The 230686-nt window shown below is 71.4% G+C and carries 200 protein-coding genes, 2 tRNA genes and 2 pseudogenes (1 of these 204 cut by a window edge); 127 read left to right on the forward strand and 77 right to left on the reverse strand.

Annotated features, from left to right (window positions below):
* Positions 1 to 91 precede the first annotated feature (91 nt).
* From IT780_RS06390 to IT780_RS06400, 3 genes are read right to left on the reverse strand one after another with little or no spacing between them, the layout of a single operon-like run.
* Complete coding sequence (locus IT780_RS06390) at positions 92 to 1240, reverse strand: Mrp/NBP35 family ATP-binding protein (protein ID WP_199510453.1); 1149 nt, start codon at positions 1238 to 1240, stop codon at positions 92 to 94.
* A 21-nt stretch (positions 1241 to 1261) separates the two neighbouring features.
* Positions 1262 to 1795 carry a DUF1003 domain-containing protein gene (locus IT780_RS06395; protein WP_199510454.1) on the reverse strand — a complete coding sequence of 178 codons (534 nt, stop codon included), beginning with the start codon at positions 1793 to 1795 and terminating at the stop codon, positions 1262 to 1264.
* A complete protein-coding gene (locus IT780_RS06400) occupies positions 1792 to 3087 on the reverse strand; it encodes a magnesium transporter MgtE N-terminal domain-containing protein (RefSeq protein WP_199510455.1) in 1296 nt (431 codons plus the stop codon). The genes IT780_RS06395 and IT780_RS06400 overlap by 4 nt, the downstream gene beginning before the upstream one ends.
* A gap of 41 nt (positions 3088 to 3128) precedes the next feature.
* Between IT780_RS06400 and IT780_RS06405 the strand changes: the two genes are divergently transcribed.
* On the forward strand, positions 3129 to 4007 hold the full coding sequence (locus IT780_RS06405; protein WP_199510456.1) for a PhzF family phenazine biosynthesis protein: 879 nt from the start codon (positions 3129 to 3131) through the stop codon (positions 4005 to 4007).
* Positions 4008 to 4048: 41 nt separating this feature from the next.
* Here the strand turns inward: IT780_RS06405 and IT780_RS06410 are convergent, their stop codons facing one another.
* Together IT780_RS06410 and IT780_RS06415 are read right to left on the reverse strand one after the other, a co-directional pair.
* A complete protein-coding gene (locus tag IT780_RS06410) occupies positions 4049 to 4549 on the reverse strand; it encodes a hypothetical protein (protein ID WP_199510457.1) in 501 nt (166 codons plus the stop codon).
* Positions 4550 to 4580: 31 nt separating this feature from the next.
* Entirely contained in the window at positions 4581 to 5279 is a 699-nt protein-coding gene (locus IT780_RS06415; protein ID WP_199510458.1) for an HAD family hydrolase, read from the reverse strand.
* Positions 5280 to 5406: 127 nt separating this feature from the next.
* Here IT780_RS06415 and IT780_RS06420 point away from each other — a divergent pair, with 127 nt between their 5' ends.
* Positions 5407 to 6354, forward strand: a complete 948-nt coding sequence (locus tag IT780_RS06420; RefSeq protein ID WP_199510459.1) for a DMT family transporter — start codon at positions 5407 to 5409, stop codon at positions 6352 to 6354.
* Between the two features lie 128 nt (positions 6355 to 6482).
* A complete protein-coding gene (locus tag IT780_RS06425) occupies positions 6483 to 7118 on the forward strand; it encodes a hypothetical protein (protein ID WP_199510460.1) in 636 nt (211 codons plus the stop codon).
* An 84-nt stretch (positions 7119 to 7202) separates the two neighbouring features.
* Here the strand turns inward: IT780_RS06425 and IT780_RS06430 are convergent, their stop codons facing one another.
* The gene (locus IT780_RS06430) at positions 7203 to 7724 is read right to left on the reverse strand and encodes a DUF4190 domain-containing protein (RefSeq protein ID WP_199510461.1); all 522 of its coding nucleotides are present in this window, start codon (positions 7722 to 7724) and stop codon (positions 7203 to 7205) included.
* 386 nt (positions 7725 to 8110) lie between these two features.
* Here IT780_RS06430 and IT780_RS06435 point away from each other — a divergent pair, with 386 nt between their 5' ends.
* Positions 8111 to 9031: an SDR family NAD(P)-dependent oxidoreductase gene (locus IT780_RS06435; protein ID WP_199510462.1), complete on the forward strand. Its 921-nt coding sequence runs from the start codon at positions 8111 to 8113 to the stop codon at positions 9029 to 9031.
* A gap of 191 nt (positions 9032 to 9222) precedes the next feature.
* Here IT780_RS06435 and IT780_RS42575 read toward each other — a convergent pair whose 3' ends face one another.
* The 4 genes from IT780_RS42575 to trxA form a co-directional block, all read right to left on the reverse strand.
* Entirely contained in the window at positions 9223 to 9726 is a 504-nt protein-coding gene (locus IT780_RS42575) for a DUF4190 domain-containing protein (protein WP_199510463.1), read from the reverse strand.
* A 510-nt stretch (positions 9727 to 10236) separates the two neighbouring features.
* On the reverse strand, positions 10237 to 10644 hold the full coding sequence (locus tag IT780_RS06445) for a CoA-binding protein (protein ID WP_199510464.1): 408 nt from the start codon (positions 10642 to 10644) through the stop codon (positions 10237 to 10239).
* A gap of 77 nt (positions 10645 to 10721) precedes the next feature.
* The gene (locus IT780_RS06450) at positions 10722 to 12761 is read right to left on the reverse strand and encodes an intein-containing Rv2578c family radical SAM protein (protein WP_307831068.1); all 2040 of its coding nucleotides are present in this window, start codon (positions 12759 to 12761) and stop codon (positions 10722 to 10724) included.
* Positions 12762 to 12811: 50 nt separating this feature from the next.
* Positions 12812 to 13174, reverse strand: coding sequence for a thioredoxin (gene trxA / locus IT780_RS06455; protein WP_199510466.1), 363 nt, complete (start codon positions 13172 to 13174; stop codon positions 12812 to 12814).
* 650 nt (positions 13175 to 13824) lie between these two features.
* Between trxA and IT780_RS06460 the strand changes: the two genes are divergently transcribed.
* From IT780_RS06460 to IT780_RS06490, 7 genes are all read left to right on the forward strand, one after another.
* Positions 13825 to 14472: a TrmH family RNA methyltransferase gene (locus IT780_RS06460; RefSeq protein WP_199510467.1), complete on the forward strand. Its 648-nt coding sequence runs from the start codon at positions 13825 to 13827 to the stop codon at positions 14470 to 14472.
* A gap of 95 nt (positions 14473 to 14567) precedes the next feature.
* Positions 14568 to 15242 carry a DUF6758 family protein gene (locus tag IT780_RS06465; RefSeq protein ID WP_307831069.1) on the forward strand — a complete coding sequence of 225 codons (675 nt, stop codon included), beginning with the start codon at positions 14568 to 14570 and terminating at the stop codon, positions 15240 to 15242.
* Positions 15243 to 15370: 128 nt separating this feature from the next.
* Positions 15371 to 15529, forward strand: a complete 159-nt coding sequence (locus tag IT780_RS06470) for a hypothetical protein (protein WP_199510469.1) — start codon at positions 15371 to 15373, stop codon at positions 15527 to 15529.
* 9 nt (positions 15530 to 15538) lie between these two features.
* Positions 15539 to 16417 carry a PH domain-containing protein gene (locus IT780_RS06475; protein ID WP_199510470.1) on the forward strand — a complete coding sequence of 293 codons (879 nt, stop codon included), beginning with the start codon at positions 15539 to 15541 and terminating at the stop codon, positions 16415 to 16417.
* Positions 16418 to 16460: 43 nt separating this feature from the next.
* Entirely contained in the window at positions 16461 to 17312 is an 852-nt protein-coding gene (locus tag IT780_RS06480; protein ID WP_199510471.1) for a PHP domain-containing protein, read from the forward strand.
* A 52-nt stretch (positions 17313 to 17364) separates the two neighbouring features.
* Positions 17365 to 17979, forward strand: a complete 615-nt coding sequence (locus tag IT780_RS06485) for a MarC family protein (protein WP_199510472.1) — start codon at positions 17365 to 17367, stop codon at positions 17977 to 17979.
* Between the two features lie 104 nt (positions 17980 to 18083).
* A complete protein-coding gene (locus tag IT780_RS06490) occupies positions 18084 to 18899 on the forward strand; it encodes a RecB family exonuclease (protein ID WP_199510803.1) in 816 nt (271 codons plus the stop codon).
* Positions 18900 to 18920: 21 nt separating this feature from the next.
* Here the strand turns inward: IT780_RS06490 and IT780_RS06495 are convergent, their stop codons facing one another.
* Together IT780_RS06495 and IT780_RS06500 are read right to left on the reverse strand one after the other, a co-directional pair.
* On the reverse strand, positions 18921 to 19781 hold the full coding sequence (locus tag IT780_RS06495; RefSeq protein WP_199510473.1) for an oxygenase MpaB family protein: 861 nt from the start codon (positions 19779 to 19781) through the stop codon (positions 18921 to 18923).
* A 49-nt stretch (positions 19782 to 19830) separates the two neighbouring features.
* Entirely contained in the window at positions 19831 to 20265 is a 435-nt protein-coding gene (locus tag IT780_RS06500) for a Fur family transcriptional regulator (RefSeq protein WP_199510474.1), read from the reverse strand.
* Positions 20266 to 20473: 208 nt separating this feature from the next.
* Here IT780_RS06500 and IT780_RS06505 point away from each other — a divergent pair, with 208 nt between their 5' ends.
* Complete coding sequence (locus IT780_RS06505; protein ID WP_307831070.1) at positions 20474 to 20959, forward strand: DUF2231 domain-containing protein; 486 nt, start codon at positions 20474 to 20476, stop codon at positions 20957 to 20959.
* A 173-nt stretch (positions 20960 to 21132) separates the two neighbouring features.
* On the opposite strand, the gene IT780_RS06510 is transcribed toward IT780_RS06505, so the two are convergent.
* Positions 21133 to 21465, reverse strand: a complete 333-nt coding sequence (locus tag IT780_RS06510) for a translation initiation factor 2 (RefSeq protein WP_199510475.1) — start codon at positions 21463 to 21465, stop codon at positions 21133 to 21135.
* A gap of 56 nt (positions 21466 to 21521) precedes the next feature.
* Here IT780_RS06510 and IT780_RS06515 point away from each other — a divergent pair, with 56 nt between their 5' ends.
* Positions 21522 to 21707 carry a hypothetical protein gene (locus IT780_RS06515; protein ID WP_199510476.1) on the forward strand — a complete coding sequence of 62 codons (186 nt, stop codon included), beginning with the start codon at positions 21522 to 21524 and terminating at the stop codon, positions 21705 to 21707.
* A gap of 182 nt (positions 21708 to 21889) precedes the next feature.
* Here the strand turns inward: IT780_RS06515 and IT780_RS41640 are convergent, their stop codons facing one another.
* The 3 genes from IT780_RS41640 to IT780_RS06530 all read right to left on the reverse strand — a co-directional run bounded on the left by IT780_RS41640 (position 21890) and on the right by IT780_RS06530 (position 24055).
* Positions 21890 to 22138 (reverse strand): hypothetical protein, encoded by a 249-nt coding sequence (locus IT780_RS41640; protein ID WP_233412270.1) that lies wholly within the window; start codon positions 22136 to 22138, stop codon positions 21890 to 21892.
* Between the two features lie 872 nt (positions 22139 to 23010).
* Positions 23011 to 23358, reverse strand: coding sequence for an FmdB family zinc ribbon protein (locus IT780_RS06525; protein ID WP_199510478.1), 348 nt, complete (start codon positions 23356 to 23358; stop codon positions 23011 to 23013).
* Positions 23359 to 23428: 70 nt separating this feature from the next.
* The gene (locus IT780_RS06530) at positions 23429 to 24055 is read right to left on the reverse strand and encodes a 5-formyltetrahydrofolate cyclo-ligase (protein ID WP_199510479.1); all 627 of its coding nucleotides are present in this window, start codon (positions 24053 to 24055) and stop codon (positions 23429 to 23431) included.
* Positions 24056 to 24137: 82 nt separating this feature from the next.
* On the opposite strand from IT780_RS06530, the gene IT780_RS06535 reads away from it, so the two are divergent.
* From IT780_RS06535 to IT780_RS06560, 6 genes are all read left to right on the forward strand, one after another.
* Positions 24138 to 26735: a diguanylate cyclase gene (locus tag IT780_RS06535; protein WP_372443617.1), complete on the forward strand. Its 2598-nt coding sequence runs from the start codon at positions 24138 to 24140 to the stop codon at positions 26733 to 26735.
* A 48-nt stretch (positions 26736 to 26783) separates the two neighbouring features.
* Positions 26784 to 27710, forward strand: a complete 927-nt coding sequence (locus tag IT780_RS06540; RefSeq protein WP_199510480.1) for a UTP--glucose-1-phosphate uridylyltransferase — start codon at positions 26784 to 26786, stop codon at positions 27708 to 27710.
* Positions 27707 to 29017: a molybdopterin molybdotransferase MoeA gene (locus tag IT780_RS06545; protein WP_199510481.1), complete on the forward strand. Its 1311-nt coding sequence runs from the start codon at positions 27707 to 27709 to the stop codon at positions 29015 to 29017. Before IT780_RS06540 ends, IT780_RS06545 begins: the two co-directional genes overlap by 4 nt.
* Positions 29014 to 29658 carry a GNAT family N-acetyltransferase gene (locus IT780_RS06550; RefSeq protein WP_233412271.1) on the forward strand — a complete coding sequence of 215 codons (645 nt, stop codon included), beginning with the start codon at positions 29014 to 29016 and terminating at the stop codon, positions 29656 to 29658. The genes IT780_RS06545 and IT780_RS06550 overlap by 4 nt, the downstream gene beginning before the upstream one ends.
* Before the next feature lie 359 nt (positions 29659 to 30017).
* Positions 30018 to 30851, forward strand: a complete 834-nt coding sequence (gene sepX / locus IT780_RS06555; RefSeq protein ID WP_199510483.1) for a divisome protein SepX/GlpR — start codon at positions 30018 to 30020, stop codon at positions 30849 to 30851.
* Between the two features lie 82 nt (positions 30852 to 30933).
* A tRNA-Ala gene (locus IT780_RS06560) sits at positions 30934 to 31007 on the forward strand.
* A gap of 65 nt (positions 31008 to 31072) precedes the next feature.
* Here the strand turns inward: IT780_RS06560 and IT780_RS06565 are convergent.
* Positions 31073 to 31462 (reverse strand): response regulator transcription factor, encoded by a 390-nt coding sequence (locus tag IT780_RS06565; protein ID WP_199510484.1) that lies wholly within the window; start codon positions 31460 to 31462, stop codon positions 31073 to 31075.
* Between the two features lie 342 nt (positions 31463 to 31804).
* Between IT780_RS06565 and IT780_RS06570 the strand changes: the two genes are divergently transcribed.
* The 4 genes from IT780_RS06570 (at position 31805) to IT780_RS06585 (ending at position 34978) form a co-directional block, all read left to right on the forward strand.
* Complete coding sequence (locus tag IT780_RS06570; RefSeq protein WP_199510485.1) at positions 31805 to 32194, forward strand: VOC family protein; 390 nt, start codon at positions 31805 to 31807, stop codon at positions 32192 to 32194.
* Between the two features lie 122 nt (positions 32195 to 32316).
* Positions 32317 to 33078, forward strand: a complete 762-nt coding sequence (locus IT780_RS06575; protein WP_199510486.1) for a phosphodiesterase — start codon at positions 32317 to 32319, stop codon at positions 33076 to 33078.
* Positions 33079 to 33225: 147 nt separating this feature from the next.
* A complete protein-coding gene (locus IT780_RS06580; protein ID WP_199510487.1) occupies positions 33226 to 33591 on the forward strand; it encodes a VOC family protein in 366 nt (121 codons plus the stop codon).
* Between the two features lie 157 nt (positions 33592 to 33748).
* Positions 33749 to 34978: a GAF domain-containing sensor histidine kinase gene (locus IT780_RS06585; RefSeq protein ID WP_199510488.1), complete on the forward strand. Its 1230-nt coding sequence runs from the start codon at positions 33749 to 33751 to the stop codon at positions 34976 to 34978.
* On the opposite strand, the gene IT780_RS06590 is transcribed toward IT780_RS06585, so the two are convergent.
* The 3 genes from IT780_RS06590 to metG all read right to left on the reverse strand — a co-directional run bounded on the left by IT780_RS06590 (position 34922) and on the right by metG (position 40980).
* The gene (locus tag IT780_RS06590) at positions 34922 to 37525 is read right to left on the reverse strand and encodes a bifunctional polysaccharide deacetylase/glycosyltransferase family 2 protein (RefSeq protein WP_307831071.1); all 2604 of its coding nucleotides are present in this window, start codon (positions 37523 to 37525) and stop codon (positions 34922 to 34924) included. The genes IT780_RS06585 and IT780_RS06590 overlap by 57 nt on opposite strands.
* The gene (locus IT780_RS06595; protein WP_199510489.1) at positions 37522 to 38406 is read right to left on the reverse strand and encodes a hypothetical protein; all 885 of its coding nucleotides are present in this window, start codon (positions 38404 to 38406) and stop codon (positions 37522 to 37524) included. Before IT780_RS06595 ends, IT780_RS06590 begins: the two co-directional genes overlap by 4 nt.
* A 789-nt stretch (positions 38407 to 39195) precedes the next feature.
* Positions 39196 to 40980, reverse strand: a complete 1785-nt coding sequence (metG, locus tag IT780_RS06600; protein WP_199510490.1) for a methionine--tRNA ligase — start codon at positions 40978 to 40980, stop codon at positions 39196 to 39198.
* A 120-nt stretch (positions 40981 to 41100) separates the two neighbouring features.
* Between metG and IT780_RS06605 the strand changes: the two genes are divergently transcribed.
* The gene (locus IT780_RS06605) at positions 41101 to 42699 is read left to right on the forward strand and encodes a hypothetical protein (protein WP_199510491.1); all 1599 of its coding nucleotides are present in this window, start codon (positions 41101 to 41103) and stop codon (positions 42697 to 42699) included.
* Here IT780_RS06605 and rsmI read toward each other — a convergent pair.
* Positions 42693 to 43544, reverse strand: a complete 852-nt coding sequence (rsmI, locus tag IT780_RS06610; protein ID WP_199510492.1) for a 16S rRNA (cytidine(1402)-2'-O)-methyltransferase — start codon at positions 43542 to 43544, stop codon at positions 42693 to 42695. The genes IT780_RS06605 and rsmI overlap by 7 nt on opposite strands.
* Positions 43545 to 43621: 77 nt before the next feature.
* Between rsmI and IT780_RS06615 the strand changes: the two genes are divergently transcribed.
* Complete coding sequence (locus tag IT780_RS06615; RefSeq protein ID WP_199510493.1) at positions 43622 to 45211, forward strand: dolichyl-phosphate-mannose--protein mannosyltransferase; 1590 nt, start codon at positions 43622 to 43624, stop codon at positions 45209 to 45211.
* A 1-nt stretch (position 45212) separates the two neighbouring features.
* Here the strand turns inward: IT780_RS06615 and IT780_RS06620 are convergent, their stop codons facing one another.
* The gene (locus tag IT780_RS06620; protein WP_199510494.1) at positions 45213 to 46241 is read right to left on the reverse strand and encodes a hypothetical protein; all 1029 of its coding nucleotides are present in this window, start codon (positions 46239 to 46241) and stop codon (positions 45213 to 45215) included.
* 79 nt (positions 46242 to 46320) lie between these two features.
* Here IT780_RS06620 and IT780_RS06625 point away from each other — a divergent pair, with 79 nt between their 5' ends.
* Entirely contained in the window at positions 46321 to 47202 is an 882-nt protein-coding gene (locus tag IT780_RS06625) for a TatD family hydrolase (protein ID WP_199510495.1), read from the forward strand.
* Positions 47203 to 47206: 4 nt separating this feature from the next.
* Here the strand turns inward: IT780_RS06625 and IT780_RS06630 are convergent, their stop codons facing one another.
* Positions 47207 to 47629: a hypothetical protein gene (locus IT780_RS06630; protein ID WP_199510496.1), complete on the reverse strand. Its 423-nt coding sequence runs from the start codon at positions 47627 to 47629 to the stop codon at positions 47207 to 47209.
* Between the two features lie 286 nt (positions 47630 to 47915).
* Here IT780_RS06630 and rsmA point away from each other — a divergent pair, with 286 nt between their 5' ends.
* The 5 genes from rsmA (at position 47916) to IT780_RS06655 (ending at position 52756) form a co-directional block, all read left to right on the forward strand.
* Positions 47916 to 48815, forward strand: coding sequence for a 16S rRNA (adenine(1518)-N(6)/adenine(1519)-N(6))-dimethyltransferase RsmA (gene rsmA / locus IT780_RS06635; RefSeq protein WP_199510497.1), 900 nt, complete (start codon positions 47916 to 47918; stop codon positions 48813 to 48815).
* 76 nt (positions 48816 to 48891) lie between these two features.
* Positions 48892 to 49839, forward strand: coding sequence for a 4-(cytidine 5'-diphospho)-2-C-methyl-D-erythritol kinase (locus IT780_RS06640; RefSeq protein WP_199510498.1), 948 nt, complete (start codon positions 48892 to 48894; stop codon positions 49837 to 49839).
* A 157-nt stretch (positions 49840 to 49996) separates the two neighbouring features.
* On the forward strand, positions 49997 to 51796 hold the full coding sequence (locus tag IT780_RS06645) for an ABC-F family ATP-binding cassette domain-containing protein (protein WP_199510499.1): 1800 nt from the start codon (positions 49997 to 49999) through the stop codon (positions 51794 to 51796).
* Between the two features lie 79 nt (positions 51797 to 51875).
* Positions 51876 to 52337, forward strand: a complete 462-nt coding sequence (locus IT780_RS06650) for a DUF4383 domain-containing protein (protein WP_199510500.1) — start codon at positions 51876 to 51878, stop codon at positions 52335 to 52337.
* On the forward strand, positions 52337 to 52756 hold the full coding sequence (locus IT780_RS06655; protein WP_199510501.1) for a DUF4383 domain-containing protein: 420 nt from the start codon (positions 52337 to 52339) through the stop codon (positions 52754 to 52756). The genes IT780_RS06650 and IT780_RS06655 overlap by 1 nt, the downstream gene beginning before the upstream one ends.
* 7 nt (positions 52757 to 52763) lie before the next feature.
* On the opposite strand, the gene IT780_RS06660 is transcribed toward IT780_RS06655, so the two are convergent.
* Positions 52764 to 53366, reverse strand: a complete 603-nt coding sequence (locus tag IT780_RS06660) for a TetR/AcrR family transcriptional regulator (RefSeq protein ID WP_199510805.1) — start codon at positions 53364 to 53366, stop codon at positions 52764 to 52766.
* Positions 53367 to 53792: 426 nt separating this feature from the next.
* On the opposite strand from IT780_RS06660, the gene IT780_RS06665 reads away from it, so the two are divergent.
* From IT780_RS06665 to IT780_RS06785, 25 genes are all read left to right on the forward strand, one after another.
* On the forward strand, positions 53793 to 60923 hold the full coding sequence (locus IT780_RS06665; protein WP_199510502.1) for a type I polyketide synthase: 7131 nt from the start codon (positions 53793 to 53795) through the stop codon (positions 60921 to 60923).
* A gap of 5 nt (positions 60924 to 60928) precedes the next feature.
* Positions 60929 to 65542, forward strand: coding sequence for a type I polyketide synthase (locus IT780_RS42580; protein WP_199510503.1), 4614 nt, complete (start codon positions 60929 to 60931; stop codon positions 65540 to 65542).
* Between the two features lie 11 nt (positions 65543 to 65553).
* Entirely contained in the window at positions 65554 to 65853 is a 300-nt protein-coding gene (locus IT780_RS06675; protein WP_199510504.1) for an acyl carrier protein, read from the forward strand.
* On the forward strand, positions 65850 to 66620 hold the full coding sequence (locus IT780_RS06680; RefSeq protein ID WP_199510505.1) for an alpha/beta fold hydrolase: 771 nt from the start codon (positions 65850 to 65852) through the stop codon (positions 66618 to 66620). The genes IT780_RS06675 and IT780_RS06680 overlap by 4 nt, the downstream gene beginning before the upstream one ends.
* 8 nt (positions 66621 to 66628) lie before the next feature.
* Positions 66629 to 67570: a sulfotransferase family protein gene (locus tag IT780_RS06685; protein ID WP_199510506.1), complete on the forward strand. Its 942-nt coding sequence runs from the start codon at positions 66629 to 66631 to the stop codon at positions 67568 to 67570.
* Positions 67567 to 69180, forward strand: coding sequence for a hypothetical protein (locus IT780_RS06690; protein WP_233412272.1), 1614 nt, complete (start codon positions 67567 to 67569; stop codon positions 69178 to 69180). The genes IT780_RS06685 and IT780_RS06690 overlap by 4 nt, the downstream gene beginning before the upstream one ends.
* Before the next feature lie 150 nt (positions 69181 to 69330).
* Positions 69331 to 71019 (forward strand): hypothetical protein, encoded by a 1689-nt coding sequence (locus IT780_RS06695; RefSeq protein ID WP_307831072.1) that lies wholly within the window; start codon positions 69331 to 69333, stop codon positions 71017 to 71019.
* A gap of 98 nt (positions 71020 to 71117) precedes the next feature.
* Positions 71118 to 72044 carry a CE1 family esterase gene (locus IT780_RS06700; protein ID WP_199510508.1) on the forward strand — a complete coding sequence of 309 codons (927 nt, stop codon included), beginning with the start codon at positions 71118 to 71120 and terminating at the stop codon, positions 72042 to 72044.
* 33 nt (positions 72045 to 72077) lie between these two features.
* On the forward strand, positions 72078 to 72953 hold the full coding sequence (locus IT780_RS06705; protein ID WP_199510509.1) for a helix-turn-helix domain-containing protein: 876 nt from the start codon (positions 72078 to 72080) through the stop codon (positions 72951 to 72953).
* Between the two features lie 39 nt (positions 72954 to 72992).
* Positions 72993 to 73063 (forward strand) — tRNA-Gln (locus IT780_RS06710).
* Between the two features lie 67 nt (positions 73064 to 73130).
* On the forward strand, positions 73131 to 74597 hold the full coding sequence (gene glmU, locus IT780_RS06715; RefSeq protein WP_199510510.1) for a bifunctional UDP-N-acetylglucosamine diphosphorylase/glucosamine-1-phosphate N-acetyltransferase GlmU: 1467 nt from the start codon (positions 73131 to 73133) through the stop codon (positions 74595 to 74597).
* 209 nt (positions 74598 to 74806) lie between these two features.
* Positions 74807 to 75787, forward strand: a complete 981-nt coding sequence (locus IT780_RS06720) for a ribose-phosphate diphosphokinase (protein WP_199510511.1) — start codon at positions 74807 to 74809, stop codon at positions 75785 to 75787.
* Positions 75788 to 76606: 819 nt separating this feature from the next.
* Positions 76607 to 77242: a 50S ribosomal protein L25/general stress protein Ctc gene (locus tag IT780_RS06725; protein ID WP_199510512.1), complete on the forward strand. Its 636-nt coding sequence runs from the start codon at positions 76607 to 76609 to the stop codon at positions 77240 to 77242.
* A 76-nt stretch (positions 77243 to 77318) separates the two neighbouring features.
* Entirely contained in the window at positions 77319 to 77906 is a 588-nt protein-coding gene (gene pth / locus IT780_RS06730) for an aminoacyl-tRNA hydrolase (protein WP_199510513.1), read from the forward strand.
* Positions 77907 to 78819: 913 nt separating this feature from the next.
* The gene (locus tag IT780_RS06735) at positions 78820 to 80313 is read left to right on the forward strand and encodes a sugar transferase (RefSeq protein ID WP_372443633.1); all 1494 of its coding nucleotides are present in this window, start codon (positions 78820 to 78822) and stop codon (positions 80311 to 80313) included.
* 15 nt (positions 80314 to 80328) lie between these two features.
* The gene (locus tag IT780_RS06740; protein ID WP_199510515.1) at positions 80329 to 81219 is read left to right on the forward strand and encodes a 3'(2'),5'-bisphosphate nucleotidase CysQ; all 891 of its coding nucleotides are present in this window, start codon (positions 80329 to 80331) and stop codon (positions 81217 to 81219) included.
* 71 nt (positions 81220 to 81290) lie between these two features.
* A complete protein-coding gene (gene cysD, locus IT780_RS06745; RefSeq protein ID WP_199510516.1) occupies positions 81291 to 82202 on the forward strand; it encodes a sulfate adenylyltransferase subunit CysD in 912 nt (303 codons plus the stop codon).
* Positions 82202 to 83500: a sulfate adenylyltransferase subunit CysN gene (gene cysN / locus IT780_RS06750; RefSeq protein ID WP_199510517.1), complete on the forward strand. Its 1299-nt coding sequence runs from the start codon at positions 82202 to 82204 to the stop codon at positions 83498 to 83500. The genes cysD and cysN overlap by 1 nt, the downstream gene beginning before the upstream one ends.
* 482 nt (positions 83501 to 83982) lie before the next feature.
* Positions 83983 to 85020: a LacI family DNA-binding transcriptional regulator gene (locus IT780_RS06755; protein ID WP_199510518.1), complete on the forward strand. Its 1038-nt coding sequence runs from the start codon at positions 83983 to 83985 to the stop codon at positions 85018 to 85020.
* A 185-nt stretch (positions 85021 to 85205) separates the two neighbouring features.
* Complete coding sequence (arfA, locus tag IT780_RS06760; RefSeq protein WP_199510519.1) at positions 85206 to 86717, forward strand: arabinosylfuranosidase ArfA; 1512 nt, start codon at positions 85206 to 85208, stop codon at positions 86715 to 86717.
* Complete coding sequence (locus IT780_RS06765; RefSeq protein WP_199510520.1) at positions 86714 to 88045, forward strand: ABC transporter substrate-binding protein; 1332 nt, start codon at positions 86714 to 86716, stop codon at positions 88043 to 88045. The genes arfA and IT780_RS06765 overlap by 4 nt, the downstream gene beginning before the upstream one ends.
* 6 nt (positions 88046 to 88051) lie before the next feature.
* Positions 88052 to 88990, forward strand: coding sequence for a carbohydrate ABC transporter permease (locus IT780_RS06770; RefSeq protein ID WP_199510521.1), 939 nt, complete (start codon positions 88052 to 88054; stop codon positions 88988 to 88990).
* Between the two features lie 4 nt (positions 88991 to 88994).
* A complete protein-coding gene (locus IT780_RS06775; protein ID WP_199510522.1) occupies positions 88995 to 89822 on the forward strand; it encodes a carbohydrate ABC transporter permease in 828 nt (275 codons plus the stop codon).
* Between the two features lie 3 nt (positions 89823 to 89825).
* On the forward strand, positions 89826 to 91517 hold the full coding sequence (locus IT780_RS06780; RefSeq protein WP_199510523.1) for a glycoside hydrolase family 43 protein: 1692 nt from the start codon (positions 89826 to 89828) through the stop codon (positions 91515 to 91517).
* Positions 91511 to 92512 (forward strand): glycoside hydrolase family 43 protein, encoded by a 1002-nt coding sequence (locus tag IT780_RS06785; protein ID WP_199510524.1) that lies wholly within the window; start codon positions 91511 to 91513, stop codon positions 92510 to 92512. Before IT780_RS06780 ends, IT780_RS06785 begins: the two co-directional genes overlap by 7 nt.
* Here the strand turns inward: IT780_RS06785 and IT780_RS06790 are convergent.
* Genes IT780_RS06790 through galE form a run of 3 tightly spaced genes read right to left on the reverse strand, consistent with a single transcriptional unit; the run spans position 92509 to position 94878 of the window.
* On the reverse strand, positions 92509 to 92706 hold the full coding sequence (locus IT780_RS06790) for a hypothetical protein (protein ID WP_199510525.1): 198 nt from the start codon (positions 92704 to 92706) through the stop codon (positions 92509 to 92511). The two genes, IT780_RS06785 and IT780_RS06790, sit on opposite strands and share 4 nt — an antisense overlap.
* A gap of 41 nt (positions 92707 to 92747) precedes the next feature.
* Positions 92748 to 93890, reverse strand: coding sequence for a galactokinase (gene galK / locus IT780_RS06795; protein ID WP_199510526.1), 1143 nt, complete (start codon positions 93888 to 93890; stop codon positions 92748 to 92750).
* Between the two features lie 13 nt (positions 93891 to 93903).
* Positions 93904 to 94878 carry a UDP-glucose 4-epimerase GalE gene (galE, locus tag IT780_RS06800; RefSeq protein WP_199510527.1) on the reverse strand — a complete coding sequence of 325 codons (975 nt, stop codon included), beginning with the start codon at positions 94876 to 94878 and terminating at the stop codon, positions 93904 to 93906.
* A gap of 134 nt (positions 94879 to 95012) precedes the next feature.
* Between galE and trpS the strand changes: the two genes are divergently transcribed.
* Genes trpS through IT780_RS06820 form a run of 4 tightly spaced genes read left to right on the forward strand, consistent with a single transcriptional unit; the run spans position 95013 to position 97961 of the window.
* Positions 95013 to 96038 carry a tryptophan--tRNA ligase gene (gene trpS / locus IT780_RS06805; protein ID WP_199510528.1) on the forward strand — a complete coding sequence of 342 codons (1026 nt, stop codon included), beginning with the start codon at positions 95013 to 95015 and terminating at the stop codon, positions 96036 to 96038.
* A gap of 5 nt (positions 96039 to 96043) precedes the next feature.
* A complete protein-coding gene (locus IT780_RS06810; protein WP_307831073.1) occupies positions 96044 to 96592 on the forward strand; it encodes a 2'-5' RNA ligase family protein in 549 nt (182 codons plus the stop codon).
* 36 nt (positions 96593 to 96628) lie between these two features.
* A complete protein-coding gene (locus IT780_RS06815; RefSeq protein ID WP_199510529.1) occupies positions 96629 to 97549 on the forward strand; it encodes a YihY/virulence factor BrkB family protein in 921 nt (306 codons plus the stop codon).
* A gap of 7 nt (positions 97550 to 97556) precedes the next feature.
* Positions 97557 to 97961 carry a hypothetical protein gene (locus IT780_RS06820; protein ID WP_199510530.1) on the forward strand — a complete coding sequence of 135 codons (405 nt, stop codon included), beginning with the start codon at positions 97557 to 97559 and terminating at the stop codon, positions 97959 to 97961.
* On the opposite strand, the gene IT780_RS06825 is transcribed toward IT780_RS06820, so the two are convergent.
* Positions 97950 to 98537, reverse strand: coding sequence for a TetR/AcrR family transcriptional regulator (locus IT780_RS06825; RefSeq protein ID WP_199510531.1), 588 nt, complete (start codon positions 98535 to 98537; stop codon positions 97950 to 97952). The genes IT780_RS06820 and IT780_RS06825 overlap by 12 nt on opposite strands.
* Before the next feature lie 98 nt (positions 98538 to 98635).
* Between IT780_RS06825 and IT780_RS06830 the strand changes: the two genes are divergently transcribed.
* The 9 genes from IT780_RS06830 to IT780_RS06870 all read left to right on the forward strand — a co-directional run bounded on the left by IT780_RS06830 (position 98636) and on the right by IT780_RS06870 (position 108528).
* On the forward strand, positions 98636 to 99628 hold the full coding sequence (locus IT780_RS06830; RefSeq protein WP_199510532.1) for a hypothetical protein: 993 nt from the start codon (positions 98636 to 98638) through the stop codon (positions 99626 to 99628).
* Between the two features lie 22 nt (positions 99629 to 99650).
* Positions 99651 to 99932, forward strand: a complete 282-nt coding sequence (locus IT780_RS06835; protein WP_199510533.1) for an SCO4848 family membrane protein — start codon at positions 99651 to 99653, stop codon at positions 99930 to 99932.
* Between the two features lie 193 nt (positions 99933 to 100125).
* Complete coding sequence (locus tag IT780_RS06840; RefSeq protein WP_199510534.1) at positions 100126 to 101226, forward strand: BMP family lipoprotein; 1101 nt, start codon at positions 100126 to 100128, stop codon at positions 101224 to 101226.
* A gap of 49 nt (positions 101227 to 101275) precedes the next feature.
* Complete coding sequence (locus tag IT780_RS06845) at positions 101276 to 103189, forward strand: ABC transporter ATP-binding protein (RefSeq protein WP_307831074.1); 1914 nt, start codon at positions 101276 to 101278, stop codon at positions 103187 to 103189.
* Positions 103186 to 104523, forward strand: coding sequence for an ABC transporter permease (locus tag IT780_RS06850; RefSeq protein WP_372443621.1), 1338 nt, complete (start codon positions 103186 to 103188; stop codon positions 104521 to 104523). Before IT780_RS06845 ends, IT780_RS06850 begins: the two co-directional genes overlap by 4 nt.
* A 5-nt stretch (positions 104524 to 104528) precedes the next feature.
* On the forward strand, positions 104529 to 105794 hold the full coding sequence (locus IT780_RS06855) for an ABC transporter permease (RefSeq protein ID WP_199510535.1): 1266 nt from the start codon (positions 104529 to 104531) through the stop codon (positions 105792 to 105794).
* A 17-nt stretch (positions 105795 to 105811) separates the two neighbouring features.
* Positions 105812 to 106528, forward strand: a complete 717-nt coding sequence (locus IT780_RS06860) for a cytidine deaminase (RefSeq protein WP_199510536.1) — start codon at positions 105812 to 105814, stop codon at positions 106526 to 106528.
* Positions 106525 to 107844, forward strand: coding sequence for a thymidine phosphorylase (locus IT780_RS06865; protein ID WP_233412275.1), 1320 nt, complete (start codon positions 106525 to 106527; stop codon positions 107842 to 107844). Before IT780_RS06860 ends, IT780_RS06865 begins: the two co-directional genes overlap by 4 nt.
* A 6-nt stretch (positions 107845 to 107850) precedes the next feature.
* A complete protein-coding gene (locus tag IT780_RS06870) occupies positions 107851 to 108528 on the forward strand; it encodes a DUF4272 domain-containing protein (protein WP_199510537.1) in 678 nt (225 codons plus the stop codon).
* Here the strand turns inward: IT780_RS06870 and IT780_RS06875 are convergent.
* The gene (locus IT780_RS06875) at positions 108525 to 109328 is read right to left on the reverse strand and encodes a putative RNA methyltransferase (RefSeq protein WP_199510538.1); all 804 of its coding nucleotides are present in this window, start codon (positions 109326 to 109328) and stop codon (positions 108525 to 108527) included. The genes IT780_RS06870 and IT780_RS06875 overlap by 4 nt on opposite strands.
* A gap of 26 nt (positions 109329 to 109354) precedes the next feature.
* Here IT780_RS06875 and IT780_RS06880 point away from each other — a divergent pair, with 26 nt between their 5' ends.
* From IT780_RS06880 to IT780_RS06905, 6 genes are all read left to right on the forward strand, one after another.
* On the forward strand, positions 109355 to 110422 hold the full coding sequence (locus IT780_RS06880) for an adenosine deaminase (protein ID WP_199510539.1): 1068 nt from the start codon (positions 109355 to 109357) through the stop codon (positions 110420 to 110422).
* A gap of 445 nt (positions 110423 to 110867) precedes the next feature.
* Complete coding sequence (locus IT780_RS06885) at positions 110868 to 114539, forward strand: sensor histidine kinase (RefSeq protein ID WP_199510540.1); 3672 nt, start codon at positions 110868 to 110870, stop codon at positions 114537 to 114539.
* The gene (locus tag IT780_RS06890; protein WP_014447580.1) at positions 114536 to 114940 is read left to right on the forward strand and encodes a roadblock/LC7 domain-containing protein; all 405 of its coding nucleotides are present in this window, start codon (positions 114536 to 114538) and stop codon (positions 114938 to 114940) included. Before IT780_RS06885 ends, IT780_RS06890 begins: the two co-directional genes overlap by 4 nt.
* Before the next feature lie 92 nt (positions 114941 to 115032).
* Complete coding sequence (locus IT780_RS06895) at positions 115033 to 115407, forward strand: DUF742 domain-containing protein (RefSeq protein WP_199510810.1); 375 nt, start codon at positions 115033 to 115035, stop codon at positions 115405 to 115407.
* Between the two features lies 1 nt (position 115408).
* A complete protein-coding gene (locus tag IT780_RS06900) occupies positions 115409 to 115996 on the forward strand; it encodes a GTP-binding protein (RefSeq protein ID WP_041832917.1) in 588 nt (195 codons plus the stop codon).
* 372 nt (positions 115997 to 116368) lie between these two features.
* The gene (locus IT780_RS06905) at positions 116369 to 117310 is read left to right on the forward strand and encodes a cellulose binding domain-containing protein (RefSeq protein ID WP_199510541.1); all 942 of its coding nucleotides are present in this window, start codon (positions 116369 to 116371) and stop codon (positions 117308 to 117310) included.
* A gap of 727 nt (positions 117311 to 118037) precedes the next feature.
* Here IT780_RS06905 and IT780_RS06910 read toward each other — a convergent pair.
* The 5 genes from IT780_RS06910 to deoC all read right to left on the reverse strand — a co-directional run bounded on the left by IT780_RS06910 (position 118038) and on the right by deoC (position 124770).
* A complete protein-coding gene (locus tag IT780_RS06910; RefSeq protein ID WP_199510542.1) occupies positions 118038 to 120359 on the reverse strand; it encodes a serine/threonine-protein kinase in 2322 nt (773 codons plus the stop codon).
* 76 nt (positions 120360 to 120435) lie between these two features.
* Positions 120436 to 121344, reverse strand: coding sequence for a SatS C-terminal domain-containing protein (locus tag IT780_RS06915; protein WP_199510543.1), 909 nt, complete (start codon positions 121342 to 121344; stop codon positions 120436 to 120438).
* A gap of 96 nt (positions 121345 to 121440) precedes the next feature.
* A complete protein-coding gene (locus IT780_RS06920; RefSeq protein WP_199510811.1) occupies positions 121441 to 122310 on the reverse strand; it encodes an aldehyde dehydrogenase family protein in 870 nt (289 codons plus the stop codon).
* Between the two features lie 76 nt (positions 122311 to 122386).
* On the reverse strand, positions 122387 to 123814 hold the full coding sequence (locus IT780_RS06925) for an aldehyde dehydrogenase family protein (protein ID WP_199510544.1): 1428 nt from the start codon (positions 123812 to 123814) through the stop codon (positions 122387 to 122389).
* A gap of 5 nt (positions 123815 to 123819) precedes the next feature.
* Positions 123820 to 124770, reverse strand: a complete 951-nt coding sequence (gene deoC, locus IT780_RS06930) for a deoxyribose-phosphate aldolase (protein WP_199510545.1) — start codon at positions 124768 to 124770, stop codon at positions 123820 to 123822.
* 62 nt (positions 124771 to 124832) lie between these two features.
* Here deoC and upp point away from each other — a divergent pair, with 62 nt between their 5' ends.
* A complete protein-coding gene (upp, locus tag IT780_RS06935) occupies positions 124833 to 125465 on the forward strand; it encodes a uracil phosphoribosyltransferase (protein WP_199510546.1) in 633 nt (210 codons plus the stop codon).
* On the opposite strand, the gene IT780_RS06940 is transcribed toward upp, so the two are convergent.
* The gene (locus IT780_RS06940; RefSeq protein ID WP_307831075.1) at positions 125462 to 125944 is read right to left on the reverse strand and encodes an NUDIX hydrolase; all 483 of its coding nucleotides are present in this window, start codon (positions 125942 to 125944) and stop codon (positions 125462 to 125464) included. The two genes, upp and IT780_RS06940, sit on opposite strands and share 4 nt — an antisense overlap.
* Before the next feature lie 71 nt (positions 125945 to 126015).
* Between IT780_RS06940 and IT780_RS06945 the strand changes: the two genes are divergently transcribed.
* Genes IT780_RS06945 through IT780_RS06955 form a run of 3 tightly spaced genes read left to right on the forward strand, consistent with a single transcriptional unit; the run spans position 126016 to position 131155 of the window.
* Entirely contained in the window at positions 126016 to 129492 is a 3477-nt protein-coding gene (locus IT780_RS06945) for a bifunctional glycosyltransferase/CDP-glycerol:glycerophosphate glycerophosphotransferase (RefSeq protein ID WP_199510548.1), read from the forward strand.
* Positions 129493 to 129527: 35 nt separating this feature from the next.
* Positions 129528 to 130415 (forward strand): GT-D fold domain-containing glycosyltransferase, encoded by an 888-nt coding sequence (locus IT780_RS06950; protein ID WP_199510549.1) that lies wholly within the window; start codon positions 129528 to 129530, stop codon positions 130413 to 130415.
* Between the two features lie 59 nt (positions 130416 to 130474).
* The gene (locus tag IT780_RS06955; protein ID WP_199510550.1) at positions 130475 to 131155 is read left to right on the forward strand and encodes a GOLPH3/VPS74 family protein; all 681 of its coding nucleotides are present in this window, start codon (positions 130475 to 130477) and stop codon (positions 131153 to 131155) included.
* Between the two features lie 6 nt (positions 131156 to 131161).
* Here the strand turns inward: IT780_RS06955 and IT780_RS06960 are convergent, their stop codons facing one another.
* Together IT780_RS06960 and IT780_RS06965 are read right to left on the reverse strand one after the other, a co-directional pair.
* Positions 131162 to 132805, reverse strand: a complete 1644-nt coding sequence (locus tag IT780_RS06960) for a phospho-sugar mutase (RefSeq protein WP_199510551.1) — start codon at positions 132803 to 132805, stop codon at positions 131162 to 131164.
* Positions 132806 to 132828: 23 nt separating this feature from the next.
* Entirely contained in the window at positions 132829 to 134748 is a 1920-nt protein-coding gene (locus IT780_RS06965; protein ID WP_199510552.1) for a serine/threonine-protein kinase, read from the reverse strand.
* 208 nt (positions 134749 to 134956) lie between these two features.
* Between IT780_RS06965 and IT780_RS06970 the strand changes: the two genes are divergently transcribed.
* Positions 134957 to 136528, forward strand: coding sequence for an acyl-CoA mutase large subunit family protein (locus IT780_RS06970; RefSeq protein WP_199510553.1), 1572 nt, complete (start codon positions 134957 to 134959; stop codon positions 136526 to 136528).
* Positions 136529 to 136747: 219 nt separating this feature from the next.
* The gene (locus tag IT780_RS06975; protein ID WP_199510554.1) at positions 136748 to 138007 is read left to right on the forward strand and encodes an amidohydrolase; all 1260 of its coding nucleotides are present in this window, start codon (positions 136748 to 136750) and stop codon (positions 138005 to 138007) included.
* Here the strand turns inward: IT780_RS06975 and IT780_RS06980 are convergent.
* On the reverse strand, positions 138004 to 138939 hold the full coding sequence (locus IT780_RS06980; protein ID WP_199510555.1) for a ketopantoate reductase family protein: 936 nt from the start codon (positions 138937 to 138939) through the stop codon (positions 138004 to 138006). The two genes, IT780_RS06975 and IT780_RS06980, sit on opposite strands and share 4 nt — an antisense overlap.
* An 84-nt stretch (positions 138940 to 139023) precedes the next feature.
* On the opposite strand from IT780_RS06980, the gene IT780_RS06985 reads away from it, so the two are divergent.
* Positions 139024 to 139602, forward strand: coding sequence for a TetR/AcrR family transcriptional regulator (locus tag IT780_RS06985; RefSeq protein WP_199510556.1), 579 nt, complete (start codon positions 139024 to 139026; stop codon positions 139600 to 139602).
* A gap of 11 nt (positions 139603 to 139613) precedes the next feature.
* On the opposite strand, the gene IT780_RS06990 is transcribed toward IT780_RS06985, so the two are convergent.
* On the reverse strand, positions 139614 to 140528 hold the full coding sequence (locus IT780_RS06990; RefSeq protein WP_199510557.1) for a DUF4349 domain-containing protein: 915 nt from the start codon (positions 140526 to 140528) through the stop codon (positions 139614 to 139616).
* Between the two features lie 108 nt (positions 140529 to 140636).
* Between IT780_RS06990 and IT780_RS06995 the strand changes: the two genes are divergently transcribed.
* From IT780_RS06995 to IT780_RS07010, 4 genes are read left to right on the forward strand one after another with little or no spacing between them, the layout of a single operon-like run.
* On the forward strand, positions 140637 to 141269 hold the full coding sequence (locus IT780_RS06995) for an MBL fold metallo-hydrolase (RefSeq protein ID WP_199510558.1): 633 nt from the start codon (positions 140637 to 140639) through the stop codon (positions 141267 to 141269).
* Between the two features lies 1 nt (position 141270).
* Positions 141271 to 142182: a hypothetical protein gene (locus IT780_RS07000; RefSeq protein ID WP_199510559.1), complete on the forward strand. Its 912-nt coding sequence runs from the start codon at positions 141271 to 141273 to the stop codon at positions 142180 to 142182.
* Positions 142183 to 142225: 43 nt separating this feature from the next.
* On the forward strand, positions 142226 to 142963 hold the full coding sequence (locus tag IT780_RS07005; RefSeq protein ID WP_199510560.1) for an SCO6745 family protein: 738 nt from the start codon (positions 142226 to 142228) through the stop codon (positions 142961 to 142963).
* Positions 142964 to 142977: 14 nt separating this feature from the next.
* Positions 142978 to 143931, forward strand: a complete 954-nt coding sequence (locus IT780_RS07010; RefSeq protein ID WP_199510561.1) for a GNAT family N-acetyltransferase — start codon at positions 142978 to 142980, stop codon at positions 143929 to 143931.
* Here the strand turns inward: IT780_RS07010 and IT780_RS07015 are convergent.
* Positions 143928 to 144389: a gamma-glutamylcyclotransferase gene (locus tag IT780_RS07015; protein WP_199510562.1), complete on the reverse strand. Its 462-nt coding sequence runs from the start codon at positions 144387 to 144389 to the stop codon at positions 143928 to 143930. The genes IT780_RS07010 and IT780_RS07015 overlap by 4 nt on opposite strands.
* 107 nt (positions 144390 to 144496) lie before the next feature.
* On the opposite strand from IT780_RS07015, the gene IT780_RS07020 reads away from it, so the two are divergent.
* A complete protein-coding gene (locus IT780_RS07020) occupies positions 144497 to 145897 on the forward strand; it encodes an NAD(P)H-quinone dehydrogenase (RefSeq protein WP_199510563.1) in 1401 nt (466 codons plus the stop codon).
* 19 nt (positions 145898 to 145916) lie between these two features.
* Here IT780_RS07020 and IT780_RS07025 read toward each other — a convergent pair whose 3' ends face one another.
* On the reverse strand, positions 145917 to 146669 hold the full coding sequence (locus tag IT780_RS07025; protein ID WP_199510564.1) for a DedA family protein: 753 nt from the start codon (positions 146667 to 146669) through the stop codon (positions 145917 to 145919).
* Positions 146670 to 147210: 541 nt separating this feature from the next.
* On the opposite strand from IT780_RS07025, the gene IT780_RS07030 reads away from it, so the two are divergent.
* Positions 147211 to 147591, forward strand: coding sequence for a hypothetical protein (locus tag IT780_RS07030; RefSeq protein WP_199510565.1), 381 nt, complete (start codon positions 147211 to 147213; stop codon positions 147589 to 147591).
* A 215-nt stretch (positions 147592 to 147806) separates the two neighbouring features.
* Here IT780_RS07030 and IT780_RS07035 read toward each other — a convergent pair whose 3' ends face one another.
* Positions 147807 to 149567, reverse strand: coding sequence for an acetyl/propionyl/methylcrotonyl-CoA carboxylase subunit alpha (locus IT780_RS07035; protein ID WP_199510566.1), 1761 nt, complete (start codon positions 149565 to 149567; stop codon positions 147807 to 147809).
* Positions 149568 to 149633: 66 nt separating this feature from the next.
* On the opposite strand from IT780_RS07035, the gene IT780_RS07040 reads away from it, so the two are divergent.
* The 3 genes from IT780_RS07040 (at position 149634) to IT780_RS07050 (ending at position 152048) form a co-directional block, all read left to right on the forward strand.
* The gene (locus tag IT780_RS07040) at positions 149634 to 150191 is read left to right on the forward strand and encodes a PadR family transcriptional regulator (RefSeq protein ID WP_233412277.1); all 558 of its coding nucleotides are present in this window, start codon (positions 149634 to 149636) and stop codon (positions 150189 to 150191) included.
* A 147-nt stretch (positions 150192 to 150338) separates the two neighbouring features.
* Entirely contained in the window at positions 150339 to 151289 is a 951-nt protein-coding gene (locus IT780_RS07045; protein WP_199510567.1) for an ATP-binding cassette domain-containing protein, read from the forward strand.
* A gap of 3 nt (positions 151290 to 151292) precedes the next feature.
* Positions 151293 to 152048, forward strand: coding sequence for an ABC transporter permease (locus IT780_RS07050; protein ID WP_199510568.1), 756 nt, complete (start codon positions 151293 to 151295; stop codon positions 152046 to 152048).
* A gap of 250 nt (positions 152049 to 152298) precedes the next feature.
* On the opposite strand, the gene IT780_RS07055 is transcribed toward IT780_RS07050, so the two are convergent.
* The 5 genes from IT780_RS07055 to IT780_RS07075 form a co-directional block, all read right to left on the reverse strand.
* Positions 152299 to 152919 (reverse strand): Maf family protein, encoded by a 621-nt coding sequence (locus IT780_RS07055; RefSeq protein ID WP_199510569.1) that lies wholly within the window; start codon positions 152917 to 152919, stop codon positions 152299 to 152301.
* Positions 152920 to 152962: 43 nt separating this feature from the next.
* Positions 152963 to 154087 (reverse strand): type VII secretion-associated serine protease mycosin, encoded by a 1125-nt coding sequence (mycP, locus tag IT780_RS07060; RefSeq protein WP_199510570.1) that lies wholly within the window; start codon positions 154085 to 154087, stop codon positions 152963 to 152965.
* On the reverse strand, positions 154084 to 155505 hold the full coding sequence (locus IT780_RS07065) for a hypothetical protein (protein WP_199510571.1): 1422 nt from the start codon (positions 155503 to 155505) through the stop codon (positions 154084 to 154086). The genes mycP and IT780_RS07065 overlap by 4 nt, the downstream gene beginning before the upstream one ends.
* Entirely contained in the window at positions 155505 to 155912 is a 408-nt protein-coding gene (locus IT780_RS07070) for a hypothetical protein (RefSeq protein ID WP_199510572.1), read from the reverse strand. The genes IT780_RS07065 and IT780_RS07070 overlap by 1 nt, the downstream gene beginning before the upstream one ends.
* Before the next feature lie 121 nt (positions 155913 to 156033).
* Positions 156034 to 156231 carry an acyl-CoA carboxylase subunit epsilon gene (locus IT780_RS07075; protein WP_199510573.1) on the reverse strand — a complete coding sequence of 66 codons (198 nt, stop codon included), beginning with the start codon at positions 156229 to 156231 and terminating at the stop codon, positions 156034 to 156036.
* Positions 156232 to 156333: 102 nt separating this feature from the next.
* On the opposite strand from IT780_RS07075, the gene IT780_RS43625 reads away from it, so the two are divergent.
* From IT780_RS43625 to IT780_RS07095, 4 genes are all read left to right on the forward strand, one after another.
* Positions 156334 to 160137 carry a serine/threonine-protein kinase gene (locus IT780_RS43625; protein WP_233412278.1) on the forward strand — a complete coding sequence of 1268 codons (3804 nt, stop codon included), beginning with the start codon at positions 156334 to 156336 and terminating at the stop codon, positions 160135 to 160137.
* 62 nt (positions 160138 to 160199) lie between these two features.
* Positions 160200 to 160412 (forward strand): hypothetical protein, encoded by a 213-nt coding sequence (locus IT780_RS07085; RefSeq protein WP_199510574.1) that lies wholly within the window; start codon positions 160200 to 160202, stop codon positions 160410 to 160412.
* 296 nt (positions 160413 to 160708) lie between these two features.
* The gene (locus IT780_RS07090; protein WP_199510575.1) at positions 160709 to 161452 is read left to right on the forward strand and encodes a M50 family metallopeptidase; all 744 of its coding nucleotides are present in this window, start codon (positions 160709 to 160711) and stop codon (positions 161450 to 161452) included.
* 65 nt (positions 161453 to 161517) lie between these two features.
* The gene (locus tag IT780_RS07095; RefSeq protein WP_199510576.1) at positions 161518 to 162174 is read left to right on the forward strand and encodes a M50 family metallopeptidase; all 657 of its coding nucleotides are present in this window, start codon (positions 161518 to 161520) and stop codon (positions 162172 to 162174) included.
* A 107-nt stretch (positions 162175 to 162281) separates the two neighbouring features.
* Here IT780_RS07095 and IT780_RS07100 read toward each other — a convergent pair whose 3' ends face one another.
* A complete protein-coding gene (locus tag IT780_RS07100) occupies positions 162282 to 164006 on the reverse strand; it encodes an acyl-CoA carboxylase subunit beta (protein WP_233412279.1) in 1725 nt (574 codons plus the stop codon).
* A 1297-nt stretch (positions 164007 to 165303) separates the two neighbouring features.
* On the opposite strand from IT780_RS07100, the gene IT780_RS07105 reads away from it, so the two are divergent.
* The 3 genes from IT780_RS07105 to IT780_RS07115 all read left to right on the forward strand — a co-directional run bounded on the left by IT780_RS07105 (position 165304) and on the right by IT780_RS07115 (position 168487).
* Entirely contained in the window at positions 165304 to 166935 is a 1632-nt protein-coding gene (locus IT780_RS07105) for a hypothetical protein (protein WP_199510578.1), read from the forward strand.
* A gap of 69 nt (positions 166936 to 167004) precedes the next feature.
* Positions 167005 to 167874 (forward strand): biotin--[acetyl-CoA-carboxylase] ligase, encoded by an 870-nt coding sequence (locus IT780_RS07110; RefSeq protein WP_199510579.1) that lies wholly within the window; start codon positions 167005 to 167007, stop codon positions 167872 to 167874.
* Between the two features lie 4 nt (positions 167875 to 167878).
* Complete coding sequence (locus IT780_RS07115; protein ID WP_199510580.1) at positions 167879 to 168487, forward strand: PH domain-containing protein; 609 nt, start codon at positions 167879 to 167881, stop codon at positions 168485 to 168487.
* On the opposite strand, the gene IT780_RS07120 is transcribed toward IT780_RS07115, so the two are convergent.
* The 3 genes from IT780_RS07120 to IT780_RS07130 all read right to left on the reverse strand — a co-directional run bounded on the left by IT780_RS07120 (position 168414) and on the right by IT780_RS07130 (position 170423).
* Positions 168414 to 168977 carry a GtrA family protein gene (locus IT780_RS07120; RefSeq protein ID WP_199510581.1) on the reverse strand — a complete coding sequence of 188 codons (564 nt, stop codon included), beginning with the start codon at positions 168975 to 168977 and terminating at the stop codon, positions 168414 to 168416. The genes IT780_RS07115 and IT780_RS07120 overlap by 74 nt on opposite strands.
* Positions 168978 to 169039: 62 nt before the next feature.
* The gene (locus IT780_RS07125; protein ID WP_199510582.1) at positions 169040 to 169633 is read right to left on the reverse strand and encodes a GtrA family protein; all 594 of its coding nucleotides are present in this window, start codon (positions 169631 to 169633) and stop codon (positions 169040 to 169042) included.
* 25 nt (positions 169634 to 169658) lie between these two features.
* A complete protein-coding gene (locus IT780_RS07130) occupies positions 169659 to 170423 on the reverse strand; it encodes a sigma-70 family RNA polymerase sigma factor (protein WP_199510583.1) in 765 nt (254 codons plus the stop codon).
* A 296-nt stretch (positions 170424 to 170719) separates the two neighbouring features.
* Between IT780_RS07130 and IT780_RS07135 the strand changes: the two genes are divergently transcribed.
* From IT780_RS07135 to IT780_RS07150, 4 genes are read left to right on the forward strand one after another with little or no spacing between them, the layout of a single operon-like run.
* On the forward strand, positions 170720 to 172525 hold the full coding sequence (locus IT780_RS07135) for a phosphoenolpyruvate carboxykinase (GTP) (RefSeq protein ID WP_199510584.1): 1806 nt from the start codon (positions 170720 to 170722) through the stop codon (positions 172523 to 172525).
* A 55-nt stretch (positions 172526 to 172580) separates the two neighbouring features.
* The gene (locus tag IT780_RS07140; RefSeq protein ID WP_307831076.1) at positions 172581 to 173438 is read left to right on the forward strand and encodes a hypothetical protein; all 858 of its coding nucleotides are present in this window, start codon (positions 172581 to 172583) and stop codon (positions 173436 to 173438) included.
* The gene (locus IT780_RS07145; RefSeq protein ID WP_199510585.1) at positions 173435 to 174553 is read left to right on the forward strand and encodes an NAD(P)/FAD-dependent oxidoreductase; all 1119 of its coding nucleotides are present in this window, start codon (positions 173435 to 173437) and stop codon (positions 174551 to 174553) included. Before IT780_RS07140 ends, IT780_RS07145 begins: the two co-directional genes overlap by 4 nt.
* Positions 174554 to 174584: 31 nt before the next feature.
* On the forward strand, positions 174585 to 175355 hold the full coding sequence (locus tag IT780_RS07150; protein ID WP_199510586.1) for an isoprenyl transferase: 771 nt from the start codon (positions 174585 to 174587) through the stop codon (positions 175353 to 175355).
* A gap of 31 nt (positions 175356 to 175386) precedes the next feature.
* Here IT780_RS07150 and IT780_RS41660 read toward each other — a convergent pair.
* Positions 175387 to 176157, reverse strand: a pseudogene (locus tag IT780_RS41660) (EamA family transporter); the annotation flags it as partial.
* Between the two features lie 68 nt (positions 176158 to 176225).
* Between IT780_RS41660 and IT780_RS07160 the strand changes: the two are divergent.
* Complete coding sequence (locus IT780_RS07160) at positions 176226 to 177125, forward strand: LysR family transcriptional regulator (RefSeq protein WP_199510587.1); 900 nt, start codon at positions 176226 to 176228, stop codon at positions 177123 to 177125.
* Here the strand turns inward: IT780_RS07160 and otsB are convergent.
* Entirely contained in the window at positions 177069 to 177851 is a 783-nt protein-coding gene (otsB, locus tag IT780_RS07165; protein WP_233412280.1) for a trehalose-phosphatase, read from the reverse strand. The two genes, IT780_RS07160 and otsB, sit on opposite strands and share 57 nt — an antisense overlap.
* Positions 177852 to 178170: 319 nt before the next feature.
* Here otsB and phoH2 point away from each other — a divergent pair, with 319 nt between their 5' ends.
* The 4 genes from phoH2 (at position 178171) to IT780_RS07185 (ending at position 182278) form a co-directional block, all read left to right on the forward strand.
* The gene (gene phoH2, locus IT780_RS07170; RefSeq protein WP_199510589.1) at positions 178171 to 179586 is read left to right on the forward strand and encodes an RNA 5'-3' helicase PhoH2; all 1416 of its coding nucleotides are present in this window, start codon (positions 178171 to 178173) and stop codon (positions 179584 to 179586) included.
* Positions 179587 to 179969: 383 nt separating this feature from the next.
* Entirely contained in the window at positions 179970 to 180689 is a 720-nt protein-coding gene (locus tag IT780_RS07175; RefSeq protein WP_199510590.1) for an aggregation-promoting factor C-terminal-like domain-containing protein, read from the forward strand.
* Positions 180690 to 180769: 80 nt separating this feature from the next.
* A complete protein-coding gene (locus IT780_RS07180; RefSeq protein ID WP_199510591.1) occupies positions 180770 to 181555 on the forward strand; it encodes a S1 family peptidase in 786 nt (261 codons plus the stop codon).
* Between the two features lie 60 nt (positions 181556 to 181615).
* Positions 181616 to 182278, forward strand: coding sequence for a rhomboid family intramembrane serine protease (locus IT780_RS07185; protein ID WP_199510592.1), 663 nt, complete (start codon positions 181616 to 181618; stop codon positions 182276 to 182278).
* 13 nt (positions 182279 to 182291) lie between these two features.
* Here IT780_RS07185 and IT780_RS07190 read toward each other — a convergent pair whose 3' ends face one another.
* The 3 genes from IT780_RS07190 to glpX are packed head-to-tail and all read right to left on the reverse strand — an operon-like array spanning position 182292 to position 184743.
* Positions 182292 to 182732, reverse strand: a complete 441-nt coding sequence (locus tag IT780_RS07190; protein ID WP_199510593.1) for a hypothetical protein — start codon at positions 182730 to 182732, stop codon at positions 182292 to 182294.
* Between the two features lie 8 nt (positions 182733 to 182740).
* Positions 182741 to 183709 carry a DMT family transporter gene (locus tag IT780_RS07195; protein WP_199510594.1) on the reverse strand — a complete coding sequence of 323 codons (969 nt, stop codon included), beginning with the start codon at positions 183707 to 183709 and terminating at the stop codon, positions 182741 to 182743.
* Positions 183706 to 184743 (reverse strand): class II fructose-bisphosphatase, encoded by a 1038-nt coding sequence (gene glpX, locus IT780_RS07200; protein ID WP_199510595.1) that lies wholly within the window; start codon positions 184741 to 184743, stop codon positions 183706 to 183708. Before glpX ends, IT780_RS07195 begins: the two co-directional genes overlap by 4 nt.
* 99 nt (positions 184744 to 184842) lie before the next feature.
* On the opposite strand from glpX, the gene IT780_RS07205 reads away from it, so the two are divergent.
* On the forward strand, positions 184843 to 185385 hold the full coding sequence (locus IT780_RS07205) for a DUF4245 domain-containing protein (RefSeq protein ID WP_307831077.1): 543 nt from the start codon (positions 184843 to 184845) through the stop codon (positions 185383 to 185385).
* A gap of 3 nt (positions 185386 to 185388) precedes the next feature.
* On the opposite strand, the gene IT780_RS07210 is transcribed toward IT780_RS07205, so the two are convergent.
* Genes IT780_RS07210 through IT780_RS07220 form a run of 3 tightly spaced genes read right to left on the reverse strand, consistent with a single transcriptional unit; the run spans position 185389 to position 187201 of the window.
* A complete protein-coding gene (locus tag IT780_RS07210) occupies positions 185389 to 185592 on the reverse strand; it encodes an exodeoxyribonuclease VII small subunit (protein WP_199510597.1) in 204 nt (67 codons plus the stop codon).
* A complete protein-coding gene (xseA, locus tag IT780_RS07215) occupies positions 185589 to 186812 on the reverse strand; it encodes an exodeoxyribonuclease VII large subunit (protein WP_199510598.1) in 1224 nt (407 codons plus the stop codon). The genes IT780_RS07210 and xseA overlap by 4 nt, the downstream gene beginning before the upstream one ends.
* 5 nt (positions 186813 to 186817) lie before the next feature.
* Entirely contained in the window at positions 186818 to 187201 is a 384-nt protein-coding gene (locus IT780_RS07220; protein ID WP_199510599.1) for a hypothetical protein, read from the reverse strand.
* Here IT780_RS07220 and IT780_RS07225 point away from each other — a divergent pair.
* A complete protein-coding gene (locus IT780_RS07225) occupies positions 187167 to 188273 on the forward strand; it encodes a 4-hydroxy-3-methylbut-2-enyl diphosphate reductase (RefSeq protein ID WP_372443625.1) in 1107 nt (368 codons plus the stop codon). The genes IT780_RS07220 and IT780_RS07225 overlap by 35 nt on opposite strands.
* Before the next feature lie 23 nt (positions 188274 to 188296).
* On the opposite strand, the gene IT780_RS07230 is transcribed toward IT780_RS07225, so the two are convergent.
* A complete protein-coding gene (locus tag IT780_RS07230) occupies positions 188297 to 189085 on the reverse strand; it encodes a hypothetical protein (RefSeq protein WP_199510601.1) in 789 nt (262 codons plus the stop codon).
* Positions 189086 to 189138: 53 nt separating this feature from the next.
* On the opposite strand from IT780_RS07230, the gene IT780_RS07235 reads away from it, so the two are divergent.
* Positions 189139 to 190299 carry a DNA recombination protein RmuC gene (locus tag IT780_RS07235; protein WP_199510602.1) on the forward strand — a complete coding sequence of 387 codons (1161 nt, stop codon included), beginning with the start codon at positions 189139 to 189141 and terminating at the stop codon, positions 190297 to 190299.
* On the opposite strand, the gene IT780_RS07240 is transcribed toward IT780_RS07235, so the two are convergent.
* From IT780_RS07240 to valS, 3 genes are read right to left on the reverse strand one after another with little or no spacing between them, the layout of a single operon-like run.
* Complete coding sequence (locus IT780_RS07240; protein WP_199510603.1) at positions 190296 to 190835, reverse strand: hypothetical protein; 540 nt, start codon at positions 190833 to 190835, stop codon at positions 190296 to 190298. The genes IT780_RS07235 and IT780_RS07240 overlap by 4 nt on opposite strands.
* 57 nt (positions 190836 to 190892) lie before the next feature.
* Positions 190893 to 191822 carry a quinone oxidoreductase family protein gene (locus IT780_RS07245; RefSeq protein WP_199510604.1) on the reverse strand — a complete coding sequence of 310 codons (930 nt, stop codon included), beginning with the start codon at positions 191820 to 191822 and terminating at the stop codon, positions 190893 to 190895.
* A 1-nt stretch (position 191823) separates the two neighbouring features.
* The gene (gene valS, locus IT780_RS07250; protein WP_199510605.1) at positions 191824 to 194355 is read right to left on the reverse strand and encodes a valine--tRNA ligase; all 2532 of its coding nucleotides are present in this window, start codon (positions 194353 to 194355) and stop codon (positions 191824 to 191826) included.
* Positions 194356 to 194592: 237 nt separating this feature from the next.
* Between valS and IT780_RS43005 the strand changes: the two genes are divergently transcribed.
* The 6 genes from IT780_RS43005 to IT780_RS07280 all read left to right on the forward strand — a co-directional run bounded on the left by IT780_RS43005 (position 194593) and on the right by IT780_RS07280 (position 207320).
* A complete protein-coding gene (locus IT780_RS43005; protein WP_199510606.1) occupies positions 194593 to 198243 on the forward strand; it encodes a LamG domain-containing protein in 3651 nt (1216 codons plus the stop codon).
* 59 nt (positions 198244 to 198302) lie between these two features.
* Complete coding sequence (locus tag IT780_RS43010; protein WP_199510607.1) at positions 198303 to 205079, forward strand: RHS repeat-associated core domain-containing protein; 6777 nt, start codon at positions 198303 to 198305, stop codon at positions 205077 to 205079.
* 12 nt (positions 205080 to 205091) lie between these two features.
* On the forward strand, positions 205092 to 205397 hold the full coding sequence (locus IT780_RS07265) for a MafI2 family immunity protein (RefSeq protein ID WP_307831078.1): 306 nt from the start codon (positions 205092 to 205094) through the stop codon (positions 205395 to 205397).
* 77 nt (positions 205398 to 205474) lie between these two features.
* Positions 205475 to 205993: a hypothetical protein gene (locus IT780_RS07270; protein WP_199510608.1), complete on the forward strand. Its 519-nt coding sequence runs from the start codon at positions 205475 to 205477 to the stop codon at positions 205991 to 205993.
* A gap of 94 nt (positions 205994 to 206087) precedes the next feature.
* Entirely contained in the window at positions 206088 to 206564 is a 477-nt protein-coding gene (locus IT780_RS07275; protein WP_199510609.1) for a hypothetical protein, read from the forward strand.
* Between the two features lie 9 nt (positions 206565 to 206573).
* Entirely contained in the window at positions 206574 to 207320 is a 747-nt protein-coding gene (locus IT780_RS07280; RefSeq protein ID WP_199510610.1) for a maleylpyruvate isomerase family mycothiol-dependent enzyme, read from the forward strand.
* Here IT780_RS07280 and IT780_RS07285 read toward each other — a convergent pair.
* The 3 genes from IT780_RS07285 to IT780_RS07295 form a co-directional block, all read right to left on the reverse strand.
* Positions 207317 to 207820, reverse strand: coding sequence for a methylated-DNA--[protein]-cysteine S-methyltransferase (locus IT780_RS07285; RefSeq protein ID WP_199510611.1), 504 nt, complete (start codon positions 207818 to 207820; stop codon positions 207317 to 207319). The two genes, IT780_RS07280 and IT780_RS07285, sit on opposite strands and share 4 nt — an antisense overlap.
* Complete coding sequence (locus IT780_RS07290) at positions 207817 to 209232, reverse strand: DNA-3-methyladenine glycosylase 2 family protein (protein ID WP_199510612.1); 1416 nt, start codon at positions 209230 to 209232, stop codon at positions 207817 to 207819. Before IT780_RS07290 ends, IT780_RS07285 begins: the two co-directional genes overlap by 4 nt.
* 317 nt (positions 209233 to 209549) lie before the next feature.
* Entirely contained in the window at positions 209550 to 209711 is a 162-nt protein-coding gene (locus IT780_RS07295) for a hypothetical protein (protein ID WP_199510613.1), read from the reverse strand.
* Between the two features lie 524 nt (positions 209712 to 210235).
* On the opposite strand from IT780_RS07295, the gene IT780_RS07300 reads away from it, so the two are divergent.
* The gene (locus IT780_RS07300) at positions 210236 to 211306 is read left to right on the forward strand and encodes a helix-turn-helix domain-containing protein (RefSeq protein WP_199510614.1); all 1071 of its coding nucleotides are present in this window, start codon (positions 210236 to 210238) and stop codon (positions 211304 to 211306) included.
* A 236-nt stretch (positions 211307 to 211542) separates the two neighbouring features.
* On the opposite strand, the pseudogene IT780_RS43410 reads toward IT780_RS07300, so the two are convergent.
* Positions 211543 to 211902: pseudogene (locus IT780_RS43410) on the reverse strand (GNAT family N-acetyltransferase); the annotation flags it as partial.
* A gap of 492 nt (positions 211903 to 212394) precedes the next feature.
* On the opposite strand from IT780_RS43410, the gene IT780_RS07310 reads away from it, so the two are divergent.
* The 4 genes from IT780_RS07310 to IT780_RS07325 all read left to right on the forward strand — a co-directional run bounded on the left by IT780_RS07310 (position 212395) and on the right by IT780_RS07325 (position 215653).
* The gene (locus IT780_RS07310; protein ID WP_233412282.1) at positions 212395 to 213564 is read left to right on the forward strand and encodes a hypothetical protein; all 1170 of its coding nucleotides are present in this window, start codon (positions 212395 to 212397) and stop codon (positions 213562 to 213564) included.
* A gap of 11 nt (positions 213565 to 213575) precedes the next feature.
* The gene (ychF, locus tag IT780_RS07315) at positions 213576 to 214661 is read left to right on the forward strand and encodes a redox-regulated ATPase YchF (RefSeq protein ID WP_199510616.1); all 1086 of its coding nucleotides are present in this window, start codon (positions 213576 to 213578) and stop codon (positions 214659 to 214661) included.
* A 147-nt stretch (positions 214662 to 214808) separates the two neighbouring features.
* Positions 214809 to 215327 carry a hypothetical protein gene (locus IT780_RS07320; RefSeq protein ID WP_199510617.1) on the forward strand — a complete coding sequence of 173 codons (519 nt, stop codon included), beginning with the start codon at positions 214809 to 214811 and terminating at the stop codon, positions 215325 to 215327.
* A gap of 29 nt (positions 215328 to 215356) precedes the next feature.
* The gene (locus IT780_RS07325; protein WP_199510618.1) at positions 215357 to 215653 is read left to right on the forward strand and encodes a DUF1905 domain-containing protein; all 297 of its coding nucleotides are present in this window, start codon (positions 215357 to 215359) and stop codon (positions 215651 to 215653) included.
* Here IT780_RS07325 and IT780_RS07330 read toward each other — a convergent pair.
* A complete protein-coding gene (locus IT780_RS07330; RefSeq protein WP_199510619.1) occupies positions 215648 to 217003 on the reverse strand; it encodes an MFS transporter in 1356 nt (451 codons plus the stop codon). The two genes, IT780_RS07325 and IT780_RS07330, sit on opposite strands and share 6 nt — an antisense overlap.
* A gap of 152 nt (positions 217004 to 217155) precedes the next feature.
* Between IT780_RS07330 and IT780_RS41675 the strand changes: the two genes are divergently transcribed.
* Positions 217156 to 217854, forward strand: coding sequence for a DUF6082 family protein (locus IT780_RS41675; RefSeq protein ID WP_233412283.1), 699 nt, complete (start codon positions 217156 to 217158; stop codon positions 217852 to 217854).
* On the opposite strand, the gene IT780_RS07340 is transcribed toward IT780_RS41675, so the two are convergent.
* The 6 genes from IT780_RS07340 to IT780_RS07365 all read right to left on the reverse strand — a co-directional run bounded on the left by IT780_RS07340 (position 217820) and on the right by IT780_RS07365 (position 222267).
* Positions 217820 to 218044 carry a DUF397 domain-containing protein gene (locus IT780_RS07340; protein ID WP_307831079.1) on the reverse strand — a complete coding sequence of 75 codons (225 nt, stop codon included), beginning with the start codon at positions 218042 to 218044 and terminating at the stop codon, positions 217820 to 217822. The two genes, IT780_RS41675 and IT780_RS07340, sit on opposite strands and share 35 nt — an antisense overlap.
* 94 nt (positions 218045 to 218138) lie before the next feature.
* A complete protein-coding gene (locus tag IT780_RS07345; protein ID WP_199510620.1) occupies positions 218139 to 220223 on the reverse strand; it encodes a hypothetical protein in 2085 nt (694 codons plus the stop codon).
* 47 nt (positions 220224 to 220270) lie between these two features.
* Positions 220271 to 220855, reverse strand: coding sequence for a phosphoesterase PA-phosphatase (locus IT780_RS07350; protein ID WP_199510621.1), 585 nt, complete (start codon positions 220853 to 220855; stop codon positions 220271 to 220273).
* Between the two features lie 20 nt (positions 220856 to 220875).
* Positions 220876 to 221370, reverse strand: coding sequence for an SRPBCC family protein (locus tag IT780_RS07355; RefSeq protein ID WP_199510622.1), 495 nt, complete (start codon positions 221368 to 221370; stop codon positions 220876 to 220878).
* Entirely contained in the window at positions 221354 to 221707 is a 354-nt protein-coding gene (locus IT780_RS07360; RefSeq protein ID WP_199510623.1) for an ArsR/SmtB family transcription factor, read from the reverse strand. The genes IT780_RS07355 and IT780_RS07360 overlap by 17 nt, the downstream gene beginning before the upstream one ends.
* 68 nt (positions 221708 to 221775) lie before the next feature.
* Positions 221776 to 222267, reverse strand: coding sequence for a MarR family winged helix-turn-helix transcriptional regulator (locus IT780_RS07365; protein WP_199510624.1), 492 nt, complete (start codon positions 222265 to 222267; stop codon positions 221776 to 221778).
* 90 nt (positions 222268 to 222357) lie between these two features.
* On the opposite strand from IT780_RS07365, the gene IT780_RS07370 reads away from it, so the two are divergent.
* Entirely contained in the window at positions 222358 to 222927 is a 570-nt protein-coding gene (locus IT780_RS07370; protein ID WP_199510625.1) for an NADPH-dependent FMN reductase, read from the forward strand.
* 59 nt (positions 222928 to 222986) lie between these two features.
* On the opposite strand, the gene IT780_RS07375 is transcribed toward IT780_RS07370, so the two are convergent.
* Complete coding sequence (locus tag IT780_RS07375; RefSeq protein WP_233412284.1) at positions 222987 to 223448, reverse strand: lamin tail domain-containing protein; 462 nt, start codon at positions 223446 to 223448, stop codon at positions 222987 to 222989.
* 263 nt (positions 223449 to 223711) lie between these two features.
* Here IT780_RS07375 and IT780_RS07380 point away from each other — a divergent pair, with 263 nt between their 5' ends.
* The 4 genes from IT780_RS07380 to IT780_RS07395 are packed head-to-tail and all read left to right on the forward strand — an operon-like array spanning position 223712 to position 226869.
* The gene (locus tag IT780_RS07380; RefSeq protein WP_233412285.1) at positions 223712 to 224506 is read left to right on the forward strand and encodes a G5 domain-containing protein; all 795 of its coding nucleotides are present in this window, start codon (positions 223712 to 223714) and stop codon (positions 224504 to 224506) included.
* A 43-nt stretch (positions 224507 to 224549) separates the two neighbouring features.
* Entirely contained in the window at positions 224550 to 225296 is a 747-nt protein-coding gene (locus IT780_RS07385) for a class I SAM-dependent methyltransferase (RefSeq protein WP_199510628.1), read from the forward strand.
* Positions 225293 to 226135 (forward strand): nucleotidyltransferase domain-containing protein, encoded by an 843-nt coding sequence (locus tag IT780_RS07390; RefSeq protein WP_199510629.1) that lies wholly within the window; start codon positions 225293 to 225295, stop codon positions 226133 to 226135. The genes IT780_RS07385 and IT780_RS07390 overlap by 4 nt, the downstream gene beginning before the upstream one ends.
* Positions 226132 to 226869 carry a Type 1 glutamine amidotransferase-like domain-containing protein gene (locus tag IT780_RS07395; protein ID WP_199510630.1) on the forward strand — a complete coding sequence of 246 codons (738 nt, stop codon included), beginning with the start codon at positions 226132 to 226134 and terminating at the stop codon, positions 226867 to 226869. The genes IT780_RS07390 and IT780_RS07395 overlap by 4 nt, the downstream gene beginning before the upstream one ends.
* On the opposite strand, the gene IT780_RS07400 is transcribed toward IT780_RS07395, so the two are convergent.
* Together IT780_RS07400 and IT780_RS07405 are read right to left on the reverse strand one after the other, a co-directional pair.
* The gene (locus IT780_RS07400; protein ID WP_199510631.1) at positions 226866 to 228569 is read right to left on the reverse strand and encodes a ThuA domain-containing protein; all 1704 of its coding nucleotides are present in this window, start codon (positions 228567 to 228569) and stop codon (positions 226866 to 226868) included. The genes IT780_RS07395 and IT780_RS07400 overlap by 4 nt on opposite strands.
* Positions 228566 to 230686, reverse strand: partial view of a PQQ-dependent sugar dehydrogenase gene (locus IT780_RS07405; RefSeq protein ID WP_199510632.1) — the 3' portion only. Its footprint extends 702 nt past the window's final position; 2121 of the gene's 2823 nt are visible here — the last part of the coding sequence; its start codon lies beyond the right edge, outside the window — the gene reads right to left on this strand; the stop codon is at positions 228566 to 228568. The genes IT780_RS07400 and IT780_RS07405 overlap by 4 nt, the downstream gene beginning before the upstream one ends.

Raw genomic sequence — 230686 nt, forward strand, 5'->3', positions numbered from 1 at the left:
ACGGCTTCGGGGGCGGGGATCGCCTCACGCAGGGATCAAGCCTGACCGCCCGGAGTGAGGCGATCCCCGCCCAAAACGCCCCCAGCGCAACTCAACGCCGAGCGTTGACCATCAAACCCAGAGGCTTGCCGACGAGCGACTCGCGACGGACGGCGAGGCGGTCGGCGACGGCGGAGAGAGCTGCCGCGGCCGGGGCGGAGGGGTCGGCCAGGACGATCGGGGTGCCCGCGTCGCCGGCTTCGCGTACGCGGGTGTCGAGGGGGATCTGGCCCAGGAGCGGAACCGAGGCACCCACCGTCTTGGTCAGGGAGTCAGCGACGGTCTGGCCGCCGCCGGCGCCGAAGACCTCCATGCGGGTGCCGTCCGGAAGCTCGAGCCAGGACATGTTCTCGACGACGCCGATGAGACGCTGGTGGGTCTGCATGGCGATCGCGCCGGCCCGCTCGGCCACCTCGGCGGCCGCGGCCTGCGGGGTGGTGACGACCAGGATCTCGGCGTTCGGCAGGAGCTGGGCCAGGGAGATCGCCACGTCGCCGGTGCCCGGGGGCAGGTCGAGAAGCAGCACGTCGAGGTCGCCCCAGAAGACGTCGGCGAGGAACTGCTGCAGCGCGCGGTGCAGCATGGGGCCACGCCAGACGACGGCCGCGTTGCCCGCGGTGAACATGCCGATCGAGATGACCTTCACGCCGTGCGACTGCGGCGGCATGATCATGTCTTCGACGCGGGTGGGCCGGCCGTCGACGCCGAGCATGCGGGGCACCGAGTGGCCGTAGATGTCCGCGTCGATCACGCCGACCGACAGGCCGCGCTGGGCGAGGGCTGCGGCCAGGTTCACCGTGACGCTGGACTTGCCGACGCCGCCCTTGCCGCTGGCCACCGCGTACACCCGGGTCTTGGAGCCGGGCTGCGCGAACGGGATGACCGGCTCGGCGCTCTGGCTGCCGCCGCGCAGCGTGGCCTGCAGGGCCTTGCGCTGCTCCTCGGTCATCACGCCGAAGTCGATGTCCACCGTGTCGATGCCGGGGATCTTCGTCACCGCGGCGGTGATGTCGGTGGTCAGCTTGTCCCGCAGCGGACAGCCGGCGACCGTCAGGAGCAGCTCGACGGTGATCTTGCTGCCGGCGACGGTGAAACCCTTGACCATGCCGAGCTCGGTGATCGGCCGGCGGATCTCGGGGTCGTCGACCGTGGCGAGGGCCGCCTGGACGGCTTCCTCGATGGCGGGGGCGGGTGCTGACATGTCGACAAGCTTACGTCTGTGTCAGGAGTGCTCTTCTTCCCACTCCTTGCGTTCCCGCTTCTGCCGCCGGTGTGCCGCCTCGTCCAGTTCGTCGGCCAGCCGGCTCAGCTCCGAGCGCAGGAAGTCGCGCGTCGCCACCTCGCCGAGAGCGATGCGCAGCGAGGCGATCTCGCGGGCCAGATACTCCGTGTCCGCCTTCTGCATGGCGGCCCGCCGGCGGTCCTCCTCCATGGCGAGGCGGTCGCGGTCGGTCTGCCGGTTCTGCGCGAGCAGGATCAGCGGAGCGGCGTACGAGGCCTGCAGAGACAGGATCAACGTCAGGAACGTGAACGTGTACGGGTCGAAGCGCAGGTCGGCGGGGGCCAGGGTGTTCCACGCGAACCACGCCGTGATGACCACGGTCATGTAGACGATGAACTTCGCCGTACCCATGTAGCGGGCGATGTTCTCCGACCACTGGCCGAACGCCTCGGGGTCGAAGCGGGGCAGCCGGACCCGGCCGGGCTCGACGGGCTGGTCGAGCCGCTCGACCCGCTTGCTGCGCAGGTCCGTCATCGCTCGACCCCGGGCAGGAGGCCGGCGGGCTCGACGTCCTGGACGTCGCGGTCACGCCAGTCGCGGGGCAGCGCGTGGTCCAGGACGTCGTCGACGGTGACCGCCCCGACCAGCCGGAACGAGTTGTCCACCACCGGCATCGCCACCATGTCGTACGTCGCCATCCGCCGGGTGATCTCTGTGAGGTTCGTCTCGGGCTGCAGCGGGTGGATGTCGGTCTCGATGAGCCCGCCCAGGATCGACGAGGGCGGCTCGCGCAGGAGCCGCTGGAAGTGCACCATGCCGAGGTACTTGCCGCTGGGCGTCGCGGACGGCGCCCGGGCCACGAACACCTGCGCGGCGACGACCGGGGAGAGCTCGGGCTCGCGGATGCGGGCCAGGGCCTCGGCGACCGTGGCGTCGGGGGTCAGGATCACCGGCTCTGAGGTCATCACCGACCCGGCCGTTCCGGGCGTGTAGTCCATCAGCTGCCGGACCGGGGCGGCCTCCTCGGGTTCCATCAGGTCGAGCAGGATCGTCTGCTCCGCCTTGGGCAGCTCGGCGAGGAGGTCGGCGGCGTCGTCCGGGTCCATCCGCTCGAGCACGTCCGCGGCCCGTTCCCGGTCCAGCCGGACGAGGATCTCCACCTGGTCGTGCTCGGGCAGCTCCTCCAGCACGTCGGCGAGCGTACGGTCGCTCAGCGCCGCCGCCACCTCGTTGCGGCGCGCGTCCGACAGGTCCTGCAGGGCGTTCGCCATGTCGGCGGGCCGCATCTGCTCCAGCAGCGCCACCAGGTTGGCGCTGCCCTGGGTGTCGGTGGGCCCGACCAGCCCGCTGACCCGGTCGTACTCGACCTGGTACGTGTGCCCGCGCCGGGTGAGGCGGCCGGTGTGCTCGCGGACGGCGACCCTGGTGATCAGCCACTCGTTGTTCCGGTTGAGGTCCATGCCGAGGTCGACGACCGTGCCGGCCTGCCCGGGCCCGCTGCGGTCCTCGGGCTCGATGGTGACCCGGCGGTCGAGCAGGTCCTCCAGCACGAGCAGCTCGTTGGGACGCTTCTCGAACCGGCGCAGGTTCAGCGTGCCGGTGCTGAGCACGACCGCTTCGGCGTCCATCGAGGTGACCCGCCCGATCGGCAGGAAGATGCGCCGCCGCAGCGCCATCTCGGCCACCAGCCCGACGACCTGCGGCGGCCGGTTGGTCGTCCGCAGCCGCACGACGGCGTCACGCACCCGCCCCACCCGGTCGCCGTTGGGGTCGAACACCGGCAGAGCGGCGAGCCGCGCCAGATAAACCCTCGTCCCCATGGTCACGGCACCAGCCTAGGGCCTGCGCCCTGGGTTAGCGTCGGCTCATGTCTACCGTGGCGTACGAGATCGTGGACGTGTTCACCGACCGGCCGTTCGCCGGCAACCCGCTCGCGGTGATCTTCGGTGCCGAAGCCCTCGCGGGGGACCAGATGCAGGTGCTGGCCCGCGAGTTCAACCTCTCGGAGACGGTGTTCGTGCTGCCGCCGACCGACATCGAGGCCACCTACCGGGCGAGGATTTTCACCCCGGAGACGGAGCTGCCGTTCGCCGGTCACCCGAGCGTCGGCGCGGCGGTGACGTCGGTACGCCGGGGACTGGCGGCGTACGGCCGGCTCGTGCAGGAGTGCGGGGCGGGGCTGCTGCCCGTCGAGGTCACGGACGCGGGGTCGGCGACGCTGACCGGCGGTACGCCCACGCTCGGTGCCCCGCTGGAGCCGGCGGCCCTGCTGGAGCTGACCGGCCTCGCGGCGGACGACTACGCGGGCGGGCCGGCCACCCCGTCGACGGCCGGGTGCGGCTTGGAGTTCGCCTATCTGCCGGTGCAGCGGCGCGCCCTGGACCGCGCGTGGGCGGACGCGGCACGGGCGGCGAAGGTGGGCGTTTCCCAGATCAGCGTGTTCGCCTGGGACGCCGACACGCGTACGGCCTGGGCGCGCGTCTTCTGCCCGGGTGTCGCGGTGCCCGAGGACCCGGCCACCGGGTCGGCGGCGCTGGGGCTGGGCGTGTGGCTGGTGGCGAACGGGTGGCTGCCCGGCGACGAGACCTCGGCGTACACGGTGCACCAGGGGCTGGAGATGCACCGGCCGTCGCTGCTCGAGTGCACGGTGACCGCGTCGGGCGGTGCGGCCACGTCGGCGACCGTGTCCGGCCACGTGGTCCCGGTGGCGAGGGGCGAGATCGCCGTGCCGCCCTTCGTGGGATGACCAAGGCCTGTCCTGCCGATCATGACGGCCTGCAGCAGGCCTTAGCCGCGCTTCTTGCGTACGCGATGAAGGCGGAACGGACGACGGACCGGAACCCTCGCCGGGGTCTCCCGTGGCGCGGCCGCGCCGGAGCCCTGAGGCAGGTCCGGTGCGGCGACCGGCGCTGATCCGCCCGGGGTGAGGCGGACGACTGCGCAGCCGGTCTCCGCCCACCGCGCGACGACCTCCTCGGTGGTGCCGGCGGCGTTCAGGCGCTTGCCGGCCAGCTGGGGTGCGATCTCCGCCCAGGCCTCGCTGCCCGGGGTGAGCCGCTCCACCTGCGCGTCGGCGATCACGATGAGCCCGCCGGTGTCCCCGCGGAGCCGCACCTGCGCGGAGTGCGCCTCGGCCAGCCCGGGCGCCGCCTGTTCGCCGGGGCCGCTCACCACGACGAGCGAACCGTCGAGCGGCATCACCCACAGCCCGCGCGCGGGACCGCCGTCGACGCTGATCCACGCGATGGCGGCCTTCTTGATGGCCTCGGCCACGAGCTCCGTCGTCACCGGCCCATCCTGTCAGCCGGCCGGTGCCCGCTCAATTCAACGCCGGTACGCGGTCCAGCAGGTCGACGACCGCGGACAGGGACGGCACGCTCAGCCCGGCGAAGTCGTCGTCGCGGTTGAAGACGAGGTGGTCGGCGAGGTCGGGGGCGGCGAGCCGGACCGGCGTCATGCCCACCGCGGCCGCGCCGGTGAGCTCGCGGCTGCCGCCGTCGCCCACGTACAGGCAGTCCTCGGGAGCGACCCGCAGCCGCCAGCACGCCTCCAGGTAGATCAGCGGGTCCGGCTTGCACCGGCCCACCTCCACCGAGAACACGGTGACGTCGAGCAGCGGCGCGATCGGCATGCTCGGCAGGAAGGCCGGCAGCTCATGGGTGCAGTCGCTGATCAGCGCCGTCCGCAGACCCCGGCTCTTGACGGCGGTGAGAACGCTCTCCGCGTCCGCACGCAGCTCGGTGTCGGCGCGCAGCGCATCGACCCGGGCGGGTACGGCGGCCCGCAGTTGCGCAGGTCGCGGGCTGCCTCCGGCCTGCTCGGTGACCCACCGTAGGGTGGCCTCCGCGGAGCCGAACTGGCCCCGGGCCCGGACCTGGAAGGTGCGGTCCAGCACGCTCAGCACGGCATCCGGGTCACACCCCAGGGCCCGAGCGATCTCGGCGTGCTGCGGCCCGCGCTTGACGGACCGGGTGAGCGTGCCGAAGAAGTCGAACAGCACCGCTTGGTACGCGGGCATCTAGAAATCACTCTCCAGGGGAATTGACCGATGAGTTCCGGCGGTGAGCGTAACGACAGCATCACTTTCCGCTCAAACGTGGTCGACAAACTGTGACGTGCCGATCTGCGGAAAGCGACGCCGAGGGATGAATACGCGCTCAACACCCGCATTGCTCACCATCGCGGCGCTGACCGTGGCGGTCCTCGCGGTGTCCTCGTCGGCCCCGCTCATCGCCTTCGCGGCCGCTCCGGCCCTGGCCATCGCGTTCTGGCGGAACAGCCTGGCCTTCGCTGCGCTCACCCCGATCAGCGCCGGGCCGCGCCGCGCCGAGGTCCGTACGCTGCTCAGCGCCGACGGCATGTACTGCGTCCTCGCGGGCCTGGCGCTGGCCCTGCACTTCTCCACCTGGATGCCCAGCGTCCAGCTCGGCTCGGTGGCGACCGCCACGGCCCTCGTCGCGACCCAGCCGGTGTGGCAGGGCCTGATCGCCGTCGCCGTGGGCGGCCGCAGCGCAGCCCCGTCCCGCACCGCCTGGATCGGCATCGTGCTGGCGGTCGCGGGCGTCGCCTGGGCCACGGGCGTGGACATCGGGGTGTCGGCCCAGGCCGTCCTCGCCGACGTGCTCGCCCTCATCGGCGCGATGGCCGCGGCCGTCTACACCGCGTTCGGGGAACGGGCCCGCCGGCGGCTCAGCACGACGACGTACACCTGGAGCTGCTACGGGACCTGCGCGGCGGTGCTGCTGGTGGTGTGTCTGATCGGCGGCGTGCGCCTCACCGGCTACGACGGCCGTACCTGGGCGGCGATCCTGGCTCTCGTGGTGGGGGCCCAGTTGCTCGGTCACTCGATGTTCAACTACGCGCTGCACCACGTGTCGGCCACGACGGTCAGCGTGCTGATCCTCCTGGAGGTGCCGGGGGCGGCGCTGCTGGCCTGGGCATGGCTGGGGCAGGTGCCGCGCGCCGAGGCTCTGCCAGGGCTGGCTGTGCTGGTGGTGGGGGTCGCGGTGGTGATCCTGGGCGGCGCCCGTCGGCGTAATGGCCGGGCGGCGACGGCGTCGTTGGCCGAGGCTGCCGATCCGGAGCGGGCCTGACTTCCGGCTTCCGCTTCCCGCCTTCCAGCTTTACTGCAGGCCTCGCGGCGCGTAGGGCGTCGCGGGGTGGACGAACCTCGTTGAACCCTGGCGAACTGCCGCCCCGCGCGGTAGAGAGGGGGGATGCGATGCACCGCTGTCCATGTCTGGTCGGAGGGCTGCTGCTCGGGGCGGTGCTCATGACCGCGGCCTGTGAGCCCCCGGAGCCGCCCCAGCCTGGCATCATCGGCGGCTGGACCACGGCGGGCTGCGAGTTCACGCGTACGCCCGAGACCGTGACCGTGGGCGGCCACACGATGCCGGTGACGCCGGCCGCCCTGACGGCTGCCATGAACCGCATCGACGCGGGCGGGCGCACGGACCACGCCGTCAGCTACGCGGGCCTCGAGGTCGACCAGGAGCGGGTACGCGCCATCGTGTACCGCGTACCGTCCGCCGCGTTCGACGACTTCATCCGCCAGACGGCCGAGGACACGTGCATCTTCGTTCGCGATGCGCCGTACAGCCTGCGGGACCTCGCCGCGTGGCATGACCGCGTCCGCACCGACCTCGACGCCTGGCGCGCCCGAGGCATCCGCATCTCCACGATCGCGGCCCGGCACGACGGCGCGGGAGTGGAGATCGGCACCCAGGACGTGTCCCGCGCCCGCCACGAGCTGCCCCGCCACTACGGCCGCCGGGCTCCGCTGATCTTCGTCGAGGAGGGGCCGGTGACCCCGCTGACCAGCCCCGGCTTCCCGGCCGCCCCGCAGCAGGGCGGCTGAACGGCCGCCTTCCCGGCTTGATTTCACGGCCCACTTCCCGGTGGCCCGCCTTCCCGGCCGCTCCGGCTGCTCGGACCGATCCGGTCAGAACGTGTTGGTCGAATTGTCCGAGACGATGGCGATCACCAGCACCACCCCGAGGATCAGCGCGACCCCCGTCACGATCCAGCCGATGATGATGCCGGCCAGCGCCATCCCGGCCCCGTTCGCCCCCGACCGCCGGATCCGCCGGCGCGCGACGTGCCCGAAGATCGCCCCGAGCACCCCGAGCAGGCCGCCGATACCCCAGCCGCACAAACCCGCGATCGAGGCGCAGGAGACGACCAGCGAGGCGATCGCGAGCCCTTCGGTGGGGCGCGGTCCCGCCTGATATCCGTACGGACTGCCGGCGTACCCGTAGTCGTACGGCTGCTGCGGCGCGGCGTACGGGACCGGCGGCGGAGCGTACGGAGCAGGAGCCGGAGCGGGCGCCTGAGCCGCGTAAGGGTCGTGAGCCGGCGGATAGGAAGGGTGCGGCTGCAGATCAGGCGGCTGGTACGGCTGCACGGGCGGGTCCGGCGGCGGCGGGTAGGTGCCGTCCGGCCCGGACGTCGGTGGGTAGGTCACGTGATGCCTCCGTCCAGCCCGCGCGTCGCCACCCGAGGCATCCGGCCGTCGCGTCGCCACCCGGGCGCGGTCCCGCCGTCGGCCCCGCGATCCGGGGCCGTTCCGCCTCGCGTCGCCACCCGGGGAACTCGGTTCCCGGGTCGCCATCCGAGAATAGAAGCCCGTGTCATCAGGCTCGTCAGCCGACCCTCAGCCTCACCGCGACCGGTGGCGTCCGACCACGTGGTGGCTCACCGCGACCGGCCGCGGTCCACGCTCAGCGGCGTCCCGGCGCCGGTAGCGCTTCGTGGCCGGGGGCTCGCTGCGCGGATTCGCCGACGTTTCCGGGGTACGCCACGGGCGGGGTGATGTTTGCCCCGGTGCGCGGGAGCGGGCAGGATCGCCGCATGGTCTTCGACGCCCGTTCCGCGAGTGGCAGCCGGTCGAGGCGGGACGCGACGCGTCCCGCGGCCGGGCGCCGGCCCCGGTCCGCCACCTCCGCCGCCGACTCCGAGCCGGCCGCGTCGTCGTTCGAGGACCCCGGCACGGAAGCGGAGGAGGCCCCCGTGACGCTGCGCCTGGATGGCAAGGTCGCCCTGGTGACGGGCGCGGGCAGCCCGGACGGCATCGGGTACGCGACGGCGCGCCGCCTGCGTGACCTCGGCGCCCGGGTGGCGATCGTGTCCACCACCCGTCGCATCCACGAACGGGCGACGGAGCTGGGCGTGACCGGTTTCGTCGCGGACCTCACCGACGAGGCGGAGGTCGGCGCCCTCGCGGACGCCATCGCCGACCAGCTCGGCGACGTCGAGGTCCTGGTCAACAACGCGGGCCTGGCGAGCCGCACCAGCCCGGAGGTCCTCCGCCCGGTCGCCCAGCTGACGTACGACGAATGGCGCGCGGAGATCGACCGCAACCTGAGCACCGCGTTCCTGTGCAGCCGAGCGTTCGTGGGCGGCATGTCGGAACAGGGCTGGGGCCGCATCGTCAACCTCGCCGCGACCGCCGGCCCGATCAACGCCCTCCCGACCGAAGCGGCGTACGCGGCCGCGAAGGCGGGCGTGGTCGGCCTGACCCGCGCGCTGGCCATGGAGCTCGTGGCGGACGGCATCAACGTCAACTGCGTGGCACCGGGCACCATCTACACGGCGGCGTCCACGGTCACGGAGATCAAGCAGGGCCTCGGCACGCCGATCGGCCGCCCCGGCACCCCCGACGAGGTGGCGGCGGCGATCGCGTTCCTGTGCTCGCCGGCGGCCTCGTACATCACGGGCCAGATGCTGGTGGTGGACGGCGGCAACAGCGTCCGCGAGGCCGAATTCCGCTGATCCCGGCCCCGCCGGGATCAGGCTCAGCACCCCCCATCGGCGGCGCAGGGCGAAGCACCGCCCGTCCGGGCCGCGGGGTCGACACCGTAGCTCCGTCCGCGGCGCGGGACCCGAGCGCTTCACCACCATGCGCCGGCTTCGGGCGGGTCGGGTGAGGCCCGGCGCACCGTGGTCCGCCGGGCGTTCCCGCGTCAGTACGTCGACGTGCTGCTCGACCCGATCGCGAAGATCACGACCACGATGTAGAACGCGCAGATCAGCAGGTACACGCTGGTGATGATGTAGCTGAGCCAGAGCCCCGCCGTCGCCAGCCCTTCACCGGACTCACCGGTGCTGCGGATCTGCTTCTTCGCCACGTGCCCCATCACGATGCCGGCGGGCGCGAACACGAAGGCGAACACCAGGCTGAGGATCGCCATGGTGTTGGTCGGCGCGGGCATCTGCGCGTAGGGCTGCGCGTACGGCTGACCGTAGCCGGGCTGCCCGTACTGCTGCTGTCCGTACGGCTGCCCGCTCGACGGAGCACCGTACGGCGACTGCTGCCCGTACGGCTGCCCGCTCGACGGCGCGCCGCTGGCCGGGCTCGCGTACGGGTCCTGCGAGTACGGCGAGTTGGGGTCGTAGGACGGCTGCTGCCCGTAGGGCTGCTGGGGCTGATATGGGTCCGGCGTGCCACCGGGCGGCGGGTAAGTCATTCAAGGTCCTCCTAGTTCACCCGGCACCGTACTAGCCGGAGCGACGATCGGGGCACCCGCGCCTGCGTGTCTGACCCCTTCCGTCCCACGTCACGCCTCGATCCGCCCAAGGAACCACCCATGACGCCGACCCAGCGAGCCGCGTCATGACGATGCATCGAACTGCGGCACGCCGGATGCGACCCACGTGCCGGCAACCCGACCGCCGCGTGCGCCACCGTCGCCAGCATCCGGCCGCCCACCGCCACCAGCGACGCCGCCCGGCCGGGGCCGGCACAGCTGGCAACCCGCATCAAGCGCCCGCCGCAAGCGCCGCCGCAAGCCCTGCCCCCCGGGGCGCGTCGCAAGCCCCACCCCGGGGCGCGTCGCAAGCCCCACCCCGGGGCGCGTCGCAAGCCCCGCCCCGGGGCGCGACGCAAGCCCTGCCCGGGGAACCACCGCAAAGCCCTGCCCTGGGGCCCGCTCCAACCCCCGCCCGGCGGACCGCCGCAAGCCCCGCGCGGGAACCGGTCAGGTCAGCTTTGTGAGGTTGCCGACGGCTCGCTCCACAGCCAGGCAGCGGTCCTCGACGTAGTCCATGCCCGCCTCGGTCGCGATGCGGCGCGCTTCCGTCGAGACGATGCCGGTCTGCAGCCAGACTGCCGGCGCGTTGATGGCCGCGGCCTGGCGCACGATCTCCACGGCGTCGGCGGCGGGCCGGAAGATGTCGACGAGGTCGACCGGCTCGGGCAGGTCGGCCAGCGTGGGTACCGTCTTCACCCCGAACACCTCGTCCACGAACGGGTTGACCGGGATGATCTTCCAGCCGTGCCGGAGCATCTGCAGCGGTACGGAGTGCGCCGGCTTGAAGGGATCACGAGAAGCGCCGACGACGGCGATGACGTTCGCTTCGGCCAGGATCTGCTGAGCACTCCTCATCCCCCGACTCTAGTCACGGCTGGTCGCCCCTCACCGGAAACGACGTTGAAGCAGCGCAGCAGGGGACCGCCGCGCCGTCACAGCAGCGTCAACTGCTGGGAGACCGGCTCGTCGACGGTCTGGGCCGCGGGCACGCTCCGAGCCTCATCCGGCCGGGCCCGATGCAGCCCGTGCCGCCTCGCCGCCAGCCGCACCCGTGCAGTGATCTCGTTCTGGAAAGACTGCGGCAGGTAGGAACCGCCGCGGTACAGCTCCCGATACCGAGGCGCGAGCGCCGGGTGTTCGCGCGTCAGCCAGGCCGCGTACCACTCGCGCGCGCCGGGCCGCAGATGCAGCGCCAGGGGCGTCACACTCGTCGCGCCGGATGCGGCGATCGCGGCGACCGTCTCGTCGATGGACTCGTCCGTGTCGGTCAGGCCCGGCAGGATCGGGGCCATCAGCACGCTGACCGCGAACCCCGCGTCGGTCAGCCGGCGTACGGCGTCCAGCCGGCGGCGCGGGCTCGGCGTCCCCGGCTCGACCGCGCGCCACGTGTTCTCGTCGACGAAGCCCACCGACACCGACAGACCGACCCGGGTGACGGAGGCCGCCTGTTCGAGCAGCTTCAGGTCGCGCAGGATCAACGTGCCCTTGGTCAGGATGGAGAACGGGTTGGCGAAGTCGCGCAGCGCCGCCAGGATCCGGGGCATCAGCCGGTAGCGACCCTCGGCCCGCTGGTAGACGTCCACGTTGGTGCCCATGGCGATGTGGTCGCCGGTCCACCGGGGCGCGGCCAGCTCCCGCCGGACCAGCTCGCCGGCGTTGACCTTGACGACCACCTTGGAGTCGAAGTCGTGGCCGGCGTCCAGGTCGAGGTACGTGTGCGTATTGCGGGCGAAGCAGTTGTGGCTGACCACCCCGTCGGCGATGAAGTCCCCGGTGCCGGTGGTGATGTCGTACAGCGGGAGGGTGAGGCCCAGGTCCTCGATGTCCGCGACGGTGAGCTGGGCGTCGCTGCGCACCCCGATGCCGGCGGCGTCGAGTGGCGCCTCGCTGACGCCGGTCAGGTGCCGGAACCGCAACGCCGCCCACAGGTCGCGGGTGATCTCGACCGAGTGCGACCCGCCGAGCTGGGTGTGCGGTGGCCGGCGGCTGGGCAGGCCGAGGTGCGTCAGCGCCTCCGTCACCCGGTCCAGGAAGCCACGGTCGCGGCTGGCGAAGACGACAGCCAGGCGGTCCGCCGACCCGATCGATCCGTACGCTCCCGCGAGGAAGCCCCGATACCAGCCGCCGGTCGGCATCTCGGGCCAGCGCAGCGCCTGGTCCATGGGCACGTCCTCGAGGTACGCGTCCGCGCGGATCCACGCGTCGCCCTCACGCGGGCCGGACGACGGGGCGGCGCCGGAGTCGCCACGGACCAGCCCGCAGATGTAGCCCGTCTGGTAGTCCGGCGACTCCTTGGGCGGGTCGGCGAAGTGCCCGACGCCGGACATCCGGTCGCCGACGGCAAGGGCGGGCAGGTGCGGCTCGGCGGGGCTGACGTGCCGCCAGCCGCGGTCGGTGAGAAACCGGTGGTCCCCGCTCGCCACGAGCCGGGTGCCGTCCGCCAACGTCACGCGATATGCCCGCTTCGATGTGGACCAGTGGTCGAGCACGGTCGTCGTCACGTACCGCCGATGGGTGCCGGCCCCCATCGTGCCGAGCACCGCGTCACCCACCTTGAGCTGCGACAGCGGCCGCGTCGAGCCGTTGGCCAGCAGGATCGGGGTGTCGCCGCTGAGGCAGTAGGAGCAGGCATGCGAACAGCCTCGGTAAGGATTGATGGTCCACTCGAACGGCACGCGGGAGGCCCCGGGCACCCGGTTGATGATCGACTTGGCCTGGATCTCGTAGAACGTCATGCCCGCGAAGCCGGGGGTGTCGAACGTGCGGACGGTCGCTCCGGGCACCGCCAGCGGCAGGGGTGAGGCCGCTGGCGGTGCGTCCAGGAGCGAGTCGTCGTCGACCGGCGTCGACAGGTGAGACCATCGCATGGCGAAGATTCGAACACATGTACGACGACCCTGTCCACTCGAACCCTCGAACGGGCGGGTCGGGCCGGCGAGTCGCCTCAAAGCCTCCGAAAAGGGTCCCGGCATGCAGAAGCGCCGCGGACCGGAGGGTCCGCGGCGCCGTGCCGAGCTGGTGGTCAGTGGTTGTGCGCGGCGAGCTGCTTGCGCACGTCGTCCATGTCGAGCTTCTCGACCTGGTCGATCAGGGACTCGAGCGCCGACTCGGGGAGGGCGCCCGGCTGCGAGAAGACGATGACGCCGTCCCGCACTGCCATGATCGTCGGGATGGAGCGGATGTCGAACTTCGCGGCGAGCTCCTGCTGAGCCTCGGTGTCGACCTTGCCGAAGGTGATCTCCGGGTGCTTCTCCGACGACCGCTCGTACGTCGGGGCGAAGCGCACGCACGGGCCGCACCAGCTGGCCCAGAAGTCGACCAGCACGATGCCGTCCTTGCCGGTCACCTCATCGAAATTCTCTGTGGTCAGCGCAACGGTCGCCATGATCTCTCCGTCCACGGGATTGGGGCTACGTGGCTTTCAACCGATCCTGCACCTCGTCAATTCCCTGCCCATCGCCGGTGACACGTGGGCTGCGGCACGATTCGCGATCCAGCCGGACGCGTCGAGGCAACTCATCGTAACTGACTGTATGGAGAGCGCTCTCACTTGTTACGAGAAGATCTGCGTCCCTTTTGCACCGTCTCGGCCTGGCTCGTGGCACCTGACGCGCCGCGATAGCGACAAGGTCGCCGATAACAAAAACTGGTAACAAAGTTAAATGTGAGCTGTGTCACTTTTGGATTTCCTGTACATGGATACGCAGGGTGAGGCAGACTCTTCCCCAACAGAGCGTGGGCGGCGGGTGCCGGGGAGGGCCCCGCCGCTCATTGCGTCTCCTCCCCGGAGTGCTCCGAGACCGTGAATCCGCCGGTCGGAGCGGGATTCCCGAGCCGGCGTCGTGGCGCCTGGCGACCGTCTCGGGCCGGGAGGGGACCGCGGGACCGACTTCCTGCCGGCCGGGACGCCCGCCCCTCCAGCAGCAACGCCTTCAGCGACGTGCTATCAGCGACCGGCCCAGCCCCGCCACGCCGGAATCACCGCACCCGGCCCGCCGGGCCCCACCGACCGCCATCCGGATAGCGTGCTGCGCCATGGTGGCCGATGAGGTTGCGGCTGACAGTGAGCCGCTGGTGGAAGTGGGCGTCGGCCCGTGGGAAGGCCCTTGGCCGGACGACGACCGCTACGACCCCGAACTCCTGGAGCAAGGCGATCGCCGCAATGTCGTCGACCGTTACCGGTACTGGCGGCGTGAGGCCGTAGTCGCCGACCTGGACCGGCGGCGGCATCCGTTCCATGTCGCCATCGAGAACTGGCAGCACGACTTCAACATCGGAACCGTCGTCCGCAACGCCAATGCGTTCCTCGCCGCCGAGGTGCACATCGTCGGGCTGCGGCGCTGGAACCGTCGCGGCGCCATGGTCACCGACCGGTACCAGCATGTGCGGCACCATCCGAGCGTCGAGGCGTTCGCTACGTGGGCCGCGGAGTCCGGGCTGCCGGTCGTCGGGATCGACAATCTGCCCGGGTCGCGGCCGATGGAGAGCGTCACGCTGCCGCGTGAGTGCGTTCTGATCTTCGGCCAGGAGGGGCCCGGGCTGTCCGATGCGGCGCGCGCCGCGTGCAGCGAGCTCTTCTCCATTGCCCAGTACGGGTCCACGCGCTCGATCAATGCGGGCGTGGCGAGCGGCATCGCGATGCATTCCTGGGTACGCGCCCACGCCGGCCCGCCTCCGGGCTGACGAGGGGCTCCGGTGCAGCGTGGCGGCCGTTCTCCATCCGTTCGGGTTCCGCCGATCCGCTTGACGGGGGCCTCCGGGGCAAGCACCTTAAGGGGGTGGGTGTCACCGTAAGCTGCCCCCGTTGTGCTGGTCAGGTCCGTCCTCCGGACCTGATGCACAGCGCTTGGCGTTGCAACGACTGTGGTGACGTCCATCCGTTCCACGTCGCCCAGCACATCGGTCCGGAGATCCTCGACAGCGTGCTGCGCCAGGCGGCCCCGGGCCCCGAGCGCATGCCCCTGTGGTGTCCGTGGCCGCTGCCGCCGGGGTGGATGGTCACCGGCGTCGGCTGGGCGGGTGACGACCGTTCCGGCGTACGCGCGACCGCCCTGTCCTGCACCGGGCCTGACCCGCTAGGTGGGGGTCCCGCGGATCTGGTGCTGATCGCGGAGCAGCCGGGCGTCGGACTCGGCACGCGCTTCGCGGGCATCCCCGGCATCGACCCCGGCTACCTGATCGCCGAGGCGCTCGGCGACGGCGGTGGCCGGCGTGGACCGCACGCGAAGATCAAGGCCGGGGGGCATCCGACTCCACTGTGGTGCGTCAAGTCCCCGGAAGACCGAAGCGCCTATGTGAGTGAAGCCCGAGGAATGTGGCTCTATGCGGTAGCGTGGCCGGCAAGCGCGGGTTACTTCCTGGCCGAGCATGTCGTGCTGCACGACCTGACCGACGGGGTGCCGCCCGAGCTCGTGTACGGAGCGCCGTCGCCGTACCTGCACGGCCGGGTCTGATCAAGGCCCGGTGACCTGCGGGGACGGTTTGGGCTTTCCGAGCACAATGTTCACAGAGCGCAGTCTTACTGATACCGTGAGTGTTGCTGCGGCGTCGACCGTACCCGCAACGGAGGAGCAGGCCCGCCATGATCAAGAAGGTTCTCACCTGGCTTGGCATCGCATTCTTGATCTTCTTCATTGCGTTCAACCCGAACTCGGCCGCGGCGGTCTTCGAGTCGCTCGGGGACACCATCGGCGACATCGCCCGTGGTTTCGGAACCTTCTTCACCCAACTCGTCGCTTAACATCGGCGCATGGGTCCTGGTGAGCCGCGGCAACCTGATGAGGAGGGTGCGCGTCGCCCTCAGGACGACGACGACACCTTCGGCTACAACGATCCGGCGTTCCGGGCCGCGAACGGCCCCGAGTACGCCCGCGGAACGGCCTCTGCGGACGGTCCTGAGTATTCGTCCGGACCCGCGTATGCGACGAGCGCCGGCTACGCCGACGACTACGAGACGCGCGAGCAGGAGCGCTACCGCGACCCCGGTGAGTACGACCCCCCGGTCTTCACCGAGGAGGAGCTCCAGGGGCTGGGCGGCGACGGCGGGGGTGTCCCGGGTGGACCGCGCCGCGTCCTGCCGCTCGAGGACGAGCCGACCACACTGGTCTCCCGCTACCTCTTCCCGACCGAGCGTTACCGCGGCGAGTGGAAGCGGCACTGGATCCACCTGTCCACGCCCCTGCTCGTCGGTGTCGGCGCGACCTTGCTGCTGGGGTACCTCGCCGGCTTCCTGACCCGGCAGGACATCGACGGCCTGGTCACCGCGGCCGTCCTGATCTGGCTCGGCGTGATGGGCTGGGTCGGGTGGAAGGTCGCGGACTGGTATTTCGACCGCTTCATCCTGACCAACAAGCGGGTCATGGTCGTCAACGGCATCATCACCCGCAAGGTCGCCATGATGCCGCTGCTGCGGGTCACCGACATGAAGTACGAGCAGTCCGCGCTCGGCCGCATGCTGAGCTACGGCACGTTCGTCCTCGAGTCGGCCGGCCAGGACCAGGCGCTGCGTGAGGTCAAGCACCTGCCCAACCCCAACGAGCTGTACCTGCGCGTCGTCGAGGAGATGTACGAGCCGCAGGCCGTCGAGGCACGTCTGGGCAAGGACGGTGACGCGGGCGACGACGCCTGACGTCATCAACGGAATTCGTGCGCGTACCCGGTAGCGTCTCCGAGTGACCAGAATCGACCTGCACTGCCACTCGACCGCCAGTGACGGCACGCTGACCCCGGCGGAGCTGGTCCGGGCGGGAGCCGCCGCGGGTCTCGACGTCATGGCCATCACGGACCACGACACCACGGGCGGGTGGGCCGCCGCCGCGGCCGCGCGACCGGAGGGGCTGACTCTGGTGCGCGGCGCCGAGCTGTCCTGCCGCTGGTACGGGGTGGAGCCGGCGATCCCGCTGCACCTGCTGGCGTACCTGTTCGACCCGGAGGAGCCGCAGCTCGCGGCCGACCTGGCGCGCCTGCGCGCCGACCGGGAGCAGCGCGCCGAGAAGATCGTCGAGCTGCTCCGCGCAGACGGTGTCGACATCAGCTGGCCCGAGGTCAGCGGCTATGCGGCCGGCGGGTCGGTGGGGCGCCCGCACATCGCGCAGGCCCTGATCCGGGCCGGTCTCGTGCGGACGACCAGCGAGGCGTTCGCCTCCCGATGGCTGGGCGCGCGGTACTTCGTACCCAAAGCGGATCTTGATGTCTTCGAGGCCGTGCGGGCGGTGCGAGCTGCGGGCGGGGTGGCGGTGTTCGCCCATCCGAACGCGACCGTCCGCGGCCGGATCGTGCCCGACAAGCTCATCGTGGAGCTCGCCGCGGCGGGCCTTTTCGGACTCGAGGCCGACCACGAGGACCACTCTCCCGAGCAGCGGGCCCATGTCCGGTCGCTCGCCGAGGACCTCGGGCTGGTCGTCACCGGATCGTCGGATTTTCACGGTACGCACAAGACGGTCAGGCTGGGCGCCTTCACGACCGACCCCGCCGCGTACCGGAAAATCGTGACCGCCGCCACCGGAGTTCCCGTCCTGGGGTGACGGTCCTCGCAGTTCAGAGCGGGTGACCGGGCGCTGCGCCTACGTTGTCGGGGTGAATCTGAAGTTGTTCGGCGAGGTCTTCGTGACCCTCCTGGTGATCGTCGACCCGCCGGGCATGGTGCCCGTCTTTCTCGCGCTGACCGGCACCCTGCCGGCGAAGCAGCGCCACCGCGCGGGCACGCAGGCGGTGCTGCTCGCGCTCGGCGTCATCGTCGTGTTCGCGGTGGCGGGCCAGACCCTGCTCGACTATCTGCACGTCCAGCTGCCCGCGCTGCAGGGCGCGGGTGGTCTGCTGCTCATCCTCGTCGCGTTGCAGCTGCTCACGGGCAAGACCGACGAGCCGTCCGAGCAGGGCGGCACGAGCAACGTGGCGCTGGTCCCGATCGGCACGCCGCTGCTCGCCGGGCCCGGCGCGATCGTGGCGACGATGCTGTTCGTCCAGCGGGCGGACGGCGCGGTCGACTACACCGTGATCGGGCTCGCGATCCTCGGCGTCATGCTGACGGTGTGGGTGGTGCTGCGGTTCTCCGGCGGCATCGTCAAACTGCTGCGACCCGGCGGCATCGAAGTCCTCACCCGGATCGCGGGTCTCCTGCTCGCGGCCATCGCGGTCCAGCTCATCGCGGACGCGGTCGGCGCTTTCGTGAAGCTGTACGCGGCCGCCTGACCGGGTCGCGGGGAGTTTCTGTCGGAGGGGCCTGGCAGGATTGTCCCGTGCGCAGGACACCGCCGCGATCGGCCGCCGTACCCGAGCAGTTGGGGTTCGCCGGCATGCCCGAGCGCCTCTTCGTCTGCACCCCCAGCAAGCTGGGCACATACGTGGACTGCCCCCGCCGCTACCGATATACGTACGTGGACCGGCCCAGCCCGCCCAAGGGGCCGCCCTGGGCGCACAACTCGCTCGGCGCGAGCGTCCACACCGCCCTCAAGAACTGGTACGCGCTGCCGGCCGCCCGCCGCAGCGCCGCCTCGCTGCCCACGCTGCTCAAGGCCACGTGGGTGCGCGAGGGCTACCGGGACGTCGAGCAGGAGCGGATCACGTACCGCAAGGCGCTGGAATGGCTCGACACGTATGTCGCCGGGCTCGACCCGGAGGAGGAGCCGCTGGGTGTGGAGCGTGTGGTCGCGACGAAGACCGGAGTGCTCGCGTTCAACGGCCGCGCCGACCGCATCGACGCCCGCGACGGCGAAGCGGTGATCGTGGACTACAAGACCGGCCGCTCCGGCCTCGACGCGGACGATGCCCGCGGATCCCAGGCCCTGGCCCTTTACGCGTACGCGGCCCAGCGCGTGTTCCGCCGCCCGTGCCGCCGGGTCGAGCTGCACCACCTGCCCACCGGCACCGTGGCGGCCCACGAGCACACGGAGGAGTCCCTGGCCCGTCAGGTCGCGCGCGCGGAGGACACGGCGCGGGACATCATGGCGGCGGAGAAGGCGGTGGCTGCGGGGGCTGATCCGGACGCGGAGTTCCCCGCCAACCCCGGATTGCTGTGCGGCTGGTGCGACTTCCGGCGCGTGTGCCCGGCGGCCGCGGACGCGCAGCCCAAGGAGCCGTGGACCTCCGTCGAGCACCTCGAACGGGCTTGACGCCCGCTCACCACCCAGCCGTCAGGCCAGGCCGGCTCGGTGCAGGGCTTCGCGGCGCATCGGGGCTGACCGGTACCGCTCCGGTGCGGCGGCGAGGGCGGCCTTCATGAGCAGGCGCATGCCGCGTACGGAAAGATCCGCCGAGACGTCGGTCGTCGGCCAGCCGAGCCCGCCGTACATCTTCCGGGCCCAGGGTGGCAGCAGGGCGACGGCCGTCCCGGCGACCCCGAAGTAGGCCCACCGGGTCGGGCCGAGCGTCAGGCCGAGGCGCAGCGGCACGCTGCCCCACGACTGCGGCACCGGCGGCACCGTGAGGAACAGGGCGGTCTCTGCGCCGTCGCGGGTCATCCTCAGCTGCGGCCGCATGCGCTCGTAGTAGTCCGCCACCTCGGCGGCCGTCGCGGGAACCGTGGCGGGATCAAGCCCCATCAGCTCGGCCGCCCGCACCTGCTCGGTGTAGTACCGGTCCACCTCGTCATCGGTGAGCGCCAGGCCGGCCCGGCGTGCCGTGGTGAGGAACGACTCCACCTCGGCGACGTGCACCCACCGCAGCAGCTCGGGCTCGTCGATGCGGAAGCTGTCGCCCGTACGCGGATCGGTCGCGGTCATCCGGGCGTGCAGCCGCCGGATCCGGCTCGCGGCCCGCTCGACCTCGGCGGTGCTGCCGTAGATGACAGTGCCCACGTAGGCGGAGGTTCGCGCGAGCCGCCCCCACGGGTCGGCGCGGTACGCCGAGTTCTGCGCCACCCCGGCGACGGCACGCGGGTGGAGGGCCTGCAGGTAGAGCGAGCGGAGACCGCCGAGCAGCAGGATCGGCTCCTCGTGCACCTTCCACGTGACCGAGCCGGGGCCGAAAAGTCCGAGGTCTGCGGCACTGTCCATGCCCCCAGCGTGCCACGCGGAAGGCGAAGTTGAACAGGTTCAGAATTTCCTACGCCGCTCGGTCGGCGCGTTCCTCGCGCTGGCAGGCGGGGCAGAGCCCCCAGAATGTGACTTCCGCCTCGTCGACCGCGAAGCCGTGGCCGGCGGCAGGGTCGAGGCAGGGGCGCTCCCCGACGACGCAGTCGACATCCTGGATGGCGCCGCAACTCCGGCAGACGAGGTGATGGTGGTTGTCGCCCACGCGCGCCTCGAACCGCGAGGGGCTTCCGGCCGGCTCGATCCGCCGCGCCAAGCCCGCCCGGGACAGCGCCCCGAGAACGTCGTACACGCCCTGGGTGGACACCGAGTCGAGCCGCTCCCGTACCTGCCGGGTGATTTCCTCAACCTCGAGGTGCCCACCCCGGGTGAGCACCTCCAGCACCGCAACCCGCGGCCGCGTCACACGCAGGCCCCGATCACGCAGCAGGTGCTCGGCGGTCGACACCTCACAATGACAGCACGCTGAACCGGACGGCTCAACCGGTGCCGATTGCCGCGGTGGCGCAGCATCTTCGGGCGGGTGGTCTCGCCGGTGAACCGGATCGGCTCGACGCGCGTAAGCGCGGACGAGGGGACATTCGCGCTTCGGAGGGCACCGGCAGCGGTGCCGGTGGCTCTACGCTTGGCCCAAGATTGTTTAACGTTCAAGGAGGGTGACCGTGTTCGACCAGATAAACGGCATGCCCGTACACGCGTTGGTGCTCCACGCGGCGGTCGTGTTCGTGCCGCTCCTGGCCCTCGCGGCCATCGTCTACGCGGTCGTGCCCCGCTGGCGCACGAAGGTCGGCTGGGCTGCCGTCCTCCTGGCCCTGGCCGCCCCGGTAGCCACCTTCGTGGCCATGGAATCCGGCGAGAAGCTGCGCGACCGCATGATCGCCAACGGCATGACGGGCCCGCCGCTCGAGAAGATCGACGATCACATGGGGTACGGCACGCTGACCTTCTACGTCACGCTCGGTCTCGCCGCGGTGACCCTCCTCATGGTCTTCCTGACGCTGCGTCCATCAGCCCGCCCGCTGCCCCGACCGGCCGGCATCCTCCTGGCCGTGATCATGGTGGCGCTGGCGGCGGTTTCCGGCTATTACGTCTTCAGGACCGGTGACTCGGGGGCCCAGGCAGTCTGGGGAACCTCGTCCTGACGAGCCGCCGTCCCGGCCGCCGTGTGGGGTGGCGGCTGGGACGGCCCTGGCCCGTCGGTGTGCGGGGGTGGCCCGTCGATGCTCGTGTTCGCCCGTCGGTGCTCGTGTTCGCCCGTCAGTGCTTGCGTTCGCACCGTCGGTGTTCGCGTTCGCTCGTCGGTGCGCGGGCTTGCTCAGAAGATCGCGCGGGCGCAGAGCAGGCACATGAGGATCAGGGCGACCGCCCCGGCGACCAGCCCGACGCCGTACGTCACGGTGCGGGCGGAACCCTCCGATTCGTCGAGAGCGTCGATGTCCTGAGCCGGCATGGAGCGCGGCGGCGGCGGTTGGGACACCGTCGGCGGTCGCCAGTACGGCGAGGCCGGCGCGGGGCGGGGCGGTCCCTGGTATGCCGGCTTGGCATCGGGAGCCGGGCTGGGACGGTCGGCACCGAACTGCTCCGGGGCAGAGTCCGGCCGCTGCCAGTACGCGTCGTCGTCGGATCCTGTCGGGGCGCTCACGTTCATCGACGCTACATCCCTCGGGTGCCGACAGCGCGCGCGACGCGGCCTACCCTCATACCGTGGACATCCTTGACGATCCTGACCGCGACGCCGACGCGGAGCGCACCGTCGACCTCGAGTCCGAGGAAGCACCCCTCCTCCCGGAGCAGACTCGCGACGACACGGAACGCGGCTGGGGCTACAGCGGCATCGAAAGCTCGAACGACGACCGCCTCCTGGAGGACCGCCCTCCCCACTGGGGATGAGCGCACCCCCGCTTGCGGCGTCGTGGCTGGAGTCCCGCTTGCGGCGGTGTCGGTCGCTGCTTGCGGCGGTGGTGTTGGTCACTGCTTGCCGCGGTGGTGTGGGGCTCTCGCAGCTGAGCAGCTGAATCGTTCGCTGCTCAGCGCAGTCTTGCGCGCCCCGGCTTCGCCGGCGTCCCCGGCGGTCAACCGTCTGGGCGGATCACGACTGCGTACCCGTCCGGCGCCGGGTTGATCGTCTCCTTGGCCGCTTCCGGCGTGAGCGCCACGAGAAGCCCTCCCGTCAGCGGATCATCCACGCCGGTGACAGCGAGGACCAGCGCTGCGGCGGCTATCGGCCGAGGGTGCGCGCCGGCTCTGAAGACATCCACGCGGTCGCCCACGCGTACGAGGCGCAGCGCCGCCGGTTCCGCGAGCCGGAGCGGTACGCCCACGGTGCCCACAGGTGCCGGCAGAGGCTCGGGCGCTGAGCCGACAGGGATCGGAGGCTCCGTGGCGCTGGACGTCATGCCGCGTGAGGAGCCGCTCCCGGGGGCCACCTCGACCGCGACAGACGCCCTACCCGCAGGGCTGGGCTCCGACGCTGGCCGGGCAATGTCTGGACGCCGGAGCGTCGGCGCTTCGGACGGCAGCCTGCAGGGCGCCGGGTCCGACCACGTGAGGGTCGCGGCCGTGGCCAGCAGCGCTGCGACCGTGGCCACGCGCAGCAGAGTTGATCTTCCCGGCCTGCGCCGGCGTACCGGGTCGAGGACATCGCTGGTCTGTTTCTGGGATTGAGTCGGCCGCACGCGATGAAGCTAGGCAAATCCGGGGGCGGGCGTCGGGGCGGCTGTGGATACCCGCGCGTTGTGGATAACCGGCGGTCGAGAGGGCCGAGCCCGGTAGAAAGGGCGTGGCGGATCGACGGCCGGCCCGAAGGTCCATCGCGGTCCTGACCGATCTTGGGGCAAAAGCTGCCGCGTGGTCGACAACAGCCGTGACCTGCGGCGAGCAGCCGGCCGAGTGCTCCGCAGGCGCGCTGGGGCGAGCCCCGGTGCGTCTGGTTCACGGCGGGCGTGGTTGACGACCGGGGCCGCCGTCAGCGAAGGCAGCGCCAGGAAGGCGACCCGGCCAGGCGCCCGGGATGCGACCCCCGCCGGCGGCAAGGGTGCGGCCCCGGCCGGCGGCAAGGGTTGCGGCCCCGGCCGGCGGCAGGGTTGCGGCCCGCGGCCGGCGGCCGGGTTGCGGCCCCGGCCAGGCGGCCGGTGATGTGACCCAGCCGGGCGGCCTCGGGGTCGCGCGGCCTCGGGGTCGCGCGGCCTCGGGGTCAGGAAGCGGTTGAGGCAGCCGGCGACGAGGTCGTCGACGACGAAGAGGAGGAGGGCGACGATGAAGGTGTCGAGGCTGCGGCCGGGGTCGTGGACGTCGTCGAGGACGAGTCCGACTTGCCGTCCGTGGAGGTCGTCGAGGACGACGGCTTGTCCGTGCTCACGCTGCCGGAGCGGGAGTCGTTGCGGTAGAAGCCGGAGCCCTTGAAGACGATCCCTACGGAGTTGAAGACCTTGCGCAGCTTGCCGCTGCAGGCGGGGCATTCCGTCAGCGCCGGGTCCGAGAAGGACTGCACCCTCTCGAGCTGCTCCCCGCACTCCGTGCATGCGTACTGGTACGTGGGCACTGGTCCTCCGCGTCGATACTCAGGGCTTGGCACTCGCCGTCTCAGAGTGCCAATGCTGCGTCATCGGAGTTTATTTCGTCCAGTCCGGCGTCGCACTGAGCCCCTCCGCAGGTGTGATGACGGCCCGTACGCGGCGGTCGTGGGGCTCCGAGGGCACGGTATCGAGCAGCTCGCCGTCGTGCAGCAGGGCGACGGTGAAAGCCGTGGGGTCCACGCGGGCGAGGGCGCGGTCGTAGGAGCCTCCGCCGCGGCCCATGCGTACGCCTTGCCGGTCGACTGCGAGGGCGGGGACGACCACGAAGTCGGCTCGTGAGATCGCCGGAGGGCCGAGGCGGGGTCCTGTGGGTTCGAGGAGTCCGCGTGGACCGCGGCTCAGGGAGGCGGGGCCCTCGTAGCGGACCCAGTCCAGATCACCGTCTGCCAGTAGCGCAGGAAGTAGGAGCAGGGAGGTCGATGGCAGTGCTTCGCGTAGAACCTCGGGTAGCTCCGGGCCGCCCGGCTCCGAGCCGATCGGGACATAGGCGGCGATAACCGTGGGTGACTCCTGGCGGACGAGGGAAGTGAGCGCCTCGTGGACCGCGGTTGCTGCCGAGGCGAGGGCTTCCGGCGGTTTTGATCTACGTGCTGCGAGCAGGTGGTTGCGGAGGGCTACCTTCTCGGCTCTAGATCTTTGTGCATCACGGGTCAAATCGGCCATGCAACACCCCCTTTGGAAGACCGGCAAACGGTGCGCACTATGTCAGCATCGCTGGAAAAGAAGGCCACTTCCAGGAGGACGTGTGACTCTGCGTGGCCGACTCACTACTGCCTTCCTGGTGGTCGTGCTCGGCCCGGTTCTGCTCGGATCCTTCTTCATCGGGATGACCGTCGCCACGGTGAGCCGGGACCGGACGGTCGAGCGGCTCGATCATGCCGCAACGACCGTACGCACGGCGATGGGAGCCATGTGCCGGCAGCTTCAGGCTGTCGCGGACGCCGTGGCGGTGCTGCCGCCGGACGATCGGCAGGTTGCCGCCGAGCAGATGGTCACCCGGGGACTGGCCGCCGACGTACGAATCACGGGAGGCCCCGGTGCCCCCGGCGGCGAGAACCAGGGGCGCCCCACCGAGAGCGCAAGACCTCGACAGGCTGCGGCCGCCAACGAGGTCCCGACAGGCGGCGTACCGGAAGCCGGCGGACACAGCCCCACCAGCGCAGAGAGGGTAGGCAGCGCAGCTGTTCTCGGGGGGATGGCCGGAATGGCGGCCCTTCCTGCCGAGGGCTATGAGGGCGAGCGGGACTGCGCGGCTGGGCAGGCGGCCGACGACGCCACGCCTATCACGGCCGTAGCCGCGTACGCCGTACAGGGGGATGTCACTGTGGCCGCCACCGAGCGGGTTGACGGGGCCTTCATCTCTCGGCTCGGCGGTACGAGTGGCGCTGCCGTCAGCCTGCAAGCCTCCGCGCGGGGCCCGTACGCGAGGAAGGTCGAAGCTTCTCCCGGGCAGCCCCTGCCTCTGGTGGTCACTGTGCCCGGAAGCGAGCCGACCGTCCTCTACGCCGTGCTGCTCGTGGCGGTGGTGGCAGTCGCCGGGATCGCGATCGTGGCGGCGCGATGGCTCGCGCGGTCCACCACCCGGCCGCTCGCCGAGCTCGCGTGGGCAGCCGGGAAGGTGGCTGACGGGGAACTGGGCGTACGGGTGCCGGTCGGGCGGGACGATGAGATCGGGCAGCTGGCCGGGACGTTCAACCGGATGACGCGGGAGTTGCAGACGTACGTGCAGGCGCTGACCGCGAGCCGGGATCAGCTCCGCGGGCACCTGGCGATCCTGGGCGACACGCTGTCCAGCACGCACGATCTGCACCGGATCCTCCAGGTCATCCTGCAGACCGCGCTGTCCGCGACCGGTGCCCGCGCGGGCGTCGTTCTGCTCATCGATCCCGAGGAGAACTGCCTCGTCGCGCGGTGCGCCGAGGGGCTGACCGGCCCGTGGGACGTGCCGACGGACGAGATCGGTTCTCTTCGCGTACGGCTGGGGCAGGGGATTCTCGGTGCCGTCGCCGCCGGTGGGGAAGCGCGGCGGGGGGTCTGCAGGCTCGGTGAGGGAGCCGCGGGTGAGCCGGTCTGCAAGACGTACGTGGCCGTGCCGATCTGCGCGCCTGCGACCGTGGGGGATCCGCTGGTGCCCGGCGAGCGGGAGTCGGCAGGGCAGCCCGCCACCCTCGGCGTGCTCGCCCTGTACGACCGCCTCGGCTCCGACGAGTTCGACGACGCCGACCTGCTCACCCTGCGGACGTTCGCGGGGCAGGCCGGGATCGCCGTGCAGAACGTACGGGTGCACGAGGAGGCGCAGCGGCTCTCGCTCACGGACCCGCTGACCGGGCTGTGGAACTACCGGTGCCTGCAGGAGTCGTTGCGCCGCGAGGTGGAACGGGCCAGCCGGTTCCGGCGGATGCTCACCGTGCTCGTGCTGGACCTCGACCACTTCAAAGAGGTCAACGACACGTACGGCCACGCGGCCGGCGACGCGGTGCTCAGCGAGTTCGCGCGACGGATCCGGCTCGGGCTGCGCGAGGTCGACGTGGCGTTCCGGCAGGGCGGTGAGGAGTTCGTCGTGCTGTTGCCGGAGACCGACGCGTACGGGGGGATCGTCGTGGCCGAGCGGCTCGGAGCGGCGGTGCGGCAGGTTCCCGTACCGGTCGACGGCCGGCGGTTGGATCCTTCGGGGTCGGCGGTCGTCGAGCGGATCTCGATCAGCGTCTCCATCGGCATCGCCGTGTACCCGGAGCACGGCGTGAATGCTCAGCAGGTGCTCGAGGCGGCAGACGATGCGCTGTACGCGGCGAAGAGTGCGGGGCGGGACACGTACCGCCTGGCCGACAGGGTGCGGGTGATGAGTGGGCCGCGCAGGGTGAGTGGTGACGTTCAGGCTCGGGCTGGGGGCGCGGGCGGCGATGCGGGGACGGCTCCGGTGTCCAGCGGCGGCGCTGCGGGATGGGCCGGGGGCGCGGACAATGGCGAGGTAGGCCCGGCCGGCGACGGAGGCCCGGGGGACGGCCTTGCGCAAAACGGCGCCGCCGGAGACGGCAGGGCCGTGGACGGCAGGGCCGTGGACGGCAGGGCCGTGGACGGCAGGGCCGGAGACGGTCGCGCAGGCGACGGCGGGTCCGGCGGTACGCAGCAGGGCACAGACAGCGATGCGGCGCATTCGATGCGCGTGTTGCCCGACGACATCGATGGTTCGCGGCGCCGAACACCCGGCGGCGGTGCGGGCCCGGGCGGTGTGACGGACGCGTCAGTTTCGGGGCGGGTTCGGGACGGGCAAATGGATCATCCGGGATCGGTGACGGGCGCGTCCGGCGGGCCACAGCCGCCGCGGCAGGGCCGTGGCCGATAGTCTCGCGGCATGTCCGGGCAGAACTCAGCGAAGGTGCGGTGACCTCAGATGTCCACGCAGGCGCATGCGACCGGCCGTCGAGCCGTGAAGGCCGTCATTCCCGCGGCCGGGCTCGCCACCCGATTCCTGCCGGCCACCAAGGCTGTCCCGAAGGAGTTGTTGCCTGTCGTCGACCGTCCGGTCCTCCAGTACATCGTGGAGGAGGCCGCCGCCGCGGGCCTCACCGATGTGCTGCTCGTGACCGGCCGTGGCAAGACGTCGATGGTCGACCACTTCGACCGGCGGCCCGACGTCGAGGCGCGGCTCGAGGAGAAGGGCGACACGGAACGGCTCGCCGCCGTGCGGCGTACGAGCGACCTCGCCGACATCTACACCTGCCGGCAGGGTGAGGCCCTCGGTCTCGGCCACGCCGTCGGTGTGGCCGCCTCGCACGTCGGCGACAACGCGTTCGCCGTTCTGCTCGGTGACGAGTTCGTCGACGAGGATCAGCCGCTGCTCCCGGCGATGCTGGACCTGCAGGCCGAGACGGGCGGCATCGTGCTTGCCTTCATCGAGGTCTCGCCCGAGGAGACGAACCGCTACGGCATCGCCTCCGTCGCTCCGGAGGAGGGCCGCGGCGAGGACATCGTCAAGGTCACCGGGCTGGTCGAGAAGCCCGCACCGGAGGAAGCGCCCAGCAACCTCGCCGTGGTCGGACGGTACGTGCTGCCGGCGGCGATCTTCGAGGCGATCGCGAACACCAAGCCGGGCAGCGGCGGGGAGATCCAGCTGACCGACGCCATGGCTCAGTTGCTCGCCGACGGCGTTCCGGTGCACGGCATCGTCTACCGCGGGCATCGCTACGACACCGGGATGCCGCTCGGTTACCTGCAGACGGTCGTGCAGATCGCGGCCAAGCGCCCCGACCTGGGCGCCGACTTCCGGCAGTGGCTGAGCGAGTTCGTGGCCACGGAAGCCGGCGGTGCGAAGGGATGACGGCCACGGCCGATGCCGAGGCGGCCGCCAACGAGCTGATGCCTCTCGCCGAATACCTGGGCAGCGTGCTGCGCAGGTTGCGGGCGCTGCCTCCGCTCGACCTCGACCTCACCCAGGCGCACGGCAACGTCCTCGCCAACGACGTGCTGGCCCCGCACCCGTACCCGGCCTTCGACCAGGCCGCGATCGACGGGTACGCGGCCCGCTGGGAGGACCTCGCCGCCGCCGGGCGGATCGGCTCGCACCCGTCGTTCGGGGCGTTCGAGGGCGGGCTGCGACCCGTACGCCTCAACGTCGTCGGTGATCTGGGCGCGGCCAGCTGGCGACCCGTCCGGCTGACCCCGGGGACCTGCTTCTCCGTGGCGGCCGGCGCGCCGCTGCCGATCGGCGCCGATGTCGTCGTACCCGTGCACTGGACCGACCAGGGCATGGCGGCGGTCGAGATCATGCATGCGCCGAAGCGTGGCTCCGGGGTCCGGCGGGCGGGCGACGAACTGCCCGTCGGCCGGGTCCTGGCCGCCGCCGGCTCGTACGTGACGCCCGCCATGGTCGCGGTGTTCGCCGCGTCCGGCATCGGGCACGTCGTGGTCCGGCCCAGCCCTCGCGTCGTCGTGGTGGCCACCGGCGACGAACTGGTCGACGTGGGGCGGCCCAGCCAGCCCGGACAGGTTGTGGACGCGAACTCGCACGCGCTCACCGCCGCGGCCGTGGAGGCGGGCGCGCTCGCGTACCGGATCGGCATCTGCGACGACGACCCGGAAGGCTTGCGGGGGTTGCTCGAGGACCAGACGCTGCGGGCCGACCTGATCATCACCACCGGGGGCACGGGTACGGGACCAGGCGACATGCTGCGCCGCGTTCTGTCCCGGCGTGACCCGGGACGGGGAGCGGTCGAGTTCACCGACGTCGCACTCTGCCCCGGCGCGGCGCTCGGCTTCGGCACGGTCGGCGGCGAGGAAGTGCCGGTCGTCTGCCTGCCCGGGGAGCCCGGCGCCGCCCTCATCGGCTTCGAGGTGCTCGCCCGGCCGGTGATCCAACTGCTCGCCGGCGCCGAACCGGTCTTCCGGCCCAGCGTCAAGGCCCACCTTCTGGAGACTGTGTCGTCGCCGGGCGGGCTACGCGAGTTCCGGCCTGCGCATGTAGCGGAACGGCGCGGCGGCGGCTACACCGTGCAGCCGCTCGCCGGTGGGCCGTACACTCTGTCGGGCCTCGCCGAAGCCAACGGTCTGCTGGTGCTCGGCGAGCGGGTCACCGCGGCGGCTGCCGGGTCGACCGTCGACGTGTTGCTGCTCGACCGGAGGCGATGATGCTGGGGTCCACGCCCGGATGGCCTGCCGTCCTGGCGGACGGACCCGTGCTCCTGCGGCCCTACCGGCGCAGCGACGCCCGCGCCTGGTCCGAGGTCCGCATCGCCAACCAGGCCTGGCTCAGCCCCTGGGAATCGGCGCCGCCCGGGCCGTGGGCCGAGATGAACTCCCCGCGCGCCTACATGTACGTGTACCGCGACATGAAACGGGCCGCGCGGCGCGGCGACAGCATGCCGTTCGCCGTCTGCCTGCGGCAGGACGCCGGCGAGGAACAGCTGGTCGGGCACATCAACCTGGGCAGCATCGTGCGGCGGGCGTTCAGTTCCGCGTACGTGGGCTACTGGGTCGATTCCCGCGTCGCCGGCCGCGGCGTGATCCCGACGGCCCTGGCGCTCGCGGTCGACCACGCGTTCGGGGCGGGCGGCCTGCACCGCGTCGAGATCAACATCCGGCCGGAGAACGGGCCGAGCCGGCGGGTTGTGGAGAAGCTGGGGTTCCGCGAGGAGGCGTACCACCCGCGGTACATGCACATCGACGGCGCGTGGCGCGACCACCTCGGGTATGCGATGACCAGCGAAGAGGTGGCCGCCGAGGGCGGGCTCGTCGCACGGTGGCGGCGACTGCGCGCGGCGGCGCAGTAACCCGACCGGGGTCCAAGCCGGGCCGCGGGGGTCCAAGCCGGGCCGCGGGGGTCCAAGCCCGGCCGCGGGGGTCCAAGCCGGGCAAGCCGGGCCGCGGGCCGGTCGGTCCGTCTGATCGGTCGCTTGGCCGCGGTGCTGACCGTGTCCGGGGGCCTGCGGGGAGGGGTTCGGGGCGTGCCCGCGGGGGTGGGAGTGAGCAGGGCCGATCCGGTCCTGCGCCGACGAATTGATCATCAGGACGTTACGGGACCGGCGCGCCGCGTCGGTATCCGCAGCTCTCGCCCGTAATCTCGGGGAGATTGCGACTTTTTCGTGACCGGGCGGCGACCGCCCGGCACGGTTCGAGGCTGACGGGAGGGGTGAGGGTGCCGACCTCGGTGCTCCTCGCCGTCCTCGCCGCGGCCGGGTTGCTCGCCCTCGCGCCGGCGCTCGTCCGCCGGTACGACGCGACCGAGCGCCTGGCCGCGGAGCGGGCGTCGTCGACGGCTCGGGTGCTGCAGCGCCGCCGTCGGCGCCGTACTGTGCCCGGACGCCGACCGGTCAACCCTGGCCGCCAGTACATGGTTACGTCGCGGACCCTAACGGGTGAAGCTGCGCCGGTGGCGGCCACCCCCGCCGGCTCCGGGCGCGATCCGGTCGCCCCGGTCTCCGGCGCGCCCGTCTCCGCGCCCCCCGCCCGGCGGCTGCGGGTGGTCAGCTCGCGCCGGCCCGCGCGGCGGCGTCCACCCGTACGCCGCCAGACGCCGGCCGTTGTCCGCCGGCGTCGCGTGTTCGCCGCGTTGCTGCTGCTCAACCTCATCGAGCTGGTGGGTGTGCTCGCCGTCGGTCCCGGGTTCTGGATCAGCTTCGCGGTCACCGCCGCGCTGCTCGGCGCGTACCTGGTGCACCTGCGCAACCGCGCGATCGCGGACCGCCGCCGCCGGCGCATCGAGGCACGGGAGGCGGCGTGGCTCGCTGCGCGGCAGGCTGAGGTACGCCGGGAACAGGCCCGCCGCGCGGCGGCACGCCGGGAAGCGCAACGCCGGCTGGCCGCGCAGAAGGAAGCCGTACGCCGGACTGCCTTGGGTCTGGACCGCGACCCGTCCGACCTGCCGGCCGCGGTCAACGGCGCTTCGGTGTCCTACCGGCGTACGGGAGGACTCCGTGGCCGGGCCTACGAAGCCGGCGGCCGAGGCAGCTCCTACCCGGCCTGAGATCTTCCCGGCGCGACACGGGAGGGCGATTCGCGGGGCCGGCCGGAGACCTGTTAGCCTTGCTGCGGTCCTACGGGACCGGGGGGCTGTGGCGCAGTCTGGTAGCGCACCTCGTTCGCATCGAGGGGGTCTGGGGTTCAAATCCCCACAGCTCCACCCCGAGAGTTCAGGCCATCTCCGTCAGCGGAGGTGGCCTTCTCCGTCTGGTGCCTCCGGGCCGGTCAGGAGCCGGTCAGCTTGCGGCGGGCGATCAGGCCCTCCAGTTCCGCCACCAGGCGGCGCGGGGAGAGGGGCTTCGGGAGGTAGCCGTCGGCGCCCGAGTGCAGGCCCGCGTTGATGTCGTGGAGATGGCTGTTGGCCGAGACCATCAGGACCGCGGCGTTGCGGGATTCCGGGTCCTGGCGGACGAGCTGGCAGAGCTCCATGCCGTTGAGGGCCGGCATGCGCACGTCGGTGACGATGCCGATCGGGTGGGCGACCCGGATGATGCGCGCCGCGGTGCTGCCGTCCTTGGCACCGACCGTGGTGTAGCCCGCACGCTCCAGCGTGTACGTGATCATGTCGCGCAGGTCCGGGTCGTCCTCGGCCACGAGGATCAGGTTCTCGTTCATGGCCCCGCACATCGGCGGGGTGGCGCGATCCCGCAGCGGGACCCGGGTTGCATCCGAGGAGCGGATCTTCCGAGCGCCCCAGCGGCGGCTCGGTGATGCGCCCCGCGGCTGCTCGACGGCCGTCCCGATGGCGGCCTCGCCGCTGCTCGACGGCCGTCCCGATGGCGGCCTCGCCGCTGCTCGGCCGCCGTCGCGATGGCGGCCTCGCGGCCGCTCGGCGGAGGCCCGGGGAGGCGGCAGGGCGTGACGCTCCGGACGGAGATGATCATTGCGACATATCGATACAGCCAAGAGCCTGCGCGGCACGGTGCGCCGGGGCATGCCGCCGGGCAGACTGCACGGATGCTGGGACGAAACTCATCGCACATGTGGGGCGTGGTGCTCGAGACTCCCGATCCGCTCGCCCTGGCGGAGTTCTACTCGGCGCTGATGGACTGGAAGATCGTCAAGGAGGGGCCGGACTTCGTGGCCCTGGCGCCGCTCGGCGACCACGTCGAGTATCTGGCCTTCCAGCGCTCACCCGACTACGAGCAGCCCACCTGGCCGAACAAATCCCACAAGCAGCAGATGATGATGCACCTCGACATCGAGGTGCCCGATCTGGAGAAGGCCGTCCGGTTCGCCACCGAGGCCGGTGCCACGGAAGCGGACCATCAACCGCAGGACACCGTACGGGTCATGCTCGATCCGGACGGTCACCCGTTCTGTCTGTACGTGGACACCAGCGGGTAGCGTCCCGCCGCGGCCTCAAATGCATCATGCTTACGGCGTACCGTCAATGTCTTGATGTTGACGTTGTAGGGCTTTTGACCGATCGATTGACCGGCCCCCGCCCCGCCGGATCACATGACGGCATGACCTCCTTCATCGCTCAGCTCAGCGACTCGCATCTGACCACCGGGCCGCTGGGCGGCGGGCCGGCCGCCGGGCTCCAGCTCGCCCTCGCGCGCGTGATGGCCCTCGATCCGCGGCCCGACTGCGTCGTCGTCACCGGCGACCTCACCGACCATGGCCGGGAAGAGGAGTACGCGGCGCTCAAAGAGGTCATCGGCGACTTTCCGCTGCCGCTGCACCTGACGACCGGCAACCACGACGACCGCGACGCGATGATCAGGGCGTTCGGCGGTGAGCCCTACTACTCGGTCGAGTACCCGGAGTTCACGTTCGTCGCGCTCGACTCGCTCATCCCGGGGTCGCCGGCCGGGCGGCTGGGCGAGGAGCAGCTCGACTGGCTGGACGGGGTGCTCGCGGCGCGCCCCGGACTGCCCGCCCTGATCGGGCTGCATCACCCACCGATGCCGATCGGTATCCCGTTCCTCGACGGGATGCGCCTGCTGGACGGCAAGCGGCTGCGCGACGTGGTGGCCGAGCACGGCAACGTGGCGCGCATCATGGCCGGTCATGTGCACCGGCCGATCACGGCGGCGTTCGGCGGGAGTGTGATGACGATCGCGCCGAGCACGTGGCGGCAGTCCGGGTTGCTGCTGAGCTCCGACGCGCCGCCCGGGTACGTGGCCGAGCCGACCGGGTTTCTGCTGCACATGATCGACGGGGACGACTGCGTGACGCATACGGTGCAGGTCAGCCATGCCGGGGGGTTGCTGGGGGCGTACTGAGCTCCTCGGCTCGCCGGGCCTGCTCGGCGCATGGCTGGCACCGCTCGGCGCAGAGATCGGAGGAAGTGTCGTACCCGCGCTATACGGTCGATGTCCACGCACGGTCGATGCCCGCGTGCTCGACGTCCACCGCTGGAAGGGGGAGCGATGATCGATCATGTCGTTCTCGGGGTGCACCACCTCGACGAGAGCCGGTTCTTCTACGAGCACGCGCTGCGGCCGCTGGGCCTCAAGGTGGTGAGCCAGGCGCCCGAGCTCGTCGGCTTCGGCGACGACAGCGGGCGGCCGTTCTTCTGGCTGGCGGTTCGCGAGCCGTCCCACCGGGTGCACGTGGCGTTCACGGCGGCCGACCGCGCGGCGGTGGATGCGTTCCATGCTGCGGCTCTGCATGCGGGCGGGGTGGACAACGGGCCGCCCGGGCTGCGGCCGGAGTACCACGAGAACTACTACGGAGCGTTCGCCTTCGACGCTGACGGGAACAACATCGAGGCGGTGTGCCACAGGCCGGTGTGAGGGCTCGGCGCATCGGAGGCTGTCGGTCGCCAGGCTGCCGCTCCTGATCTGCCGCCTGGTGAGGGCGTGGCGTGGATGCTCGGGAGCGAATTGAGCGATTTGTGAGCCCCGCTACTTATGGGTGGTATCTCTGGAGGCAGCCTCGGAGGTGACCGTCATGCAAGCGCCCTTGCCCGCGAACGAAGCCGATCGGCTTGCCGCTCTCTACGAACTGAATATTCTCGATTCCGCGCCGGAGAAGGACTTCGACGACATCGTCGCGCTGGCCTCCAGCGTGTGCGGGGTGCCGATGTCGCTGGTCAGCCTCATCGACACCGACCGGCAGTGGTTCAAGGCACGGCTGGGCACCGATCTGACCGAGACCTCACGGGACCTCTCCTTCTGCGCCCACGCGATCCTCGGGAAGGATCTGATGGTCGTTCCCGACGTCAGCCAGGACACCCGGTTCGCCGGGCACCCGGCCGTCGCCGGCGAGAGCGGGGTGCGGTTCTACGCCGGGGCGCCGCTGGTCACCACCGACGGGTTCGCGCTCGGCACGCTCTGTGTCGTCGACTCGCACCCGCGGCGGCTCGACGTCGAGCAGTTGCAGGCGTTGCGCGCGCTGGCCCGGCAGGTCACGTCGCAGCTCGAACTGCGGCGGTACGCCGTCGCGCTCGCCAACACCACCGCGCGGCTGCAGGAGCTGGAGCGCCGCAAGGACGACCTGGCCGGGCTGGTCGGCGGGCAGTTGCGCGCGCCGCTGCGGCTGATGCGGTCGTACCTGGCCGAGCTCGGCGACAAGGGGGTGCACGACCCCGAGATGGCCGATCTGGTGGGCCGGGCCACGGCGGCGCACGTGCGGGGGCTCAGCGACCTGCTCGACCACCTGACGTCCATGGCGGACGCCGGGCACGGCGCGGACAGCCTCCACATGCGCCCGATCGACCTGACGAGGCTGACCCAGCGGGCGGTCGAGGCCGTGCGGCCCATCGCCGCCACGAAACAGATCTGGATCCTCAACCACGCGGGCGGTGCCGCGCTGCCGATCATCGCTGATCCCGTACGCCTGGAGCAGGTCCTGATGCACCTGCTCTTCGCCGCGGTGAAGTACACGCCGCCCGGTGGACGCGTGCGCGTGGGCACCGAGATCGAATCGGGTCCCACGGTGCGGCTGGACGACATGGACCTGCCGGACGGGGTCCGTCCCGACCTCTTCGCGCACCTGTACTACGGCACGATCGCCAACCCGTCCGAGGTGAAAGGCCCCGACCAGGGGCTCGCCGTGGCCAAGCGCATCCTCGACGCGCACCACGCCACGGTCGCGCTCTCCGACCGCCCGGGCGACGGCACGTCACTGCACGTGGTGTTCCCCTTCGCGGAGAAGGAGACCGCGCTCGCAACCACCTGACCCCGCCGCCGCCGGCGGTGAGGATGCGGTGACGGCGGTGAGGGCGCGGCGCCCGGCGGTGAGGGCGGGAAGCGGCCGGATGGATGTGGTGTGGGCCCGCTCCCCCCCCGGGGCCGGTAGGGGGGGGGGGGGGCGCGGTGTTGCCCCGTGCGTGTAGACGGGGCCGGTGCCGCCGCCCGGGGGCGAGCCGGCCGACGGGAGGTCCTCGGCGTTCATGATCTGGGTCTGGGACGGCACCGCCGGGCGGGCCGTGGCCCGGCCCGACGCCGGATGGGTCGGCGGTGGGACCGTGTCGAGGCTCGGTGGCCAGGTGTCGATGGCCGGCGCCACGCTCTGCTGCGGCAGCACGATCGGCGGTGTGACCGGCACCGACTTCACCCCCGCCAGGCCGGCTCGGTGCAGTTTGTGCCAGCGCAGGCGGCCGCCGGTCATCGCCGTCATCGCGGACTGGATCAACACCAGATACATGAGCTGCCGGTACGCGAACTGTTGCAGCGGCAGACGCAGCAGCGGCTTCATCGGCTCGCGGTCGAAGCGGAACGCCACCGCCGCCGTGAAGAGCTGCAGGGCCAGCATGGCCAGCCAGGCCGTCGCCGTGGCGCTGAGCTCCCAGAAGACCAGGCCGTACAGCAGCATGATGTCGACGACCGGGGCGAGCATCGGCAGCGCCACCCCGAACAGCGCGAGGAACGGCAGCCCCACCCGGCCGAAGCGGCCCGAGTCGCCCGAGTCCGTCAGCGCCCTGCGGTGCTTCCACATCGCCTGCATGGTGCCGTAGCTCCAGCGGTAGCGCTGCCGGTACAGCTGCTCCAGCGTCGCCGGCGCCTCCGTCCACGCCTTGGCCCGCTCCTCGTAGACGACCCGCCAGCCGGCCCGGCACAGGGCCATCGTGACGTCGGTGTCCTCGGCGAGTGTCTCGTCGCTGATGCCGCCCACCTCGGCCAGGGCCGTACGCCGGAAGGCGCCGATCGCCCCCGGCACGGTGGGCATGCAGTTGAGCACCTCGTACAGCCGGCGATCGAGGTTGAAGCCGATCACGTACTCGATGTGCTGCCAGGTCGCGACCATCTTGTCGCGGTTGCCGACCTTGACGTTGCCGGCGACCGCGCCCACCGCGGGGCTGGCGAACGGCTGCACGAGCATCCGGATCGAGTCCGGTTCGAAGATGGTGTCGCCGTCGACGGTGACGATCAGGTCGTGCCGGGCCAGCGCGATGCCCGTGTTCAGGGCGTTGGCCTTGCCGCCGTTCGGCACCCGGATCACGCGCACGTTGGGCAGGTGCAGGCGTTCCACGATGGCGGCGGTGCCGTCGGTCGAGCCGTCGTCGACCACGACCACCTCGATGTCCGGGTAGTCGCCGCCGGCGAGCGAGCGGACGGCCGCCTCGATGCCCTCCTTCTCGTTGTAGGCGGGCACGATCACCGACACCGGCTCGGTGACCGGCGGACCCCAGCTGAACGTCTTCTTGCGGCGCTGCCGGGCGTGCCGGGTCGCCAGCACCAGGAGGAGCACCGTACGCCCGATGGTCAGCAGGCCCACGACGAGGAAGAGGCCCGCGATCAGCCAGACCAGACCGTCGGCCAGGCGTACGGTCCACAGCAGTGCCGTGCCGCGCCAGCGGTCGGCGGGCTCCGCCTCCGGGTTGAGCGGGAGCATCGGCAGCGCCGCACCCGCGGCCGCCGCCTGCTGCTGCTCGATGGCCCGGTTCATGCCCCCGGTGACCGTGGTGAACGTGTACCCGCGGGCCTTCATCAGGGGGATGAACACCTTGAGCGCCGCGATCGTCTGCGCGCGGTCGCCGCCGGCGTCGTGGAAGAGGATCACCGCGCCGGCGTCGGCGGGCGGGGTGGCGTTCCGGATGATCTGCTCGACGCCGGGCCGCTGCCAGTCCTCGCTGTCCAGGTCGTTGACGACGACCAGGTAGCCGCGCTCGCCGGCCTCCTTGACGATCTTCCAGTTGACCTCGTCGATGGCCTGCGGCTTCGACGAGTACGGGAACCGTACGAGGTTGGTGCGCACGTCCGCGGCCCGCGCGATGGCCACCTGGGTCTGCGAGAGCTCCAACTGCCGCCGCCACGGCGCGAGGCGCTGCAGGTTCGGGTGGGTGAACGTGTGCAGGCCCAGTTCGTTGCCGCGATCGGTGATCCGGCGGGTCAGCTCGGGATGCCGCGCGACCGCGGACCCGACCACGAAGAACGTGCCGTGCGCGTCGTTCTCCTCGAGCACGTCGAGGATCTTCGGCGTCCACACCGGGTCCGGGCCGTCGTCGAAGGTCAGCGCGATCGTCCGGGCGGGCAGCCGGCTGGAGCTCTCCTGGCCGCCGGTGGTGTTGACGATCGGGCCGCCCTCGCGGATCGCCCGCGGTACGCCCGCCTGATCGCCGACCTCGGTCTCGACGTGGTCGCCGCGGAACTCGGCGTTGATGTACGCCTGCACGACCAGTACGCCGACGAACAGGCTGATGAGCAGCACGCCGAGCATGACGCGGGGCTGGGGGAGCACCCGGCGCCGGGACCGGCTGCGGTTGCGGTTCCGGGGGGCTGTCACCGGCCGGCCCCGTCAGCGCCGCCGGTGTCGGGAGCGGGGTCGGCCGTCGTGCCGGCGGGCTCGTCGGTGTCGGCCGCGTCGACGGCGGGCGGCTCCTCGGGGCTGCTGCCGCCGCTGCCGGCTCCGTCGCCGCTGGTGCCGCCCCCGGTTCCGCCGCTGCTGGTGCCGCCCCCGATCCCGCCGGTGCCACTGCCGGTGCCGCCGCTGCCCGCGGTCCCGCCCCCGGCCGACCCGCCCCCGCCGCTGCCGGCGCCTCCGTCGTTGTCGGCGGGGGTGACCGGGGTGCCGCCGCCCGTACCGCCCGTACCCGGCGGGGCCGGGGGTGGGGTCGTGTCGTCGGGCGCCGGCGGCGTGGTCACCGGCGTGGTGGGCGTGACCGGCTTCGTGGTGCCCGACTCGACCGGTGGCGTCGTCGGGATGCCCGGCGCGACCGGCTTCTTCGTCGTGGGCTTGGGGGTCGGCGTCCGCGCGGGACGGGCCGCGGAGGTCGCCGGCCGGGTACGCACCTCCAGGGCGTGGCCGGTGACAGGCGCGTTGCGGCGGGGCAGGACCTCCAGGACCGGGCGCCGGCTCGGGGTGGCCGAGACCGGCTCCGGCGTGGGGGTGGGCCGGGCGATGACCGCCTCGTCGTCGCCGTCCGTCAGGTCGGGCAGCGGCAGCACCGCGCTCGAGCTGACCGGACCGCCGGCGAGGCTGACGCTCACCAGTCCGCCGTACATCATGCAGAGGGCGCCGAAGCCGTACGCAACGCGCCGCAGTACCCGCCGGCGCCGCCCGGTCGAGTCGACGAAGACCGGGGATGGCTGCGCTACGGCGATCACCTCGGTGTCGAGGATCTCGGCGTCGGCGGAAATCGGGTTCTGGAGCTCCTGCGATGTCACGCGGCGAAGCTTAAGAAGATCTTTGGAGATCTTGACGGGCGTCACTCCATCAGATGACGACCATTCGCGGGAGGCGATTCCACCGAAACGGTGAGCCGTGGCGTTTGACCTGATGGCGACCGTGTGCGCAAGGGAATGAGACGTGTTCGCTGACCTGCGCGAAATGCGTTGCGCGCGAAAGGTTACGCGATTTCAGATACGGATCTGCTGTGATGTTCACGACTCACGGACGAGCATTTTCCGAACGGAATTCACCAATACATTAATGGCTTAAAACCCAATATAACCTTATGCCCGATTTGCCGCAACCCGGAGGGCTGCCTAGCTGGGCGTGGTCAATCCGTTACGGTGCACGGTCATTGTGGCAGCAAGATTCCCCATACTTGAGTAACGCCACCCGTTGTGTCCGCCAAGGACGCTCGTTAAGCTTTGCCTTGCACGCCCCTATCGCCCGCTTCCCCCGTGGCAGGCGATCGGGGCGTTGCCTATTTCCGCCCCACGATCGCCGGACGTTCGCGATCCTCGGGGCGAGGCTCGTTGCGGGCCCCGCGATCCGTCCTCGCGGTGGTCGATCCTCAAGGTGCAGGTCGATCGTCCAGGGTGCAATGCCGACGGTGCAGCATCCGCGCCGGCCGGTCCGTGCGAGCGCTGGGGTGCTGCCAGGCCGGCGGGCGGAGATGAGCGCGCAAGTGGAACCGCGCCTGCCCACGATGTGAGAGGCGGCGGGCGGCCAGTCGATGTGGTGAGGCCCGCCGCATCCGGGGATACGGCGGGCCTGCGACGGGTCCTTCAGGAGCCGAGGCGCTCCAGCTCCTCCTCCACGACGGACGGGTCGAGCTTGCGGAACACCGGCTTCGGCGCCGCCAGCGGGGTACCCGGCGCCAGCGGCACCGACCCCCACGTCGCGCCCTGGGTGTAGTCGCCGGTGAGCACCGGGTAGGCCGGGCCGCCGTCCAGGTCCTCGACCTCGACGATCGACGGCATCGGGGCGTGTACGCCCGTGCCGCCCAGCAGCTCGTGGACTTTCTGCGCCGAGTGCGGCAGGAACGGGGTCAGCAGCGTGTTGGCGTCGCTGACGACCTGCAGCGCCACGTGCAGGATCGTGGCCATCCGGGGCTTGGACGCCTCGTCCTTGAGCTTCCAGGGCGCCTGGTCCGACAGGTACTTGTTGGCCTCCGCGACCACCTTCATCGCCTCGCCGATCGCGGCCTTCTGGCGGTGCTTGCCGATCAGGTCACCGACCGTGGCGAAGCCCGCCTTCGCCACCTCGAGCAGCGCGTGGTCCTCGGCGGTCAGCTCGCCCGGCTCCGGGATCGCGCCGAAGTTCTTGGCCGCCATCGAGATCGAGCGGTTCACCAGGTTGCCCCAGCCCGCCACCAGCTCGTCGTTGTTGCGCCGGACGAACTCCGACCAGGTGAAGTCCGTGTCGTTGGACTCGGGGCCGGCCGCCGCGATGAAGTAGCGCAGCGCGTCGGCGTCGTACCGCTCCAGGAAGTCGCGGACGTAGATGACGACCTTGCGGGACGAGGAGAACTTGCGGCCCTCCATCGTCAGGTACTCGCTCGAGACCACCTCGGTCGGCAGGTTGAGCGCGCCCAGCGAACCCGGCTTGCCGCCCTTGTCACCCTCGCCCGAGTAGCCGAGCAGCAGCGACGGCCAGATCACCGAGTGGAAGACGATGTTGTCCTTGCCCATGAAGTAGTAGCCACGGGCGTCGCCGTCGGACCACCACTTGCGCCACGCCTCCGGGTCGCCCGAGCGGCGGGCCCACTCGATCGACGCCGACAGGTAGCCGATGACCGCGTCGAACCAGACGTAGATCCGCTTGTCGTTGCGGTCGCGCCAGCCGTCCAGCGGGATCGGTACGCCCCATTCGAGGTCGCGGGTGATGGCCCGGGGCTGCAGGTCCTCCAGCAGGTTCTTGGAGAACTTCAGCACGTTGGGGCGCCAGCCGTCGCGGGTGTCCAGCCACTTGCCGAGCGCCTGGGCGAACGCGGGCAGATCGAGGAAGAAGTGCTCGGTCTCCACGAACTCCGGCGTCTCGCCGTTGATCCGCGAGCGCGGGTTGATCAGCTGCTCCGGGTCGAGCTGGTTGCCGCAGTTGTCGCACTGGTCGCCGCGGGCGCTCTCGTAGCCGCAGATGGGGCAGGTGCCCTCGATGTAGCGGTCGGGCAGCGTGCGGCCGGTGGACGGGGAGATGGCGCCCAGCGTGGTCTTGGCGACGATGTAGCCGTTCTCGTGCAGGCCCGTGAAGAGCTCCTGCACGACGGCGTAGTGGTTGCGGGTGGTCGTACGGGTGAAGAGGTCGTACGACAGGCCGAGCCCGTGCAGGTCCTCGACGATCACTCGGTTGTAGCGGTCGGCGAGCTCACGGGGCGTCACGCCGTCCGCGTCGGCCTGCACCTGGATCGGGGTGCCGTGCTCGTCGGTGCCGGACACCATGAGCACGTCGTGGCCGGCCATCCGCATGTACCGGCTGAAGACGTCGGAGGGCACCCCGAAGCCGGAGACATGACCGATGTGGCGCGGGCCGTTGGCGTAAGGCCAGGCGACCGCGGCGAGAACGTGACTCATGGGGACCAAGCGTAGTGAGTCGGGGAGCGCGCTCGCGAACCGACGGGCAAGCGCCCTTTTTGCGGCGACACGCCCGTCATCTCCGCAATTGGTGGCTGATGCCGTAGTCCAATGGGAGCCATGACCGGAGACGCGCCGCAACCTGGGGAAACGCCGCGCACCGAGGACGGCCCGGGGTCATGGGCCGACGTGGACACCGGAGCCTGGTGGCGCGCCGACACCCCACCGGCGGCCGGCGCGCGGGAGGCCACCGTCGCGATGCCGGTACCGCCGCGGAGGAGGCCGGCTCCGAAGGCGGCCGCCGCTCCGGAAGGTGAGACGAAGCAGGAAGCCGCGTCGAAGCAGGAAGCCGCGTCGAAGCAGGAAGCCGCGTCGAAGCAGGAAGCCGCGTCGAAGCAGGAAGCCGCGTCGAAGCAGGAAGCCGCGCCGAAGCAGGAAGCCGCGCCGAAGCCGGCCTGGCCACCGGCCGCGACGAACCGGACCGCCACGCCGAAGCCGGCCGCAGCGCCGAAGCCGGCTGCCACGCCAAATCCGGCCGCCACGCCGGCTGCCGCGCCAAAGCCGGCCGCTACGACGCAGACCTCCGCGCCGAAGCCGGACGCCGCGCCGAAGCCGGCCGCCGCGGCGCGGGAGGCCGGTGCTCAGGACGCGACCGCGTTCTTCGAGGTGCCGGCGTACCTGGCGAGCCGGGCGACCGACGCGGAGACGGCGAAGGCGGAGACCACGGCCGCGCAGGCGGCGATCGCCGAGGCGCGCGACGCCGAGCCCGAGGGCTCCGCGAAGGGCGTCGAGCGGCAGCACGACGAGGTCGACGCCGAACGGTTCAACACCGCGGGCACGACGACCACCTACGTCGCCCGTCAGGAAGCGGCGAAGGCGCAGGCCGCCGAGGAGGCGGGGCGGGGGGACCGGGAGGCGGCGGACGCCGTGGAGGCAGCGCGTGCTGCGGCCGTACCCGATGTGATGATCCTGCCCGAACCGCAGCGGGACCGGCCGACGGTGGTCCTGGACCGCGCTGCCGTGCCGGGGCAGTCCTCGGGCCGGCCGCGGCCCGTCCGGACGCCGCAGGATGTCGCTCGGGCGGACCATGAGCTGCAGGAACGGGTACGCGCCGAGCGCACGTCCGCGCTGCTGGAGACGTCCCCGTTCTGGTTGGAGGAGCACGAGCGCCCCGCCGAGCCGGCCCGGGTACGGACTCCCGTGGCACCGCGCGCGCCACGCCGGAGGAGTAAGGAGCCGCGTCGCCCGGCCAGCGGCCTGGTGGCGTTGCTGGCGCTCGCACTGGTCGCCGCGTTCTTCTCCTGGGTCAGCGCGGAACCGTTCTGGCTCGCCGTGGGGCATGGCCAGCACGGTGACGCCACGGTCAGCCGGTGCACCGGATCCGGCTTCACCCAGCGCTGCGTGGGTGACTTCACCTCGGCGGACGGGCAGTACATCGTGAAGCACGTCGCGCTGCTCGGCGTCGAGCCCGGGCAGCGGACCGCTCCCGCGCGGATGGTGAGCAGCGACAGCCGGCAGGCGTACGTGGGCGCCACCGGTGTGCTGGTGCACCTGCGCTGGTCGCTGGGCTTCCTGCTGGTGCTGCTGTGCGGGCTGGGCATCGCCGGCCTGACCGGGGTCCGGCGGCTGGAGAGCCGTCCGAAGCGGCGTACCGCCCTGCTGCTGAGCCTCGCCGGTCCGCTCGCCCTGCTGGCCGGGTTCCTGGCCGTCGCCTACTGAGCGGCGTGCACCAGCGCGTACACCTCACGTTTGCGCAGGCCGTACGCGTCGGCGACGGCCTGGATGGCATCGCGGCGGGACTCGCCGGCGGTCTCGCGCTGCGCGACCGCCGCGCGGAGCTCCTCGTCGGCGGGGCGTTCGGCGGGTCCGGCCGGGGCGCCCGCCACCACGACGGTGATCTCGCCGCGCGGCCCGGCCTCCGCCGACCAGGTCGCGAGCTCGCCGAGCGGGCCGCGGCGGATCTCCTCGTACGTCTTCGTCAGCTCGCGGCAGACGGCGGCCTCGCGCGCCTCGCCGAACGTGCCGGCCAGGTCCTGCAGCATGCCGGTGATCCGGTGCGGCGCCTCGAAGAAGACCAGCGTGCGCGGCTCGGCGGCCAGCTCGCGCAGCCGTGACCGGCGGCCGGAACCGGTGCGCGGCAGGAAGCCCTCGAAGCAGAACCGGTCGCTGGGCAGCCCGGACAGGGCCAGCGCGGTCGTCACGGCGCTCGGGCCGGGTGCGGCGGTGACCGGGAAACCGGCGTCCAGGGCCGCGCGGACCAGCCGGTATCCCGGGTCCGACACGCTGGGCATGCCGCCGTCGGTGACGACGGCCACGACCGCGCCGCCGCGCAGGGCCTCGACCAGGTCGGGCGTACGCCGCTCCTCGTTGCCCTCGAAGTACGACACGATCCGCCCGTTCACGGTGACGCCGAGGTCGCGGGCCAGCCGGGTCAGGCGCCGGGTGTCCTCGGCCGCGACCACGTCGGCACTCGCGAGCACCTCGCGCAGCCGTGCGGAGGCGTCGCCCACGTTGCCCAGCGGCGCGCCGACCAGCACGACCCGGCCCGTACCGTTCTCGTCCACGACCCGAGTCCATCACACTCGCCCGGCGGGACGGCCTCCAGGCGCCGTCGGGTGGACGGGCAGCCTACGATCGCGGGGTGACTTCGGCGACAGCTGAGACCGACACCGCGAGCCCGCCGCCCGCGGACGACGCCCCGGGTACGGGGGCGGCCGCCGGCGCGTCCCTCGTGCCCGCCGTCGTCCGCCGCCGCCTGGCCACCCTCGACAACTGGCTCAACCCGTACTCGTGGTTGGTCACCGGCGTGATCGTGGCGATAGCGGCGATCCTGCGGCTGGTCGGGATCACCCACCCGAGGGGGTACATCTTCGACGAGGTGTACTACCCGACCGACGCGTGGGACATGTTGCAGCACGGCGTCGAGTGGGACGAGAAGAACAACGGTCCCGCGTACGTGGTGCACCCGCCGCTGGGCAAGTGGCTGATCGCGCTCGGCGAGAAGGCGTTCGGCAACAACGAGCTGGGCTGGCGCTTCCCGGCCGCGGTCGCCGGCACGCTGATGATCCTGATCCTCATCCGGGTCGCGTACCGGCTGTTCCACTCGGTCGTGCTGGCCGGCACGGCCGGCCTGCTCATGTCGCTCGACGGCTTCCAGCTCGTGCTGTCGCGCACGTCGCTGCTCGACATCTTCCTCGGCCTGTTCATCCTGATGACGTTCGCCGCGCTGCTGCTGGATCGCGACCACTACCGGCGACGCTGGCTCAGGGCGCTGGAGGAGGGCTACGACCCCGCGACGGCGCGCTCCCGGCCGCGGATCGTGCCCTGGTGGCTGTTCGTCGGGGGCATGACCTTCGGGCTGGCTTGCGGCGTGAAGTGGAGCGCCCTGTTCTTCGCGCCGTTCTTCGCGCTGCTGGTGGTCGTCTGGCGGGTGCAGGCACGCCGCTCCGCCGGGGTGCGCCGCGCGATCGGCCCCGGCCTGGTGGGTGACCTGGGCTACCTGCTGCTCAGCTTCCTGCTCACGGTGATCTTCTACCTCGCCACGTGGACCGGCTGGTTCGTCACGAACACCGGCTACTTCCGGCATTACCGGCAGGCGAACGGGCTCAGCGAGCCGCCGATCCTGGGTGCGTTGCTGAACCTCGTGCACTACCACCAAGAGGCGTACTCGTTCCACAGCGGGCTCACCGACCGGCACCCGTACCAGTCCTGGCCGTGGCAGTGGTTGCTGCTGGGCCGGCCGGTCGCCTTCTCGTGGAACGGCAAGGGCGACTGCGGCGCGCCGAGCTGCGCGGCGGAGATCCTGCTGCTGGGTACGCCGCTGCTGTGGTGGTCGTTCATCCCGGCGCTGGGCGCGCTGCTGTGGTTCGGCATCGCGCGCCGCGACTGGCGGGCCCTCGCCATCGGTACGGGCGTCGTGGCGGGCATGCTGCCGTGGTTCTACTACGCCGTGGCCGACGGCCGGACGATGTTCGCGTTCTACGTGCTGCCCGCGCTGCCGTTCCTGATCCTGGCGGTGGTCTACGCGCTCGGGGCGATCATGACCCCACCGGAGGGCGTGGCCACGGGCGCCGGGCGCACGGACCGCCAGTTCGTGGGCACCATCGTGGCGGGCGTGTACGTGCTGCTGGTGGCGCTGTGCTTCGCGTACTTCCATCCGATCTTCGTGGGGCAGCTGATCCCGTACGAGGACTGGTCGTCACGGATGTGGCTGGGTAACCGCTGGATCTAGCTCACAGCGTGTAGGGAGTCTCCGCGATGTGGTGGTCGGCGAGCTCACGGACCGGCGCCCACACCTCGTAGACGCCGCGTTCGTAGCAGCGGGCCCCCACGGCCGCGATCGCGTCGGCGTCCGGGCGGACCAGCCGCAGCCGCGCCCACGAGTCGTCGCGCTGAAGCACCCAGGCGGGCACGTTGCGCCACAGGGCCGCCTCGGCGCGGCGGCACAGCGACTGCACGGGGTAGCGGGCGGCCCGGGTCAGCGCCCGTACCCGGAAGTCCTCGGGCGGGTCCGCCACGGCCTGGTACTCGTGCTCGTTGATCCGGCCCATGAGGCGGGCCGAGCCGGCGTCGGTGCAGGGCACGTACTCGCGGTCCGGGCTGACCCCGGGCACGCCCTCCAGCAGGTGCCGCCAGCGCGGGCCGGCCAGGCGCAGCCAGCCGTGCTGCTCCGGCTGGTACGTGTACAGCACCACCTCGTCGCCCGTCCCCGGGTACGCCACCAGCTGCGCGTTCGCGGGCATGGGCAGGTCGGCGAAGCCCGCGGTGACGAACTCCGGGATGAGGTCGTCGGTGCTCGGGGTGAAGCCGGTGCCCAGGACCATCGCGCCGATCCGGGAGTGCGCCGGCAGGGCGGCCAGCCCGGCCTGCACCGGGCCCATCGGGATCTCGAAGTCGAGCGGGTCGGTGGCGCGCCAGCGCAGCGCGTACGCCACCGAGTCGTCGGAGGCGCCGTCGGTGCGCAGCAGCGACAGCTCGGCGGGGGTGCGCAGGTGGGCGATGTCGCAGGCGCGGTAGCAGAAGCCGTACGGCAGCCACCCCGCCAGATGCCCGGCGAGCTGGGCCGCGGAGAGCACCTTGGTCATGCGGGTGCCCCGGCGTACCGCCGCGGTGGCCCGGATCCGCTGCAGCACCGCATCCTGCTGGTGCCCGGCGGACTGGCTCATGGCCTGGACCTGCGCCCAGGACAGGTCCCGGCGCAGCGGCGCCATCAGCGGCGGGTCGAGAGGGTCGGTGCCGAGTGCCTCATCGGTCACGGTCACCCGGTGCAACCTAGAGGTCGCAAGTGGACGGTGGGTGAACGCCGGGTGGCCCGGATGCGATGTGTGATGCTGGACGGCGATGAACACGCAACCGTCCGAGTCCCGCAAGCAGCGTTCCGCCCAGCGTGCCGGTGAGTTCCCGCCCCCGCCGGAGCCGCTGGCCGTGCCGGTGTTCGACAGCCACACGCACCTCGACATCACGATCCACGAGGCCGGTGTGCCGGGTGGCGACCCCGTCGAGACCTTGATCACCCAGGCCGCGAAGGCGGGCGTCGACCGGCTCGTGCAGGTCGGCGTCGACGTCGCCTCGTCGCGGTGGGGCGCGGAGCTGGCCGCCCGGCACCCGTCGGTGCTCGCCACGGTGGCCCTGCACCCCAACGAGGCCCCCGGGCTCGCCGACCTGGACGAGGCGCTGCGTGAGATCGAAGCCCTGGCGGGCGAGCCGCGGGTGCGCGGGCTGGGCGAGACGGGCCTGGACACCTTCCGTACGGGGGAAGAGGGACGCGCCGCTCAGGAGGCGAGTTTCCGGGCGCACATCGCCATCGCCAAGCGGTACGGCAAGGCGCTGGTGATCCATGACCGGGACGCCCACCAGGACGTGCTGCGGGTGCTGGACGAGGAGGGCGCGCCGGAGACCGTCGTGCTGCACTGCTTCTCCGGCGACGCCGAGTTCGCTGCTGAGTGCGTACGGCAGGGGTTCTACCTGAGCTTCGCGGGCACGGTGACTTTCGCCAGCGCGGGGGCGCTACGGGAGGCTGCCGCGCTGACGCCTCCGGCGCAGATGCTGGTGGAGACCGACGCGCCGTTCCTGACGCCGGTGCCGTACCGGGGGCGGCCGAACGCGTCGTACCTCATTCCGGTGACCGTACGGGCGCTCGCCGGCGTCACCGGTCGGGACCTCGACGAGCTGTGCGCGGCGATCTCCGCCAACGGCGAGCGCGTCTTCGGCAGCTGGGGATAGGGCCTCAGGCGGGCAGCGGGTACGCGGCGCAGTCCAGGCGCTCGCCGAGGCCGCCGAGCAGCTTCGCGAAGGCCGTCGGCGCGGCGTGGATCGGGCCGCGGGACACGAACCGGACCGCCCAGCCGTGCTGCGGTGCGACGTTGAAGATGCGGTGCACCACGAGCGAGCCGCGTTCGTCGGGCTCGACGCTGGTCACGCCGCGATACCACCACTCGCCCTGCTGCACGAGCGAGCGGTTGTCCCGGTCGATCGTCACGGTGATCGTGCTGCCGTCCCGGGTGACGGTGAACTCGTCGCCCTTCGCCGGGCGCGCCGAGCCGGTCGCGGCGATCGGTGACCGCCCGCCCGGCCGGGCGTCCAGCAGCACCTCGGCGACCCGGTCCGGTGTCGCCTCGACCACGCCACGCAGCTCGAGCAACTCCGTCATGCCCCCGTTCTACCGTGCGGCGTCCAACCGTGCTGTCCCGGTGACGCCGCGTCACACGTCCGGTCGGCGACAGGCCGGGCGGGGTGGCCGGCGTGCCGGGCGGGCAGTGCCGGGCCGTGCCGGGCCGTGCCGGGCCGGGCCGGGCCGGGCGGGCGGGCGGGCGGTGCCGGGCCGTGCGGGGCCGTGCCGGGCCGTGCCGTGCCGGGCCGGGCGGGCGGGCGGTGCCGTGCTTGGGCAGCCGGGCGGTTCCGGGCCGGTCGGGGGCAGCGCCGTAGGCTGTGGCGTCATGGCTGACGCACTGCTCGGCCCGGCGGAGATCCGGGAGCTCGCCGCGCGCCTCGGGGTGGCGCCGACGAAGAAGCTCGGCCAGAACTTCGTGCACGACCCGAACACCGTCCGGCGCATCGTCGCGGCGGCCGGTCTCACCGGCGACGACGTCGTGCTCGAGGTGGGGCCGGGGCTGGGCTCGCTGACGCTGGGGCTGCTCGGCGCGGCGGCGCACGTACACGCCGTGGAGATCGATCCCGCGCTGGCCGCCGCGCTGCCGGTGACCGTCGCCGAGCGGGCCGACGTGGCCAAGCTGACTGTGCACCCGGCCGACGCGCTGCGGGTGACCGCGGACCTCTTCACGCCGGCGCCGACGATGCTCGTGGCGAATCTGCCGTACAACGTCGCCGTGCCGGTCGTGCTGCACCTGCTGGCCACGCTGCCCACGCTGCGCGGCGGGCTCGTCATGGTGCAGAAGGAGGTCGCCGACCGGCTCGTCGCCGGCCCGGGCTCGAAGGTGTACGGCGTTCCCTCGGTGAAACTCACCTGGTACGCCGACGCGCGCGCCGCGGGACGCGTACCCCCGGCGGTCTTCTGGCCCGTGCCCAACGTCGACTCCGGTCTCGTCGCCTTCGCCTGCCACGAGCCGGTGGCCGACGTGCCGCGTACGGTCGTCTTCCAGGTCATCGACGCCGCGTTCGCGCAGCGGCGCAAGACGCTTCGCGCGGCCCTCGCCGGGTGGGCCGGCGGCGCGGACCGGGCGGAGCACCTGCTGGTGGCGGCGGGAATCTCGCCGCAGGCCCGCGGCGAGGCGCTGACCGTGACGCAGTTCGCGGCGCTCGCGGCTGCCGCGATCGCCGAGGGGTACGGCGGTAAGCTCACCCCGTCCGGCAGCCGGCGCGAGGAGGCTGGGTCATGAAGGGCGCGGTCATGAAGGGCGCGGTCATGAAGGGCGCGCTCCTGACGATCGGGTCCGCCGGTCTGGGCGTCGCTTCGTGACGGAGGCGTGGGGTCCGGACGACGACAAGCCTCGCCCGTCCGCGGGCCCGGTCAAGGTGCGGGTGCCGGCCAAGATCAACCTGCATCTGGGCGTCGGCCCGGTGCGCCCCGACGGCTTCCACGAGCTGAACACCGTCTACCACGCGATCAGCCTCTTCGACGAGCTGACCGCGCGCCGCGGCGACACCCTCGCGCTGACCATGGAGGGCGAGGGCGCCGGCGAGCTGGCGCTGGACGAGAGCAACCTGATCATCCGGGCGGCCCGGGCGCTGGCCCGCGCGGCCCGGGTTCCCGCCCACGCGCGCCTGCACCTGCGCAAGTCCATCCCGCTGGCCGGCGGGCTGGCCGGTGGCAGCGCGGACGCCGCGGCCACCCTGCTGGCCTGCGACCTGCTGTGGGGGACCGGCTTCACCAAGGACGAGCTCGCCGAGATCGGCGCGGAGCTGGGCTCGGACGTGCCGTTCCTGCTGCACGGCGGCACCGCCCTCGGCACCGGGCACGGCGAGGTGGTCAACCCGGTCCTGGCCCGCCCGACGACCTGGCACTGGGTGGTGGCGATCGCCGACGGCGGGCTGTCCACCCCGGCGGTCTACCGGGAGCTCGACCGGCTTCGCGGCTCGGCCGCCTCACCCCCGGCGCTGGACAGCCCGGACGCTCTCATGGCGGCTCTGCGCCAGCGCAGGCCCGAGGTGCTGGGCGCGGCTCTCGCCAACGACCTGCAGGCCGCGGCGCTGTCGCTGCGGCCCGCCCTGGCCGACGTGCTGAAGGCCGGCGAGCAGGCCGGCGCGGTCGCCGGCATCGTCTCGGGCTCGGGGCCGACCTGCGTGTTCCTGGCAACCGACGGCGGGCACGCGCAGCACGTGGCGGCGGAGCTGGCCGCGTCCGGCGTCTGCCGGGCGGCCGTGCCCGCCCGCGGCCCGATGCCGGGAGCCCGCGCGACCTGAGCGGGCGGGCCTCTCGCCCCGTCACCTGAGCGAGTCGGCACCTGAGCGGGCGGGCCTGCCGCCCGTGCGGCGCACGCTGACCGGGGCCGGGCCGGACCGGGTGGCCCGACCGGCCGTGCGGGTGCGGGTCGGGCGCCGGGATAGGCTGGGGAGCATCGTGGCCAACATCGTCAATCTGGACCGGGTCAACAAGGGTTACGGCGCCGCCGGTCAGCTGCTCACCGACGTCTCCCTCGGGCTGGACGACGACGCCCGGGTCGGCATCGTCGGCCTCAACGGCGCCGGGAAGTCGACCCTGCTGCGCATGCTCGCCAAGTCGGAGGAGCCGGACTCCGGGCGCGTCACGCACCGGCGGGACGTGCGCGTCGCCGCCCTCCCGCAGAACCTCACGCTGGCGCCGGGCGCCACCGTCCGCGACGTCGTGCTGGGCACCGCCTGGCTCGCCGAGGGGATGGGCGCCGAGCACGAGTGGGCCGGCGACTCAGGCGTACGCGAGATCCTCGAGGGCCTGGGGATGGGCTATCTCGGGCTGGAGTCCCCGGTCGGGCCGATGTCCGGTGGCGAACGCCGCCGGGTCGCCCTCGCCGCGCTGCTGGTGCGCGAATCCGACCTGCTGATCCTCGACGAGCCCACCAACCATCTCGACGTGGCCGGCGTGGACTGGCTGGCCCGCTACCTGCTCGGCCGGCGGGGCGCGCTGGTGGTCGTCACCCACGACCGCTGGTTCCTCGACGCCGTCTGCACCGCGACCTGGGAGGTCGTGGACGAGCAGGTGCACACGTACGAGGGTGGCTATGCGGCCTGGATCCTCGCCCGCGCGGAACGCCAGCGGATCGCCGCGTCGGTCGAGGCGCGCCGGCAGAACCTGCTGCGCAAGGAGATCGCCTGGCTGCGCCGGGGGCCGCCCGCGCGCACCTCGAAGCCGCAGTTCCGCATCGACGCGGCGAACGCGCTGATCGCCGACGTACCGCCGGTCCGCGACAAGGTGAGCCTGCAGCGGCTCGCGACCAGCCGGCTGGGCAAGCAGGTGTACGACCTCGAGGGCGTGACGCTCAAGGCCGGCCCGAAGACGATCCTGGACGACCTGACCTGGCAGGTGGGGCCCGGCGACCGGATCGCCATCCTCGGCGCCAACGGCGCGGGCAAGACCACGCTGCTGCGCCTGCTCGCCGGGGTCAGCACCCCGGACGGCGGGCGGCTGGTCACGGGTTCGACCGTACGGGCGGCCTTCCTGTCCCAGGAGCTCAAGGAGCTGCCGGGCCACCTGCGGCTGCTCGAGGCCGTCGAGGAGGTGGCCAAGCGCGTCAAGCTGGGCGACCGGGAGTTGTCCGCGGGGCAGCTCGCCGAGGTGTTCGGCTTCACCGACAAGCGCATCTGGACGCCGGTGAGCGACCTGTCCGGCGGTGAGCGGCGGCGGCTGCAGATGCTGCGTCTGCTCGCCACCGAGCCGAATGTGCTGCTGCTCGACGAGCCGACCAACGACCTGGACACCGACACCCTCGCGTCGCTGGAGGACCTGCTCGACTCGTGGCCGGGCACGATGGTGGTCGCCAGCCACGACCGCTACCTGGTCGAACGAGTCACCGACACCGCGTACGGGATGTTCGGCGACGGCCGCCTGGTGCACCTGCCGGGCGGCATCGACGAGTATCTGGCGCGCGCGGCGGGCACGCCCGTGACCTCCGTCCTGCCGGTGGCCGCGTCCCCGGTGCCGGCCGAGAGCAGTGGCATGTCGGCGGCGGAGCTGCGGGCGGCGAAGAAGGACCTGGGCCGGCTGGAGCGGCAGCTCGCCAAGCTCGAGGACCGGATCGTGAAGATCAACGAAGGGCTGGCCGAGCACGGCAGCGACTACGACAAGATCATGGAGCTGGACGCGCAGCTGAAGGCCGTGCAGGCGGAGCGGGCACAGGTCGAGGAGGCCTGGCTGGAGCTGGCCGAACAGGTGCCCGAGGCTTGATCCGGGGGTGCTCCTGCGCCCGTCCACCCGATGCGCGAGAATCACCTCGACATCTACCGAGCTTGGGAGACGGGACACCATGGCGCACACTCCGGTCAACCACCCCCTGCGGCCGATCTACCGCGCCCTGGGCGCGCTGACCGGCGTCTACTTCATCGTCTTCGGGATCGTGGGCATCATCGTCAACGCCGGTGAGGGCCTCTTCGGCAACGACGGCGGCCTGGTGCTGGGCCAGCGGGCCAACATGTTCTGGTCGATCGTCGCGCTGCTCGTCGGCGCGATCGTGCTGGCCGCCGCCGTGCTCGGGCGTAACTCCGACACCGTGGTGGACAAGTACTTCGGCTGGGGCCTGGTCGGCGTCGGGGCGTACGAGCTCGCGGTGCTGCGTACGGACGCCAACTTCCTGGACTGGAGCGTCGCGACGGTCGTCGTCACCTGGCTCCTCGCCCTGGTGCTCATCATGGCGGGGCAGTACAGCAAGGTTGCGCCGCCGTCGCGGGCCGGTGCGCCGCGTCAGGAGCGCGAGGCGCAGAACGCCTGATGGCTCACTACCCCCTCGACCACCATCTCCGTCAGCCGTACCGCTTCCTCGCCGGCGCCGCCGGGCTCTACCTCACCCTCTTCGGGGTGCTCGGCGTCGCCATGACCTGGGGTGAACCGTTCCTGCACCGCGGCTCCGACTGGGTGCTGGGGCTGCGGACCAACCCGGCCACCGCCTGGCTGTCCACGCTGGTCGGCCTCGCGGTGCTGGCGGCCGTGCTGCTCGGTGGCAACGTGCACCACCGGGTCAACGTGGTGCTCGGCTGGGCGCTGATCGCGTACGCGATGGTGTTGCTGGCGTTCCTGCAGACCGAGGCGAACGTCCTCAACGTCTCCATGGTCAATGTCATTGTTCTGACGTTGATCGGCCTCGTCGTGCTCACCGCGGGGCTCTACGGCAAGGTTGGCGACCGGGGCTGAGCCCGGCTCAGCGCTTCGTACGGGTCAGCGGGGTGGGTTTCGCCTCGAGGTTGGACAGGCCGTGCCAGGCCAGGTTGACCAGGTGCGCCGCCACGACCTCCTTCTTCGGTTTGCGTGCCTCCCGCCACCACTGGCCGACGAGCGCCACCATGCCGACCAGGGCCTGCGAGTAGAGCTCGGCGAACTTCGGGTCGAGGCCGCGGGAGGTGAACTCGGCGCCGAGGATGTGCTCGACCTGGTGCGCCACGTCGTTCATCACGCTGGAGAAGTTGCCCGCCGACTGCAGGACCGGTGACTCGCGGACCAGCACGCGGAAGCCGTGCGGCTCCTGTTCGATGTAGTCGAGCAGGGCCAGCGCCGCCTGTTCCAGCAGCTCGCGGGGGTGCCCCGCGGTCAGCGCGGTGGTGATGCGGTCGAGCAGGGCGCGCACCTCGCGGTCGACGACCACCGCGTACAGGCCTTCCTTACCGCCGAAGTGCTCGTAGACGACCGGCTTGGAGACCTTCGCCCGGGCCGCCACCTCTTCCACGGACGTCCCGTCGTAGCCGCGTTCGGCGAACAGCTGCCGCCCGATGGCGATGAGTTGCTCGCGCCGCTGGGTGGCGGTCATGCGGACGCGCGAGCCGCGGCGGCGGCCAGCCTCAGGGTCGGTCACTTCCACATCCTGCCAGGACGCGCCGGTCCGCGCGGTCCCCGCAACCTTGCGCGAAGGGGCAACCCGGGTGCGAAGGGGCAGCGGAAAGGGTCACCCGGCCGTTTCCGCTGTCATATCTCGTCACGTTGCGCACTGAGATCCACGCCATAGGTCAACAGCGCGAAAATTCTTCGGTCCCCCGTCGTGACCCGGGCGAACACGGGCGATTACGGCACCGTGGACGAAAGATTCTGCACTTTTTCCATCGAGAAGGTGTAACGCGTTCGTAACTAGAGATCGATAGCGTCCGCTGTCGAGCAACATTCACGTATCGACATTCTTTCCTCCCCCATGCCCTTGCCCGGCTGTGCAACCGTGTCCGAACGACGAGGCGGGAGTCCGATGAAGACAGAGCGACACACGAGGTCACTGGTCCTTGCCGTGAGCGGCGGCGCAGCGCTCGAACCGAGCCCGCACCAGGTCACCGCGGCGGCGCGGGCCGGCGGGGTCGGCATCCTCGACCTGGGCGCGGGTGACCCGTGGACGCTGCGGTTGCTGACCCGCGCGGCACGCCGGGCGCGCGACGGCATGGGCGTGCGGGTCACCGCCGCCTGCGCCGCCACACCGTCCGACGTGGAGCGCGCGGGCGGGGACGCGGTCGACCTGATGATCGTGGCCGCGGACGCCGGCTGGGACCTCACGGCGCTGGCCGAGCGCTACGGCGTGTACGCCGAAGTGACCACTCTGGACGAGGCGCGTGCCGCCATCGCCGCGGGCGCGCACGGGCTCGTCGCGCGGGGCATGGAGTCCGGCGGGCGGGTCAGCGAGCTGAGCGCGTTCGTGCTGCTCCAGAACCTCGCAGGGCTCGACGTGCCGGTGTGGGTGGCCGGGGGCGTGGGGCCGTACACCGCGGCCGCCTGCGTCGTCGGCGGGGCAGCGGGCGTGCTGCTCGACACCCAGTTGACGCTGCTGCCGGAGTCCACTGTGTCGGACGCCGCGCGCTCCGCGATCCGCCGGATGGACGGCACCGAGACCGTGCTGCGCGATGGCCTGCGTGGCCTCGAGAGCGACGGCGCGCTGCTCTCCGTCGGGCAGGACGGCTGGCTCGCCGCCGACTTCGCCCGCCGGTACGCCGACACGCCCGCCGCCGTACGGGGTGTCCGCGACTCGATCCTGCGGGCCCTGGAGCACGCGGACGCCGGTGACGTGCTCAGCCCGGGGGCGCCGCTGGCCCGTACGCTCGGCGTCGACCTGCCCGTCGCCCAGGGCCCGATGACCCGGGTGAGCGACGTCGCCGGGTTCGCCGAGTCGGTGGCCGACCGGGGCGGCCTGCCGTTCATCGCGCTCGCGCTCGCGAACGCCGAGCAGACGCGGCGGATGCTCACCGAGGCCGCCGCCGCGCTGGGTGACCGGCCGTGGGGCGTGGGCGTGCTCGGGTTCGCCCCCGAGCAGCTGCGTGCCGCTCAGATCGAGGTCATCCGCGAGATCCGCCCGAAGGTCGCGATCATCGCCGGTGGCCGCCCCGCCCAGGCCAAGGGCCTCGAGGCGGACGGCATCAGCTCGTTCCTGCACGTGCCGTCGCCCGGGCTGCTCAAGCAGTTCCTGCAGGCGGGCTCGCGCAAGTTCATCTTCGAGGGCGCGGAGTGCGGCGGCCACGTCGGCCCGCGCGCCAGCTTCCCGCTGTGGGAGGCGCAGCTGGGTGTGCTGGAGGAGTTCCTCGCCGGCCGTACCGCCGAGACGGCCGCGGAGCTGCAGATCTTCTTCGCCGGCGGCATCCACGACGAGCGGTCGGCGGCGATGGTGGCCGCGATGGCCGGTCCGCTCACCCGTCGCGGCGCCCAGGTCGGCGTGCTCATGGGTACGGCGTACCTGTTCACCGAGGAGGCCGTGACCCACGGCGCGATCCAGCCGCTGTTCCAGCAGCAGGCGATCGAGGCGACGAGCACCGCGCTGCTGGAGACCGCACCCGGCCACGCGACCCGGTGCCTGCAGTCCGGCTTCGTCGACGACTTCCACGACCTGCGCGAGCAGCTCGAGGGTGCCGGCGTGGAGAACCGGGTCGTCTGGGAGCAGCTGGAGATGCTCAACGTGGGCCGGCTGCGCATCGCCAGCAAGGGCCTGACCCGCGACGGCGACCAGCTGGTCACCGTGGACGAGGCCACCCAGGCCGCCGAGGGCCTGTTCATGGCCGGCCAGGTCGCCGTGCTGCGCGACACCGCCACGACGATCGCCGGGCTGCACGCCCAGGTGACCACCGCGGCCGCCGCCGTGCACGCCGACCGGGTCGCCGGGCTGCGCGTGGACCTGGGCCTCGACCCGGTGCTCGAGGCCGAGGTCGCCGACCCGCTGGACATCGCGATCGTCGGCATGGCCTGCGTCTTCCCCGGCTCGCCCGACCTTTCCAGCTTCTGGGAGACCGTGCTGACCGGCGCCGACCGGGTCGGCGAGGTGCCGGCCGACCGGTGGGACGCGGACACGTACTACGCGCCCGAGGTGGGCCCCGGGCAGGCCGGCCGGATCACCGTCTCCAAGTGGGGCGGCTTCATCGACCCCGTGCCGTTCGACGCGATCAAGTACGGCATCCCGCCGGCCGCGCTGGCCAGCATCGACCCGACGCAGCTGCTCGCGCTGGAGATCTCGCACCGGGCGCTGGTGGACGCGGGGTACGCGTACGACTCGGGCTTCGACCACGCGCGTACCGGCGTGGTGTTCGGCGCCGAGGCCGGCAGCGACATGAGCCAGACGCAGACGCTGCGGACGCTGCTGCCCGGCTACCTCGGCGAGGTCCCGGAGCAGATGGAGAATCTGCTGCCCACCGTCACCGAGGACACGTTTCCGGGCGTGCTGGCCAACGTCATCGCCGGCCGGGTGGCCAACCGCCTCGATCTGGGCGGCCCCAACTACACCGTGGACGCCGCGTGCGCCTCGTCGCTGGCCGCGATGGACTCGGCCTGCAAGGAACTGCGCGCCGGCGACAGCGACCTGATGATCTGCGGCGGTGCCGACCTGCACAACGGCATCAACGACTACCTGATGTTCACCTCGGCGCACGCGCTCTCCCCGACCGGCCGCTGCCGCACCTTCGACAGCACCGGCGACGGCATCGCGCTGGGCGAGGGCGTGGCGGCCGTGGTGCTCAAGCGGCTCTCGGACGCCGAACGCGACGGCGACCGCGTGTACGCCGTGATCAAGGGTCTCGGTGGCGCCAGCGACGGCCGGGCGCTGGGCCTGACCGCGCCGCGCGCCGAGGGGCAGCGGCGGGCGCTCGACCGGGCGTACGCCGGCGCGGGCATCTCCCCGAGCGAGGTGGGCCTGGTCGAGGCGCACGGCACCGGGACGGTCGTCGGTGACCGTACGGAGCTGGAGACGCTGACCCGGCTCTTCACCGAGAACGGCGCCCGCCCGGGCTCGGCGGTGCTGGGCTCGGTGAAGTCGCAGATCGGCCACACCAAGTGCGCGGCCGGCATGGCTGGCGTCATCAAGGCGGCGCTGTCGCTGCACACCGGCGTGAAGCCGCCGACGATCGGCCTCACCCGGCCGAACCCGGCGTGGAGCCCGGAGTCCAGCCCGTTCGCCTTCCACACCGAGACCCGGCCTTGGTCCGCGCCGGCCGAGGAGCGGTACGCCGGCGTCAGCGCGTTCGGCTTCGGCGGCACGAACTTCCACGTGGTGCTCGGCGCGCACGCCGCCACCGCGGACCCACGGCACACCCGTCAGCAGTGGCCGGCCGAGCTGTTCCTGTTCCGCGGCGCGACGGTCGAGACGGCCCGGCGCGGCGTGCAGAAGCTGCTCGACAAGCTTCAGGGCAGCGGCCGGCTGCGGGACCTCGCCGCCGCGGCCGCGCGTGAGTCGGACCCGCGGACCGGACCGGTGCGCATCGCCGTCGTGGCGTCCGACGTGGACGACCTGGCCGGGCTGCTGCGCCGGGCGTTGAACGGCGAGCACGACCCGCGTACCGGTCTCATCCAGCCGCCCACGGCCGAAGGTCAGGGGAAGGTCGCCTTCCTGTTCCCGGGCCAGGGCAGTCAGAAACCCGGCGCGCTGTCCGACCTGTTCGTCGCCTTCCCGGAGCTCCACGAGTACCTCGAGCTCGGCCGGGAGTGGGCGGACCTGCTGTTCCCGCCGACGGCGTTCGACGAGGAGACCGAGAAGGCCCAGCAGGACCGGGTACGCGACACCCGCGTCGCGCAGCCCGTGCTGGGCATCGGTGGTCTGGCCGCCGACCACGTCCTGCGGCGCCTCGGCGTACGCCCCGACATGGCCGGCGGGCACAGCTACGGCGAGCTCGTGGCGCTGTGCACGGCGGGCGCCTTCGACCCGGCCACGCTGCTGGACCTGAGCCGCGAGCGGGCCGCCGCCATCCTCGCCGCCGCGGGGGACGACCCCGGCACGATGGCCGCGGTGAGCGGCACCGCCGAGCAGATCTCCGCCGTGCTGGCCGCGGCCGGGCTGAGCGGTGACGTGGTGCTCGCCAACCACAACGCGCCGACGCAGGTCGTCATCTCGGGACCGACCGAGGCGATCCAGCGGGCGACGGCCGCGCTCAAGGAGGCCGGGCTGCGCGCCCGGGGGATCCCGGTGGCGGCCGCGTTCCACAGCCCCGTCGTTGCCGGCGGCTCCGACAGCTTCGCCGGCGTGCTCGCCACCCGGGAGATCGGCGCGCCGGCGTTCCCGGTGTGGTCGAACCGCAGCGCGGAGCCGTACCCGGCGGACGCCGCCGCCGTGCGCGAGGGTCTCGCCGGGCAGATCGGCTCGCCGGTCCGCTTCGTCGAGCAGATCGAGGCGATGTACGCCGCCGGCGCCCGCATCTTCGTCGAGGCCGGCCCGGGCCACGTGCTCACCGGACTGGTGGACGCGGTGCTCGGCGACCGCCCGCACCTGGTCGTCACCGTCGACGGCCGACCCGGGCAGGGCCTGCGTGCCCTGCTCACCGCCGCCGCCGAGCTGGCCTGCGCCGGAGTTCCCGTGCAGACCAGCTGGCTTTTCGCGGGTCGCGACGCCGGTGACCCGGCCGCGCCGGCGAGCAACCGCCCCATCTGGACCGTCGACGGCCAGGTGGTGCGCGACGGCAACGGACAGTGCCTGCCCGGCGGGATGACCCCCGCCCGGCGCATCGAGATCGGAGAAGTGACGATGACCGCAGCGCCGGGGCCCGAGGGCGTCCGCGACAGTCGCAGCGAGCTGGTCAGCGAGTTCCTGCGGACCAGCCGGGACCTCATCGCGACCCAGCGGGACGTGCTGCTGGCGTTCCTGGGCGGGGACGGTTCCGGTGGGCGGCTCGTGTGGCAGCCGGGGGAGACGCCGGCGCTGGCGCCCGTACCGGTCGCGGCGGCCGCCCCGATGGCCGCGCCGGTGTCCCCGGCGCCGGTGATGGCCTCCGCCGGCGTGCACTACCCGACGGTGGCCGAGACGGAGGCGGTGCTCGCTCCGCAGCCGGCGGTGGCGACACCCGGCATCGACGTCCAGGGCGCCGTGCTCTCCGTCATCAGCGAGCGCACGGGCTACCCGGAGGAGCTCATCGAGCTCGACCTGGACCTCGAGGCGGACCTGAGCGTCGACTCCATCAAGCGGGCCGAGGTGGCCGGCGAGGTCGCCAACCGGCTCGGCCTGGCGGTGGAGGGTGACGAGTCCGAGCTGGAGGACCTGGTCAAGGCCCGGACCGTCCGCGCGATGGTGGGCTGGCTCGACTCCAAGATCAACACGACGGCCCCGGTAGCGGCGGCCCCCGTCACCGCGGCGATCACGGCGCCTGCTGCGGCGGCTCCCGCGATCGACGTCCAGGCCGCGGTTCTCGCCGTCATCAGCGAGCGCACCGGTTACCCGGAGGAGCTCATCGAGCTCGACCTGGACCTCGAGGCCGATCTCAGCGTCGACTCCATCAAGCGCGCGGAGGTGGCCGGCGAGGTTGCCGACCGGCTGGGTCTCGCCGTCGAGGGCGACGAGTCCGAGCTGGAGGACCTGGTCAAGGCCCGGACCGTCCGCGCGATGGTGGGCTGGCTCGACACGAAGATCAACGCGTCTGCCGCCCCGGCGCAGGCTGTCGCGGCGTTAGAGGTCAGGGCCGAGGAGAGCGAGGCACCGCCCCGGCTGGGCATCGCGCCGCAGCGGCTCGTCGCCCGCCTCGAGCCCGCCACCCCGGCCGGGACGGCCGGAGCGGACCTGACCGGTTCCCGCTTTCTGATCACCGGTGGCGGGGCTGCCGGCGTACGGCTCGCCGAGCTGCTCAGCGAAGCCGGCGTGACCGCGGCGACCGGAACGCTCGCGGACGACCCGGCCGGCGCCGACGGCATCATCCTGCTCGACGGGCTCACCGAGGGCTCCGGCCCGCTGCTGCCGGACGGGTTCGGGTTCCTCAAGAACGCCCTCACCGGCGGGGCGCGCTGGGTCATCGCCGCCGGCCCCGAATCGGGCGACGCCCGGACGGACGGTCTGACCGGGCTGTTCCGCACGATCGCCCGGGAGTATCCGGAGACGGTCGCCCGCTACGTCGAGATGCCCGCGCAGACCTCCGCCGACGACCTCGCCGGTGCGCTGATGGAGGAGGTGCACGACGCCTCCACGGCGCCTGTCGTGTACCGCCGTGCGGAGGGCCGCCTCATCGGTCGGCTCACCGAGAGCGGCCTCGGGGTGCTCGCCGATGGCGGGGCGGGACCGGCCGGTGACGGCGTGGCCGAGGCCCGCGCGATCGGGCTCGACCAGGACGCGGTGGTGGTGCTGATCGGCGGGGCGCGGGGGATCACGCCGTGGTTCGCCCGTACGGTCGCCGCCGCCTCCCGCTGCCGGATCGAGCTGGTCGGGCGCACCCCGCTGCCGCAGACCGACGAGGACCCGGAGCTGGCCGCGGCCGGCGACAAGGCGGCGCTGCGGGCGGCGTTGGCCCGGCGCGGCATGCGCTCACCGGCCGACATCGACCGGGCGGCGTCGGCGATCCTCGCCGCCCGTGAGGTCAACGCGACCGTGGCGGAGCTGAGCGAGCTCGGCGCCGAGGTGCGCTACCACTCGCTCGACGTCCGCGACGACGAGGCGACCCGCCGGCTGATCAAGCGGATCCACGACGAGCACGGCCGCCTCGACGGCCTGGTCTACGCGGCCGGCATCATCGAGGACAAGCTCATCGGCGACAAGGACCCGGCCTCCTTCGAGCGGGTGTTCCGCACCAAGGTGGACGGCGCCCGGTCGGTGCTGGAGGCGCTCGACGCGTGCGGCGCCGCGCCGAAGTTCGTGGTGATGTTCGGCAGCATCGCGGCCGCGTACGGCAACCGTGGCCAGAGCGACTACGCCGCGGCCAACGACGCTCTCGACGCGATGGGCACCCGCTGGTCGCAGGCCACCGGGCGGCGCGCGCTGACCGTGCACTGGGGTCCGTGGGCGCCGGTCGGGCAGCACGGCGGCATGGTGACGCCGGAGCTGACCGCCGAGTACGCCCGCCGCGGCATCGGCCTCATCGACCCCGAGGAGGGCGCGATGAGCCTCCTGCGCGAACTCGCGTGGGGCGGCAACCCGTCGGTCGTGCTCACCGCGTCGGGCTGGTAGGCGCCGTGCAGCCGATCGCCATCGTGGGGATGGCGGCGATCTTCCCGGGCGCCGCCACCCTCGACCAGTACTGGCAGAACCTGGTCAACGGCAAGGACATGATCACCGATGTCCCCGAGGACCGCTTCGACGCGCTGTTCTACGACCCGGACAACGCGCACCGCCCCGACCGGCTCTACACGCGCCGCGGCGGGTTCCTCGACGACCAGGCCGTCTTCGAGCCGCTGAAGTTCGGCATCATGCCCAACTCGGTCGGCGACATCGAGCCGGACCAGCTCATCGCGCTCGAGGTGGCGGCGGCGGCGATCGCGGACGCGGGCGGCGCGCAGCGGCTGCCCGACGCCGACCGGATCGGCGTGATCCTGGGCCGCGGCGGCCTGCTCAACCCCGCCGCGTCCCGGTACGCCAACAAGGTGCGCATGGCCAGCCAGGTCATCAGCGTGCTCCGCGAGCTCATGCCGGACCTCGGTGAGGACCGTCTCGAGCTGCTGCGGGACCGCATCGACGAGCGGCTCGGCAAGCACCAGCCCGAGGGCACGATCGGGCTGGTGCCGAACCTGGCCGCGTCCCGGGTCGCGAACCGGCTGAACCTGCGCGGGCCGGCGTACACGATCGACGCGGCGTGCGCGTCCTCGCTGATCGCCGTCGACCAGGGCATGACCGAGCTGGACAACGGCCGGCTCGACGCGGTGCTGGCCGGCGGCGTGCACCACGTGCACGACATCAGCTTCTGGTCGGTGTTCAGCCAGCTGCAGGCGCTGAGCCGCAAGGGCGACATCCGCCCGTTCGACGCCGACGCGGACGGCGTGCTGATCGGCGAGGGCACCGGCATGGTGGTGCTCAAGCGGCTGGCCGACGCCGAGCGCGACGGCGACCGGGTGTACGGCGTCATCCGCGGCAGCGGTACCTCCAGCGACGGCCGCTCGGCGAGCATGTTCAACCCCGCCAGCTCCGGCCAGGTCCTGGCGATCCGGCGCGCCTGGGAGATGGCCGGGCTCGACCCGACCGCCCCGGACGCCCTGGGCCTGCTCGAGGCGCACGGCACGGCGACCCCGACCGGCGACGCGGCGGAGCTGACCTCCGTGGCCGAGGTGTTCGGGCCGTACGCCGGCGGCGAGAAGCCGGTCATCGGCTCGGTGAAGTCGATGATCGGCCACGCGATGCCGGCGGCCGGGGTGGCCGGCCTCATCAAGGCGACGCTCGCGGTGTACCACGGCGTCCTGCCGCCGACCCTGAACGTCACGAAGCCTCGCGCGGAGATGGCGAAGACCCGGTTCCAGCCGATCCCGGCGGCGCAGCCGTGGCGCAGCGAGGGACCGCGCCGGGCCGGCGTCAACGCGTTCGGCTTCGGCGGCGTCAATGCGCACGTCATCGTCGAGCAGTACGAGTCCGCCGCCGCCGTGACGGTCGCCGAGCCGGAGCGCATCCTCTGGCTCGCCGCCTCGTCCGTCGAGGAGATGGGCCGCCTGCTCGAGCGCCCCGATGTCCGCGACCTGGCCCGGCCCGGGACCGGTGGCCCGGTACGCCTCGGCCTCGTCGACCCCACCGACCAGCGCCTCGCCATCGCCCGCAAGATCGTGGCGCGCGGCGAGGCGTGGCGCGGCGGGCGCGACCTGTGGTTCACGCCGCGCCCGCTGCTCGGCCCGGGCGGCGGCAAGCTGGCGTTCGTGTTCCCCGGCGTGGAGGCGGAGTTCGCGCCGCGTACCGCCGACATCGCCGCCCACTTCGGGCTGCCGCACCGCGAGTGGACCGCCGAGGACCTCGGCAAGCACGGCTCCGGCCTGGTCGAGGTGGGCAAGCTGCTGGACACCGCGTTGCGGCGGATGAACGTACGCCCGGACGCGGTCGCCGGGCACAGCCTCGGGGAGTGGACCGCCGCGGCGGTCACCGGGCAGATGAGCACCCAGGGCGTCGACGCGTTCCTCGGCATCTTCGACGCCGACAGCGTGGAGGTCTCCGGGTACGCGTTCGCCGCGGTCAGCGCCCCGATGGAGACGGTGACGCCGCTGCTGGACGGCTACCCGGGCGTGGTCCTGTCGCACGACAACGCGCCCAACCAGTGCGTGGTGAACGGTCCCCGCGAGCAGGTGCAGCGCCTGGTCGACGACCTGCGTGCGCGGACGATCCTGTGTCAGCTGCTGCCGTTCCGGTCGGCGTTCCACACGCCGGTGTTCGCCGAGGGGCTGCAGGCGATCGGCGCGGCGCTGGGCCGCTGGGAGGTGCACCCGACCGAGGTGCCGGTGTGGTCGGGCACGATCTCCGCGCCGTTCCCGTCGGACCCGGACGAGGTCAATCAGCTCTTCATCCGCCACATGATCGAGCCGGTCCGGTTCCGCCGTACGGTCGGCGCGATGTACGACGCCGGCATCCGCGTGTTCCTGCAGGTGGGCGCCGGTCAGCTGGCCTCGCTGATCGACGACAACCTGCGCGACCGCGACCACCTCGCGATGCCGGTGAACGTGTCGCGCCGCGACGGCCTGGCCCAGCTGCGCCGGGTCGCCACGGCGTTGTGGGTGGACGGCGGCGACCCCGATCTCGACGTCCTGAACCCGGCACCCGCGCACCGGCCCGCGGCGAAGGTGAACGCGGTGGCCGAGCCGTCGGAGCGCAAGGGCCCGGCGGTCCGCCTCAACCTGGGCGGCCCGCTGGTGAAGCTCGGAGACGGCGCGGACCGGATCCTCGGGCTGGCCGACACCACAAAAGCGCCCGCGTCGGCGCAGCCCGCGCCCGCGCAGCCCGCGCCCGCGCAGCCCGCGTCCGCGCAGCTGGCGTCCGCGCAGCCGGCGCCCGTGCAGGGCAACGTCGAGGCGCACACCGCGGCGCTGTCCGCGCTGAGCAGGATGGCGGGCACGTCGAAGGCCGCGGCCGAGCTGGCCGCGCTGCTGCAGGAGACCGCCAGCGACGCGGTGACGGTCATGAAAGCGGGCGCCGCGCCCCCGGCGCAGCGACCGGTCATCCCGCGGCAGCAACCCGCACCGGTGCCCGCCGCGCCGGCGATCCCGCGGCAGCGAGCGGCGACGGCGCCGGCGGCGAGGCCGGTTGCGGCACCACCGCCGGTAACCGCTGGGCACGGATCGACGGTGTCAGCGAGGCCGGTAGCCGTACCGTCGAAGGAAGCGGAGGAAGTCCTCCTCAGAACGACCCTCGACGTCTCCGTGGAGACGATGCCCTACCTGCGGGACCACTGCTTCTTCGTGCAGCCGGACGACTGGCCGCGGGTGGAGGACCGCTGGCCGGTGGTGCCCGCGACGACCGTGGTGCAGCACATGATGGATGCCGCCGAGCGGGCGCTGCCCGGCCTCAAGGCCGTCACGGTGCGCGACGCGAAGTTCAACCGCTGGCTGATCGCGGCGCCGCCGCAGAAGGTCGACATCACGGTCAAGCGGTCCGGTGCGAACGCTGTCACCGTCATCTTCGGCGGGTACGCCCGCTCCACCGTGGAGATGGCGGCCGCCTACCCGGAGCCGGCCGAGAAGCCGTGGACGCAGGACCCGGCGACCGAGTTCCCGCCGACGGTCAGCGCCGAGCAGATGTACGCCGAGCGCCTCATGTTCCACGGTCCGCTGTTCCAGGGCGTCACCGACGTCCACGCGCTCGGCGACATGCACGTGCGCGGGATCGTCACCGCGCCGACGCCGCCCGGGGCGCTGCTCGACAACGCCCTGCAGCTCATCGGCAACTGGCTCATCACGACCCAGCCGTTCCGCACGGTGGCGCTGCCGGTCGGGCTGCGCCACGTCACGTTCCACGGGCCGCCGCCGGCGCCCGGCACGGCGTTCGACTGCGTCGCCCGGGTCCGCAAGATCACCGACGGTGAGCTCGTCGCCGACACCCAGCTGTCGGTGAACGGCCGGGTGTGGGCGCAGATCAACGGCGCCACCGACCGGCGGTTCGACAGCCACCCCACCGCGCGGGCCTGCGAGCGGTTCCCGGAGAAGTACCCGATGTCCCAGCGCCAGGACGGCGGCTGGACGGTCGTCTTCGACGCGTGGACCGACCTGGTCACCCGCGGCATGGCGGCGCGCGGCATCCTCGGCGGCGAGGCAGCGGTCGAGTACGAACGGATGCCCGGCGCGCGCCGCAACCAGTGGATGCTGGGCCGGATCGCCGCCAAGGACGCGGTGCGGTTCCGGCAGTGGGACGCCGGGCACACCGACGTCTACCCGATCGAGCTGACGGTGCGCAACGAGCCGAACGGCCGCCCGTACGTGCAGCTGCGACCGGGCCGCGGCCTGGTCGACTGCGCGGTGTCGATCGCGCACACCGGCGAGGCCGGCGTCGCGATCGCCGGCCCGGCGGGCGCGGAGGTGGGCATCGACGTGATCGAGATCGCCCCGCGCGAGGAGAGCACCTACCGGTACGCGCTCACCGACGCCGAACGCGCCCAGCTCACCGACGACCGCAGTTTCGCCCGGCTCTGGGCCGCGAAGGAGGCCGTCGGCAAGGCGCTCGGCACGGGGCTCGACGGCGCGCCCCGCCGCTTCGAGGTCTCGCTGGCCGCCGGCACGGTCACCGTCGGCGGCCGGGTCTTCCCGGTGGCCTGGCGGGAGATCGAGAACCCGCCGGAGCTGCCGCCGCGCCGATACGTCGTCGCCTGGACCACCACCGCACAGAAATAAGGAGCACCGCCATGCCCCTCGACCAGACCGCCACGATCCTCGCCGACGTCGCCGGGATGCTGCGTTCCGTGCTCGGCGACTTCGGCGACGACGCCGAGATCACCATGGACACCACCTTCCGCGACGACCTCGGCATGGAGAGCATCGACGTCGTCTCGCTGGCCGGGCGGCTGCAGGCCCGCTACGGCACCGCGGTCAACTTCGCGCTGTTCGTCTCGGGCCTGGACGTCGAGTCGGTGGGCGAGCTGCGCGTCGGCCAGCTCGTCGACTACATCGCCGACTCGCTCGCGAAGGTGCCGGCCACGTCATGAGCATGGTCCGGGCGAACGGGATCGCCCTGCACGTGGAGGAGGTGCCGCCGATCGGCGCCCACCGGGGCACGGTGGTGCTGATCCACGGCATGACCTCGGACAGCATGGCGAGCTGGTTCCTGACGCTGGCCCACCCGCTCTCCGAGGCCGGCATGCGGGTCCTGCTGTACGACCTGCGCGGTCACGGCCGCAGCGCCCGGCCGGAGTCCGGCTACCGGCTGGCCGACTTCGTCGACGATCTCGAGGCGCTGCTCGCGCACTGGGGCACCGACGGCCCGGTGTACCTGTTCGGCAACTCGTTCGGGGGCACGGTCGCGTTCGCGTACGCGGCCCGCCACCCGGCCGCGGTCGCCGGCATCGCCACGATCGAGTCGGCGCCGCCCACCGGGGAGTGGTTCGCCCGGATGGCGCGCCGGCTCGCCCGGGCCGCCGAGACGCTCGCGGACGCCGACGCGGTGGCCGCGAGCCGCCCGCTGGTGGCCCGGCGGATGCGTGCCGCGTCCGACCTGCTCGCCCAGACCAGCATCGGCGAGGAACTGCCGGCGAGTGACCTGCCCGACCCGGCGGCGCTCGCCACGATCGACTGTCCCGTCCTGTGCCTGTACGGCGGCGAATCGGCGGTCAAGGAGCTCGCGACCGCCACCGAGCGGCTGCTGCCGCAGTCGAAGCACGTCGTCGTCCCCGGCCAGAAGCACACCCTGCTCATCAAGGCTCCCGACCAGGTGCGCGCCGAGGTGCTGCCCTGGCTCGCCACCCACGTGCACTAGGAGGTCCGATGGACCGCGCCATCATCATCAGCAACGGCCGCTGTGGTTCCACCCTGCTCTCGGACCTGATCGTCGAGGAGCCGGAGACCTGCTCGGTCCAGGAGTTCTTCATGTCGGTGGCGCCGTGGAACCGGAGCACCGAGATCATCACCGGGCCGGCGTACTGGGACGTGCTCAGCGGCCCCAAGGAGGAGCTGTCGGTGCTGTTCCGCATCGGCGTGCCGCCCAAGGAGGTGCGTTACCCGGCGTCCGGCCGCTTCAACGACGACCTGGTCAACCTGCCGCGGATCCTGGCCATCACGCTCGCCAAGCTGACCGACGACCCGGATGAGCTGTTCGACCGGCTCGCCCCGCGGGTGCGCGCGTTCCCGACGCAGAGCGTGGGCGCGCACCACCAGGCGTTCCTCGACCTGCTCACCGAGCTGACCGGCAAGAAGCGCTGGGTGGAGCGCTCGGGCGGCTCCAGCCAGGTGACGACGTCGCTGCTGGAGAACTTCCCGACCGCGAAGATCGTGTACCTGACCCGGGACTGGGCGGCCACCGCGAAGTCGATGAGCCGGCACTCCTCGTTCCAGCTCGTGCAGCTGCGGGTCGAGGCGGTCGGACGGTACGGCGTGGACCCGCTCACCGCCGATCCCGCCGACGACATGCCGGAGGAGGTCCGCGCGTACCTGCCGGACCGGCTCACCGCCGAGTTCCTGCAGGAGCGCGGCCGGGACCCGAAGCGGTTCATGGGGCTGTGCGCGTTCATGAGCAGCCAGGCCGAGCAGGCGCTCGCCGATCACCCGCCGGCCCACCTGCACACCATGGCGTACGAGGCCCTGGTCGCGGACCCGGTGGGCGAGCTGACCGCCCTCGGCGCATTCCTCGGCTTCGCCGACCCGGCCGGCTGGGCGGTGTCGGTGGCCGACCGCGTCCGTAAGCCCGAACCAGTGGCGGTGCCGGCATGACTGCATTAGCCGGGTTAGCAGCTGTTCTGCTCGCGGTCTCACCCACCACGGTCGCGCAGGCCGACACCTTCGAGCTGCTGGGCAAGGCGGCGGCCGACGAGTGCTTCGCGGGCATCGGGCAGCCGTACCCGGCGGGGCCGCCGTGCGCCGAGGGCAAGCCGAAGGTCAACCAGGCGTACGTGTGGGGGCTGACCCGGGCCGGCCGGCAGGTCTGGTTCGGCACCGGCGCCAACACCCACTGCCTGACCAGCGGCACCAGCCTCGCCACGAGCGAGCCGGTGGTCAACGACAACTACGTCTGCGAGTACGGCGAGAGCCAGGTCGCCCGCACCCACCCGGCCGTGCCCGACGCGCTCGGCGACGTCCGCGCGCCGCAGGCGTGGCTGTACGACGCCACCACCGGCAGCCTCACCAACCGGTCCGGTGACATCACGGCCGCCTCCGACGTGGACGCCCGGCGGCTGCGCAGCACGCTCGGCCTGCGCGCGGCGGGCACGCTCAACGGTGTCGTGCTGTTCGCCGGGCCGAACCTGACCAGCACCCTCAACGTGTTCGCCTTCGACGCGGCCACGAAGCGCTACCTCGGCTCGCACACCTTCGCCCAGTACGGCAACGCCCGGACGTTCCTGGCCGCCGGGGGTTCCCTGTACCTCGGCGTGGGCATCGGCCCGGACGGCAGCCTCGGCGGGGCGGTGCTGCGCTGGCGCGGCAACCGGCTCACCCCGTTCCTCTTCGAACGGGTCGGCACGCTGCCCGCGCAGGCCGCCGACCTCGCCTACCAGGATGGCCGGCTGTACGCGACCACCTGGTCCACGGCCAAGCCCACCACGGACGCCCAGCTCGCCGGCGTGTGGCGCAGCCCGGAGCTGCCGCTGAACACCGGTGACACGGGCGCTTGGACCCAGGTGTGGAACGCCGGCAAGTACGAGACCGACCCGCTCATCAAGGGCACGTACGGCCTCGGCGGCGTCGCGGCGTACGGCGGCTGGGTGTACTGGGGCAGCATGCACGTGCCGCTCAAGGCCACCAAGGTGCACCAGACGACGTACCCGCAGACCACCCCGGAGGGGCAGCGCGCCCAGGTCCGCTTCACCCAGCGCGCGACGAGCATCTGGCGGGGACGGAACCTCGGCACCCCGCAGCAGGAGATCGAGCTGCTGTACGGCGAATCCGCCCTGCCCCGCTACACGCCCGAGACGGGCACCTGGGCTGCGGTCCCGACGGGCTGGACCGCGCGGTACGGCAGGTCCGGGTTCGGCAACACGTTCAACAACTACACGTGGCGGATGACCGTGGCCGGTGACCGCCTCTACGTCGGCACGATGGACTGGAGCTACCTCGTCCAGGACCTCGCCGAGGACGCGCCCCCCACCGACCCGGCCGGCTGGGGCGCCGACCTGTGGGCGTTCCCTTCCGCGGACGCCCCCGCCGAAGCCGTCGACACCCGCGGCCTCGGCAACTACCTCAATTACGGCGTCCGCACCATGGCCGCCGACGGGAACACCCTCTACCTCGGTATGGCGAACCCGATGAACCTGCGCACCGATCCCGCCGACTCCGTCCCCGAGGGCGGCTGGGAACTGAGAAGGCTCACGGTGCCCAACCCGTAACCCACGAACGTGGGTGGGTGGCGCTTCCCACGACGCCGCCCGCCCGCCCCATCCCCCGCGCCCCCGCGAACCCTTCGCGGCGGGCGCTCGCCGCGTCTCAGGAGGACGATTAAGTTGATCAATATAAGAAGACTTCTCGCCATAGGGTCGGTGGCCCTCGTGGCCGCCGGCTCGGCGATCTCGCCGGCGGCCGCCGCGCCGACCCGGCCCGAGTACAAGTTCAACCTGCTCGCCAAGGCCAAGCCCGACGAGTGCTTCAACGGCGTCGGCCAGCCCTACCCGGCCGGGCCGCCCTGCTCCACCGGCAAACCCAAGGTCAACCAGGCCTACGTCTGGGGCCTCACCCAGGTCGAGCAGACCCTCTGGTACGGCACCGGCGCCAACGTGCACTGCCTGGTCAGCGGCGCCACCCTCGACTACGTCAAGCCCACCGCCAACGACAACTGGACCTGCGAGTACGGCGAGAGCCAGGCGTCCAAGGACGACGAGGCGATCCCCGACTACCTCGGCGACATGCGCGCCCCCGAGGTGTGGACGTACGACCTCACCACCCGCCTCGCCGTCAACAAGAGCGCCGAGATCCGCGCCAAGGGCCCCGACGACGCCCTCCGGCTGTCCCACACCCTCGGCCTGCGCGCCGCCGGCCACATGGGCAACGTCGTGCTCCTCGGCGGCCCGGCGCTCGAGAACACGCTCAACATGTTCGCGTTCGACGCCACCACCCAGGAGTACCTCGGCTCGATCAACTTCCCGGACTACGGCAACATCCGGACGTTCCTCGTCGCCGACGACGCCCTCTACCTCGGCGTCGGCATCGGCCGCAACGGCTCCGCCGGTGGCGCGGTCTGGCGCTGGAACGGCGACACGACCCGGCCGTTCGACTTCACCACCGTCGCCGCCCTGCCCGTGCAGGCCGCCGACCTCACCGTCTACGACGGCCGCATCGCCGCCACCAGCTGGCCCGCCGAGCAGCCCACCAGCCAGGCGATGCTCGCCGGCCTCTGGGTCAGCCCCAAGCTCGCCGACGGCCTGCCCGGCCTCAACGACGAGGACAAGACCGGCTGGAAGCAGATCTGGAACGCCCGCCAGTACGAGCCGGACCGCGTCGTCTCCGCCACGTACGGCGGCGGCGGCATCGCCGCGTTCGACGGGTACGTCTACTGGGGCACCATGCACGTGCCGATGAAGAGCAGCACCGTGCACGCCACCGTCTACCCGCCCACCACCGACCAGCAGGCCAAGGACCAGGCCGTCAAGACCCAGCGCGCGATCAGCATCTGGCGCGCCAAGGACATCGGCCTGCCCACCCAGAAGGTCGAACTCGTGTACGGCGAGAAGACCCTCCCCGCCTGGGATCCGGCAACCTCCACCTGGTCGGACAAGACCACCAACTTCACGCCCCTGTACGGCAAGTCCGGCTTCGGCTACCTCTTCAACAACTACACGTGGCGCATGACCGTGGTCGACAACAAGCTCTTCGTCGGCACCATGGACTGGAGCTACCTCGTCAAGGACCTGCTGTCCGGCGCCGCCCCGCAGGCCCCGGTCAACAAGCGGGCCAAGAAGGCGCTCGCCGACCCGGACAACTGGCACATGCCGCTGATCAGCCCGTCGAACTTCGGCGGCGACCTCTACATGTTCCCGAACTCCAGCTCGCCCGCCCAGGCCGTCAACACGCGCGGCCTCGGCAACTACCTCAACTACGGGATCCGCAACATGGTCCCCAACGGCAAGGGCGGGCTCTACCTGGGCATGGCCAACCCGATGAACCTGCGTACGGACAAGCGCGACAGCAAGCCCGAGGGCGGCTGGGAACTCATCGAGATGACCAAGCGCTGAACCGTCTCCACAGTGCTGGGCGGGCCACCAGGCCCGCCCAGCCGCACTTCTGACCGCGCCCGTACGTTCCTCGAACATCGACGGAGAACGGTGACGACATGAAGAGACTGGCCGCCTTTTCCGTGGCGATCCTCGCCCTCCTCCTCGCCGGCTGCACCCGGCAGTCGTCACCGCAACCGCGGGTCTCCGAACCACCCGTCGGAAAGTCCAGCGGCACCATCACCGTCGACGGCCGGCAACGCACCTACCTGCTGTACCGGCCCGCCGCCGCCCGCGCCGGCGCGCCCCTCGTCGTCGTCCTGCACGGCGCCGTCGGCACCGGACGCCAGGCCGAGCAGGCGTACGGCTGGGACGCCGAGGCCGACAAAGGTGGCTTCCTGGTCGCGTACCCCGACGGGGTGAACCGCACCTGGAACGTCAGCTCCGACTGCTGCGGCGTAGCGGCCCGCGACAAGGTCGACGACGTCGGCTTCATCACCCGGCTCGTCTCCACACTCCCCGCAGACCCCGAACGCATCTACGCCACCGGCATCTCCAACGGCGCGATGTTCGCCTACCGCCTCGCCTGCGACACCGACATCTTCGCCGCCATCGGCCCCGTCGCCGGCACAATGATCAACGACTGCCCCGCACCGAAACCGCTCTCGATCATCCACATCCACGGCGACAAGGACCCCACCATCCCGTACGCCGGAGGCCCAGGCCGCCGCAGCAACGACGGCAAGGGACGCCTCCCCGTGAAGATCGACGGCCCCTCGGTGCCCTCGCTCATCGAGACGTGGCGCAAGACCGACAACTGCGCGCCCCCGGCAACCACCAAAGAGGGCGCAGTCACGACGTCGACATCGACCTGCCCGGACGGCCGCGCGGTCGACCTGATCACGGTCGCCGGCGCAGGCCACCAATGGCCCGGCTCTCGCCCGACCCCGGTCGCCGAGCGCATCTTCCACCTCGACCCACCCTCCACGGCGATCGATGCGACCCCGACCATCTGGCAGTTCCTCAACGCCCACCCCAAGCATTGACATCGAGCTGTAGGTGCGCAGTAATGTACCTACATGCAGACATCCGAAACGGGTGATCCGCGTGCGGTCGAGGCACGGCGTCTGCGCGCGGAAACCCGGATCTCCCTGGCTCAGCTCCGCAAACACTTCGGCGTCAGCCGCGACACCATGGCGGCCTGGCTCTGGAACGAACCCACCCCGGAATGGACCCGCCGGCCCAACGCCAAGGACGACCTTCGCGACCGGGCCGTCGACCTCCGGCATGCCGGATACACCGTCCCGGAGATCGCCGCCGAGCTGAACGTCTCCAAGTCCACGGCGTACCTCTGGGTGCGGCACCTGCCCCTCGACGAGACCAGCGAACGTGCACACGAGCGCCGCAGCGAACACTCCCGGCGCATCGCCGAGACCCGCTGGGAACCCCTCCGGCAGAAACGCGACGCCGACCGCGCAGCCACCAATGAAGCCGAAGCCGCCTGGGTCGGCGCGCTGTCCGACCGGGAGGTGCGCCTCCTCGGCGCTGTCGCCTACTGGTGCGAGGGCGCCAAGTCCAAGCCGTGGGAGCCGAACCGGTGTCGCGTCACTTTCATCAACAGTGACCCCGCGCTCATCCTGCTGTTCATCCGGTTCGTCGAGTCCTTCGGGCAGGATCGTGACGCCTTGAGATACCGCGTCAGCATCCATGAATCCGCCGACGCGGAGGCGGCGGGTCGATGGTGGGCCGCGGTGGTCGGTGTGCCCTTCGCGATTTTCCGCCGACCCACTCTGAAGACGCACAATCCGTCCACGGTCCGGTACAACGTCGGGGATCCTTATCGAGGGTGCCTCGTGGTGGATGTGCCGAGGTCACGCCAGCTCTACTGGAGGATCGAGGGCATGATGCGAGGCGTCGCGTCCGCGACCGAGCTCGGGGGAGACGCTACTATGTAGCCCGCGAACATGACCTCTAGCGTTATGTCCGCTTTGCCCTCCCGGGTCGTCTAAGGGCAGGACATCATACTTTGGCTATGATTATAGGGGTTCGAATCCTCTCCCGGGAGCTCTTCATCCGCGGCTGAGTTGGCGCCGCGTCTCTGAACCGCCACACTGCGAACAATGGAGTCCCGCGTGAGCCAGGCCCCGAGCCGCACCGTCGTCGTCCTCGCCGCCGGTGAAGGCAAGCGGATGAAGTCCGCGACGCCCAAGATGCTGCACTCGCTGCTCGGCCGCACCCTGCTCGGTCACGTCCTGCACGCCGCCGACGCCGCGCACGCCTCCCGCACGGTCGTGGTCGTCGGGCACAAGGCCGACCAGGTGCGCGCGCACCTCGCCGAGATCGCGCCCGGCGCGACGCCGGTGCTGCAGGCCGAGCAGAACGGCACCGGGCACGCCGTACGCATCGCGCTGGACGCGATCCCGGAGGCGGCCGGCACCGTGGTGGTTTTGAACGCCGACGTGCCGCTGCTGCGCCCGGAAACCGTGGAGGCCCTGGTCGCCGCGCATGAGTCGGCCCGTACGGGTGCGACCGTGCTGGCCGCCGAGGTGGCGGACCCGACCGGTCTGGGCCGGATCGTGCGCGACGCCGAGGGCAACCTCGAGCGGATCGTGGAGGAGCGGGACGCCTCGCCGGAGGTCCGGGCGATCCGCGAGATCAACGCGGGCATCTACGTGTTCGACGCCACGCTGCTGCGCGAGGCGCTCGGCAAGCTGTCCACCGACAACGACCAGGGCGAGGAATACCTGACCGACGTGTTCGGCATTCTCGCGTCGGTCGGTCACCCGGTCGGCGTGTACGTGGCCGCCGACGCGCAGGAGACGCTCGGCTGCAACGACCGGGCCGAGCTGGCCCGTCTCCGGGCGCTGCTGCGCGACCGGGTGAACACGGCGTGGATGCGTTCCGGGGTGTCGATCCTGGACCCGGCGACCACGTGGATCGACGTGACCGTGACGCTCGAGCCGGACGCGGTCGTGGACCAGAATTCCCAGCTGCAGGGCTCCACCACGGTGGCGACGGGCGCGGTGATCGGCCCGGACACGACCTTGATCGACACGGTGGTCGCGGAGGGCGCGACGGTGTTGCGGACGCAGTCCGTCGGCGCGCAGATCGGGCCGGACGCGACCGTGGGCCCGTATTCGTACCTGCGTCCCGGCACGCGGCTGGGCCGTAAGGCGAAGGTGGGCGGCTTCGTCGAGACCAAGAACGCCGAGCTGGGCGCCGGTGCCAAGGTGCCGCACCTCTCGTACGTGGGTGACGCCACGATCGGCCCGAAGTCGAACATCGGGGCGGGAACGATCTTCGCCAACTACGACGGCGTCAACAAGCACCACACGACCGTGGGTGAGGCGGCGTTCGTGGGCAGCGACACCGTGCTGATCGCCCCGGTGGAGATCGGCCCGGGCGCGTACGTGGCCGCGGGCAGCGCGGTCGCCAAGGACGTACCGGCGGGCAGCCTGGGGGTGACCCGCGCGCAGCAGCGCAACATCGACGGGTGGACGGCCCGCAAGCGGCCGGGGACGGTGTCGGCGGAGGCCGCGGAGGCCGCCGAGCAGAAGGTGGCGGCCGAGCGGCCGGCCTCGCCGGACCCGACCGCGTAGCGGCGCCGCGCCCGCCGGCCGAGCGCGTCCCGTGTTCCTGTCGCGTTGCGCTTCCGTGCCGTGCGGGCCTCGGACAGCTGACAGGTGGTCGGCGGCGGCGCAAGCTGGGGTGAGCCATCCCACGACCCGGATCCGGCACGTGGTGTCCGGCCCCGGGCAGGTAATACTTCAGGTGACAACCCCTCGATCGCACGGGAGCGGACGGGCCCATGGGCAGCATCGTCGCCGAGAACCGTAAGAGTCTGATGCTTTTCTCCGGGCGCGGTTTCCCGGAGCTGGCGGAGGAGATCGGCCAGGTGCTCGGCGTCGCCCCGACGCCGTCGGACTCCTACGAGTTCGCCAACGGCGAGATCTTCGTCCGGTTCAAGGATTCCGTACGCGGGTCCGACGCGTTCGTCGTGCAGTCGGTCACCGAGGGCGTCAACCGGTGGGTCATGGAGACGCTGATCATGGTCGACGCGTTGAAGCGCGGGTCGGCGAAGCGGATCACCGTGGTGCTGCCGTTCTACCCGTACTCGCGGCAGGACAAGAAGCACCGCGGCCGCGAGCCGATCTCGGCGCGCCTGGTCGCCGACCTGCTGAAGACCGCGGGCGCCAACCGGATCCTCACCGTCGACCTGCACACCGCGCAGATCCAGGGCTTCTTCGACGGGCCGGTGGACCACCTCTTCGCGATGGACATCCTGGCCGAGCACGTCGAGCGCAAGTTCGAGGGCCGCCCGATGACGGTCGTGGCCCCCGACTCGGGCCGCGTACGGGTGGCCGAGCGCTGGACGGACCGGCTGGGCGGCTGCCCGCTGGCGTTCATCCACAAGACCCGCGACCCGATGAAGCCCAACCAGGTCGTCGCCAACCGCGTCGTCGGCGAGGTCGAGGGCCGGGTCTGCCTGCTGGTCGACGACATGATCGACACGGGCGGCACGATCACCAAGGCCGCCGACATCCTCTTCGACTCCGGCGCCGCCGACGTGGTCGTGGCCTCGACGCACGCGCTGCTGTCCGACCCGGCGACGGAGAAGCTGAAGAACAGCCGCATCTCCGAACTGGTGGTGACGAACACCCTGCCGCTGCCGCCGGAGAAGCGCCTGGACAAGATCACCGTGCTCTCGATCGCGCCGCTGCTGGCCCGCGCGATCCGCGAGGTCTTCGACGACGGCTCGGTGACCACCCTGTTCGGCGGCCTCAGCTGACCCGCGGCGGCGACTAGCCGGGCGGCCGACCGACTCGCGGCGGTGACTAGCCGGGCGGCTGGGCGGCCGACCGACTCGCGGCGGTGACTAGCCGGGCGGCTGGGCGGCCGACCGACTCGCGGCGGCGACTAGCCGGCGGGCTGGGCGGCCGACGGACCCGCGGCACCGCGGCGGCTCACCGCCGTTCCACCCGGCCGCCGGGCGAGCCGGCGGCCGGTCCGGCAAGCGGCCGCCACTTAGCCAGGGGCGCGGCCAGCTGCTCGGCCTGCCTGCCACTCAGTCAGGGCGCGGCCAGCTGCTCGGCCTGCCGCTCGGCCAGGGCGAGGCCAGCTGCTCGGCCCGCCGCTCGGCCAGGGCGAGGCCAGCTGCTCGGCCTGCCACTCGGCTGGCCGCGGCTCGCGGTTCCGTTTGGCCCGCCACCCAGCCCGGCCCGCTGCTCCCCGCGGCCCGCGGCTCGGCCACCCCGCCCTGCCCGGTCGACGCGCTGTAACCATTTAGCGGCTTTCCGCTGTGGTTTGCGGGGCGCAAGGTGCATCCGACGGGTGAAGTTTTCGCAGGGAGGGGCAGCAGCCGGGACCCGCCGGTTTGAGCGTGGCGCGAGCAGGTAAGCTGGTGCGGTTGCCACGGCGAGGGTGCCCCGCGGTCTGCTGCAGGTGTTGCGCAGTCCGCTCGAGGCACCGTGATCGACGCGGTGCTCCGGGCCTGTGCCCAGTGCGCCCCTTGCCGAGCACTGAGCACCACCATTCGGTTCCCGCCGATGATCCGCCCGCAGCCCGCCGACTTAGACGCAGCCCGATTCAGAGTTTCAGGAGTTTCCCCGTGTCCGAGGTAAAGATCAGCGCCGAGCCCCGTACCGAGTTCGGCAAGGGTGGTGCCCGTCGCACGCGCCGGGCCGGCCTGGTGCCTGCCGTGCTGTACGGCCACGGTGAGAAGCCGCAGCACATCGCGCTGCCGGCCCGCGAGTTCGCCGCCGCCATCCGGCACGGTGGCCTCAACCAGGTTTTCACGATCGACATCGCCGGCGGGTCGGGTGCCACGCTGGCCCTGCCGAAGGCGATCCAGCGCGACCCGATCAAGGACACGTACGAGCACGTGGACCTGATCATCGTGAAGCGCGGCGAGAAGGTCCAGGTCGACGTCCCCGTGACGCTGGTCGGCGACGCCGCGAAGAACACGCTCGTGGTGAGCGAGAGCACGACCCTGTCGGTGACGGCCGAGGCGCTGCACGTGCCGGCCGCCCTGGAGGTTTCGATCGAGGGCCTCGAGGCCGGCGCGCAGGTCACCGCCGCCGACGTGACCCTGCCGGCGGGCACTGAGCTGGCCGTGGAGCCGGATTACCTCATCGCGATGGTCTCGCAGGCGCAGACCGCCGCGCAGATGGAGGGCGACTCCGGCGAGAGCACCGAGGCCGCCGCCGGCGAGAGCGCCGAGGCGACCGAGGAAGCCGCCGGCTGACGCAGCCGGAGCAAGCACCCGACAGGGAAAGTGCCGCCCGGCACTTTCCCTGTTTTGTCGTGTGGAGGGAAATGCAATGACCGAGGACGCGCCGTGGCTGGTGGTCGGCCTGGGCAACCCGGGCCGGGAGTACGCGGGGAACCGGCACAACGTGGGTTTCATGGTGGCCGAGCTGCTCGCGTCCCGGATCGGCGCGAAGGTGGGGCGGCACAAGCGTGCGGTGGCCGAGGTGGGGGAGGGCCGGCTCGGGTTCGGCGGTCCGAAGCTGATCCTGGTGAAGCCGCTGACGTACATGAACCTGTCGGGCGCCCCGGTGTCGGCGCTGGCGCAGTTCTTCAAGGTGCCGGTGGAGAACGTGGTGGCCGTGCACGACGAGCTGGACGTCCCGTACGGGCAGGTGCGGGTGAAGCGCGGCGGCGGTGAGGGCGGTCACAACGGACTGCGCTCGATGTCGAAGTCGCTGGGCACCAAGGAGTACGCGCGGGTCCGGTTCGGTATCGGGCGGCCGCCGGGGCGGCAGGATCCGGCGGATTTCGTGCTGTCCGATTTTTCCGCCGTGGAGCGCAAGGAGCTGGACTTCCTCGTCGACCGGGCCGCCGATGTGGTGGAAGCGGTCGTGCTGGAGGGCGTCGAGTGGGCGCAGAACAAGTACCACGGAAATTAGGCGAATACCACGCGAACCAAGGCGCTGTCCGGCGAACGCATAGATCGTTTGGACCGTTTTGTCCGTCTATCGGTCCCGTGACGCCGCCACCCTTTGGTCCGTTGTCCACGTAGCGCGCCGAAACGCGACGCGCTCTCGGAGCACGCCGGACGACGCGCCCCGGGAGCACGCCGAAACGCGACGCGCTCACGGAGCACGCCTGATCGGCCGCGCTCCCAGAGCACGCCAGATCGGCCGCGCTCCCAGAGCACGCCGAAAGGCGACGCACGCCGTAAAGCGCGCTCCGGGAGCACGCCGTAAAGCGCGCTCTGCGAGCACGCCGAGAAGCGCGCTCTGCGAGCACGCCGAGAAGCGCGCTCCAGGGCACGCCGAACCGGGACGCGCTCTGGGGCACGCCGAACCGGGACGCGCTCTCAGGGCGCGCCGGAACCGCGACGCGCTCTCAGAGCACGCCGGAATGGGCGCGCTCGCGGAGCGCGCAGCATCGGCGCGCACGTGACACGGGAGCGCGCCGCCGCGGCGCGCGGGAATCGACGGCGTGGGGGAGGTTCGGGTGACACAGGACCTGTCCAGGAGCCATGAGGCGACGCTGGACGAACCGACGGTGACCCTGCCGACCATTCAGCGGGGCAGCGGTGCGGAGGCGCGGACGGATGCCGTCCGCAGCGATCCGCCGGAGAATCACGGCCCGGCGAATCATCCGCCGGGCAACCATGGCCCACGTCCGCATCGTCCGTCGCCGTACCGGGAGCGCGGGCGTAACAGCAAGATCCCGTCGCCGGCGCGGCCCGCCGGGGACGAGGATGCCGGCGACCTCGGTGCGCCGCCGCCTGCCGGGGACGGCCGGGACAATGCGCCGCCGCTGGCCGGCGATGGTGGGCAGGTCGCGAGCGGGCGGGCCCGCAATCAGGCGATGGACCGGCTCTGGTCGGCCCGGCCGAACCGGTCGGCTGCCACGCGCCCCGCGACGCGGCCCTTCGTCCGGGTGCCCGGTCGGCACGCGGCGATGTCGCGGCGGCAGCGCTGGGAGCGACGGTACGTCCGCATGCTCGTCGTCGGCGATCTGACGGCCGGGGTGGCCGCGGGCGCGGTGACGTTCGGGCTGCGCTTCGGCGACGAGGTGACCACGTACAACCGGTGGTATCTGCTGTTGTCGGCGCTGCTGCCGGTGGCGTTGCTCGCCGTGCTGGTGGTCAGCCGGGCGTACGAGCGCCGGTTCCTGTTCGTGGGCACCGACGAGTATCAGCGGGTGCTGCGCGGCGGGGTCGGGTTGATCGCGAGCGCGGCCGTCGTCTCGTACGCGCTGGAACTTGATCTTGCCCGTTCCTACGTGCTGGCGGCGCTGCCGACGGCGATCGGCACCGCCGTGGTGTTGCGGTTCGCGATGCGTAAGCGGCTGCACATCGAGCGGGCGCGGGGGGAGAGCCTGCGCCGGGTGCTGGTGGTGGGGCACGAGCTGTCCGTCATCGGGATCACCCGCCAGCTGCGCCGGGAGCGGTACCACGGCCTCGAGGTGGTCGGTGCGTGCCTGCCGCCGGACCACGACGGCGTGGTGGACTTGCCCGTGTACGGCACCTTTGACGACGTGGCCAACGCCGTGGACGCCGCCGATGCGGACACCGTCGTGGTGCTGAGCTGCCCTGAGCTGGACGGTGTCGCGCTCCGGCGGCTGGCGTGGCGGTTGGAACGCGACGAGGTCGACCTGATCGTGGCGAGCGCGCTGATCGACGTCGCGGGGGCGCGGACCACGATCCGGCCCTTCGACGGCCTGCCGATGCTGCACGTCGAGCATCCGCGGCTGCACGGCGGCGCGCGCGTCGTGAAAGATCTCTTCGACCGGCTCGGCGCCCTGATCCTGCTGGTCGTGTTCGGTCCGGTGCTGTTAACCGTCGCACTCTGCGTCCGATTGACCTCGCGCGGGCCGGTACTCTTTCGGCAGGTACGGGTCGGGCGTGACGGGTCCGAGTTCCGCATCTTCAAGTTCCGCAGCATGTACGTCGACGCCGAGGCCCGGCTCGCCGAGCTCAAGCACCTCAACGAGCACGACGGTGTGCTCTTCAAAATCCGCGACGACCCGCGCGTCACCCCGGTCGGCCGGTGGCTGCGGCGGCTCTCGCTGGACGAGCTCCCGCAGCTGCTCAACGTCGTGCTGGGGCAGATGTCGCTGGTCGGCCCGCGACCGCCGCTGCCGTCGGAGGTCGCCGCCTACGCCGACGACGTGCGGCGCCGGCTGGCGGTCAAACCAGGCATGACCGGCCTCTGGCAGGTTTCCGGACGCTCGGACCTGCCGTGGGAGGAAGCGGTCAGGCTGGACCTGCGCTATGTGGAGAACTGGTCGCTGAGCTTGGATCTGGTGATCCTTTTGCGGACCATGACCGCGGTGCTCCGGTCCTCGGGCGCGTACTGAATCCAAGGGAGAACGATGAGCGAGCAGACAGGGACGTCGGCGCGCATAGCGGGACAGCGTGAGCCCGAGGCCGGCGGCACGCCGCCGGTCAACGACTCCGCCTTCGCGCGCTGGCTGGCCGACCGCGCCGGCCAGGTGCTGCTCCAGGTCCGCGAGGACATGGGGTACGCCGACGGCAAGGCGCTCAAGGCCGCCGGGGACAAGGCCGCGCACGACCTGTTGCGTACCGAGCTCGCCCGCTGGCGCCCTGCCGACGCGGTGCTGTCGGAGGAGGACGACCAGTCCCGGGTGGCGTGGCAGGACGGCGAGCCGTCGTCGATCCGCCCCGACCGCCTGAGCGCCTCGCGGGTCTGGATCGTCGACCCGCTCGACGGCACGCGGGAGTTCTCCGAGGAGGGGCGCACCGACTGGGCCGTGCACGTGGCGCTGTGGACGGCCGACTGTTCCAGCCCCAGCTGCCTCGCCGCCGGGGCCGTCGCGATGCCGGCCCGGCACCGGACGCTCGCGACCGACAAGGCTCCGGCGTACCCGCCGCTTCCCCTGGAGGCCGCCACCGGTGGCCAGATCCGGATCGCGGCGAGCCGGACCCGGCCGCCGGCCTTCGTGACCGCGCTCGCCGAGGACCTGGGCGCCGAGCTGGTGCCGATGGGCTCGGCCGGCGTGAAGATCGCCGCGGTCATCAACGGGGAGGCCGACGCGTACGTGCACGCCGGCGGCCAGTACGAGTGGGACAGCGCCGCCCCGGTCGCTGTGGCGTCGGCCACTGGACTGCACGCTTCCCGAATCGATGGAAGTGAGTTGGAATACAACCGGGCCGATCCCAAACTGCCGGATCTCGTGGTCTGCCGCAAGGATCTCGCTCCTCGGTTGCTTGCAGCGTTGCAGCGTCACCTCCCGCTACCCTGACCCTCTGCACCTGCTCCCGCTACGGACGTCGACCGCGGGCGAGAGCCAACACCGAAAGGTCTGCCGATCCTGTGAGCCAGGCGAAGCCCTATCGCGTATCGCATCTCGACGCGCTCGAGGCCGAGAGCATCTTCGTGATGCGTGAGGTCATGGCCGAATTCGAACGCCCCGTGCTGCTGTTCTCCGGCGGCAAGGACTCCATCGTGATGCTGCGGCTGGCCGAGAAGGCGTTCGCGCCGGCCCGCGTCCCGTTCCCGGTCATGCACGTCGACACCGGCCACAACTTCCCCGAGGTCCTGGACTATCGCGACGCCCGCGTCGGCGAGCTCGGCCTCAACCTCGTGGTCGCCAGCGTGCAGGAGGCCATCGACTCGGGCCTGGTGCGGGAGCTGCCCGACGGCACGCGCAACCGCATCCAGACCCCGGTGCTGCTCGCGGCGGTGGAGAAGTACCGCTTCGACGCCCTCTTCGGCGGTGCCCGCCGCGACGAGGAGAAGGCCCGCGCCAAGGAGCGGATGTTCAGCTTCCGCGACGAGTTCGGCCAGTGGGACCCGAAGAACCAGCGCCCCGAGCTGTGGTCGCTCTACAACGGCCGGCACCACCCGGGCGAGTCCATCCGCGTCTTCCCGCTCTCCAACTGGACCGAGCTGGACGTGTGGCACTACATCGCCAAGGAAGAGATCGCCCTGCCGAGCATCTACTACGCGCACGACCGCGAGGTCGTCGAGCGCGACGGGATGTTCTACGCGGTCAACGAGTTCATCGTGCCCCGCGACGGCGAGACGGTGCAGACCCGCCGCGTGCGCTACCGCACGGTCGGTGACGCGTCGCAGACCGCCGCGGTGCTCTCCGACGCCGACACCGTCGAGAAGGTCATCGACGAGGTGGCCGCCACCCGCATCACCGAGCGCGGCGCCACCCGCGGCGACGACAAGGTCAGCGAGGCGGCGATGGAAGACCGCAAGCGAGAGGGTTACTTCTGATGAGTCAGGCAGTGCTGGAGACCGAGGCAGCAGCTGCCCGGAACATGGACCTGCTGCGGTTCGCCACCGCCGGCAGCGTCGACGACGGCAAGTCCACCCTGATCGGGCGCCTGCTGTACGACACCAAAACGATCTTCGCGGACCAGCTCGAGGCGGTCGAGGCGGCGAGCGCGTCGCGCGGTGACGAGTACACCAACCTCGCGCTGCTCACCGACGGCCTGCGCGCCGAGCGGGAGCAGGGCATCACGATCGACGTGGCGTACCGCTACTTCGCGACGCCGCGGCGCAAGTTCATCATCGCCGACACCCCCGGGCACATCCAGTACACGCGCAACATGGTCACCGGCGCCTCCACCGCCGACCTCGCGCTGATCCTGGTCGACGCCCGCAAGGGCCTGGTGGAGCAGTCCCGCCGGCACGCGTTCCTGACGTCGCTGCTGCGGGTGCCGCACCTGGTGCTGTGCGTCAACAAGATGGACCTCGTCGGCTGGGACAAGGACGTCTACGACCGCATCGCCGACGAGTTCACCTCGTTCGCCGCGAAGCTCGACATCACCGACCTGACGATCATCCCGATCTCCGCGCTGGAGGGCGACAACATCGCCTCCCGCTCCGAGAAGAGCCCCTGGTACGAGGGCCCGTCGCTGCTGCACCACCTCGAGCACGTGCACATCGCCTCGGACCGCAACCTGGTCGACGTCCGGTTCCCGGTGCAGTACGTGATCCGTCCCCAGTCGACCACGGTGACCGACTACCGCGGGTACGCCGGTCAGGTCGCCTCGGGCGTGCTCAAGCCCGGCGACGACGTGATGGTGCTGCCCTCGGGCATGACCAGCAAGATCGCTGCCATCGACACCGCGGACGGCCCGGTCGACGAGGCGTTCCCGCCGATGTCGGTGACGGTCCGGCTGACCGACGAGATCGACATCTCGCGCGGTGACCTGATCTGCCGCCCGCACAACGCCCCGGCGGTCGCCCAGGACATCGAGGCGATGATCTGCTGGATGGACGAGACGGCCCCGCTGCGCGTCGGCGGCAAGTACACGATCAAGCACACCACGCGCACGGCCCGCACGGTGGTCCGCGGACTGCAGTACAAGCTCGACGTGAACACCCTGCACCGCGACGAGGACGCCGGGCAGCTCGGGCTGAACGAGATCGGCCGCGTCAAGCTGCGCACGACGGTGCCGCTGCTCGCCGACGAGTACCGCCGCAACCGCACCACGGGCGGCTTCATCCTCATCGACGAATCGACCAACCGTACGGTCGGCGCCGGCATGATCATCGAGGCCGGCTGACCGCTCAGCCGCAGACAGGGCTCGCCCGGTAGGCCGGGCGGGCCCTGCGCGTTTTGAGGTCGCCCTGCGAGACGGCGGCGGGCGGGCCCTGCGTGCGGGGCCGTTCTGTGGGACGGCCCCGGCCGGGTGGCGCGCCGGTGACCATGGGCGGGCTACGGTAAGCCCGACGGACCCGCGCGGGCGGGCTACGGTAAGCCCGACGGACCCGCGCGGGCGGGCTACGGTAAGCCCGACGGACCCGCGCGGGCGGGCTACGGTAAGCCCGACGGACCCGCGCGGGCGGGCTACGGTAAGCCCGACGGACCCGCGCGGGCGGGCTACGGTAAGCCCGACGGACCCGCGCGGGCGGGCTACGGTAAGCCCGACGGACCCGCGCGGGCGGGCTACGGTAAGCCCGACGGACCCGCGCGGGCGGGCTACGGTAAGCCCGACGGACCCGCACGGGCGGGCGACGGTCGATCGTCGATGAGGGGGCGAGGCGGGTGCCGCCGGGCTTGAAGGACGTGGCCGCGCGCGCCGGTGTGTCCATCAAGACCGTGTCGAACGTGGTCAACGGGTACGTGCACGTGTCGCCCGGGACGCGGGCGCGGGTGCAGCAGGCCATCGACGCCCTCGGGTACATCCCCAACGTCGCCGCGCGCCAGTTGCGCAGCGGGCGGTCCGGGGTGATCGCGCTGGCCGTGCCCGAGCTGCAGTCGCCGTACTTCGCGGAGCTGGCCGGGCTGATCGTGCAGGCCGCCGAGCGGCGCTCCTGGACCGTGCTGATCGACCAGACCGACGGCCACGCCGACCGGGAACGCAACCTGGTCGCCGGGCTGCGCCGGCACGCCATCGACGGCCTGATCTTCAGCCCGCTCGCGCTGGCCGGTGAGGAGCTGTCCACCACCGGTGACACCCCGATGGTGCTGCTCGGGGAGCGCATCTGGCACGGGCCGGCCGACCACGTGGCGATCGACAGCACCGCCGCGGCCGCCGACGTCACCCGGCACCTGATCGGGCTGGGCCGCCACCGGATCGCGGCGATCGGGGCGCAGCGCCTGCCCTCCGCGGTCACCGCCCATCAGCGCCTCGCCGGCTACCGGGCGGCGCTCGCCGAGGCGGGCATCCCGGAGGATCCGCGGCTCGTGGCCGAGGTGGCGAGCTTCCACCGGGTCGACGGCGCCGCGGCGATGGCCGCCCTGCTGGACGGGCCGGAGCCGCCGGATGCGGTGTTCGGCTTCAACGACGTGCTGGCGCTGGGTGCGCTGCGGACGCTGCTGGAGCGCGGCCTGAGGGTGCCGGAGGACGTGGCGGTCGCGGGCTTCGACGACATCGAGGACGGGCGGTTCAGCACGCCGACGCTGACCACGATCGCGCCGGACACGGCGGAGCTCGCCCGGCTCGCGGTGGACCTGCTCGCGGAGCGGCTGGGTGAGACGAAGCCCGAGGGCGACGGCAGCGGCGATGGTTCCGGGACGCCTCCGCGGGAGCTGCGGGTGCCCTATGAGCTGAAGGCCCGCGAAAGCACGCTCGGCCGCTGAGCAACCGGGCGGCCGGGTAGCAGCGGTATTCGGAAAAACGGCAGGCGCAACCCGGACACCCGGGCAGAAACCCGCCCCACCTGGAGGTCCACCCGCGTAACGACGGCGTGTCGAGATCTTTACAACGATGGTTCCAACGTTGTAAACCTGTGAGACGGCACACACCGGTGCGACGGGAGTGATACGTGATCACCGCGAGACTGACGCTTGACCCGGCCTTCGCCTGCGGCGAGGTCGACCCGCGGCTCTTCGGCTCGTTCGTCGAGCACATGGGCCGCTGCGTCTACACCGGCATCTTCGAGCCGGGCCACCCCAGCGCCGACGCCGACGGGCTGCGGACCGACGTGCTGGACCTCGTCCGCGAGCTGGGCGTCAGCCTGGTGCGCTACCCCGGGGGGAACTTCGTCTCCAACTACCGCTGGGAGGACGGGGTAGGGCCGGTGGGCGACCGGCCGCGCCGGCTGGACCTGGCCTGGCGGTCGCTGGAGAGCAACGCGTTCGGGCTCAACGAGTTCATGCGCTGGGCCGGGCAGGCCGGGGTCGCGCCGATGATGGCGGTCAACCTGGGCACCCGCGGGGTGCCCGAGGCGGCCGAGCTGGTCGAGTACTGCAACCTGACCGACGGGACCGCCGCCGCCGACCTGCGCCGCAAGCACGGGGTCGGGCAGCCGCACGACATCCGGCTGTGGTGCCTGGGCAACGAGATGGACGGGCCCTGGCAGATCGGCAACCTCACCGCCCGCGAGTACGGCCGCCTCGCCGCCCGCGCCGGGCACGCCATGCGCCGCGTCGACCCGACCATCGAGCTGGTCGCCTGCGGCAGCTCCAACGCCGACATGCCGACCTTCGCGGCGTGGGAGGCCACGGTGCTGGAGGAGACGTACGACCAGGTCGACTATCTGAGCCTGCACCAGTACTACGACCCGGCGAAGCACGACGAGGCGAGCTTCCGGGCGTCCGCCGTGGACCTGGACGGGTTCGTCGACGACATCATCGCCACCGCCGACCACGTACGCGCCAAGCTGCGCCGCACCAAGCGCATCAACCTGGCGCTGGACGAGTGGAACGTCTGGTACCAGTCGCAGTTCACCGAGCCGGAGGACCGGGGCATCGAGGAGCTGCCGGCGCTGATCGAGGACGACTACACGGTCACCGACGCGATGGTCGTCGGCAACCTCCTGATCAGCATGCTGCGCCACGCCGACCGGCTGAAGATCGGGTGTCAGGCGCAGCTCGTCAACATCATCGCGCCGATCCGTACGACCGCCGGCGGCCCGGCCTGGCGGCAGACGATCTTCCACCCGTTCGCGCACACCGCCCGGCTGGCCCGGGGGACCGTGCTGCGGGCGGCCCTGACCGGCCCGACGATGGCCACCGGCCGGTTCGGCGACGTGCCCGCGGTCGACGCCGTCGCCACGCGCGACGAGGCGAGCGGCGAGCTGACGATCTTCGCCGTGAACCGGGGCACCGACGCCGTGCCGCTGGAGCTGGATCTGCGGGCGTTCCCCGGGTTGCGGGCGGGGGAGCACATCGCGCTCGCCGAACCCGACCCGTCCATCGTGAACACCGCTGCTGCGCCTGACCGCGTCTGTGCCCGTACCGAAGAAATGCCCGCCCTCGACGGCGGGCGAGCGACCGTCCTTCTCCCTCCCGTCTCCTGGCACGCGCTCCGCTTCACCTCCGAGGAGAAACCGTGAAACCACACCTGTCCCGCCGGGGCCTGCTCGGTCTCGGCGTCGGCGCCGGCGGCGCCGTCCTGCTCGGCGCCTGCGGCGACGACGGCCCCAACCCGGTCGTCGGCGGCGGCGGCCAGGCACAGCCCGCCGCGACGAACTACACCGGGCCGAACGTGGCCCTGACCTTCTGGAACGGCTTCACCGGCGGCGACGGCCCGGTGATGAAATCGCTGGTGGACCGCTTCAACAGCGAGAACCCCAACATCAAAGTCACGATGAACGTGTACGAGTGGGCCGACTACTACCAGAAGGTCCCCGCCGCGGTCTCCACGGGCAACGGCCCCGACCTGGGCATCATGCACGTCGAGCAGGTCGCCACGAACGCCGCGCGCGGTGTCGTCCTGCCGCTCGACGACGTGGCGGCGTCGCTGCAGCTGAAGGAGGACGACTTCTCCCCGCCGGTGTGGCGGGCCGGGGTCTACAACAACAAGCGGTACGCGATCCCGCTCGACGTGCACCCGCTGGGCATGTTCTACAACAAGGCGGTCCTGGAGAAGGCGGGTCTCGACCCGGACAACCCGCCGAAGACCAAGGACGACTACATGAAGGCCCTGGACGCGCTCAAGAGCAAGGGCGTGCAGGGGCACTGGGCGACGCCGTTCCCGTTCACCGGCACCATGCAGTTCGAGTCGCTGACCTGGCAGTTCGGCGGGCAGCTCTTCGACGAGCAGGCCACCAAGCCGCTGTTCGCCGAGGCGCCCGGCGTGCAGGCACTCACCTGGCTCACCGACCTGGTGAAGAACGGCTACAGCCCGAAGAACGTCGCCCAGGACGCCGACCTGATCGCGCTGCAGAACGGCAAGGCCGCGTTCAACTGGAACGGCATCTGGACGATCAACACGCTCAAGGGCGTGAAGGGCCTGACCTGGGGTGTCAGCGCGCTGCCGACGATCGGCACGCAGCCGGCGGCCTGGGCCGGATCGCACAACTTCGTGCAGTTCAAGCAGCGCACCCCGGATGCGAACAAGCTGCAGGCCGGCAAGGTCTTCATCAACTTCATCAGCAAGAACTCGATCGAGTGGGCCAAGGGCGGCCAGGTCCCCGCCCGCAAGGAGATCCGCGAGGGCGGCGAGTTCAAGGGCCTCGCGGAGCAGGCGGCGATCGGGTCGCAGATCGACAACCTGCACTTCCCGCCCTCGGTGCCGGGCATCCCGGACGCGATGGCCACCATCGACACCGCGATCAACGAGGCGATCCTGCTGCGCAAGGAGCCCGGCAAGGCGCTCGCCGACGCCGCCGCCAAGGCGAGCCAGATCCTGGAGCAGAACCGCAAGAAGTACGGCGGCTGATCCGCCATGGTGGACGTGCTGGCGGAGACCACCACCGGAACCTCGGCGCCCGTGGCGGCGGCGCCGAGGCGGGGGCCCGGCCTGACCCCGTACCTGTTCCTGGCCCCGTACGCGCTGCTGTTCGTCACGTTCACGCTGGCGCCGGCGGCGTACGGGCTGTGGATCAGCCTGCACGACTGGGACTACCTGCTGCCGGGCAAGCCGTTCGTGGGGCTGGACAACTACCAGGCGCTGTTCAGCAGCACCTCGCCGGTGTTCGACTTCTTCTGGCAGAGCATGCAGGCCACCGGCATCTTCACGGTGTTCAGCGTGCCGCTGCTGGTGGTCGTCCCGCTGGGCATCGCGCTGATCCTCAACCGCTCGTTCAAGGGCCGTACGGTCTTCCGCGCCGTGTACTTCGCGCCGTACGTGCTGGGCGTGGCGGTCATCGGCGTGCTGTGGCGCTTCCTGCTGGACCCGAACCTCGGCGCGGTGAACGCGCTGCTCGGTGCGATCGGGCTACCGGACTCGACGGCGTGGACGACCGGGCTGCCCTGGGCGTGGGTGTCGCTGGTCGGCGTCACGGTGTGGTGGACGCTCGGCTTCAACGCGGTCATCTACATCGCCGGACTGCAGGACATCCCGCGGGAACTGTACGACGCGGCCAAGGTGGACGGCGCCGGCCGCTGGGCTGAGTTCCGTCACGTGACCCTGCCCGGGCTGCGGCCGGTACTGCTGTTCGTCGTGATCAACACGATTCTGGCGTCGAGCAACATGTTCGGCCAGGCGTACCTGATCACCCAGGGCGCGCCGGGCGTGGAGACCCGTACGGCGATCATGTACATCGCCGAGGAGGGCCTGCGCAGCTACCGGATGGGCAGCGCGGCGGCGATGAGCTACCTGCTCACGCTGGCGCTGCTGCTGATCAGCATGGTGACGTTCCGTCTCTTCCGGACGAAGGACTGAGGGCATGGGCCGAGTCAGAGGTATCGCCTGGTACACCATGCTGAGCGGGCTGAGCCTGGTCTTCATCGCCCCGGTGGTGTGGATGCTCATCACCTCGTTCAAGACCCCGGACGAGGCCACCCGGGTGCCGCCGACGCTGCTGCCGCAGTCCCCGACGACCGGCGCGTACGACACGATCTTCAGCGGCGGGTCGCAGACGCCGGTGCTGCGCTGGTTCCTCAACAGCATGCTGGCGGCGACCGGTCAGGCGCTGCTCGTGCTCGCGGTGGCGTCGATGGCCGCGTACGCGCTGGCCCGCATGGAGTTCCGCGGCAAGCGGGCCATCTTCGCGCTGATCATCGCGACGATGTTCGTGCCGTCGTTCGTGCTGATCATCCCGAACTTCCTGATGGTGGACCGGCTGGGCTGGCTGGACAGCCTGTGGGCGCTGATCGTCCCGGGGGCGGCCAGCGCGTTCGGGGTGTTCTTCCTGCGCCAGTTCTTCCAGTCGCTGCCGCGCGAGCTCGAGGAAGCGGCCGTGCTGGAGGGCGCCAACTCCTGGCAGATCTTCACCAAGGTGATCCTGCCGCTGTCGAAACCCGCCCTGGCCACGCTCGCGGTGATCGCGTTCCTGACCAACTGGAACGACTTCATCTGGCCGGTCTACGTGCTGTTCAGCCCCGGCAACTTCACGCTGCCGCCGGGGCTGGCCATCCTGCAGGGCGCGTACACGATCAACTACCCGGTGATCATGGCCGGCGCCGCGATCGCCAGCATCCCGGTGCTGATCCTGTTCGTGATCGCGCAGCGCTACATCATCGAGGGCGTCTCCCGGTCCGGACTGAAAGGCTGACCTATGCGACGGCTCACCGCCGCGCTCGTCGCGGCTTTCGTCTCGCTCACCCCCGCCGCCGCGCAGGCCGGCTCCCGGGTGGGGCACAACCCGGTGTCCGCGAGCTTCGCGGACACGTTCGCCGACCCGATGGTCGTCCGCGGCGACGACGGTTTCTGGTACGCGTACGGCACCACGGACCCGCTGCGCGAGGGCGAGAAGGTCGCGCACCGGATCCCCACCGCGCGCTCGAAAGACCTCAAGCACTGGACGTACGTGGGTGACGCGTTCACGGCCGGCCAGCGCCCCGCGTTCGCCGCGGAGAACACCGCGTTCTGGGCGCCCGACGTCCGCAAGGCCGGCAACCACTGGGTCATGTACGTGACCGTCACGGAAACCACCGTCGCGCCGGGCGCCTCGGCGATCGGTGCGGCCACCGCGCCGACGCCGACCGGGCCGTGGACCTTCGTGGACACGCCGGTCGTCGCGCCGCGGCCCTCCGGCGACGGCGGCTGGTGGTGGACGTTCGACCCGGCGCAGCTCGTCACCCCGGACGGCCGCAAGTTCCTGTACTACGGCAGCTACTTCGGCGGCATCTGGGTGAGCCGGCTGACCGCGGACGGGCTGCGGACCGTCGGCACGCCCACCCGGGTGGCGATCGACAACAAGTTCGAGGGCGCGTACGTGGTCCGGCGCAACGGCTGGTACTACCTGTTCGCCTCGTCGGCCAACTGCTGTGCCGGGCCCACCACGGGCTACTCGGTGTCGGCGGGGCGCTCCCGGGACCCGCGCGGCCCGTTCGTGGACAAGCTCGGCCAGTCGCTGAACGTGTCCCGGGCCGGCGGCACCCCGGTCGTCGCACCGAACGGCAACCGTTGGGTGGGCACCGGGCACAACGGGCTGGTCACCGACGCGCGGGGGCAGGACTGGCTGGTCTACCACGCGATCGACCGTGGCGACCCGTACCTGGACGAGCCGTTCGGGATCAACGAGCGGCCCATGCTCGTCGACCGGCTCGACTGGATCGGCGGCTGGCCGACCGTCCGGGCCGGGGCGTGGGCCTCCGACGGGCGGGACTCCGGTTCGGCCCGCGAGCCGCGCCCGGGCCGGCCGCTGCCCGCCTACTCCGACGAGTTCCGCACGGCGGCGCCCGGCTGGACCTGGGTGCGGCCGGACCCCGCGGTGACGATCTCCGCAGGGCAGCTGCGCTGGCCGGTGCAGGACGCCGACCTGACCGGCACGTCGAACAACGCCGGGGTGCTGCTGCGTACCCCGCCGCCGGGGAGCTGGATCGCCGAGACGAAGCTGACGCTTCCGCTGGGCGAGGACACCGTGCGCAACTACCAGCAGGCGGGCCTGATCGCGTACGCCGGGGACGACCAGTTCGCCCGGCTCTCGGCAGTCGCCATCTGGAACACCCGGCAGGTCGAGTTCGGCCACGAGATCCCGTACGCGGGCAGCACCTCGTACGGCGGGACCATCGCGGGGACCCCCGGGCTGACCACCACCTGGCTGCGCCTGGCCCACCACGTCGACCCGCGCAACGGCGAGCACGAGTACCGCGCCGGGGTCAGCCGGGACGGGCGTACCTGGACGTGGGGCGGGGTGTGGACGCTGCCCGCGGACACCACCCCGCGCATCGGGCTCGTGGCCCACGGCGGCGCGACTCCCGCGGTCACCGCGTCGTTCGACTACCTTCGGTTCAGCCGGTGGTGAGAACCCGCGTCGCCCTGATGTCGCTGCTGCTCCTGGCCGGGTGCAGCAGCGGCAGCTCCGCCGCACCCGAGGAGGCGCCGGTCGTGAAGACCTTCACCAACCCCGTGTTCCTGGAGAACTTCCCCGACCCGGGCGCGATCCTGGTCGACGGCACCTGGTACGCGTACGGCACCAACGACGCCACCCGGAACGTACCGATCCTGACCTCGCCGGACCTGGTCACGTGGACCCCGGCCGGCGACGCGCTGCCCGCGGTCGGCACGTGGGCGGAGCGCGGCAACACCTGGGCGCCGGAGGTCATCGCCGGGGACGGCGGCTACCTGCTCTACTACACCGCCCGGTCCACGGCGGCCGGGCGTCAGTGCATCGGGGTCGCGTTCTCGAAGACCCCGCAGGGCCCGTTCGTCGACGACAGCGCCGAGCCGCTGATCTGCCAGGCCGACGAGGGCGGCTCGATCGACGCCAGCCCGTACCGGGACCCCGGCGGGGACCTGTACCTCTACTGGAAGAACGACGGCAACGCGATCGGGCAGCCCACGTACCTCTACGGCAGCCGGCTGAGCGACGACGGGCGCAAGCTGACCGGGAAGACCGTGCGGCTGCTCGTCAACGACGCGGCCTGGGAGGACCACGTCATCGAGGCGCCGCAGATGGTCGCCCACGACGGCAAGCTGTACCTGTTCTACTCGGCGAACGCCTTCGACCGGGACGTGTACGCGATGGGCTACGCCGAGTGCGACGGCCCGCTGGGCCCGTGCCGCAAGGCCGCCGAGAACCCGATCCTCACGTCGTCGCCCGCGGCGGCCGGACCGGGCCACAGTTTCCTGGTCACCACGCCGGCCGGCGAGACCTGGCTGCTCTACCACGCCTGGCCGCCCGAGGCGATCGGCAGCGTCGCGCCCGGCCGGCAGCTGTGGCTCGACCGGGTGGACTGGACCGCCGGTCGGCCCGCGGTGCACGGGCCGACCGCGGAGCCGCAGCCCCTGCCGCGTTAGCGGTCGTCGTCGCCGCCGGTGGTGGCGTCCTCGATCGCGTGGCTGACCGCGCCGGTGAGGTCGCCCGCGGGCACCGCGATGGCCTCGCCGTCGACGTCGTCGGTCCGCTCGGACCGGGGCTCGGGCTCGGGCGCGGTGGCGCCGCCGGAGAAGCCGTACTCGTTCGGCCGGTGCTCTTCCGATGCGTCTGTCATGCCCCTGCGCTTACCCGGCGGAACGGGCGGATATGCGCGCCTCAGAGGCGGCGGGCGCCCGGCCCCGGCACGGCCGGCCAGGTGGTCGGCGCGGTGAACCCGCGGACCGCGTACGCCCGTTCGACGGCGACAGTGGTGGCATCGGCCCGTTCGGCGTCGATGAGCGCCAGCACGCACCCGCCGAAGCCGCCGCCGGTCATCCGGGCCCCGTACGCGCCCGCGGCCAGCGCCGCCTCCACCGCCACGTCCACCTCGGCGACGGTGATCTCGAAGTCGTCGCGCATGGAAGCGTGCGAGGCGGTCATCAGCGGCCCGATCTCGCGGACCCGGCCGGAGCGGAGCAGGTCCACCGTGTCGAGCACCCGCTGGTTCTCGGTGACGATGTGGCGCACCCGCCGGCGCATCACCTCGTCGTCGAGCTTCGCGAGCGCCGCGTCCAGCCCGTCGCCGGTCACGTCACGCAGGGCCGGGACGCCGAGGATCCGGGCCGCCTCCTCGCACGACCGGCGGCGGGCGCCGTACTCGCCGTCGACGTGCCGGTGCGGCGCGTTGCTGTTGATGATCAGGATGGCCAGCCCCGCGGCCGCCAGGTCGAACGGGATCTGCTCGACCTCCAGCGAGCGGCAGTCCAGGAACAGCGCCCGGCCCTCCTCGCAGCGGATGGAGGCCGACTGGTCCATGATCCCGGTGGGTGCGCCGACGTAGACGTTCTCGGCGCGCTGGGCGAGCGCGGGCCGCTTCGCCACCGGCAGGTCCAGGCCGCCCAGGTCGGCCAGCGCGGTCAGGACCGCGGACTCCAGCGCCGCCGAGGAGGAGACCCCGGCGCCGACCGGCACGTCCGAGGCGAGCGCGATGCGGGCCGGCGGCACGTCGAAGCCCGCCTCCTGCAGCGCCCAGACGACGCCCGCGACGTACGCCGCCCAGTCCTTGACCTCGCCCGGCTCCGACGACGCGAACGTCACCGGCTCCGGGGCGAAGTCGGAGCACACCGTCCAGCCGGGGCCCTCCTGCACCGCCGCGGCCGCCACGACCTGCTGCGGCAGCGCGAACGGCAGCACGAAGCCGTCGTTGTAGTCGGTGTGCTCGCCGATCAGGTTGACCCGGCCGGGCGCCGCCCACAGGCCGGTGGGCTCGCTGCCGAAGGTGGACTCGAAGGCCGCTGCGGCCGAGGACGCGACAGTCATGACGATGATCAGATCACGCGACGTGGGCTCGGTAGAACTCCCAGGCATCGCCGATCATCTCCGTCAGCGTCGGCTTCTCCGGCACCCAGCCCAGCTCGTCGCGGGCGCGCTGGGAGGAGGCGACCAGCGTGGCGGGGTCGCCCTCGCGCCGCGGTGCGACCTCGACGGGCAGCTCGGCGCCGGTGACCTCGCGGGCGGCCTCGACCACCTGGCGGTTGGAGAACCCGTTGCCGTTGCCCAGGTTGTAGATCTTGTGCTGGCCCCCGGTGGCGCCGTCGATCGCGAGCAGGTGGGCCCGGGCCAGGTCGTGCACGTGGATGTAGTCGCGCACGCAGGTGCCGTCGGCGGTGGGGTAGTCGTCGCCGAACAGCTGCAGCTTCTCCCGCTTACCCGCGGCGACCTGCAGCGTGATCGGGATGATGTGGGTCTCCGGGTCGTGCCGCTCGCCGACGGCGCCGTCCTCGCGGAGGAGGGCGCCGGCCACGTTGAAGTAGCGCAGCGACACCGCGGCCAGCCCGTGCGCGAACGCCTCGGAGGTCAGCGCGTAGTCGAAGCTCAGCTTGGTGGCGCCGTACGTGTTGGTCGGGGCCTTGGTGGCCTCCTCCGTGATCGGCAGCTCGGTGGGGTTGCCGTAGACGGCGGCCGTCGAGGAGAAGACGAACCGCGGCACCCCGGCCGCGCGGACGGCCTCCAGCAGCGCGAGGGACCGGCGGACGTTGTGGTCCCAGTAGAGCTCCGGCCTGACCATCGACTCGCCGGCCTGGATGAGGCCGGCGAAGTGCAGCACCGCGTCGAAGCCGGCGTCCGGGGTGAGCACCGAGGCGGCGTCGGCGATGTCCGCCTGCACGAAGGTCGCACCCGGCGCGACCGCGTCCCGGAAGCCGTTGCTCAGGTTGTCCAGGACGACGACCTCGTGACCGGCGTCGAGCAGCAGGCGGCTGGTGACGCTGCCGATGTATCCCGCGCCCCCGGTGACCAGAAGTTTCACCACACGACCTTTCGTAGCGGACGAACCACCGTCCAGCGTTCCCCAAGAACGCTCATAAGTCAACACGTTCGAACATCGCCCGGGGGTCGGGAGGGGCGTTTGACGGTCCCGCCGGAACTGACACAATGGCGCTCATGTCCGACGCCGACCGCCGTCCCCGGGTGCTCTCCGGCATCCAGCCGACCGCCGACTCCTTCCACCTCGGAAACTATCTCGGCGCGGTCCGCAACTGGGTGGCCATGCAGGAGACGGCGGACGCGTTCTACTGCGTCGTCGACCTGCACGCGATCACGGCCGGGCACGACCCGGTGGCCCTGCGGAACCGGACCCGGCTGTCGGTGGCCCAGCTGCTCGCCCTCGGGCTCGACCCGGAGCGCTGCACGCTCTTCGTGCAGTCGCACGTGCCCGAGCACGCCCAGCTCGCGTGGGTGCTGAGCTGCATCACCGGCTTCGGTGAGGCCGGGCGCATGGTCCAGTTCAAGGACAAGTCGGCGAAGCAGGGCTCCGACACCACCAGCGTCGGGCTGTTCACGTACCCGATCCTGCAGGCCGCGGACATCCTGCTCTACCAGGCCGACGCCGTGCCGGTCGGCGAGGACCAGCGCCAGCACCTCGAGCTCACCCGCGACCTCGCCCAGCGCTTCAACACCCGCTTCGGGCCGACGTTCACCGTGCCGTCGCCGTACATCGTGCGCGACACCGCGAAGATCACCGACCTGCAGGACCCGACGTCGAAGATGAGCAAGTCGGCGTCCTCGCCCAACGGCATCATCGAGCTGCTCGAGGAGCCGTCCCGGTCCGCGAAGAAGATCAAGTCGGCGGTCACCGACACCGGCCGGGAGATCCTCTACGACGAGGAGAACAAGCCCGGCATCAGCAACCTGCTGACCATCTACGCGGCGCTCACCGGGCGGACCATAGACGAGCTGCTCGAGCAGTACGACGGCCGCGGCTACGGCGACCTCAAGAAGGACCTCGCCGAGATCGTCGTGGAGTTCGTCAAGCCGATCCAGGAGCGCACCCGCACCTTCCTGGAGGACCCCGGTTATCTCGACAAGGTGCTGGCGATCGGCGCGGACAAGGCGCGGGCGGTCTCCGCGGTCACGCTGGCCCAGGCGTACCAGAACATCGGGTTCCTGAGCCCGTTCCGCGGAGCCTGACACCGGTGGCGCAGACGGACGCGGCCACCACGCGGATCGGGGTCGCGATCGACATCCCGCCGCCGTGGGGTGCCCAGCTGACCCGGCGCCGGCACGAGGCGGGGGACCCGCAGGCGGCGTACACCCCGGCGCACGTCACGCTGCTCGGCCCGACCGGGGTGGCCGGCGCGGACCTGCCCAGCATCGAGCGGCAGCTGGAGAAGATCGCCGCGGCGCAGCAGCCGTTCACCATCCACCTGCGCGGCACCGGCACGTTCCGGCCGGTCACCGAGGTCGTCTTCGTGACGCTCGCGGTCGGCATCAGCGAGTGCGAGCTGCTCGCCGCGGCCATCGCCGCCGCCGACGGGGTGCACCGGGACGCCCGGTTCCCGTACCACCCGCACGTGACGGTCGCGCAGGACGTGCCGAGCGACGCCCTCGACGCGGTCTTCGACGACCTGGCCGACTTCGACGCCCGCTTCGACGTGCCGGCGTTCACGCTGTTCTCGCACGACCTCTCCGCCGGCGGCGAGGGCCCCTGGCAGCGCCGCCGCGACTACAAGCTCGGTGGTTAGCCTTAGATCCCCGTCCCATTGGGTACGGTCTCCCGCGTGAACGCCATCGACCGGGCGTACGCGGCGGTCGAGGCGCGGATCATGGCCCTGCGGCACCGCTCCCGGTACTTCGACCACTTCTGCCGGGCGGCGCTGCGGTATGACGAGGTGCTGGGCGGACGCCTCGCCGCGGCCATCGCCTACTACGGGTTCTTCGCCGTCTTCGCGCTGGCGCTGATCGGCTACTCGGTCTTCGGCGTCCTCATCGACAACAACGTCCGGCTCTTCGAGATCGTGCAGGACTTCCTCGACGAGAACCTGCCCTTCCTCGACGTGGCCGCCATCCTGGACAGCGGCCGTACGGTCGGCATCGTCGGCATCGTCGGCCTGGTCTTCACCGGCATCGGCTGGGTCGAGGCGATCCGCTCGTCGCAGCGGCTGATCTGGCGGCTCAACGAGCAGCCCGGCTACATCGGCATCCGGCAGGCCGTCGACCTGCTCGTGCTGCTCGGCATCCTGCTGCTGCTCATCATCTCGGTCGGTGCCGTGTACGGGCTCGAGTCCCTGCTCGACTGGATCTCCGACGGCCGGGCCAACCTCCTGCTGTCGATCATCAGCACCGTGCTGACGATCGCGATCAACATGCTGCTGGCGGCCGCGCTGCTCGCCGCGGTGCCCCGGCTGCGGATGACCGCCCGGCGGATGGCCCCGCCCGTGCTGCAGGTCGGCATCGGCATCTACCTGCTCAACACCGTGGGCAAGTCGTTCGTCGGGCTGATCCAGCGCAACCCCGCGTACGGCCTGGTCGCCAGCGCCGTCGGGCTGCTGGTCTACCTCTATGTCTTCAACCAGATCCTGCTGTTCGGGGCGGCGTGGGCGGCCACCAGCCCGCACGGCCGGGTCGTCGACCTGTCAGCTGACGATAAAACTGCCCCGGTGGGGCAAAATACCTGGATTCGGCACCACCGCCCGGAATGATGAGCGCGTGGGCACACTCGTGACGCTGCACCTGCCGCCGGACTCGCCGGTGGCGAACCTGCCGTGGATCATCACCATCGGTGCGCTCGGCGACGACGAGGAGTGGGAGCCACTGGTCTGCGGGCCGTACGAGCGCCCGCACGCGCTCGCCCTGGCCCAGGCCGTGGTCGCCGACGAGGACCTCATGGCCGTGGTGGAGCCGCTGCTGCCGCTGGCCGACGCGGAGGCGATCCGCGACGAGGTGGCGCTGGCGAAGTCCGGTGCGCCGCACGACGCCAGCACCGACGACCTCGAGGCGCAGACCTTCGACCGGGATCAGCCGCGCCGTACGACGCCCGGCCGGCCGCCGACCGAGGCCGAGGTGCGCGCCGGCTTCGCCCGTATCGCCGAGAAGCTGACCTCAGCGGGTTAGCAGGGCCCGTACGCCGGTCAGGAACGTCTCCTTGTCCGGTGAACCGACGAGCTGTCGCTGGGTCGCGTAGGCGGGGATGAAACCGAACAACACGGCCGCCGCCGCCTCGGGATCCGCGTCGGCGCTCACCTCGCCGCGCGCGACGGCCCGCTTCGCGATGACCACGAACGGCTTCCGCAGCTCCAGGTAGCGCTCGCGCACGATGGCCGCGATGGCCGGGTCCAGCGTCGCCTCGCTCCACACCTGGATCGCCAGCGGAAAGTTCCCGGCCGGGCTCACCTGCTCGTCGATCACGTCGAGGACCCGGGACATCGCGTCGAGCAGCGTGAGGCCGTCGTCCGCGGCGATCTCGGTGAGCACGGCCGCGAGCCCGCCGGCCACCGTCTGCGAAATGGCGTTGATGATCTCGTTCTTCGACTTGAAGTACCGGTAGACCGCGCCCACGGAGAGGCCGGCCTCCTGGATGAGGTCCTGCATCGACGTGTTGTGCAGGCCGCGCCGCAGGAAGCAGGCGCGGGCCGCGGCGAGGATCTGCTCGCGGCGGGCGGTGAGGTGCTCTTCGGAGACGCGTGGCACGCGGCACAGTCTAAAACGAACGCTCGTTCTTGACGAACCCCCGCGAGGGGAGCACGCTGACATGCAAAGAGAACGAACATTCGTTTTAAGGGGATCCCATGTCCAGGCCTTCGCACCCGGCAGCGCTCGCCGTGGCCCTCGCGGTCGTGGTCGTCGCGCTGCAAGCCCTGCTGGTGCCGCTCTTCGCCGGCCCCGCGGCCAACCTCGCGCCCCGCGACCTGCCGATCGCCGTCGCCGGTCCGGCACCCGCGGCCGACCAGCTCGTCGCCCGGTTGTCCGAGGTCCGCCCCGGCGCCTTCGACGTCCGCGTCGTCGCCGACCCCGACGCCGCCATCCGCGACCGCGAGGTCTACGGCGCGATCGTCCTCGGTGCCGACGGGCCGGTCCTGCACGTCGCCTCCGCGGCGAGCCCGACCGTGGCCACGCTGCTCACCCAGGCGGCCGCCGAGCTCGGCCAGGGTCGCCCGGTGCCCGTGGTCGACGTCGTGCCCACCCACTCCGGCGACCCGCGCGGCGCCGGGTTCGGCGCGGCGTTCCTCCCGCTGGCCATCACCGCCCTGGTCGCCGGTGTCCTGACGTTCCTGCTGGTGAAGCGGCCGGGTGCGCGCCTGGCCGGGCTCGGCACGTTCGCCGTGCTCGCCGGCCTCGTGGGGGCGGTCGTCCAGCAGTACTGGCTCGATGTCGTCCCCGGCGGCTACCTCGGCGTCGCCGCGGTGCTGGCGCTGTTCGCGCTCGCCGTGTCCGCCGCGGTGGCGGGGCTCGGCGCGGTGGCCGGTAAGGCCGGCGTGGCGCTCGGTGCGGCGACGTTCTTCCTCGTCGGCAACGCGCTGTCCGCCGTCGCCTCGGCGCCCGAGCTGCTGCCGCAGCCGTGGGGGGCCGTCGGGCAGTTCCTGCCGGTCGGGGCGGGTGCGACGCTGCTGCGCTCGGTCGCGTACTTCGACGGCCACGGGAGCGCGACGGCGGTGTGGGTGCTGGCCGCGTACGCGATCGGGGGTCTCGTCCTGGTGGCGGCCGGCCGGCGCGGCACGCGGCGGGCCACCGCGGAGGTCGCGCTCGCCGAGGCGCGGCCCGAGCCGGCGATGGCCGGCTGAGCGGGGCGCGCATACTTTGCCGGTGGTGCTCTCCCGGCGGTGGTCCGCCTTCCTGGTGACGGTCGGTGTCTGGACCTGGCTCATCTGGCCCCGGTTCGGCCTGGCGATCTGGAAGGACGACCGGTCCTTCGCCGACGGCCGGCCGACGTCCTTCCTCACGGTCCACGCCGCGCTGATCGCCGCCTCGCTCGCCATCGGGACGACGGTCGGCGTGCTCGGCGTCCGCGGGTGGCGGGCCGCGAGCCGCAAGACATCGACCGCCGAAGATTCCGTGGCTGTGGGGGCGGAGCGGCCGAAAAATTGACGGTCGGCTTCCCGATATTCGGGCAATTACCTCGCTTCGGCGCCTGAGGCGACGTTCAGCCGCGGACGCGATTGCGGCCAGGTAACGGTGCGCCAACAGTCCGGCGGATTTCCTGCCGTCGCCGTGGCCTGCGGCTACGCTCCCGACCTGAGACGCGCCGCGAAGTGCGGGTGCGCTGTGGAAGGAGGGCGTGTTGCGCCCAGTACGTGGGACCCGAATCGTTGCGATTCTCGCGGCGGGTGGGCTGACGCTCGCCGCCGCGGCCTGTGGCGACGCCCCTGCCGAGACCCCGAGCGGCTCGGGCGCCAGCGGCGCCGCCGCCGCGACATACAAGGCGTGCATGGTCACCGACACCGGTGGCATCGACGACCGGTCCTTCAACGCCTCGGCGTGGGCCGGCATGCAGGCCGCCAAGGAGGCCCAGAGCAACGTCGAGCCGAAGTACGTGGCGTCGACGGCCGAGGCCGACTACGAGCCCAACCTGCGCCAGTTCGTGACGCAGAAGTGCAACTTCATCCTCGCGGTCGGCGGCCTCATGGGTGACGCCACCAAGAAGGTCGCGGCGGAGAACGCCAGCCAGCAGTTCGGCATCGTCGACAGCAGCATCCAGGGCGCGACCAACGTGTTCCCGATGCAGTTCGCCACCGACGAGGCCGCGTTCCTGGCCGGCTACCTCGCCGCGGGCTACTCGAAGTCCGGCAAGGTGGCCACGTACGGCGGCCTGAAGATCCCGCCGGTCACCGTCTTCATGGACGGCTTCGCCGACGGCGTGAAGTACTACAACGAGCAGAAGAAGAAGAACGTCCAGGTGCTCGGCTGGGACAAGGCCAAGCAGAACGGCACCTTCGCGGAGAACTTCGGCGACCAGAACAAGGGCAAGTCGATCACCAACACGTTCGTCGCCCAGGGCGCCGACGTGATCATGCCGGTGGCCGGCGGTACGGGCCTGGGCACCGCGGACGTCGCCAAGGCGTCCAACGGCAAGGTCTCCGTGATCTGGGTCGACCAGGACGGCTGCAAGAGCGCCGAGCAGTACTGCGACGTCTTCCTGACCACGGTCGTCAAGAACATCAACGACGCTGTGAAGCAGGCCGTGTCCGACGGCGCGGCGGGCAAGCCCCTCGCGGCCGCCCCGGGCTACCTCGGCAAGCTCGAGAACGACGGCGTCTCGCTCGCGCCGTACAACAAGTTCGACAGCAAGGTCGACGCCGGCCTCAAGTCCGAGGTCGACCAGCTCAAGCAGGACATCATCGCGGGCAAGGTCAAGGTCGAGTCGCCGAACGCGCCGAAGTGACCCGTAGCTGATCGATGATCGGGCCGCCGCGCGGCCGCGGGGAGGACCCGTGGCCTGCGCGGCGGCTCTGCTCGGAGCTGTTATACCGTCCCTCGCGTCGCCACCATTCGTCCCTCGTCTGCAGGAGATTCCGCTGAGACTCGAGCTGCGCGGCATCACCAAGCGCTTCGGCGACCTGGTGGCCAACGACCACATCGACCTCACCGTCGAACCCGGTGAGGTCCACGCCCTGCTCGGTGAGAACGGCGCGGGCAAGTCCACCCTGATGAACCAGCTCTACGGCCTGCTGCAGCCGGACGAGGGCGAGATCGTCGTCGACGGCGTGGCGCGGACCTTCCGCAGCCCCCGCGACGCCATCGCCGCCGGCATCGGCATGGTCCACCAGCACTTCATGCTGGTGCCCGTCTTCACGGTCGCGGAGAACATCGCACTGGGCGCGGAGAAGACCCGCGCCGGCTTCCTCGACCGCCGCCGCGCCCGCCGCGAGGTGCTCGAGGTCTCCGAACGGTACGGCCTGCCCGTCGACCCCGACGCCCTGGTCGAGAACCTGCCGGTCGGCGCGCAGCAGCGCGTGGAGATCGTCAAGGCCCTCACCCGCGACGTCGACCTGCTGATCCTCGACGAGCCGACCGCGGTGCTCACCCCGCAGGAGACCGAGGAGCTCCTCGAGGTCATGCGCGGGCTGTCGGACGCGGGCAAGTCCATCGTCTTCATCACCCACAAGCTCAAAGAGGTCAAGGCCATCGCCGACCGGATCACGGTGATCCGGCGCGGCCGTACGGTGGCCCCTTCCAACCACCCCGCCACCGCCCACAACCGGACTGAAGCGTATTTCAGCCCGCAGACCTCCGAGGAAGAGCTCGCCTCGACGATGGTCGGCCGGGCGGTCAGCCTCGACATCGACAAGGCCCCCGCCGAGCCGGGCCGCGAGGTCCTGAAGATCAGCGGGCTCGTCGTGGAGGACGAGCGCGGCGTCCGCGCCGTCGACGGCGTCGACCTGGTCGTGCGCGCGGGCGAGGTGCTGGGCGTCGCCGGGGTGCAGGGCAACGGGCAGACCGAGCTCGTCGAGGCCCTGATGGGCCTGCGGGAGCCGCGCGCCGGGTCGATCATGGTCGACAACGAGAACCTGATCGGCATGAGCACCAAGCACATCCTGCGCTCCGGCATCGGGTACGTGCCCGAGGACCGCAGCCACGACGGCCTGGTCAAGGAGTTCTCCGTCGCCGAGAACCTCGTGCTCGACCAGTACGACCGGCCGCCGTACGGCAACGCCTTCCGGCTCGACCCGGGCGCGGTCGCCACGGCGGCCCGCGAGCGCGTCGAGCAGTTCGACATCCGTACGTCCTCGGCCGAGGCGGCTGTCAGCACGCTGTCCGGCGGCAACCAGCAGAAGGTCGTGGTGGCCCGCGAGCTGTCCCGGCCGCTGCGCCTGTTCATCGCCGCGCAGCCCACCCGCGGCGTCGACGTGGGCTCGATCGAGTTCATCCACGGCCGCATCGTCCACGAGCGCGACGTCGGCACGGCGGTCCTCGTGATCTCCAGCGAGCTCGACGAGGTGGTGGGGCTGGCGGACCGGATCGCGGTGATGTACCGCGGCCGGATCCTGGCCATCGTCTCGCCGGACACGCCCCGCGAGGAGCTGGGCCTGCTCATGGCCGGCATCACCGACGGCGGCACGCCCGCGACCGGCTCGCCTGCGCCCGGCACGCCCGCGACCGGCTCGCATGCGCCCGGCACGCCCGCGACCGGCTCGCATGCGCCCGGCACGCCCGCGACCGGCTCGCATGCGCCCGGCACGTCCGCGCCCGGCACGTCCGCGCCCGGCGCGGCGACGCCCGGCGCGGCGACGGGCGGCGCGGCGACGGGCGGCAGCGGTGCGGTGGCGCCCGGCGGGGGTGCGGCGGCGTCCGACGACGACAAGCCGGCGGCCGGCGACGGGGCCGCAGAGAAGGGGACGAAGTGACCACCGACGGACCGGTCGGCGCGCCCAAGATCGCCGACGAGACGGCCGCCGACAGCGCCACGGACGCCGCCGCGCCGGGCCCGGTGGGTGCGAAGCCGGCTCACGACGAGCCGGGCGACGGCGACACCCTGCTCAACCGCTTCCTGCAGAACCTGTGGGCGGCCAACACCGTCACGGTGACCGTGCTCTCGGTCGTGCTGGCGCTGGTCATCGGCGCGATCTTCATCATCGTGTCGGACCCCGACGTGCTCAGCACCTTCGGCTACCTGACCGCTCGGCCCAGCGACGCGTTCGACGCCAGCTGGACGGTGGTCAGCGACGCGTACGCGGACCTGTTCAAGGGCGCGATCGTCGACCCGGCCACGATCACCGCGTGGGCGAACGGCACCGGGACGTGGCGGCAGGTCTTCTTCCCGATCTCCGAGACCCTCACGTACGCCGCCCCGCTGGTCTTCACCGGCCTCTCCGTGGCGCTGGCGTTCCGCGGCGGCCTGTTCAACATCGGCGGTCAGGGTCAGGCGGTCGTCGGCACGATCACCGCGGCCATGGCGGGCTTCTTCCTGCCGCTGCCGCCGGTGATCCACCTGATCGCGGCGCTGGCCGCCGGCCTGCTCGGCGGCGCGCTCTGGGGCTTCGTGCCGGGCATCCTCAAGGCCCGGACCGGCGCCCACGAGGTGATCGTGACGATCATGCTGAACTACACGGCCAACCTGTTCCTGGGCTGGCTCATCCTGCAGAAGGGTGTCCAGCAGCCCGGCCGCAGCGACGCGATCAGCAAGACGGTCGACGGCGACGCCCAGCTGACCTCGTTCGGCGGGGAGCTGCGGGCCAACCTCGGCATCCTGCTGGCCGTGCTGGCCACCGCCGTGGTCGCCTGGCTGCTGAACCGCTCCGCGTTCGGCTTCGAGCTGCGCGCGGTCGGCGCCAACCCGCCGGCCGCCCGGACCGCCGGCATCAGCGTCGCCCGGACGTACACGCTGCTCATGGTGACCGCCGGTGGCCTCGCCGGCCTCGGCGGCGCGACCCAGGTGCTGGGCACCGCGCACGCGCTGACCCCGCAGGTCGCCGGCAACATCGGCTTCGACGGCCTGCTGGTCGCGCTGCTCGGCCGCAACCGGCCGTGGGGGACCCTGCTCGCCGCGATCCTGTTCGGCGCGCTGCGCGCCGGCGGCAACCGGATGCAGTCGTTCTCGGGCATCTCCCTGGAGCTCGTCACCGTGCTCCAGGCTCTGATCGTCATCTTCATCGCCGCACCGGCTCTCGTGAAGGCGATCTTCCACCTGCGCGCCGCCCGCTCCGCGCGGCTCGGCGCCTCGATGGCGAAGGGCTGGTGACGGCGGTGTCGACCGCGACTGCGGAGGAGCTGACCGCGGCCGCGCCGGCCCGGTTCTGGGACCGGCAGCGGCGCCTCGGCGTCGGTGTGGCCGCGATCGGGCTGCTGGCGACCGTGCTCTTCGGCGCCCTGGCGCCCTCGGAAACGGCCCGGTTCACGCTCAGCGAGGACGCCGCGGGCGCGGCGCTCTCGATCAACGGGCAGGTCGGCGCGATCGCGTTCGGCGTCATCGCCCTCGGCGCGGGCGCGGTGCTCCTCGCCGGCCTGGCCCGCCGCTACCAGACGGGCGTGCTGAGCCTGGGCATCCTTGCCTTCGTCCTGTCCTTCCTGTGCTGGCAGGTCGCCGGCAAGTTCCTGCCGCTCGTCGACACCGTCAGCGGCACGCTGGAGCTGGCCGTACCGCTGATCCTGGGTGCCCTCGCGGGCGTCCTGGGCGAGCGGTCCGGTGTGGTCAACGTGGCGATCGAGGGCCAGTTCCTGATGGGCGCGTTCGGTGCCGCCCTGGTCGGCACGATGGCGACCAGCGTCTGGGCCGGCGTGCTGAGCGCCGCGGTCGGCGGCGTGCTCATCGCCGCGATCCTCGCCGTGCTGGCGATCCGCTACCTCGTCGACCAGGTCGTGGTCGGCATCGTGCTCAACCTACTGGCGCTGGGTGTGACCGGCTTCCTGTACGAGCGCCTGATGCAGCCCGACGCACAGTCGTACAACCAGCCGCCGAAGATGCCCGAGTGGCACATCCCCGGCCTCGCGGACATCCCCGTGATCGGCCCGGTGCTGTTCGACACCAACGCGCTGGTCTGGCTCGCGCTGATCCTCGTGTTCGCGATCCACTTCGGGCTCACCCGCACCCGGTGGGGCCTGCGTACCCGCGCGGTCGGTGAGCACCCCACCGCGGCGGACACGGTCGGCATCCGGGTACGCGGACTGCGCTACCTCAACGTGCTGCTCGGCGGCGTGATCGCGGGCGCGGGCGGGGCGTACTTCACGCTGGTGGCCACGGGCAGCTTCAACAAGAACATGACCTCGGGCGCCGGCTTCATCGCGCTCGCGGCGCTGATCTTCGGCCGCTGGACGCCGTTCGGGGCGCTGGGCGCGGCGCTGTTCTTCGGCTTCGCGCAGAAGCTCGCCACGTACCTCAGCGCGGTCGGCAGCCCGGTGCCCAGCCAGTTCCTCAACATGCTGCCGTACCTCGCGACGATCGTGGCGGTGGCCGGGCTCGTCGGCCGGGTACGCGCGCCCGCGGCCGACGGCCAGCCGTACATCAAGAGCTGACGGGGAGAATCCGCACCATGGAGATCGACTGGGGGTCGCTGCGCGCCGCGGCCATCGAGGCCATGCGGCACGCGTACGCGCCGTACTCCGACTTCCCGGTCGGGGTGGCCGGGCTCGTCGACGACGGCCGGGTGGTCGTCGGCTGCAACGTCGAGAACGCCTCGTACGGTGTCGGCCTGTGCGCCGAGTGCGGCCTGGTCTCCTCGCTGCACGCCACCGGCGGAGGCCGGCTCGTCGCGGTCTCGTGCGTCGACGCCAACGGCCTGCCGCTGATGCCGTGCGGGCGCTGCCGCCAGCTGCTGTACGAGCACGGCGGCCCGGAATGCCTGGTGGAGGCCCTGCCCCGGCCGCTGAAGATGGCCGAGCTGCTGCCCCACGCGTTCGGCCCCGACGACCTGGACAAGGTCACCGGCCCGGCCGCCGTGCCCGACGTACCGCCGCAGCTCGCCCGCTGGCGTGGCCGCGGCACCGTCTTCGTGCACCCGGATCTCTCCGGCGGCGAGCAGGTCTGGACGGGTTACTGGGAGCGTTCCGGCGGAAGTTCGCAGGAGAGCGACGCCGAGAAGGGCATCCTCGAGGAGGGGCCCATCTTCCCGAACGCCGCCGCGGCGGTCACGTGGGGCCTGACGCGCACCTCACGCGTGGTCGTGGTCGACGCCGCGGGCGCGCTGGCGTGGGCCGGCGAAGGGGAGCCCCCCGAAGGCATCGGCACCAGGTGGGAGCAACAACCATGAGCGAGTTCGCGGCCGTCGACGTCATCCGGGCCAAGCGGGACGGGCACGCGCTGTCCGACGCGCAGATCGACTGGGTCGTCGACGCGTACACGAAGGGCGTCGTCGCCGACGAGCAGATGTCCGCCCTGGCCATGGCCATCCTGCTGCGCGGCATGACGCCCGGCGAGATCGCCCGGTGGACGGCCGCGATGATCGCCAGCGGCGAGCGGCTCGACCTGTCCGCGGTGTCGCGCCCGACGGTCGACAAGCACTCCACCGGCGGCGTCGGCGACAAGATCACGCTTCCGCTGACCCCGCTGGTCGCCGCGTGCGGCGCCGCCGTGCCGCAGCTGTCCGGCCGCGGCCTCGGGCACACCGGCGGCACCCTCGACAAGCTCGAGTCGGTGCCGGGATGGCGGGCCACGCTGAGCAACGACGAGTTCGTCAGTCAGCTGCGCGACGTGGGCGCGGTCATCTGCGCGGCGGGTGAGGGCCTGGCCCCGGCCGACCGCAAGCTGTACGCCCTGCGCGACGTGACCGGCACCGTCGAGGCCATCCCGCTGATCGCCAGCTCGATCATGAGCAAGAAGATCGCCGAGGGCACCGGGGCGCTGGTGCTGGACGTCAAGGTCGGCACGGGCGCGTTCATGAAGGACGAGGACACCGCCCGCGAGCTCGCGCGCACGATGGTGGAGCTGGGCAAGGCGCACGGTGTCCGTACGGTCGCCCTGCTCACCGACATGAACACCCCGCTGGGCCTGACCGTGGGCAACGCCGTCGAGGTCGAGGAGTCCCTCGAGGTGCTCGCCGGCGGCGGCCCGGCCGACGTGGTCGAGCTGACCCTCGCGCTGGCCCGCGAGATGCTGGAGGCCGCGGGCATCGACGCCGACCCGGCGAAGGCGCTGGCGTCCGGTGCCGCGATGGACTCGTGGAAGGCCATGATCCGCGCGCAGGGCGGCGACCCCGGCGCGGCGCTGCCGACCGCCCGGGAGACCGAGGTGCTGCGGGCCGAACGCGACGGCGTGGTCGCCTCGATCGACGCGCTGGGCGTGGGCCTGGCGGCCTGGCGGCTCGGTGCGGGTCGCGCGCGCAAGGAGGATCCGGTCGGCTTCGGCGCCGGCGTGGTGCTCAAGGTGCGGCCGGGCGACGCCGTACGCGCGGGCGACGTGCTGCTCGAGCTGCGTACGGACGACCCGGAGCGGATCCCGGCCGCCCGGGCCGACGCGGCCGGCGCCGTCCACGTCGGGCCGGACGCGCCCGCCCATGGCCCTTCCGACCGCCCCACCGCCACCCACGAACGGACTGAAGGCCCTCTGTTGATCGACCGCATAGCCTGAGTGGTCATGAAGGCCGCCCCCGACCCCCGAGCGGTACGCGACGCCAGCCTGGACGAGCTCGAACGGCTCGCGCTGCCGCTGCCGCCGCAGGCGTTCCCGCTGGTGTGGGAGCCGGGCGACGGCGTGGAGCTGCGGCCCACGGCTGAGCTGGAGGCGCGCGCGGCGGTGCTGCACGTGGTCGTGGCGCGCTGCTTCGGCATGCCCACCGAGATCGCGATGAGCTGGCTGCTCAAGTCCCAGCTGGTGGATTTCGTCACACCCCCGGAGTGGCAGTTCGTGGCCGGCGCCAAGGGCGATCACCGATCGTTCGTGCTGCACCACGACGCGGTGTTCGCGCTGGCCTGGCTGCTGGGGCTGAGCCGGCACCTCGACCCGACCGCGCCGCCCGAGGAGCGGCTGATGCGGCAGATGCCGGACCTGCCCGGCGGGGAGCTGTTCAACGCCTGGCGGTCCCGGTCGCTGGTGGCGCCGCGGGACGCGATCGAGGCGGCGGTGCTGCTCGACCTCTACTACTGCCTGGACTGGGCGTTCCAGGAGGCGGAGAAGAACGGCGTACGGCCGCCCGGCGAGGTGGACAGCAACGCCATCGGCCAGCGCCGGTGGGCCCTCGAGTGGGCTGTCGTGTTCTCCGGGCCGTACCACGACGAACCGCCCGAATGGGAAGAGGTCGACCTGTCGGTCTAGGCCGCGCGGTAGGAGGTCACGTCAACGGCCGCGGTCACCTCGTGTGGTCCCGCCACGTGCGGCGGCACATGCCGCGCACTGGGCGTCATGCCGATCAACGTACGGGTCTCGGCCTCCGACAACCGCAGGGTGCGGCTGACCGACTGCACGGACACCACCGCCCAGCCCTCGCCCAGCGCATCGGCGACCCGGTCGGCCTTGTCCGGATCCACCTTGACGAGCCCGTACGCGTCGACGAGCTCGGCGAGGTGGTCCCGCGCCGGCGTGACCACGAGCAGCCGGCCGTCCGGGCGCAGGATCCGGCGGAACTCCGGCCCGTTGCGCGGGGCGAAGACGTTGAGCACGACACTCGCCGAGGCGTCGGCGAGGGGGAGCGGCCGCCAGAGGTCGGCGAGCGCGGCAGCGGCTCGCGGGTGCGCCCGGGCCGCCCGTCGCAGGGCCGGCTTGGAGACGTCGAGGCCCAGCCCCGGCAGTTCCGGGAGGGCGTCGAGGACGTGGGCTAGGTAGCGGCCGGTGCCCGTACCCGCGTCGACGACCAGGCCGTCGTCCGCGCGTACCGTTGCGGCCAGTGCCTGCGCGATGAAGTCGTAGTGGCCTTCCGTCAGGAAGGTCTCCCGGTCGGCGACCATGTCGGCGCTGTCGCCCGGATGCGGCGACCGGCCCGCCGTCAGGTTGACGTAGCCCTGCCGAGCGATGTCGAAGGAGTGCCCGCGGGAGCACCGCAGCGCCCGTTCGTCCCCCCGGGCGAGTGGTCCACCGCACACCGGGCACCGCAGGTACGGCAATGCGCCGTCGATCATCTCCTCCGCCCCTCTAACATCTGCTGATGGCTGCCATCTCCCTCGCCGACATCGTGAAGGCCCCGAAGGCCCTGCTCCACGACCACCTCGACGGCGGGTTGCGGCCCGCGACGATCGTCGAGCTGGCGGACGCCGTCGGGCACGAGCTGCCCGAGACCGATCCGGAGCGGCTGCGGGAGTGGTTCGTCGCGTCGGCGGACTCCGGGTCGCTGGAACGCTACCTGGAGACGTTCGCGCACACGGTGGCGGTGATGCAGACCGAGGAGGGCCTGCACCGGGTCGCCAAGGAGTGTGCGCTCGACCTGGCCGCCGACGGCGTCGTCTACGCGGAGGTCCGCTACGCGCCGGAGCAGCACCTCGAGCGGGGCCTGAGCCTCGACCAGGTCGTCGACGCGGTGGAGGCCGGCTTCCGGGACGGGTGCGCCGAGGCGGCCGCGCGGGGCACCACGATCCGCATCGGCACGCTGCTGACCGCGATGCGGCACGCCGCGCGCTCGCAGGAGATCGCCGAGCTGGCCGTGCGCTACCGCGACTCCGGGGTGGTCGGGTTCGACATCGCCGGTGCCGAGGCCGGCTTCCCGCCCACCCGGCACCTGGACGCGTTCGAGTACCTGCAGCGGGAGAACTTCCACTTCACCATCCACGCGGGCGAGGCGTTCGGGCTGCCGTCGATCTGGCAGGCGATCCAGTGGTGCGGCGCGGACCGGCTCGGCCACGGCGTACGCATCGTCGACGACATCACGGCCGGGAAGCTGGGGCGGCTGGCGTCGTACGTCCGCGACAAGCGCATCCCGCTGGAGCTGTGCCCCTCGTCCAACGTGCAGACCGGCGCCGTGGAGTCGATCGGCGACCACCCCATCGGGCTCCTGCGCGACCTCCGCTTCCGGGTCACGGTCAACACCGACAACCGGTTGATGAGCGGAACCTCCATGTCGCGGGAGATGGCGTTGCTGGTCGAGGCCTTCGGCTGGGGCTGGAGTGAACTGCAGTGGCTGACGATCAACGCGATGAAGTCGGCGTTCATCCCGTACGACGAGCGGCTGGCGATCATCCTTGACGTGATCAAGCCGGCGTACGCGAAGTTGGTAGCCTGAAGTCCGTTTTCAACGGGCATGAACGACACGTCCGTACTTTCGTCGACCCGAACTACCGATTCGGTCAGGGGCCTCGACCGTTCGGTCAGTCTCCTCTCTACAAAAGCTGCATAATCCGGCATCTTGCCTTGCCGTCCGCTCCCGTGCGAGCCATCGTCTGTGCTGCCCGGATCGAGCTGGATCCGGGCAGATCGGCACGCGCGGGGACACCGCGACGCCGACGGAATCGAGTGACCGTGAGAGATGCGCCCCTATACGAGCAGTGATGACCGACCGGCGATGGCGGCGTCTTCGGACGCGACTTCGCATCACACAAACGGTCCGGGTCAGGCTGCTCTTTCTCTTTGACACTCGTCGTGATGGAATCTCGGGGGCCCGACCCGGTGTGTCGGCCGTGCGGTGCCCGGTGATCCGAAGGCCGGGTCCGAAACAGGAGGACGGTGACGTGAGCAAGCGCCCCAAGACGGCGAACGCGGTCATGTCGCGTCTCCGCCGGCCGGCCGGTCGGCTGCGGGATCTGCCGATCTGGTCGAAGCTCGGGCTCATCATGCTCGTGCCCACCCTGGCGACGATCATCGTCGGTACCAGCGGCCTGATCGACCACATCGACGAGGCGAGCAACGCCGAGCGCGCACGCACGCTGGCCGTGCTGTCGCAGGCCGCCGGTGGACTCGTCGACCACCTGCAGAACGAGCGCGCGTACGGCGTGATGATCGCGACCACCAAGCCCGACACGCCGGACCGCCAGGCGGCGACCCAGGCGTACAACGCCGAGCACCCCAAGGTCGACGCGGCCAAGCTGCCGTACGCCCAGCAGAAGGCCGCCCTCGACGAGGTGCCCGACCAGGTCGCCACCCTGCTGTCGCGGCTCAACTTCAACCTCGAAGAGCTGCCCTCCACGCGGAGCCAGACGGCCAACGGCCAGTTCAACCCCAAGGAGGTCGACAGCGCGTACAGCGTCGTGATCAACGACCTGCTGAACGTGCGCGACGCCTCCGCGCAGCTCGCCCAGGACACCGAGCTCAGCGACCGGCTGCGCGTGGTCGCCGCCGTCGCCCGGGCCAAGGACTACATCTCCCGCCAGCGCGACGTCGGCCACCGGGTGCTCGGCGAGGGCCGGCTCACCCCCGACCTGCGCCGCGAGCTCCTGCTCACCGACACCGGTTACACGATCGCCGACTCGTCGATGCGCCAGGTGGCCACCAACGAGGACAAGGCGCTCTTCGACCGGGTCGTCAAGGGCCCCGCCAAGCGCGCCGCGACCAACCTGACCGGCCCGCTGGCCGCGCTGGGCGCCGACAACATCACCGCCATCCCGTTCGACCGCACCAAGTGGGAAAGCGCGATGGTCGGCTACAACGGCCTGTTCCGCACGGTCGAGACCGACCTCGACCAGCAGATCGTGGCCCAGGCCACCGACATCCGCGACCGCGTGCAGCGCCAGGTGTTCATCGAGACCAGCGTCCTGCTGGGCATGCTCCTGCTCGCCATCGTCTTCGCGTGGATCGTGGCCCGGTCGATGGCCCGCTCGCTGCGCGAGCTGCGCCAGGGCGCCCTGAACGTCGCCCAGTTCGGCCTGCCCCAGGCGGTCGAGCGGCTGCGTGATCCGGCGCTGACCGGCTCGCTGACCCCGGCGCAGGTGGCCGACCAGGTCGCCGAGCCGCTGCCGGTGCGCAGCCGGGACGAGTTCGGGCAGGTGACCGAGGCGTTCAACGCGGTTCACCTGGAAGCCGTCCGCACCGCGGCCGAGCAGGCCGCCCTGCGGTCCTCCGTCGCGACCATGTTCGTCAACCTCGCCCGTCGTTCGCAGATCCTGGTCGACCGGCTCATCGGTCACCTGGACCGGCTGGAGCGCGGCGAGGAGGACCCGGACCGCCTGGCCGAGCTCTTCCAGCTCGACCACCTCGCGACCCGGATGCGCCGTAACGACGAGAACCTGCTCGTTCTCGCCGGCGCCGACTCCACCCGCGTGCAGCGCGAGCCGGCCGCCCTGATCGACGTGCTGCGTGCGGCGCAGTCCGAGGTCGAGCACTACACCCGCATCGAGTTCGGCATGATCGACCGGGACATCGAGGTGTCCGCTCACGCGGTCAACGACATGGTCCACCTGGTCGCCGAGCTCTTCGACAACGCGACCGCGTTCTCGCCGCCGAACTCGCACGTCGTGGTCGAGGCGCGCCGCCTCGGCGACGGCGCGGTGCTCTCGGTCGAGGACCGCGGCATCGGCATCAGCCGCGAGCAGCTGCGTGACCTCAACGAGCGGCTCGCCAACCCGCCCATGGTGGATGTCGCCGTCTCCCGGATGATGGGCCTCGTCGTGGTCGCCCGCCTGGCCAACCGGCACGGCGTCAAGGTCGAGCTGCGACCCGCCGACACGGAGCGGGGCACGGTCGCCGACGTCGGCCTGCCGACCAGTGTCATGGTGACGGGCGGCTCGGCCGGCCGGCTGCCGGGCAGCGCCACCCCCACGTCGTTCGGCGGCGTCGACCACCGCAACGTCCACACCGAGCCGCCGCTGGCGCTCGAGAGCGGCGGTCGCGGCGGCTACCAGGGCGGACGCCCGTTCGACCCGAACCCGCCGATGCCCACCGGTGGCATGCTCGGCACGGGCGCGGGCCGCTCGGTCCCGGCCTGGTCCGACCTGACCGGCGCGCCGTCCAACGGCTTCGAGCCGGCGAACGGCTTCGGCGGCCCGTCCAACGGCTTCGGCGGCGGTGCCAACGGTTTCGGTGGCGGCGGCGCCAACGGGTTCAGCAACGGCTCCACCGGTGCCAACGGCTTCCACGGCCCGCGCAGCAACGAGCCGATCCCGCCGCTGCCCCAGTCCGGCCCGCAGGGCTTCGCCGGCAACGACGGGCTCCCGCAGCGCCGCAACGGCGACGGTCCCCGGCCCGAGGACACGGGCGCCTTCGGGCACACCATCCCGCGCCAGCTGCCGCCCAGCCCCGAGACGCCGAGCCGGTCGCCGTTCGTGCCGCCGGTCTCCGCGCCCCCGGTCCCGCCGGTCTCCGCGCCGCCGGTGCCGTCCGCCCCGCCGTACGGTGGTGGCCGGCCGGTGTCGTCGCCGCCCGTCTCCGGCCCGCCCACCTCGGCGCCGCCGAACACGAACCGCCCGCAGTCGGCCCCGCCGAACGCCGGCCGTCCGCAGTCGGCACCGCCCGCGTCCCCGCCGGCCTGGCCGCCGGTCTCGGGAGAGCGTGACAACGGCACCCCGCACGTCCCGGAGAGCCTCGCGGCCGCCCTGGACATGACCGCGGAGCTGCCGCGGTACCGCCCGGAGCGGTCCGGCCCCGGCCCGCAGCCGCAGGTCGCGCCGCCCACGAACCCGCAGAACGCCACGCCGCCGAGCGAGGCCGAGCGGTCCGCCAAGGCCGCCGCGGCCGCGCACGAGGCGGCTGCCCAGCAGGCAGCTGCCGCGCAGGCGACCGCCGCCGCGCAGATCGCCGCCGCACAGGCGGCGGCGCGTCAGCGGGCCAACGGCGACGGGCAGTCGCAGTTCGCGGACGAGACGATGGAGCTGCCGATCTTCCGGGAGCTCGAGTCGGCCTGGTTCACCACCGCCCGGCCCAGCGAGCCGCGGACGACCGAGCCGAAGCCGTCGGCCGCGTCCAGCTCCGCGCCGGACGCCGACGTGGTGACCACCCAGCGCTTCTCCACGGGGGAGCCGGCCCGCCAGCCCGGCGTGCCGCAGCAGGCTCCCTCGCCGGAGACCCGCATCGACCGCGACCCCGCCACGGTGGGTGCGGTCGCGGCGAACGGCTCGGCGGCGAACGGCTCGGCCGGTGTGAACGGCACGGCCGACGGCAGCACAGGCAGCCCCTGGCAGACCGCGGCCGACGAGGGCTGGCAGGCAGCCCGCAAGGCCGCCGAGATGCCGGTGGAGACGACGACGACGGCCGGTCTGCCGCGCCGTACGCCGATGGCACAGCTCGTTCCTGGTGGTGTGGACCGGGCCGAGACCTCCGTCCAACGCCGCACCCCCGAGGCGGTTCGCGGGCTGTTGTCCGCGTACCACCGCGGGGTGCAGCGGGGTCGCACGAAGGATCAATCGACCAACCCGGAGGAGACTCCGGGAGGGCAGCAGTCCTCGCAGGCTGGCAAGGAGCATGAGGCATGACAAGTACGCAGGATCTGGGTTGGCTCCTGGCCAACTTCGCCGACCGCGTCCCCGGGGTTGCGCACGCGATCGCGGTCTCCGCCGACGGTCTGCTGCTCGCGGCCTCGCGGGACCTCCCCCGGGACCGCGCCGACCAGCTGGCGGCCATCGCCTCCGGCCTGGTCAGCCTGACCCAGGGCGCCGCGCGGTGCTTCGAGGGCGGCGCGGTGCTGCAGACGGTCGTCGAGATGGACAACGGGTTCCTCTTCCTGATGTCGATCTCGGACGGCTCGTCGTTCGCCGTCCTCGCGGCCCGCAGCTGCGACGTCGGGCAGGTGGGCTACGAGATGGCGCTCCTGGTGGACCGCGTGGGCGAGGCCCTGACGCCGGCTCCGCGCTCGGCGGCCGGAGTTCTCGGCTGAACGGATTGCCTACCGGATCCGTCCGGTATCTGTCCAAAACCTTGACAACAAGAGACACTTCTATGGGCCGAGGGATGGGGTGAGCGGTGACGATGCCCGAACGCGATGAGCCGACCGGCGCACTGGTCAGACCGTACGCCGTGACCCGTGGCCGGACCCGGCCCAAGCTTGAGATAGCGCTGGAAGCGCTCGTCGAGACCACCGTCCGCGGCCGTTCCACCGGTACGGGCAGGGGCGGGAGCGAACACCAGTACATCGCGGCGATGTGCGACGGCGGCAGAGTTCAGTCGCTGGCCGAGATCGCTGCACGCATGCAACTACCGCTCGGGGTGGCTCGGGTGATCGTCGCCGACATGGCGCACGACGGCCTGGTGGCAGTTTACGAGCCGACGTCGCTGGAGGACGAGAACGATGCGGTGGGTACGGAACTGCTGGAAAGGGTGCTGAGTGGACTTCGCAGGCTCTGACATGTCGCGCCGGCCGACCGCCGGGCGCGTGACATCGGCGAAGATTGTCATCGCCGGTGGGTTCGGCGTCGGTAAGACGACGCTGGTGGGGTCCGTATCTGAGATCACCCCGCTGACCACTGAGGCGATCATGACCTCTGCCGGCGTGGGCGTCGACGACAACCGGCAGGTGCCGGGGAAGACGACGACCACGGTGGCGATGGACTTCGGCCGTATCAGCATCGACCGGGACCTGATCCTGTACCTGTTCGGCACACCGGGCCAGACGCGTTTCTGGTTCATGTGGGACGAGCTGGTCCGGGGTGCCATCGGTGCGGTGGTCATGGTGGACACGCGTCGGCTCGCCGACTGCTTCGCCGCTATCGACTTCTTCGAGCATCGGCGGCTGCCGTACCTGGTCGCCATCAACTGCTTCGACGGCATGCAGTACCACAACGCCCAGGATGTCCGCGACGCGCTCGCGATCTCCAGCGACGTACCCGTGGTGAGCTGCGACGCCCGCAACCGCGAGTCGACGAAGAACGTACTCATCTCGCTCGTCGAGTACGTCCTCACCATGCGCCGCTCGCGCGCGGTAGCGCCGGCCTGACCCATCGTCGAAAGTCCCGCTCTGTCCGACAGAGCGGGACTTTTGCGTGCCCGGTCCCCGCAGCCGGGTCCCGTGACCTCGTTCGTCGGTGCGCGCCGTGTACCGGTCTTCTCCGTCGACGGGCGCCGCGTGCTGTGGCAGCCGTGGTGTCTCCTGCTCGGTGCCCTCCCTCGCCGGCTCGTTGGAGGGCTCGTGCGGGGTCCTCACGGCTTCGTAGGCGCCCGCGATGGCAGGGGCGCGGGCGTCGGGGCATTGGTCCGTGCTCGGGTGCTCCTGGGCCGTCCCACCGGATGGACGAGCCAGAACACGTCTTCCCGGCAAAATCCCGGTAATTACCCCATTGAGCCAGCTCGATGTCTCTAGCCTGTGGCCATGAAGCCTCTGCCCTGGCTGGCCGCCCTGCTGACCCTGCTGATCCCCGCCCCGGCGCTCGCCACCCCGCCCCTACCGCCGACGGTCCGCGCCGACCTCCAGCGGACGGTGTTCAACAACGACCAGGTGGCCGGATACCGCGTACACAACGACTCGTCCGTCACCGTGACCGGCTGGCGGCTGGAGTTCGACCTGCCCGCCGACACCACGATCGCCACCAGCTGGAACGGCCGCTTCGCGCGCAGCGGCAACCACGTGACCGTGCAACCCGAGTCGTGGAACGCGACGCTGGTCCCCGGCGGCGCCGTCGACCTCGGCTGGTACGCCAACGGCACCGGCGAGCCGGCGAACTGCCGCATCAACGGCCAGCCCTGCGACGGCCAATGGCCCGACGAGACCGACCCCACCCGCCCCACGCCGCTGACCATCGACACCACCGGCGGAGTCACCCTGCACTGGGCGGCATCCACCGACGACCGCCAGCTGCGGCACTACGAGGTGTACGAGAGCGGCACGCTGGTCGCCACCACCACGAGCACCAGCTACGTCTTCCACACCGGCCCCGCCCTGCCGCCCCGGGTCTACGTCTTCCGCGTACGGGCCATCGACGCGGCGGGCAACTACTCGGCGAGCGCGTACGCGTCCCTGGGCACACCCCAGATGTCCCCGCCCCCGGCACCCGGCCGCCTCGCCATCGCTCCCGCCGCGGCCCCCGGCACCCAGCGGCTCACCTGGGAGCAGCCACTCCCGCCGCCGGTCGGCCCCGCCCCCGTGATCGCGGGCTACGAGGTGTCGCTGGACGGCACACCGGTAGCCGTCACGGGCGCCCTCCGGTACGTCGGACCGGTCCCGCCGACGGGCGAACACACCTGGTCGGTACGCGCGATCGACGCGCTGGACCGGCTCTCGGACCCGGGCCAGCTGACCCAGACGGTCAGCTGACGGCTCCCTCGCCCGGCCCGGCCGAGCGCCGGGCCCGGCGAGGGGGACACCGGTCGGCCGGGAAGGCAGTGATCGGCAAGGGCCGGCCGACGGGCAGTCTCGTCGGCGAAGGCGGCGGCCGGGCTTGCGGACAACCCCGGTGGCCAGGCCACGGCCAGGCGCGGTGGCCAGGCGCGGTGGCCAGGCGCGGCGGCCAGGCGCGGCGGCCAGGCACGGTGGCCAGGCGCGGCGGCCAGGCCGGGGCTTTGGCGCGGTCGTCGGGCCGGGCGAGGCGCGGTGTTCAAGTCCGATGGCCAGGGCCCGGCGGGAGACGCAGCGGGCAGGCCCAACGGTCGCACCCGGGTGGGCGGGCGCCGCGGCCATGGCTCGCCCGGCAGCCAGCAGCCGGGTTCGGGGCGGTCAGGCTGCCCTCGAGCGGGCAAGCCCGAGTGAGCAGCTCCAAGCGGCAGGCCCGAGTGGGCGGCCCATAAGCGGGCAGCTCCAAGCGGCAGGCCCGAGTGGGCGGCCCATAAGCGGGCAGCTCCAAGCGGCAGGCCCGAGTGGGCGGCCCATAAGCGGGCAGCTCCAAGCGACAGACCCGGGTGGGCGGTCCACAAGCGGGCAGCTCCAAGAGGCAGACCCGGGTGGGCGGCCATAAGCAGGCAGCCCCAAGCGGCAGGCCTGCGTGAGCGGCTTCAGCAGGCGACCAGGTGGCGGTCAGACCGGCGAGGACAACCAGGCCGCGGGGTCAGCGGCTCGGGTAGCCCGCGTTCCGGTAGTCCTCGGACTCCTGGCCGTCCCGGCTGAAGTCCCAGCCGCCCGCCGCCTCGCGACCCGGCCGGCCGCCGATCGCGTACCCGCCGATTTCCTGTCCGCGACGCCAGCCGCGGAAGTAGCCGGTGGTGTGCGCGGCGATGCTGGCCGCGTCGCGGACGATGCGGAGGGGGCGTTCCTCGCGGAGCGGGGAGCCCGGCACGAGGTTGGCCTGCGGCACTCGCTTGGGCAGGCCGGCCGGCGTCTCGGCGGCCACCTCCGGCGCGGAGGCTTTCTCGGCCGCGCGCCAGCCCGTGTCCATCGGGCTGCTCCAGTCGAGGTCGGCCGGGGCGGCTGCCTCGTCGTGGCCGGTGAACCAGGCGGAGCGGGCGGCCGCGAAGATGAGGAGGTCGCCGTCGCCCTCGGCCGGGACCGGCGGGGTGGTGCTGCGGTCCAGGGCCGTCAGGGTGGGCGTGGCGCGGCGGGCCGTGGCGCGGCCGTTGCGGCCGCGGTCGTCGACGAGGCGCAGGGGCGGCGGGTCGGTGATCGCCGTGACGTCCGGCGGGGTGGTTTCGAGACCGCCCAGGCCGGATTCCACGAGTCGCAGCGACGGCGGCTCCTTCGGCATGTCCTGCCACGGCGGCTTGACGCGGCCGTCCGAGGGCGGGCTGCTGACGGCGGCGGGCGGCGGGGTGGCCGCGTCGTCGGAGGAGTTCAGCAGGGGCCAGTTGGCCCGCGAGCCCGGCTCGGGCGTCTCAGGGCCGCGCTGCGCGGGCATGGGCAGCGAGAAGTCGGTGGCGCCGCCCGGCGCGGGAGCCGACCCGTTGCGGGTGTTCGGCCGCGGCGGGATGACCGTGCGCTGGCGTTCGGCGCGGGCGCTGCTCATCGCCGCGTTCGTCAGCGTGGGGCGGAACGGCTGGCCCGCCTCCGCCGGCGGGACCGACGAGGGGCGGGAGGCCGGCGAGGTGGGCCGGGGCGCCGACGAGCCGGGGCGGGCGCCCGGGGTGATCGGCGTCATACCCGGCGGGGGCGGCGGCACCGACACCGGGCGGCTGGCGGGGCCGGCGGCCGGGGTGCGGGTGGGCAGGCTCGCGGCGGGGGCGGCCGGCGGCGGGGTGACCGGGCGTGGCGCCATCGGCGGCGGCATGATCGGGTCCGGCGCGACCGGGGGCGTGGTGAGCGGCCGCGGGTTGGCCGGTCCGCCGCTCGCGGCGGCGGGCTCGGGGCGGCCACGGCGGCCGATGCGGGTGCCGGTGTCGCCGGGGCGGCCGAGACGGGTGCCGGTGTCTCCAGGGCGGCCGAGGCGCGTGGCGGTGTCGCCGGGACGGCCGAGGCGCGTGCCGGTGTCTCCGGGGCGGACCGAGGGCAGGCTCGCGGCGGGCTCGGCGGCGCGGCGGGATCCCGCCTGGCGGCGGCCCGGTACCGCGTTGGCGGCCTGCTGGCTGACCCGGGCGGCGAGCGTGCCGACCAGCGCCTCGCAGGCGGAGTCGCAGGACTTGACGGCGCCGATGGCGTGCCGGACGGTGTCGGCCGCCGCCGGGGCGAGGGACTTGTTGACGCCGCCGCGGCGCGGGGACTCGTTGATGGCCACGACCAGCGCGGTGACGGCCGCGACGACCTGGTCCTCGGTGCCGGCGCCGGCGCGGGTCAGCTCGTGGGCCACCTCCTCGGCGACCTGCTGCGGGTCGGCGCCGCGGCCGGTGAGGCGGCCGGGCTCGGGCAGCGCGTCGAGGACGGCCAGCGCGAGCGGGTGCGCGGGATCCGGGTACGCCCGCAGCGCGGCGGGATACAGCTCGCGCAGCACCTCACGCAGGGCGATGGCGGAGGCGTACCGGCCGTTCAGCATGGCGATGTGCGCGGCGAGCACGGGCTTGTAGCTCACGAGGTCGCGCGGGGTGGGAACCGTGACGGCGGCGATGGCACCGGCCTGCAGCGCCCGGGCGAGGCCCACGGCGCGACGGGCGGCGGGGGGTGCCGCGATCTCCTCGGGGGACTCGTCGTCGGCGAAGCGCTCGGCGAAGTCGTCGGCCGAGTCGTCGTCGGCCACCACGAGGGGACGCCCGGCGGCGGTCAGCAGCGACGTGACCATGTGGTCGTCGCTGTCGGCGGCCACCGCGGCCTCGGCGAAGCCGCTCGTCCGTTCGACGAGCAGCATGCCGAGCTGGGCGTACCCGGCCGGGTCGTCGCTGATCTCGTGAACTCCGAGCAGCCGTCCTGCGTCGTCCACCACGGCGATGGTCAGCGCGGAGCCGGCCGAGGCCGAGCGCACCGTCTCATCAGCCGACGCCAGACCGCAGTACACGCGCACGAGCGCCACGGCGTCGTCCTCCTCCCCGGGTGAGGGTTGTTCGCGACCTGATTTCGGCCAAGGACTGATGGTCCCTGGTGAGGGGTCAGTCGCGCCAGTCCACAGCGGCAGAGATCTTGCCGATTACCGAACGCCATCCCAGGCTCGCCTGTTGTGCGCCGATTTTACGGAGCTTGCGGCGTCCGAAGAAACCGCCCATTCCGCCACTCTCCGCGGACCGGAGGGACTCGTCCAGGTCATCGAGCGGTGAGCCGGGCGCCAGGGCCAGGATCACCGGCTTCAGACGCAACGCGTGACCCAGGTCCCGGGCCACCTCACCCGCGGCGATGAGCAGCGGAAGGTCCCAGGTGTCGTGCCCGCCGCGCAGGTTCTCCACGACGAGGTCCAGCTCGTAGCGGTCCTCCGGCAGCGGGTCGACGTCGGACGACTGTACCCGCTGGGCCAGGGTCGGCCAGGTGTCCAATTGTGCGAGATCGTGCGGCGCACCCGAATGTATGAAGGAGACCAGCGACTCGGGACTCTTGAACGCGAGAAGTCTGCCCTTGTGGCTCAGGAAGACGGGCACCTCCTCGTCGTCCGCCTGGTCGGCCTCCGCCTCCGGCTCGTCGTCCTTGAAGTCCTCGGGGTCGGGCTCCTCGACGACCTCGCCGTCCTCGTTGCGCAGCACGCCGTCGTCGGACCGGTGGGTCTTCGAGCCGGTGGCGTCCTCCGCGACCAGCGCGGTGAACTCCTCGTCGACGATGACTTCGTCCTCCTCGGCGGCGCGCGCGGCGGCCGCACGCTCCCGCGCCTCGAAGGGGTCGTCCTCGTCGGCCTCGACCTCGGTGAGGGTGAGCTCCGAGGCCTTCCGGTACGCCCGCAGCGTCAGCGCGACGCCACCGGGGAGGGCGATCTCCACCGGCTCGATCCGGACCTCGTCCCAGAGCGAACGGCCCGACGGGCCCTCTGTGACCGTCGAGGCCTCGGCGGCCTCTTCGGGAGACTGGCTGGCCACGCTGACCTCCGGATGGGTTCTCGCACGCTGTTCGGATGGGTGAGTCTGCGCACACACCTTAGTGGTCGCTCCTGGGAGGGACCCGACCGCGGTGGTCTAGAAGCCCTTGGGGTGCCAGACGGTCTTAATCTCCAGCAGCGCGGTCATCGGCCCCAGGCCCGGGTCGGCCGTGAAGTCCGTGCCGTCCGCCGGGGGCCGGACCACGCGCTTGAGGCTGCCGGCCGCGGACCGTTCGAGGTCCGCCGCGAGCGCCGGGTCGGTGACGCCGGTCAGGTCGAGGGCGTTGACGTCGTCGTGCGAGGCCAGCCACGGCGCGGTCTCGGCGGCGTTGCCGGTGAGGATGTTGACCACCCCGCCCGGCACGTCGGAGGTCGCCAGCACCTCGGCGAGGGTCACGGCGGCCTGCGGCGTGGCGGTGAGCACCACGACGGTGTTCCCCGTGACGATCGCCGGGGCGATCACGCTCACCAGGCCCAGGAACGAGGCCGGCGCCACGACGCCCACGACACCGGTGGGCTCCGGCGCGGAGATGTTGAAGAACGGGCCGGCGACGGGGTTGGCGCCGCCGTGCACCTGGGCGATCTTGTCGGACCAGCCGGCGTACCAGACCCAGCGGTCGACGGCGGCGTCCACCTCGGCGGCCGGCACGCCCAGCGCCACGAACTCGGCGCGGCGCGCCTCCAGCATCTCGGCGACCCGGTAGAGCACCTGCCCCCGGTTGTACGCGGTCGCGCCGGCCCACTTGGGCTGGGCCTTGCGGGCGGCGATCACGGCATCCCGCGCGTCCTTGCGCGAGGCGAGCGCCACGTTGTCGCCGTCCACCAGATAGGTCCGTCCTGACTCGCTGCGCGGGAAGGCGCCGCCGATGTACAGCTTGTAGGTCTTGCGGACGGTGAGCCGCCCGGACGTGGCGCGGGTCGCGACGGCGGCGGCCGGGACCGGGGTCGCGGTGACCGTCTTGGCCAGCGCCGCCTTGCGGACGGCGACGGCCTTGCCGGCGGACTTGTCGGAGCCGCCCTTGCGCGGGCGGTCGGACGATGACTCAGGCAAGGTACGCCTCCAGGCCGTGGCGGCCGCCTTCACGGCCGTAACCGGACTCCTTGTAGCCGCCGAACGGCGACGTGGGGTCGAACTTGTTGAACGTGTTGGCCCACACCACGCCCGCGCGCAGCTTGTCGGCGACCGCGAGGATCTGCGAGCCCTTGTCGCTCCAGATGCCGGCGGAGAGGCCGTACGGGGTGTTGTTGGCCTTCTCGATCGCCTCGTCGGGGGTGCGGAAGGTGAGCACCGACAGCACCGGGCCGAAGATCTCCTCGCGGGCGATCCGGTGCGCCTGGGTGACCCCGGTGAAGATGGTCGGTGCGAACCAGAAGCCCTGCGACGGCAGCGTGCACGGTGGCGACCAGCGCTCGGCACCCTCCTCGGCGCCGATGTCGGAGAGCGTACGGATGCGCTCCAGCTGCTCCGCCGAGTTGATCGCGCCGACGTCGGTGTTCTTGTCCAGCGGGTCGCCGACGCGCAGCGTGGCCATCCGGCGTTTGAGCGACTCGAGCAGCTCCTCGGCGATGGACTCCTGGACGAGCAGCCGGGAGCCGGCGCAGCAGACGTGCCCCTGGTTGAAGAAGATGCCGTTGACGATGCCCTCGACGGCCTGGTCGATCGGGGCGTCGTCGAAGACGATGTTGGCCGCCTTGCCGCCGAGCTCGAGCGTCAGCCGCTTGCGGGTGCCGGCGACCGAGCGGGCGATCTGCCGGCCCACCTCGGTGGAGCCGGTGAACGCGACCTTGTCGACACCGGGGTGCTCGACGAGCGTGCGCCCGGCGTCGCCGGCGCCGGTGACGATGTTGACCACGCCGGGCGGCAGGTCGGCCTGCCGGCAGACGTCGGCGAAGAACAGCGCGGAGAGTGGGGTCGTCTCGGCCGGCTTGAGGACCACCGTGTTGCCGGTGGCCAGCGCGGGCGCGATCTTCCACGCGAGCATCAGCAGCGGGAAGTTCCACGGGATGACCTGCGCGGCGACGCCCAGCGGCCGCGGGTTGTCGCCGAAGCCGGCGTACCGGAGCTTGTCGGCCCAGCCCGCGTAGTAGAAGAAGTGGGCGGCGACCAGCGGGAGGTCGACGTCGCGCGACTCGCGGATGGGCTTGCCGTTGTCGAGCGACTCGAGCACGGCCAGCTCGCGGGAGCGCTCCTGGATGATCCGCGCGATGCGGAAGAGGTACTTGGCGCGCTCGGCGCCGGGCAGCGCCGACCAGGGACCGGACGCGCGCCGGGCGGCGGCGACGGCCCGGTCGATGTCCTCCGGCCCGGCGGTGGAGACCTCGGCGAGGACCTCCTCGGTGGCCGGGTTCACGGTCTTGAAGGCGCCGCCGGAGGAGGCCGGGGGCACGAACTCGCCGTCGATGAAGAGGCCGTACGAGGGGGCGATGTCGACTACCGAGCGGGACTCGGGTGCGGGGGCGTACTCGAACATGGCGATCAGTCCAGCGTGAAGTAGTCGGGGCCGGCGTAGTGGCCGGTGGTCAGCTTGGTGCGCTGCATGAGCAGGTCGTTGAGCAGCGACGAGGCGCCGAAGCGGAACCAGTCCGGGTGCAGCCAGTCGTCGCCGACGGTCTCGTTGATGAGCACCAGGTACTTGATCGCGTCCTTGGTGGTGCGGATCCCGCCGGCCGGCTTGACCCCGACCTGCCGCCCGGTGCGGGCCCGGAAGTCGCGGACCGCCTCGAGCATCACCAGCGTGACCGGCAGCGTGGCGGCCACGGGCACCTTGCCGGTGGAGGTCTTGATGAAGTCGGCGCCGGCCAGCATCGCGAGCCAGGAGGCACGGCGGACGTTGTCGTACGTCCCCAGCTCACCGGTCTCGAGGATCACCTTGAGGTGGGCCTGGCCGCAGGCTTCCTTGACCGCGACGATCTCGTCGTACACGTGGTCGTAGCGCCCGGAGAGGAACGCGCCCCGGCTGATCACCATGTCGATCTCGTCGGCGCCGCCGGCGACGGCGTCGCGGGTGTCGGCGAGCTTGACGTCGAGCGGCGCCTGGCCGGACGGGAAGGCCGTGGCGACGCTGGCGAGGTGGACGCCGCTGCCGGCCAGCACCTCGGCGGCCACCGGGACCATCGCCGGGTAGACGCAGACCGCGGCGACCGGCGGGCAGGTGGGGTCGGCGGGGTCGGGGCGCAGCGCCTTGGCGGACAGCGCGCGGACCTTGCCGGGGGTGTCGGCGCCCTCGAGGGTGGTCAGGTCGACCATCCGGATCGCCAGGTCGATGGCGGCCGCCTTGGCGGTGGTCTTCACCGACCGGGTGCCCAGCGCCGCGGCCCGCGCCTCCACGCCGACCTTGTCCACGCCGGGCAGCCCGTGCAGGAAAGATCGGAGATCGAAGGCGGAACCGGACACGCCGGGCAGCCTCGACGTCGTTGTCGCAGTCATGAGAGGGATTCTACGCGGCCCACCGACAGTTGATCTTGGACAACCCCGGTAGGTTGAGCGGCGTGGACGTACTCGTCGTTGATCACCCGCTGGCCCAGTCCCGTCTCACCGCCATGCGGCGGGCGGAGAGCGACTCCGGCACCTTCCGCGCCGCCCTGCACGAGCTGACCACCATGGTCGTGTACGAGGCCGCCCGCACCTTCGCCGTCGAGCAGTACCCGATCACCACGCCGGTCGCGCCGACCCAGGGCACCCGGCTGGCCAACCCGCCGCTGATCGTGCCGGTGCTGCGCGCGGGCCTCGGCATGGCCGACTCGGCGCTGGCCCTGCTGCCCGAGTCGTCGATGGGCTTCGTCGGGCTCGCCCGCGACGAGGACACGTACGAGCCGCGGGCGTACATGGAGTCGCTGCCGGGGGACCTGTCCGGGCTGCCCGTGCTGGTTCTGGACCCGATGGTCGCCACCGGCGGCTCGCTGCTGCACTGCTGCCGGCTGCTGGTGGACCGCGGCTGCACCGACGTGACGATCTGCTGCGTGCTGGCGGCGCCCGAGGGCATCCAGCGGCTCGAGGAGTCCGGGCTCCCGCTGCGCCTGGTCACGGCCAGCATCGACCAGGGCCTCAACGAGAAGATGTACATCGTCCCCGGCCTGGGCGACGCGGGTGACCGCCAGTTCGGCGGCATGCCCCGGTTCTAGGTGTACGACCAGCTGAGGGCCCGGCCGTCGCGGAACGGCATGACGCCGTGGAACGGTTGCGGGTCCTCGGCGAAGACGAGCGGCAGGAAATGGCGGTCCGACTCCCACATGGGTACGCGGCCCGCCAGCACGTCAGCGACCGGTATCCAGTGCAGGCTGCCCTCGTCGTTGCCCGGTAGCGGCGTGCCCGTCCAGACCGGGATGCGGAAGAGGAAGCCGAACCAGTTCTCGCCGTTGCGGCCGAAGCCGGGCCAGGAGACGGTGCCCGCCAGCTCGACGGTGACGCAGTCGAGGCCGGCCTCCTCGCGGATCTCCCGGCGCATCCCGCTGACGACGTCCTCGTCGGGTTCGAGCTTGCCGCCGAGCCCGTTGTAGTAGCCGAAGTGGAGGTCGTCGGGCCGGGTGTCCCGCCGGATCATGAGGACCTGCCGGCCGTCGGGCGAGGTCACGTAGCCGAGTGTCGCGAGGGTTGCCTGCACGGCGGAAACCTTAGGTGTGGGAATCCGCGGATGCTCGGACCGGGCCCCTAAATGGTGCATATCCTGCCGAAATGGCGAGTTCGGTCCTCAGCATCGTCGTGCCCATGTACAACGTCGGGCCCTACCTCGACGAGTGCCTGGGCTCCCTCGCCGGGCAGTACCGGCAGGAGCTCGAGGTCGTCATGGTCGACGACGGCTCGACCGACGACAGCGCCGCCGTGGCCGAGCGGTACGCCGCCCGCGACCCCCGGTTCCGGCTGATCCGCCAGGAGAACGCCGGGCTGGGCGCCGCCCGCAACACCGGCACCGAGCACGCCACCGGTGACTACCTGATGTTCGTCGACAGCGATGACGCGCTGGCGCCGTACGCGGCCGAGCTGCTCGTCGGCAGCCTGGAGAAGACCGGCTCGGACTTCTCGTGCGCCAACGTGCTGCGGCTCACCACCAAGGGGCTGAGCCAGTCCGGGATGCACCGGGCGCCGTTCGCCGCCACGAAGCTGCGTACCCATGTCAGCCACTTCCCCGCGCTGCTGGGCGACCGTACGGCCTGGAACAAGGTCTTCCGCCGCAGCTTCTGGGACCTGCACGAGTTCGTGTTCCCCGAGGGCGTGCTGTACGAGGACATCCCGGTCACTGTCCCCGCGCACGTGCTCGCCGACTCGGTGGACGTGCTGAGCGCGCCCGTCTACTACTGGCGGGAGCGGGAGGGCCCGGACAAGTCGATCACCCAGCGCCGGGAGGAGCTGCCCGCGTTCCTGGACCGGCTGGAGAGCTGCTGGGCGGTGAGCCGCCTCCTCGGCCGGTCCGGCTACCACGGCATCAAGCGGCTGTACGACGAGTCGGTGCTCAAGAGCGACCTGATGCTCTTCGTCCGGGTGCTGCCCCGGGTGGACGACGACTACCGGCAGGTGTTCCTGGACCGGACGAACGCGTACCTGGACACCGTCGACCCGGAGGCGATCCTCGAACTGCCCGCCGTCCAGCGGGTGCTCTGGACGCTGGTACGCCACCGGATGATGCCGGAGATCCTCGAGCTGGTGCCCGTGGTGCGCAAGCAGCGCCGGATCGCCCGCAGGGGGCTGCGCCGCTACCACGACATGGACCTCTTCCACGCGAAGCTGCCACAGCTGCCGCCCGAGCTGTTCGCGGCCGGGACGCCGCGCCCCCGGACGAAGGTGCACGACGTGGCGTGGGAGGACGGCAGGCTGCGCATCCGCGGCCACGCGTTCATCCCGGGCCAGTCGGCCGCGCACCCGTGGAGCACCTCGCGGCTGATCTGGCTCAAGGAGGCGGGCGGACGCCGGACGCGGCGTACCCCGCTGATCAACCGGCGCTGCGTCGACGCGACCGCCGACCACGGCTCGGCGCAGACCTCGTACGACTGGTCCGGCTTCGAGGCGGTCATCGACCCGCAGACGCTGCGGACGCCGGAGGGTGTCTGGCGCGACGGCGAGTGGTCGATCGTGACGGGGGTCGTGGGGCTGGGCCGCAAGAGCAAGGGCTCGCTGGAGATGGGCCAGCCCGCTACCCCGGTACGGCTGACCGCCTGCCAGTTCGGCGACGTGCGGGTCACGCCGTACGTCTCGGACGGGCGGTTGCGCCTCAAGGTCGGTCACGTCGGGGCCGTGCTGGATGCCGTCCACCGCGACGGGGATGCCCTGGTCATCGGCGGGAGAGCCGGCGTGGGGGAGCCGACGACGGCGATCCTGTCGCGGGTCGACGGGCTGGTGTGGCGGCGGTACCCGTTGACGCCCGACGGGGACCGGTTCACCTTCAGCATCCCCGTGGAGGATCTGCAGGTGGACGGGGTCGCGTACGCGCCGCTGCGGATCGGCGAGCCGGCCGACCGGTGGGTGATCCGGCTCGCCACCGGCACCAAGCGCAGCGGCGAGCTGCCCTGTGCCCTCGCGGACGGCACGCTCGAGCCGGTGGACCTGGGCGCGCGCACCGTGCACCTGCACCGCGGCGAGACCGGCGAGCCGGTGCTGGCCGCGTTGCCGACCGGACCGGTCCTGACCGCCGTGAGCACGGCCGCGCGGCAGTTCCACTTCAGCGGGCGCCTGCACGGTCGCGCGGAGCGGATGGAGCTGGTGCTGCGTCCGGGCAACGGCCGCGAGACCAAGGCTTTTCCCGTACGCGTGGAAGGCGCGACCTGGCACGCCGAGGTCGACCCCGACGCGGTGGAGCACTTCGGCACCCGGGTCCGGATGCGTACGGGCACCTGGAACGTCCTCTGCCGCATCGCCGGCGGCCCGGTGGAACCCCTGCCCGCGACAGCCACCGCCGTGGAAGCGTTGCCGTTGGCGCTCGCCGGGGACGCGCCCCGGGTGTCGCTGGAGTGGCTCGCCGACGAGCGCGTGGTGCTGCGGATCCGCTCGGCGCTCGACGACGAGGAACGCGGCCGCGGCAACCAGGCCCGGCTCCGCGACCGGCACTACCCGGCGACGCGGGAGAAGCCGCTGCGGGACGTGGTGCTCTACAACAGCTTCACCGGACGGCAGTACTCGGACAGCCCGCGCGCGGTGCACGAGGAGCTCGTCGCCCGCGGCCTGCGGCTGGAGCACCTGTGGGTGTCGGTCGACGGGCAGGCGCCGGTGCCGCACACCGCCGACTCCGTGCCCCTGTGGAGCCGGCGGTGGTACGAGGCGCTGGCCACCGCCCGCTACATCGTCACCAACCAGCACCTGCCGGAGTGGTTCCGCCGCCGGGAGGGACAGGTGGTCGTGCAGACGTGGCACGGCACGCCGCTCAAGCGGATCGGCTTCGACATCGCCGACGTGCGCTTCACCGACCGTCGCTACCTGGAGAAACTGGCCCAGGAGGCGCCCAACTGGAGCTTCCTGGTCTCGCCCAACACGTTCAGCTCGCCGATCCTGCGCCGCGCGTTCCGCTACGAGGGCGAGCTGCTGGAGATCGGGTACCCGCGCAACGACGTGCTGTTCCGCGACCGGGTGGAGATCGCCGAGCGGGTCCGGGCCGTCGTCGGCATCCCGCCGGAACGCAAGCTCGTCCTGTACGCCCCCACGTGGCGCGACGACGAGTACAGCGGTGGCCAGTACCGCATCTCGATGCAGCTGGACACCCGGGACGCGGCCGAGAAGCTGGGCGCCGACCATGCCCTGCTGGTCCGCCGGCATCCCAACGTGCTGGACGAGATCCCCGGCGACGGCGACGGGTTCGTCTACGACGTGTCCACGTATCCGGACATGGCCGACCTGCTCGCGGCGGCCGACATCCTGATCACCGACTACTCCTCGGTCATGTTCGACTTCGCGAACACCGGGCGGCCGATGCTGTTCTTCACGTACGACCTCGCGTACTACCGCGACGAGCTGCGCGGCTTCTACTTCGACTTCGAGGCGGAGGCGCCCGGACCGCTGCTGGCCACCTCGCCGGAGGTCGTCGCCGCGATCCGGGACGCCGACGCGACCGCCGCCCGGTACGCCGACCGCTACCGCGCGTTCGCCGCGAAGGCCTGTGACCTGGACGACGGCCACGCCGCGGCGAAGCTGGCCGACCGCATGCTCGAGGCCGGGGGAAGCCGATGATCCGGGACCGCGTCAGGAAGCTCATCAAGCGCCACATGTCCGGTCCTCCGGCGGACCCGCGCGTGCTCAAGGCCATGAAGGAGGCGAACACCGAGGCGCGCAAGCAGAACGAGCTGCTCTACGACATCCGCTGGGAGCTCAAGCAGCAGCGCAAGTACCTGGAGGGCTTCCGCGCGTACGCCTCGACCGCGATGTTCGCCGAGATCCGCGCGTTCACCGAGGCGCAGCAACTGGGCTTCGAGGAGACCATGCGGCGGGTGGCGGACAACCGGCTGAGCCTGGCCCGCTTCGGCGACGGCGAGCTGAAGATCATGCTCCGGCCGCAGTACAACCTGCGCTTCCAGCCCTGGTCGGCGCGGCTCGCCGGGGATCTGCGCGCGGTGCTGACGATGGACGGCTTCGACCCGGATCGGCTGCTGGTCGGGTTCCCGTACACGTTCCGGGACGTGCACTGGACCTCGGTGTGGCAGGACATCTGGCCGGAGGTGAAGCCGCTGCTCAACCCGATCGTCCCGTACGGCACCGCGCACGTGTCCCGGCCGATCTACTTCTCGCACCTCGGCCGACGCGGCGTGGAGCTGTGGCGTGACGTGTGGGACGGGCAGGACATCAGCATCGTCACCGGCGAGGGATCGCGGTTCCACCTCGAGCCGGCGCTGTTCGGCAACACCCGCTCCATCGACTTCGTGTACTCGACGGCGACCGACGCGTACGCCGACCTGCCGCGCCTCATGCGGCAGCTGGAGGACGGGGATCCGAGCCGGCTGTACCTGTTCGCGCTGGGCCCCGCCGGGACCCTCGCGGCAGCCTGGTTGTCGCAGCGCGGGCGCTGGGCCATCGACATGGGTCACATCAGCGAGAGCTGGGCGAACGTCTTCGCCGGGGGCGCCTGGCCGGAGGAGCTCGAAGTGGTCCGGAAGTAGTCACCGGGGCAACCCCTCTGGCGGTTGCCCCGGTGACACCGGCCACTATCGTTTTCGACATGACCTCCATCGCGCTCGCCGAGGAGCTGCTGCTCCTCGCGTATGACGACCAGACCGGCAAGGCGACCGGTTCCCGTATCGGACTCGACCTCGGCATGGCCGCGGCCGTGCTGGTCGACCTCGCGCTCGCCGGGCGGATCGCGTACGCCGACGGCAACCTGGTGGTGAAGGACCCGACCCCGACCGGGGAACCGATCGCCGACGCGGTGCTCGCCAAGGCGGCCGCGGACGTCCCGCACACCCCCGCCCAGTGGGTGCAGCGGCTGCGCCACCGGCTGCGTGAGCGGGTCCTCGAGGACCTGGTCGCCCGGGGCGTCATCCGCGACGTCGACGAGACCCAGCTCGGCGCGATCCACGTGCACCGCTACCCGACGACGGACCCGGCGTACGAGGCGGAGATCCGCAAGCGGCTGGCGGACGCGCTGATCACCGACGCGGTGCCGGACGAGCGCACCGCCGCGCTGGCCACGCTGCTCGTGGCGACCCGCATGGAGCCCGCGCTGCGGCTGCCGCCGGAGGAGTCGGCCCGTGCCCACGAGCGGCTGGAGCAGATCGCGAGCGGGGCCGGCTTCTCCGGCGCGAGCATCGAGGACTCCATCGTGCGGCCCAGCGTCGCGCTGGTGGTGGCGACCCTGGGCCGGGCGATCAGCGCGGCCCTGGGCACCCCCAAGGTGCTGTAGCCGGCGCTACAGCCCCAGCGCGGCGGAGACCTCCTTCCGGAGCTGGGCCATGCCCGCTCCGGAGCGGAACCGTGCGGTGACGAGCTTGCCGGTGCCGACCGGCTCGATCACCTCCAGGTACGCCTTGAGCTTCGGCTCGGTGCCCGACGGGCGGATGACCACCCGGGCGCCCGCCGTCCGCAGGGTGAGCACGTCGGCGGCCGGCGCCCGGTCCTCGACCTGCGTCACCGGCTCGCCGAGCAGCGTGGCGGGCGGGTTCGCGCGGACCCGCTGCATCGCGCGGGTGATCACGGTGAGGTCGTCGACGCGTACCGACAGCTGGTCCGTGCGGTGCACGCCGAGCTCGGTGTCGAGCTCGTCCAGCCGGTCCCGCACCGACTTGCCCTCCGCCTTCAGCGCGGCGGCCAGCTCGGCGATGCGCAGGGCGGCCGTGATGCCGTCCTTGTCGCGGACCATGTCCGGGGCGACGCAGTAGCCGAGTGCCTCCTCGTAGCCGTACGCCAGCTCGTCGGCGGCGCGCACGATCCACTTGAACCCGGTCAGCGTCTCCGCATACGGCACATCGCGGGCCGCGCACAGCGCCTTGAGCTGGGTGGACGAGACGATTGTGGTGGCGTACACGCCCGGGGTGCCGGTGCGGATGAGGTGGTCGGCCAGCAGGATGCCCAGCTCGTCGCCGCGCAGCGCGCGCCAGCCGCCCTCCTCGCCGGTGGGCAGCGCCACGGCGCAGCGGTCGGCGTCCGGGTCGTTGGCGATGGCGAGGTCCGCGCCCGTCTCCGCGGCCAGCGCGAGGAGCAGGTCCATGGCGCCGGGCTCCTCCGGGTTCGGGAACGCGACCGTGGGGAAGTCGGGGTCCGGCTCGGCCTGCTCGGCGACCACGGCGGGCGCCTCGAACCCGGCCGCGGTGAAGGCGGCGTCCAGCACCTTGCCGCCCACCCCGTGCAGGGGCGTGTACGCCACCCGCAGCTCCCGCGGCCCGTCGCCGAGGACGGCCGCGGCGCTGGCCACGTACCCGTCGACGATCTCCTCGCCGAGAACCGTGCCGGGCTCGCCCAGCGGGACCTCCGCCGGGGCCCCGACGGCCTGGATGGCGGCCTCGATCCCGGCGTCGGCGGGCGGGACGATCTGCGCCCCGGCGCCGGCCGGCCCGCCGAGCTGCGCGCCCAGGTACACCTTGTAGCCGTTGTCCTGGGGCGGGTTGTGGCTGGCGGTGACCATGACCCCGGCGACGGCGTCCAGCTTGCGGACCGCGTACGCCAGCACCGGCGTCGGCAGCGGGCGCGGCAGCACCAGCGCCTCCCGGCCGGCGGCGGTGGCGACCCGCGCGGTCTGCTCGGCGAAGTCCTTCGAGCCGTGCCGGGCGTCGTACCCGATGACGAGCGGGCCGTGGCCGCCCTGGGCGTCGAGCCAGGCGACCAGCCCGGCGGCGGCGCGGGTCACGACGGCGAGGTTCATGCCGTTCGGCCCGGCGCGCAGCCGGCCGCGCAGCCCGGCGGTGCCGAACGTGAGCGGGCCGGCGAACCGGTCGGCCAGCTCGGCCGCGCTCTCCGGGAGGCGGTCGAGCAGCGCGCGGATCTCGTCGCGGCCGGCCGGGTCGGGGTCGTCGGCCAGCCAGGTCTCGGCCAGCTCGCGAAGGTCGTCAGTTGCCATGCTCAGTGGATAGCACGACCCGGTCAGCCGTCGAGCGCGAAGGTCCTCACGAGGTTCTCGAAAATCGGCTTGCTCTCCGCGAACTGCTGCTCGGTGCTGGTCATGTAGAACGAGTACGCCTTGCCGTTGGTGAGGATGGCGCCCCAGAGCCCGTGCCGGGTGCCCGCGCACGTGTACTCGAGGACCGCGCCGGGGTGCCCGCTGATCTCCCGGTCGGTGAGGCCCACCTGCGCGTACGGCTTCGGGCAGCTGGAGCCCTTCTTCTTGAGGTTGCTCTCGGCGATCTTCAGGAAGCTCTGCGGGGTGCCCTTGCCGGGCTCGACCAGCAGGCGGACCTTCCGTTCGGCGCTGGGGTCCACGTAGTCGACCCAGCTGCCGCCGCTCTTCTTCGTCCAGCCCTTGGGCACGGAGACGCTCGTGCCGCGCCCCTTGTACGCCACCGTGGCGAAGCCCGGGTCGCCCGCGGCGTTGCCCCGGGGCACGCCGGCCGCGGTGGGGGTCTTGTCGTCGCCGCCGCCGGAGAAGGCGAGCACGATGGCGATCACCAGCAGGACGGCGACCCCGCCGGCCGCGGCGAGCTGCGTGTTGCGCGGCCACCCCTTCACCGTGGTGACCGCCTTGCCGGTGGCCTCGCGCACGGTGGCGACGGTCTTGTCGATCATCTGCCGGCGCTTGACGGCCGGGCCCGCCACCACGGTGCCGCCACCTGCCATCGGCTCGCGGGCGGCGCGGGCGCCGTCCCACTGCCGGCGGGGCGGTAGCACGCTGGTGGTGTCGCCGCCCTGGCCGGACGGCGGGATCACGCTGGTGCGGTCGCCGTCGGGCCCCGGGTAAGCCCCGGTGGGCTGGTCGGCTGCGGGCGCGGCGGGGCGCTTGTCGTCCGTGTCGCCCTGCTTGAGCTTCGCCAGGTGGCCGGAGAGCGAGTCGCCGGGCGCGAGCATGGCCCGGCCGCCGATCTGACCCGTGGGCTTCTGCTGCGGCGGGATCGGCTGGGTCTCGGCCGCCGGCGGGCGCTGGGACGGGACCACCGAATACGGGTCCGTCATCATGTGCGGCGGCGCCTTGCTGGCCAGCGGGCCGGCCAGCTGCTGGCGCAGCATCGTGCGGGCGGTCTGCACGTCGAACCGGCGCGCCGGGTCCTTCTCGAGCAGGCCCATCAGCACCGGCGTGAGCGAGCCGGCCCGGACCGCCGGGGTGGGCGGGTCCTCGACGACGGCGTGCATGGTCTCGATCGGGTCGCCCTTGTCGAAGGGCGGCCGGCCCTCGATGGCGGTGTAGAGCGTGACGCCGAGCGAGAACAGGTCGCTGGGCGGGCCGAAGTCGCTGCCCATGGCGCGCTCGGGCGAGATGAAGTGCGGCGAGCCCAGCACCATGCCCGGCGTGGTGAGCTGCACGTCGGTGGGCATCCGGGCGACGCCGAAGTCGGTGAGCACGCAGCGGCCGTCGGTGCAGATCAGCACGTTGGCCGGCTTGACGTCGCGGTGCAGCACGCCGTGTGCGTGGGCCACCTCGAGCGCCCCGAGCAGCGCGATGCCGATCTTGGCGACCACCCGTGAGGGGACCGGGCCGTCCTCGATCACCATGTCCGCGAGGCTGCGAGCCTCCAGCAGCTCCATGACGATCCAGGGCCGGCCGTTCTCGTGCACGACGTCGTAGACCTGCACGACGGCCGGGTGCTGCAGGGCCGCGGCGGCGCGGGCCTCGCGCATCGTGCGCTCGTACATCGCGTCGCGGTCGCTGGGGGCCAGGCCGGGCGGGAGGATGACCTCCTTGATCGCCACGTCCCGGCGCAGCAGGGTGTCGGCGGCACGCCAGACCGTGCCCATGCCACCGTGGCCGACCGCTGCGCGAAGGGTGTACCGCCCGCCGATGAGCGTGCCCGGGGCTGCGCGTCCGCTGGTCGGAGCGGTGTTGCCACTGCTCCACGTCGGAATCTGAGTCACGTGAGATGCCACCGAATGGGGTGTAGGGGGCGGTCGGCCAACCACGCTATCTTGCCGGTTCGTACCCCGATTCGAAAAGCCGGTCATGGAGTGTTTCCGCGAACTTGACGGACCGTAGCAAGGCTGTCGCATAGAGTGGAACTTTTCGGACGCGAGGTGCAAAATCCCTCACACCCCACCGGAGCTGAACGACGCCTAGGATCGCGGTGTGAACGCAGAATCCGGGTTCGAGATCAAGCCGGTCTACGACGCGGGCGACCTGCCCGCCGACGTGGAGGAGAAGCTCGGCCGGCCCGGTGAGTGGCCGTACACCCGCGGCGTCTACCCGACGATGTACACGAAGCGGCCGTGGACCATGCGGCAGTACGCCGGCTTCGGCACCGCCGCCGAGTCCAACGCCCGCTACCACCAGCTGCTCAAGGCCGGGACCATGGGGCTGTCGGTGGCGTTCGACCTGCCCACCCAGATGGGGTACGACTCCGACGAGCCGATCGCGCACGGCGAGGTCGGCAAGGTCGGCGTGGCCATCGACTCCATCGAGGACATGCGGCGGCTCTTCCGCGACATCCCGCTGGACCAGGTGTCCACCTCGATGACGATCAACGCGCCCGGCTCGGTGCTGCTGCTGCTCTACCAACTCGTCGCGGAGGAGCAGGGAGTGCCCGGCTCGGCACTGCAGGGCACCATCCAGAACGACATCCTCAAGGAGTACATCGCCCGGGGGACGTACATCTTCCCGCCCAAGCCGTCGCTGCGGCTGGTCGCGGACACGTTCGCCTACTGCCGTACGGAGATCCCGAGGTGGAACACCATCTCGATCTCCGGCTACCACATGGCGGAGGCCGGGGCCACGCCCGCGCAGGAGATCGCGTTCACGCTGGCCAACGGCATCGAGTACGTACGCGCCGCGGTCGCCGCCGGCCTCGCGGTGGACGACTTCGCGCCCCGGCTGTCGTTCTTCTTCGTCGCCCGCACCACGCTGCTGGAGGAGATCGCCAAGTTCCGCGCCGCCCGGCGGATGTGGGCGCGGATCATGCGCGACGAGTTCGGCGCGACGAACCCGAAGTCGATGATGCTGCGGTTCCACACCCAGACGGCCGGCGTGCAGCTCACCGCGCAGCAGCCCGAGGTCAACCTGGTACGCGTCGCCGTGCAGGCCCTCGGTGCGGTCGCCGGCGGCACGCAGTCGCTGCACACCAACGCGTACGACGAGGCCATCGCGCTGCCCACCGAGAAGTCGGCCCGGCTCGCGCTGCGGACCCAGCAGGTGCTCGCGTACGAGACCGGGCTCGTCGACACCGTGGACCCGTTCGCCGGCTCGTACGTGATCGAGGCGATGACCGACGAGGTGGAGACGGCCGCGACCGCCCTGATCGAGCGGGTGTTCGGCTACGGCTCGGCGGTCGAGGCGATCGAGCAGGGCTTCCAGAAGCAGGAGATCGAGACCTCGGCCTACCGGATCGCGCAGCAGATCGACGGCGGCGAGCGGGTGGTGGTCGGCGTCAACCGTTTCGGCGCCGACGAGGAGGAGAAGTACGAACCGTTGCGCGTCGACCCGCAGATCGAGGCGGAGCAGAACGCGCGCCTGGCCACGCTGCGCGCCGAGCGGGACGGCTCGGCGGTGGAGGCCGCCCTCGCCGATCTGCGCAAGGCCGCCGAGGGTACGGACAACGTACTGCCGCCGATGCGGGAGGCGTTGCGCCGCCGTGCCACGGTTGGTGAGGTCTGCCACACGTTGCGCGGCGTCTGGGGGGTATACCACCCGGTGGAGCACTTCTGAGCGCTGCCTGGATTTGAACCGCGTCACCTCCGCGATTCGTAACCCGTTGTAGGAGGTGGTCAACGCATGCCGCCCGGAGATCGCTCTTATCAGGGCTTTCGTAACAGTCCGCGATCCGACCAATACGGGAATGACGTTGCACAGCGTCACCAAAATGGGTCTAGGCTGTCGCGCGTTGCGGAAAACGGACCGAATACCGAGAGCGATAGAGACATCGACGTGACGAGTGCACTGACGGCGCCGGCCGGCGCCGAGACGGCGACTTTCCCCGGACCGCCCCCCGGGGCCGAGCCCCTGCCCGGTCAGCTCGACCGCTGGCTCGCCGCGCGGGGAGCCGAGCTCGTGGCCATCCGCCGTCACATCCACGCGCACCCCGAGCCGTCCAACGCCGAGTTCGAGACCGCCGCGCTCGTCGCCCGGGAGCTCGCCGTGGCGGGCCTCTCGCCGCAGCTGCTGCCCAAGGGCAACGGCCTGATCTGCGACATCGGCGAGGGCGACCGGGTGGTGGCGTTCCGCGCCGACCTGGACGCGCTGCCGCTGCAGGACACCAAGGACGTGCCGTACCGCTCGACGGTCGAGAAAGTCGCGCACGCCTGCGGCCACGACGTGCACACCACCGTGCTGCTCGGGCTGGGCCTGGCCCTGGCGCAGCTCAACGAGCAGGGCGAGCTGCCCGGCCGGGTACGCCTCATCTTCCAGCCCGCCGAGGAGTACGTGCCCTCCGGCGCCCCCGAGGTGATCGCCTCCGGTGCGCTCAAGGACGTCGTCGCGATCTACGCGCTGCACTGCTACCCGCAGCTGCCCGCGGGCCTGGTCGGGGTCCGCTCCGGCCCGTTCACCGCGGCGGCCGACACGGTCCGCGTACGCCTCACCGGCCCCGGCGGGCACACCGCCCGGCCGCACCTGACCGCCGACCTGGTGCACGCGCTGGGCCGGGTCATCGTGGACGTCCCCGCGCTGCTGGACCGCCGGGTCGACCCGCGGGCCGGCGTCTCCATGGTGTGGGGAGCGGTGAAGGCCGGTCAGGCGTTCAACGCGATCCCCGGCGAGGGCGAGGTGCTCGGCACCGTCCGCATCCTCAACCGCGAGGCGTGGCGCGACGCGCCGGAGCTGATCTCCCAGCTGATCCACGACGTCGTCGCGGCCACCGGCGCCAAGGCCGAGATCCAGTACAACCGGGGCGTCCCGCCGGTGATCAACGACCGGATGGCCTCCGCGGTGATCGCCGGGGCGGCCGGCGCCGCGCTGGGCGCCGACCGCGTGGTCGAGGCGGAGATCAGCATGGGCGGCGAGGACTTCTCCTTCTACCTGGAGAACGTCCCGGGGGCGATGATCCGCCTCGGCACCGGCACGCCCGGCTCGGAGGTCAAGTACGACCTGCACACCAGCAACTTCGACGTGGACGAGCGCTGCATCGGCTACGGCGTACGCGTCATGGTGCACACCGCCCTGGCGGCGCTCTCCACCGGCGCCTTTTAGAAGGAGGGCTCGGCGGCCTCCAGTCTGGGCGCCGCCACCCCCAGCCGGCGCGCTTCGGCCAGGGTGTCGCGGCAGACCGCACGCAGCTCTTCCGGGTTGCCGTGCGCCTCGAGCAGCAGGCGCACCGGCGGGAAGTGACCGAGCAGCCAGGCGAGCACCGGCGCCGTCAGCCAGGCCGGCGCCCGGACCGGCCACACGTCGTCCCGGTGCCGCCGCAGGTCGACGCCACGGGCCTCGACGAGCGGCAGCAGTTCCCGGGTGGCCAGTATCGCCTCGCGGACGCTGCCCGGCGATCCCGCCAGCCCGGCCAGCGAGCCGAGCTTCAGGCTCTGCGTGTGCAGGCCCGCGTTCTGCACGAAGTGGATCCACAGCCAGCCCCGGAAGTCGGGCTGCTCCCGGAAGCGGAATCCGGCCTGCCGGAAGGCCTCGCGGACGGCTCGCTCCCGCTCGGTCGGCGGCCGGCCGAGGGTGCCGAAGAAGACCATCGGCAGCAGAGCTCCCCGCAGCACCCCGTCGTCGCCGAAGCCGCCGCCGGCGCCGGGGAAGCCCCAGGCCACCTGGTCGGCCGGGAAGGGCTCGGCCGCCACCGCGGGCTCGGCCCACAGGTTGTTGAAGATCAGCACCGTGGCCCGGCCCAGGCGCGGGCCCAGGAAGGCGGCGGCCTCGGCGAAGGCGTAGTGCTGCACGCTCAGCACGATCAGATCGAAGTCGTGGTCCGGTTCCAGCGATTCGCGGTACCGCACCGGCCACTTCTCACTGACGCGCTGCCCTCGGAGTCGGCGTCGCACGTCGAGCAGTTCGAGCGCGATCGTGTCCCCGTACGCCGCGGCGCGACCCGGCCGGACGTAGAACTCGACCTCGTGCCCGGCCCGCTCCAAGGCCCATCCGTGGATCGTGGCGATGACGCCCCGGCCGAACATCAGGATCTTCACGTCGCGCCTCCGGCCCTATAATCGGAGGCCATCTCCACTTGCAAAATATGGAGATGACTTCCACTTGTCAAGGAGGGGCTGCGCGTGACCACCGCCAAGCCGCTGCGTGCCGACGCCCGGCGCAACCGGGAAGCCCTGCTCGCCAAGGCCCGCGAGATCTTCGAAGCGGGTGACTTCGACCTGCGTTTCGACGACTTCGCCCGGCTGGCGGGCGTGGGCGTCGGCACGCTCTACCGCCACTTCCCCACCCGGGAAGCGCTGGCCGAGGCGGTCTACCGCGAAGAGGTGGCCACCCTGTGCGCCCACGCCCGCGACCTGCGGGCGACGCTCCCCCCGGACGAGGCGCTGGCGGCGTTCCTGCGCGGCTTCGTGAGCCATCTGCACGCCCACCAGGGCCTCGCTCGCACGCTTGCCACGCTCATGGCCACGCGTTCGGGGGCCCTGGCCGAGGGGAGCGAGGCGTTGGCGCAGGCCATCGGCGAACTGCTGGCCGCGGCGGCCGAGGACGGCACGATCCGCGACGATGTCGGCGTCGGACCGGTCATGATGGCCCTGCACGGCATCTCCGCGGCCTACGACCGTCCGGGTGGCCCGGCCGACGCCGACGGCGTCATCAGCCTCGTGCTCGACGGCCTGCGCCACCGGCCGCCGTCCCCGGCCTAGAGTGCCGACTTTCAGGAACTGCCAGGTTGGGCCCGCCGGGTCCGGCGCACGTACCAGAGGACGGCCGACGCCGGCAGGGCGAGCAGCAGGAGCCACGGCAGCAGCCAGCCGACCACGGTCGCCACGACGGCCAGCGACGCCAGCAGGCCGTCCCAGCCGTTGCGCAACCCGGCGAGGAAGCCCGGCGCCCCGTCGTCGTCCTTCTCCTCCGCCACGGCCTGCGGGTCGAGCAACACGACGGTGATCGTGGACAGCGCGGTGAGGTCGCCCAGCCGGCGCTTCTTGGCCTGCAGCGACGCGAGGTCCGACTCGCGGGTGGCGACCTCGCGTTCCAGCATGACCAGGTCGTTCAGGGACTTCGCCTGGGCCAGGAGCTTGCGGCCGCTGTCCACCCGGGCCTGCTGGGTGGCGATCCGCGCGTCGAGGTCGATCGTCTCCTCGGTGACGTCCTCGGTGTTGATGCCGCGCTGCTCCTCCGTACCGATCCCGGCGAGCTGGTCCACCACGGAGGTGAACTTCTCGGCGGGCACCCGCAGCGTCAGCGTGGCGTCGCTGGACCCCTGGTCGCCGTTGCTGTTGCGCTTGTCGCCGCCGACGAAGCCCCCCGCGGCGGTCGCGATGCCGGTGGCGCGCGCGGCGGCGGTGTTGACGTCGTCCACCCGTACGGTGATCGACCCGGTGTAGATGATCGACCGCTGGTCCACGCCCAGGTCCGGTGCCTTGGCGCCGGTGTCCTTGCCCTGCCGCTCGGCGGGCGCGGCGGCCCCGCCCTGGGCCGGCGCGCGCTGCTCGCTGACGGCGGGCCCGCCGCCGGACATCGACGAGGCCTTGTCGTCCGCGCCGTCGCTGCTGCAGGCCGGCAGAGCGAGCGCGGCCACCAGCCCCGCGGCGCAGACGGCTGTTCTGACCCGAGTTCGTCCGTTCATGGATCTTCCCTTCCCCGTTCGGTCTGGACCCTGGGACGTGCGGCACGGTGACGCCGGTTCCGGCAGACTGCGTGGTGAGCGGTCACGATTCGGCAGCGGAGGGGTCCCGTGCGCGTCACGAAGTTCACGCATTCCTGCCTACGCATCGAGGGCGATGCGGTCCTGGTGGTCGACCCCGGCGGGTTCAGCGAGCGGGCGGCGCTCACCGGGGCGGACGCCGTCCTGATCACCCACGAGCACCCCGACCACCTCGACGTGGAGGGGCTCGCCGACGCCCTGGCCCAGCGGCCCGGCACCCGCGTCTACGCCCACCCCGACGTGCTGCCCAAGCTGACGGCGTTCGCCGACGTGGTCACGGCCGTGGAGCCCGGCACCGCATTCGAGGCCGCCGGCTTCACGGTCCGGGCGTACGGGGGACAGCACGCGGTCATCCACCAGGACATCCCGCGCATCGCCAACCTCGGATACCTCATCTCGGACGGCGGCCAGTCGGTGTACACGCCCGGCGACTCGTTCACCGTGCCGGAGGAGAACGTGGACACGCTGTTCGTGCCGCTGAACGCGCCGTGGATGAAGCTGAGCGAGGCGATCGACTTCGTACGCGCGGTCAAGCCGGGGCGGGCGTACGCGCTGCACGACCACCTGCTCACCGGGACCGGCGCGCAGATCTCCAACGGACACCTGGAACGGCTGGGCGGCACCTCGTACGCGCAGCTCGCCCCGGGCACTACGCTCCCCTGACGTGGCACCGAGCACCGACGAGCTGATCCGCCGGCTGTACGAGGCACCCCCGGACAACTTCGTCGCGGGCCGCGCCCAGGCCGTGGCCGACGCGCGCCGGGCCGGCGACAAGGACCTGGCCAAGCGGCTCGCCGCGCTGCGCAAGCCGACCGTGGCGGCGTGGCTGGTGAACCTGCTGGCGCTGCGCCGACCCGACCTGATCGAGGACCTCGTCGAGCTCGCCACCGCCCTGCGCCAGGCCCAGCGCAGCCTCAAGGGCGACGAACTGCGGGAGCTGTCCACCCAGCGCCGGCAGGTGGTGTCGGCGCTGGTCCGCGCCGCGCAGCAGCTCGCGGTCGAGGACGACCCGGGGCTGCGGGGGGCGAAGCTGCCGATGGCCGAGGTGGAGGCCACGCTGACCGCTGCGCTGGCCGAGCCGGAGATCGCCGAGCAGGTCCGCAGCGGCCGGCTCGTCAAGGCCGCCACGTACGCCGGCTTCGGCGAGGTGCCCCGGCCCCGCCTGCGCCTGGTCACCGCCGAGGACGCCCCCGAGCCGGAGGAGGAGCCGGAGGAGGCACCTCGCGCGTCGCCCGGCGACGAGCGGCGGCGCCGGGCCGAGGAGAAAGCGCGGGCCGAGCGGGCGGCGAAGCGGCGCGAGCTCAAGCGGGAGCTGACCGCGGCGCACTCGGCGGATCAGAAGGCACGGACCGCCCTGGAACGGGCCGAGGAGGCCGAGCGGAACGCGAGCCAGGCTGTCGACGAGCTCGAGGAGCAGATCGCCGAGCTGGAACGGCAGCGCATCGTCGCGCAGGCCGAGGTGTCGCGCCGCAAGCTCGCCCGGCGATCCGCCGAACGGGAGGCCTCGGTGGCCCGCCGCCGCGTCGGGGACGTCGAGGCCGCGCTCGAGGATCTTGAGGGGGATGAACCGGTCTAGTCGGCCATTTTCCAGAACCGGTCAGAGAGAGCAGAATCGGGCGGTGACCCCCGAACAGGCAGCCGCCAATGCCCGCGCGGGCCTCGCGTCGCTCGTCGGGGCGTTCGCGGAGTCCCCGCAGACGCTGCGTCGCGCCCGGCTGATGGGCCTGTCCGGGTGGGCGTACCACGTGTCCGCCCGGGCCGGTGCGCTCGGCGACGTGCGGCCGGAGACCGCCGCGGCCGTCATCGGCTTCATCGCGCCGGACGCGCTCACCGACGGCTGGGAGGCGGCCGCCAAGACCACCGCGCCGGTCGAGGTGGCCACGTGGCACCTGCAGGAGCTGTGCCGCTGGGGCGTCGACCAGCTCGGCGACTTCCCGCGCATCACCCGGCTGCTGGAGCTGACCAAGCGGGTGGTCGACGCCGTGGACTGCGCCGGGCTGCCGCTGTTCGCCGCCTGGCGGGCCATGCCGGTGCCCGACGCGTCGCCGGGCGCGCAGGTCGCGGTCATGCTGCACCTGCTCCACGAGCACCGGCTCGGCGTGCACGTCGTGGCCGTACGCGCCAGCGGCCTCACCCCGCTGCAGGCGATCCTCGCCGGGCCGGAGGGTGAGACCGGCGCTGTCGCGTTCGGCTGGCAGCCGCCGTACCCGCCCGCCGGGCCGATCGTGCGGCGGCTGATGTGGGCCGAGTCGGTCGCGGACTCGCTGGCGGGGCAGGCGTACGCGGCCCTGGACCTCGGCGAGCGCGTCGAACTCATCGGGCTCCTGGAATCCCTGTCGCACCGGATCGGCGGATAGGGCACGCTGGCGCGGTGACCGCACTTCCCGCCGGGTGGCGTACGCGCCGGCCCACGCTCGACGACGTCCCCGAGCTCCTCGCCCTGACCCACGCCAGCGACATCGCCGCGATGGGCGAGCCCGACTTCACCAAGGACGATGTCCGCGACGCGCTCACCGGCCCCAACACCGACATGACCCGCGACTGCTGGGTGGCGGTCGACGAGGCCGGCGCGATCGTCGGCTTCGCGTACCCGCACAACCCCGGCGGCGGGGACCGCGACTTCATCGAGGTGTACGTGTGGCCCGAGCGCGGTGTGCCCGCCCAGCGGCCGCTCCTCGAGACCATCCTCCGGCGGGCGGCTGAGCGGGGCGAGGAGTTCGGGCACTCGCCGTACACCGTACGGGCCGGAGCGGTGCCGACCGAGGAGCCGTGGATCGCGGCGCTGACCGACGCGGGCTTCCGGTTCGTCAAGCAGCACGCGCGGATGACCATGTCGCTGGAGGGTGTGGCCCCCGAGCCGCCGCAGCCGCCGGCCGGGGTGACCGTGCGGCCCGTGCGCGCGCACGACGAGGCCGAGATGCGCCGCTTCCACGCGACGATCGAGGAGGCGTTCCGCGACACCGACCACCAGGCGACCGGCTACGACACCTGGCGGCAACGCGTCGCCGGGGAGTCGAGCGTCTCGTACGACGAGTGGTTCGTCGGGGAGGTCGGCGGAGAGTGGGCCGGGGTTCTGCAGTCCTCCGACTCCAGCGCCGAGGACGGCACCGGCTGGGTGAGCGATCTCGCCGTGCTGAGGGCGTACCGGAGAAGGGGTGTCGGTGAGGCGCTCCTGCGCCGCGCGTTCGCCACCTACGCGGCCAAGGGCCGCACGTCCGCCGGCCTGGGCGTCGACCTGGCCAATCCCACCCGGGCCGCGCGGCTCTACCGTGCCGTCGGGATGCACCCCATGTTCGAGGCGAACATCTACGAGCTGACGATCTAGAGCTCCGGCGTCGACGTGCGGGTGGGGCGCTGGCGCAGGTCGTTGACGTAGTCGTCGGGCGCGCCCGCCTTCTCCGCGGCGTTGGCGATCTCGGAGAGGTACCAGGCCGTCGGCATGCCGCCCTCGTAGCCGTCGAAGACGTAGACCCACGCGCTCAGGTCGCCCTCGAGCGTCGAGACCCGCACGGTGAGCTTCTGGTACGCCCCCGCGGTCACGCCCTCCACCTCGTCGAGCTGGGCGGCGTCCCACGGGTGCACGTCGTAGAGCGACACGAAGACCCGGTCGCCGGGGGACTCGACGATCGTGGTGACCGCGCCCTCCCAGCCCAGGTCGCCCTCACCGGCGAAGGTCAGCCGCCAGCCCTCGACCCACCCCACGCCCACCATCGGCGAGTGCGGACAATAGGCCCGCATACGGGCCGGATCGAGGTTTGAGCCGTACGCGGCGTAGTGACCCACGGCGATGACGATAGCCCGATGCGCCGGTGGGGGAGAATACGAGGTGTGCGTGTCGGCACAACTCAGTCACATAAGTGACGAAACGGAACAGTGGAGGGTGAACCCACGTGAGTCGGATCGTGATCATCGGCGGCGGGCCGGGCGGGTACGAGGCGGCGCTGGTCGCGGCGCAGCTCGACGCGGAGGTCACGCTCGTCGAGGCCGAGGGGGCCGGCGGTGCGTGCGTGCTCTCCGACTGTGTGCCCTCCAAGACGTTCATCGCCAGCTCCGAGGTGGTGACCGGCTACCGGCACAACGAGCGGTTCGGGGTGCGCTCCGCCGGGCTCGAGGGCGTGAGCGTCGACGCGAAGGCGGTCAACGAGCGGGTCAAGAAGCTGGCGCTCGCGCAGTCCGGCGACATCCAGTCGAAGCTCGTCAAGGCCGGCGTGGACGTCGTGGCAGGGCGGGCGCGGCTCGGCGAGGACACCCTCGGTCACACGCACCAGGTGCTGATCAGCCCGCACGGCGGCGAGCCGTACGCGGTGGACGCCTCGACCGTGCTGATCGCCACCGGCGCGACCCCGCGGGTGCTGCCGTCCGCGGTGCCCGACGGCGAGCGCATCCTCGACTGGCGGCAGGTGTACGACCTGACCGAGCTGCCCGAGCACCTCGTCGTCATCGGTTCCGGCGTCACCGGCGCCGAGTTCGCCAGCGCGTACCTCGCCATGGGCGTGCAGGTGACGCTCGTGTCCAGCCGCGAGCGGGTCATGCCGCACGAGGACGCCGACGCCGCCATGGCCATCGAGCGGGTCTTCCGCGAGCGCGGCATGACGATCCTCAACCAGTCCCGCGCCGACTCCGTGGTCAGCACCGGCGACGGCGTCCAGGTCACCCTCTCCGACGGCCGGGTGGTCACCGGCTCGCACGCGCTGATGGCCGTCGGCGCCGTGCCGAACACCGCCGACCTGGGCCTGCGCGAGTACGGCGTCGACGTCGCCCAGGGTGGCTACGTGACCGTCGACCGGGTGTCCCGCACCAACGTCCCGGGCATCTACGCGGCCGGCGACTGCACCGGCGTGCTGCCCCTGGCCAGCGTCGCCGCCATGCAGGGCCGCATCGCCATCTGGCACGCCATGGGCGAGGCCGTCGCGCCGCTGCGGCTGCGTACGGTCTCCGCCAACGTCTTCACCGACCCGGAGCTGGCCACCGTCGGCGTCTCGCAGAACGACGTGGACGCGGGCAAGGTCCCGGCCCGGCAGGTGATGCTGCCGCTCACCGGCAACGCCCGCGCCAAGATGGCCGGCCTGCGCGACGGATTCGTCAAGCTCTTCTGCCGCCCGGCCACGGGCCAGATCGTCGGCGGCGTGGTGGTCGCGCCGAAGGCCAGCGAGCTGATCCTGCCGATCACGATGGCGATCGAGAACAACCTGACGGTGGACCAGCTGGCCCACACGATCACGATCTACCCGTCGCTGTCCGGCTCGATCGCCGAGGCCGCCCGTCAGCTCATGCTGCACGAGCTGCAGTGATCCGGGGCGGCGCCCGCTCTCACCGGCGGGCGCGCTCCCCCTCGGGGGCCGGCACCTCGCCGACCTGGTCCTCCGCCCGGTCTGCCGCTTCCCCGGCTTCCTCGCCCGTCTCCTCGGCGTCCTTGCGCCCGCCGAACAGGGCGAGGATCCAGCCCGCGGTGCCGAAGATGAGCGCGGCGGTGGCCGCGATCGCGAACAGCCGCCACGCCGACTGCGTCACGGCGGTGCCGCCGACGTGGCCGACCAGGCCGCCGTACGTGGCCCAGGCGATGGCCGCGCCGCCGTCGTAGAGGATGAACAGCTTGATCGGGTAGCCGGTACGTCCGGCGTGGTATCCGGCCGCCATCCGCCCGCCGGGCACGAAGCGGCAGAGCAGCAGCACCAGCGGGCCCGGCCGGCGCAGGCCGCGGGTGAAGCGGGCCGCGGCGCGCTTGGTGCGCGACTCGGTGGGCTCGGCCTCGGGGGCGCCCGGGTCGGCCCGCGGCGCGAACCGCTGCCGCAGCGCCGCGAGCCGGTCGCTCAGCCAGTGCTTGCGGGCGTGCCCGGCCGTGCGTCCCAGCACGAACGCGATCGAGTCGCCGGTGAACATGCCCAGCGCGCCGACCGCGATGACCAGGGCCAGGTTGAGGTTGCCGTAGACGGTGAGGGCGCCCGACGTGATCATGATGGCCTGGATGGGCACCACCGGGACCATCGCATCGATCGCGAGGAACCCGAAAATGGCCAGGTACGCCCACGCCGGTGTTGCCATCACGGTCAACAGGTCGGTCATCGGGTCGCCACCTCGCGGCTCCAGGGTTCACGGCATTGTCCGTGTGCGCACCTGAGAATGGGCTGAGTACAGGATGAGCCCGGATCAGGCCCAGGAAACGGTGATGCCCGACACGGTACGTCCTGAACGTCGCACGTGGGGGACAGGACGCGGGCGCTTTCTGCCAATCTCGGGCGCTTCCGTCCCTATTCGTACGCTTCTCCGGCGGGGTGTGATCCCGCGTACGGTGGGAGCCGGGCCGCTCCCTCTCGGCGCCTCGGTACGAGCGGCGCCCGGGCCGTCGGTAGGTCCCGTACCGGCGGCCCACCGAGATAAGCCCTGGCCATGATCGTTCATAGTGCCGCTGAGCTGGGCAACCACTTGTGGTGATTGTCGTTGTTGGTCAACGTTCGCGAACCTCGGACGGCCTGGAGACGGCCTCGGAGCCCTCGCTGAGTAGCTCAGCACTGACTCCGGGACGGCGGAGGGCGGGCAGGCAACCCTTCTGCAGGAAGGCGACAGACCACTACACCGACAGTGTCTGATCGATTACCTATAGTTCATGAAGTTCCTGAAGGAGTATTGGGGCCTTGTTGCTCTTGCCCTACTGCTCACAACTTGGTGGACGGCCGAGACGGGCGCCGCCCCGTTGTTCTTCTTATCGGGCGTCGTGGTGGTGTGGTCCCTGTTCTGGGCGCCGGCCTGGTGCGGTGCCGTCAACCGGAACGGCAAATTCTGCATCAACAACTCGCGTGGCCTCCTGCTCGGTTGCCACCTGCGCCAGCACCGCTGGCAGAAGTTCAAGATGCTCTTCTACTCCAAGCGGTGGGCACAGTTCACTCGGGGGATGTGGGCTTCCCCGACGGCGATCCTGGCAACAGTGTCAGGGACAGTCGGGACTGTGTCGGCCATCGCGACCGGGATCAAAGACTTCGCCCTCTGACCTCTTCCGTGTCAAGTTTGCGCGACGGGGTTGCTTGCGGCTCCCTTCGAGATCAGACCGTCCGGCGGCGGTGCTCCTGGTCCGGTTCGGTTGCGCTCGTTGCTGTACTTCTCTGCTGTACTGAGCGATCACCCGCTCCGCTGATCGTCGGCGTGGCGTGGCGTGGCGTGGCGTGGTGTCGGCGTCCGGTATCGGCGTTCGGGGTCCGGCCGCGGTCAGTCGTCGTTCTCGATCGTGCAGATGACGGTGCCGGCCGCGAGGGTGTCGCCGACCTTCAGCGACAGCCCGGACACCGTGCCCGCGGAGTGGGCGACCAGCGGTTGCTCCATCTTCATCGCCTCGACCACGATGATCGTGTCGCCCTCGCGGACCTGATCGCCGTCGGCGACCGCCACCTTGGCCACCGTGCCCTGCATGGGGGCGGTCAGCGCGCCCGCTCCCCCTGCGGCGGGGGTGGCGGTCGATCCGCTTCCCCGGCGGGCCGGTCGACGCGGGCCGGGTGCTGAGGGCGTACCCGTCATGAGGGTCCGGGGGAGGGTCACTTCCAGGCGCTTGCCGCCCACCTCGACCACGACGGTCTCGCGTTGCGGCGCCTCGGGCGTCGCGGCCGCGGGCGGGGTGAAGGCCGGCACGCCGCCCTCCCATTCGGTCTCGATCCAGCGGGTGTGCACGGTGAACGGCTCACTGGTGAACGCCGGGTCGCGCACGACCAGGCGGTGGAACGGCAGCACGGTGGCGATGCCCTCGATCACCGTCTCGTCGAGCACCCGGCGGGCGCGCTCGAGGGCCTCGGTCCGGGTCGCGCCGATCACGATGATCTTCGCCAGCATGGAGTCGAAGTTGCCGCCGATCACGCTGCCCGCCTCGACGCCCGCATCGACCCGGACGCCCGGCCCGGACGGCCAGGTCAGCGCGGTGACCGTGCCCGGCGCGGGCAGGAAGGTGCGGCCCGCGTCCTCGCCGTTGATGCGGAACTCGATGGCGTGCCCGCGCGGCTCCGGGTCCTCGGTGAGCGCGAGCGGCAGGCCGTCGGCGATGCGGAACTGCTCGCGCACCAGGTCGATCCCGGCGGTCTCCTCGCTGACCGGGTGCTCGACCTGCAGGCGGGTGTTGACCTCCAGGAACGAGATCGTGCCGTCCTGGCCGACCAGGTATTCGACGGTGCCGGCGCCGTGGTAGCCGGCCTCGCGGCAGATCGCCTTGGCGCTGGAGTGGATGCGTTCGCGCTGCTCGGCGCTCAGGAACGGCGCGGGCGCCTCCTCGACCAGCTTCTGGTGGCGGCGCTGCAGCGAGCAGTCGCGCGTGCCCACCACCACGACGTTTCCGTGGGTGTCGGCCAGGACCTGCGCCTCCACGTGCCGCGGCCGGTCCAGGTAGCGCTCGACGAAACACTCGCCGCGCCCGAACGCGGCGACCGCCTCCCGGGTCGCGGACTCGAACAGCGCCGGGATCTCCTCCAGCGTGCGGGCCACCTTCAGCCCGCGGCCGCCGCCGCCGAACGCCGCCTTGATGGCGACCGGCAGGCCGTGCTCCCGCGCGAACGCCACGATCTCGTCGGCGTCGGCCGCCGGCTCGGCGGTGCCCGGCACCAGCGGCGCGCCCGCCCGCTGCGCGATGTGCCGCGCGGTGACCTTGTCGCCCAGGTCGCGGATCGCCGCCGGCGAGGGACCGATCCAGGTCAGACCCGCATCGAGTACGGCCTGAGCGAACTCGGCGTTCTCGCTGAGGAAGCCGTAGCCGGGATGCACCGCGTCGGCACCGCTGCGCCGGGCGACGTCGATCAGCTTGTCGATGCGCAGATAGGTCTCCGCCGCCGTCTCGCCGCCGAGCGCATAGGCCTCGTCGGCGAGTCGCGCGGGCGGCGCGTCCCGGTCGCTGTCGGCATAGACGGCGACGCTGGTCAGGCCCGCGTCCCTGCAGGCCCGGATGACACGGACGGCGATCTCGCCGCGGTTGGCGATCAAAACCTTGCGCACGGGCTGAGCCTACCGGCCGGTACCGACATGCGCGCTCAGTCAAGTTTGCCTATTACGCTGGCGTCCATGTCCGCCACGCGCATGATGATTCTCGGCCTCGTCCAGTGGATGCAGCCGGTCCACGGCTACGACGTCCGCCGCGAGCTGCTGAGCTGGAGCGCCGACAAGTGGGCCAATGTGCAGCCCGGCTCGATCTACCACGGCCTGCGCAAGCTCTCCGAGGAAGGGCTGCTGCGGGAAGTGGCGACCGAGCAGGTGGGGGCCCGGCCGGCGCGGACCACGTACGAGATCACCGAGAAGGGCGTGGCCGAATTCGAGTCGCTGCTCCGCAACAACTGGTGGAACCTGAGCGGGTCGCCGGACCCCTTCATGGCGGCCTTCTCCTTCCTGCCGGCCCTTCCGCGCGAGGAGGCCGCGGCGGCGCTGCGGAGCAGGGCGATGCAGCTCGAGGCGGGGAACAAGCAGCTGGCGGCGGCGATGGCGGCGGACTGGGCGACCAAGAAGCCGGTGTACGTGAACTGGATGTGGGAGCTGGCGATGGAGCGCGCCGAGGCGGAGATCCGGTGGTGCTCGCGGGTGGCCGGGCTGATCGAGGCGGGGACGGCGTACTTCCCGGGCCAATAATCAAGTTTGACTAATCCGCGGTGACGGTCCTACGCTGCCATGCGGCGGTGGGGCCTCTTCGTCGGCTCTCTCCGCCTGACAGCGGCGGTCTCTGCCTGCCGCTGCACGGCGGCGGGCCCCCGGGCCCGCCCACGAGTGGGGGCCGAGATGATCGAAACGCGGGGACTGCGCAAGTCGTTCACATCCCGCCAAGGCAAAGAGAAGAAGACCGTCGAGGCCGTCCGCGGCGTCGACCTGACCGTCGACGAGGGAGAAATCTTCGGCTTCCTCGGGCCCAACGGCGCCGGCAAGACCACCACGCTGCGCATGCTCGCCACGCTGATCGAACCCGACGGCGGCACGGCCGTCGTCGCCGGCGCGGACCTGCGGAAGAACCCCAGTGAGGTGCGGCGCCGCATCGGGTACGTCGCCCAGGGCGGCGCGACCTGGGACGACTCCACAGCCCGCGAAGAGCTGATCCTCCAGGCACGCCTCTACGGCATCTCCCGGGCGGACGCCCAGGCCCGGACCGCGCGGGTGCTCGAGGCGTTCAACCTGGCCGCGTACGCCGACCGCAAATGCAAGACGTACTCGGGCGGCCAGCGTCGCCGGGTCGACATCGCGCTCGGCATCATCCACGAACCCAAGGTGGTCTTCCTCGACGAGCCCACCACCGGCCTCGACCCGCAGAGCCGCGCGCACATGTGGGACGAGATCCGCCGCCTGCGCGCCGAAGGCATCACGGTGTTCATCACCACGCACTACCTCGACGAGGCCGACGCGCTCTGCGACCGCATCTCGATCATGGACAACGGCGAGATCGTCGCCTCGGGCACGCCGGAAGCGCTGAAACGCGAGATCTCCGGCGACGTCGTTCGCGTCGGAGTCGACTCGCCGGCCCGGGCGGCGGAGGTGCTCGGCTCGGCCGACTTCGTCAACAAGCTCGAGACCCACGACGACAGCGTCCGCCTCTACGTCGACGAGGGCGCCGCGGCGATCCCCCTGGTCCTGCGCGCGCTCGACGCCGCATCCGTACCGCTCGGCACCATCGAGCTGCACCGGCCCACCCTCGACGACGTGTTCCTGACCAAGACCGGCCGATCGCTGCGGGAGAGCTGAGCCATGAAACTGCTACGGGACACCTGGCTGATCTTCCAGCGGCAGGCGCTGCTCCTGCTCCGCAACCCGGTCTGGATCCTCGTCGGCGTCTTCCAGCCGGTGATGTACCTGCTGCTCTTCGCGCCGCTGCTCAAACCGGCCCTGAACGTGCGCACCAACGCCGAGGCGTACGAGATCTTCGTGCCCGGCCTGCTGGTCCTGCTCGCCATCTTCGGCGGCCTCTTCCAGGGCTTCGGCCTGATCGCGGAACTCCGCGCCGGAGTCATCGAACGCTCCCGCGTCACCCCGGTCAGCCGTTTCGCCCTGCTCCTCGGCAGATCCCTGAGGGACACGGTGTCCCTGCTCGCCCAGGCGGTCATCATCACGCTGCTGGCCCTGCTGTTCGACCTGCGCGTGGTCCTGGGAAACCTGCTGCTGGCGTACCTGATGCTGGCCCTGATCTCGCTGATGACCTCGGCGCTGTCCTACGGCGTGGCGCTCGCGGTGAAGAGCGAGGACGTCCTCGCGCCGCTGATGAACACGGTCGCGCAGCCGGTGCTGCTGCTGTCCGGCATCCTGCTGCCTTTGACGTTCGCGCCGGGATGGCTGCAGGGAATCGCGGACTGGAACCCGTTCTCGTGGGCGGTCGACGGAGTGCGGGCGTTGTTCCGCGGGGATCTGGGGGCTCCTGAGGTGTGGCAAGGGCTGGTCATCATGGCCGTGCTGGCGGTGGCGGCCATTACGTGGGCTGCGCGATTGTTCGCTCGTAGCGTCCGCTGAGGATTTGCCGACCGGCCGCGGCTTCGGTTTGGGGGCTGCGGCCGGTCGGCGATCCGTCCTTGCGCCGCGGCGGGATTCGAGTGCCCGGCCTTTGCGCCGCGATTGGCTGTGGGTGCAGGCTTTTGTGGCGCGGCTGGCTGTGGGTTGAGGCTTCTGCGGCCCGGCCGGGCCGTGTGTTCCGGCCTTCGCGTCGCGGCCGGCTGCGGGTTCCGCCTTTGCTTCGTGGCCGGCTGCGTATCGCGCCGCGCTCTCAATCCCGCGTGGCCCACAATTGCGGCACGCTGACACCGAACGTCATGAGCAGCCGCCGGAACAGCGGAAGCGACAACCCGACCACATTCCCGTGATCCCCCTCGATCCGCTCGACGAAAACCCCGCCGAGCCCGTCGATGGTGAACGACCCGGCAACATGCAACGGCTCGCCGCTGGACACGTACGCGTCAATCTCGTCGTCGGTGAGATCGGCGAAATGCACAACCGTCGCCCCGACGTCCTCGGCCTGCTTCCCGCTCGTCAGATCGGTGAGATGGTGCCCGGTGTGCAGCACCCCGGACCGCCCCCGCATGGCCCGCCACCGGGATGCGGCCTCCTCGGCGTTCGCCGGCTTGCCGAGGATCTGCCCGTCGAAAGCCAGCACGGAATCGCAGCCGAGCACCAGAACCCCGGGGTCGGAAGGCAGGGTAGCTGCCACAGCCTGAGCCTTCATCCGAGCCAGAGCCAAGCACATCTCGTACGCGTCATCGGTCCGGACAACGGACTCATCAACGCCGCTGACCTGCACAGAAGGATCAAACCCAGCGGCGCGGAGCAGCTGCAGACGGGCAGGGCTGGCAGAGGCAAGAATCAACCGGGGGCCGTTGTCGATACGCACGAGCGCCAACGGTACAAGCCCGGGGCCGCGAAACCGGTGATGCCTACCCGGCGCTGCTGCTGGCCCGCCTCCGTCGCAACCACAAGACACCGCCCAGCGCCAGGACCACAACGGCGACTATGCCGCCCGCGACCAGCGGGGTTGAGCTGCTTTTCGACTCGGGCTCGGGGGATGCCGCTTCGGCGGTGTTCGTCGGCGCGGTGGTGGGCTGTTGTGTGGTCGGAGCGGCGCTCTGACCGTCGGACGCGGGGACTGTTCTGTCACTCAAAGCGGCGACAATGTTGATGATCCCGTGCCCGTACTCAGGGTCGACCCCGGGTGCGCCCTTGTCGGTGGCCGTGCTTTCGAGCCGTTGCACGACCTCTTCGGCGCTCATATCGGGATACTTGCTGCGTAGAAGTGCAGCAGCCCCAGAGACGATAGCTGCGGAGTCTGACGTTCCCGTGCCGGTGCGGTACCGGCCGTTCCTGCTTGTACTTTCGACGTCTTCGCCCGGAGCCATCAAATCCAGGGCGGGGCCGGTGACGGATATGTCCGCCTTCTGGCCGCTTCTGTCCACTGCGCCCACGGCGACGATCGAATCCAGCACCGCGGGCGCCGTAACTCCAGCATCGCTGGGCTTGTTGCCCGCGGACGCGACAATGACCACATCGGCGGCGGCGGCCGCTTGCACGGCTGTGATCGTCGCTGGGTCGAGCCCTCCGCCCACGGAAATGTTGATGACTTGGGCGCCGTGGGCGATCGCATACCTGATCGCCGGACCTAATTCTGCGTTCCTCGGTTGCTCGGTGTCGAGGACGCGAATGGGAAGAATCTTTGCGTCAGGGGCGATGCCGAGAGCACCGGCTCCTGACCTTCCGTGGGCGGCGATAAGGCCAGCCATCCCAGTCCCGTGCCCAGTTTTGTCCGTCCGACCGCTCCCGCCTTTTTCCACGAAGTCAAATCCGGCGAGGACGCTTCCGGACAGATCGGGATGCCTGCCCACGCCGGAATCAATGACCGCTACCCTCACCCCCTTGCCGGTGGAGATGCGGTGCGCCGCCGCAATGTCCAACGACTTGAGGTGCCACTGCCTGTCTCGAATGAAGTCCGCGTGCGCGGAAGTTGCCGGAGCGACGATGCCGACGCTCGCCACCACCACTCCGGCGGCAACGAAGAAACGTCTCATCTGGCAATGCCGATAGCGGGACCTGGATCAATAGGGCCCGGTTCGCCTGGCGGAAGCACTACTGGATCAACCCCCTGATCCGTGGCCCAGGGATTATCCCGATCCCATTGCGTGTGCTCAGAGCGGTCGTCCGAAGCCCTGCGGGCCGCTCGGGACGACGGCTGGGCCACGACATGTGAAGCGGACGTCGATCCGATAGGCCGGCCGGCTGAACGGACCCTGTTAGCGCCGGCTCCTTCCTGGCCGATAACGCCGCCGACCGGATTGACGCGACCGCCCCCGAGAGCGCGGCGACCTTGAGTTGTAGCAGGAATTTGACCGATGGTGCCGCTACCTGGAGTTGCCCCGATGACGCCGCCGGAAGGCATTGCCGCGCGGCCGGTCGGAATGCCGCTGCCGACCCGCATCGCGCCCTCGGGCAACCGACCGCCACCGGACGCCGAGCCAACTGGGCTTCTCGGGCCGCTCGTCGTATTAGGTGCGATAACTCCTGGAATTGCGCCGACAGAGGTCGTCGGCGCCGGCGCTGGGCTGACGGTTGACGGGACGAGGGACGTCGGCGGAGTCGCGACAGGGCTGGTTGCCACTCCACCAAGGATTGGGCCTGTCCCCACGCCGCCTGTCCCGATGTGGCCGGGGCCCATATGACCCGAGGGCACAGGCGTGATGGCGGATGGGGCGTGTGCCACGCCGTGGGAAGAAGAGGGGCGAGAGGACGAACTGGAGGATTGCGTTTCCGCACCACCCGGCGGAGGGATGACGGGTGGCGCCGCGAACCCTGAGCCGGATGACGACCCGTCATGATCCCCGCCGGATTCGTCCTTCGCGATCCGAGCCGGGTTGTACGGCTTGGGCTTCTGCAGGGCGCTCTGTCCACTGATCAGCGTGCTGCTCAGGTCGAACATGATGACCCGCGCCTGGTTGTTGAGCTGCTCCTGCTGGGTTGACGAGACCGGCGGCAGGGAGATTTTCGGGGGTTCGGTCGGGTCGACCGGCTTGGCGTCCTGTTCCGCCTGCCAGGCGAGGTTGGCGTTCCTGTTGGCCTCGTACTGGTCGTACAGGGGCTTCAGTTTGTTCCTGGCGAGGCTCAGCGTCAGCGCGACCGTGGAGAAGGCCGTGTAGTTCGCCGAGGCGGCGTCGTGGGTGGCTTGGAGGTCGGCGATCAGCTTGTCGAGGCGTTCGAGGTAGGCGGCTGCTGCCGGGCTCTTCGACGGGGGCCAGACCGAGGCGAGGTTGTCGCGGTACATCTGGACCTGGCCGAGGTGGGTGATGGTCAGGTCGGCCGTCTGCCGCCAGCCGGCCACCACGTCGAAGTGCTTGTCCGTCTCCTGGTCGGCGATGGCCTGCCACATGTAGCGGACGTCCTTCGAGTTCCAGTCCGTGCCGCCGTAGCCGCCGCCTCCGTCTGCGATGAGCATCAGCCGTTCTCCGCTTCGCTGTCGCGCGCCGCGGCGGCGGTCGCTTTCGTGAAGGCTGTCTCGACGTCTCCGACCTTGGCGTGCGCGTACGCGTCGGAGTTGCGGTACTCGTCGCTGATGGACTGGGCGGCGGTGGCGAAGACGTGCGTACCGTCGCGGAAGTTGTACGTGTTGGCCAGGGTCTGGTTCTGGACCTCGTTGTGCACCTTGAGGAAGCGCTGCAGCTCGGGGATGTGGTCGTTGGCCTCGGGCAGCATCGTCATCATTGATGCGGTGACCCGCTGCAGGTTGGGCTCGTAGCCTGCTTGGACCTCGTTCGCCAGGGTCTTGGCGAACTCCTCCATCGCCTGGATGTCGGTTTCGATCGAGGCGAAGCTTGTGATGGAGCTGGTTGGCGGCTCGTGCATGACGCCTGGGCCCTCCCCCGAGAGTGCGCGAAATCTTCCGCGAGACTAGTCGGTGACGGCCGGTGTTCTCGACCCCGTGCCCGGGTCTGTGGACAGACGGCCGTCTATCCACCAGCCTCGCTCACCGCGGCAAGCCCGAGTCCCGCCACGAGCCCTTTCCGGCGCTCGGCCGGGCACTACGTGTCCAAGCCGTTGTCGATGGCTTCGGGGTGTCGGCATCCGTACCCGTGTATCGGCTGGCCAGGGCTCCGACCAGGGCTGCCAGCTCTTCCGGGGTCGGCTCGCCGCGCACCACGCTGACCAGCGGTTCCTCTTCCATTGATCAAGCCTACGACCGTACCGGCGGGTATGCGGTGACACGCGTCCCACACTCGGCTGATCGATTCGCTGCGGCTCGACATGACCGGGTATTTTCTGCGTGATGTCTACTTCCCCCCCGCTCGTAGTCGCTGACCGCTACCGGCTTGTCGCGCCGCTCGGTCAGGGCGGGATGGGTCGTGTCTGGCGGGCGACCGACGTCGTCCTGCACCGCGATGTGGCGATCAAGGAGCTCGTGCCTCCTCCCGGCCTGACGCCGGACGAGCGGCGGGAGATGCGCGAGCGGTCGCTGCGCGAGGCCCGGGCCATCGCGCGCCTCAACAACATCAATGTGGTGCGCGTCTTCGACGTGCTGCGGACCGACGCCGATCCGTGGATCGTCATGGAGTACGTGCCGTCCCGCTCCCTTCAGGACATCCTGGCCAGTGACGGGCCTTTCAACCCGGTTCGTGCGGCCGAGATCGGGCTCGGCGTGCTGGGTGCGTTGCGCGCGGCGCACCGGGCGGGGGTCGTGCACCGCGACGTCAAGCCCGGCAACGTGCTGATCGGCGAGGACGGCCGGGTCGTGCTGACCGACTTCGGCCTGGCGACGGTGCCCGGCGACCCCAACGTCACCCGGACGGGGCTGGTGCTGGGCTCACCCGCGTACATTGCTCCGGAGCGTGCCCGCGACGGCACAGCCGGTCCCGGCGCTGATCTCTGGTCTCTCGGCGCGACCCTTTACGCGGCCGTGGAGGGCGCGTCGCCGTTCGCGCGGCCGTCCGCGATCGCGACGCTGGCCGCGCTGGCCACCGAGAACCCGCCGCCGGCCCGCAACGCCGGCCCGCTGAAGCCGGTCCTCAACGGTCTGCTGCGCAAGGACCCGGCGCACCGGATCAACGCCGACGAGGCGGAACGGTTGCTGCTGCGCGCCGTCGGCCGCCGGTCGAAGATCACGTTCCCGATGAGCCCGTCGATGCGCCGGCCCGGCATCGGCCGCGAACGCCCACCGGTCGTCCCCGGCGTGTCGGCCAGCGCCCCGGTCGTCCCCGGCCCGCGCCCGCCCGTGACGGGCCCCGCGGCCGGCACTCCGCCGGTTTCCCCCGGCCGTTCGGGTGCGCCGCCTGTCTCTCCAGGCCGCTCCGGCGCGCCGCCCGTTTCTCCCGGTCGTTCCGGCACGCCGCCGGTGACGACCGGCCGCGCGTCTGCCACGCCGCCGCCGGTCGCGCCCGGCCGTGCCGCCACGCCGCCGCCGGTCGCGCCCGGTCGGGCGGCCGCGCCCCCGCCGCCCGGTCGTGCCGCCACGCCGCCCGGCCACCCCGCCGTGGACCCGGCGGCCGCGCAGAACCGTCCGCAGAGCGGAGCCCCCGCTGGTCGCGCTCCCATCTTCGCCCCCGGCAAGGCGACGGTCGGCCGCGCGCCGCGTTCCGCGGACACGCCGACCCGCATCGACGCACCGCTCCCGCCCGAGGGTCCGGCTGCTGTGAAAAGTACGGGCACAGCAAAGCCACCGCCCCCACAAGCGGCAACCGGAGCGGAAAGAGGCACCGCCCTCGACGCGACGATGCGCGGGTCGGGCTCCGCCCCGGGGTCGTTCACGGTCGAGGAGGTAGCCGCAGCCCGTAAGCGCGCGGCGGCCCCCCAGCCACCGTCGAGCCGTACCCCGGCAGTAGCGCCCCCAGCCTCAACCCCCAGCCAGACCACCCCAGCAACCGAGCAGTCTCCATCCACGGCGCCGTCGCAGGAGGAGAAGGCGACGGCTCCCACGGCGAGTAAGCCGACCTCGACTGCGTCACCCGCTGCGCCAGCCGCTTCCGCCTCGACGGCTGCTCCGGCGTCGCCCGATGCTCCGGCTTCGTCCGATGCTCGGGCCTCGTCCGATGCTCGGGCCTCGTCTGATGCTCGGGCCTCGTCTGATGCTCCGGCGTCCTCCCCGTCGACGGCCGAGTCCGCGTCGCCCGCCGAGTCTCCGTCGCCTGCCGCATCGGCGCAGCCCGAGGACACCGCCTCCGAGGAAGTCCCGTCTCCGAAGCCGGCACCCAGCGCGCTCCCAGCCGAACCGTCCAGCTCCAAGCAGGACGAGGCTGAGAAGGACCCGGACGACAAGGCCGCCCCGGACGATGCGACGGTCGGCGCTACCAAGGCCGCGGCGCCGGACGCAGAGCGCACGGCAGCCGACAAGCCCGTGGTTGAGGCCGACGACTCGGTCAAGGCGGTAGCGGAGAAGCAGGCCGAGGCCAAGGCAAGCACCGCCGCGACGGAGAGCGACGCACCGACGACCGAGAGCAAGTCCGAGGACGACACCGGTAAGCCGACGGTGGGTGCTCGAGCAAGTACGACCTCGGGAACCAGGCCCTCCCGCAAGAAGGGTCGGGGCCGCCAGGCGAAGGTGCCTCCCGCGGACGTCAAGAAGCCCGCCGAGGCGCTCGCCCCCACCGCGGAAGCGTCGACCGCCAAGCCGGAGAGCACGGACGCCGAGGTCTCAGCGGACGCAGCTGCTCCCGCAGAGACGGCCGCCTCCACGCCGTCCGGCCTGGCCAAGCCCGACGTCAAGGCCGAGCCCGACCAGACCGGCGCGAAGAAGTCGGAGCCCGAGCCGGAGAAGGCGCAGCCGAAGCAAGCCGACGGCACTGCTGAACAGCGACAGGGTGAGGCCGACAAGGCCGCCGCTGCAAAGACCGACTCCACAGCCGCGCCCAAGCGCGACCAGCTCCAAGTCGCCGCCGTGCCCGCCGCAGCCACCGGCGCCGCGCCCGCCGGCGCCGCGCCCGCCGCCGCCGCGCCCGCCGCCGCCGCGGCCACTGGCGCCGCCGTCGCGGCCTCCACCGCCACGGCGGCCGAACGCACCGCAGCCCCGAAAACCGCGGCCAAGGACGAGCCGACCACGGTTGAGCCGGTCAAGTCCGATGTGGCCGCTGCCGGCGCGGCCATCTCCAAGACGGCCAAGGTCGCCGACGATGTGACCAAGACGGCCAAGGTCCAGGACAAGCCGGCCGCCGCCGAACCGGCCCGTACGCGGGTGATTCCCGCAGCGGGCAGCATGCCGAGCCGGCGTTCGCAGCGGGCCGCCGCCGAGGCTGCTGCCGGGGGTGGCGTCGCTGCTGCTCCCGTGTCCGGCGCCTCGGGCGTGCTGCCGTCGAGCCGGCCCGCGTGGCAGCCGATGAACTTCCGGGAGCCCTCCGGCGGGCGGCGCGGGCTGACCGTTTTCGGTGTCACGCTCACGCGGCGGCAGACCGTTGTGGCGCTGGCGATTCTGGCCGCCGTACTCCTGCTTCTTGTCGTTGTGCCGTTGGCTTTTGCCGGCGGTGATGACGACGATGCCGCGAAGCCGGGCCCACGGGGTGGGGTGGCGCCGGCGGCGAGTGCCGGGAAGGCGCAGCAGTCCGCTGCCGGCGCGGCGCCGCAGCAGAACACGACTGCGCCGAAGCCGGCGACCACGACGCCCTCCGCGCCGCCGTCGTCCGCGCCGGCCCGCAACGACGTTGCGGTGCCGAAGGGCTGGAAGGTGTACGGCAACTCCCGCACCGGGTTCTCCGTACCGTTGCCCGCCGGCGTGTCCGTGCAGGTCAACAACCCGGGCGAGACCGAGTTCCGGTACAACAACCGGCTGCTGATCATCTCGCAGACCGACCAGCCCGCGGCCGACCCGATGGCGGACTGGAAGCAGCAGGAGGCGACCCGCTCGGGCGGCAAGTACCGGAACTATCAGCGCATCAAGATGGTGCCCGTCGACTACTTCCAGAAGGGCGTCGACTGGGAGTTCCTCTACACCACCGTCAGCGGGAACCGGCAGCATGCGGTGAAGCGGAACTTCCTCACCGGGCCGAAGAAGGCGTACAGCATCAACTGGTACACCACGCCCGACGACTGGGACACGGCGAAGAAGGATCTTCAGGCCATCTACGACGGGTTCAAGCCGCTGTCGTGAACCGGGTGCATGAGCCCTCACGTGAATGGGTAGTCATCGTGAACCATCACTGGAGGTGCACGATGTTTCGCCGACACGGGAGCAAGCCCACCATCGCGCTGTGGATGCTCGTCGCGCTCGCTGACATCGCCATCCTCGTGGCGGCCGTGGGCATGGTGACCTTCGCGCTGGCCGCCGCCGGGGCGATGCTCGTAGCAGGTGCCGCCGTCGGCGCCTGGCAGCTGCAACGGCGCACCCAAGCAGACCCATCCCCAGCCTTGCGCCGCCGCGCCTGAGGAAAACGCCGCCCGCATCACATCACGCGCGCGGCGTGGAGCTTTCGGCGTTCTGCGAGAGCACCGCGCTCTGCGCAAGACGGCCGCCGACCGTGAGCGAGCCGCGCTCTGCGCAAGACGGCCGCGGACCGTGAGCGGGCCCGCCCTGCGCGAGACGGCCCGTGGCGTGAGGAAGCCGTGCGTGGAGAGCCAGCGCAGCCTCAGGAGCGGAGACCCGCGCCGCGCGATGTCGTGCTCGGCTGATTCACAGGTTGCTGTGCGGCTGTACCGGCGTTGATCCGCTACGCTCGCGGGCTGTGGCGATCGACTCGGTGACTGACGTGTGGGACACCCTGCTCAGCGCCCAACCTGACCCTCCCCGGACGCTCGTGCTGGTCACCGCGGTGATCGCGCTTGCGGTTGTGGCTTTTCGGCCGGTGTGGCGGATCGCCCGGAATGCGATCACCATCGCGCACGAAGGTGGTCATGCCCTGGCCGCGCTGCTCACCGGGCGTAAGTTGCGGGGCATCCGCCTCGAGTTCGACACGTCGGGGCTGACGTTGTCGGCCGGGCGGCCGACCGGGCCGGGCATGATCTTCACGCTGCTTGCCGGGTACGTCGCCCCGTCGCTGATCGGGCTCGCGGGCGCATGGCTGCTCGGCGGGAACCGGATCACGTTGCTGCTGTGGGTGGCCGTCGTGCTGCTGCTGCTCATGCTCATCAACATCCGCAATGTTTTCGGTGTGGTGTCCGTCCTGGTCACCGGCGTGATCGTCTTCGCCGTGTCGTGGTCGGCGTCGCCGCAGGTGCAGTCGCTGTTCGCGTACGTGGGGGTGTGGTTCCTGCTGATCGGTGGGGTCCGCCCGGTGTTCGAGCTGCAGTCGCTGCGCAGCCGGGGGCGGATGCCCGAGTCGGATGCGGATCAGCTGGCCGGGCTCACCCACGTACCGGCGCTGTTCTGGGTCGGCCTTTTCCTGATCGTCGACGTCGCGGCGCTGGTGATCGGCACGTTCCTGCTGGCCGGGCAGTGGTTGCCGGACCTGGCCACTTCGAGTAGCTGAACGGCAACACTTTGAGTATGCCGCGGTGATGCGCGTCACCCGAGGTGGTCGATAGCTTCCACCGCATGGCTGCTGACCTGGGCATGGCCTGGAGTACCGGCGTCGTGGCATTCGTCGCGGCCGTGCCGCTGTGGCGGTACACGACGAACGCGATCACCATCGCGCACGAGGGCGGTCACGCCATCTTCGGCTGGTTGTTCGGCTCGGCCGTGAAGCACGTCAAGATCTTCCACGCCGGCGCAGGCGAGATGCTCCCCGGCGCCGAGAACTGGCTGTCGCGGTTCATGTCGCTGGTCGCCGGCTACCTGGGGCCGTCCATCTTCGGCTTCGGCGGCGTACAACTGCTCATCCACGACGCCGACCCACGATCGGTGCTGTTCCTCAGCCTCTTGTTCCTCGCCGGCGTACTGATCATGACGCGAAACCTGTTCGGCGTCTTCGTCATCCTCTCCGTCGGCACGATGCTGTGGGTGGTCGCGATGCGGTCGACGGAGTCGGTGCAGCTCGTCTTCTCGCACGTCTGGGTGTGGTTCCTGCTGATGGGCGGCGCGCGGCAGGTGCCGGAGCTGTTCTGGTCGATGCACACCGACCCGATGACCGACGCGGGCCTGCTGCAGAAGCACACGCTGATCGGCGACGTGGTGTGGCTGTTCGTCTTCTGGCTCCTTTCGCTGGGCGCACTGGTCTACGGGGGCGCCCTCCTCCTGCGCCACGGCGCGTGAGGCTCAGCGTGCTTCCCTGACGCGCTGACCTCTTTCGCGGCCCGACGGGGGTGTGAGGGCCGGCGCGACTCTCTGCCGCGTCGGTGACGCCTTGAGGCGGCGGCTTCTCAGAGCGGGATGTTGCCGTGCTTCTTCGGGGGGAGCGTCTCGCGTTTGGTGCGCAGCGTACGCAGGGCGCGGGTCACCTGGTTGCGCGTGTGGGACGGGGCGATCACCGCGTCCACATAGCCCCGTTCCGCCGCAATGTATGGGTTGGCGAGCGTGTCCTCGTACTCCTGGATGAGCTCGGCGCGCCGGGCGGCCGGGTCCTCCGCCGACGCCAGCTCCCCGCGGTAGAGGATGTTGACCGCGCCCTGGGCACCCATGACCGCGATCTGGGCCGTCGGCCACGCGAAGTTCATGTCGGCCCCGAGGTGCTTCGAGCCCATGACGTCGTACGCACCGCCGTACGCCTTGCGGGTGATGACCGTGACCTTGGGCACCGTGGCTTCGGCGTACGCGTAGATGAGCTTGGCCCCGCGCCGGATGATGCCGTCCCATTCCTGATCCGTGCCGGGCAGGAAGCCGGGCACGTCGACGAACGTGAGCACCGGGATGTTGAACGCGTCGCAGGTCCGCACGAAGCGTGCCGCCTTCTCGGACGCGGCGATGTCGAGCGTGCCGGCGAAGTGCATGGGCTGGTTGGCGACCACGCCGACCGGGCGGCCCTCGACGCGGCCGAAGCCGACCACGATGTTCTGCGCGTAGAGCGGCTGCACCTCGAGGAAGTCCTCCACGACCGCCTCGATGACCGCGTGGATGTCGTAGGGCTGGTTCGCCGAGTCCGGGATCAGCGTGTCGAGCGCGAGGTCCGCTTCGCTCGGGTCGAGGTCCGCCGGAGCGTCGAAGGCGGTCGGTTCGTCCAGGTTGTTGCTCGGAAGGTACGACAGCAGCGCCCGCACGTAGTCGATCGCGTCCTCCTCGTCGCTCGCGAGGTAGTGCGCGTTGCCGCTGCGGCTGTTGTGCGTGCGCGCGCCGCCGAGCTCCTCCATGCCCACGTCCTCGCCGGTGACCGTACGGATGACGTCCGGCCCGGTGATGAACATGTGCGACGTCTGGTCGACCATGACCGTGAAGTCCGTGATCGCGGGGGAGTACACGGCACCGCCCGCGCACGGGCCCATGATCAGCGAGATCTGCGGGATGACGCCACTCGCCCGTACGTTGCGGAAGAAGATGTCGGCGTAGAGGCCGAGCGCGACGACGCCCTCCTGGATGCGCGCGCCGCCGGAGTCGTTGATGCCGATGATCGGGCAGCCGATCTTCATGGCCAGGTCGAGGACCTTGACGATCTTCTCGCCGAAGACCTCGCCGAGGGAGCCGCCGAACACTGTGAAGTCCTGGGAGAAGACGCACACCTGGCGGCCGTCGATGGTGCCGTGGCCGGTGACGACTCCGTCGCCGTACGGCCGGTTGCGGTCCAGGCCGAAGTTCGTCGAGCGGTGCCGGGCCAGCTCGTCGAGCTCCACGAATGAACCCTCGTCGAGCAGCATCTCGATGCGCTCCCGTGCCGTCTTCTTGCCGCGGGAGTGCTGCTTCTCGACGGCACGCTCGGAGCCGGCGTGCACCGCCTCGTCCGTGCGCCGGGCGAGGTCGGCGAGCTTGCCGGCCGTCGTGTGGATGTCGGACCGTTGCACGTCCTGCTGAGTCGTCACTGTCCTGCGCCTCCACTCGCCCGCGGACGATCGCTGTCCTCGGTGCGCTGTCCCATGACCCGCGTTTGTGTGCGGGCTGTGTCTCTGCCGTCCGGCGCGGCACGGGCCTGTCGTGCCATGCCGGGTGATCGTATCCATCGGCGTGGGCTCTCGGCGGGTGTGCGGCCCGGGCTGTGGATAACGCGGCTGCGGCGACACCGGGGCTGTGGATAACGGGGAGGCTGCGGGTTCGGGTCTGCCAAGGTGGCGGCATGAGAAACGCCTTCAACACACGGCCACGGTCCGGGCGACGTCGAACCGGGTGCGTTTCGTTCCTAATGCACCATTCGTTACAACCCCCGTGACGACATGGATGACCCCCGTCGGCGTGGCGTTGATCGTCGGTGGCATCGCGACGCTCATCGTCTTCCGCCACGTGCTGTTCGCCGGCGGTCGTGAGAACGGCGCGAACGAACACGGCGCCAACCCCGGCAAGCGGGCTGCCCGCCGTGCCCGCTCGACCTCGCGCGCCGGCGGGCGCCGCGGTAGCGGCAGTGGGTCCAGTAGCCGCGGTCGCGGCAGGGACAGTGGCAGCAGCAGCGCTCGCGGCAGCATCGGTGGCGATAGCGGTGCTCACGGCGGCAGCGACGGTGCTCACGGCAGCGACGGCGCTCACGGCCGCGACAGTGGCGCGTCCGTCGGTGGCGGTCGCACTAGCGCCCGAGGCGGCGACGGTGGACGCGGCAGCGTGGCCCGTCGCCGTAATGCCGACGCCGAGGTGGCGATTCCCGCTGGTACCGGCCCTGCAGCACCGGTCGGCACCGCTGGTCCAGGGGCAGAGCGCAGCGGCGCTTCGCGGACGACGCGAAGCGATGCCGCGCGGATGGCTCGCAGCGATGCCCCAGGCAGTGCCCGGAGCGATGCCCCGCGGACACTCCGCAGCGCCGCCCCGGGGGCAGCGCGGAGCGAAGCGTCGCGGACAGCCCGCATTGATGACTCGGCGGCGGTGACGCGCCGCATCGATTTAGTGCCGGGCCGCAGCGGCAGTTCTGTGTCGCGCAACGCCGTTCCGGGCCAGCCGGCAGCGGTACCGCCCGTGCCTGGACCGCGCGACTCCCGTCGCTTCTGGCCGGTCGCCTCGCCCGACGGCATGGCTGCCGATCGAGCGGCGGGGAAGCCGGCCCACCAGGCAGTCGCAGGTGAGGACGTGGAGCTCGGCCGCCGCGGCGTCGCAGAGCTGGAGCAAGGGCCGGGCAGCCGGCGGAGCACCGCCGAGCCGGAGCTCGGGTCGGCGGATGAGCCTGCGGTGACCCAGCCAGCTCCCACCGAGACGCCGGCCGGCGCGGAAACGCCTGGTCGCCCGAGCATGACAGACCGGCCCGGCGCGACGGACCGGCCCCACGCGACGGACCGGTCCGGCACGACAAACCGGCCCGGCATGACGGAAACCGCCGGCATGACAGACCGGTCCAGCATCACGGACCGGCCCAGCATCACGGACCGGCCCAGCACCACGGACCGGCTCGGCATGGCGGACCGGCCCGGCGTCATGGACCGGCCCAGCGTCACGGACCGGCCCAGCATCACGGACCGGCCCGGCGTGGCGGACCGTGTGGATGCGCCGGGCGGTGAGGAAGCCGCGGCTGAGCGGGACGCCGGCCCCGAGCAGGCCCGCTTCGAGCTGCGCCGCCTGCTGTCGGTGGAGCCCGCCGACGGCGACCCCGCCGGCCCGGCGGACGTGCGCCTGGTCGATCTTCACGCCCGCCCGGGTGGGGACCCCGAGCTCGATGTGGATCTCGGCCTGGAGGAGGGGTACGACGTCGAGGCGGGTGTGGCGGCGGACCCGTACGAGGACCCGTACGAGCCGGACGGCGATGACGAGGACTGGCTGGCCGACGAGGACGTCCGGCTGGCCGACCTCCCCGTGGGTACGCACCCGTTCGGCTCCGAGCGAGCTGATCTCGAGGAGCCGGCGCTGACCGAGGCCGACGCCGGGGAGCCCGTACGCCGGCCATGGGCGACCCGCCCCGACCGCCGCTACGGGGACCGGGTGGAGGGCTGGGTCCGCCCGGAGTACCGCGACGAGCCCGTCACCGGTGACTACTGGACGCCGATCCCGGACGCCGGGTACGGCTGGCCCGTGCCGGTCGAGCGCATCCCCGCTGTTCCGCCGTACCCGCCGGCCTCGGGGTTCGACCCGTTGCCGGAGGGGGAGTCGGAGCCGACCGCGGTCGTGCCGCAGTGGCCGCCGGTCCGCCCCGATGACCACGTCGGGCCGCCCCGCGCCTGGTCGCAGGGCGAGCGTCCGACCGGTCGGCGCTTCCCGACGTCGCTCGACGCCCCCAGCCGACGCCGGAACGCCGCAGCGAAAGAACGGGACGCGGCAGCAAGGGACGCTGCGGTCAGGGACGCTGCGGCCAGGGACGTGGCAGCCAAAGAGGCAGCGGCCAGGGATGCAGTGCTCGGAGAAAGAGAGGGAACTCCGGGAGAAACAGCAGAAGCGATCGCGGGGACAGAAGGGGCGCCCGTAGGAAGCGAAGGGACCGCCGCGGCAAGAGAGCGGGCCGCCGCGGAGAGAGAGCACCACACCACAGAAGGCCGAGGAAGAGCGGGAAGGAAGCGGAACGAAGGCTGGAGCGCCCAGCCCCGGTACGCCGCTGAGAGCGACCGCCAGCCCCGCAACCGCAACCCCTGGAACCGAGCCGACCAGCCGGAACGCCGCCGCTGGCGTGACGACGACCGTGACGCCACCACACCCGACAACCGGTACGCGGGCCGGGAGGAGAGCGTCGAAGGGCCGGTCTGGACCGTTCCCGACCTTCCCGAGGCCGAGCTGCCCGACCTCACCTGGCCGGGTACGGAGGTGCCCGGGGCCCGGCGCCGGCGGTCGCCGGTCATGGCCCAGCGCCCACGGAATCTGGCCGGCGAGCCCACCCAGAGCCTGCCCGCGGTCACCGACGACCGGGAGGGTGTGCAGCCGCAGTCCCGCGCGCGACCGCGCCCCCGGCCCCGCCCGCGCCCGGAGGCCGCGCCCCCGGACCAGCGCAGCACCGTCTACGTGAGCAAGCACGCAGCCGACCCCGGCTGAGGCGGGGCCGAACAACGGAAGACCGCGCTGCGGCCCAAGGCCGACGCACGGGCGCTCTAGGCTAGGACGATGGCCTCTTCGCCGTACGCCGACCTGGACCGTCCCCCGCTGGCCACCCGGGCCCTGCAACGCGCTCTCGTCGTCCCCGGCGGTCTCTGGCGGCAGCTCGACGTCGTCACCGAGACGGGCTCCACCAACGCCGACGTGATCGCTTCCGCCCGGGACGGCTCCCGCGAAGGGCTCGTCCTGGTCGCTGAGCAGCAGGTGGCCGGCCGGGGGCGGCGGGAGCGTCAGTGGGTGTCGCCTCCGCGGGCTGGGCTCACGCTGAGTGTTCTCCTGCGGCCCGGGGCCGCTGAGCCGGAGCGGGGCTGGGCGCCCGCGCCGCAGCGGGCGTGGGGGTGGTTGCCGTTGCTGGCCGGGGTGGCGTTGATGGAGGCCGTGCAGCGCGTCACCGAGCTGGATGCCGGTCTCAAGTGGCCGAATGATCTGGTCGTGAACGATCAGGAGGGTGCGCCGGGCAAGGCCGCCGGCATTCTGGCCGAGGCGGCGGAGGATGCCGTGGTGGTCGGGATCGGTCTCAACGTGAGCACGCGGGCCGCCGAGTTGCCGGCCACCACCGGGCTGCCGGCGACGTCGTTGCAGCTGGCCGGCGGGAAGGCCGCCGACCGGGATCCGTTGCTGCGGGCGTTGCTGCGTGGCTTCGAGCGGTGGTACGCCGGTTGGCGCGAGACGGGGGGCGACGCCGAGCTGTGCGGGCTGCTGGGGGCGTACCGGCGGGGTTGCCTCACGATCGGGCGCGAGGTGCGGGTGCTGCTGCCCGGCGGTGGGGAGATCGCGGGAGTGGCGACCACCGTGGACGGTGCCGGCCAGCTCATGGTCCGTACGGCGGACGGTGCCGAGCGTGGCGTCTCGGCGGGGGACGTCGTGCACGTACGCTGAGCCCGTGGCTTTCCCGGACGACGTGCTGACCGACGAGGAGGAGGTCGTCCTCCACCTGCATCCGCATGCCAAGGCGGCGGTGCGCCCGACCCTGGTGCTGCTGGTCTGCCTGGCGGCGGTGATCGTGGTGTGGGTGATGCTCCCGACGACCACCGGTGGCCTGATCGGCGTGTGTGTGGTCGGGGCGATCGCCCTGTTCATGGGCGTGACCCGGGGGGTGTGGCCGCTGCTGGTGTGGCGGACCACCCATTACGTCTTCACCGACGAGCGGATCCTGTTGCAGGACGGCGTGGTCGCCCGGCAGCGGCGGGATCTGCCGCTCAACCGCATCAACGATCACCTGACGCAGCAGGGCCTGCTGGACCGGGTGCTCGGGTGCGGCACGCTGACCGTCGACTCGATCGGGGAGCAGTCGGCGGTGCTGGCCTCGGTGCCGCACGTTCAGCAGGTGCAGACGACGCTCTACGAGCTCATCGAGACCGACCGGGAGCTGCGCCCGGAGGATGACGACGATGACGACGAGCCGGAGCCGTCGCTGGTCAGACCGCGCGGCGCTGGGCGTCGATCTCCTTGGCGATCTCCTCGTCCAGGCGGCCCTCCGCCTCGGCGCTGAGCTCGGCCAGGCCGGCGGTGACGTCGAGTTCCGCCATCGCGGCCTCGTGACCGTCGACCGGCGGCTTCAGGAAGACGAAGGTCCGGTACGCCCAGAAGCGGAAGATCGTGGCGATCACGATGCCGAGCAGGGTGACGCCCATGAACAGCACGGCGTCCTTCTCCTCGGTGAGGCCGAAGCCGTACTTGCCGATGCCGACCGCGCCCGACTGGATGACCATGCCGACCAGGTTGAACCCGAAGAACAGCGTGTACTCGCGCCGCAGGGCGGTGCGGGTGTGGTGCCGGTAGGTCCAGAACCGGTTGGCGATGTAGGCCAGCGTGGTCGTGACGACGGTGGCGACGACACTCGCCTTCACGGCGCCGATGGGCAGGAGTGCCCAGGTGATGGCCATGTAGAGCAGGGTGTTCGCTGCGCCGATCACGCCGAACGCCAGGGCCTCGGGGGCGAGGTGGCGCAGGCGTTCCGCCAGCGGGCGGGCTGAAGGCATTGGACAACCTTAAGGGGGGAGGGGCGGGGACGACGGACTCAGCGGGTCGGCTGAAACCCTCGTCACATCCGCGGGACGGCGCGTGGCGCCGGCGGCTCGGTGGACTGCGGTGCGGCCGTGCCGGACGGCGGTGCCGGTGTCTCCGGGCCCGTCGGGGCCGCCGGGTCCGGGACGATCGGGTCGCCGAACACGAAGCGGCGGTACGACCAGAAGCGGAACAGGGCGCCCACGGCGGTGCCGACCAGCTGCCCGGAGATGTTGTCCGCGAGCGGGCTCTGGAACTCGGGCCAGATCGAGCCGAGGCCGTAGTGGCTGATCGCCAGGCAGGCCAGCCCGATGCCCAGGCCGATGCCGTTGAGCAGGAAGAACATCGTGTACTGCCGCGCCATGTTGCGGTGGTCGCGGTGCCGCCAGGTCCAGAACCGGTTGCCGGCGAAGGCCACCGTGGTCGCCACGACGGTGGAGATCGTCTTGGCGAGCAGCGACTCCAGGCCGCTCTGCAGCAGCACGTTGAAGATCACGAGGTCGATCGTGAACGCGACCGCCCCGACCGTGCCGAACTTGCTGAGTTCGCGCACGAGTGCTCCGAAGCGTGCCCGCAGAGCGGGCAGTATGTCGGCAACGGGCACGGATCCGAGCGTACCGGCGCCCGTCACCCCCCGCTGTGTTCGTGAGCGAGTCTTAACCGGGCGGCCCGGCCGGGTTGCGCTGCCGGTACGGACGGTGACGCGGCTGGTCGATCTCGGTCACCTCGGCGAGCCGGGCGCGGCATTCGGCGCACCAGGCGAGGTGGGTGTCGAGCCGGGCGGAGTCCCGTGGGGCGAGCCGCCCGCGCACCCGGCCGCCCAGCCGTTCCCCGGCCCACCGGCACTCCGGCGGGTCGGCGGCTCCGACATGCTGCTGGAGGTAGAGGCGGCGCAGACCCTCGCGGGCCCGGTGGGCGAGCACGGCGACGGCGTTGGGGGTGAGCCCCAGCTGCGGCGCGACCTCGGCCGGGCTGGCCCCCTCGATCTCGGTACGCCACAGCACGTCACGCCAGCGGTCGGGCAGGGCGCGGAAGGCCCGGGCGGCGTACGTGCGCTCGAGGCGGTCGAGCGCCGGGTCGCGGAACGGCTCGCCGGCGTCGTACCGGCTCAGGTCGTCGGTGAACTCGAGGCGGCGGTCACGGCGTGCCCGGTGGTAGCAGACGTGACGCAGCGTGGTGTGCAGGTAGGCGCGGAACGACACCAGCGGCCCGCGCCCGGCGCGCAGGGTGGCGAAGACCTTGGCGAACGTCTCGGCGACGAGGTCGTCCGCGTCGGCGTGATCCGTGACGAGCCCGTACGCGAGGTTCCGGGCGGCGGTGCGGTGACGCTCGTAGAGCACGCCGTACGCGGCGGTGTCGCCGGCGCGTACGGCCGCCAGCAGCTCCTCGTCGGCATCGGCCTCGCCCGCCGGGGTCGTCATTCCTGCCTCCAGAGCCGGGAGTGAGAGGAAAGCCCGAGTGTGGACAAGCTTAGGACGCTTTGTCCTTTTTGTGAAACGATCGCGGGCCGTGCTCATGGGAGCGCTCTCTGCGCACACGTGCACCGTCCGGCGAAGGATCGATCGTCTATGAGCACAAACGCCGAGGATTGTGCGGTTGTCCACAGGCTTCACCGATGAACTGAACGTTCGCTCGGCTTACGCTGACGTGACTCCCGTGACAAGGGCCGGACTGCCGGCCGGATGCGTCACAGGTCAAGCCGACCGAAGGGATTCACATGTCACTGCCCCCTACCTCCCACGCCCGCCTACTCAGCTGGGTCGAGGAGGTCGCCGCCCTCACCACCCCGGACCGGGTCGTGTGGTGCGACGGCTCCGACGAGGAATGGACCAGGCTCACCGACGCGCTCGTCGAGGCCGGGTCGCTCGTCCGCCTCGACCCCGGGCGCCGGCCCAACTCGTTCTGGGCGCGTACGGATCCCGGGGATGTCGCCCGGGTCGAGGAACGCACCTTCATCTGCTCGGTCGATCCCGCCGACGCCGGTCCCACCAACAACTGGACGGCGCCGGCGGAGATGAAGGCGACGATGACGGAGCTGTACCGCGGCTGCATGCGCGGACGCACCATGTACGTCGTCCCGTTCTGCATGGGCCCGCTCGACTCGCCCCACCCGATGTTCGGCGTGGAGCTCACCGACAGCGCGTACGTCGTGGCCTCGATGCGGATCATGACCCGGATGGGCGCCAGGGTGCTCGAGGCGATGGGCACCGACGCCGACTTCGTGCCCGCGCTGCACTCGGTCGGCGCGCCGCTCGAGCCGGGACAGGCCGACGTCGCCTGGCCGTGCAACGAGACCAAGTACATCTCGCACTTCCCGGAGACCCGGGAGATCTGGTCCTACGGCTCCGGGTACGGCGGCAACTCGCTGCTCGGCAAGAAGTGCTACGCCCTGCGGATCGCCAGCGTGGCGGCCCGCGACGAGGGCTGGCTCGCCGAGCACATGCTGATCATGAAGCTGACCTCGCCGGAGGGGCAGGTCCGGTACATCGCCGGCGCGTTCCCGTCGGCCTGCGGCAAGACCAACCTGGCGATGCTCGAGCCGACGCTGCCCGGCTGGAAGGTCGAGACCGTCGGCGACGACATCGCCTGGATGCGCTTCGGCGAGGACGGCCGGCTGTGGGCCACCAACCCGGAGTACGGCCTGTTCGGCGTCGCACCCGGCACCGACCAGCGGACGAACCCCAACGCCATGCGTACGCTCGCCCGCGGCAACTCGATCTTCACCAACGTGGCGCTGACCGACGACGGCGACGTCTGGTGGGAGGGCATGGGCGAGCCGCCCGCGCACCTCACCGACTGGCGGGGCCACGACTGGACGCCGGACTCGGACGGCCCGTCCAGCCACCCGAACAGCCGCTTCTGCACGCCCATCAACCAGTGCCCGATCCTGGCACCGGAGTACGACGACCCGCGCGGCGTACCGATCGACGCGATCCTGTTCGGCGGCCGCCGCAAGACGACCGTGCCGCTGGTCACCGAGGCCCGCGACTGGGTGCACGGCGTCTACTTCGGCGCGACGCTGTCGTCGGAGACCACCGCCGCGGCGGTCGGCCAGGTCGGCGTCGTGCGCCGCGACCCGATGGCGATGCTGCCGTTCATCGGCTACCACGCCGGTGACTACTTCAACCACTGGATCGAGATGGGCAAGGCCGCGTCGGGCGACGCGAGCAAGCTGCCGAAGGTCTTCTACGTCAACTGGTTCCGCCGCGGCGAGGACGGCCGGTTCCTGTGGCCCGGCTTCGGCGAGAACTCGCGCGTGCTCAAGTGGATCGTCGAGCGGCTCGACGGCAAGGGAGAGGCTGTCGAGACGCCGATCGGGCACGTACCGACCGCGGACGCGCTGGACCTGACCGGTCTGGACGTCGACCGCAAGGACATCGAGGCGGTGCTCGCCGTCGACGCCGACGAGTGGCTGGCCGAGATCCCGCAGGTCGAGGAGTGGTTCGCCAAGTTCGGCGACAAGCTGCCGGCCGTGCTGTGGTCGGAGCTGGACGCGCTCAAGTCCCGCCTCAACGCCGCGTGACGACCCGCGCCCGCCTCGCGTTCGAGGCGGGCGCGGCCTGGGTACCTTCGCACCCGTGACCGTCGACGACCGCAAGCCGCGCGTGGTCCGCGCGCTCACCTGGCTGCTGGTCGCGACGGCGGCGGCCACGGCGGGGGTCGAGCTCCTCAATTTCTGGTACGCGCCCGAGCACGGTTACGGGCTCGCAGTCCGGACCGGCTGGGCGCTGCTGCGTACGCTCGGCTGGCTGATCCTGATCTGGCACGTGCGCCGCGGTCGCGCGGGCGCCCGGCCCATCGGTCTGATCCTGGCCGTCACCACCATCTTCGCCGTCGGGCGGCTCATCGTGCCCCGCTCCGGCACCCCGCCGCTTCCCGGCGTCCTCGGTTTCGCCGCCCTGACCCTCCTCTGCATCACGGTGGTGGTGCTGCTGTACCGGCACCCGACCGTGCAGGACCACCTCGTCCGGCACCCGAAGAAGCTGGTCGTCACCGGTAAGGGCCTCGAGTGGCGGGAGTCGGTGCCGAAGCGCCCGCCGCTGGCCGCCTGGGCCCTGACCGCCCGGGTCGCCGCCTTCACGTACAGCCCGCTCATGCTCGTACCCGCGCTGATCTCCGTAGGTGAGCTGGGCCGCCGGCCGCAGTGGCTGCTCGCGGTGGGTTTCTGGTTCGTGGCCGGGTTCGCGGTGAGCTACGCGGTGGGCCTGACGACCCTCTTCCTCATGCGCGGCAAGACGTGGGCGCGACGGTTGCTGCTCTGGGTGACGCTCGGCGTGCTCGTCGTCGACCTGCCGCTCTGTTATCTCCTCCTCGGCACCGATGGGCTCGTGCGCGACGGTGCCCCGCTGGTCGCCGCCGCCCTCCTGGTCTGCTACTCGCTGTGGCGGGTGTCGCGGCTGCCGGCCGACCCCGTGCCGGCGGCGGCCGCCGCGTGAGCCACGACGTCGCGATCGTCGGCGCGGGTCCCGCCGGCTCCGCCGCGGCGCTCGCGGCCCGGCGCGCCGGCGCCTCCGTGCTGCTGCTCGACCGCGCCGAGTTCCCCCGGGACAAGCCGTGCGGGGACGGCATCGCCGCGGAAACCCTCGACGTCCTCGCGGACCTGGGCGTCACCGCGGTCACCGACGGCTATCCGCCGGTCGAGCGGCTGCGCCTGGTCGCACCGGGCGGCATCGAGGTCGCGCGGCCCCTGCCGCGCCCGGCCCACACCGTGCCGCGCAAGGTCTTCGACGCGCGCCTGGTCGAGGCGGCCCGGGCCGCCGGTGCGGACTTCGAGCGGCACACCGTACGGACGATCCGCCGCGACGGTGACACCGTCGTGCTGGACGACCGCCTCAGGGCACGCGTGGTCATCGGCGCGGACGGGGCCGGCTCGGTCGTCCGGCGCCGGCTCGGGCATCCCGTGAACCCCGCCGGCCATCTCGCCATCGCGATCCGTGGGTACGCCCCGGCGACCGGCGACGAACAGCTGATCAGGACCACGCGGCAGCGCTGGCCGGCGTACGCGTGGTCGTTCCCGCTCGGCGACGGCACGGCCAACGTCGGGTACGGCGAGGTGCTGCGCGGGACGCCGCTGACGAAGGCGTACCTGATGGAGCGTCTGGCCGATCTCCTGCCCGGCGGCGAACCGGCCGGACTGCGCGCCCACCACCTGCCGTTGTCCACCCACCGCCCGGCACCCGCCCGCGGTCCGGTGCTGCTCGCCGGTGACGCCCTGTCGCTTATCAACCCGTTCACCGGCGAGGGCATCTTCTATGCGGTCCTCTCCGGCGCGCTGGCCGGAGCGGCGGCGGCCGGCGGGCCGGAGACGGCGGCGCGGCACTACACCGCGGCGCTCAGGGCCCGGCTCGGCCGGCATCTGCGGCACTCCCGGGTGGCCTCGCTGCTGACCCGGCGGCCCAAGGTGGTCGACGCCGCGGTCGAGGCGGCGCGCCGGGATGCCACGGTTTTCGACCGGATGGTGGACCTGGGCCTCGCTGACGGGGTTTTCGACCTTCGCACGATCGGACGCATCGCGGGTGGTTTGGCCCGGATCGCCGCATCGCCCTCTTGAGCCGCGGCCCGGGCTCGATAGGCTGGGCGCGATGACTCTGCGGTCCCTGGTCTACTCGCTGTACGAACGACGGCTCGCCGGCAAGCTCGCCGGCAAGCCGATACCGCAGCATGTCGGGGTCATGTGCGACGGCAACCGGCGCTGGGCCCGCGAGATGGGCTACGTCGACCCCAACGACGGCCACCGGGTCGGCGCCGCCCGCGTCAAGGAGCTGCTGACCTGGTGCGACCAGGCCGGCATCAAGCACGTCACGCTCTACCTGCTGGCCACCGACAACCTGCGCCGTCCCGCGGGCGAGCTGGACCCGCTGCTCACCATCATCGAGGACCTCGCCACCGAGCTGGCCGAGGACGGCAACCCGTGGCGGCTGCGCATCGTCGGCGCCCTGGACGTGCTGCCCGCCGGCACGGCCACCACCCTCAAGGCCGCGCAGGAGAAGACCCGGGAGCGCAGCGACGGCGTCGAGGTCAACCTGGCGGTCGGCTACGGCGGCCGCCGCGAGATCACCGACGCGGTCCGTTCCCTGCTGCACGAGCACGCCGCGGCCGGGCGCACCCTCGAGGAGCTCGCCGAGATCCTCGACGTGGAACACATCGCCGAGCACCTCTACACCCGCGGCCAGCCCGACCCGGACCTGGTCATCCGCACGAGCGGGGAGCAGCGGCTGTCCGGCTTCCTGCTGTGGCAGTCGGCGCACTCGGAGTTCTACTTCCACGACGCCAACTGGCCCGACTTCCGCCGGACGGACTTCCTGCGGGCTTTGCGGTCGTATGCGAACCGCCAGCGCCGCTACGGCGCCTGAGGTTGTTCGCGGCCAGCACCCCGATCACCACGGCGATCCCGGCCCACTCGTGCCCGCGCAGCTCCTGGCCGAGCAGCACCAGGCCGGCGAGCGCGGCCAGCACCGGGTGCACGCTCATGAACATGCCGAACACCCGCGGCGGGACGGTCCGGAGAGCGATCAGATCCGCGGCGTACGGCACAGCGCTCAGCACCCCCGCGACGGCCGCGTAACCGAGCGCGGTCTCCAGCGACAGCGTGAGGGCGACCGGCAGATAACCCAGCGCCGACACCGACGTGGCCACCGCGAGACCCTCCACGCCCGGGAGCCGCGCCCCCACCACCCGATTGAGCAGGATGTACGCGGCCCAGCACCCCGCCGCGAGCAGCGCGCAGGCGATCCCCGGGTAGTCGCTCGCCGGGCCGGGCAGTACGAGCACGTAGACGCCCGCCGCGGCGGCAAGGGCGCACAGCAGGTCGAAGCGCGTACGCGACCCGAGCAGCGCGACCGTGAGCGGCCCGAGCACCTCCAGCGTGACGGCCAGCCCGAGGCCGATCCGGTCGACCGCCTCGTACAGGCTGAGGTTCATCACCGCGAACACCCCGGCGAGGCAGAGCACCGGCCACCACTGCGGCCACGTGAAGCGGCGTACGTCCGGCCGGGCCACCGGGAGCAGCAGGGCGGCGGCGACGAGCTGGCGCACCGCGACCACCCCGGCCGGTCCCAGAGCGTCGAAGGCGTGCGCGCCGGCCGCCGCGCCGACTTGGTTGCCGGTGGCGCTGCCGAGCATCGTGGCGACACCAGTGAGCTGGGACGATTTCATGACCCGACCCTCACGCCGCGGGCACCGGAAGAGAAATGCGCCGGCCGGGGGACTTATACGCTCAACGCATGGAAGTACGGCAGCTCCGCGCGCTGGTCGCCGTCGTGGACGCCGGCACGTTCACCGACGCGGCCGCGGTGCTCGGCGTCTCGCAGGCATCCGTGTCGCGTTCCATCGCCGCCCTCGAGCGGGAGATGGGCGTACGGCTCCTGCACCGCACCACCCGGCACGTGGCGCTGACCCCGGTCGGCGAACGCGTCCTCGCCCAGTCCCGGCGGGTGCTGCAGGAGATGGCCCACCTCGCGCAGATCGCCGCCGAGCGCAACGAGGTACGCGTCGGCTACGCGTGGGCGGCGCTGGGCAGGCACACCCGGCGGCTGCAGAAGGCGTGGGCCGCGGCGCATCCCGGCGTACCGCTGGTATTCGTGCAGGTCAACGACGCCACCGCGGGGCTGAGCGACGGGGCGGCCGACGTCGCCGTCATCCGGCGCCCACTGGCGGACGCCCGCTTCGCCGCCGCGGAGATCGGCCATGAGGCCCGCTTCGCCGCCGTGGCGACGGACAGTTCGCTGGCGCGCCGGCGCACGCTGGGCATCGAGGACCTGGCCCGCTACACCGTCGCCATCGACCCCCGGACCGGTACGACGACCCTCGACCTGTTCCCGCCGGAGGCCCGTCCGCGCGCGGTCCGGCAGACACTCGCGGTCGACGAATGGCTGAATCTGATCGCGGCCGGGCAGGCGGTGGGCGTCACCGCCGAGGCCACGGCGAACCAGTATCCGCGCCCAGGCGTCGCCTACCGGGCGCTGCGGCACGTCCCGCCGGTCACCGTCCGGCTGGCATGGTGGCGCGAGGATCCGCCGCCCTACCTGGAGGAACTGGTGGAGTCCGCGCGCCGCCTGTGGAAAGGCTCAGCGGTCGAACGCGGGGAGCGCGTCGGCGAGGAAACGGGCGACCGCCTCGGGTGACTCCAGCGTCAGGTCGGCCGCGCTGGAGACGTCGGCGCCGGTCTCCGGGTTGGCCACGGCCACGCACATGCCGAAGAAGCCGGGGTCGACCGCCTCGCGGGCGCGCAGCGCGTCGAACGCCTTGATGTCGGACATGTCGTCGCCGAAATACCAGGCGCAGCCGGCGTTCAGCACGCCCTCGCTGATCACCATGCCCTTGTCCTGGTCGACCGGGGGCTTGAGCTCGACCACCATGCGGCCGCCCTGCACGCGCAGCCCGAGGCGCTCGGCCTGCTCGTGACCCCAGCGCTCCACCTGCGGCGCGAGCTGCGGCGCGGTGCGGTAGTGCAGGGCCACCGAGAGCCGCTTGTATTCCACGAGGATGGCCTCGGGCAGCTCGGACCTGGCGCGCTCGGCCAGGTCGGCCATCGCCGGGACCCAGGGCAGCGCGGCCGGCTCGGTGACCACGTCGCCGTCGTGCCACACCTCGAGGCCGTACAGCCCGTAGAGGTCGACGTGCTCCAGCGAGTCGAAGCGGGAGCGCAGGAAGCTCACCGGGCGGGCCGACACGATGGCCACCCGGGCCACCTTGGCCGCGAGCTGCTCCAGCACGCCGAGGACGGACGGGACCGGCTGGGAGGCGTCGGGGTCGTCCGTGACGGGGGACAGCACGCCGTCGAAGTCGAAGAAGAAGGTGGTGTCCTTCGCCCGCGAGGCGGTGAACTCCAAAGCCTCCGCGGCCGTCAACGGATGCGAAGGACGGAGCGGGTGCGTGGGACGCGCGTTCTCAAACGGGGACTCAGGCACAAAGCCCAGCCTACCTGGCGTACGGCCCATTGCACGTCCACGGAACGTCGCCGAATTGGCGTATCTCGCGGGTACTACCGAAGGTGGCTCTTGACCGCTAGCGTTCTAGTCATGGCACGGGGTTTTCCCGAGCCATCCGGCCGGCCCGGACCTGCGACGAGTACGCCACGGGGCCAGCATCCCGACCCCGTGCAAGCGACGGGCGCCGGACATGGCGGACCGCGGGCGGACCGGGTTGCACGCCCGCTGGAGCAGGCCTGTGACATCTCGCCGTACTGACGCCGGGGCCGTGCACACCGACCCGGCCGCCAAAGTCTCCAGCAGCCGCGCCACCTCGGGACGCCGCCCGTCCCGGGACCGGCACGCCGACGCGGAGCCCGCTCCAGCCGGACGGGTCTTCGTGCTGGACACCTCGGTCCTGCTGTCCGATCCGGCGGCGTTCCGCCGGTTCACCGACCACGAGGTGGTCATCCCGCTCGTGGTGATCTCCGAACTGGAGGGCAAGCGCCACCATCCCGAGCTCGGCTGGTTCGCCCGGCAGTCGCTGCGCATGCTCGACGAGCTGCGGATCAAGCACGGCCGGCTCGACCAGCCCTTGCTCTGCAACGACGAGGGCGGCACGCTGCGCGTCGAGCTCAACCACGCCGACCAGAGCGTGCTGCCGCACGGCTTCCGCAACGACTCCAACGACACCCGGATCCTGTCCGTGGCTCTCGGGCTCAGCGCGGAGGGGCGTGCCGTCACTCTCGTCAGCAAGGACATGCCGCTGCGCGTCAAGGCCGCCTCGGTAGGCCTCACCGCCGACGAGTACCGGCACGGCCAGGCCAGCGACCCCACGTGGACCGGCATGGCCGACCTCAGCCTCGACGAGGACGAGGTCAACCGCCTGTACCAGGGTGACGAGCTGGAGGTTGAGGACGCCGAGCACCTGCCCTGCCACACCGGTCTGGTGATCCACTCGTCGCGCGGCTCGGCGCTGGGCCGGATGACGCCGGACAAGACGGTGAAGCTCGTCCGCGGCGACCGGGAGGCGTTCGGCCTGCGCGGCCGCTCGGCGGAGCAGCGGGTGGCCCTGGACCTGCTGCTCGACGAGTCGATCGGCATCGTCTCGCTCGGCGGCAAGGCCGGTACGGGCAAGTCCGCTCTGGCGCTCGCCGCAGGCCTCGAGGCGACGATGGAGCGCAGCCGGCACAAGAAGGTGGTCGTCTTCCGCCCCCTGTACGCCGTCGGCGGCCAGGAGCTCGGCTATCTGCCGGGCAGCGAGTCGGAGAAGATGTCGCCCTGGGCGCAGGCCGTCTTCGACACGCTCGGCGCGGTGGTGCACGCGAACGTCGTGGAGGAGGTCCTGGCGCGCGGGATGCTCGAGGTCCTGCCGCTGACCCACATCCGCGGCCGCAGCCTGCACGACTCCTTCGTGATCGTGGACGAGGCGCAGTCCCTCGAGCGGAACGTGCTGCTGACGGTGCTGTCGCGCATCGGGCAGGGCTCGCGCGTGGTGCTCACCCACGACGTGGCGCAGCGCGACAACCTGCGGGTGGGCCGGCACGACGGCGTGACGGCGGTGATCGAGGCGCTCAAGGGCCACCCGATCTTCGCGCATGTCACCCTGACGAGGTCCGAGCGTTCGCCCATCGCGGAGGTCGTCACCGATCTGCTGGAGGAGATCCCGCTCTGACCCGGTGTCACCGTGAGGCGGGGATCCGGCCGGATCCCCGCCTCACCCCATGCTTGGGGTCGATTACGGATTGTCACTCGGCCTATACCGGGAGAGTGAAGCGAATAGGCGAGGTTCGCCCGCTTCAGTGCCGGAAAATCCTGTGATTCGCTTCACAGGTTGGCGTTGCCATTTCACATCCACTTCACCGTGAGCCATGGTGGCTGGCGAGCATCATTCGCGTGGCCCGCCCGGCCGCACATCGACCGGGGGCACTCGCGGGACCGGCGCACCAGGCCGGTCCGCGCGGCCCGAGGGGCCGGATGCTCGCGGTGTGAGCCGCCGCCGGGCTGCAAGCCGGCGGTGCCGCCCCGCGTCATTGCCCCCTACGAAGGGAAATCTTCGTGAATCGGCTCTGGAGCCGGGTCGGAATCCGTGCGGCCTCCGTCGGCCTGCTCGTCGCAGGCGTCATCGGCGGGGTCTACCTCGGACAGGACCGGGAAGTCCAGGCGCGGAGCGCCACTGCCACCTCCCAGGTCAAGCTCGTCGACTCCCGTGCGGAGGTCGAGGAGATCCAGTACCTCAAGGAGCGGCAGGCCCAGCACGCGGCGGCGCGCGCGTACCGGCGCAAGGCCGAGGGCGCGGCAGCCTCCGAGGCCATGGCCCAGGCCAAGGCCGCCGCCGGCAAGGCGCGCACGAAGGCGCAGGAGGCGATCGAGAAGGAGGCGGCCGAGAAGGCCGCCAAGGCGGAGAAGAGCGGCTCCGGCAGCTCCGGCGGCTCGGTCGCCTACACCGGGCCGATCCCCGACTCCTGCAACGAGTACAGCGGCACCCGGGAGACCGGCTGCGCGCTGATGATCGACGCGGGCTTCGGCATCGACCAGTTCCCCTGCCTCGACAAGCTGTGGAAGCGCGAGAGCGGCTGGAACCCGAAGGCCTCCAACCCCAGCTCCGGCGCGTACGGCATCCCGCAGGCGCTGCCCGGCAGCAAGATGGGCACGGTCGCCGACGACTGGCGTACCAACGCGGCGACCCAGATCAAGTGGGGCCTCGGCTACATCGAGGGCCGGTACGACACCCCCTGCGGTGCCTGGGCGCACTCCGAGAGCACCGGCTGGTACTGAGCCACACCCGTTCGGGCAAAGGGGTACGTGCTTCGGCGCGTACCCCTTTCCTCTGTCCCCGGCAGTGATCAAATGTCCGCATGGTCCGGAAAGTCGCATCGCTGGTCGTGCTCGGAATCCTCGCCTCCGTCCTGACCGCGAGCCAGATGGCCGCCAGCGCCCAGGACGGCTCCCCGCCGGTACGTGAGGTGGTCGGGGGCTCCCTCGCCGCGGAAGGCCAGTTCCCGTGGATGGTGCGGCTCTCGATGGGCTGCGGCGGCGCGCTGACCGCCCCGCGCGTGGTCCTCACCGCCGGGCACTGCGTCAACGGCACCGGGCCCGACGACAGCATCGGCGTCATCGCCGGGGTGACCAACCTCAAGTCCCCGAAGGCCCTGACCGCTCGATCCGTCTCGGTGGTCCGCGCCGCGGGCTTCCACGGCGAGGTCAGCGGCGACGACTGGGCGCTCATCCGGCTCGACCACGCGCTGGACCTCCCGACCCTCGAACTCGCCCACGGCGGCGACGAGAAAGGGTCGCGGACCATCCTGGGGTGGGGACAGACCAGCGAGCAGTCGATGCGCCAGGAGAAGCGGCTCCGGTACGCCACCGTGCCGGTCGTCTCCGACCACGACTGCGCGAAGGCGTACCGGGGCGTCGGCGTCCAGCTCGTCGAGGACGAATCGATCTGCGCGGGCAGGCCGGGCGTCGACACCTGCCAGGGCGACTCCGGCGGGCCGATGGTGCGCCGCTCCGGGGACCGGTGGGTGCAGGTCGGCATCGTGAGCTGGGGGCTGGGCTGCGCCCGCAAGGGCTACCCCGGCGTCTACACCCAGGTGTCCGCGTTCCGGCCGGCCATCCGTACGGCCACCCGCAAACTCAGCTGACCGTGCCCGATCCACCACCCGCAGTTGGCGACCGTGGCGCCGATCGGTAACCATCGAGACATGAGCTATCCGGGTGCGCAGGACGACACGTCGGCCAAGTTCGGCACCGAGGCCTTCTTCGCCTCCATCGGCCGGGCCTTCGTCGCCATGTGCGCCGTCATCCCGGTGCTGTTCCTCATCGAGGCCATCGACCGCGGCCTCGGCCCCGGCAGCCTCGACGTCGCCGGCGGCATCATCCCGCGCCGCATCGACGGCCTCGACGGCGTGCTGTTCAGCCCGTTCCTGCACGCCGGCTGGGACCACCTGTACGGCAACAGCGTCCCGCTCATCCTCGTCGGCACGTTCGCGCTGGCCGGAGGCACCCGCCGGTTCCTCTGGTCGACCCTGGTCATCGTCCTGGTCAGCGGCTTCGGCGTCTGGCTCGTCGGCGACCCCAGCAGCGTGGTGGTCGGCGCGAGCGGCGTGATCTTCGGCTACCTCGGCCTGCTCTTCGCCCGCGGCTTCGTCGAGCGCAGCTGGTGGAACCTCGGGGTGGCGGCCTTCATCGGGCTCCTCTACTGGTACCAGATCTACAACGTGCTTCCCACCGACCAGCCCATCTCCTGGCAGGGCCACCTGCTCGGCCTGCTCGGCGGCGTCATCGCGGCGATCGCCTTCCGCCGCCGGCGGCCGCGGCCCCTGCCGGCCCTCTACGGCCCGGACGCCACCCTCACCGACATCTGACGCGGCTCAGCGCTCAGGTCGCCGGTCTGAGCGGAAGGCTCCGAGCCGTCTCGATGACCAGGTCGAACCACTGCTCCTGCGGCGTTTTCGCGCCCTGGTCGGTTCGGTACGGCTGCACGTGGCCGTCCGCCTTCTCGGGGACCCAGCGCTCGGGGTGGTCCAGAATGTCGTCGATGTCCCGGGCCGCCAGGTCCTCGCCGTGGACCAGGCGACTCCGCCATTCCGCCGGGGCGACGTCCCATCCGGCGGGCGGGTCGCGGAAGGAGAAGCCGATCCAGCCGGCGCGATGCCACAGCGTCAGCACTGCCGCGCACGTCGAGGCCGGCCAGGGGCCGTGATTCACCACCGCGCCGGCGCCCACGAGATCGCGCGAGCCGTGCGGGATCTCGTGCAGCGGCGCCTCCTCCCGGACCAGGATCGCCATCTGCGAGACGAAGTCGGCGAGATCGTCCATGCCGAGGACTATCCGCGGCGGCGGGCGGGCAGGACCGCGACGCCCACCGCGACCAGCGTCAGGGCCGCGCCCAGGATCGTGTTCCAGCCCGGGCGGCCCGCGTCGCCCGGGACGATCTCGTCGACCAGCAGCGCGCCCGTCACCTGGCCGGCGATCATGCTCAGGCCGAGCAGGAGGACGCCCGTGTAACGGACCACCGTGGCGCCCACCGCGATGAAGACGATGCCCATCGTGCCGCCGACGTACAGCCACCAGGGGCCGTGCGGCAGGTGGCCCGGGGTGCCGCGGACCAGCACGGAGATCGCGTACGCGAGGACGAGGACCGCCGTACCCGTCAGGAAGTTGATCAGGCCCGCCACCATCGCGCTGTTCGCGACGATGCGGACGTGGCCGTTCACGGCCTGCTGCCAGGCGATGCCCAGGCCCGCGAGCAGGGGCAGGATCGCCAGGACCAGCGCGCCCGAATGGCCGATGCGGTCCGCCACCGAGATCACCACCGCCGCCACCGTGAGGACCGCGCCGGCCAGCCGGGGGGTGGTGACCGGCTGCGGGCCGCCGGGGCCGGTGCCCGCGCGGTCCACCATCAGGCTGCTCGACGACTGGCCCGCAACCACCGCCACGATGAAGACCGCCACGCCGAGCGTCGGCACCGTGAGCCCTTGCGTGGCGACGAGGAAGCCACCGCACACGCCGCCGACGCACTGCAGGAGACGGATCCGGCGGTCGCGCAGGCCCGCGCGCAGGGAGCGCAGCCCGGCCCGGCCCGACGGCAGCGCCGGTACGAGCACGATGAGCACGAGCAGGCCCGAGCCGAACGAGATCAGCGCGGCGCCGATCGGGTCGTCGAGGCGTACGGCCAGCTCGCCGTTGATCCGCGACTGCACGGCCAGCGCGACGCCCGCGAGGACCGCGAGCGCTACGCCGACCGCGCGCCGCGTGGCTGTCACGGCCGGCAGCGACGTGCCGGTCTGGGTCATTCGCGCACCGAGGGCCAGACCGTGGGCAGGTGCCCGTCGAAGTCCACCGCCGAATACTGCTTCAGCTTCTCCAGCCGGTGGTACGAGTCGATGACCCGGATCGTGCCGCTCTTGGAGCGCATCACGATCGACTGCGTGTGCGCCCCGCCGGCCCGGTACCGTACGCCCTTGAGCAGGTCGCCCGAGGTCACGCCGGTCGCGACGAAGAAGCAGTTGTCGCCGGTGACCAGGTCGTCGGTGGTGAGCACCCGGTCGAGGTCGTGCCCGCCGGCCCGCGCCTTCTCGCGTTCGGCGTCGTCCAGCGGCCACAGCTTCGCCTGGATCTCGCCGCCGAGGCACTTCAGCGCGCACGCGGCGGTGATGCCCTCCGGCGTGCCGCCGATGCCCATCAGCACGTCGACGTCGGACTCGGTGCGGGCGGCCGAGATGGCGCCCGCGATGTCGCCGTCGGAGATGAAACGGATGTTCGCGCCGGCCGCGCGTACCTCCTCGACCAGGGCCTGGTGCCGCGGCCGGTCCAGGATGCACACCGTGACGTCGGAGACGTCGGAACGCTTCGCCTTGGCGATGCGGCGCAGGTTCTCGGTCGCCCCGGCGTTGATGTCGATCACGTCGGCGCAGTCCGGGCCGACCGCGATCTTCTCCATGTAGAACACCGCGCTGGGGTCGAACATGGCGCCGCGCTCCGCGACGGCCAGCACCGACACCGCGCCGGGCATGCCCTTGCTCATCAGCGTCGTGCCGTCGATCGGGTCGACGGCCACGTCGACCTCCGGACCGGTCCCGTCGCCGACCTGCTCACCGTTGAAGAGCATCGGCGCCTCGTCCTTCTCACCCTCGCCGATGACGACCACGCCGCGCATCTGGATCGAGTTGATGAGCTTGCGCATGGCGTCCACGGCGGCGCCGTCGCCGCCGTTCTTGTCGCCGCGGCCCACCCACCGGCCGGCGGCCATCGCGGCGGCCTCGGTGACGCGGACGAGATCGAGGGCGATGTTGCGGTCGAGATCCTGGGGGTTGGCGGCAGCGGGCATGAGAGGGCCTCCTCGCGACGGTGCGGGGTGTGGTCGTCCGATCCTCACACGGCGGCCCGCGCGAAGTCCCGCGTCCGCGACATGGTTAACAATGGTGGGGTGTCCAGCCCCGAGACCCCCGCCATCGGCAAGCGTGAAGAGCGCCGGCCGCGGGACATGGCGTTGTCCCTCGCCGTCCTGCTCGTCCCGATCGCGCTGCTGCTGCTCTTCTACCGGCTGGTGCTCGGCGGCGACGAGCCGATCGGCATGGACCCCGAGCCCACGCTGCAGCAGGCCCGGTCGGCCGCGGTCTTCCCGGTGAGCGCCCCGCAGGGCCTCGGCGACGACTGGCACGTGCAGAGCGCCACGTTCAAGCGCGACGACGACGGCGCCACGCTGCGGCTCGGCTACGTCGACCCGGACAAGAAGCCGATCCAGCTCATCGAGAGCAGCGTCGCGCCCACCACCATCGTCCCGGCCGAGCTCGGCGACAAGCCGCGCGAGCCGGTGGGCACGTTCCGCGACGAGGCACGGACCTGGCAACGGTACGAGGGCCGCCCCGGCGAGAACGCGCTCGTGCTGCGGGAGAGCGGCCGTACGGTCATCGTGCTCGGCCCGGCCTCGTCCCAGCACCTCGAGACGCTGGCCGGCGCCCTGCCCTGACCCCTATTGCTCGGGGCGCGCGGCGCGGGCGGTCTCGATGCGGTCCCGGGCGCCGTCCAGCCACTTCTGGCAGACGTCGGCCAGCTTCTCGCCGCGTTCCCACAGCGCCAGCGACTCCTCCAGCGAGGCGCCGCCCTGCTCCAGCTTCTCGACGACCGTGGCGAGCTCGCCCCGCGCCTGCTCGTAGCTCAGTGTCTCGTCGCTCATCTGTTCTCCCGTACCTCCGTGCTCAGCTCACCGTCGGCCAGCCGTACGCGTAGAACGTCCCCCGCGGCGACCTCGTCCGCGGCCCGCACCACGTGCCCGTCGGCGCGCTGCACGATCGCGTAGCCCCGCTCGAGGGTCGCCTTGGGCGACAGCGCCCGCAGTCGCGCGAGGGTGTGCCGCAAATCGTCGTCGGCCCGGCGCACCCGGTGCTCGAGGCTGCGCGTGGCGCGGTCGCGCAGCCCGCTGACCTCGGCGGCGCGCTGCTCGACGAAGGTCTCCGGCCGGGCCAGCGACGGCCGGGACCGGAAGGCCTCCAGCCGGTGCGCCTCGCGGTCCACCAGCGCCAGCACCGCCCGGTCGAGGCGCCGCCGGGCCTGCCCGATCAGCTGCCGCTCCTCGCCGAGGTCCGGCACGATCCGCTTCGCCGCGTCGGTCGGCGTGGACGCGCGCAGGTCGGCGACGTAGTCCAGCAGCGGCGCGTCGGTCTCGTGGCCGATCGCGCTGACCACGGGCGTACGGCAGCCGAACACCGCCCGGCACAGCGCCTCGTCGGAGAAGGGCAGCAGGTCCTCGACGCTGCCACCGCCGCGCGCGATCACGATGACGTCGACCGTGTCGTCGTTCTCCAGCACCTTGAGCGCGTCGATGATCTGTGGCACCGCGGTCGGGCCCTGCACCGGCACGTTGATCACCCGGAAGTCGACGCCCGGCCAGCGGCGGCGGGTGTTCATCAGCACGTCCCGTTCGGCCGCCGAGGCCCGGCCGGTGATCAACCCGATCCGCTGCGGCAGGAACGGCAGGCGGCGCTTGCGCTCCCGGGCGAACAGGCCCTCGGCCGCGAGCAGCTTCTTCAGCCGTTCGAGGCGGGCCAGCAGCTCACCGAGGCCGACCTGGCGGATCTCGTCGGCGCGCAGGCTCAGCGAGCCACGGGCCGGGTAGAACTCCGGCTTGGCGTGCAGGGTGACCCGGGCGCCCTCGCTCAGCTCCGGTGCGCCGGCGTCGAGCACGTCGCGGTGAGCGGTGACGGTGAGGCTCAGGTCGGCCGACGGGTCGCGCAGGGTCAGGAACACCACGCTCGCGCCGGGCCGGCGACTGATCTGGGCGACCTGCCCGTCGACCCACACCCAGCCGAGCTTGGCGACCCACGCGCCGAGCTTCTGGCTCACGACGCGTACGGGCCACGGCTCGTCGGCGCTGGACTTGGGCTCCGGCTGGGTCACCCGGCCTAGCCTACGGGCGGGTGCTCCTGCGTCCGTGCGGTGGTACGCCGTACCAGGGCCACCAGCAGCATCAGGACCAGGCCGGCGTACCCCCAGAAGAAGACGTCGGCGACGAGCCCGCGGGCGTCGGCGAACGGGAAGGGGTATCCGCGTCCCGCCACCAGCCCGGCGACCATGACCACCCCGCCGGTCAGGTAGCTCGCGATGCCGGGCCGCGCCCCGATTCCCGCGAGCGACACCAGGATCACTCCGCCGACCACCAGCATGCCGCTGAACGCGAGGTACGCGCGGTCGGAGAGGTCGTCCGCGTCGGCGATGAGGTTCAGCACGCCGACGATCACGCTGATCCAGCCGATGACCAGGCGCAGCGCGGTGCCGACGGCGCTCATGGGCCGAGTATCCGCCGGTGGCCGGGGGGTTGTGGCCCGTATCGCAGGAAGCGAGATCCGCGGCGAGGGCGGATACCATGGCCGGGTGACTTCTGACGCCTCCACCCCGGTCCGCAAGCGTGTGCTCCTCGCCAAGCCGCGGGGCTACTGCGCCGGTGTCGACCGCGCGGTGCAGACGGTCGAGGAGGCGCTCAAGCTCTACGGCGCCCCGGTCTACGTGCGCAAGCAGATCGTGCACAACAAGCACGTGGTGAGCACCCTCGAGGCCCGCGGTGCGATCTTCGTGGAGGAGAACGAGGAGGTCCCCGAGGGCTCGACCGTCGTGTTCTCCGCGCACGGCGTGGCCCCCGAGGTGCACGAGCAGGCCCGCGCGCGCAACCTCAAGGCGATCGACGCGACCTGCCCGCTGGTGACGAAGGTGCACCACGAGGCCCGCCGGTTCGCCGCCGAGGACTACGACATCCTGCTCATCGGCCACGAGGGGCACGAGGAGGTCATCGGCACCTCCGGCGAGGCCCCCGCGCACATCCAGCTGGTCGACGGCCCCGACGACGTCGAGAACGTGGTCGTGCGCGACCCGGCGAAGGTGGTCTGGCTGTCGCAGACGACGCTGAGCGTGGACGAGACCATGGAGACCGTCGCGCGGCTCAAGACGCGGCTGCCGCTGCTGCAGTCGCCGCCCAGCGACGACATCTGCTACGCCACTTCCAACCGGCAGCACGTGATCAAGGAGATCGCGCCGGAGTGCGACGTGGTCATCGTGGTCGGTTCGAGGAACTCGTCCAATTCCGTACGCCTCGTCGAGGTGGCCCTCGGTGCCGGTGCCCGCGCCGGTCACCTGGTGGACTACGCGTCCGAGATCCGGGACGAGTGGCTCGAGGGCGCGACGACGGTCGGCGTCAGCTCCGGCGCCAGCGTCCCGGACGACCTGGTCATGGACGTGCTGGCCCACCTCGGGGAGCGCGGGTTCGGCGAGGTCACCGAGTACACGACCGCGGAGGAACGGCTGACGTTCTCGCTCCCGCAGGAGCTGCGCCGCGACATGAAGGCCGCGGCGGCCGCCCGCTCCTGACGCTCAGAAGCGCGCCGGACAGCTCAGAAGTCGCCGCCGAAGTCGCCCCCGCCGAAGTCTCCGCCGCCCCAGTCCCCGCCGCCGCTGCCGCTGCCGAAGTCGGCGCCCTGGTCCGCGCCGCCGAAGTCGCCCGCCTGGACGTCGTCGCCGCCGAAGTCGTTCGCGGCGTCCTGGAAGCCGTCCTGGTAGCCGTCGCCGTACCCCATGTCGCCGAAGCCCGGTGACAGCAGCGCGTCGAAGATGAGCATGCCGCCGAGCACACCCGCCCCGGCGCCGAGCGCGGTCTTCCACACCGGCGTCGAATACCAGCCGGCCGGTACGGGACGGCCCTGCACCCGGCCGCCGGGGTAGTAGTAGGGCGTGTCCGCTCCGGGCTGCGGTCCGGCCTTGTACTGGTGCCCCTGCACGGTCACCTCGCGCTCGCGGGTGAGCTGGCCCGCCCCCTGCGAGCTCATCAGCGGCGGCAGGTCCGGGCCCGGGTCGAGACCCATCGCCGTACGGGCCGCGCGCACGTACGCCAGCCCTTCCAGCGCCGACTCCCGGGCCAGCTGGAACTGGCGCATCGAGCGGGCCTGCTGCAACTGTCCACCGGCGGCGTTGTAACGCTCCGACGCGTCGGCGAGCGCCTGCCGGGCCGCGGCGTCGTCGGCGTGCAGGTTCATCACCTGACCGCCGAGCCGCTCGTACCAGCGCTGCGCCTCGGCGCGGGCGTCGTCGAGCTGCCGCTGCTCGCGGGCCGCGGTGCCCCGGCGCCACGCGAGGACCAGCGCCACCACGATCAGAACCAGGAACAGCAGCAGAAACACCTTCATATCTCGACGGTACCCGCGCCGGGAACGTCGTACGCCTCTGGCAAGCTCGCAGGGTGACCTTCTCGACGCTGGCCGTGGTGATCATCTGTCTGGCGGTGGGGGCCGCGCTGGGGTGGTTCGCCGCGCGGTTGCGCGCCGCCGCGGACATCGCCCGGCTGGAGGCGACCGTGCAGGCCGGCAAGGACGGCGAGGAGCGCCTCGAGCAGTCGCTGCGGGCGCTGTCCTACGAGGCCACCGCCCAGTCGCAGGAGGCGGTCGCGCGCGCCGTCGCGCCGCTGCACGACATGCTGCGCCGCTACGAGCAGCGGGTCGGCGAGCTGGAACACGACCGGGTCGACGCGTACGCCGAGCTGCGCGAGCAGGTGCGCGCGATGGGCCTGGTCTCGGGCGAGCTGCGGACGGAGACGAAACAGCTGGTCGCCGCGCTGCGGGCGCCGCAGGTCCGGGGCCGCTGGGGTGAGCATCAGCTGCGCCGCATCGTCGAGGCCGCCGGGCTGCTGGAGCACTGCGACTTCGCCGAGCAGGTCACGTCCGCCACCGACCACCAGGGCGTACGCCCCGACATGGTGGTGCGCCTGCACGGCGGCCGGTCGGTGGTGGTGGACGCCAAGGCGCCGTTCGACGCGTACCTGTCGGCGATGGAGGCCCGCGACGAGCGCACCCGCGACACCCACCTGGACCAACACGCGAAGGTCCTGCGCGGGCACGTCGACGCACTGGCCGGCAAGGCGTACTGGACGGCGTTCGACCAGACCCCGGACTTCGTGGTGCTGTTCGTGCCGGCCGACCCGTTCCTGGACGCGGCCCTGCAACGGGACGCGACGCTGATGGAGCACGCGTTCAGCCGCAACGTCGTGCTGGCCACCCCGGCCACCCTGGTGGCGTTGCTGCGCACGGTCGCGTATTCGTGGCGGCAGGAGGCGCTGGCCCGCAACGCCCTCGCGGTGCACGGCCTGGCCCGCGAGCTGTACGGCCGCCTCGCCACGCTGGGCGACCACGTGGGCAAGCTGGGCGCGTCGCTGAGCGGTGCGGTGACGGCGTACAACCGCGCGGTCGGCTCGCTGGAGTCCCGGGTGCTGGTCAGCGCCCGCAAGCTCGCGGAGATGGGCGTGTCCGACGAGGAGCTGGCGGTCCCCGCGCAGGTCGAGCTCACGCCCCGCCAGCCGCAGGCCCCCGAGCTGCTCGACGAGTCCGGCTCCACACTGCTGCGTTAACGCATCCGGCGGGCCAGTTCGCGGCGCAGGGCGCGCGGGCCCGGCCATACCTGGGTCAGGTCGGCGGTGAAGCTGGGGGAGCCGTCCTCCTCGTCGTGCAGCGCCGGCCAGCCGTCGTCGCCCTCGGCGATCGGGTGGACGCGGTCCAGGTCGACCGGTGTCACGTCGAGGACCGTACGCAGGCCGCTGCGGCGTACCACCACGTGGTCGATGTCCGGCCAGGCCAGCAGCACCGGGTCGCTGCCCTCGGAGGCCAGCTCCAGCCCGCCCGAGGAGGCGCGTACCCAGGTGCGCAGCGCGGACCGGGAAGTGAGGGCGTACCCGCCGGCGACGATCGTGCCGATCACCGCGGCCTGCGCGGCCGTCGACCACCAGGGTTCCCGTGCCGCCCCGAGCAGATACGCCACCAGCGGCGACACCGACACGTACGCCACGAACAGCACGGCGAACATGACCGTGAACGTGCGCCACGGTGACGACCGGAACAGCACGGCGTCGTCGGCGGGCGCCTCGACCGCTTCAGGGGGGACCGACATGCCTCCATGCTGCCGTGCCGAGCGCGTCCTGAGGTCCGCATTCGGCGAAGGAGAGGCTCAAGGAGCCGGGCGCAGGACGACCTTTCCGAGGTTGGCGCGGGCCTCGATCACCGCGTGCGCGGCCGTCGCCTCGGCCAGCGGGAACTCGGCGTGCACCACGGGACGCAGCTCGCCCGCCTCGAGCAGCCGCCACAGAGTGGCCTCGTGCTCGTCGTACCGGGCGCGGTGGGTCGCCGCGAACTGGCGCATGGTCATGCCGGTGATGGTCTTGGCGCCGGCCAGCAGCTCGTACGCCGGCACCGTCCCGCCCCCGGAATTGAAGAAGACGAGCCGCCCGCCCGGCGCGAGTGCTCCCACGAACGCCGGGAGCAGGTCCCCGCCGACCGCGTCGAGCACCACGTCGACCTTGCCGGCCAGCCCGGGCAGCTCCGCGTACGTGACGGCTTCGTGGGCGCCGAGCGACCGCACGAAGTCCACCTTCTCCGGCGACCCGACCGCCGCGACGACCCGGCGGGACCGCGACAACTGGACCAGCAGGTGGCCCACGCCGCTCGCGGCCCCGGTGATCAGCACCGACTCGTCCGGCCGCAGCGCCGCGGTGTGCAGGGCGGCGAGCGCGACGTGCCCGCTGCGTACCAGCGAGACCGCCTGGACCGCGGTGGCGCCCGGCGGGATCCGCGACGCCATCATCGCGGGGGCCACGGCCAGATCCGTGTACGAACCCGAGAACGTCAGCGACGTGACGCGGTCCCCGGGCGCGAAGTCGTCGACGCCGGGCCCGACCGCCACGACCGGCCCGGCCACCTCGCCGCCCAGCACGCCGGGCAGCGGGGTGGCCGGGTCACGCGTGGCCCGTACGGACGGGAGCGTGACCCCGATCGCCTCGACCCGGATCAGCAGCTCACCCGGGCCCGGGGTGGGATCCGGCGCACTCTCGTGCACCAGCACCTCGGGCCCGCCGTGCGAGTGGTAGGTGACGCGGCGCATGTCAGAACGCGCAGGCGATGACGAGCTCCGGCGTCCGGTCCGGGAGCATGTCGAGCTTGCCGATCCGCCCGGCCGAGCGCAGGTCGCCCTCCACCAGCGCGAGCCGGTCGAGCAGCGCGGCCGGTCCGAGCGCCTCGGCGAGCGGGATTTCGGCCTTCATCGACAGCTTGCGGTCCGACTTGGCCCGGCGGACCTGGCGCAGCGCGTCGCCGGCCAGGTCCAGCAGGGTCGCGTCACCGTCCGGCGCGACGCGGGTGAGCTCGTACTTGGTCGGCCAGGTCGCGCGGTGCACCGAGCCGTAGCGCCACCACGACCACACCTCCTCCGTCACGTACGGCAGGAACGGCGCGAACAACCGCAGCAGCACCGAAAGCCCGGCAGCGAGCGCCGCCCGCGCGGAGTCGGCACCCGGCCCCTCCCCGTACGCCCGGTCCTTGACGAGCTCGATGTAGTCGTCGCAGAACGTCCAGAAGAACGCCTCGGTCGTGGTGAGCGCGGTCGTGTGGTCGTACGCGTCGAACGCCGCCGTCGCCTCCTCGACCACCGTGGCGAGCCGGGCGAGCATGGCCCGGTCGAGGTCCGCCGTGACCGGCTGCCGCAGCGCGTCGGCGGCGCCCAGCCCGAGCGCGAAGCGCGAGGCGTTGAGCAGCTTGGTCGCGAGCCGTCGCCCCACCTTGATCTGCGCCGGGTCGAACGCGAGATCGGCGCCCGGGCGCCCGTTGGCGGCCCAGTAGCGCACCGAGTCGGAGCCGTGCTGCACGAGCAGGTCCATCGGCGTGACCACGTTGCCCTTGGACTTGGACATCTTCTTGCGGTCCGGGTCGAGGATCCAGCCGGACTGCACCGTCGTCGACCAGGGCAGCGCACCGTGCTCGAAGTGGGCGCGGACCACCGAGTAGAACAGCCAGGTACGGATGATCTCCTGACCCTGCGGCCGCAGGTCCATCGGGAAGACCCGCCGGAACAGGTCCTCGTCGGTGCCCCAGCCGCCGACGATCTGCGGGGTCAGCGACGACGTCGCCCAGGTGTCCATGACGTCCGGGTCCGCCGTGAAGCCGCCCGGTACGTCGCGCTGGGACTCGTCGAAGCCCGGCGGACACTCCGAGGAAGGGTCGACCGGCAACGCCGAAACGTCCGGTATGAGAAGCTGTCCGTGGTCCGGCTCGCCAGCGTCGTCGAGCCGGTACCACACGGGGACCGGCACCCCGAAGAAGCGCTGCCGGCTGATCAGCCAGTCGCCGGTGAGCCCGGCGACCCAGTGCTCGTACCGGTGCCGCATGTGCGCCGGCAGCCAGCGCAGCTGCCGCCCCCGTTCCTGCAGCTCGTCGCGGAGATGCTCGTCGCGGCCACCGTTGCGGATGAACCACTGGCGGCTCGTGACGATCTCCAACGGGGAGTCGCCGCGCTCGTAGAATTTGACCGGGTGCGTGATCGGCCGCGGCTCGCCCAGCAGGTCGCCGGCCTCCTCGAGCAGCCGCACGACCTCCCGCCGGGCCGCGTTGACGGTGAGGCCTGCGAACTGGGCGTACGCCGCCGCGGGCACGCCGTCGGGGCGGTCCGGCAGGAACCGGCCGTCGCGGCCGAGCACCACGCGGGTGGGCAGGTCCAGGTCGCGCCACCAGATGACGTCGGTCAGGTCGCCGAATGTGCAGACCATGGCTATGCCCGTACCCTTGTCCGGCTCGGCGAGGGCGTGCGCGTGCACCGGGACCTCGACGTCGAACAGCGGGGTGCGCACGGTCTTTCCGACCAGCGGATGCCCGGGGTACGTGACCAGCGCGACGCAGGCCGGCAGCAGCTCGGGCCGGGTCGTGTCGATCTCGACCGGCCCGTCCGGCCCGTGGAACCGCAGCCGGTGGTACGCGCCGGGCCGCTCCCGATCCTCGATCTCGGCCTGCGCGACGGCCGTGCGGAACCCGACGTCCCACAGCGTCGGCGCCTCCGACGTGTACGCCTCCCCGCGCGCGAGATTGTCGAGGAAAGCCCGCTGCGACACCGCCTGAGCCTTGGCGCCGATCGTCGTGTACGTCATCGCCCAGTCGACGGACAGCCCGAGCCGCCGCCACAACGCCTCGAACGCCTTCTCGTCCTCGACGGTCAGCCGGTTGCACAGCTCGACGAAGTTACGCCGCGACACCGCCACCGCGGGCTTCGGCGGAGTCTGCGGCGGCTGCCACTGCGGGTCGTACGGCAGCGACGGGTCGCAGTAGACCCCGTACACGTTCTGCACCCGCCGCTCGGTGGGCAGCCCGTTGTCGTCCCACCCCATCGGATAGAAGACGGTCTTCCCGCGCATCCGCTGGAACCGCGCCACGGTGTCCGTGTGCGTGTACGAGAACACGTGCCCCATGTGCAGCTCGCCCGATACGGTCGGCGGAGGCGTGTCGATCGCGTATACGTCGGCCCGCTCCTTCGAGCGGTCGAACGCATACGTGCCCTCCTCCTGCCAGCGGCGCGCCCACTTGTCCTCGAGCCCGTCCAGCGACGGCCGCTCGGGCAGACCGGCGCGCGCGGTCCTTCCCGTATCAGTCATGGGCAAAGGGTAGAGGTGCGGCGTGGGCCGGGCTACGGAGTTCGGAGATGCGGGAATCCGGGACATCGATCGCTGTTGACACTTTCCTGAAAGAAACCTTAAAGTTTGCCCGCTGCACTCATGATCACGGGGGTTGTTAGGCATGCGTCGGTGAACTGTGCCCGGAATCGCGTAACTCTGTATCGGCTCGTCGCCCTTTCGGCGGCCGCGACGATGTTCTGCTCGTCTGCTCTGGTCGTGTCGGACCCAGCCACGGCGTCGCCCGCCGTCTCGGCGCTGGACAAGCCCGCCGGGCCGAAGGAACGGTCCACCGAGTCCGAAGCGGTCGCCGTCGCCGCCGCGACCTCCTCCCGGGTGGAGGTGACCAGCGCGCGTTCCGAGACCACCCAGGTCTTCGCCGAGCCCGACGGGCACCTGACTTTCGAGGCGACCGCGGTTCCGCATCACGTCCGGCGCGACAACGGTGAATGGGCGGCGGTCAACCTCGACCTGCGCGAGGCGTCCGACGGAACCCTGCGCCCGATCGCGTCCGTGGCCGACGTGCGGTTCTCCGGCGGCGGCACCGAGGACCCGCTGGTCACCCTCGTGAAGGACGATCACCGGCTGACGATCGGCTGGCCCGGGCGCCTGCCCGAACCCGAACTGCTCGGTGACGCCGCCAAGTACGCCGAGGTCTTCCCCGATGTCGACCTGATCGTGCACGCCACCGATACCGGCTTCGCGCACGTCCTCGTCGTCAAGACGCCGCAGGCCGCCGCGGACTCGCGGGTCCGGCAGATCCGCTACGACCTCGGTGGCGACGCGGCGTTCCAGGCTCGCGAGGACGGTGGGCTCGCGGCGATCGCCGGTGACACCGTGCTCGCGGCCGCCACCGAAGCCGTCATGTGGGACTCCCAGCAGCGCCCGGCGAAGCAGCCCGCCGGCGGCACTGCGCGTGCCCAGCAGCAGGCAGTACTCGACGGGGCGGACCTCGACGGTTCGACCGCGAAGGCCCCGGGCGACGCCGCGGCCGTCGCTCCGGTGTCGGTCGGCATCGAGAACGAAGACCTCGTGCTGCGTCCCGACGCCGCCATGCTCGCCGCGCCGGCGACCGCGTTCCCGCTGTACATCGATCCCGCGTGGTCCACCGGCAAGAAGCGGTGGGCGTACGCCACGAACAACAACGGGAACAACACCGACGTCTCGGTGGCCCGGGTCGGCAAGGACCCGGAGGGCAGCCGTACCTATCGGTCCTTCTTCGAGTTCCCGACGACCTTCCTCAAGAGCAAGCACGTCGAGTCCGCGTACGTGCAGATGGAACTCGACCATTCGGCGTCCTGTGAAGAGACCTGGACGCACATGTACGCGACCGGAAGCATCGCGTCGACTCCCCGGACCAAGTGGAGTCCGAAGTTGACGACGTGGCTGGCTGCCACGGCGTCGCGTGCCCCCGAGGGTTCGGGGTGCGACGGCAAGGGCGACCAGGTGGTCAACTTCCCCGCCGACGTCAAGGCCCATCCCGAGGTCACGAACAAGCTGCAGAGCATCGCCAAGAACGGCACGTCCACGGTCACCATGGGGTTCTGCGCCTGCAACGCGGACGGCGATTACGAGTCGTCGTGGGATCGCTGGAAGAAGTTCTTCCCGAGCAAGGCCAAGCTGATCGTCGACTACGCCAGCCCTCCGGGAAAGCCCACCAAGCTGAAGATCTCCGGCTTCACGTGTCCCACGTCGGGATACGTATCCATCGGCACGGCGGAGCCGACGCTGTACGCCGTCTATCCGGATGCCGACGTGAAGGACAACCAGGTCATCTCCGTCAAGTGGGAGTGGGTCGAGGTGCCCGCGAACGGGTCGATCACCGACTCGACCCCCCGCAGGACCGCCCCGGCGGGGAAGACGGTCCCGGCCGGCGACGGCCAGACCAGCAACAAACTCATCGGGGCTTTGAAGGACCACAAGTACGCGGTACGGACGCAGGCGAAGGACCCCAAGCCGTACGAGATCTCCGGATCGTGGTCGTCATGGTGCTTCTTCAAGGTCGACACGACCGTGCCGAAGCCGCCTGAGTTGATCGTCAAGGCGAGTCCGACGCTTCCCGGCACGCCTGCGACCGTCACGCTGAACTCGACGAACAAGGACGTCGTGAAGTTCGCGTACGGCTGGGACGACACCCCGCTGCGGACCGTCAACGCCACCGGCACCACGACCAAGACCGCGACGGTCTCGCTCACGGCGCCGCGGTACGGGGGCCTGACCTTCTACGCGTACGCCATCGACGTCACGCAGAACGAGGGCAACAACGCGGAGGTCGAATTCACCGTCGGCCGGCCGAGCGAGGCGTTCGCCCGCTGGAAGCTGGAGACGTATCCGCTGGTCGACGCGGCGAAGGCGATGGCCGACGCCAACCCCGCCGCCAAGGGCGACACTCCGCTGCAGGTGGAGCCGGGTGCAGCCGATGTCACGTGGGCTGCCGACGCGCATCTGCTCGGCGGGACGGCTGCCTCATTCGACGCCGGCGCCGGCGCTCCCTACGGCGCTGCGAAGGCAGCGGTTTCCCTCGACACGTCGAAGTCCTTCAGCGTCGCCGCCTGGCTGCGGCTCGGTGACGCCGACAAGTACCGTACGGCCGTCTCCAAGGACGGCACCGCGATGAGCGTGTTCCGCCTGCAGTACCGTACCGACAAGAAGGCCTGGTGTTTCACCCTCCGGGCCAAGGACGTCGAGGACGCGGAGCTTGCCATGGCGTGCTCCGCCTCCGCGGTCGTCGGGAAGTGGACGCACGTCGCTGGGGTCTACGACGACGCCGAGCTGAAGCTGAAGCTGTACGTGGACGGCGTCCTCGTGTCCGACCTGACGCCGCCCGCGAGCTGGGTGAGCACTTGGGCCGGCGGCTGGAACGCCACGGGATCCGTCGTCGTCGGCCGCGCGACGGACTCGAAGTACTCCGGCCCCCTCGACTACTTCCGCGGCGAGATCTCCGACGTGCAGCTGTTCGACCGCGTTCTGGTGGCCGCCGACCTGCTCGGCCAGCGTGCCGACGACCAGAACTCCAACGGGGTCGACGAGCCGGGCATCATGAAGCCGGTCCAGGTCGGCACGTGGGACTTCAACGCCGCGGGCTGGTGCTACGAGGCCGGTGTCCCGGACACCTGCGGCGCCCCGGACGGCTCGGCCTTCGACCGTCCGCTCACGCTCACTCCCGGCGTACAGACCGGTGAGGGCGTCCAGGACGGCGGCCTCCTCCTCGACGGCACCCACTGGGCCACCGAGCCGAGCCCGCTCGCCGGCACGAGCACCCGGGAGTACGGCTACTCGCAGCACAATGTCGCCGGGCAGGACGCCGAGCCGCAGCTGCAGGATGCCGCGGTCCTTCGGACGGACCAGGCGTTCACCGTGGCCGCGTGGGTACGCCTCGACGACGACACCGGCACCCAGACGATCGTCAGCCAGGACGGGCCGGGAGCGGGTTTCAGCGGCTTCGACCTGCGATACGAGTCGAGCGGCAGCAGGTACGTCTTCGCCATGCGCAACACCGCCGGCGCCACGACCCAGGCTTCCTGGGCGGCCGTGGCCGTCGATGACCCCACCCAGTGGCACCACGTCGTCGCCGTCTTCGATCCGGGGCTGAAGCAGCTACGGCTGCACGTCGACGGTGGAGACCCGGTCGACCCGGCCGAGCCGTCCGACGCCCGGCACGCCGTGGCTCCCGCCAACGTGGCTCTTGTGCCCTGGCAGGCAGGCGGTCCCCTGGTCGTGGGCCGCTCGGACCAGCCGGGCGGGAGCACCCACTGGTTGTCCGGGTCCATCGACAACGTCACAGCCTGGCAGGGCGCCATGACCGCCGCTGCGATCCACACGCTCTACGCCGGTGAGGCACCCCAGGTCGACACCGAGCCGGCCGCCTAGTGCGACCGGTCCGCGTTTCCGCCCCGTCTTCTCGTCAGCCCGTACGGGCGGAGGTCCTTGTGCGTTTCTCCCGATCTCGTCGTGCCGTCACCGCGGCGCTGGCCACCGGCATCGTGGCCGCGGTGCTCGTCAACGCGCCGGCGCCCGCCGATGCGCGGGCACCGGGCGCAGGTGCGGGGCCGGCTGCCGCGGCGGACCAGCTCAACACGGCGGGGCACACCGTCAAGGGTCTTCCGGTGGAGGCCTCGCCGTACCGCAACACACCACCGCCCGCGCCCGTGTGGCCGGCAGCGGGCACCAGGATCACCGCTGCCGGTCAGCCGAAGGCGGCGGCCAAGGACTCCGCCGCCCCCGCCCCGGCCTCCGCGGAGCTGGAGGTCGTCGACCGGGCCAAGGTCGGTGCACGGTGGCAGGACGGCCTGGTCGTCAAGGTCGTCGCGGCCCGTCCGGCCTCCGCGGCGTCGACGTCGGGAAAGCAGACGTCCGCGGCGAAAGCAGTCCGGGTCTCCCTCAGCTACGACGGCTTCCGGTACGCGCGCGGCGGCGACTGGGCGTCGCGGCTGAAGCTCTACAAGCTTCCCGCGTGCGCGGTGACGACACCCGAGGCCCTCGGCTGCGAGGCGGCTGAGGTTCCCTCGGTGAACGACACGAAGGCCGGCACGGTCAGCGCGTCCACGCGGAGCCTGTCCGCCGGGTCGTTCCTGGCGCTCGACACCGCCCCGGAGGGCCCGGACGGCGACTACAAGGCGACGTCGCTGGCGGCCTCCTCCACCTGGTCCTCCGGCGGGTCGACCGGTGACTTCTCCTGGTCGTACCCCATGCGGACGCCGCCGGCGATCGGTGGGGCCGCACCGACGGTCGGCCTCACCTACAACTCGGGCGGTGTCGACGGGCGTACCTCGGCGACGAACAATCAGCCGTCCGTGATCGGCGAGGGTTTCGAGTACTCACCCGGCTACATCGAGCGGCAGTACCTGGCCTGTTACGACGACAAGAAGGACTCGACCAACAAGGAGGACAGCGGCGACCGGTGCTGGCGCTCCGACAACGCGGTGCTGAACCTCGACGGTCACTCCAGTGAGCTGATCTGGGACAAGGACGACCTCTGGCGCTCCCGCAGCGACGACGGCTCGGTGATCACCAAGCTCACCGGCGCGGACAACGGTGACGACGACGGCGAGCACTGGAAGGTCACCACCACCAACGGCACCCAGTACTTCTTCGGCCGCAACAAGCTGCCCGGCCAGGCCCAGTCCACGAACTCCGCCTGGACCACCCGCGTCTACGGCAACAAGGAGAAGGAGCCCTGCTACAACTCCGACTTCGCCAAGGCCCACTGCGACCAGGCGTGGCGGTGGAACCTCGACTATGTCGTCGACGTACGGGGCAACACCATCTCCTACTGGTACGACAAGGACACCAACGCCTACGCGGCGAACCTCAAGAAGACCGACGTCGTTCCGTACGTTCGTGGTGGCTTCCTCAAACGCATCGACTACGGGACCTGGGACCGCGGCGAAGCCGACCGCTCGACGACCGCCCGCGCGCAGGTGGTGTTCACGCCCGGTGACCGGTGCAAGCCGAACGAGGACTGTTCGAAGCACACGGCAGCGAGCTGGCCCGACGTGCCCTGGGACCAGGAGTGCAAAACCGACGCCAGTACGTGTGACAACTTCTCGCCGACGTTCTGGTCCACCAAGCGCCTCGCCAAGGTGACGACCAAGATCTGGGACACGACGGTCTCTCCGGCCAGGTGGCAGGACGTCGACTCGTGGACGCTGACCCACGACTTCCCGTCACCGCAGGACGGCACCCACGCCGGCCTGTGGCTCGCCTCGGTCGTGCACGCGGGGCTCGTCGGCGGTGAGGTGAAGCTGCCGCCGGTGACCTTCTCGCCGACCACTCTGCCCAACCGGGTTCTCACCGCGCACAACCGCACCGAGAGCTGGCAGCGACTGGGGAAGATCGTCACGGAGACGGGCGCGAAGACCACCGTCACGTACAGCCTGCCGGACTGCACCGCGGCCGAGACCGAGGACATCAAGCCGGAGAACAACAGCCGGCTCTGCTACCCCGTCATCGGACCGAACCCGAGCGACGCCGACGAGGGCGACATCACCGAGTGGTGGCACAAGTACCGCGTCGAGCAGGTCACACAGTCGGACGTACAGCTCGACAGCGGTCAGCAGAGCCCGATCCGCAACACCCATTACACGTACGTGGGCAAGCCGGCATGGCACTACGCCGACGACGACGGCTTCATCCGGCAGTCACGTAAGACCTGGTCGCAGTTCCGCGGGTACAAAGAGGTCGAGACCCGGGTAGGGGATCCGGGCAACCCGCAGACCCTGACCGTGACGTCCTTCATGCGTGGTATGGACGAGGACCGGCTCAACGAGGCCGGCGACAAACGCGTCGAGACGGTCGACGCGACGCTGGGCACCGAGAAGGTCTACGACGAGGACCAGTTCGCCGGCCAGGTACGCGAGCAGACCGTCTACAACGGCAGCAAGAGCAAGCCGGTCTCCAAGACGGTGAACGTCCCGTGGCGGTCGGCGGCGCACGCCACTCGGACGATCAACGGCGACAAGGCCGAAGCCCGTTTCATCAACACCAGGGTGAAGTACGCGGCCACAGCCCTGGGCGTGGACGGCAAACGCGGCTGGCGGGTGACCCGTCAGGAGTCCTGGTTCGACGACAACAACGGCACGCTGCTCAAGATGCAGGACATGGGCGACGTCGACGTCGACGGGGACGAGCAGTGCGCCACGTACTCGTACAACAACAACGTCGGCAAGAATCTGATCGGCATCAAGCAGCGTGTCGTGACCAAGGTGGTCACCTGCGACAAGGAGGTCGCGAGCACCGACGACATCCTGACCGACACGCAGTACTTCTACGACGGCGCGGCGGATTCCACGACCGACCCGAAGTACGGCTCGGTGACCCAGACCAATGAGCTGAAGAACTGGACGAAGGCCGGCGGCACCGAGTTCATGAGAGCCAGTGCCGCCACCTTCGACGACTTCGGACGCGCGGCCACCCAGACCGACGAACGGGGCAACAAGAGCACGCTGACGTACGAGCCGGCGAACGCTCCGGCAGCCAAGATCACGACGGTTACCGGCGCCCCGTACAACTGGAAGACCGAGGTAGGGCAGGCGCCGTACTGGGACCTGCCGACCACGACCGTGAACCTCTCGGGCGGCACTGCCACCCAGGAATACGACCCGCTCGGACGGTTGAGCAAGGTGTGGGCGGTCGGCTGGCCGAAGGCGGACCACAAGGACGAGCCGTCCTCGACGTTCGATTACGTCTTCTCCCCGGACCGCAGCGACTACCCGTACGTCGTGACGGCGGCGCTCAACGCGGGCGGCAAGTACACCACCACGTACGCGATCTACGACGGCTTCCTGCGGCCGCGGCAGACGCAGGTCCGGGCGACCGACGGCAACAGGGTCGTCACCGACACGCTCTACGACGAGTACGGCAACACGGTGAAGACCTATCCGGCGCACGCCGCCGAGGGAACGCCGTCAGGCCGGCTCTGGTGGGCGCCGGAATGGAGTCTGCGCCGGGTCCAGGAAACGCTGTACGACCTCGCGGGCCGCGCGACCGACGTCATCAACTTCGCCGGCGACGGCGAGACCAACCTCGTCGAGAAATGGCGCACGCACACCGCCCACGAAGGTGATCTGACGCGGGTGACGCCGCCGAAGGGCGGCACAGCCAAGACGACGGTGGTCGACGCTCAGGGGCGTACCCGCGAACTCCGCGTGCACACCACCGCCGCGGGGGTGGACGGCGCGTACGACGCGACGACGTACACGTACAACCGCAAGAACCAGCTGACCGATGTCGTCGACGTGAAGAAGAACCGCTGGGTCACCAAGTACGACGTGCTCGGGCGGATCCGGCTGACGATCGACCCGGACAAGGGCCAGACGCAGCAGTTCCACAACGAGGTCGGCGACCTGATGTCGACCACCGATGCCGAGAACCGCACGCTCGTCTACGACTACGACGGCCTGGGACGCCGCACGGCCGAGTACAACGGCTCCAAGGCGCCGGAGAACCTGCGCACCGAATGGAAGTACGACGTGCTGTACACGGGGCAGCCCGCCCCCGACCAGCTCACGCAGACGATCCGCTACGAGGACAAGCGGGCGTACAAGACGCAGGTCGTTTCCTTCAACGCCCGGAACCAGGCGACCGGTGTCAACTACGTGATCCCCAGCGGCGAGACCGGGCTGGGCGGCACCTATACGTACGGCTACGGTTTCTCGCCCTTCAACGGCGTACAGGAAAGCATCACGTACCCGAAGGTCGGTGACCTGCCCGCCGAGAAGGTGGTGACTGCCTTCTCCGGGGACACCGGCCTCGCGACAAAACTGACCACCAACCTGCCCGGCGTCGACAGCTACGTGACGCTGCAGGAGTACTCGAAGTTCGGCGAGCCGACCGTGACCCAGCGCAAGGTCACCGGCGAGCAGTACGTCCAGGACACCACCGAGTACGACATCTTCACCCGCCGGACGAAGCGGACGTCCGTCAAGGCCGAAACCGCCACCGGCACGGTATGGGACCGCCGGTACGACTACGACGCGGCCGGCAACATCCTGAATCTGCTCGACGTGCCCCAGACAGGCGGCGCCGAGAAGCAGTGCTTCGGCTACGACAAGCAGCAGCGACTGGTCTCCGCATGGACGCCGGGCACCACGGTGAGCTGCGATGTGGCCGCCGCCGCGACGGAGATGACCGGCCCGGCTCCGTACCGGACCGAATGGGTGATCGACGAGCTCGGCAACCGCGAGACCCAGACGTCCTACCTGCCGGGAAGCACGGTCGAGACCACCTACTCCGTGCCGGCGCCCGGGGACGGCGTCGTCCAGCCGCACGCCGTCACGAAGACGACGACCCAGGCCACGGGACAGGCGGTCAAGACCTCCTCCTACGGCTACGACAAAGCCGGGAACATGATCACCCGGCCGGGCCCGACGGGCGGCGCGCAGACCCTGACCTGGGACAACGCCGGCAAGCTGACCAAGATCGTGGAGGGGGCCACCCAGGTCACCAACCTCTATGACGACACGGGCAACCGCTTCCTGCGCCGCGACAGTTCCGGTTCCACCGTGTACCTGCCCGGCATGGAACTCAAGCGCGCGACCGGCGCATCCAGCAACACCGCCACCAGGTACTACACCTTCAACGGGGCGATCATCGGCTCCCGTACCGGGCCCGGCGGCCTGCAGTGGACGTACGCCGACCACCAGGGCACGCAGCTCCTGGTCATCGACGCGGCGACCCAGAAGGAGACCGTCCGCCGCCAGAGCCCGTACGGCGAACCCCGCGGAGCGGGCCAGATGTGGCCGACGCTGAAGGGCTTCGTCGGCGGTGACGTGGACCCGACCGGCCTGACCCACGTAGGCGCGCGCGAGTACGACCCGCAACTCGGCCGCTTCATCTCGGTCGACCCGCTGATGGACATGGCAGATCCGCAGCAGTGGAACGGCTACTCGTACTCCAACAACACGCCCGTGACGATGTCGGACCCGACCGGCGAGCACGGCTCGGCCGAATGCACGCCCGGCATGGTCGGCAACGGCATGGGCTGCGACGGCCACGAGAACGGCAACTCGCCGCCGCCCCCGCAGACCGACACGACGCCGGACGAGGGCACGCTGCCCAACGGCACGACGTATGACACCGACTACGACGGCAACGGCACCGGCTCCATCAACGGCGTCGCCATCAACCTCGGCGGCAACAACGCGACGTCGGTCAAGGAGATGGCGCTCGCGCTGGACCGCTACAAGGGCGACCACCCGCCGGCCCTGCCCGGCGTCATCGACCAGGACGACAACGACCACACGCTCAAGGGCGTCTTCTCGGCCTGGATGTCGGGCTACCTGAAGTTCCGCGGCGAGAAGGAACAGACCTTCGAGTGGTGGCAAATGGTCATGACCATCCACGAGTGGAACGGCCTGCTCACGCTGGGCGGCGACGGCAACATGCACCCGGTCGGCCCGATGAGCCGCCCCGGCGACAAAGAGGGTGGTCCGTCGGGCGTCAGGATCGGGAAAGCGACCAGCTGCAAGAGTTTCTCCGCCGACACCCGGGTTCTGCTGGCCGACGGCTCGGCCAAGGCTTTGCAAGATTTGAAGCCCGGTGACGAGGTTCTGGCTACCGACCCGACAACCGGGGAGCAGGGCGGTCGCGAGATCGAAGAGGTCTGGGCCCACGACGACGATCTGTTCGTCCTGACGGTCGACGGCGAACGCATCGTCACGACTGAGGACCATTCCTTCTGGAACGCAACCGACGGCCGGTGGGAGCGCACGGACGAACTCGATACCCGTGACCACCTTCGGACGCCGGCCGGAACCGGCGCCGCCGTCGGTTCACTCGACCTCGATGACCACCGCTACGCCCCGGCTTACACCCTCACCGTCGCCAACCTCCACACGTACTATGTGCTGGCCGGCAACGTTCCGGTCCTCGTGCACAACGAAGGCGGCTCGGCCTGCGTCAACACGTCCATCAGCCGGCAGAAGCAAGGGCGGCATGTCCAGGGAGACCCGCTGCATGACGGAACCGGCAAGAGCTATCTCAACAGCCAGGCGGACGCTCAGAGTGTGCTGGACGCGTATCACAGCGGTGACGCGACGGTCCTGGGGCGGACCAACAACGGACACATCGTTGTCCGCTATGGCGGTGTGACGGGCTACAACAACAATCCTGGCGCGGGTTTCGTCGATCAGCCGACGAATGTTTTCATGATCAAGGGAACAAGGAGCCCCAGCGTTGTTCCGATCAATCCGGGCTGGACGCCTTAAGGGGTTGGGCTGGTGAGCTTGCTCGAAGAGGAAAACAGGCTGGTGCTCGACGTCGTGCAGGCGGCTCTGGGCCTCATATCGCCGCAGATCCGCGCTCTGTCGGTGGCGCTGGATTCCGGCCGTGTAGTCCTCTATGTCGCCGTCAGCGAACGTAACGCCGAGGTGGACGAGGACATCGACGATCTGCTGTTCGAGCTGGAGGCCCTTCAAGATGGACCGATCGTGATCGAGTCGTCGATCTTCGTGGGCAGGCCGGACGCCCACTGGCCAGGAAGCAGTGGTCGTCGTGTCTATCTGGCGAAGGAGGCCGACAGCTGAGAACTGGACCTCGGAAATCTTCAGCCGCGTGATCGAAACTTGTGGATAACGCGATGCCGTAGAGGAGATGCAAGGCCGTGTCATGGCTTAGTGCCGAAGCGGAAGCGGTCGGCGGAACGCATGTTTTGAGCACGCTTCGCCGACATGACCTGACACCTGAACTGGATGCGGTGGTGAAGCAGGGCTGGCGCGTCGTCGGCGGAGCTGTGTTGTTGTCGGCCTGGTACGACAGCTACCACGGCGACAGGTCGACGTTTCCTCATGTCATGGACCACGAGGTGGCCGTCAACGGCCGTGGAATACCTGACCTGGACCTGACTGAGGCTCAACGTGAACGGGTTCCTGCGCTGTTGCGGCGGGGAATTGCTTTCAGTTGGAGCGCCCTCCATGTGCAGCATCAGCAATTACCTGACGTTGAGATGTCTGCCTATGTCTCGGTGTCCCCGGCGCTCTTCGATGCCGACTATTTCACGGGGAATGTAACCTTCTGCGCCGTGCGTCATGGCGAAAGATCGTACATTGCTCGAGAATTTCTCAAGGACGAGATCGTGGTCGCCATCTTCACCAGAGACTGCGTACTCGATCTTGGCCGGTGATGACCGTCCATCGTTCCCCGTGCTGCTGGGGGTCCCGGTGCAGACCTCTCCGTAGTCGACGTTCTGGTGTTCGAGCTGGAGGCGGTAGCTTCTGATGAAGCTGGTACGAGTGTCCTCGGCGGATGGCCCCTGGCCTTCTCAGCTGCTGGATCCTCAGCCGTACTTGGACAAGCTTCCCGAGTTGGAAGCCGGCCTCCCGGAAGGTGCCCGGTCGTTCGCGACCGACGTCGATCATTACGACTTCGCGAGTGCCAGATGCGTCAAGGACCTGCGGTTCGCCGGCATCTCCCTCGGCGAAGCCGGGCACGGTCGATTGACGGCTGAGCTCCGATTCGCCCCCAACACGTTCAAGCACCACGCCGGTCTGGTTCTCACCTACGACGATGTCGTCGGGCTCGACCTCGACGCCGGGCCCGCCGGGGGACCACGCATCTGGCCGGACACGCCTAGGCTGGGCGACGTTCAGCTCGACGAGGTAATGCCGCACGTGCATGGGTGCACCCACGAGATCAAGCTCACGGGTGGCTCGATACTGGTCACGGCGGGCGACCTTCACGCGGAATGGGGATAGACAACCGACGTGCAGAACGCTCGTGAGTTTCCTGACTTCCTAAGGCTGATCGACGAGCGGTCGACCGCCTTCAGCACCCTCATCGCCGGCGCGCCCGATCTCGATGTCCCGGTGCCGACCTGCCCCGGCTGGACGCTGTTCGATCTGGTGCAGCACCTGGGCGCGGGACGCCGCAAGTGGGCCGCCGTCGTCGCCGGGAAGGTTCCTGGTCCCGCAGCGGCCGCACCGAGCGAGCGCCCCGCCCTGCTCGCCTGGTTCACCGCTTCGACGCAGGAGCTGCTGAACGCCCTGCGGGAGGCCGGCCCGGATCGCGGCTGCCGGACTTGGTGGGGCGCCTCTCAGTCGCCGCAGACCTCCGGAGCCGTCGCCCGGCACCAGGTTCAGGAGGGCGCGGTGCACACGTACGACGCCCAGCTCGCCCTCGGCGACCCGCAGCCGTTGCCGGTGGAGATCGCACTCGACGGCGTCGAGGAATTCCAGCTCACCTGCTGCGCGACGACGGCCGCGTGGCCGCACGAGCCCGCGGTCGTCGACTACCACGCCACCGAGGGCCTTTCCCTCCGACTCCGACTGTCCGCCGACGGGGCGAGGGTCACCCGCCTGCAGTCGGCGGACGACAAGCCCGACGCCTCCCTCCGCGGTACGGCCAGCGATCTGGTCCTGGTCTTCTACGGCCGCATCCCGCTGGACTCCGTGGAGCTCGCGGGCGACCGTCGCGTCTTCGAGCAGCTGATCGCCTGGGAGCCGGAAGCCTAGGACGGATCGTGGCGTTCGTGCTCCAGCAGCCAGGTCTTGACCCCGAGACCCCACCGGTACCCGCGCAGCGTCCCGTCCGTTCCCAGCACCCGATGGCACGGCACGAACAGCGCCACCGCGTTGCGCGCGCATGCCGTTGCCGCCGCGCGGATCGCTGACGGGCGGCCCGCCAGCTCCGCGAAGCCCGTGTACGTCACCGGCGCGCCTGGCTTGATCTCGCGCATGACCTGCCAGGCATGGGCCAGGAACGGGCCGGTTGTGTGCTGCTCGACCACGACCCCATCGATCGCGGTCAGGTCACCGTCCAGATAGGACAGCACCGCGTCCCCGACCGGCCCAGGTGACGCTGCGGGTCGCGTCTCCTCCCGCAGATCCTTGTGTACGAGCGAAAGCAACGCACCGACCTCGGTGGTGAAGCCGGCCGCCCGTACCGTGCCCGCGTCGCTGACGACGTAGGTGAACGGGCCGGCCGGGGTGTCGAGCGTGTGGCTGTGCATCATGCGGACCTCCAGAGTCGCATCAGGGCGTACGAGCGCCAGGGCCGCCAGCGTTCGGCGTGCGCCTCCAGCGCCTTGGGGGTGTGCGGCAGGCCGAGCGCCCTCGCGCCGCGCTGGACCGCCACGTCGGTGGGGAGGAAGACGTCCGGGTCGCCGACGGCGCGCATGGCCACGTAGCCCGCGGTCCACGCGCCGACGCCGGGCAGCTCGAGCAGCCGGGCGACGGCCTCCTCCCGGTCGGCGCCGGGTTCGAGGTCGAGCTTGCCGTCGGCCACCGCCTCGGCCAGCGCGCGGATGCTCGCCCGTCGCGCGGCAGGCATCCGGAACGCGTCGTCCGGCAGACCCGCCACGGCCTCGGCGGTGGGGAAGCCGCGCAGCTCACCCGGCTGCACCGGACTGAGCATGCGGCTCAGGGTGGTGCGGGCGCCGGAGACCGAGACCTGCTGGCCGACGATCGCACGGACCGCCATCTCGAAGCCGTCGACCGCGCGGGGGACCCGTACCCCCGGCTCCGCATTGATCCGCGCACTCAGCGCGGGGTCGGCACCCAGCGTGCCGTCGACGGCGACCGGATCCGCGTCCAGGTCGAACAGCCGCCGGCAGCGGGCCACGGCGGGCGCCAGGTCGCGCACGTCGGTCAGCCGCAGTGTCGCCGACACGAAGCGGTCGGCCGGGGTCAGGGCGACGGTCGCGCTGCCGTGCGGCAGATTCAACCCCCGGCGGTACGTCGTCCCGTCGCACTCCTCGACGCCCGGCAGGGTACGCGCGGCGAGGAACCCCAGCAGGGCGCCGGCGTGCAGCGGTGCCCGGTACGCGAGCCGCAACGAGATCGCGCCCGCCTCCGGTTCCCCGCCGGTACGCCGTACCCGCAGCTCGCCGGGCGATCGCGCGTACACCTCCTGGATCGTGTCGTTGAACTGCCGCACGCTGCCGAAACCGGACGCGAACGCGATCTCGGCGAAGCCGAGCGCGGTGGTCTCGATGAGGATCCGCGCGGTCTGCGCGCGCTGCGCCCGGGCCAGCGCCAGCGGACCGGCGCCCAGCTCGGCGGAGAGCATCCGGTTGAGGTGCCGCTCGGTGTAGCCGAGCCGGCTCGCGAGCCCCGGGACACCCTCCCGGTCCACCACGCCGTCGCCGATGAGCCGCATGGCCCGCCCGACCACGTCGGCCCGCACGTCCCACTCGGGCGAGCCCGGCGCGGCGTCGGGCCGGCAGCGGCGGCAGGCCCGGTAGCCGGCCCGCTGGGCGGCCGCCGCGCTGGGATGGAAGGTGACGTTCTCGCGCTTCGGGGTGAGCGCGGGACAGGACGGCCGGCAGTAGATGCCGGTGGTACGCACGGCCGTGTAGAACCAGCCGTCGAAGCGCTGGTCACGGCTGTCGACGGCCCGGTAGCACCGCTCGAAGTCCAGTTCCATGGGCTCGAGTCTGCTCCCTGGCCGGCCCTCCTGGCTGGCGGGATTCGGACATGGCCGTGCCGCGTCAGAGATCCGCTTGTGCAGCATGGGTACGCGACCCAGCCGGCGGATGACCTCAGGTTCGTGCGCCGCGCGCAGCGACACGTACATCGCGCCCACCGGGCGGGTGCCGACCCGGGCGACGAGCACGACACCCGGCTGCCGGGCGCGTTCCCGGTAGACAGGTTCATCGTGCCCAATGGACGCACGCCGGTCGATCCGGGACCGGCGTGCGCCGTACGCACGCAGCGCCGGTCCCGTGATCCCGAGGCGCCGCACTAGGTGGACATGACGAAGGCGACGATCAACAGGATGAGCAGGGCCGCGGCCAGCGTGAACGCGGCGAGCCCGGCCAGCACGGCCTTGATGACGTCCATGACCGGGGCGATCGCCGCCCGCAGCAGGCCCAACATGATCATCATGACCGCCGCCATCAGCATGATCAGGATGCTCAGACTGCCGCGGCCGCCACCGGGCGTGGGCGAGGCGGTCAGAAGAAAGGTCGACTTTTCGAGTACGGGAACAGGCGCTAGGGTGAACACAGGTGACTCTTTTCGCTGGTGAGCGGGAGGGCGTTGCCGTTACAGACACACCTCCGGCGGCCACCGGGGGTGTGTTGCCGTTCGAGGGCCGTTGGCTCGGTCGCCTCGCATGCCTCGCATCGTCGCGGGCCTCGCCTGATCACAGCCGCGCGTGCCGCTGGTGGTGCCCGCTGCAAGCCGCCGGGTCGTCGCTTTCGGATCATGGGACCTCCGGCCGGCTGATGGCGATTCAGCAACGCTCTGCTTCGACGCTAAACTTCAGCGCTGAACTGAAGCAATACGCATTCCGCGCTTCGGTGAGCGCTATGCACATGATTGAGTAGGTCCGCCTCAGCAAAGGGTCGCAATCAGCGGTATCTGCGGGACGGCGCTCGATCAATAGTTCAGCTACTAAAGTGAACGCAACTGAAGGGCTGAATCCAATGGTTGCGGACGCGATGGGCGCGCGGCTGCGCAGGCTGCGCACGGAAGAATTCGGCGAGCGAAAAGTCGCCCAGAAGGCGCTCGCGATGGCCCTCGGCGTCAGTGGGCCCCTGGTCTCCTCCTGGGAGAAGGGCAACGCCGTGCCGCCCGACGAACGCCTGGAGACGTACGCCCGGTTCTTTGCGTCGGCCCGCTCCATGCGAGACGGGCACCCGCGGCTGCTGTCCGTCGGGGAGTTCGACGAGCACGAACGCCGCCGCTACGCCGAACTCCTCAGCGAGCTGACGTCGTTGCGCCCCGCACGCAACGGCCCGCCCGCCGGACGCGAGACCCGGGTGACCCGATCGCCGTGGGAGGGCATGTGGCACTTCGAGGACCGAGCCCCGATCACGCTCGTCTGCGCCCGCCTGCCGAAGAGCGCTCGGGCCAGCGCCGTGTACACGGACTCCGGCAGCCCGGACTACGTCGAGCTGTATTCGTACAGTGATCTGGATGCGCTGATGGAGCTCTACGGTCACGTATACGCGGCCAACCCCGGCGTACGGGTCAGCCGCGTGCTCGCCGACGTGCTGACCCAGGACGACATCACCAACCATCTCGTCCTTCTGGGTGGCGTCGACTACAACCCCATGACACGTCTGGTGATGCAGGAGTTGAGTCTCCCGGTGAGTCAGGACAGGCGCGAGGGCGGCGATTCGGACGTCGGGTGTTTCCGGGTCACCGACGAGAGCGGCGCGACCCTCAGCTTCCCCTCGACGCTGGAGGGTGCGCGGCCGAACCAGCGGCTCACCGAGGACGTGGCGCAGTTCTGCCGCGGGCCCAACCCCTTCAACCGCAAGAGGACGGTCACCATCTGCAACGGGAACTACGGCCGCGGGACGTACGCGGCGGTGCGTACTCTGACCGACCCGCGCTTCCGGGACCGCAACCGTACGTACATCCAGGCGCGGTACTCGGCGGGGGACACGTACAGCATTCTGGCCCGCGTCACCATCGTGAACGGCAAGGTCATCACTCCGGACTGGACCGTCGAGGGCACCGTCCTGCACGAGTGGCCGCTCGAAGCATGATCATTGTTGCTGCGTCCGGACCGGAGTGATACTTCCGGGTTTCGTCTGATCACGAGCCTGCGGTGCGGCGGGGGGATGAGCTGTTTCATGAGCACCCGGCATCGGTCGGGCTCCGCCGATCCCACCGTGCCGCCGCCGTCATATTCGACTTTCGTGGTGTCCAGTGGCTCGTCACGCCAGCGTCGGTAGCCGATCCGGCGGTACAGCCGCTCGGCGCCCTCATTGTCCAGTCCCACGCCAAGCACAATCGTGGTGAAGCGTTGCCGGCGAAGACGGTTCTCGATCGCGTTCATCACCCAGGTGCCGATGCCTTGGTGACGCAATGCCTCCGGCACCTGCAGGTGTGTGAGGAGCCGTGCGGTGGCAGGCGGGAACCGGGAGCGCAGTTCAGTCTCGTCGCTGCCGACCGGTCCCAAGGTGGCGGTGCAGAGGACCTCTTCACCGCGCCGGGCGACCACAAGCTCGGTGCCGGTGTGCGAGCCGGCCAGGAAGTGAGCGAAGTATCCTTCTTCGCCCTCGAACACTTTGGCCAGGGCGTCGACGTCCGCCGCGCCGGCGCGGAATAGCTCAATGCCGGTGATCACGAACGACATCATCTCGAATCATGAAACCACTCCATGCGCATCGGGATACCTTCACTTCACCCCGTTGCCGTTGGTGACTTCTGCTTGTGCTCATCGTGTGGATCAGCTATGGCGCGGGTGCTCTGGATGATCTTTCAGCCGGCGGATTCACTCCGCGGGAGCGCTGTCACATGAAGGGTATGCTCCATGCTTTCATCCGGCTAGTATGGCGCTTGGATGAGTGGCCGGTGAAGTCTTGCCGGTGGATGCGTTTCGCAGACGGAATACGACCGCGCTGTGGGAGCGGTCGACGGTAACGGAGACGACGGCGTCGACGGTCTGCCCGCGCTCATCCGAGATCAGGATCGCGATAGTCCCTGGGATTCGCCGTATCCGACGGGCTGGAGGGCACGTGAGACGTCAAGAAACAGCCGTTGATCTGCCATTCGCCCGTTCGTCGATCTTCTTCGAGGAATCCGGACACTCCGACGACTGCGCCGGTCAGTCGTATCCGTCGGTGCATGAATGTTCGACTGCCATATGATCGATTTTCTCGATCATCTCGAAGGGTCAGCCGGACCGGCGGCACGCGTCCGTCACCGCCCCTCCCATCGCGGTCTGCTCGTGCAGCCCGGCATTGTCCAACCGGCGGATGTATCGGCCATCGCAGTGCCCACGAACCGCGACGCGGCAACGATGCGTGATTCGCTCCGGCTGGCGGAGGAGTTGGGCCGCCCCTTGGTAGCGCTCTGCAGCCAATGGTCGTTGGTCGAACGTGTTCTTCGCGAAGCCCGGGCATTCGAAGTCACCGTCGTGGTGGTGGACGTGGCGGGTGCGACCCAACTGCCGAAGTTCCGTTGCGACGTGCTCGTGGCCCCGATGCGAGGTCTCACCCGGCTCAACGATGTGAGCTTGAAGCGGAACCTGAGCCTGGCGGTTGCGCGCATGCTGCGTTGGCGGCGGCTCGCCTTCCTCGACGATGACATCACCGATCTGAGTGCGGACGCCATTCGCGCCGCCGGCGGGATGCTGAGCCGGCACAACGTTGCAGCGTTGGAGAATGTCGGCTTCCCGGACAACTCCGTGGTCTGTCACACGCGCCGGGAGGTCGGCATGCTGCAGGACACCTTCGTCGGGGGCGGTGCAATGGCCGTGCGAGTCAACCAGCGGACCCCTTTCTTCCCCGCGGTCTACAACGAGGACTGGTTCTTCCTCGTAGGCCGACGTGCCGTGGAGCGGGTGGCGGTCTGCGGCAAGGTCAGCCAGCGCGAGTACGACCCATATCTGTCGCCGGAGCGGGCCCGGTCGGAGGAGTTCGGCGACTGCCTCGCGGAGGGCCTGTTTGCGCTTTCCGAGCAGGATCGTCCCGCCGAGGCGGCTGACGAGGCCTACTGGCGGGCGTTCCTCGACGACCGGATCCTCATGATCGACGACATCCTCGAACGCCTCGCCGCGACACCGCCGAACGAACGGCGGCACCGGATGGCCCAGGCGCTGCGGGTGGCCCGCGGACGCTGCCGGATCATCGACCCCGCGTTCTGCGTGCGCTACCTGGCGGCGTGGCGGGCGGACCTTGACGTGTGGAAGCGGTTCCTCGCCGGCCTGCCGGTCATCGACGATCCCGTGGCGGCCTTCGCGCACCTGGGGCTCAAGGCGTACGTGCACCCCGCTCGGAGCCGGCGGCCAGGCCCGTAGACTGGTCTGTCGTGAGCCTCTCCATCGGGATCGTCGGCCTGCCCAACGTCGGCAAGAGCACCCTCTTCAACGCCCTGACCAAGAACGACGTGCTCGCCGCGAACTACCCGTTCGCGACGATCGAGCCCAATGTCGGCGTCGTCGGGCTGCCTGACGAGCGGCTGACCCGGCTCGCCGAGATGTTCGGCAGCGAGAAGACCATCCCGGCGCCCGTCTCGTTCGTCGACATCGCCGGCCTGGTCCGCGGCGCGTCGAAGGGCCAGGGCCGCGGCAACGCGTTCCTCGCGAACATCCGCGACGCCTCGGCCATCTGCCAGGTCGTCCGCGCCTTCTCCGACCCGAACGTCCTGCACGTCGACGGCAAGGTCTCCCCGGCCGACGACATCGAGACGATCAACACCGAGCTCATCCTCGCGGACCTGCAGACGGTGGAGAAGGCCCTGCCCCGCCTGCAGAAGGAAGCCAAGCTCAAGAAGGACCGCGCCCCGGCGGTCGCCGCGGCCGAGGCGGCGTTCAAGCTGCTCAACGACGGCACCACCCTGTACGCGGGCGCCAAGGCGGCAGGCATCGACCTGGACCAGCTCGCCGAGCTGCACCTCCTGACGATCAAGCCCTTCCTGTACGTCTTCAACGTCGACGAGGCCGAGCTGGGCAACGCGGCGTTCCTGGACGAGATGCGCGCCCTCGTCGCCCCGGCCGAGGCCATCTTCATGGACGCGAAGATCGAGTCCGAGCTGATCGACCTCCCCGAGGACGAGGCGATGGAGCTGCTCGAATCCACCGGCCAGACCGAACCGGGCCTCAACCAGCTCATCCGCGTCGGCTTCAGCACGCTGGGGCTGCAGACGTACCTGACGGCCGGCCCCAAGGAAGCCCGAGCCTGGGTCATCCCGGTCGGCGCGACGGCCCCGGAAGCGGCGGGCGTGATCCACTCGGACTTCCAGCGCGGCTTCATCAAGGCCGAGATCGTGAGCTTCGAGGACCTGATGGCGGCCGGCTCGATGGCGGCGGCCAAGGCGGCGGGCAAGGTCCGCATGGAAGGCAAGGACTACATCATGAAGGACGGCGACGTGGTGGAGTTCCGCTTCAACGTCTGACTCCGGTGGCGGGGATTGCCGTGACGTCGGCATCCGCCTATCGGCCCGATCGTGCCCCATCTGGATCCGCTCTTCAGTGGCGCGGGCGTGCATCGGTGTCCTCCGTGACCATGGAGGACACACGATCAGTCGACAGATGGAGCCCAGATGTTGCCGACGTACGTGGCCTCCGCTGCTCTGGTGGCCTCGGTGCTGTCGTTTGTTTTGAACTATCGGGTGGCGTCCGGATCGGACCGCCGGGCCCGCATGCCGGTGCTCGTGTTCGTCTATGAGCCCCATAAGGGCTGGTTCTTGCGTAACGTCGGCAACGGTCCGGCACTCAATGTTGTCGTCGCCGAGTCGGACCGGTACGAGAACTGGCTCAACCCGGTGCGGATTCCCCCGCTCGGCAAGGACAAGGAGATTCTTCTGCCGTGGGTGGAGGGGGACCACAAGCTCGGGGCCACGTACGAGGACTTCTTGAAGGCTGATGCCGGGCGGCCTCGGGTGTTCACCGTCATCTGCAGCTTCGACCTGAACGAGACCAGCTTGGGATCAACCCTGCGTAAGTGGGCCGACAACGAAGTCAGGCCCTACTGGGAGATCGAGGAGTCCGTCAGGGAGAACAAGCGTGGAGGGTTGTTCCGGGCCATGCGGTGGCGGATGCCGCCTGGTGTGGGCGAGTAATCGACGCCCGGCTGGTTGAATACCTTTCCGTGGAGTGGGCGTTCGATGCGGAGATCATCGAGTGGCGTGGGCCGGCGCCGTACTACTTCGTGGCCATGTCCGCGGCCGACAGCGCCGAGCTCAAGGAAGCGGCCCGGTCCCTCATCTACTGGGGTCAGGTTCCCGTGCGGGTCGTCATCGGCGACACGGAGTTCCGGACCGCGCTCTTCCCCCGTGACGGCCGCTACCTGGTCCCGCTCAAGGACGCCGTCCGGCAGGCCGAGGGTATCGGCGAAGGGGACGTCGTGGCGGTGACGCTGCGTCCCGGCCGGGAGCCGGCTTCATGACGTGGTGACGATCCGGTCCCCTGACCGGGACGGCGCTGAGGTGCGGACGCCGACCACGATGGCGAGAACCCCCAGCGCCGTCGTGAAGGCGAACGGTGCCACGAACGGTATGACCGTGAACAGCGCCCCCGCCGCCGCGAGCGACGCACTTCCGCCCACCGCGTCGGTGATGCTCTTGGCGGCCGTGTTGAAGCCTTCCTCACCCGGCCGTGACCAGGCCAGGACCAGGGCGCTGATCCGCGGGTAGAGCGTGCCCATCCCCCCGCCCGCGAGGAACCACCCGGCCGCCGCGGCTGCCGGGTGGAGGTGGAGCGCTGCCGTTGCCAGTTCCGTCGCCGCGCCCGCCGCGAGCAGGGTGGTGCCGGCGCGGATGGGGGTGTCCGGGGTGAGCCGGTCGCCGAGGCGCGATTGGACGGCGGAGGCGATCGCCCAGGCGACCGCGCCCGCGGTCAGGGTGATGCCGGACAGCCAGGTGGGGACGCCGTAGCGGTCGTGGAGGAGGAGCGGCAGGTAGACCTCCGTGCCGAAGAAGACGCCGCCGGCGACCGCGCAGAGGGCCACCGCCGCCGGGAGGCCGCGGGCGATCCGGTACGTGCCGTCCGGTACGAGGTTGCGCAGCGCGACCACCACGACGGCGAGGGTGGCCGGTGCGATGGCCCAGGCCAGGCCGGCGCCGATCTCGGCGAGGGAGCTGAGCACGGTGACGCCGAGCGCGACGATCGTGGCCTGCCCGGCGCGGCGGACGTCGGCTGCCGAGGCGGGGATGCGGTCTGCGGGCGTACGGTCGCGGCCGCGCAGCGCCGGCAGCACCAGGGTCGTGGCCACGGCGACCAGGATGAGGACGCCGAGGAAGACCCAGTGCCAGCTCAGCGCCTCCGCGGTGAGGCCGGCCAGCGAGGGGCCGATGAGCGAGGGCAGGACCCAGGCGGTCGCGAACGCGCCGAAGATCTTGATGTGCAGCTCGGACGGGTAGACCAGCGCGATGAGGACGTACAGCGCCACGGTCTGGCCTCCGCCGCCGAGGCCCTGCAGGAAACGTCCTGCCACGAACAGCGGCATCGAGGTGGCCGTGCCGGCGAGGGCCAGGCCCGCGCCGAAGGTCAGGATCGCGCTGAGCAACGGTACGGCGGGGCCGCGCCGGTCCGCCCAGGCGCCGAAGGTGACCATGCCGACCACGCCGGCCGCGAGGGCCGCCGAGAAGGCGAGCGCGTAGAGGCCGCGCCCGTTCAGGTCGGCCGTCACGTCCGGCATGATCGTCGTCACCGCCAGCGACTCGAAGGCGGCCAGGAAGACGAGACTCCAGGCTCCGATGGTGGTCAGGGCGTACGGCCGCCGCAGGATCGCGCTCACCGACGCAACCTAGAACCTCATCCCCGGTTGAACTCAAGTCCGGCCTGCAACCCTGGGTGGAAAGTGATGTCCATCAATCACTTGGAGCCCATGGGGAGGCCTGCGCCGTGTATCGACGTTCTCGTTTTCCGCGTGCCAGCACCATCAGAGGGATGCTCTTCGTCGCCGTCCTTGTCGGTGCGACCCTCGTGGTGCTCGGTTTCCCTCTCGTGATGCTCCACCTGTCGGGCAGCCGGCTGCCATGGGACCGCATGGCGGACATCGGCGACGCCTATGGCGGGGCGTCGTCGCTGCTGTCGGCCGCTGCTCTGTGCGGTGTCGGCGCCTCGCTGGTCTATCAGCAGCGGCAGATCCGCCAGGAAGCCATGATGATCGAGCGGCAGCAGCACTTCGAGCTCATCAAGCTGGGGCTCGAGGACCCGCATCTGCTCCGTGCACTTGACCGTGACCTCGCCGATTCGCCGGTCGGACGGCAGATCGCGTACCTCAACCTGCTCATGAACTACTGGCTGGCGATGTGGGAGATCGGCGAGGTGGACGACGAAGAATTGTTCGGCCTCGCGTCGGGGATGTTCCGCTACGGCGTGGCCCGCGACTGGTGGAAGCAGTACGGACCCACGTGGATCGGCACCCGCGTACGCCCTCGTCGTCAGCGGTTCATCGAGGTGGTCTCCGCCGCCTGCGCTGCCGCGTACTCGCCACCGCCACCGCCACCGCCACCGTCGCCGTTAGCGGAAGCGGAGCGGCGGAGCAGCCGATGGCGGCATGTCGTCGCCGTCGGTGTCCCGGTCGCCTGCGCCGGTATCGCCGTCGGCGTCAGCCGGCTGCGGCGGGACCGCCGGGGCCGCTGAAGGCATCGCGCTTGACGTGAGCCACGAATTGCCGCCATGACTCGGACGGGAAGGACAGGACCCCGCCGCCGGGGTTCTTGGAGTCGCGGATGAGGATCTGCGGCCCGGACACCGCCACTTCGACGCAGTGGCTGGACGCCCCGGAGCGGGAGCTCTTGAACCAGTCGCGGGTCAGCGGCCGATCAGTCACGTGGTGATCCTGTTCCTCGATGCCTGGAGCGAAGGTGACGCCTCCTCGGAAGAACGATCCAAAGGCAGGAGCGTTACGGACATATAGGGTGAATTTACTTCACGTCGACGTAGTCGCCGGCGCTGGTTGCTGCTGCCGATGTGGTGTCGGTGGCGTACGTCCAGCGGAACGAGCCGTCCGCTGAGGCCTTCACCGTCGTCTTGAGTTTGCCGGTGGAGTCGGTCGTGGCGGTCTTCACCGTCTTCCACGTGCTCGTTCCCGCCTTCAGGTACTGGAGCACGACCGACCGCCCGGTGTACGCCCGGAAGGTCCACGTCCCCCAGTCGGCCCGGGTGAGGGCGCCCGTGATGGTGATGGTCTTGCCCTTCTTGACCGGCTCCGGGGTCGCGTCCGCGGTGAGTTTGGTGGTGCGCTTCACGGCGACCGAGCCCGCGGCGTGCCGGTCGGTGTACCCGGTGCCGTCGGTGGCGTCGGCCCAGGCGGCGAGTTTCCAGGTACCGGCGAGGGCGTTGGCGGGCGCGTCGAGTTTGACGTTCATCGTGTAGCGGGCCGTGCAGCGGGAGGTCGTGTCGCTGGTCCTGGCGCAGTCGGCGGGTCCGTCGGCGAGCGCGACGCCGTCGGGGGTGTCGTAGCTGCCGTGGTACAGGTAGGCGTCGCCCCCGCTGATGCCGGCCGGGTCGGTGGCCGTGAAGGTCGCCGTGAACGTGGCCGTTCCCGAGGTGCCGAAGGCGAGGGCCTTGCCGCCGTTGACCGCGACGTTCGAGAGCTTCGTGGTGCCCGCGCTCTCGTCGCCGGCGGCGGCCGGGCCGCCGAAGGCGCGGATGACGGTACGGCGAAGCCGCCCACCCTGGTCGTTCGTGGCGGTGACGCGCAGGGAGACGTACGCAGCGGTGACGCCGAACGCGTCGGCGGGTACGTCGGTCCACGTGGCGCCGTCGTCCGTCGAGTATTCGAGGGCCGTCACCGTGGCGCTGCCGCCGCCCCGGGTTGCCGCGTGGGCGGTGATCCGGGTGGAGGCCGTCCGGTTGCTCGAGGTGAGGCCGGTGACGGTGAAGCCCGCGTCGATCAGGGGCACCGGACCGTCCGCGGGCGCGGTGAACGTCCACTCGCTGCGGACCTTCGTGGACAGGTGGGACCACGGGACCCGGCGGGTGACCGTCTGGTCGAAGTGGTGGGTGTCGCCGTCCGAGGTGAGCGTGTGGGTCTCGCGGGCCCGGCCGTCGGTGCCCGGGTTGCCGGCCGCATCGGCGTACGAGATCGGCTCGTTCATGCGGAGCTCGCCGCCCACCCGGGCCGACGTTCCGGGGGCCGGCCCGAACGGCCCGGTGCCGACCGTCGTTCCGGGGTGGGTGCCGGCGGTCAGGGTGCGGTCGGGCAGCGTCAGGTAGCTCTCCGCCGAGCCGTACGTCAACCGGCGCTGGAGGGCCACGCCGGGGGTGACGTATTCGGTGACCGTGCCGGGCAGCAGCACCTTGGACTCCACGTAGGAGCCGCTCCAGCCACCCTTGACCGCGGAGCCGAGGGCGCCCGCCGTGCCGGGGCCCTGTGCACCCAGGGTGGTCGCCGTCTTCGCAAGCTTCGCGCGGGTCACGGACACCGTCGGCGTGGCCGGCACGGTCGTGGCGAACGAGTGGTACAGGTCGTAGCGGTACGACTTCGGTGTGGTGAGGATGTCGTGGATGCGGAGCGAGACGCCCGCGACGCTGAACGGGGTGACGTAGGTCTTCGCGGGCCCGCCGCTGGCGAAGCCGGCGACGCCGCCGGGCGTGGTGAGCCACACCGCGGAGGTGAACCGGGTGGCGGTGGTGTCGTCGGGGACGATGCGCGTCTCCTTGGCGGCCTTCTCGTCGAAGGTCACCGTCAGCCCGGCGTTGGTCACCTTGAACGTCTTGACGAGCAGGTAGTTGCGCTGGCGGAAGTAGCCGTACCGGGCCACGGCGAAGTAGTCGCCGGGCGGCAGGCTGACCGTGCCGGTGGTGCTGTCCGCGTCGCCCTGGACCACGCGGTACGTCCAGGTCGCGCGGTCCCAGACGTACAGGAATCGGCCGGACAGCTTTGCCGTCGCCGAGATGGACAGTTTCACGGAGTAGGTCGGCGCGGCGGCTGCCGGCAGCGGCGCGAGCACGACGAGGAGGCAGAGGATCAGTCCGGACGCGACGCTGCGAAACCGTCTCACCATGGCGGCCACAGTAGAACGTGGTGTGCCGGGGCGCCTCACCCTAAAGGTCACTGCCGCAGGGCGGGGAAGACCGTTCCTGCGATCGCCGCGCCGACGGCGGCGCCGGCCACCACCTGGGCGATCGTGTGTGCGGAGAGGCGTACGCGGGCCCAGCAGGCCAGCAGCACGAACGGCACGCTGAGCAGCGCGGCCGGGCCGTACACCGCGGTCAGCGTCGCGGCTGTGCCCGCGGCCACGCCGGCGTGGATGGACATCTTCCACCAGTGCGTGACCGCCGTGAAGACGACGAGGCCCGCGCCGCCCGCCGCCAGCAGGGCGACGACGTCGCGCGGCGCGCCGAGGACGATCAGCGCGACCAGGCCCGCGGCCACCGAGGCGATGCCGATCAGGAGCGGGACGAGGCGGTGCTCGCGTTCGGGGATGTGGTGGCTGGTCAGCCTGCCCTGACGGACGCCGCGGAGCACGTACGCCAGGGGGATGCCCGCCGCGAACAGGGCGCCGGGCAGGCCCCACCAGCGCGACACCCCCGGCGCGTCCCCGGCGTGCCACCCGACGACCAGCATGAGGACCGCCACCAGGACCGCCGGGGCGAACACCTCCGAGGCGATCCGGGCGGCGCGGTCTGCTCTCACCCGTTGATCATCGCAAAGGCTCAGGTGAGCGAGGCTGCCAGCTCCTCGAGCGCGTCCATGGCCTCCTGCATGCCGCCCTCCATACCGGAGTTGACGTGCGCGTCGCGGCCCGCCTGGTCGTGGTGCTCGACCAGCATCTCCATGGCCGTACGCCCGTCCTTCTCGGTCAGGGTCATCGTGACCAGCGCGGCGTTGCCGTCGGGGTCCGGGATGCCCTCGAAGGCCTCGGTGTTCACGAGGCGTACCGGTTCCTGGATCTCCCGGTACTCGCCGTGGAAGGCGACCTCGAAGCCGGGGTTCGCGGTCATCACGTAGCGCCACCGGCCGCCGACCCGCAGGTCCACGTCGACGCTGGTCACCGTGCCGCGCTGCCCGGCCCACCAGCGCCGGATCAGCTCGGGCGTGGTGTACGCCTTCCACACCGCGCGCGCCGGGGCGTTGAACTCCCGGGTGATGAGGATCTGGTTGTCGGCCGGCAGGGTCACCTTCGCCGAGCCCTTAGTCGTCGTCGCCATCGTCTGTCTCCGCCTTCCCAAGGTCGTCCAGTACGTCGTCCATCAGGTCGAACCGCTCGTTCCACAGCTGCTCGTACGCCCGCAGCCAGTCGTGGATGGGCTGCAGCGGCCCGGGGTTGAGCCGGTACATCCGTTGCCGCCCCTCGTCGCGGACGTGCACCAGGTCGACCTCGCGCAGCACGCGCAGGTGCTTGGAGACCTGGGGCTGGGCGAGGCCGAGCAGCTCGACGAGCTCGTTGACCGGCCGCTCACGGGCCCGCAGGAGGTCGAGGATCTGCCGCCGCCGGGGTTCGGCGACGGCGTTGAACGCGTCGGTGGTGGTCGCCGCTCGTGCCATGCCGCAATCGTATACCCATAACGGAATGCGTCAAGCCGGCTGACGGGTGAGGCGGGGTGGTGCGGGGATCAGCCGGCGCAGCCGGCGGGGGCGGCCGGGCAGTCCTCGTGGCCGGTCATCGCGGTGAGGGCGCGGGCGACGGTAGGCAGGTCCAGGTCGCCGAGGTGGTCGAAGATGTGCCGGCGCACGCTCGCGAGGTGGTCCGGCCAGGCCTCGCGCAGCCGGTTCAGGCCGGCGTCGGTGAGCACGGCGTTGGACCCGCGGCCGTCGCTCTCGCAGGGGATGCGCTTGAGGTGGCCCTGCGACTCGAGCTTGCCGGCGAGCCGGGTCATGCCGCTCAGCGACATGTCGCACGCCGCGGCGAGCTCGCTCATCCGCATGATGCCGCGCCGCGACTCGGACAGGTGGCGGAGCACCTGGTATTCGCTCAGCGACATGCGCTGCTCGCGCTCGAGGTCCGCGTCGAGCAGGCGCGGGAGCACCAGCATCAGCCGGCCCAGTGCGCGCATCACCGCTTCCTCCTCGCTGCTCAGCGGTGGGGGCGCGGGTGTGGCGGACATGACTTTGATCGTACGGCCTTGACACCCGGCCGACGACAGGTATTTGCTTGACGAAGCAATGAACCTCGACACAGACCGGAGCTCGCGACCATGCCCAAGATCGGCATCATTCTCGGCAGCACCCGCCCGGGCCGTAACGGCGAAGCCGTGGCCAAGTGGGTGCTCGAGCAGGCGTCCCAGCGCACCGACGCCGAATTCGAGCTCATCGACCTTCTCGACTACAAGCTGCCGCACCTCGACGAGGCCATCCCGCCGTCCATGGCGCAGTACACGCAGCCGCACACCCAGCAGTGGGCCGCCAAGATCGCCGAGTTCGACGGCTTCGTGATGGTCACGCCGGAGTACAACCACGCGACCTCGGGCGCGCTGAAGAACGCGATCGACTTCCTGTTCGCGGAGTGGAACAACAAGGCCGTGGGCTTCGTCGGGTACGGCTCGGTCGGCGGCGCGCGGGCCATCGAGTCCCTGCGGCTGATCGCGGGCGAGCTCATGATGGCCGACGTCCGCGCGGCGGTGACGCTGTCGCTGGCCACCGACTTCGTGAACTACAGCCAGTTCACGCCGGGCGCCCACCAGGCCGGCGCGCTCACCACGATGCTGGACCAGCTGGTGGCCTGGAGCACGGCCCTGGCGCCGCTGCGCACGCCGGTCACCGCCTGATCGCCCGAAGACCGACGGGCCCGCCCGGGGAGGTGCTCCCCGGGCGGGCCCGTGTCAGTTCAGCAGCCGACCCAGGTACGGCCGGACTTCTGCCCCCACGAGCACGTGTCGAGCTGCGTGCCCGAGGCGTTGCGCAGGTACGCCGTGTCCCCGGTGTTGTTCCAGATGTAGTTGCCGCTGCCCCAGTACCGGGACTGGGTGCTGTTCGTGCCCTTGCCGGTGTGCAGCCAGAGCCGCCCGCCGTTGGCCGCGATCGTCACGCTGCCGAACTTGTAGATGTGGTTGGCCTTGTCGCGGATCGTGTAGCCGCTGAGGTTGACGGACCGGGTGCCGCTGTTCACGAGGGAGATCCATTCCGCGTTGAGGCTGGCGTTGCTGCGGGTGTCGGAGCCCGGGGAGTCGTACTGGGCGCCGTGGAACCGCAGCGAGGGGGTGGCCGCCGAGGCGGGACCGGCGGATGCGAGCGAGCCGGCGACGGCCACCACGGCCGCCGCGAGGATGCTGATCGATCTGCGCACCATGCCTCCAGATGTCGTGGGCGTGTCGCAGCATTGTGGAGAGGTTTCGCCGTGGGGCCGGTGAGGCCGGCGCAGCGGGTCGGGCGGTGTCGCATACCCGTCGGTCCGGCCACGGTCATCCTTTCGGGTGCGGCAGTGACGCTGGCCTGGCGCGCTCCCGGCCGCACAATGCTCTGGTGCTAAACCAGACATCTAGTGATTCCTGGCAGCATCTACTCGAAATGCCGCGAAAGTCTTTCTGGGCGCGTCTGCCGTTCGGCGTCCGGATGACAGCGGCCGGACTCGGGGTGCTCACGCTCGTGGGCGGCACTGCCGGTGGGTTGGTCGCGCTGACCGGCAATGAGCGGGCTGACGCCGTACGCGCGGTCGGTCAGGAGGCCGTCGCGGTCGCGCCCCTCGATGCCGCCCCGCCCGCCGAGGCGCCGCCGTCGCCGTCTCCGGCGGCTTCCAGCGCGCCCCTTCTCGGACGAGCTGCGGCGGAGGTGGAGATCCCGGCCATCACCGAGGACCGGTCCGCTCCCGGCGTGGCCGACCGTACGGGGACCCGCGCGCCGCGCCGTACGTCCACCGTGGCCGGAACGGTCCGCGAGCCCGCCCGCCTCGCCGCCACCGGGGCGGTGCCCGTACCCGTCGTGCGTAGGGCGCGGGTGTCGGAGACGCAGACGATCCCGTTCCGCACGATGCTGGTCCGCGATCCGTCCCTGCCCCCCGGCAGCAAGCGGGTCCAGACGCGGGGTGTGCCCGGCGAACGGGTGCTGCACTACGAGGTGACGTACACGGGGAGCAAGGAGACCGCGCGGCGGCTGCTCGACTCCACCGTCGCGCGTGAGCCGCAGCACCGGGTCATCGCCTTCGGCAACCGCCGGTCGGGCGGCGGCACTCACCCGGACGGTTCGTGCGGCGGCGATCAGAGCGAATGCGCACCGCTGGCGCGCAGCGCGGTGTGCAGCGACGAGACGAAACCCGAGGAGGAGGAACTGCTGGACCAGCACCTGGGCTTGCTGAGCTCCGACGACCTGGACGCCCTGGACCTCACGATGCCGTGCGAGGACGAGGAGTAATCCGCTCGCCCCGGCGGCCACCGACCGCGCAGACTCACGGTCCGTGGACACCTTCGAGGACCTGCTCGCCGAGGCCGCGGCCGTACCGGTCGAGGGCTGGGACTTCTCCTGGTTCGCCGGCCGGGCCACCGAGGCCCGCCCGAGCTGGGGTTACGCCCGGCTGATCGGCGAGCGGATGGCCGGGGCGGGCGCCGCTCTCGACCTGCAGACCGGCGGCGGTGAGGTGCTGGCCACGGTGCCGAAGCCCCCGGCGGTGCTGGTCGCGGTGGAGGCTTGGCGGCCCAACGTGGCGGTCGCGGCCCGCAACCTGCGCCCGCTCGGCGCATCCGTGGTCGAGGCCGGGGACTCGCTGCCGTTCCGGGACGCGGTCTTCGACCTGGTGGTCAGCAGGCATCCCGTACGGACGCCGTGGGACGAGGTGGCGCGGGTGCTGCGGCCCGGCGGGACGTTCCTCTCCCAGCAGATCGGCGCGGGCACCAACCGGGAACTGTCCGAGGCCATGCTCGGGCCGCTGCCACCGCCCGAACCGCAGCACTTCGAGGAGGTGGTGGCCGCCGCCGGACTGGACCTCGTGGAGCTGCGCGCCGAGCGGTTGCCGGTCGAGTTCTTCGACGTCGCCGCGGTGGCGTACTTCCTTCGCAAGGTCGTGTGGACGGTGCCGGGCTTCTCCATCGAACGGTTCCGCCCGCAGCTGCGTGCGGTGCACGAGCGGATCTTGCGGGAGGGCGTGTTCCGCTCGTCATCCCGTCGGGTGCTCGTCGAGGCGGTCAAGCCGGCTGAGGAAGGATGAGAGGCGTGGCGGTCAGCGACTCACGGCTCCAGGAGATGGCCTCGCGTCTGGTGGAGGTGCCCGGCGTGGCTGCCGTGACGCTCAGCGGCAGCCGGGCCCGTGGCACGCACGCCCCGGACTCCGACACCGACGTCGGCCTCTACTACCGCGGGACGCTCGACCTCGCCGCGCTCGGCGCGCTGGCGCGTGAGTTCGCCGGCCCCGCGGCACGGGTCACCGCGCCCGGCGAGTGGGGGCCGTGGGTGGACGGCGGCGGCTGGCTCACCGTCGACGGCGCGCCCGTGGACTGGATCTACCGGGACCTCGGCCGGGTCACCCGGGCCATCGCGGACGCCGAGCACGGCCGGTACGCCTTCCACGCCCAGGCGGGTCACCCGCTCGGCGTTCCCGACTTCACGTACGCCGGGGAAGTGGCGCTGAGCGTGATCCTCGGCGATCCCACCGGGGAGCTCGCGACCCTGCAGCAGCGCGCACGGGTCTATCCGCCGGCGCTGCGCGAGGCGCTGATCGCGGGGCTCTGGGAGGCCGACTTCCTCGCCGGGATCGCGCGCAAGGCCGTGTCCCGCGGGGACGCCGCGTACGTCGCCGGATGCCTCTTCCGGCTCATCGGGGTGTGCGCGCACGCGTTGCACGGCGCGGCGGGGCGCTGGCTCATCAACGAGAAGGGCGCGGTGGCCTCGGCGGCGGCGCTCCCCGGCGCGCCCGAGCGTTTCCAGGAGCGGGCCGACGCGATGTTCGCCTGCCTGGACGGCGACCCCGGCCACCTCGGCACCGCCCTCGACATGGCCGCCGACCTCGTGCTGGAGACCGCCGACGCGTGCGCCATGATGGCGCGATGACCGCCGACGAACCCACCATCCTCGCGACCAGCGCCGGCTTCGAACGCGGCCGGTACGGCATCTTCGACATGCGTCCCGGCCCGATCCACCGCTTCGCGGCCGAGCTGGCGAACGCCGGCGGCGACGCCCGGTTCTGCTTCCTGCACCAGGCCGTCGGCGACCCGGACAACTGGATCGGTGCTACCTACGCGGCGTTCGCGAAGACGAACTACCGCGCCTCGCACCTGCAGCTGTTCCCGATGCCGAACCACGACGACATCCGAGCCCACCTGCTCGAGCAGGACGTCATCTGGGTCAACGGCGGCAGCGTCGCGAACCTCTGCGCGGTCTGGCGGGCCCACGGCCTGGAGGAGATCCTGTACGAGGCATGGCAGGCCGGCGTGGTCCTCGGCGGCGTCTCGGCCGGCTCGATCTGCTGGCACGTCGGCGGCAGCACCGACAGCTACGGCCCGGAGCTGCGTGCTTTCACCGATGGGCTGGGCTGGCTGCCGTACAGCAACGGTGTGCACTACGACGGCGAGGAGCAGCGCCGCCCGATGATGCACAAGCTGATCGGCGACGGCACGCTGCCCGACGGGTACGCGACCGACGACGGTGCGGGCCTGGTCTACCGCGGCACCCGCCTCGCCGAGGTGGTCGCCGAGCGGGAGGGCCCGCTGGGGTACGAGCTGAAGCGGGCAGCGGACGGCTCGGTGACCGAGACGCCGCTGCCCACCCGCGTGCTCAAGAACTAGGGGAGCACCCACTTCTGGTTGGCCGCGCCCAGGCAGTCCCAGATGTGGATCTGCTGGCCGTCGGCGGAGCTGTTGTTGGACACGTCGAGGCAGCGCCCCGACTGCGGGTTGCGGACGGTGCCGTCGGCTTGTGCCGACCAGACCTGCGCCGCGCTGTTGTTGCAGGTGTAGAGCTGGACCTTGGTGCCGTTGGCCGTGGCGCCGCCCGCAACGTCGAGGCACTTGCCGAGCGCCTTGAACGTGCTGTTCGGGGTCACGGTCCAGTTCTGCGCGGCGGTGCTGTTGCAGGTGTAGAGCTGGATCTTCGTACCGTCGGCGGTGCCGGCGCCGGACACGTCGAGGCACTTGTTCGCCAGGCCGCGCACCGGGCCGGTGCGCGGGCCGGGCGGCGGGGTGGTGCCGCCCAGCTCCTTGATCCTGACGTTGCGGAACGAGACATCGTCGCCGTCACCGTGGTTCTGCAGGCCGATGTGCCCGGCCAGCGAGCGCACCGGGTCGGTGTTGGTGAAGTCGTTGATCTTCGTGCCGTTGAGGAAGACCTGCAGGTGTTCCCCCTCGACCAGCAGCTCGTAGGTGTTCCACTCGCCGGGCGGGTTCAGCGCGGCGTCGCGGGCGGCGAGGTCGGCCGACTTGAACGTGTACACGGAGCCGGTGGTGCGGTCGGCGGCGTCCGTGGCGTCGATCTGCACCTCGTACCCGTTGTCCACGGCGGACCACGGGTCGCTCGACGGCGGGAAGCCGATGAAGACACCGGAGTTGTCGTCGCCGGCCATCTTCCAGTCCAGCTTGAGCGAGTAGTTGGTGAACTGCTTCGCGCTGTACCAGAGCAGACCCATGCCGCCGGTCGACGTCAGCGTGGCGTCCGCGTTGGTGAAGGAGCCGGGCCCGGCCTGGGTCCAGCCGGTCGTGGAGCCGTTGTAGAGCGGGGTGTAGCCGGTTTCGGGACGGCAGTCGGCGTTCGCCTGACGGGCCGCGTACCGGATGCCGCCGAGCAGGTGGGCCCGGAAGGCCGGATCCGAGTACGACTCGATCGTGTGGCCGCCGCCGGTGTAGAACGACCGGCCGCCGTCGAGCGTCTTGCACCAGGCGTGCGGGTGGTCGGCGCCCATGCTACCGCCGGAGTACGAGCCCTCGTCCAGCGAGGCCAGCACGTGCGCCGTGGAGCGGGCGTTGGTGCGGTAGTTGTACCACTCGTCGGTGCGGTGCCAGCGCTGCGGAAGGTGCGCGGTGGCCGCGTGCGCCCGATCCTCGACGACCACGTCCGCGGCCTGGATCGCCGGGTGCGAGGCGAACCACGCGCCGACGAGGTTGCCGTAGAACGGCCAGTCGTACTCGGTGTCGGCCGCGGCGTGCACGCCGACGTAGCCACCGCCGCCGCGGACGTAGCCCTCGAAGGCGGTCTGCTGCGCCGCGTTCAGCACGTCGCCGGTGGTGTTGAGGAAGACCACGGCCTCGTACGGCGCGAGCCCGGCCGTGGTGAAGACCGCCGGGTCCTCGGTCGCCGTGACGGAGAAGCCGTTGGCCGCTCCCAGCTCACGGATGGCGGTGGTGCCGGCGGGAATCGAGTCGTGCCGGAAGCCCGCGGTGCGGGAGAACACCAGCACGTCGTACGGGTCGTCGGCGGCCGCGGCTGCCGGGGTGGCGAGGGCCGCAACGGGCGCGGGCAGCATCAACAGGGCGGCGAGCACTTTGCCGATCATGGGAGCACCCACTTCTGGTTGGCCGCGCCCAGGCAGTCCCAGATGTGGATCTGCTGGCCGTCGGCGGAGCTGTTGTCGGACACGTCGAGGCAGCGCCCCGACTGCGGGTTGCGGACGGTGCCGTCGGTCTGCGCCGACCAGACCTGCGCCGCACTGTTGTTGCAGGTGTAGAGCTGGACCTTCGTACCGTTGGCCGTGGCGCCGCCCGCGACGTCGAGGCACTTGCCGAGCGCCTTGAACGTGCTGTTCGGGGTCACGGTCCAGTTCTGCGCGGCGGTGCTGTTGCAGGTGTAGAGCTGGATCTTCGTACCGTCGGCGGAGGCGCCGCCGGACACGTCGAGGCACTTGTTCGCCAGGCCGCGTACGGGCCCGGTGCGCACGGTGCCCGAGCTGAAGGTGAACGCGTCCACGTCGAAGAGCGCGCCCGTGCCGCCGGAGAAGGTGAGGTAGACCGTTCCGGCGCTGGCCGGTGCGCCGCTGATCGTGCCGGTCACGTCGGTGAACGTCTCCCAGCCGCCGGTCACCGGGACCGTGGCCGAGCCGAGGATCGTGCCGGTGGGCGAGCCCGTACGGACCTGCAGCGTCCCGCCCGCGCCGCCGGAGGAGACCCGCGCGGTGAACGACGTGGCGTTGTCCAGCCGGTACGGCTCGAACGCGATCCAGTCGCCGTTGTTGATGTTGCCGACCGTCCGGCCGCCCTCGGCCTGCGTCTTGGTGATCGGGTCGACGCCGGAGGAAGTCTTGTAGTGCTCCGCCTGCCGATGCCGGGGCTGCAGGGTGTGCTGGGTGTGCGTGGTCAGCCCGCCCGCGTCGGTGTACTCGGCGTCGAAGACCGCGAAGATGTTCGCCGCCGCGTCGTGCTCGCCGTCGACCGGGATCGTGATCGAGCCGGTGCAGCCGTTCTGCGAGGTGATCTGGTGGCCGTGGCTGTCGTGGCCCAGCACGTACGTCATCTTGACCCGTCCGCAGTCGATCGACGTGTCCTCGGGATCGGTCACGGTGATCGAGAACGGGATCGTGTCGCCGTACGCGAAGAGCGATCCGTTGGTGGGGCTGTTGATCCGGACGGTCGGCGCGGTGTTGCCGACCGTGATCTGTACGCTCGCGGTTCCCGTCAGGCCCTCACCATCGGTGACCGTCAGCGTCGCCGAGTACGTCCCGTTCGTGGTGTACGTCTTCGTCGGGTTGGCCGCGGTCGAGGTGCTGCCGTCGCCGAACGCCCAGCGGTATGTCAGCGCCGAACCCTCGGGATCCGAGGAGCCCGCCGAGGAGAACGTGACGCTCAGCGGCGCCTGCCCGGACGTGCGGTTCGCGCTCGCCACCGCGGTGGGTGCCCGGTTCGAGCCGGCCAGGTAGTCGAAGCGGTAGAGCGCCGAGTTGGCGTCTCCGTTGAAGTAGCCGGTGCCGTAGTCGAGGACGTACAGGGCGCCGTCCGGCCCGAAGGCCATGTCCATGACCTGCTTGCCGCTCCACGGGAACGAGGAGATCTCGCCGACCGAGCCGTCCGCGCCGACGTGGATGGGCTTGATCCAGCCGCGGCCCAGCTCGCCGGCGAAGAAGTGGCCGTCGAGGTCGGCCGGGAACTTCGTGGGCGAGGTCAGGTTCGCGTCGAAGCGGTAGACCGGGCCGGCCATCGGGGACTCGGAGCCGCCGCCGAACTCGGGCGGGGTGCCGCTGTCACCGCCGTACTTGATCCAGGCCGGCCGGGCCGGGGGCAGCTTGGTCTGGCCGGTGTTGCGGAACGAGTTGTTCGTGGGTCCGCCCGCGCAGTCGTACTTGGGGCCGGTGCTGTTGGTGGCGAAGTTCCACTCGTTGTACGTCTCGGCGCTGGTGTTGGAGCCCGTGCAGTACGGCCACCCGTAGTTGCCGGGGCTGGTGATCCGGTTGAACTCGACCTGGCCGCCGGGACCCCGGTTCGGGTCGGTGCTGCCGGCGTCGGGACCGTAGTCACCGAGGTAGACGACGCCGGTCGCCTTGTCGACGCTCATCCGGAACGGGTTGCGGAAACCCATCGCGTAGATCTCGGGACGGGTGTTGGGCGTACCGGGGGCGAAGAGGTTGCCGCTCGGGACGGAGTACGACCCGTTCGCGTTCACCTTGATCCGCAGCACCTTGCC

The organism is Nucisporomicrobium flavum (assembly GCF_016464385.1).
Classification (GTDB): Bacteria; Actinomycetota; Actinomycetes; order Mycobacteriales; family Micromonosporaceae; genus Actinoplanes; species Actinoplanes flavus_A.

What these genes read in the sequence shown, in the direction of transcription:
- IT780_RS06690 (WP_233412272.1), top strand. Translation starts at nt 67,567, where the DNA reads ATGACTGCATTAGCCGGGTTAGCAGCTGTTCTGCTCGCGGTCTCACCC.
- IT780_RS07100 (WP_233412279.1), bottom strand. Translation starts at nt 164,006, where the DNA reads ATGGATACGATCACCCGGCATGGCACGACAGGCCCGTGCCGCGCCGGA.
- IT780_RS07395 (WP_199510630.1), top strand. Translation starts at nt 226,132, where the DNA reads ATGACCGCCGACGAACCCACCATCCTCGCGACCAGCGCCGGCTTCGAA.
- IT780_RS07275 (WP_199510609.1), top strand. Translation starts at nt 206,088, where the DNA reads ATGAAGCTGGTACGAGTGTCCTCGGCGGATGGCCCCTGGCCTTCTCAG.
- IT780_RS06830 (WP_199510532.1), top strand. Translation starts at nt 98,636, where the DNA reads ATGTCCAGGCCTTCGCACCCGGCAGCGCTCGCCGTGGCCCTCGCGGTC.
- IT780_RS07375 (WP_233412284.1), bottom strand. Translation starts at nt 223,448, where the DNA reads ATGGTGCGCAGATCGATCAGCATCCTCGCGGCGGCCGTGGTGGCCGTC.
- IT780_RS06790 (WP_199510525.1), bottom strand. Translation starts at nt 92,706, where the DNA reads ATGACAGACGCATCGGAAGAGCACCGGCCGAACGAGTACGGCTTCTCC.
- IT780_RS06860 (WP_199510536.1), top strand. Translation starts at nt 105,812, where the DNA reads ATGGAGATCGACTGGGGGTCGCTGCGCGCCGCGGCCATCGAGGCCATG.
- IT780_RS06655 (WP_199510501.1), top strand. Translation starts at nt 52,337, where the DNA reads ATGGCTCACTACCCCCTCGACCACCATCTCCGTCAGCCGTACCGCTTC.
- IT780_RS06425 (WP_199510460.1), top strand. Translation starts at nt 6,483, where the DNA reads ATGCACCGCTGTCCATGTCTGGTCGGAGGGCTGCTGCTCGGGGCGGTG.
- IT780_RS06880 (WP_199510539.1), top strand. Translation starts at nt 109,355, where the DNA reads ATGGCTGCCATCTCCCTCGCCGACATCGTGAAGGCCCCGAAGGCCCTG.
- IT780_RS06950 (WP_199510549.1), top strand. Translation starts at nt 129,528, where the DNA reads ATGTCCGGTCCTCCGGCGGACCCGCGCGTGCTCAAGGCCATGAAGGAG.
- IT780_RS06960 (WP_199510551.1), bottom strand. Translation starts at nt 132,805, where the DNA reads ATGGCAACTGACGACCTTCGCGAGCTGGCCGAGACCTGGCTGGCCGAC.
- IT780_RS06490 (WP_199510803.1), top strand. Translation starts at nt 18,084, where the DNA reads ATGCCCGAGCGCCTCTTCGTCTGCACCCCCAGCAAGCTGGGCACATAC.
- IT780_RS07230 (WP_199510601.1), bottom strand. Translation starts at nt 189,085, where the DNA reads ATGAAGGTGTTTCTGCTGCTGTTCCTGGTTCTGATCGTGGTGGCGCTG.
- IT780_RS07185 (WP_199510592.1), top strand. Translation starts at nt 181,616, where the DNA reads ATGAGCTATCCGGGTGCGCAGGACGACACGTCGGCCAAGTTCGGCACC.
- IT780_RS06550 (WP_233412271.1), top strand. Translation starts at nt 29,014, where the DNA reads ATGATGCTGGGGTCCACGCCCGGATGGCCTGCCGTCCTGGCGGACGGA.
- IT780_RS07075 (WP_199510573.1), bottom strand. Translation starts at nt 156,231, where the DNA reads ATGGAAGAGGAACCGCTGGTCAGCGTGGTGCGCGGCGAGCCGACCCCG.
- IT780_RS07085 (WP_199510574.1), top strand. Translation starts at nt 160,200, where the DNA reads ATGTTTCGCCGACACGGGAGCAAGCCCACCATCGCGCTGTGGATGCTC.
- IT780_RS06675 (WP_199510504.1), top strand. Translation starts at nt 65,554, where the DNA reads ATGCCCCTCGACCAGACCGCCACGATCCTCGCCGACGTCGCCGGGATG.
- IT780_RS07135 (WP_199510584.1), top strand. Translation starts at nt 170,720, where the DNA reads ATGTCACTGCCCCCTACCTCCCACGCCCGCCTACTCAGCTGGGTCGAG.
- IT780_RS07160 (WP_199510587.1), top strand. Translation starts at nt 176,226, where the DNA reads ATGGAAGTACGGCAGCTCCGCGCGCTGGTCGCCGTCGTGGACGCCGGC.
- IT780_RS06905 (WP_199510541.1), top strand. Translation starts at nt 116,369, where the DNA reads ATGAAGCCTCTGCCCTGGCTGGCCGCCCTGCTGACCCTGCTGATCCCC.
- IT780_RS07110 (WP_199510579.1), top strand. Translation starts at nt 167,005, where the DNA reads ATGGCCTCTTCGCCGTACGCCGACCTGGACCGTCCCCCGCTGGCCACC.
- IT780_RS07120 (WP_199510581.1), bottom strand. Translation starts at nt 168,977, where the DNA reads ATGCCTTCAGCCCGCCCGCTGGCGGAACGCCTGCGCCACCTCGCCCCC.
- IT780_RS07050 (WP_199510568.1), top strand. Translation starts at nt 151,293, where the DNA reads ATGAAACTGCTACGGGACACCTGGCTGATCTTCCAGCGGCAGGCGCTG.
- IT780_RS06450 (WP_307831068.1), bottom strand. Translation starts at nt 12,761, where the DNA reads ATGCCGGGACCCTTTTCGGAGGCTTTGAGGCGACTCGCCGGCCCGACC.
- IT780_RS06585 (WP_199510488.1), top strand. Translation starts at nt 33,749, where the DNA reads ATGCAAGCGCCCTTGCCCGCGAACGAAGCCGATCGGCTTGCCGCTCTC.
- IT780_RS07225 (WP_372443625.1), top strand. Translation starts at nt 187,167, where the DNA reads ATGACCAGGCGCAGCGCGGTGCCGACGGCGCTCATGGGCCGAGTATCC.
- IT780_RS07105 (WP_199510578.1), top strand. Translation starts at nt 165,304, where the DNA reads ATGACAGACCGGTCCAGCATCACGGACCGGCCCAGCATCACGGACCGG.
- IT780_RS07095 (WP_199510576.1), top strand. Translation starts at nt 161,518, where the DNA reads ATGGCTGCTGACCTGGGCATGGCCTGGAGTACCGGCGTCGTGGCATTC.
- deoC (WP_199510545.1), bottom strand. Translation starts at nt 124,770, where the DNA reads ATGACTGCGACAACGACGTCGAGGCTGCCCGGCGTGTCCGGTTCCGCC.
- IT780_RS06570 (WP_199510485.1), top strand. Translation starts at nt 31,805, where the DNA reads ATGCTGGGACGAAACTCATCGCACATGTGGGGCGTGGTGCTCGAGACT.
- IT780_RS07380 (WP_233412285.1), top strand. Translation starts at nt 223,712, where the DNA reads ATGACAGCGGCCGGACTCGGGGTGCTCACGCTCGTGGGCGGCACTGCC.
- IT780_RS07240 (WP_199510603.1), bottom strand. Translation starts at nt 190,835, where the DNA reads ATGTCGGTCCCCCCTGAAGCGGTCGAGGCGCCCGCCGACGACGCCGTG.
- IT780_RS07065 (WP_199510571.1), bottom strand. Translation starts at nt 155,505, where the DNA reads ATGCTCATCGCAGACGGAGGCGGCGGCTACGGCGGCACGGACTGGAAC.
- IT780_RS06955 (WP_199510550.1), top strand. Translation starts at nt 130,475, where the DNA reads ATGACCTCCATCGCGCTCGCCGAGGAGCTGCTGCTCCTCGCGTATGAC.
- metG (WP_199510490.1), bottom strand. Translation starts at nt 40,980, where the DNA reads ATGAGTCACGTTCTCGCCGCGGTCGCCTGGCCTTACGCCAACGGCCCG.
- pth (WP_199510513.1), top strand. Translation starts at nt 77,319, where the DNA reads ATGACCGAGGACGCGCCGTGGCTGGTGGTCGGCCTGGGCAACCCGGGC.
- IT780_RS07365 (WP_199510624.1), bottom strand. Translation starts at nt 222,267, where the DNA reads ATGTCCGCCACACCCGCGCCCCCACCGCTGAGCAGCGAGGAGGAAGCG.
- IT780_RS06925 (WP_199510544.1), bottom strand. Translation starts at nt 123,814, where the DNA reads ATGTTCGAGTACGCCCCCGCACCCGAGTCCCGCTCGGTAGTCGACATC.
- IT780_RS06575 (WP_199510486.1), top strand. Translation starts at nt 32,317, where the DNA reads ATGACCTCCTTCATCGCTCAGCTCAGCGACTCGCATCTGACCACCGGG.
- IT780_RS06685 (WP_199510506.1), top strand. Translation starts at nt 66,629, where the DNA reads ATGGACCGCGCCATCATCATCAGCAACGGCCGCTGTGGTTCCACCCTG.
- IT780_RS06720 (WP_199510511.1), top strand. Translation starts at nt 74,807, where the DNA reads ATGGGCAGCATCGTCGCCGAGAACCGTAAGAGTCTGATGCTTTTCTCC.
- IT780_RS07360 (WP_199510623.1), bottom strand. Translation starts at nt 221,707, where the DNA reads ATGGCACGAGCGGCGACCACCACCGACGCGTTCAACGCCGTCGCCGAA.
- IT780_RS06395 (WP_199510454.1), bottom strand. Translation starts at nt 1,795, where the DNA reads ATGACGGACCTGCGCAGCAAGCGGGTCGAGCGGCTCGACCAGCCCGTC.
- IT780_RS07220 (WP_199510599.1), bottom strand. Translation starts at nt 187,201, where the DNA reads ATGAGCGCCGTCGGCACCGCGCTGCGCCTGGTCATCGGCTGGATCAGC.
- IT780_RS07290 (WP_199510612.1), bottom strand. Translation starts at nt 209,232, where the DNA reads ATGGAACTGGACTTCGAGCGGTGCTACCGGGCCGTCGACAGCCGTGAC.
- IT780_RS06900 (WP_041832917.1), top strand. Translation starts at nt 115,409, where the DNA reads ATGTCGCGCCGGCCGACCGCCGGGCGCGTGACATCGGCGAAGATTGTC.
- IT780_RS06895 (WP_199510810.1), top strand. Translation starts at nt 115,033, where the DNA reads ATGCCCGAACGCGATGAGCCGACCGGCGCACTGGTCAGACCGTACGCC.
- IT780_RS07370 (WP_199510625.1), top strand. Translation starts at nt 222,358, where the DNA reads ATGCCCAAGATCGGCATCATTCTCGGCAGCACCCGCCCGGGCCGTAAC.
- IT780_RS06770 (WP_199510521.1), top strand. Translation starts at nt 88,052, where the DNA reads ATGGTGGACGTGCTGGCGGAGACCACCACCGGAACCTCGGCGCCCGTG.
- IT780_RS06580 (WP_199510487.1), top strand. Translation starts at nt 33,226, where the DNA reads ATGATCGATCATGTCGTTCTCGGGGTGCACCACCTCGACGAGAGCCGG.
- mycP (WP_199510570.1), bottom strand. Translation starts at nt 154,087, where the DNA reads ATGAGACGTTTCTTCGTTGCCGCCGGAGTGGTGGTGGCGAGCGTCGGC.
- IT780_RS06700 (WP_199510508.1), top strand. Translation starts at nt 71,118, where the DNA reads ATGAAGAGACTGGCCGCCTTTTCCGTGGCGATCCTCGCCCTCCTCCTC.
- IT780_RS07025 (WP_199510564.1), bottom strand. Translation starts at nt 146,669, where the DNA reads ATGACCGACCTGTTGACCGTGATGGCAACACCGGCGTGGGCGTACCTG.
- trxA (WP_199510466.1), bottom strand. Translation starts at nt 13,174, where the DNA reads ATGGCGACCGTTGCGCTGACCACAGAGAATTTCGATGAGGTGACCGGC.
- IT780_RS07180 (WP_199510591.1), top strand. Translation starts at nt 180,770, where the DNA reads ATGGTCCGGAAAGTCGCATCGCTGGTCGTGCTCGGAATCCTCGCCTCC.
- IT780_RS06735 (WP_372443633.1), top strand. Translation starts at nt 78,820, where the DNA reads ATGGACCGGCTCTGGTCGGCCCGGCCGAACCGGTCGGCTGCCACGCGC.
- IT780_RS07045 (WP_199510567.1), top strand. Translation starts at nt 150,339, where the DNA reads ATGATCGAAACGCGGGGACTGCGCAAGTCGTTCACATCCCGCCAAGGC.
- IT780_RS06870 (WP_199510537.1), top strand. Translation starts at nt 107,851, where the DNA reads ATGAAGGCCGCCCCCGACCCCCGAGCGGTACGCGACGCCAGCCTGGAC.
- galK (WP_199510526.1), bottom strand. Translation starts at nt 93,890, where the DNA reads ATGACTGTCGCGTCCTCGGCCGCAGCGGCCTTCGAGTCCACCTTCGGC.
- IT780_RS07345 (WP_199510620.1), bottom strand. Translation starts at nt 220,223, where the DNA reads ATGGTGAGACGGTTTCGCAGCGTCGCGTCCGGACTGATCCTCTGCCTC.
- IT780_RS07195 (WP_199510594.1), bottom strand. Translation starts at nt 183,709, where the DNA reads ATGACCCAGACCGGCACGTCGCTGCCGGCCGTGACAGCCACGCGGCGC.
- IT780_RS07130 (WP_199510583.1), bottom strand. Translation starts at nt 170,423, where the DNA reads ATGACGACCCCGGCGGGCGAGGCCGATGCCGACGAGGAGCTGCTGGCG.
- IT780_RS06510 (WP_199510475.1), bottom strand. Translation starts at nt 21,465, where the DNA reads ATGAACGTGAGCGCCCCGACAGGATCCGACGACGACGCGTACTGGCAG.
- IT780_RS06540 (WP_199510480.1), top strand. Translation starts at nt 26,784, where the DNA reads ATGTCCACGCAGGCGCATGCGACCGGCCGTCGAGCCGTGAAGGCCGTC.
- IT780_RS06625 (WP_199510495.1), top strand. Translation starts at nt 46,321, where the DNA reads ATGAACACGCAACCGTCCGAGTCCCGCAAGCAGCGTTCCGCCCAGCGT.
- IT780_RS06420 (WP_199510459.1), top strand. Translation starts at nt 5,407, where the DNA reads ATGAATACGCGCTCAACACCCGCATTGCTCACCATCGCGGCGCTGACC.
- IT780_RS06530 (WP_199510479.1), bottom strand. Translation starts at nt 24,055, where the DNA reads ATGGCCGATTTGACCCGTGATGCACAAAGATCTAGAGCCGAGAAGGTA.
- IT780_RS42575 (WP_199510463.1), bottom strand. Translation starts at nt 9,726, where the DNA reads ATGACTTACCCGCCGCCCGGTGGCACGCCGGACCCATATCAGCCCCAG.
- IT780_RS06460 (WP_199510467.1), top strand. Translation starts at nt 13,825, where the DNA reads ATGGTGGCCGATGAGGTTGCGGCTGACAGTGAGCCGCTGGTGGAAGTG.
- IT780_RS06565 (WP_199510484.1), bottom strand. Translation starts at nt 31,462, where the DNA reads ATGAACGAGAACCTGATCCTCGTGGCCGAGGACGACCCGGACCTGCGC.
- IT780_RS06680 (WP_199510505.1), top strand. Translation starts at nt 65,850, where the DNA reads ATGAGCATGGTCCGGGCGAACGGGATCGCCCTGCACGTGGAGGAGGTG.
- glpX (WP_199510595.1), bottom strand. Translation starts at nt 184,743, where the DNA reads ATGCCCGCTGCCGCCAACCCCCAGGATCTCGACCGCAACATCGCCCTC.
- valS (WP_199510605.1), bottom strand. Translation starts at nt 194,355, where the DNA reads ATGACTGATACGGGAAGGACCGCGCGCGCCGGTCTGCCCGAGCGGCCG.
- IT780_RS06445 (WP_199510464.1), bottom strand. Translation starts at nt 10,644, where the DNA reads ATGAGGAGTGCTCAGCAGATCCTGGCCGAAGCGAACGTCATCGCCGTC.
- IT780_RS43625 (WP_233412278.1), top strand. Translation starts at nt 156,334, where the DNA reads ATGTCTACTTCCCCCCCGCTCGTAGTCGCTGACCGCTACCGGCTTGTC.
- IT780_RS06945 (WP_199510548.1), top strand. Translation starts at nt 126,016, where the DNA reads ATGGCGAGTTCGGTCCTCAGCATCGTCGTGCCCATGTACAACGTCGGG.
- IT780_RS07030 (WP_199510565.1), top strand. Translation starts at nt 147,211, where the DNA reads ATGAAGTTCCTGAAGGAGTATTGGGGCCTTGTTGCTCTTGCCCTACTG.
- IT780_RS06660 (WP_199510805.1), bottom strand. Translation starts at nt 53,366, where the DNA reads ATGACCGCCACCCAGCGGCGCGAGCAACTCATCGCCATCGGGCGGCAG.
- IT780_RS06415 (WP_199510458.1), bottom strand. Translation starts at nt 5,279, where the DNA reads ATGCCCGCGTACCAAGCGGTGCTGTTCGACTTCTTCGGCACGCTCACC.
- IT780_RS06780 (WP_199510523.1), top strand. Translation starts at nt 89,826, where the DNA reads ATGCGACGGCTCACCGCCGCGCTCGTCGCGGCTTTCGTCTCGCTCACC.
- IT780_RS07355 (WP_199510622.1), bottom strand. Translation starts at nt 221,370, where the DNA reads ATGGCGACGACGACTAAGGGCTCGGCGAAGGTGACCCTGCCGGCCGAC.
- IT780_RS06545 (WP_199510481.1), top strand. Translation starts at nt 27,707, where the DNA reads ATGACGGCCACGGCCGATGCCGAGGCGGCCGCCAACGAGCTGATGCCT.
- IT780_RS07070 (WP_199510572.1), bottom strand. Translation starts at nt 155,912, where the DNA reads ATGCACGAGCCGCCAACCAGCTCCATCACAAGCTTCGCCTCGATCGAA.
- IT780_RS06390 (WP_199510453.1), bottom strand. Translation starts at nt 1,240, where the DNA reads ATGTCAGCACCCGCCCCCGCCATCGAGGAAGCCGTCCAGGCGGCCCTC.
- IT780_RS07310 (WP_233412282.1), top strand. Translation starts at nt 212,395, where the DNA reads ATGTTCGACTGCCATATGATCGATTTTCTCGATCATCTCGAAGGGTCA.
- IT780_RS06990 (WP_199510557.1), bottom strand. Translation starts at nt 140,528, where the DNA reads ATGAACGGACGAACTCGGGTCAGAACAGCCGTCTGCGCCGCGGGGCTG.
- IT780_RS06495 (WP_199510473.1), bottom strand. Translation starts at nt 19,781, where the DNA reads ATGGACAGTGCCGCAGACCTCGGACTTTTCGGCCCCGGCTCGGTCACG.
- IT780_RS07320 (WP_199510617.1), top strand. Translation starts at nt 214,809, where the DNA reads ATGTTGCCGACGTACGTGGCCTCCGCTGCTCTGGTGGCCTCGGTGCTG.
- IT780_RS06475 (WP_199510470.1), top strand. Translation starts at nt 15,539, where the DNA reads ATGGGTCCTGGTGAGCCGCGGCAACCTGATGAGGAGGGTGCGCGTCGC.
- IT780_RS06775 (WP_199510522.1), top strand. Translation starts at nt 88,995, where the DNA reads ATGGGCCGAGTCAGAGGTATCGCCTGGTACACCATGCTGAGCGGGCTG.
- IT780_RS06665 (WP_199510502.1), top strand. Translation starts at nt 53,793, where the DNA reads ATGAAGACAGAGCGACACACGAGGTCACTGGTCCTTGCCGTGAGCGGC.
- IT780_RS07040 (WP_233412277.1), top strand. Translation starts at nt 149,634, where the DNA reads ATGTCCGCCACGCGCATGATGATTCTCGGCCTCGTCCAGTGGATGCAG.
- IT780_RS07150 (WP_199510586.1), top strand. Translation starts at nt 174,585, where the DNA reads ATGACTCTGCGGTCCCTGGTCTACTCGCTGTACGAACGACGGCTCGCC.
- IT780_RS07245 (WP_199510604.1), bottom strand. Translation starts at nt 191,822, where the DNA reads ATGCGCCGCGTCACCTACCACTCGCACGGCGGGCCCGAGGTGCTGGTG.
- cysN (WP_199510517.1), top strand. Translation starts at nt 82,202, where the DNA reads ATGAGTCAGGCAGTGCTGGAGACCGAGGCAGCAGCTGCCCGGAACATG.
- IT780_RS41675 (WP_233412283.1), top strand. Translation starts at nt 217,156, where the DNA reads ATGCTCTTCGTCGCCGTCCTTGTCGGTGCGACCCTCGTGGTGCTCGGT.
- IT780_RS06470 (WP_199510469.1), top strand. Translation starts at nt 15,371, where the DNA reads ATGATCAAGAAGGTTCTCACCTGGCTTGGCATCGCATTCTTGATCTTC.
- IT780_RS06650 (WP_199510500.1), top strand. Translation starts at nt 51,876, where the DNA reads ATGGCGCACACTCCGGTCAACCACCCCCTGCGGCCGATCTACCGCGCC.
- rsmA (WP_199510497.1), top strand. Translation starts at nt 47,916, where the DNA reads ATGGCTGACGCACTGCTCGGCCCGGCGGAGATCCGGGAGCTCGCCGCG.
- IT780_RS06875 (WP_199510538.1), bottom strand. Translation starts at nt 109,328, where the DNA reads ATGATCGACGGCGCATTGCCGTACCTGCGGTGCCCGGTGTGCGGTGGA.
- IT780_RS07285 (WP_199510611.1), bottom strand. Translation starts at nt 207,820, where the DNA reads ATGATGCACAGCCACACGCTCGACACCCCGGCCGGCCCGTTCACCTAC.
- IT780_RS06740 (WP_199510515.1), top strand. Translation starts at nt 80,329, where the DNA reads ATGAGCGAGCAGACAGGGACGTCGGCGCGCATAGCGGGACAGCGTGAG.
- IT780_RS07190 (WP_199510593.1), bottom strand. Translation starts at nt 182,732, where the DNA reads ATGGACGATCTCGCCGACTTCGTCTCGCAGATGGCGATCCTGGTCCGG.
- IT780_RS07295 (WP_199510613.1), bottom strand. Translation starts at nt 209,711, where the DNA reads ATGCTGATGGCGGCGGTCATGATGATCATGTTGGGCCTGCTGCGGGCG.
- trpS (WP_199510528.1), top strand. Translation starts at nt 95,013, where the DNA reads ATGTCCGACGCCGACCGCCGTCCCCGGGTGCTCTCCGGCATCCAGCCG.
- IT780_RS06865 (WP_233412275.1), top strand. Translation starts at nt 106,525, where the DNA reads ATGAGCGAGTTCGCGGCCGTCGACGTCATCCGGGCCAAGCGGGACGGG.
- IT780_RS06435 (WP_199510462.1), top strand. Translation starts at nt 8,111, where the DNA reads ATGGTCTTCGACGCCCGTTCCGCGAGTGGCAGCCGGTCGAGGCGGGAC.
- IT780_RS07210 (WP_199510597.1), bottom strand. Translation starts at nt 185,592, where the DNA reads ATGAGCGACGAGACACTGAGCTACGAGCAGGCGCGGGGCGAGCTCGCC.
- IT780_RS06630 (WP_199510496.1), bottom strand. Translation starts at nt 47,629, where the DNA reads ATGACGGAGTTGCTCGAGCTGCGTGGCGTGGTCGAGGCGACACCGGAC.
- IT780_RS06405 (WP_199510456.1), top strand. Translation starts at nt 3,129, where the DNA reads ATGTCTACCGTGGCGTACGAGATCGTGGACGTGTTCACCGACCGGCCG.
- IT780_RS07300 (WP_199510614.1), top strand. Translation starts at nt 210,236, where the DNA reads ATGGTTGCGGACGCGATGGGCGCGCGGCTGCGCAGGCTGCGCACGGAA.
- IT780_RS07400 (WP_199510631.1), bottom strand. Translation starts at nt 228,569, where the DNA reads ATGATCGGCAAAGTGCTCGCCGCCCTGTTGATGCTGCCCGCGCCCGTT.
- IT780_RS07390 (WP_199510629.1), top strand. Translation starts at nt 225,293, where the DNA reads ATGAGAGGCGTGGCGGTCAGCGACTCACGGCTCCAGGAGATGGCCTCG.
- IT780_RS06890 (WP_014447580.1), top strand. Translation starts at nt 114,536, where the DNA reads ATGACAAGTACGCAGGATCTGGGTTGGCTCCTGGCCAACTTCGCCGAC.
- IT780_RS06605 (WP_199510491.1), top strand. Translation starts at nt 41,101, where the DNA reads ATGACCGGAGACGCGCCGCAACCTGGGGAAACGCCGCGCACCGAGGAC.
- IT780_RS06705 (WP_199510509.1), top strand. Translation starts at nt 72,078, where the DNA reads ATGCAGACATCCGAAACGGGTGATCCGCGTGCGGTCGAGGCACGGCGT.